The sequence below is a fragment of the Fulvivirga sp. AWR4_260 genome (assembly GCF_056158185.1).
On sequence record NZ_JBSWSU010000015.1, the window covers coordinates 115,344 to 346,029 of the forward strand.

Here is a 230,686-nt window from a genome sequence, read left to right on the forward strand (position 1 = left end):
GGCTAAAGTTAAGCCTAAGCCCCATCCTCTTTTTTTAGAAGTATAACCCGGGTTGAATATTTGTTTAATTTTAGATTTCGGTATTCCTTTCCCTGTGTCTGTAACGTCTATTAGTATTTTATAGTCTGATGTTTTCTTAATATTGATTTTTATAGCGCCAGATCCTGTCATGGCATCTACTGCATTTTTGCATAAATTTTCTATCACCCACTCAAATAATGGAGGGTTGACTATTGCCAGTAATTCATCTCCTTCTGCTTCTACCGTCATTTTCACTTTAGGTGATATCCTTGGCTTAAGGTATTCTATTGTATTACGAATAATGATTTCGACATCTTCTTCGCTAAGCACCGGTGCTGAGCCAATGTTAGAAAAGCGTTCGGTTATTACTTGCAGCTTTTTAATGTCTTTATCTAACTCTCCTATCAAAGGTTTGTTTACTTCGCTAGCCTGATCTTTAAAATATTCTACCCAAGCCATTAATGATGAAATAGGGGTGCCTAGTTGATGGGCCGTTTCTTTAGCCAAGCCTACCCACACTCGGTTTTGTTCTGCGGTTTTAGAGTAATTAAAAACCATGTAGGATATGAAACCGAAAATAGCAATTACGGACAGCTGTATGTATGGATAATATATGAGCTGAGTTAAAAGAAATGAGTTTTTGTAATAAACATATTGTATTTCGTATATCTTCTTTGTGGTGTCATCCCTAAGTTCTACTGATATTGGTTCGTAATTTTCCCTCATCTGCTCCAGCTCTTGATATAGTTGCTGTTTCATCTGTGGCTGAGAAAGCGAGGAGTCTAACTCTATATTCATGTGGCCTATGATTTCGCCATTTTCCCTTACCAGTATTCGAGGTATAGAATTATTGTCAAACAGTATTTTTTCTGTAATGAAATACACATTGTTGTTCATACTTTCGTTAGCCGTGTATTCCAAAGCTTTTGCAAAAAGTTCTATTTGTTTTCGCTCTCTGTTTTTTAGTTGCTTTACTAGCATATCGGTATAAAAAACAGAGGCAATACTTATAACTATGCTAAAACCAAGTACTACCCATTTTATTTTAGATTTATTATAATAAATGTCTACGCCTTCCTTTCTGCTATTTTTGCTCATGGTTTAGTATTGCTGCTGATTGCACAAAATTAAAAAGCCGGACAGTAATATACCGTCCGGGCTAATATTTATATCAAAACTATGGATTTAAATTAATGTTTCATCATTAACCATTTCGCTAACGTTTTGTAGTTCGTTTTAGTACCATGAGATAAAATTCCTATTCTATAGATGCGCCCTGCAAACCAAACAGTACTAATAAAACCTAATACTAACAAAGTCATAGAGAGTAGTAGCTCCCACCAAGGAACACCAAAGCCGATTCGTCCCATCATAGCAATAGGAGAAGTGAGGGGAATAATAGATAGCCAAAAGCTAAAAGAGCCATCAGGGTTGCTAATTATACTACTCATACCTGCAATACCAGCTATGAGAGGCATCATAATAGGAACAGTAAACTGCTGAGCCTCAGAAGGTGTGTCTACCGCTGAGCCTATAGCAGCAAATAATGACCCATAGAGCAGATAGCCTCCAAGGAAGTAAAATATGAAGCAAATTATAATTTGAGTAAAAGGTATGGCCATAATGGCGTGAATTAATTTTTGGCCTTCTTCTGTGGTGTTAAGGTTTTGAGTGGCTTCTGTCATCTGTGTAGATTGAGGCATTTCAATACCGATTAAAGAAGATAGCACTGTTGATATAACCACCATGAGCGTAATCCATAATACTACTTGGAATAGCCCCACGGCCGCAATTCCTAATATTTTCCCCAACATTAACTGAAATGGTTTTACCGTTGAAACCACCACCTCAACTATTTTGTTGCTTTTTTCTTCTAGCACTCCCTGCATTACCTGAGCCCCATAAGCAAACATAAAAATGTATATAAGAAAACCCGTGAAATACCCCACTACAAAAGATATAACCGCATCACTTTCTTTTTCTTCTCCCTCACTAATGTTTAAAGTATTCAGGTTGATATTTGTTTTTAACTTATCTAGTGTTGCTTGGTTAATATTATACGCATTGAGCTTTTGCTCTTTAATGGTGCTCTCTAGTTTGCTTTCAAGAGTATTGATTACTGAAAAATTTGGATTCGACTTTGTGTATAAGGTAAAGCCTTGTGGAGACTCTATATTATATGCAGGAATATAAAGTAATGCATAGTTGTCACTTTCTTGTAAAGTTGTTTTTGCGTGTTCAATGCCTCCTCTTGCGGGCCTGAATTCAAAATTATCCGTAGACATAAAATCGAAAGTGGAACTTTCATCTATCACTTCAATTTTTCTGATTTTTGTATTCTCCTCATCTTTTTTCATGAAGTAAAATATGCCAGCAAATATGCTTGGGAATATTAATGGAACTAGGAGTGTAGTGATTAAGAATGATTTCTTTTTTACTCTACTTAAAAACTCTCGCTGTATAATTAAAAAAGTCTTATTCATTTTGACCTCCTACTTTTGAAATGAATATTTCGCTGATACTAGGAATTTTTTCCGTAAAAGAATATACCTCAGTTTGTGTGATTAATATACTGAGAAACTGGTTGGTGGTGAAGCCTTCGGGTATTTGAATGGTAGATATGAATCTTTCGTTTTCTATATTTTCTGATGAAATGAAGTTGTAGCCATTAAGTCCTTCTGGCTTTATTTCCCCTTGGTGCTCTACTATGAAAGTGTTGCTTTTATAGGTGTTTTTGATTTCCTTCTTTTTACCTGAAAGTATCAGCTTAGATTTATTGATCAACCCAATGTTATCACAAAGCTCTTCAACTGACTCCATCCTGTGGGTAGAGAAGATAATGGTGCTTCCCTGAGCTCTCAAGTTTAATATTTCATCTTTGATTAAATTCGCATTGATAGGGTCAAAGCCAGAAAATGGTTCATCTAAAATAATTAAGGATGGATTGTGTAATACGGTAGCTATAAATTGAATCTTTTGTGCCATCCCTTTTGAGAGGTCTTCTATTTTTTTATCCCACCAGGCAGATATGTCTAATTTTTTCACCCAAGCCTTGCTTCTTTGTATGGCTTCTTTTTTACTCAAATTACGGAGTTGGCCTAAATAAACTAGTTGCTCACCTACTTTCATCTTTTTATAAAGGCCTCGTTCTTCTGGTAAGTAGCCAATAATAGATATGTGGTTGGAGTTAAGTGGCTCTCCGTTAATGAGGATTTCGCCCTCATCACTGTTTATAATTTGATTGATGATTCTAATAAGTGTGGTTTTTCCTGCTCCATTGGGGCCAAGAAGGCCGAAAATTGACTGGTGCGGAATGCTAATGCTTACATCATCTAAAGCGGTATGACGAGCATACCGTTTAGTGATATTGCTGGCGATAAGTGTATCCAATATGATTGATTATTTAAAACCCTGATTATAGGTGTAGGTTAAAAATATTCTATTTAACTGAATTTTTCACTTAAAGCAAGTAATGCTAAGTAACTATTTATTAACGGTTAAAACGTTAGTTAAATTTCTAATATAGGAGGCTGGAATTATTTTTCTTTAAAAACGATGCTGCCCATGCTCACATCCAGATTGAAGCTTAAGAGATTGTGCGCATCTTCTGTATATGCGGCATTGACGAAAGTATTGTCAGATAATTTTTTGAAAGAGTTGGTGAGCTTTACACGGCATAGCCAAGAGTCGTTAACAGTTACAATTACTGGAGTATCGTCTTCTGGCAGTACTATTAGTAAATTTCCGGCTCCTACGCTGCCTTTTATGTCACTGGCAATTTGCGGAGTGTCACTAAAATCTAACAGGAGATTACCAAACCCAATGTCAGCTACTACATGCTTCGATTTAGACAGATTTAATTGTTTAACTTCTACAGATCCTAAATCCACTTTTACATAAAAGGTGTCCATTTCAACGGCATTCACTTTGTTGGTTAAATATCCAACATTAACATCTGCGCTGCCAGTGTGTATTTTTAGTTTATGGATAGAAAGTCCAGAAAGATCGATATTAGCATTACCAATACCGTAATTAAAATCTAAGTCGTAAGGTTTTTTTTCAGTAAGGTATAAGTCCCACTCCTTTTTCTCTTCTTTTTCTGATCTGCCAAACATGCGATAAGAAATGGATTGACTGAAGCCTTCAGACTTGTTATTCTCTAGATCTAAATCTATATGGCAAATACCGTGGCGGGTTTCTTTTTCATAAGAATGTGAATAGCTGTCCTGCGTTTGAGTAGTGTAAAGACTAAGAAGTTCATCGCCTTCTCCTGGCTTTACTATGCACGAACCGCTATTGATACTGAAATCGAGGTCGACCTCTCTTACCTTTTGATCGTTATTGACAGAAAAATGTTTTTTAGCTTGCCCGTGGCAAACGCTAAAGCCAATAATAGAAATACCAAAAAGTAAAAATCTTCTTCGCATGGAAAGTAAATACGGCTTTTATTGACCGGAGTTACAGCGTGTCTGATTTTTTTAATAAAAAAAACGGATAATATTTATTATTATCCGTTTTGTTCAAAATATTATTTGATTACTCAAAGAATTCTCTCATTCGAGTGAAGATACTTTTTTCACTTTTACCCGGGCTGGGCTGAAAATTACTAGAGTCTCTCATGGACTCTAACTTTGATTTCTCTTCGCTAGACAATGTCTTCGGAGTCCATACATTGACATGTATTAACTGATCTCCTTTTCCGTATCCGTTGAGGTCTTTAATACCTTTGCCTCTTAGTCTAAGTATCTTTCCGCTTTGAGTACCAGCATCAATTTTTATTCTTGCTTTTCCTCCTATGGTAGGTACTTCTACTGATGTGCCTAGGGCAGCATCAATAAAACTAACATAAAGGTCATAAACTACATTGTTACCTTCTCTTACTAATTGGTCGTCTTCTTTTTCTTCAACTACAATAAGTAAATCTCCAGGGATACCTCCACCAGGGGCTTCATTACCTTTTCCTGACATAGATAACTGAATGCCATCAGAAACTCCACCAGGAATTTTAATGGAAATCACTTCTTCTTTACCTACTAAGCCTGAGCTGTCTACCCCGGGAGGTCTATGGTCTAAAATTTGACCTGATCCGCCACATGTAGGGCAAGTGCTGGTAGATACCATTTGACCCAGCATGGTGTTAACAGCTTTTCGTACTTGTCCGCTACCTTGGCAGGTAGAACAAGTTTTGAAAGTAACACCATCGGCTTTTACTAAACGGTTAACTTTTATTTTTTTCTCTACACCTTCGGCAATTTCTTCAAGTGATAACTTAAGCTTAATGCGTAAGTTAGATCCTTTTCTTTGCCTTCTGCGGCCACCACCGCCTCCACCAAAGAAACTGTCAAAAGGGCTACCGCCTCCACCGAAAATATCGCCAAACTGAGAGAATATGTCATCCATATTCATACCGCCACCGCCAAAGCCGCCACCGCCATTCATGCCGGCATGGCCAAACTGGTCATAACGTTGCCTTTTTTCTGCACTACTTAATACCTCGTAAGCTTCTGCTGCTTCTTTAAACTTATCTTCAGCTTCCGCATTGTCAGGGTTTTTGTCAGGGTGATATTTAATGGCAATCTTACGATACGCCTTCTTTATCTCATCCTGAGTTGCAGATTTACTGACACCTAATACTTCGTAATAATCTCTCTTAGCCATATTCTAATTCTTTTGAAAAAGTGATTAGCTTCCTACTACAACTTTTGCGTAGCGCACTACTTTTTCTTTTAGTACATATCCTTTTTCAATTACATCAACTACTTTACCTTTTAGACTTTCTTCAGGTGCAGGTATTTGAGTAATTGCTTCATGTATCTCAGGGTCAAAGTCCATTCCCTGCTTGCCTTCCATCTCTTGAAGCCCTTTTTGCTCTAAGGTTTTCTTTAACTTGTTAGAAATAAGCTTCATTCCTTCTTTTACACTTTCTAAGTCAGTGTCTTCGTTGTCAAAGGTTTTTTGAGCTCTGTCTAAATCATCTATAACTGGAAGTAGCGCAGCCATTAAATCTCCATGGGCAGTTTGCACCATTTCTAATTTTTCTTTAGCTGTTCTTCTTCTAAAATTGTCAAATTCACTGTAAAGGCGTAAGTATTTATCTTTACTGTCTGCCAATTCGTCTTTTAGCTTGCTTAGCTCGTCTGACGAATTATCAGCTTTGCTGTCTTCAGATGTTGCCTCTGTTGCTTCGTCAGCGTTGTTTGCAGTTTCTTCAGCTGCTTTATTTTCAGGAGTTTCGTTTGCCTCAGCTTCTTGAGTACCTGATTTTTCGTTGATCTCGTTGTTATCTATGTTCTCCTTATTCATAATCGCTAATTTCTTACAATATCTATCGATTATACCCAATGGACAATTACTCTGCCAAAAGCAGAGTTATGTCAAATTGGCATTTTTACTTATTTAATGATTTCCAGATAAGATCTTTTAATTCCAGTAATCCGGTTTGGGTTACTGAAGAAATGAAGTGGTGTGGAATGTCTTTTGGTAATTCTTCCTTCATTTCTGCTATTAACTCGTCATCTAGCATGTCAGATTTTGATATAGCTAATAGTCTTTCTTTGTCGAGCAACTCGGGGTTGTATTTCTTTAGCTCATTGAGAAGTACTTCATATTCTGCATTAATGTCATCGGCATCGGCAGGTACTAAAAATAGTAATATGGAGTTACGCTCTATGTGTCTTAAAAATCGGATACCTAACCCCTTACCTTCAGAGGCACCTTCTATAATCCCTGGTATATCAGCCATTACAAAAGATTTGTAATCGCGATAGCCCACTACACCTAGGTTTGGAGTAAGTGTGGTAAATGGGTAATCTGCTATTTCTGGAGTAGCGGCAGAAAGCACTGATAATAGTGTGGATTTACCCGCATTAGGGAAGCCAACTAAGCCTACATCAGCTAAAAGCTTCAGTTCTAAAATTATCCATTCTTCTTTGCCTTCCTCACCAGGTTGTGCAAAGCGTGGTGTTTGGTTGGTGGCGGTTTTGAAATTTTCATTGCCAAGTCCACCTCTACCTCCATCAGTTAGAATTATTTCTTCGCCATCTTCAGTGATTTCGAAGAGCTTTTCTCCAGTTTCAGCATTTTTAGCTACGGTACCTAGTGGTACCTCTAAAATGATGTCCTCTCCCTGGGCTCCTGATCTTCTACCTCCTTCTCCTGGTTTTCCATCGTCAGCTATGACGTGTTTTTTGTATTTCAGGTGTAGCAATGTCCACAGCTGTGAGTTGCCTTTAAGAATAATATGGCCGCCTCGGCCGCCATTACCTCCATCAGGCCCTCCTTTAGGAACGTGCTTTTCTCTCCTGAAATGTACACTGCCAGAGCCTCCGGCTCCTGAGCGTGAACAAAACTTTACGTAATCTATAAAATTAGAAGAGGACACTATATATTATTTTTCTACGCTTAGAGAGTCAATTACAGTGCAGATGTTAGTGAATATTTCATCTATGCTTCCTACACCATTAATAGCATTATATTTACCCTGACCTTCGTAATACTTAGATACCGGTAGAGTTTCCTCTTGGTAAACATTAATTCTATTATTTATTTTTTCTTCGTTTTGGTCATCGGCACGGCCAGATACCTTACCTCTTTCCAATAAACGTTTTTTTAATTCTTCGAAAGGAACTTCTAAGGCTACCATGCCTGAAATAGGTGTAGCTTTTTCGTTCATTAAAGTATCTAAAGCTTCTGCCTGAGCTATGGTTCTAGGAAATCCATCGAAGATAAAACCATTAGCATCAGCCGTATTTTTGATTTTATCGTCTACCATACCAATTACTACCTCGTCAGGAACGAGAAAACCATCGTCCATGTATTTTTGAGCCAATTTACCTAGTTCAGTACCTTCGCTTAAGTGTTTTCTGAATAGGTCGCCAGTGGAGATGTGAGTTAGGTTGTATTTGCTTATAAGCTTTTCGCTTTGTGTGCCTTTGCCGGCACCGGGAGGGCCAAATAATACTATATTTAACATTGTGTAGTTTGTTTTTACTTAAATATAATGGATTTTGAGGGATTAGTCGTTGAGTTGATAGATGTCTTTCAAGTTTCTTCCCAATCCATCATAGTCTAATCCATATCCTAGTACAAATTTATTGGGTATGCTGAATCCGATATATTTGATTTGATCTTTCATTTCATCAGATTCTGGCTTTTGTAATAACGAGATTACTTCTACTGAATTTGCACCCAAAGATTTAAATTCTTCCAGAATTTTTGTGATGGTTCTTCCAGTATCTACAATATCTTCAATAATGATTACATCTTTATTGAAAATGGTTTCATTAAGGCCTATTAGTTGTTTTACATTGCCAGAACTTTCCATCTCTTCATAAGATGCCAACTTTACAAAAGAAATTTCGCAAGGAATGTTTATTTCTTTTAGTAAATCTGCTGCAAACATGAATGAACCATTAAGTATAGCAATAAATAATGGCTTTTTCCCCTCGTAATCTTTGTTGATATCAGTAGCTAGTTGTTGAATCTTAACGTTGATATCATCAGCAGTGATATACTTCTTGAATTCTTTGTCTTTGATGATCATAATTGATAATAAAAAAGCCTTTTGATTAGCAAAAGGCCTGCAAATATAAAAAATTATATCTTAAACACGGGAATAGAAATTCTATAACTCCTCCATCAATCGTTTGTAAAGGGCTGTCATGCAGTTTATATCGTGTTTGTGAACGGTTTCCTGAGGGGTGTGTACGTGGTCTTCGGCCGCTCCAATGAAGCACCAGTCAAAAGGATAGGGGCTCAATTGTAGCTCGCGGCCATCACTAGAGCCACTGCCTTCTACTTCGAGTTGATAATCTATGCCTGAAGCTTCTGCTATGTCTATAATTTTATTGATGTAGCTTTTTCGTGGAATATTACGGTCGCGCATTGATATTACCACCCCTTTTCCGGGATGCACCCCATCTGTAATCCAAGTGATGTCAGATATTAAGGCCTGGCGTACTTGCCATTTTTCATAAATGAACTTAGCCAAGTAGGGCACAGAGCCGCCTCCGTGTTCTTCCCAGCAGCTAAATACAATTACTCCATTTTCCGCTTCTTCTGCTAGCTTTAGTGCATTATAAACCCCAAGTCTATTGTCCATGTAGCATGAGGTAATGTATTCTTCAGTTTCTTTAAAGTCACATTTAAAAACCAAGTCAGTGCCTGTAGCGATAGGGCGACCAAATTTGTAAAATAGCTGATGATCTTCATTGACTTCTAGCTCACACTCGATAGGGCCCATGTTATCTTCACCCACTAACTTGTAGCCCGTTTGTGCATCGGGGCCACCTATCGGTACTAATTGGTTTTGGTATCGTACAGTGAAACCAATTGAATCCATATGAGCAAAAACAGCTGTTTTAGGTGAGCCAAATTTTAAGACGATGCAATCTTGGAATTCTGGGCCTTCGTATATTTCAGGTTCGGTTTTCCAGTTACTTTTGTTTGTATTTATATAATCTAATAAGAATTTTTTCATGGCAAACTCGTTACCAGAAGGTGCATGTATTGTACAAAGCTGATGTAATAGATTCATAAATAAGTGTCTATGTTTTTTCTTTCTGTTATATAATGAGGGGTTAGTGGTAATATTTTATTTATCTTTAAAAGATTTTTTAAAGAAGCCCTTGCCCGGTTTGAGTTAATCAGATTCTCTAATAATTCATGTTAAAAATACTAAATACTTCCCCATCATTAATCAATCATTTCTTGTATGAAATGAGGCATAAAGATATCCAAAAGGATCGTGCAAAGTTCAGAAATAATTTGAAAAGGCTAGGTATGGTTATGGGGTATGAAATTTCAAAAACTTTTGAATATCAGACAAGCAGTGTTGAAACTCCATTAGAGGAAACTAATGTGGATTTAGTGAAAAACAATCCGCTATTGGTTGGGGTTTTGAGGGCAGCTTCTCCCTTTTTAGACGGCTTTGTAGAAGTTATGGATTTGGCAGATATTGGATTTATAGGAGCATATAGAAGAGAAGAGGGAGATAACATAGAGGCTGCACTAGACTATATTGCCAGTGATAGTGTAGAAGGAAGAGAGTTAATTATTGTAGATCCTATGCTGGCTACAGGAAAGTCTTTGTTGTCTGCCGTTAACTCACTGTTAAAAACCGGTATGCCTTCTAAGTTGCACATAGCTTCTGTAGTGGCTGCACCGGAGGGCGTGAAATATATTACAGATAATTTAACGATTGACCATACCATTTGGACGGCCTCGCTGGACAAAGCATTGAACTCTAATGCTTATATATTGCCGGGGTTGGGTGATGCTGGTGATCTTTGTTTTGGACCTAAATTATAACTAGTAAAAGCAGTAGCTGATGAATATTGTATTGCTGGTGGTGGGCTTGTTTTTGCTGATAGTGGGTGGAGAGCTTCTAGTGAGAGGTGCTTCCAGCATGGCGTTACGGTCACATATTTCCCCTTTAGTTGTGGGTTTAACTATTGTAGCTTTTGGTACTTCTGCACCTGAATTGCTGATAAGTATTAAGGCCGCTTTAGGAGGTAGCCCTGATATGACAATGGGTAACGTTGTGGGCTCTAATATATGTAACCTTGCTCTTGTTTTGGGTATTACTGCGCTGATTGGCAATATTAAAGTACAAAGAGATAGTATTAAGATAGATTGGCCTGTGACCATGGGTAGCTCGCTATTGCTCTATTTTATGGTGAAGGAAGATGCAGCCATGTTAAAGACCCATGAGGGATTGATTTTTCTTTTTCTTCTGGTGGGCTATGTGGTTTTTATTATCAGGAAGTCTAGGAAGGAAACGAAAGAGAGGCTTGCTAATGATGAATCTTTTGATGTGCCACCTGCATCTAATAGTACGTTGAAAGATGTAATGTATTTGCTGATAGGCTGCTTGGGGCTTTATTTTGGAGCCGATTGGTTTGTTGGTGGAGCTAAAGAATTGGCTTTAGATTTGGGGGTGAGTGAAAGGGTGATAGGAATAACGGTCTTAGCAGTAGGTACTAGCTTGCCAGAATTGGTGACTTCTATAGTGGCATCAATTAAAAAGCAGACTGACCTTGCATTAGGTAATTTGATGGGGTCCAACATATTTAATATTTTATCCATTTTGGGGATAACTAGCGTGATAAAAAATATTCATGTTAGTGATGCTATTTTACATCATGACATGATGGCCATGCTATTTGTTACGTTATTGATCTTACCTATGATGATAATTCGTGGCTCTATAGGGAGAATTTCAGGAAGTATTTTGTTAATGTTTTATGTTATTTATACCTACACGGTAATCATGTAATGGAAGCAGAAATTGTAAAAATGGTAACCATAATACTGTTGGCTATGCTTAAATTTATAGCAGGGCCTACACTGGGCTTTGCTGGAGGGTTTAGCCTTTTTACTACAATTTTGCTTACCATATCTGGTATGATGAGCAGTGTTTTGCTGTTTACTTTTTTAGGTAATTTTTTAAGAGAAAGGGTGTTTTCTCGATGGATGCAAAAGCGTAAGCGTTTTAGCAAAAGAAGCAGAAGGTTTGTTATTATCTGGAAGAAGTATGGAATATTTGGAGTGGCAGCACTTACACCTATTATATTTACCCCAATAGGGGGCACCATTCTATTGGCTAGCATGGGTACCCCAAAAGGTAAATTGATTTTTGTAATGTTGGTGAGTGCTGTTTTTTGGTCCTGTGTTTTTTCTACAGTTATATTTACCTTCGGCACAAAGGTATTGCCCAGCTTTATGCAAGTAGGAGCTGTTTAGGTGTTGTTCTCCGAGTCTTCATCGGGTAGCATTTCTATATCTTGAATTAAAACACTCTTAGAAATTTTCTGTCCCGTTTCAGTAGCGGCTAGCCCACCGAGCGCAGTTTCTTTGTATCTGCTTTCCATGCTTTGTCCTACTTCTCCCATAGCATCTACACATTCGTCAACAGGTATTACTCCACTTAAATTCGCTAAAGCCATTTGGGCTGAAGAGTTAGCGATGGCAGCAGCACTAGCGTTTCTTACCACACAAGGCACTTCTACAAGGCCTGCAACAGGGTCGCAGACTAGGCCCAGCATACATTGAATGGTAATGGCTACTGCATTAAATATCTGGTCTATGTCACCATCTAGACAATAAACAATTGCCCCTGCGGCCATTGCTGCAGCGCTACCGGTTTCTGCTTGGCAGCCACCAACAGCACCTGCAAGCGATGCTTTTTGTTCAATTACTAGGGCAATTCCTGCGCCCACCAATAGACCTTCTAATATGATCTGATCGGGTAAATCATGAATTTCCTGAAGTGTATATAATGTTCCTGGAAGTATGCCAGATGCTCCTGCTGTTGGGGCAGCTACAATTCGTCCCATACAAGAGTTAACTTCTTTTGCCGCTAGTGCTCTGGATATTAAATTTTGAAATTCTTTCGATAGAACCGTTTTTTTGTGATTAAAGACTTTTTTAGCCCCATTGTTGATCATGCCAGAACGTGAAGTCATGTCTTCTTTCAGTCCTGTATCAACAGCCTCCTTCATTACAGTATAAGCTTTAGATAATCCTGCCCATACCACCTCTGCGCTTCTTCCTTTTTGAATATTTTCATATTCCAAAACTGTATCTGAAAGCTTCATGTTATGTTGCTCACAGTAAGCTTTCCAGGAAGTGAAATCGTTAAATAAAAAGCTCATAATTATCTCCGTTTTTTCAAAGATATTAAAATCAACAGGAAAAACAGGATACTTAACTCAAGGTTTTGATTGAGTTTATCTATCTGTAAATAAGCTTTTTAAATTTCTTGAAAATAAAAAAGGAGGCCAAAAGCCTCCTTTAAATATAAAGTGTTTGTTATTTCTTATCCGTTCATAGAAATAAGGAACTCTTCGTTGTTTCTTGTTCCTTTCATTTTTGAAAGTAAGAATTCCATTGACTCTGTAGAGTTCATGTCTGACATAAACTTGCGAAGTATCCATACGCGCTGTAACTCTTCTTCAGAAAGAAGTAAGTCTTCTCTTCTTGTACCAGAAGCAGGTACATCAATAGCAGGGTAAACGCGTTTGTTAGAAAGTTTTCTGTCGAGTTGAAGTTCCATGTTACCAGTTCCTTTGAATTCTTCAAAGATAACCTCATCCATTTTAGAACCTGTTTCTATCAGTGCAGTAGCAATAATGGTTAAAGAACCACCGTTTTCTACATTTCTTGCAGCACCGAAGAATCTCTTAGGCTTGTGAAGAGCGTTAGCATCCACACCACCAGATAAAATTTTACCAGATGAAGGTACAGTGGTATTATATGCTCTTGCTAACCTTGTGATAGAATCTAAAAGTATTACCACATCGTGGCCACACTCTACCATTCTTTTAGCTTTTTCTAATACCATGCTAGAAACTTTCACATGGCGCTCAGCTTGCTCATCAAAAGTTGAAGCTACTACTTCAGCTTTTACGCTTCTGGCCATATCAGTCACCTCTTCAGGTCTTTCATCAATCAATAATATGATTAAGTAACACTCAGGGTGGTTTTCGGCAATGGCGTTAGCAACATTCTTAAGAAGCACAGTCTTACCTGTTTTAGGTTGTGCTACTATCATTCCTCTCTGGCCTTTACCAATAGGAGAGAATAAGTCTAAAATTCTTGCAGAGTAGTTATCTGGCTTTGATTTAGAGCTTAAGTTAATTTTCTCTTCAGGGAAAAGTGGTGTTAAATACTCAAACGGAACTCTGTCTCTGATTTCTTCAGTAGTTTTTCCATTTACAGTTTCTACTCTTAGTAGAGCAAAATATTTTTCACCTTCTTTTGGAGGTCTAATTTGTCCTTTTATGGTATCTCCTGTTTTTAAACCAAATAGTTTTATTTGAGAAGGAGATACGTAAATATCATCAGGGCTAGCTAAGTAGTTGTAATCTGAAGAACGTAGGAAACCGTAGCCATCTTGCATAATTTCAAGTACGCCTTCGTTTTCAATTACGCCATCAAAATCCTTTACGTTATTTTCTTTTTTTCTAGGGTTGGGTCTGTTCTCATCTTTATCAGCTCTTGGTCTAGGCTTTGGCTGATCTTCCTTGCTTTCCTCTTTCTTTTCTGCTGAAGGGGTGCTTGCTGCTTTGCGCTCTCTTCTTTCCGGTCTCTCAGGTCTCTCTTGTCTTTCTCCTCTTTCTTTATCCCTGTCAGTTTTTTTATTGTCGTTAGATGGAGTTTCTTTCTTTGCTTCTTTTGCCTCAGGCTTAGAATCAAATGAAGTTACGTTTTCATCTACTTCTATATTAAATGACTCTAGTAATTCTTCTGATGATAATTCAGCGTCTTTTTTTACTTCTTTAGTCTTTACGTTTTCTCTTTTACGAGGTCTTTTAGGTTTTTCTTCTTTGGAGTCAGAAGTTTTTTTCTTAGGTAGGTCGCTTTCTGGAGTGATCGCTTGGTGGTCCAGTATTTTGTAGATTAATTCTTGCTTAGAAAGCTTTTTGTAGTTTTTAAGGCTCATTTCTTCCGCAATCTCTTTCAATTCAGAAAGAAGCCTTACGTTCAATTCTTCAATGGTATACATAGATAGTTAATCGTGAATTCTTTAATAATAATGGGTATAATTTTGTAATGAACATGAATTCCAAAAATATGTGGAGATGCTAGACACATCTCTATCAAGTTAAATAGAGTAGATCGTCAGGTTATTTCTAGATGATGTATTAATGAGTTTGATAAACCAAGTTTTAAGTATTGGAAGTGTTTTAAAACTTGCAGATCATTTATGATAATGCAATTATATGTTAATGTGTAACAATTGTCAACTTTTTATTGTAAATAATTATTCTTGTTTTCAAAAAGTTCAGTTTTAGTCATAAAATGACTTATTTTGTATCGTTTTTAATCAACACATTATGCTACAACTTGCTTATATAAGGGAAAATCAAGATCAGGTGATAAACGGTCTTGAAAAAAGGAAATTCGCAAATGCGAAGGAAACTATTACTCAGGTGCTTGAGCTGGATGACTTAAGAAAAGTTACACAGCAGAAGCATGATCAGATTCTTGCAGAATCCAATGCACTATCCAAGCAGATCGGCTCCCTTATGAAAGACGGAAAAAAAGATGAGGCGGAGCAGGTGAAGCAAAAGACTGCCGATTTGAAAGTAGAAGGGAAAGCGCTTGGTGATAACCTGGCTCAGTACGAATCAGAGCTGAAAACGCTTTTATATACTATACCTAACGTACCTAATGATAATGTACCATTAGGTGAGAGTGAAGCCGATAACGTGGTGGTATTTGAAAAAGGAGAAGTTCCTACACTTTATGATGGAGCTGTACCTCATTGGGATCTGATAAAAAAATACGATATAGTAGATTTTGAATTAGGGAATAAAATTACAGGTGCAGGATTTCCTGTATATAAAGGTAAAGGTGCTCGTTTACAACGTGCTATGGTAAATTATTTCTTAGATGAAGCCGTAAAAGCGGGTTATTACGAGATACAGCCACCTATAGTTGTTAATGAAGAAAGTGGATACGGTACTGGTCAGCTGCCTGATAAGGATGGACAAATGTACTATATAAAAGAGGAAAACTTTTATTTGATACCCACTGCAGAAGTCCCTATTACTAACATGTATAGAGATGTAATTCTTAATGAAAACGAATTGCCAATTAAGCATGTTGGTTTTACTCCATGCTTTAGAAGGGAAGCAGGGTCTTGGGGCGCGCACGTAAGAGGGCTCAACCGTTTGCATCAGTTTGATAAAGTGGAATTGGTAGAAATCCATCATCCTGATAATTCTTATGAGGCTTTAGACAGAATGTGTAAACACGTACAAGGCTTATTAGAAAGCCTGAATTTACCATATCGTGTCCTTAATCTTTGTGGTATTGATATTGCCTTTACTTCTGCTCAAACTTATGATATGGAGGTTTACTCTGCAGCTCAGGAAAAATGGCTGGAGGTGAGCTCTGTAAGTAACTTCGAAACGTATCAGGCTAATAGACTGAAGCTTCGCTACAGATCTGATGACAAGAAAACATCATTATTACATACCTTAAATGGAAGTGCACTGGCGCTGCCACGTATTTTAGCTGCAGTATTGGAAAATAACCAAACTGTGGAAGGCATAAAAATACCAGAAGTATTAGTGCCTTATACTGGTTTTGATATGATTAAGTAATACTTTTTGAGTAATACGATTTAATACTAATGAATGTGCTGAATATTATTGCAGCAGCACAGGTAATCTGTATATTGATATAATTATTCTGGGGCATTATTTTGGCGTAAATGCCAATAATGGCCCAGATTATTACTCCACTGAACGCCAGGTCTCTGAACTTTTTACTCATTAAATACACTAGTATTTGAGTGCCTATAATTAAAGTTATTGACCATATATCTTGATAAGGTAGGTTTATCTTTAAGCTAACTATCCATGCTGTGATATTAGCTATGGTAGCTACACATATCCATCCCAAATAAATGCTAATGGGCTGATACATTAGCCATTTCTGAGTTTTATTTAAAGCAGGCTCTTCCCGTAACCTTAGGTATATAGCTATTAAGGTCAACAATAGTGTTATCATTATGAATACAGATAGCAGTAATAATTGATAGTGCCAAGCTAAAAGCCAGCCACAATTGCATAGGCATGAAAATATAAATAGGGGAGAGGTATGCTTTGCTTTCAGTAATGATGAATGCTTAAAAGAATAATAAGTAAAGGCTATTAACCCAATGTATATTACAGACCATACTGAAAATGTGAAGCCTGCGGGTACAAACAAATTGGGGTAAAGCTGGGATATTTCACCGGTGGCATATCCATTAATTTTAGCGGTATTAGCAAGCGCATTTATAGCTAATACACCTACTAATGCTATAATATTAATCCATTTCATATGTATGATTAAATAATACTAGAACCTCCTGTCAATATTTATTAACCGTTATCAAAGTATTTGAGCTAAGTTTATATGTAGATGACTGACCAAATAACATATTATGAAACAGATACTAGGTGCTATATGTTTATTAACCACGTTTGCAGCGTGTAATACAAGTAAAGAACAAAAAGAAATAACATTGACATACCCAGAAACACATAAAGTAGATACAGTTGACACTTACTTCGGCACTGAAGTAGCTGACCCTTATAGGTGGTTGGAGGATGACAGATCGGAAGAAACGGCCGCTTGGGTTAAGGCTGAAAATAAAGTAACTTTTGATTACCTCAACCAAATTCCTTTTAGAGGTGCGCTCAAAAAAAGGTTGGAGAATTTATTCGATTATAAAAGAGTATATGCACCTACTAAGCATGGAGAATATTACTACTACTATAAAAATGATGGGCTACAAAACCAAAGTGTGCTATACAGAAGAAAAGGTGAAGATGGAGAAGAGGAGGTTTTTATTGATCCCAATACTTTTTCAGAAGATGGAACGGTTTCATTGGCTAGCACTTCATTTAGTAAAGACGGATCGTTATTTGGATATCTGATTTCTGAGGGGGGATCTGACTGGAGAAAAGCTATTATTCTAAATGCAGAAACAAAAGAGGTGGTTAATGATACGCTGATAGATATCAAATTCAGTGGAATTAGCTGGAAGGGAAATGAAGGATTCTATTATAGTAGTTATGATAGGCCCAAAGATGGTTCTGTGCTGTCTGGAAAAACGCAGTTTCATAAAGTGTTTTACCATAAGTTGGGTACTGCACAAAGTGAAGATAAGTTGATTTTTGGAGGGGAAGAGACGCCAAGAAGATATATTGCTGCGGGAGTTACCGAAGATGAAAGATATTTAGTGATTAGTGCTAGTGAAAGTACTACGGGTAATGAACTCTATATTCAGGATCTATCAAAAGAAAATAGTGAAATTACAGCTGTTGTCTCCAACTTCGATAATACTCATTATGTAATGGGTAGTAAAGGAGATCAACTATTTTTATTTACTAACCTAGGTGCACCTAATAATAAAATAGTAGCTGTAGATTTTAATAATCCTTCACCTGAAAATTGGGCTACGCTTATAGCTGAAACTAATAGCGTATTAGGAGGAGCTTCTGTTGTTGGGCATAAAATTATTGCGAATTACACGGTAGATGTGGTTACGCAAATTAAACAATTTGATTTGGCCGGAACATTTGAAAAGGAGATTAAACTTCCTGGTATTGGTTCTGCTGATGGCTTTAATGGTGAAATGGATGACGAAGAAGTTTATTATTATTTTACTTCATTTACACAGCCAACTAGTATTTATAAATACAATATAGCAACAGGAGAATCTGAGTTGTATGAACAGCCAAAAGTAGATTTTAATCCTGATGATTATGAAACTAAGCAGGTTTTCTATACCAGTAAAGATGGTACTAAGGTGCCAATGTTTATAGTGTATAAAAAGGGAATTGAGCTTAATGGTAAAAATCCTACATATCTATACGCATATGGAGGTTTTAACATTAGTCTTACTCCATCTTTTAGTACTTCTAGAATAGCTTGGTTAGAGAACGGAGGTATTTACGCACAGCCTAATTTACGAGGAGGAGGAGAATATGGTGAGAAATGGCATATTGCAGGTACTAAAATGGAAAAGCAGAATGTTTTTGATGATTTTATAGCTGCTGCTGATTACTTAATAGAAAATAAATTTACTTCTAGTGACTATTTAGCAATAGCAGGAGGATCTAACGGAGGGCTTCTTGTGGGAGCTACTATGACTCAGCGACCAGAGTTGATGAAGGTGGCCCTTCCGGCAGTAGGAGTGATGGACATGCTACGTTATCATAAATTTACTGCTGGTGCAGGATGGGCATATGATTATGGTACTGCTGATGACTCCAAGGAAATGTTTGATTATCTGAAAGGGTATAGTCCTGTCCATAATGTTAAAAAAGGAGTAGAGTATCCTTCTACTTTGGTTACTACTGCAGATCACGATGATAGAGTAGTGCCAGCGCACTCATTTAAGTTTGCTGCTAACCTTCAAGAGAAGCAAACGGGCAATAATCCTGTGCTGATCAGAATAGAAACGGATGCAGGCCATGGAGCAGGTACTCCCATAAGTAAGCAGATAGAGGCGCAAGCCGATATATATGCTTTTGCATGGTACAGTATGGGGTTTGAACCTAAAAATTTGATGACTAAGTAACTAAAATGGGTCCGCAAGGGCCTTTTTATATGATAAGAGAAGGCAAAAAAGAAGATTTACCCAGAGTATTAGAGCTAATAAAAGAACTTGCTGAATATGAAAAAGCTCCTGATGAAGTAACCAATACCGTAGAAATGATGGAGCGTGACGGGTTTGGTCCCAACCCTATTTATGGATTGTTTGTAGCCGAGGATGCAAATCAAATTGTGGGGATTGCCATATATTATTACCGCTACTCTACCTGGAAAGGAACAAGAATTTACCTAGAAGACATAGTTGTAACAGAGAGTTGTAGGGGTAAAGGTTTGGGGAAACAACTCTTTGATGCAGTAATATCAAAAGGAAAAGCGGAGTTATGCACAGGCATGGTATGGCAAGTACTGGAATGGAACAAACCAGCAATTAATTTTTATAAGAAATATTACCAAGCCAGCCTAGATGCCGAATGGATCAATTGTAGTATACCTCTATGAGAAAACTACATACTCAAACGGTATATCCACCATTTCGGCTAATTCATGCCCTAGTTCTTCTATATCTTCATCTTGAGGGTCATACTTCCATTTTATGATCACGTCATTTCCAAAAATGAAAAACTTGTTCATTTCAAACAAAATGTCGAGCAGCATTTTTGAAGAAGAAGTGTTTACATAATCCATTTCCATTTCAAGCACAGTTTGTTTTTGTGGGTTTTGGAAATAATTACGTAGCCAGCTGATGATGCCTTGCTTGTACGGGGTAGTGTCTTCCATAAAAGACCTACCTTCTAGTACTAAATGCCCGGAATTAGGATCAAGAAATACCTTCGGGCTATCTTCGGTTGATTCTAAATATAGCGCGTTCATACTTTAAATGTAGTTACTGTGACTATCTAAAGTAAATAACACCAGCCAAATGGGATTAATTCAGTGATGACAGGTATTTATAATCTTTAATCAGCCTAATATATTTTATAAGCTGATTAAAAAAAGGCCAGTTATTTTACCTCTTCTAGTAGCGTGCGGAAAGCAATGTGCTTATCCTTAAACATTTGCATGTGTCTTTCAACTAATGGAGGAGCATAGTTGTCTAAGTAATAAACTACATCCTCTACTTTTTTTGCGAAAAATTGCATTGAATACGAAGTTGTATCTTCTTCTTCATTGCCAAGTACTTTGTACATGTGGTGTTCGGTAAACATCCCAGTTTCCATTACTGCAGGAATGTGAACTTCCTTTACCCATTTAAGCCACTCTTTTTCAAAACGTTGGTCAATGCCTACGGTAACGTTATATAAAACCATTATTTAATTATATCTATTATTGGTTTAGTTCTAAATTTAATGAATTTTTTGAAAAATAAATTTCAAAGGATTAAAATTATGATTATTTTCCGAACTATGATCCCTGATTTTTACAAAAAGAGATCTTTCGCTAGCTGGTTGATAGGCATATTTTTAGTCGCATTTACCAATGTTGCATGCCATACTTCTAGCAATGAAAGCAAAGGTCCTAAGGCTGAAGATGCTCTGGAACCTTTTTCAGTTATTGACTTTGATCTTGATAAGATAAAAAAGCGAGGAGCTATTATTGCTATAGTAGAAAATAGCTCTACTGGTTATTTCTTGTACCGAGGCAAGCCTATGGGGTATGAGTATGACCTGTTGTCATTGTATGCCGAAGAAATAGGTGTAAGGCTAGAAATAAAAATGACCGCTAGCATAGATGAAGCTTTTGAGATGCTCAATAACGGGCAGGGTGATATTATTGCATATTCGTTGGCGGTAACTAAAGCTCGCAAAAAGAAAGTAACCTTTACAGAGAGTCATTATACCACGAGGCAAGTTTTAGTACAGCGAAAACCTTCTAATTGGAGACAACTTACACGAGATCAGATAGAACAACGCTTGGTTAGAAATCAAGTAGACTTGATAGGTCGAGAGATTCATGTTAGGAAGAGTTCGGCATTTGTTGACAGGCTTCAAAACTTATCAGATGAAATTGGTGGAGATATACTCATTATAGAAGACAAGGATAGTTCGGAAACTGAAGAATTGATAAGGAAAGTGGTGATGGGAGAGGTCAACTATACCATTGCAGATGAAACGGTGGCTCTGGTAAATGCTGCTTATTATCCGATTTTAGATGTACGAACTCCAATAAGTTTTCCTCAGCAAATAGCATGGGCCGTAAGAAAAAATGCAGATAGCTTGGCTATGTCAGTTAATGCTTGGGTAAATAGGGTAAAGAAAAAACCTACATTCAATATTATATATAACAAATATTATAGGAGTCCTCGTGCTTCTATCAGACGAGTGAAAAGTGATTTTTCTTCGCTAGGAGGAGAAAAAATAAGTATATATGATGATCTGATCAAAGAAGGGGCTGATTCATTGGGCTGGGACTGGAAGTTGTTGGCGGCTCAGGTGTACCAAGAGTCTCATTTTGATCCTGAGGCTAAATCATGGGCAGGAGCCATAGGCTTAATGCAGTTAGTGCCCGAAACAGCAGAGCGTTTTGGAGCTATGGATTTAACAGATCCGTATCAAAGTATAATTGCAGGAGTAAATCACCTTAGATTTTTAGATGACCTTTGGATGAAAACTGTTAAAGATCCTGATGAGCGAGTGAAATTTGTGCTGGCGAGTTATAATGTCGGCTTAGGGCATGTTATTGATGCCAGAGAATTGGCAAAAAAGAATGGTAGAGACCCTCAGCTTTGGGATAATAATGTAGAGTATTATCTATTAAAAAAATCAAAACCCGAGTTCTTTAGAGACCCAGTAGTAAAATCTGGTTACTGTAGAGGAGAAGAGCCGGTAAACTATGTGAAAGAAATTTTAAATAGATATCATCAGTATAAACAGTTGATAAATAGCTAAATTATTTTAAATTGTATATAAACTTATTTATGTTTTGTATACAAGAATTGACCGCTTATACTACGAATATACCCATGCTCGATTTCTCGATATAAATAAAGAGCAGTTTATTTATATCATGCATTTGTTGCCATCATGCTTAATAGTAATGAGTGATGGCCTTTTGGAGCGAGATGAATGGACCACGCTAAAGCGGCTTACTAAACTTCTAGGCAGAAAGATGGCTACGGATGATCTTGGTATTGCCAAGGAGGAAAATTTGATGCTGATTTATAAAGCTGAAATGCGCTACCTTTTGCGTACTTCTGAATATTGGCAAGATAAGTTTCTAGAAGCCTTGAAAGATTACATGAATTATAATAAGGACTCTAGAATGTTTGTGGAAAAAACAATGAAACTTTTCATTGAGAATGAGGATGGGCCTCATTCTCCTGAATTTAAGGCTTATCAAAAATTGTCTTATCTTTTGAATTTATAGCTTCGAAATGATAGTTTCTAAATTCAAGTCGTCAAGTTGTGAGTCCTCAGAAATAGATCCCATCACTCCATTCATTATTTCATTTTGACGATCTCCTTTTTCAAGAGCTTCTGAATAGCGCATATGCTCCATGAAGGTGACCATGGTGTAAAGTGGAATCCATTTTTCAGGATACTTTTCATGCAGCTTAGCCTCAATTTTTTTTCTGGTCAAGAATTTTTTGTCGGCTACTAAATCTCTCATTTCTATGAAGTTTTTTAATGCCAGATCAGAGATGGCATCAGCGTCCTTTTTTCTGGCTTCACTATATTCTGGCAATACTTTTTCCCAATCATCATTATGTTTGTCTAACAATTCGTTTAGTATGCGGCAGTCTTCAAACCCACAATTCATTCCTTGGCCATAAAATGGTACAATTGCGTGCGCAGCATCACCAATCAATAGGGTGCGGTTTTTAAACCAAGGAGATGCTTTCACTGTCACAAGGTCTGAAGTAGGATTGGTGTTAAAATCATCGATTAAAGAAGGCATTAATTCGCATGCGTCAGGAAATTGAGTTTTGAAGAACTGTTCAATCGCGCTATTGGAATTTAAGCTTTCAAAAGAGTCTTTACCCTCAAAAGGGAAGAACAGCGTTACCGTGAAGCTGCCATCTAAGTTGGGTAAGGCTATGAGCATAAAATTGCCTCTGGGCCATATGTGCAAAGCATTTTTTTCAATTGCAAAACTTCCGTTATCAGCAGGAGGGATAGTTAATTCTTTATAACCGTAGTCAAGATAGAATTGCGAGTAGTTAAACCTACTGGTGTGTTGCATAGAGCGTCTAATGGCAGAGAAAGCCCCATCTGCTCCAATAATTATATCCGATTTTACCTCTGATTTTACTCCCTCTTTTAATAATGAAAAGGTGTTGTTGGCAAAGTTAACCCTGCTGCATTTTGCTTTAAAATGAAATTTTGCCCCTAATTTTTCTGCTTCATCTAAAAGTATCGCATTGAGACCTCCTCGACTAACAGAGTTTATAAATTGATCTTGTTTTCCATAAGGCTGAAAGGTAAGCTCACTTTTTTTATCATGCATCATTCGTCCATGCATTGGTATAACCATTGGTTTTACCTTTTCTATAATGCCTACCTCTTCTAAGGGTAGCCAGCCTCTATTGCTTAAGGCTAAGTTAATAGACCTTCCCCCATCGATAGTGCTTTGTCTTAAATCATCTCTACCTTCATAAACATTTACTCTATAGCCTCTTTTAACGAGGTATATAGCCATTAACGATCCTACCAACCCTGCTCCTATAATTGAAATTTCTTTTTTTGAGTCCATATCAGTTTATCGTGCTTTTGATGATTTCATAAAAAGTAAATACATCTTCAAATGTATTGTATAATGGTACCGGAGCCACTCTAATGGCATTTGGCTCGCGCCAGTCAGCAATAATTCCTTTGTTGTTTAATGCATTAAAAACTTCTTTGCCATTAGAGCTAACAATTAATGATAGCTGACAGCCACTTTCATTTTTGTGCTTTGGAGTAATGTAGTCAATGCCAGGCAGCTGATCTATTAAAAATTTTAAATAACCGGTAAGTAATAAGCTTTTAGACCGAAGGGCTTCCATGCCTACATTATCAAAGATTTCTAAAGAGGCCAGATGAGCCGCACTGCTCAATACATTGACATTACTTAGCTGCCAGCCATCAGCACCTTCCATAGGCTTAAATCCTTTCTCCATTTTAAAACGAGAATCTTCATCGTGGCCCCACCAGCCTGCCATCCTTTGTATGTCGCTATTTTTTGCATGTCTTTCATGAACGAAAATTCCGCTAACGCCACCAGGGCCAGAGTTTAAGTATTTATAGCTACACCAAGCCGCAAAATCAACTTCATCATCGTGAAGTGAAAGGGGTACGTTGCCCGCAGCGTGAGCGAGGTCAAAACCAGCAAAGGCTCCTACCTGATGAGCTGCCGTAGTGATGGCCTTAATGTCGAAAAATTGACCAGTGTAATACTGAACACCACTAAAAAGAACTAAGGCCACAGACTCACCATGTTCATGAATAGTGCTTTCAATGTCTTCTGTGCGCAAAGTGCTTTCACCTTCTCTTGGAGATATTTCAATGATTGAAGTTTGTGGCTCTAAATGATGAAGCTTCACCTGACTCTCAACGGCATATTGATCAGAAGGAAAAGCTCCCGCTTCCATAATAATCTTATATCGGGAGGCAGTAGGTCGGTAAAACGATGTCATCATTAAATGCAGGTTTACCGTTAAGCTATTCATAGATACTACTTCTACAGGCTTTGCGCCTACAATATTGGCCAGTGCAGTTTTGCTGAACTTATGATAATAAAGCCATGGCCTTTTGTTAGAATGGAAATGGCCTTCCACTCCTAAAGTAGCCCACCCTTCTAGCTCTTCATTAATGTAATTGCTCACATTTTTTGGCTGTAAACCCAGTGAGTTTCCTGTAAAGTAAATGGACTTTTTGCCATTAATAACAGGTATGTGAAACAGATCTTTATATTGTTTTAATGGATCTTCATTATCCATTTTTTTAGCAAAATTGATATTGCTTTCGTAATTCATGCGCAAATTTTAATCAAAAATACTTATCTGTACTCCTTTAAGAACACCTTCGTGGCGTAACAATAATTCTTTTTTGGATAGCCCAGAACTAAACCCTGTAAGTGAGCCATCTTTTCCAATTACCCTGTGGCAAGGTATAATAATTGGGATCGGATTTTTCCCATTGGCAGTTCCCACAGCTCTTATGCACTTTATATCTCCTAAGTCTTGGGCTTGCGTAGCATATGAAATGGTTTTTCCATACGGAATGCTCAATAACTGATCCCATACTCTGTTTTGAAAGTCCGTTCCTGAAGGATCTAATGCTAAATCAAATGTTTTTCGTTGTCCTTCCAGGTACTCTAATAACTGTACCTTAGCTTTAACTGAAATTTTATCTTCTGATATAGGAGAATCAGGTAAGCCAAATTTTAACTTAGTAACAGCATCACCATTACTATAAATGGTAATAGGGCCAAGTAACGAAGTGGTGATGCTAGAGGCTTTCATTATTAAATATATCGAGGGTCAGTTTCCATTACATGACCGCAGTTATCGCAAGTGCGTAACTTTTCTGAAGTATAAAATTCTTTAAATCGAGGTAAGAAGTCTTTTTCAATATTGGTTAGAGGAAAATACACTTCGTGTAACTTGTGGTTGCATTGGTCACAAAACCAGAGTAACCCGTCTTCATATGCAGCGTTGCGCTTCCTTTCTATCACTAGGCCTATAGATCCTTCACTTCTTATGGGGCTATGCGGAACTTTAGCCGGATGCAGGTACATTTCTCCTGCTTTTATAGGCACTTCTACTGCTTGCCCATCTTCTTGTATTTTTACAATAATATCTCCTTCTAGCTGGTAAAAAAGTTCCTCTGTTTCATTGTAATGATAGTCTTTTCGGGCATTTGGACCTCCCACTATCATTACTATATAGTCACCCGATTCGGTGTATAGGTTTTTGTTTCCAACAGGTGGCTTTAACAAATCTCTATTTTCGTCTATCCACTTTTGTAAATTAAACGGTCTTCTTATGGCCATAACTGTTTTGTTTATTTCTGGTTAAATTTATAGAAAAAATAAAGTATAAGAGACAAGTTTCAGAAAATCATATGGATATAAATCTTAAGAATAAACGTGCGTTAGTTTGTGGTAGTACTCAAGGTATAGGTAAGGCAATAGTTTTAGAATTGGCAGCATTAGGAGCGAACGTAACTATGGTGGCTCGCGATAGCAACAAAATGCGCGAAATGCTAGATGAAATTCCTACTACTACTGAGCAGCAGCATCATTACATATGCGCGGATTTTGATGAGCCAGATAGATTGAAAACAGCTTTGGATCAATATTTAATAAAAGAAAATGATGTGCACATTCTGGTTAACAACACTGGTGGGCCGGCAGGAGGTAAAGCGGTGGATGCATTGTTAGAAGAATATCAAAACGCATTTCAAAGGCACTTAATATGTAATCAGATTTTAACGCAGGCCGTGGTTCCATTTATGAAGCAAAGTGGATATGGCCGAATTATTAATATTATTTCAACTTCGGTGAAAGCTCCTATTCCCGGCCTTGGGGTTTCTAATACTATTAGAGGTGCAGTAGCCAGTTGGGCTAAAACATTAGCCTATGAACTTGGTGAATTTGGTATTACAGTAAATAATGTGCTTCCAGGGTATACTAGTACGGCTCGTTTAGATGCCATAGTACAAACAAAAGCAGAGAAACAAGGCTTGTCAAAGGAAGAAGTGGAGCAAAGTATGAAGAGTGATATACCTTTACGAAGGTTTGCAGAGCCAAAGGAGACAGCAGAGGCTGTGGCATTTTTAGCAAGCCCTTCTGCTTCATATATTACAGGAATTAATTTGCCTGTAGATGGAGGAAGGTTAAATAGCTTATAATAAAAAGATGGATGCAGTATTAAATTATATAGGAGGAGAGTTTAAAGAGGCGCTTTCAGGTCAGTCTTTTGATAATTATGAACCTGCTACAGGCACGGTATATGGTCAAATTCCGGATTCGGATGAGCATGATGTGCAACTAGCTGTAAATGCTGCACAAGGGGCATTTCCAGTCTGGTCGGAAATGCCTGTGAGAGAGCGCTCTGAAATTTTGTCAAAATTGTCGAGGTTAATACTGGAAAATGTTGATCGCTTGGCTGAGGCAGAAAGTAAGGATTCCGGTAAACCATTGACCTTGGCTCGTAAATTAGACATACCAAGGGCTGCGCAAAATTTGCAATTTTTCAGTTCTTCTATTATTCATTTTTCATCAGAATATCATCAAACCGATAATGTAGCTATTAATTACACCACTCGCTCTCCAATTGGCGTAGTGGGGTGTATTTCTCCCTGGAATTTACCCTTGTATTTATTTACTTGGAAAATAGCTCCAGCCCTAGCTGTGGGAAATACAGTGGTGGCCAAGCCATCAGAGCTGACACCGATGACTGCTTATCTATTGTCCTCCCTATGTGAAGAGGCCGGTTTACCCAAAGGTGTTTTAAATATTGTTCATGGATATGGGCATAAAGTAGGGCAGGCTATAGTTGAGCATCCGGAGGTGGGTGTGATTTCTTTTACTGGTGGAACTGAAACGGGACGGAAAATTGCAAGTACTGCTGCTCCTATGTTTAAAAAACTCTCTTTAGAAATGGGAGGAAAGAATGCCAATATCATTTTTGCTGATGCAGATTTTGATGAAGCTCTAGAAACATCGGTGAGAGCAGCATTTACCAATCAAGGGCAGATCTGTCTTTGTGGGTCAAGGATTTATGTAGAGCAATCTATTTACGAAAACTTTGTAGAAGCTTTTGTTGAAAAGGCCAAAGCACTTCATGTTGCGGAGCCATTGGATGAGAAAGCTGAGCTTGGAGCGGTGGTTTCTAAGGCTCATCAAGAAAAAATATTGGCATATATAAAACTGGCTGAGCAGGAAGGCGGAGAGGTGCAGTGTGGAGGAGGTACGGTTTCATTGTCAGGAGGGTTTGCTAATGGTTATTATGTGGCACCTACGGTTATTACCGGTTTAGATATCAATTGCAGAACTAATCAAGAAGAGATTTTTGGTCCTGTGGTAACTATTTCGCCATTTCAAACAGAAGATGAAGTTGTGGGGTTTGCTAATGCTACAAAATATGGTTTAGCCACTTCGCTGTGGACCTCAGATTTGAAAAGAGGGCATCGTGTAGCTGCTAATATTCACAGCGGCATAGTATGGGTAAATTGCTGGATGTTGCGCGACCTGCGTACGCCTTTTGGAGGAGTGAAGCAGTCGGGGGTTGGGCGTGAAGGAGGAGAAGAAGCGCTAAGGTTTTTTACCGAACCTAAAAACGTATGCATAAAAATGTAAAAGGCTGAGAAATCTCAGCCCTTTGTATATTTTAATTAGAATTGCTCTAATTCTGAAAAGAAGAAGCTTCCTTCAATTTTAGCATTGTCATCAGAGTCAGATCCATGGATCGCGTTAGCTTCGATAGACTCAGCAAATAATGCTCTGATAGTGCCTTCAGCAGCTTCTTTAGGGTTAGTGGCACCTATTAAAGTTCTAAAATCTTCAACAGCGTTATCTTTCTCTAATATCATAGGAACGATAGGGCCAGAAGACATATATTTAGTAAGGTCAGCATAGAAAGGACGCTCTTTGTGTACTTCATAAAACTTACCTGCAGACTCAGTGGTTAACTGAGTTTTTTTCATAGCTACAATTCTAAAGCCTGCTTCTTCAATCATTTTTGTGATAGCTCCAATGTTGCCTGCTGCCACTGCATCTGGCTTTATCATGGTAAAAGTTCTTTTTCCTGACATAGTAGATTTTCGTTTTTATAATATTTTCTGCTAAATTAAGAAGATCCCCGAAATAAACGCCCCCGCGATGGCTAAAATACCTGTTTCAGATAATCAAGGGGAGGTATTTTGTATTTGAATTATTTTATTATCAATTTTGCTGTTTATAAAAATTTAAAACGGTCTTTTTTTTATGAGATCGTGAAGACAATAATGCAGAATCTGGAAGCTTTTAAAACGCTCATCAGTAATCCCAAAAAGATTGTGATCACTACACATCATAAACCCGATGCAGATGCATTAGGCTCTTCTTTGGGGTTAGCAGGATATCTGAAAAAGAAAGGACATACTGTAACGGTAATTACCCCTACAGATTATCCTAGTTTTCTTGATTGGATGAAGGGCAACGATGAGGTCATTATATATAATAAAGACGAAGGGTCTATCAGCCAGTCTAACGATTTGGTAAAAGATGCCGATATTATTTTTTGCCTAGACTTTAGCTGTTTAGGTAGAATTAATGAATTGGGTGATGCAGTAAAAGATGCAAAATGCGTGAAAGTACTCATCGACCACCACTTGGAACCTGATGATTTCGCTGATTTTACCATGTGGGATGTGAAGGCTGCAGCCACTGCTGAGCTCGTTTATGAGTTAATTTGTATGCTTGGTGATAAGCCGCTGATAGATAAAGATCTAGCTGAATGCCTTTATGCAGGTATTATGACAGATACTGGCAATTTTAAGCATCCTAACACTACAAGAAATGTATTTGCTGTATGTGGTGACTTGGTGGAGATTGGAGCAGATAGTGCCAAAGTGTCAAAACTCATCTATGATACCAATTCTTTAGATAGACTTAAATTTTTAGGGTTTGCACTAAGTGAAAGATTAGTAGTGCTAAACGAGTATAACACCGCATATATCGCTATTTCGGCAAGTGATTTAGAAAATTTCCGTAGCAGAACGGGAGACACTGAAGGCCTAGTGAATTATGCTCTTTCGATTGAGGGGATTAAGTTTGCTGCGCTTTTTACCGATAGAACAGAAGCTGTAAAAATGTCTTTCAGGTCAGTGGGTGACTTTTCAGTAAATGAGTTTGCTAAGAAGCATTTTGAAGGTGGCGGGCATAAAAACGCTGCCGGAGGTAAGTCTGACCTTACATTAGAAGAAACTATCAAGAAGTTTGAAAAACTGCTTGAAGAATATAAAACCAATTTGAAAACTAACAACAAAATATACGCTTAGAATGATCAAAAATTCCAAATTATTTGTGTCTATATGCTTAGTTGGAGCTATGATTTCTTGTGGCAAAAAAGAAAAATCTACTGCCTCAGGGATGAAATATACCGTTATTAAAGAAGGTACTGCACCAATAGAAGATGGACAGTTCATGGTTATGAGCATGTCTTATAAAGATGATAAAGATTCAGTATGGATGACTACAGAGGATAAAGATTTTCCTATTGTAGTGCCTAAAACAGATTCTGCATGGTCTGCTAATACAGGAAGTATTGAGCAAATTTTCAATGAATTGAAAGTTGGTGATAGTGTTACTTTCTCTGTGTCTGTTAATGATTTCTTTAAAAATAGTGTGCACTCTCCAGCGCCTCCGGCTGTTGACACAACGGGTAATTTAACATTCTATGTAGGAGTTAATAAGGCTCTTAACAAAGAAGAAATGCAGGATTTCCAACAAGAAATGATGGAAAAGCAACGTAAAAAAATGGAGGATGAAGCTGCAGTTCAGTTGAAAGAAGATGTTAAAACTATTGAAGATTATTTAGCTGCAAATAATATTAAAGCTGAAAAAACTGAATCAGGTTTATTCTACGTGATTAACGAAGCTGGTGGAAGTGATGTAAGTGCTGCTGCTGGAGACACTGTAAAAGTTAATTACACAGGTAAAGTTTTAGAAGGAGCTTATTTTGATACCAGTGATAAAGCTGTAGCTCAAGAGCAAGGTCTATACGATGAAAGAAGAGAGCCTTATGAGCCATTATCTTTTGTGCTTGGTCAAGGAAGAGTAATAAAAGGATGGGATGAAGGTATCGCTTTATTGAAAAAAGGAGATAAAGCTACTTTGTATATCCCTTCTACATTAGCATACGGGCCTAGAGCTGTAAGTGAAGAAATTACTGCTAACTCAATATTAGTGTTTACTGTTGATTTAGTAGATGTACAAAGCGCAACAGCTGCTGAATAAGTTTAAATAATTTACTGCAATGGCTTAGCTTTGCAGTATTAAAATATTATAGGTACTTCAAATTTCATTTTGAGGTACCTATTTTTGTATGTACGCATAGAAGTTTACTTCGTGCACATCAATAAAATAAAACTACAGGTATGAAAATCTGCTTTGCCACCAATAATGAGAATAAAATCAAGGAAGTGAAAAAAATGCTTCCCGATCACATAGATATAGTTTCTTTGAATGATATTGGGTGTAATGAAGAATTGCTCGAAGACCAAGATACCCTTGAAGGTAATGCCAGACAAAAGGCTGAATATGTGTTTAGGAATTACCATGTAGCTTGTTTTGCTGATGATACAGGCCTAGAGGTGAGCGCTATTAATGGGGAGCCGGGAGTTAAGTCTGCAAGGTATGCTGGTGATCATAGAAGTAATGAAGATAATATCTCGCTGTTGCTAACTAAGCTTAAAGATGAAAGTGATACCTCTGCTCAGTTTAGAACAGTGATAAGTTTATTTCTAAATGAAGATGAGGTACAGTTTGAAGGAGTGGTGAAAGGTGAAATTATTTCAGAAAAATCTGGTAGTGATGGATTTGGTTACGATCCAGTGTTTCGTCCTGAAGGATATAATGTTACCTTTGCAGAAATGTCTATGGCAGAGAAAAATAAAATTAGCCATAGAGGCCTAGCCGTAAATAAGTTGATTGAATATTTAACCCAGATATAATAAATTAAATACAGTGAATCCATATATTATAGGTATTACAGGAGGAAGTGGATCAGGGAAGACATTGTTTTTAAATAGTCTCCTTCATCAGTTTGATAGTAAAGACATATGTTTAATCTCGCAGGATAATTACTACCGACCGAGAGAAGAACAGCCTTTGGATGAAAATGGTGTTAAAAATTTTGATACTCCAGAATCGATCGATGATGAGGCTTTTGCGGCAGATATTAGAAAGATAAAATCTGGAGCTTCTTTTGAACGGTTAGAATATACTTTTAATAACCCAGCTATTGCGCCCAAAATGTTACGTTTTGATGCTGCCCCTATAGTAGTTATTGAAGGGCTTTTTGTGATGTATTATAAAGAAGTAAGCGATCTGTTAGACCTCAAAGTGTTTATTTCAGCGAAAGATCACATTAAACTAAAGAGACGTATAATTAGAGATAAAATAGAAAGAGGTTACGACCTTGATGACGTGTTATATAGGTTTGAAAACCATGTGATGCCTACGTTTGAGCAATATTTGGAGCCATTGAAAAATGATGCTGATTTAATAATTCCAAACAATAGTAATTTCGATAATGCGTTAGAAGTGATGAGTGGCTTTTTTAAGTCCAAGCTCAAATAAATATTTAGCTGAACTTGCTTTATAAGTTCGAATCACTACTTTTGTATGCCTTGAATTATGAGCAACAATAAAAACATATTAAAACACAAACACACTGTAGGTATTATCCTAGGGTTTGTTGCTGCTTTTGTTGTGCTCACATCAGAGTCATTTTATTATAATTATTTGGCAAGCTACGAAGTTGAAGTAAAAACTGATGTAGATCAAAATAATGATGATGGTGATTCAGGGCATGAAATACTTACTATTTCTAAAGGAGCAGTAAGTTCGGCAGCGCAAGTAGCTTTTGTTCAGGTGCTGCATTTCATTTCTAATATCTACATTGAGAATATTGATGTTCAGGAAATCGTTTATGCTCACGAGCCTGACTTTAATACCTACTTTAAAACACTTTTTAGGCTCATTATATCCCCAAATGCGCCCTAATTAGACTGTTTATTCCTGTTTAATTTTCTTAAAATAACTAGGTTTTACCTATTAGGATAAAGCCGCATGCCTTTAATACAGGGCGTGTATATACTTACTTATTACCTTAAATCAACAAATATTTAAAAGACAATGCGAAATAAAGGCGCAATTATCACATTAACTGTTATAGTTACGTTGCTATGTATCTACTATTTGTCGTTTACTTTTGTTTCTCGTGGAATACAAAAAGACGCTGTAGATTATGCAACTGATGAGTCAGGTATTGTTAACCTATCTAAAAAACAATCTTACCTAGATTCTATTTACAATCTACCTGTTTACAACCTTTTTGGTATAGAGTATACTTATAAGGAAGTAAAAGATACTGAGTTAAGTCTTGGACTTGACCTTCAGGGAGGTATGCATGTAACTTTAGAGGTATCTCCTGTAGATATCATTAAAGGATTGAGTGGAAACAGCCAAGATCCGGCATTCCTTTCAGCAATTGAAAAGGCTCAAACTAGGCAAAAAGATAGTCAAGAGCAGTTTGCTGATCTATTCCTAGAATCTTATAACGAAACTACTGAAAAGCCTTTAGCAAATATATTTGCTACTGCAGCTAACCGTGGAAGAATCAGTCGAAGCGATAGCGATGACGCTGTAATGAGTGTTATCAAAAAAGAGATTGATGATGCTATAGATAGATCATTTATAATTTTAAGAACCAGATTAGATCAGTTTGGTACTTCTCAGCCAAATATTCAGAGACTACAAGACCAAGGTAGAATCCAAATTGAGATTCCTGGTGCTGATAACCCTGAGCGTGTAAGGAAGTTATTGCAAGGTGTTGCTAAGTTAGAGTTCTGGGAAGTAGCTGATGCTGCTGATGTAAACAGTGCTTTAATTTCTATTAACGGCATGCTTGTAAATGAGCGCAAAGCGGAGTCTGCTTTAGATGTAGAAGGAGAGACTAAGCCAAATGCTGAAGAAGCAATCCCTACCGAGTCTGAGCAAGACTTACAAGACATGTTTGCTGATAGCGATTCTGCTTCAGCAGAAAGCAGTTTAGATTCAGCCTTGGGAGATACTACTACTGCTGATCTAGATACTTTAACTAATAAGCAATCTCCTTTATTTGATTTAATCAGAGCTGCAGGAGGTTTTATTTATGATGTAAAAGACACTGCTGTAATCAATGGTATTTTAGCAAGAAAAGATGTTAAGGCCATGATGCCTCGTTCAGTGAAGCCATTGTGGGCTGTAAAGCCTACAGTAAACGAACAAACTGGAGCCGAATTATTACAATTATACTTTGTTAAGACTGGTAGAGGAGGAAATGCTCGTTTAACTGGTGAAGTAATCACGGATGCTCGTCAGGAGCTTGATCAGTATAGCCGTCCGGCAGTAAGCATGCAAATGAATGCTTTAGGAACTAGAGTTTGGGCAAAAATGACTGCAGAAGCTGCTAGTAGAACACCACGCGGAAGTATTGCTATTGTTTTAGATAACTTAGTTTATTCTGCACCTTTTGTAAACGGAGAAATCCCTAATGGTAATTCTCAAATTTCTGGAAACTTCTCTATTGAAGAAGCTAAAGATTTAGCGAATATATTGAAAGCAGGGTCATTACCTGCTCCTACAAGAATTGTTGAAGAAGCGATAGTTGGACCAACTCTTGGTGCTGTAGCAAGAAACCAAGGTATTATTTCTATGGGAGCTGGTTTAATTATAGTAGTGTTATTTATGATCGGTTACTACTCTAAAGGTGGTCTTGTTGCTGACATCGCGTTAGTATTCAATATTTTCTTTATTGTTGGAATTTTAGCTCAGTTTAATTCTGCTCTTACTTTACCGGGTATCGCTGGTATAGTGTTAACTATCGGTATGTCGATAGATGCTAACGTACTTATCTTCGAAAGAATTAGAGAGGAGATGAGAAATGGAGTGAACTTAAAAGCAGCCATTTCTGCTGGTTACGAAAAGGCGTTTAGTTCAATTGTTGATGCTAACGTTACTACTTTATTAACTGCTATCATCCTATTTGTATTAGGGCAGGGGCCTATCAAAGGTTTTGCCATTACCTTAATGATCGGTATTGTTTGTTCATTCTTTACAGCTGTTTTCATTACCAGAGTAATAATTGAATGGATGACTAAGAAAGGTGATGCAAGCAAAATATCTTTCTCAACGGCTATATCTGGTAAATTGTTAAATGCACCTACTATCGATTTTATGGGTAAGAGAAGAATTGCCTATATGATTTCTGGTATAGTAATAGTTATTGGTATTGCTTTAATCGCTGTTCAAGGACTCAACTTAGGTGTAGATTTTAAAGGAGGTAGATCATATATTGTCAATTTTGATGATGCAGTAGTGGCTACTGATATGAAAGTGGCTCTGAATAAGAGCTTTGAAGGTGGAGGTACTGAAGTTAAAAACTTCGGAAGTAACAAAATTGTAAAAGTAACCACTTCTTATTTGGTAGACGATGAGTCTGATGATGCTGATGATAAAGTACAAGCAGCATTAATTGAAGGAATTGCAAGTTTTACTGGAAAGACTTATGTTGAGGATGACTCAAGAGTAGATGCAGACCACTTTACAATTTCTGGTTCATCAAAAGTAGGAGCTACTATTGCTGATGATATTAAGAGCTCTTCTTACGAAGCGGGCTTATTTGCCATCATCGCTATCTTTATTTATATCTTAATCAGGTTTAGAAAATGGCAATTCAGTACAGGTGCTATTATAGCTTTGGTTCATGATAGTTTATTTGTATTCTCAGCTTTCGGAATAGCAGGTGTATTGGGTATCAAATTTGAAATTGATCAGGTATTTGTAGCTGCGATATTGACCATTATAGGTTACTCTATTAACGATACAGTGGTAGTATTTGACCGTATCAGAGAGTACTTAAACCTTGGTGCTGCTAACGCTGATAAAGCTAAGATCTTTAACTCAGCAATTAACAGTACATTAAACAGAACTTTAATGACGTCAATTACTACTTTAATAGTGGTAGCGATATTGTTAATTTTCGGTGGAGAGGTGTTGAGAGGATTCTCTTTCGCTCTATTCGTAGGTATTGTTGTGGGTACATATTCTTCAGTATTCATTGCATCTCCTGTAGTAGTAGACTTAGATAAGAAGCAATTAGAAAAATAATATTTCACTTTAAGTGGAAATCAAAAAAGGCTTGCCAGTGATGGCAAGCCTTTTTTGTTGTTTTATCTTCTTATTGATTTATTAATACTTCAGCCAGAAATTACGGGTAAATAGCATTAATACTGTAAAGAGTTCTAGTCGTCCTAGCAGCATTAAAAAAGAAAGTAGCCATTTGCCAAAAGCAGTAATATTATAAAAGTTGTTAACCGGTCCTACCTCACCTAAACCTGGGCCTATGTTACCTAGGCAAGTAGCCACAGCACCTAGTGCAGTATCAAAATCTACTCCTGTAAATGACAATAGAAATACACCTATGCCATAAATTAGTAGGTAAAACAAAAGAAATGCTAGTACATTATATGTAATTTCTCTACTTACGGCCACGCCATTTAGCCTTACTGGTATTACAGCGGAGGGGTGCAGCTGCCTCTTCATTTCTAAAAAGGAATTTTTAAATAATAAAGTATGCCTCACTACCTTTATTCCTCCTGCAGTTGAGCCTGCCGAAGCGCCTAAAAACATCAAAAGGAAGAATATTACCGTAAGGAATGGAGCCCATGTGGTGTAGTCAGCGGTTACAAAGCCCGTTGTAGTTATTACTGATACCACTTGAAAGAGTGAATCGCGGAAAGATTTTTCAAAACTCTCCCATTTGGAAGAAAACACAAAGAAGGCTATGCATAGTGAAAGTATGAGCGTGATGAATAAGTAGTTTCTAAATTCCTCATTTTCCCATACTTTTTTAAATTTTCCTTTGATTCCAAAATAAGTAATAGCAAAGTTAGTACCTGCTAAAAACATAAAGAAGGTAATCACATATTGTATATACGCAGATTCATAATATGCTACACTGGCGTTTCGAGTAGAGAAACCACCAGTAGCCATAGTGGTTAGTGAATGGTTGATGGCATCGAAAAATGTCATGCCACCAAACATCAGTAATACCGTTTCTGCCAAGGTTAGTCCCAGATAAATATACCATAACCTTTTGGCTACTTCTTTTATTCTTGGCTTCATTTTGTCAGGTGAAATGCCCGGAGCTTCGGCCACAAATAGTTGCATGCCTCCAATTCCAAGTATAGGTAGTATAGCTACGGCTAGTACAATTATACCCATGCCACCTATCCATTGTGTTAAGCTTCGCCAAAATAGTATACCTTTTGGTACACTTTCTATATCGTTTAGTATAGATGCTCCGGTAGTAGTATACCCAGATATGGTTTCGAAAAATGCATTTTCTATTTCAGGAATCTCCCCGCTGATGATATAGGGGAGGCAACCTAAAAATGACATGGTAAGCCAACCTAGTGTTACAATGAGATATCCATCCTTTTTTTTGAGCTCTTTGTTGCTATTGTCGCGCGTCAAAATAGCAGAAGTGGTACCTAGTGCAATAGCAATGCCCCCTGATAAAGCTAAGTGCCACCATTGCTCTCTATAGTAAAGTGAAAAAGGTACGCAGAGCAGCATGAAAATGCCATTAATAATAGCCAGAGCACCTAATAGGTATAGAATTAATTTGAAGTTAAACCTCATAAAAGTTTAGATGTGATATAATTATTCTTAAATAACTACAATAGTTTTTATATTAAAAGCTTTTTTTAAAATGCTTTACTTTTTCCAGAAATGTGGAGTGAAAAGTGCTAGCATAGTGAAAAGTTCAAGTCTGCCAAAAAGCATTATCATTGCTAACAGACATTTGCTGAAGTTGTTAAGAGAGGCAAAATTGGTGGCAGGGCCTGTGGCTCCTAATCCTGGGCCTATATTGGCTTGACAAGTGGCTACAGCTCCCATGGAAGTTACTAAGTCACTTCCGGTAAAGGTTAAGCCAAATACTCCGAAAGTAAATACCAGTAGATATAAAATCACAAATGCCTGCACATTAAAAAGAATATCTTTGTCTATCGATTTTCCATCTATTCTAACCGGAATGATTGCTGATGGGTGGAGCTGTCTTTTTATTTCAGCGAAGCTATTCTTTATTAAAACTATAATTCTTATAATTTTAATACCCCCTGAGGTAGAGCCGGCCGATGCAGCAGGAAACATTAGTAAGAGGAATATAAATGATACAAATGGAGTCCATAAGGTGTAATCTGCGGTCACAAAACCGGTAGATGAAACCACAGATACTACTTGGAAGAGCGCATCTCTAAAGGATTGTTCGAAATTAATCCACGTCTCAGAGAAGACTATTAGGCTTATTACTACGCTCACACTTACAATCATGATAATGTACACTTTAAACTCTTCATTTGCCCATGCTTTTTTCATTTTACCTTTAAGCATAAAGTAAATCAGTGAAAAGTTAGTGCCGGCCAGTATCATGAAGAAAATAATAGTATACTGTATAAAAGGTGAGTTATAGTAAGCTACACTTTGATTTTTAGGGGAGAAGCCTCCACTAGCCATGGTAGTAAGTGCATGGTTTAAGGCATCATAGAAGCTCATGCCACCAAACATTAATACAATAGTTTCTGCAATGGTGAGGCCTAGGTAGATATACCACAGCCTTTTTGCAGTATCTTTTATTTTGGGTTTGAGCTTGTCATGCGTTACTCCTGAGGCTTCTGCCATAAATAGCTGCATGCCTCCAATGCCCAATGTGGGTAAAATAGCAACGGCAAGTACTATTATGCCCATTCCTCCTATCCATTGGGTCATGCTTCGCCAAAATAAAATTCCTTTTGGCAGTGCTTCAATGTCATTGAGAATGGAGGCTCCGGTAGTAGTGTATCCAGAAACAGTTTCAAAGAATAAATCTGGGAAATTAGTTATAGAACCACTAAATAAAAATGGTGTAGTGCCCATGAGTGACATTAGTAGCCACCCAAAAGAAACAATGATAAAGCCATCTCTTTTCTTGAGTTCTTTGTTGCTTACATTGCGTGTGCTTAGCCAGCCAGCCCCACCAACTATACATGTTAAGGAGCCTGCTAAAATAAGCGGCAGTGGATCTTCATGATAGTAGATGGTAAAGCATAGGCACAGATACATGAAAATGCCATTAAACACTAAAAGAAGACCTAATAAGCGAGTTATAAACTTGAAATTGAACCTTTTCATGAAGGAAATTTTCCTTACTTAAAAAATTCTTCTACTGCGTGTATGCATTCAGGACGACAAAGTACCACCGCTCTGTCTTTAGGGCGAAATTGGAAATCGCCCATGGTAGTGTAGCCGATACCATTTCTTACTACACCTCCAATGATAGCTCCCGGAGGAAACTCTAGTTCTTTGATTTCTTTTTCGGTAATTTTTGAGCCAGCCTTAACTATAAACTCTAATATTTCAGCATCTACACCGTGTATACTAGTTAATGAGATAACATCTCCTTTCCTAATATATCTAAACATGAAATTAGCTGCAATCAACTTTTTGTTGATCATAGTATCCACGCCTATGTTTTGAGAAAGGTGGATATAATCAATGTTTTCAACTAATGAGATAGTTTTTTTCACATTGTTGTTTTTGGCTACAAGGCAAGAAATAATATTAGTCTCGGAATTACCCGTAACGGCAATAAATGCATCCATTTCTTCAATGGCTTCTTCTTGAAGTAAGTCTACATCACGGCCATCACCGCAGATTACCATTACATCACGAAGCTCATCTGCTAGTTCTAGGCATTTCTCTCTATCTCGCTCAATGAGCTTAACATTAAATTTTTTGCTTAATTTTTTTGCAGCGTGGTAGCCTACTTTACTACCTCCCAAGATCATGATGTTTTTTATCTCTTGCTTTTTCTTTCCAGACAGCTCTAGCACTCTATTGACACCGTCAGGTTGTGCAATAAAATAAGCATGGTCCCCTTCTTCAAACTTATTATTACCATGGGGTATAATGGTTTGATTGTCGCGAAGGATGGCTACCGTAACGAAGTTTTGATTAGGATTGAGGTGGGCTGCCTCTATTAAGGTTTTATCTTTTAGTTTGCTGTTTTCATCCACTATTACACCTACTAATGAAAGTTTGCCTTCATCAAAATCAAAAGTATCAGTAAGGGCTACTTCTTTTAATAGGCGTTTAATTTCTTTTGCCGCTAATGACTCGGGCGAAATGATTTCGTCTATTCCTAAGTCTTTTAAATCGAGCTTGTCTTTATTTAATAGGTATTCAACATTTTGTATACGGGCTATTGTTTTTTTTGCGCCCAGATGTTTACCAATTATCGCTGTGGTTAAATTAGTTTCTTCTGATGAAGTAACTGCTATTAATAGGTCAGCATTAGATACGTCTGCTTCTTCAAGCACCGTATATGAGGTACTATTGCCTTTTATTGTCCCTACGTCAAGACTGCTTGAAGCCTGTCTTAACCTGTCGGAATCCAAATCAACTAGGATGATATCCTGTTCTTCGTAAGCAAGTAATTTGGCAAGGTGAAAGCCTACATCACCAGCACCAGCAATAATGATCCTCATATCATCAGCTCTTTAAAATTCTTAGTTTGCAGCAGAGGCGTTTTCTATTCTTAAGCCCACGGAAATAACATCTGATAAGGTGTCTCTTCTCATAAACTGCTGTAAGCTAAGTTTATATTGCCCTTTTTCTTTAAATGTTTTGTTTTCCATTAATAATAATTGGTGATCAAATATATCTCCCAAGCCATCTCCATAAGGTTTTCCTGTCTTTGGATCAAAAAGATCATTATTAATTAAGTCAGTAGCCACTTCGTTTCCGCTGCTGTCAAGTAAGGTATAATTAATATATATGTTCTGAAATGGGTAAGAAATGGTATTTCTTAAATTGCAGTATATATTATATTTCTTAGAAACATCCTTAATGTCAAATTCAAATTGTTGAATTGAATCTGCCAACCACACTTTGTTATCCAAGTCGTTATTTTTTTCATATACTCTGCTATTATCGCAAGCAATAAAAGCAGTTATAATTAACAACAAAGGGATAAATGTTCTTTTTCTCATTTACTCTTTTTGTTACTATTATTTGGGTTCGGTTTCCGAGGTTTTCGGTTTCTACTTTTTGTTCTTTTTCTCTTAGGTTTATTGCCTCCGGTTTTGTTTTTGAACTTACGATCCATCTTTTCAAGATCGCTGTTAAGTCCAATGTCATCTTTGCCCGGAACATCATCTTCTAACAATGAAGCAGGTTTTTTGCCTTTAGCATTCAGTTGAATGATGTCATTAACCCTCTCAACATTAATAGGATGCCAAGTGTTTTCGTCATCATAACCGAACCACATTATCTTTCTAAAAATATCTGTTTTCTGTAGTTTAGCCACACCCTTTTCTGTGAGCAGAGGTTTTTCTAGTTCAGGGATATCCTTCAGTGCCTCCATATAAGTTTCTAACTCATAGTTAAGGCAGCACTTTAGTCTGCCACACTGGCCAGATAATTTGCTAGGGTTAAGAGAAAGGTTTTGGTACCTGGCCGCACTGGTGCTTACGCTTTTAAAATCGCTCAACCAAGTAGAACAACATAGTTCTCTTCCGCATGAGCCAATTCCACCAAGCCGTCCAGCTTCTTGCCTAAGGCTGATTTGCCTCATTTCTACACGAATCTTAAATTCAGCAGCCAGAAGTTTGATTAATTCTCGGAAATCGACACGGTCATCTGCAGAGTAATAGAAAGTAGCTTTGCTATTATCTGCTTGGTATTCAATGTCAGAGAGTTTCATCTCTAGTTTGAGATCAGAAATGATTTGCCTTGTTCTATAAAGAGTAGGCATTTCTCTTTTTTGTACATCCGATAATTTTTCAAGGTCTTTTTCATGAGCAATTCGATAAATGGCTTTTATCTCTTCGTCATTTTTAACCTTCTTCTTTTGCATTTGTAGTCGTACAAGTTCGCCTTGTAAAGACACGTAGCCAATGTGATGTCCGTTAGGCACATCTACAACTACTGGGTCTCCTGTAGTAAGATGAATCTTTTCCTGATTTCTGAAAAAGTCTTTTCTACCACCTTTAAACCTTACTTCTACTACATCAAATTTATCGTGAGTTGGCATGTCCATGTTAGACAGCCAATCAAATACATTCATTTTATTGCAGCCACCTGTTTGGCATCCTCCATTACTTCTACACCCTGCTACCTTCTCGCCATCAGTACTGCACGTACTACATCCCGCCATAGCTTACTGTTTGTTTCTTTTCTTCCACATTAAAGATAGATGATTTCTTACACTAATCTATTTTGAGGGATAAAATATCTTTACCTATATCTTTTCTATAATACATGTCGGTCCAGTTGATGCTGTCAGCTCCTTTGTATGACTTGGCAAGGGCATCTTCTAAAGTTTTTCCCTGACCTGTTACGGCAAGCACTCGACCTCCATTAGTGGTAACTTCATGATCTTTTTGAGAGGTTCCTGCATGTATGACTAAAGCGTCTGTAACATCAGCTAATCCGCTGATCGCGTGGCCTTTTTCATAACTTCCAGGATACCCACCTGCTACTAACACCACGGTGGTAGCAAAGTTTTCATCTATAGTAAGTTGCTGAGAGGATAATTTTCCCGTAGCAGCAGCATAGCAGAGCTCTAAAACATCGCTTTTAATTCTCGGGAATACTACTTGGGTTTCAGGGTCTCCCATTCTTACGTTATACTCAATTACAAACGGATCTCCATTTACGTTCATTAACCCAATGAAGATGAAACCTTTGTAGTCAATATTTTCATTTTTTAACCCTTGCAAGGTAGGCTTAACTATTCTAGACTCTACTTTTGCAATAAATTCTTCGTTAACAAAACTTACTGGTGATACTGCTCCCATACCTCCGGTGTTAAGGCCAGTGTCTTGTTCTCCAATTCTTTTATAATCTTTTGCTTCCGGTAATATTACGTGTGATGTGCCATCTGTGAGTACAAACACGCTTAACTCTATACCGTCTAGATAGTCTTCTATTAACACTTTTTCACTTGCAGCGCCAAATTGTTTGTCTGCCAGCATTGACTTTAAAGAAGCCTGAGCCTCTTCCTTAGATTGGCAAATCAATACTCCTTTACCTGCAGCGAGACCATCAGCCTTCAGTACAATAGGGAAAGAGCAAGATTCTAAGTATGTTAGGCCTTCCTCTAAAGTAGAAATGTCAAAGGTTTTAGATTTAGCAGCAGGAATGCTGTTCTTTTCCATGAAGGCTTTCGAGAAATCTTTGCTGCCCTCAAGTTGAGCTCCATCTTTTCCAGGGCCTAATATGGCAATGTCTTTAAGGTTAGTGTCGGCCTCAAAATAATCTCTAACGCCATTTACTAATGGGTCTTCAGGGCCTACTACTATTAAATCTATATTTTGCTCTACTGCAAACTTTCCTATTGCAGAGAAATCATTAACTGCTAAAGGAATGTTTTGAGCTATTTGGTCAGTGCCGGCATTTCCTGGGGCTACAAACAGCTTCTCACATTTCTCACTTTCAGAAATTTTTAAAGCTAATGTAAATTCCCTGCCGCCACTACCGAGTATTAATATATTCATGGTTGTTATATTCTATAGGTTGCTTACTTAATGTGCAAAATTATAAAATAATTTAGGCTAAAGTAATGTTTATGATTTTAACATCAATTTTAAATTGATAGTCAGGTGTAATTAAACAAAAAAAGAGGGCCGTAGCCCTCTTCTTAGTTAGCATATTCTGATAAGAATTTTATTCGCATTAGTCTAAGTTCTTCTTCCGAATAATCTTCATTGTCTTCATCTTCCAGTGCTACTTCTATGCTGTCTGTTTCAGCGTTTAAGAAGTAGTCATATAAATCATCTTGCTTGTCTTCATCCAGCATATCATCTATGTAATAATCAAGATTGAGCTTGGTGCCAGAGTAGCAAATGTGTTCTATTTCGTTTAATAAATCATCAAAAGATATGCCTTTGCTTTCAGCTATTTCTTCCAGATCAATCTTTCTGTCGATTTGCTGAATGATAAAGATCTTCATCTTTGACTTATTTACAGACGATTTAACTACAACTTCTGATGCAGTTACAATATCGTTCTCTTCTACATACGCGGTAATAGCCTTAATAAATTCGCTGCCAAACTTATTTACTTTTCCCATACCTACTCCATTGATTTGAGCTAGCTCAGTTTCATTAGTAGGGTAAGTAGTGGCCATTTCCTCTAACGATGGGTCTTGGAAAATAACATATGGAGGTAAATCCTTTTGTTGGGCAACCTTTTTTCTTAAGGTTTTAAGTAGGTTGAAAAGGTTTTCATCATAGGCTTTGGCAGAAATAGTAGGCTTGTCACTTCCTTCTTCTTCTTCTCCGCCAGCATCTACATATTCATGATCTTTTGCAAATTGTATGGAGTGTGGTGCCGCTAAGAACTCGCGCCCTTTTGCGCCAACTTTAAGTACTCCCACATTATCAATATCTTTTTCAAGATATTCATGCATTAAGGCTTGTCTTAGTATAGACTTCCAAGTATCACCGTTTTCAGCGCTTCCCTTGCCAAAAACCTCTAGCTCATTATGGTTATATGATGTAGCGTATTGGTTATTGATACCTCTTAATACATCGGCAATGTGGTTGAGCCCAAACCTTTCGCCTGTGGCTAGTGTAGCCTCTATGGCCAGTTTTAGATTTTCTTGAGCCTCAAATTTTTCTTTGGGGTGCTGGCAGTTATCACATCCTTCGCAGTTATCTACTACATATTCTTCTCCAAAGTAATGGAGGAGCTGTTTTCTTCTGCATACAGGAGATTCTGCATAGTAAGACATTTCTTGTAATAAAAGGCGTGCATTATCTCGCTCTTGTACAGATTTGTCTTTGTTGAATTTCTCTAATTTATTAATGTCATTATGACTGTAGAACATTAAGCATTGCCCTTCTAGGCCATCTCTACCCGCTCTACCGGTCTCCTGATAATATCCTTCTAGTGATTTTGGTACATCATAGTGAACTACAAATCTTACATCTGGTTTGTCAATACCCATTCCGAATGCAATAGTAGCTACTACTATATCTACATTTTCATTTAAGAAATCGTCTTGATTTTTTTCTCTTACCGAGGCGTCAAGTCCTGCATGGTAAGGTGCAGCCTTAAATCCATTAACATTTAAAAGCTCAGCTACTTCAATAACCTTCTTTCTGCTAAGGCAGTAAATGATGCCACTTTTGCCTTTATGAGCTTGTAAAAATTGAATCAGTTGCTTCTTGGCGTGTTTTTTAGGTCTTACTTCGTAATATAAGTTGGTGCGGTTAAACGAAGATTTAAAGACATCGGCACCTTCCATCTGAAGGTTTTTCTGAATGTCTATCTGTACTTTAGGAGTAGCAGTGGCCGTTAAAGCAATGATTGGTAAATTACCTAACATGCCTATAATTTCCTTTATCCGCCTATATTCAGGCCTGAAGTCGTGCCCCCACTCTGAGATACAATGTGCCTCGTCTACCGCTACGAAAGAGACATTTGCCTTTTGTAGAAAAGCAATATTTTCTTCTTTCGTTAATGACTCAGGGGCAACATATAATAATTTGATCGTTCCATCGAGGCTTTCTCGCTTCACGCGATTGATTTCCGCTTTCGATAAAGTACTGTTTAGGAACTGTGCATTAATGCCAAATGCATTTAGCTGATCTACCTGATTTTTCATCAGAGCGATCAGTGGAGATATTACTATGGTAAGACCATCAGTCATTAGGGCAGGTAACTGATAACATAATGACTTGCCAGCACCAGTGGGCATAATCACGAAGGTGTTTCTACCTTTCAGTATGTTTTCAATAATGGCTTCCTGATTTCCTCTAAATTGGTTGTATCCAAAAACCTCCTTTAGCTTGCTTTTTAAAGCATCCGTCTCTTCTACCAGCATCTTAATTGTAGATAAATTTAAAAATCACCAAATAATAAATTACTTCAACTAATAATACCCATTTATTATTTCTCTGCTTCAGAAAAATGTACATGAGCTTTTCTTCACGATTTGTTTATCTTTGTGGTGTTTTATCATACCACTAATGCAAAAGGACGTTGAAGATAGAAAAAAATATTCAAAAAATAGCTAAAAAGGTACTTGAAAATGAGGCCAATGCTATAAAAAAAATTTCAGACTACCTGAATGAGGATTTTGAAAACTGTGTAAATGAGATTTTTCACTTAAAGGGGAGAGTCGTTGTTACCGGTATTGGGAAGAGTGCAATTATTGCCAGTAAAATGGTGGCAACCTTCAATTCCACGGGTACTCCAGCTCTATTTATGCATGCTGCAGATGCCATTCATGGTGACTTAGGCATGATCCAGAAAAATGACTTGGTTATATGCTTGTCAAAGAGTGGTAATACGCCAGAAATAAAGGTTTTGGTGCCGCTATTGAAGAGGACAGAGGCTAAGTTAGTAGCTTTGGTTAGTAATACAGATTCTTACTTGGCACAGCAGGCTGATTATATTCTTGATGCTACCATTGAAGAAGAGGCTTGCCCTAATAATTTGGCGCCTACTACTAGTACTACTGCACACTTGGCATTGGGAGATGCATTGGCAGTTTGCTTGTTAGAGCTAAGAAATTTTTCTAGTGAAGATTTTGCCAAATATCATCCGGGAGGATCTCTGGGTAAGCAACTGTACTTAAAAGTTGATGATATTTATAGTAATAATGAATTGCCTTTAGTGAAGGTAGATACACCTTTAAGAGATGTAATTATTGAAATGTCATCTAAAAGATTGGGAGCTACAGCCGTGGTTGACGATGCCCAAAAGTTATTAGGTATAATTACTGATGGGGATTTAAGGAGAGTAATGGAGAAAGGTTGGGATATTAATGAAAAAACAGCCAAGGAAATTATGTCTACAGGACCTAAGGTGCTGGAAAAAGGAGACTTCGCAGTAAAAGCCTTAAATATTATGCAACAAAACAGCATCAGTCAGGTTATAGTATTGGAAAATGAAAAAGTAGTAGGATTTGTCCACCTTCATGACCTACTAAGAGAGGGAATTATTTAAATTTATAGTCCGCAAACTATTACACAACCTATTTTAATGAAAAATAATTATTTAATCATTATGGCAGGTGGCATCGGAAGTCGATTCTGGCCATATAGCCGTAATAACCGTCCAAAGCAGTTTTTAGATATATTAGGAACTGGGCGATCATTATTGCAAATGACCTACGATAGATTTTTGCCACTGGTAGATTCAGAAAGAATTTATATCGTAACGAATGATAATTATGCAGAACAAGTAAAAGAGCAGCTTCCTGAATTGACCGATGATCAGATTTTAAAGGAGCCATTGAGGAGGAATACGGCCCCTTGTATTGCTTATGCTTGTTATAAAATAGGAAAGAAAGATCCTGATGCGGTGGTGACGGTGGCGCCTGCTGATCATGTGATTTTTAATGATGATAAATTTCAAAAGGTGCTTCAAACCGCCTATTCGGGCGCTGCTGACGATGATAAGCTCATTACCATTGGCTTAAAGCCCAACAGGCCTGAGACAGGATATGGCTACATACAATATTTGTACACAGAAGGAGAAATTAAAAAAGTAAAGACCTTTACAGAAAAACCTGAAAGAGACTTAGCTATTAAGTTCTTAGAAAGTGGTGATTTTGTATGGAATTCGGGCATTTTTGTTTGGAGTATTAAGAGTATAAAGAATGCTTTCAAAGAGTGTTTGCCTGAAATGCATGAAGTTTTTTCTGTAATGGAAGATGACTTTTATACTGATAATGAAAGAACAGCATTAGATCATGCTTATTCTCAATGTGGTAATATCTCTATTGACTATGGGGTGATGGAAAAAGCAGAGAATGTGTATGTAGTATTGGGTGATTTCAGTTGGTCTGATCTTGGTTCTTGGAACTCACTACACGAGTTATCTGATAAAAGCGATGATGATAATAACGTGATAAAAGCCAATGCCATCGTTTATGATACTAACAATAGTATTTTAAAAGGGCCAAAAGATAAATTAATTATTGCACAGGGGCTTGAGGGGTATTTGGTGGCCGAGTGTGATAACGTATTGCTGATATGCAAAAAGGATGAAGAAGCGAAATTCAGAGATTTTGTTGCTGATGTAAGAGAGCAAAAAGGCTCAGAATATTTATAAATAAAAAGGCCGGTTAATTTAACCGGCCTTTTTTTATAATCCTTTTTGTCTTACAGCTTCGAATATTGCTACAGCAGCAGAAACGGACACATTAAGGGATTCAATATTTCCGCTCATAGGTATTTTACCTCTTACACTACATAGCTTTAAGTATTCAGGGGAGATTCCATCTTCTTCTGAACCCATCAAAATGGCAGTGGGCTGTTTGAAGTCAACATCATAAATTAGTTGATCAGTCTTTTCCGTACACGCTACTATTTGTATTCCATAGTCTTTAAGGTAAGAGATAGTATTTTTTAAATTCTCTTCTCTACATACCGGTATATAATTTAGCGCTCCTGCAGATGTTTTCATGGCATCGCTGTTAATGGCAGCGCTTCCTTTGCTAGGAATAATTATTGCGTCAAGCCCGGCACATTCTGCAGTTCTTGCTATGGCACCAAAATTTCGAACGTCTGTTACCTTGTCTAAAATAATAAAAAAGGGCTCTTTGCCTTTTTGGTATACCTGATCGATAATGTTTTCCAGAGAAGCATACTTCACAGCAGAAAGAAACGCTACAGCTCCCTGGTGGTTTTTGCGTGTAAATTTATTGAGTTTTTCTAATGGCACCTGTGAAATAGGTACTTGAAAATCTCTAGCGGTTTTAATTAGTTCTTTTAAGAGGTCGTTAGAAAGCCCTTTTTGAATAAATAGCTTGTCTATTTCCTTGCCGGAGTTTATGCTTTCAATGATAGCACGAGTTCCGAAAATAAAATCTTTAGGAGTGTTATTCTTCATTTTCAATTAAAATCTTCCTTTTCTCCACAGGTCAATGGCTCTGTACCAAGCTGCGGTGTATCTCTTTTCTCTTATTAAATAAGTGCTGTTTCTTGAGAATATATTTTGAGATGATGCAAAGGTAAACTTTAATTTTGGAAGTTGGTTAGTGGCTTCGTAATTCCAGGTTTCACCATTATTTTCTTTAATAACTTCATTAGGAGTGCCAAATATAATATATATCATGCCCATGTCTGTTTTCCAACCTTCTTTGTAGGTTGTAAATAAAGAGTTGGCTCTTTCTACTCTATCATAGTAACTTTTTATAATGTACTTAGCACGTTCGGGGCTGTTAGTCAGCTCTATCCAAAACTGGTCAAATTTACTTTTGTCACCATTAACAGCTATTAGCTGATCGTATTCTTCGCCAGTGGTTATATACCTCAGCGGCTCAATTAAATCATTAAGCGTAGTGAATTTCGGGTAGTTTTTGTTTTGAATTCGAAAACTATATGCTTCTGATGAACTGGTGTCTCTTTGAAAAAGGTATAACCCCTGTTTGGTTAGGCTAATGCGCTGTTTGGGGGGGAGTGTAAAGCTGGAGTCTATATTAATTTCTTGTGGAGGTAATGCGAAATCTGAGGGCATTGCAGGTAAGGCTGGAGGGAAATTATCCGTATATAAAAATACATGAAGGGAGGTGTCTGCAGTTATGGAGGTAGGTCTTAGCCAAGAGTTAATTAATGATGGGGCACCAGCTGATGTACTAAGTTGAAACTGTGCCGGAACTACATCTACCGGAATGTAGTAGTTTACGGCAGTGAGCTTGCTTTTTATTTCTGCAAGAAGAATTTTTTTGCATTGAGGTAGGGTATACCGTTTGATAATTGTTTTATCAGAAAGGAATGTGGAACTATCCGTTTTAATGGCAGTGAGTTTTTCTGACTTTGATTTGTAATCGCTGGCAGTGTAAAATTGTACGCTATAATATGAGGCCACTGCTTCGTCTCTATTGAGTTGTAAGTTGAGGGTTACATCCACAGAATTTCCGTTAGAGTATGCAATGGCATTAGCTAGTATTTCTCCATCGGTTTGGTAAAGGTATGCAAAGTTAATGTTGTTAAAGTGCCCTTGAGCATAAGAGGCTTGGTGAATTAAAATGCCAAGTAGAAACAATAGAATTCTTTTCATTACTAAGAAAACGGACAATATGATATTATTTTTTAAAATGAATATACGGTATTTGTGGGGGAAAATATGTGTTGATAAAGAGGTATTTTCTTTTACTATACTTAATTTTGAGTTAAATGAGATATTATGAGTGTTTATACAACTGAGATCGCTTCTGATAAAATAGCATCTGACAATCCTATTCACCAGAGGCTTTTGAAGGCCTATTATTTGGCAGAAGATTTTGTGCAGGGAGATTTATTGGAGATAGGGTGTGGCGAAGGCCGTGGGATAGCTTTACTAAAAGACAAAACTACGAGCTATACAGCTATTGATAAAATAGGTGATGTATTAGATAAACTAAAAGGTGAATACCCTGATGCTACGTTTATTCAGGATAACATACCTCCATTAAATAAGGTGGAAGATAATGCCTATGATATAATTATTACTTTTCAGGTAATAGAGCATATTAAAGACGATAAGGCCTTTTTAGAAGAGATAAAAAGAGTGTTAAAGCCGGGAGGTAAGGCGTTAATTACCACTCCTAACATAAAGAAAACACTTACTAGAAACCCTTGGCATATTAGAGAATATACTGCAGGGCAGCTGTTAAAACTTGCCAGCTCTATATTTGATCATGTAGAGATGAAAGGTGTGGCAGGTAATGACAAAGTAATGGAATATTATGAAATGAATAAGAAGAGTGTGAATAAAATAACACGATTTGATATATTCAATTTGCAATATAAGTTACCAGCAGCAGTGCTAAGAGTACCTTATGATATTCTTAACAGAATGAACAGGAACAAGCTTAAGACTAGTAATGATGGCTTGGTGAATGAAATTCATCATTCTGATTACTTACTTACTGATCAGGCGGATAGTGCCTTAGATCTGTTTTGTATAGTGCAGAAATAAGACATATTTGAAAATATTAAAAAGCCTGTAGATCCAATCTACAGGCTTTTTTTGTGGCATAAAAAAGGCTACCAAAATGGTAGCCTTTAAATTTTCTATGGATTTATGAATTACATATTTCCTCTGCCTTGTTGGAAGTTGCCAACGGCTTTGTTATATGTGTCTTCATATTTTTTAGCCAATTCTTCCTCTCCATTTTTGTATAGAGTTTCTTGGATTTCAGAAATGATGAATAGGTTTTTGCGTAAATCCATCGTTAAGCCATCACCTTCTTTGATTAGATAATCAATCATTTCCATTGACCTGTCGCCCATTGTTTTTCCTATAGAAACAGCCTTTTCTTTTTCGCCTAAAATAAATAGTAATTGCATAGTTCTTAATGATGTATAATCATAAGGTATAGCAATGTCTGGCATTTTTTCTAAGCTAGTGTTAAGCACTTTAATAGCCTTTTCACTATCGCCTTCATTCATTAATGCTGTCGCTAATGTGTTGAAGCTTGTTCTATGGTTAAGTACAAAGTTTCTGTAATCTTCATTGTAGTTAACATCTGGGTTATCTAGTTCCCTGTAAGAGAAGTTCTCCATCAAGTTTTTGTACATGATGTCAGTGTCTACATAATCCTGACTAGGGTGAGGATTTTTAACAGGTAAAATTCTATAAGCATTACCTTCTTGTATAGCATATTGGCTTAAGTCAAAGCTAATTTGCTGCATAGAAGTATTGTTTAGATATAAAGGACGTTCCCAGTTAGAGGTTGCTAATACGTCTAAAATTGCTAAATCTTTCTTCTCTAAAGCATTTCTTCCATTTTTAAGACTAAATACCATTTCGTCAACTAACATGCTATCCATTCCTTGTGGGATAATGCCTAGCTTTCTCACTTTTTCTTTATCTACTTTTAGAGAGAATGTGCGGCTAGGTACTACATTAGCTGATGCATACTTTCTAATACGCTTGTCATTACTCTTAATTAACTGAAGATATTTTCTTAAAGGCAACACCTTAATGTTCATGTCTTCGAACGGAAGGTAATCATTAAGCCCATTAGATTTATAGTTTTCTAAAGTTAAGGTGTATGGGAATGCTTTTGATTCGTAAACATCTCTCATGGTTTGAGCTATGTACCAGTCTGTGTTATAGTAACTAAGTACCACTACTCTTACATCTGTTCTATATCCCTCAACATCTTGTGCGTACCAAAGAGGGAAAGTATCATTGTCTCCTCCTGTAAATAGTATGGCATTATCCGCAGTAGATGCTAAGAAGTTTTTAGCCGAGTCAACTGAGAAATATCTATTGTCTCTATCGTGGTCATCCCAACCTTGTTGAGCCATTAAAGCAGGGCCAGTTAAGCTTAAAATAGTGGCTAGCATAGCAGCTAATTTTCCACTTGTGATTTTTTTAAGTGCACTTGCAATTCCTAAAACCCCAAAGCCAATCCAAATAGCGAAAGCGTAATATGAACCTACATATATATAATCCCTTTCTCTTGGCTCAATTGGAGGTGAGTTAAGGTATAGAATAAGCGCTAAACCTGTAAGGAAAAATAATAGTCCAACCACAAAGAAGTTATTAGCGTCTTTTTTGGCTTGAAATACCATTCCTATTATTCCTAATATTAGTGGTATCATAAAGAAGTTATTTCTTCCCTTATTTTCTTTCAGTTCTTTTGGTACTTCCTTAAACCATTCGCTAGGGCCTAACCAGTCAGCATCCTGAATGTCACTTTGGCGTCCTGCAAAATTCCACATGAAATACCTTACATACATCCAGCCTATTTGATGCTTAAACATGAATTGTAAATTATCTCCAAATGAAGGCTTTTCACCTTTTCTTAAACCCGTTACTTCCATGTAACGCTGTACGTGCCTTGGGTCACTGCTGTACATTCTAGGAAGTATGGTCATTTCTGCAGGATCATAGGTGTATGATAACTTACGGTCAACTATTTCATATTTATCTTTACCCTTGATGTATTCAGGAGCTCCTTCTTCAGTGCCCGTAGGTTTGGCTGTGTAATATTGACCATACAATAGTGGTCTACTGCCATACTGCTCTCTTTTCAAATACTTAACAAAAGACATTACATCTTCGGGGTTGTTCTCATCAATGGGAGGGTTGTAATTAGACCTGATTACAATTAATGCATAAGAAGAATAACCAATAAGTATAAAGGCAAGGGATAAAAGTCCTGTATTTAATAACTCGTTTTGTTTTTTGATGGAAAACTGAATACCCCAAATAAGACCACCAATAATAATGGCACCAATAAATATGGCTCCTGACCCGAATGGCATTCCTAAGTTATTTACAAAGAAAATCTCAAAAGAACCAGCAAGCGAAGGTAGCCCTGGAATGATTAAGTTATTGATAAGAATTACTAAAAATCCACTAATAGCTAATGTTACTATTACTCCAAATGTACTAGGCTTATGTTTTTTGAAATAGTAAACTAACCCTAATGCAGGTATAGTAACTAAGTTTAATAAGTGAACCCCAATGGAAAGTCCCATCATGTAAGCAATTAATATGAGCCATCTGTTAGCTCTACTTTCATCTTCTATAATGTCCCATTTAAGCATAGCCCATACTACAAAGGCTGTAAAGAAAGATGACATGGCATATACTTCTGACTCTTCGGCAGAAAACCAGAATGAATCTGAAAAGGTATAAGCAAGCGCACCAACAGCACTGGCACCAATAATGAGCCATGTTTGCTCGCCATTAATAGTAGCTTTTGCATCTATCTTTAGTATTTTTCTGGCAAACATAGAGATGGTCCAGAATAAGAATAATATGGTGAAACCACTACTTAATGCGCTGGAAGTATTGATCCAAAAAGCCACTTTGGTAACATCTCCGAACGATAGAAATGAGAATATTCGGCCTATGAGTAAGAAAAGTGGAGCTCCCGGAGGGTGAGGAACCATTAATTTGTAAGAAACTGCAATAAACTCTCCGCAATCCCAATAGCTGGCTGTTCGTTCTAAGGTTAGTAAATAAACTATTGTAGCAATAGCAAAAACGACCCAGCCTGCGATGTTGTTGACTCTTTTAAATTCCATCGAGGTGTTTTAATTTTTTATGAAAAGCGAAAATAACGAACTATATACAATTAACCATGCTCAGGCTTTTGTATTATACTTAGTTTTGATAATCCTACTAGGTTAATGGGGTGAATCACTAATATATTGTGTGGAAATATGAATATTATTACTATTTGTACACTATAGTGAAGAAACCTAGCCATATCAAAAAGAAAAATACATAAGAGCTAAATACAATGGCATAAGATATGCTTTCTTTCTTTTTTGAAATGTGATGTACTCCTTTTACTAATACAAACCAGTAAATGATTTCGAAAATATTTAATGCTTTTAGTGGATAAAAATACCTTTTGTCTAAAGTGTAGATGTCATAAATATTAATGAGTGAAAATGGATAAAAAGAATTCACTTCATACAAGGTTGGGTCAGTATTGAAGCTGGTGAACCATATAATTTTGAAAATTTCTGGCAGTAGGAATATGAATTCAGAGATGACTGCGATTTTCCATAAGTTGCCATAGGAAACGTTATATCCAAACATGAAGCATCCAATCCATATAATAAAGGCGATTACTGTAAATTTAAATAAGTAAATAAATGGAACCGAAATGTATTGAAATGCGCTTAACGCATTTAATAAGCCAATTTCTCCGCGTGAGTCAAGTATTTGAAAGGCAGCGGTATTTGTTTCGATAAAAGTCTTTTTAATTAGTAGTAAAGTGAAACTTGCTAAGCAAATTACAATAAAAGCACTCCATTTATTCGTGTCGAATAATGAGTTGTCTGTATCTTTATCATTCATGCTGGCAATTTATAGAATAACTAACATTTTTTATTCACCTTTAACCTTATGCGATTGCCACTGAACATATTATCTGCTTGGTTAAGAAAGTATTAAAGCTTTATCTTTATGTCCACTTACATGAAATCAATATTTATTTTTATACTCTCGTTTAGCTTATTTGCTCCCGCTTTTGCGCAAAATGATAAGCCCTCAGACAGTAAGCAGGTAATTTTAATTGCTGATATGCAACTGCAGATTGATGTCAATCAGGCACTGAATGATATGTACAATTTTAAGTTTGATAAGGCGGAAAAACAGTTTCGGTGGTTGAAACAAGAATATGGTTGGCATCCGCTCCCTTATTTTTTACTTGGGTTGAGCGAGTGGTGGAAAATAATGCCTAATATGAGAGACACATCTCATGATGCCAAATTTGAGGCGTATATGGATTCTGTGATTAATATTTCTGAACGACTTTACGAAATTCCTAATCATAATGTAGAAGCGGCATTTTTTCTGGCAGCAGCCTATGGGTTTAAAGGCCGGCTCTATTCCAGTGAAGAAAGACGTAGTTGGACCAAGTCTGCTGGAGCAGGGAGGAATGCTCTGAAGTATATGCACGAAATAGAAGAGGATGCTGATCTTAGTCCCGAGCTATTATTTGGTGAAGCGTTGTATAATTACTTTTCAGTATGGGTGCCTGAAAACTATCCGTTGTTAAAACCCGTAATGGCATTTTTTCCAAAAGGAGATAAGAAGCTAGGAATAAAGCAGCTGAAAGAGGTTTCTTACAATGCTTTTTATACTCGAGTAGAGGCTATGGTTTTCCTCATGCGTATATTGAATAGTTATGAGCATGATAGGGCGAGAGCACTTCAAACCGGACAGTACCTGTATGAGACGTATCCAGATAATCCGTATTTTCATCGCTATTACGCTAGGCTTTTGTATACAAGTGGTAAATTTTCTGCTACTAAACCTGTTTCTCTAAAAATTATGGAACGTATAGATAGCGGTATGCTTGGATATGAAGAGACCAGTGGAAGGTATGCTGCATTCTTTTTAGGGCAAATTTATGAGCATGAAAAAGAGGATGAAGAGGCAAAAAAATATTATTTGAGAGCAGTTGAATTCTCAAAAGCTATAGAAGCGACAGATATGGGATATTACCATTATTCATTATTGGCGTTAGGAGATATTTACCAAAGAGAAGGCAACGACAAAGAGGCAAAGAAATACTATAAGCTTGTAAAGAAGGAAGCTGATAGGGGAGATAGTGCTCATAAAAAGGCAAGAAGAAAATTGAAAGATTTCTAATATGGAGTTAAGGGATTTTATTGTTACTCCTTTTATAATTCTTATTGTATATATAGTTGCCTATTTGGTTAGACCTGCCCTAACTAATTCAGAAACTAAGAATTTTTTTATCCCCGGGCTGACAGTTAAAATCATTGGAGCTATTTCAGTAGGGCTCATATATCAATTTTACTATGGTGGAGGAGATACATTTGCCTATCACACTCATGGCAGCAGGTGGATTTGGGAAGCCTTAAATGAATCTGTATCCAAAGGTTTCAAACTTTGGGCTGCTGATGGTAATTATGAAGGTGTTTATAAGTATGCTTCCCATATCTGGTATTTTAGAGATAACCATTCTTATTTTTTAATACGAATAGTTGCATTGTTAGACCTGTTTACTTTTTCAACATATTCTGCTACTGCAGTGCTTTTTGCTACTATTAGCTTTAGCGGTATGTGGGCATTGTTCATTACCTTTCAAACGAAATACGCTAGCATGACTCGCTGGTTGGCCGTAGCAGTGTTGTTTGTGCCTTCTGTCTTTTTTTGGGGATCAGGTATTTTGAAGGATACGGTTACTTTAGGAGCATTAGGCTGGATGACCTATTCATTTGATCAATTATTTTATAGGAAAAGAGCCATTTTGTTGAATGCTCTTATATTATGTCTTGGTGCTTATGTGACCTTAAACATAAAGATATACCTGCTATTGTCCTTTCTTCCTGCATTAATCCTTTGGTATTTTATAACTAACATTAGTAAAGTGAAGTCAATAGTTTTAAAATTAATGGTAGCTCCATTTTTTTTACTCAGTGCTTTAGTGATTGGGTATTTTGCAATAGAAAAAGTAGGGGAGCAGAATTCTAAATATGCATTGGATAATATAGCTGAAACAGCACGGATTACGGCTTATGATATACGTTATGGCTGGGGGGCAAGAATGGGAGATAATTCAGGCTATACACTAGGGGAGTTGGATGGAACGTTTGGTAGTATGGTGAAATTAGCTCCTGCAGCTATTAATGTATCTATTTTTAGACCCTATTTGTGGGAAGTTAGGAACCCTCTTATGCTTTTATCTGCTATTGAAGCTTTAGTCTTTTTGATACTTACTTTATGGCTTATTTGGAAGTTCGGAGTTAAGAATTTCTTTAATTATTTAATAAAAGCTGACGTTATATTTTGTTTAACCTTTGCTGTGGTGTTTGCTTTTGCTGTGGGTGTCTCAACATATAACTTTGGTACGCTTTCAAGGTACAAAATTCCATTAATGCCTTTTTACCTTATTGGGCTGATAGTTATTTATCATTATTCTGAAGAAAATAAAGCTAAGAAGTTAGCTGAGTTAGAAGATACACTATAATATTTGATAATGTATTTTCTGCCTTCAGTACCAATAGCCTTTCTTAGTTTGTTATCATTAATTAATGAGGTAATTGTATTTAGCCATTCTGCATTTGATTGGCAAATAAAACCATTCTTTCTATCCTGAATTATTGTTGTATTTACTCCTACGGGTGAAACTAAGGCTGGTTTTTCTAATGCCATGTACTGTAGTGCCTTAAAACCACATTTGCCTTGAGACCAGAGATCCTCGGTCAGAGGCATCAGCCCAATGTCTATTTTCATTAAATCTTCTATTTCTGTGGCCTTGTTCCACGGAATGTATTTTAATGATTTTAACTTAAAAACGGGAGGTTTATTCGAGATTACGATAAATTCAAACTCCATTTTTTTTTCTAATTCTTCTAATACAGGAACTAAAGAGGCCAAGTATTGTAGTGTGCTATGAGTTCCGGTCCAGCCTAAAGCAACTTTATCTTTTAGTTCAACTATATTATAAAGTTTTGGATTATGTAAGTTGTTTGTATCTATAGTTGTTGGATTGATAAAGGTGTTTTTGCAATATTGAATAGCATAATCAGCTAGGAATTTATTGCCCACACTTACTTTGTAGCTCCATTGGCAAATTCTCTTCACTTTTGATTTCCATTTTATAATACTTTTCAAAGTCCCGGTTTCGTCAGGGTCTTCAAGCCAGATGGCATCATCAAAGTCATAAATAATTTTTTTCTTAAAAATTTTTGATACAATCCATTCAAATACAGGAGGTCCCATTGGAGTAGCTTCTCTATGTATAAAAATTAAATTATATTTTTTTATTTTTAATAAATCGAGAAATCGGGTTACAAAACCAACTAATAAATAATACATTTTGGAGGTAGTTTTGCCATCTTTGTAGATGGTATTCCAGCCTTTGATTGATAAGAATGGAGAAATGCTATAATTAAATCCATTTTCTTGAAGTAAACGTAAATATTGTTCAAAGCGAAATCTTTGACTTGGCGCCTCTCCGTGCGGATAGGGAGTAATGAATAGAATAGACTTAGAATGCATAAACTTATAGTTGACGCAAATAAAAAAGGTTTGCGGCTAAATCTTAAAGAATTGTTTCAATATAAAGACTTATTTTTAATTCTAGCATATCGAGATCTTAGGGTTAGATATGCTCAGACTGCATTAGGGATATTGAATAGCCGAGTTTCAAAACCATATTTTGAAAAAAAATAATATAACTTGGCAATGATTTTACCATCTTTGTAAAGGATATTCCAAGGATTTGATATTAAAATGGTGATATAGTGAGCTTAAACTTAGCCTAGCTAAATTATCTGAGATGCTGTTCAAAATGGAAGCGTTGAGTTGGAGGTTGCCCTTGAGGGGCAGGGCAATTATTATTGTTTTTCATTATTTAAATAGGGATAAAGTTAGTTGAGTAATCTTAATAAGGAAATTAAGATGGGGGGGAAATGGTTGATGATTAATCAAGTTGTCAATCAGTGTCTTAAAGTTTTTTTTTCAATAATTCTTGCAAGAATATTGAATCCATCTGATTTTGGTGCATTTGCCAAAGTGATATCGGTTATTGGGTTTGCAGAAATATTCTTAAAGTTGGGCCTTTCAGGAGCCATAATTCAAGACGAGAAAATAACGCGCCCCCAAATATCCAGCATTTTTTGGTTTTTCCTAACATTAGGAGTCCTCCTGGCTTTTTTAATTTATTTTACGTCTCCGTTTATAATGGCCTTTTATAATGATTGGTCTATTGCAGAATTAATTGAAATTTGTGCTTTTAATTTCTTTTTTGTGAGTGCAGGTATAGTTCCTTATACCTTACTTCGAAAAGAGTTGAAATTTAAAAAAATTTTTTATGTTGGGTTATTCAGTACTCTTTTGTCTGGTAGCGTTGCATTTATAGCTGCGATGAATAAGTTGGGGGCATATAGTTTGGCTCTCCAGTTTATATCTTTTAATTTATTTAATACTGTTTTTGCTTTCCTATATTCACAATTTTTACCTTCATTTTCATTGCATTTAAAGCAGGTTCGAAGCCATATGGTATTTGGGGCTAAAGTTTTTTTTAATGATATTCTCGGTTATATAGGCAGAAATGCTGATAACTTCCTAATTGGACGGTATCAGGGTGACCAGGCATTAGGATATTACAATCGTGCTTATGCACTTATGTTTGCCCCACTAATGCAGGTGAATCAGGTTTTTGTTAATTTGCTTTTTCCTTCAATTAGCAAAATTAAGCATATCCAAGGTGCAGTACCTACTCTATTTATGAAGATGCAGAAGTTAGTATTTGTTTTTGTTATACCTATATTAGTTTATGCTTTTTTTTCAGCTAAAGGTTTGATACATACATTTCTTGGTGAAGAATGGATACCTTCAGCTGTTATCTTTCAATTTTTGATTTGGGTAGGCATTGTTCATTCACTTACTGCCTTAAATTCAAGTCTTTATTTGGGATACGATAAAATGACAATCTCTATTAAAATAGGTTTAATTTCTAAACCGATTTTAGTTGTAGCAATTTTTGTTTTGGCACAACATGGGATTATTCAGGTGGCAGCAGGTGTAACTGTGATCATGATTGTCTCTAGTATTGTATTGTATGTGAAGTCATTGGAAATAATTGAACTCAGTATAGTAGAAAATTTTTCTCAGCTAAGGGAAGAATTTGTATCTGTAGGAATATTGGGCTTACTATTCTTCATTCTAAGTTTTTTAGATTTAAATACTTGGATAGTAAATTTAATTCCTCTATTCATTTTTTATGTGCTATATTATATATTCAGACCGAAAATAGTGAAGGATATAATTAGTGTTATTAAAAGTAAATAATGTTAAATATTCAAACTTTAAGGCATTCTGTAAAGAGGACCTTGATAAAGGCGGGGTTTTATAGATATCCAAATTTTTTAGTTCTAGGTGCACAGAAAGCTGGAACTACTTTTTTGTATAGCGTTCTAAGGCAACACAGGCAGATTGTAGAGCCTGTTCATAAAGAAGCACACTTTTTTGATTATGATGATAATTATAATGGAGGGTCTTTTTATTACAAATTGAATTTTGATTTATCATTTCGTTTTAAGTCTGGTCAGTTAACATTTGAAGCCACTCCTGATTACCTCGCTCATAAAGAATCCGCTGAAAGGATATTTAATTTATTGCCAAATGCGAAATTTATAATCTTATTAAGAGAGCCTATTGAAAGAGCTTATTCAGCATGGAAAATGCATCATTATCGATTCGAGGAAGATAAAAATCATGCTTGGTTGTATGATCCAAGATCTTTTGAAGAAGTAATTACAGATGCATTAGAAGGAATGGATAAATGGCATTTGATGAATCATATAGGGAGAGGTCTCTATGGTATGCAAATTCAGCAGTTTTTAAAATATTACAAGAGGGATGATTTTTTGTTTTTATACAGTATGGATTTAAAAACAAATACTCAAGTTGAACTGAATAAAATTACTTCTTTTTTAGGGATTGAAAAGATGTCTATAGAAAATATTGATACCAAAGATCATCGTTTTTGGAGGAATAAATCTGATGTGTATAATAAATTGTCACTTAGAGAAGATTTACTGGTTCAATTACATGATTATTATGAAGAGGATAGGCTTCTGCTGCAATCATTGCTTAATAACAAATTGCCATGGTGAAAATTTTATCCAAAATACTTACTTTATTCATTTTTTTAAAATATCCTAAAATTCCGGCTCCCCAGAGATGGTTTATAAGATTTCGTTATTTAGGTTTATTGCATCAGTTCAAGTTTTTTTTTAGAGATCATTTTATTAAGAAACCGTATAAAGTGATTCGTTTTCAAGGTGAATTTCAGCAGGAGTTGTTGCATGCCGTACCATATGCTTATTGGCATCATTTAAATGGAACTTTAGCTAGAACCATATCTTCAGAGCATTCAAAAGTGTTTTACTTTTTTTCTCCTGATCATGTGGAGGACTCCAATATAATTAGAAGTCATACAGGAAATGAAGATTTTGATATTCCTAATGCACCGCATGATACCAAGTTATTAAAATATAAATGGAAGAGAGTTCCTTTTAAGCAATTCTATAATAACCAACATTTTCAGTATAACAAAGAGATTTTAGTTGTGGCCAATAGGTTTAATACAGAGTGGGGGGAAGAGCCTATAAGCTATTTTGACTTAGAAGATCTTGCTAAAATATTTAGAATGTTTCAAGATAAGTATCAAATCATTTATAATAGACCACAATCGGATGATATTAGTTTGGATAACTCTGAAATACTGCATCTGGGAGATTTTGATTTTATTAATAATAAGTTTCCACAGGTTGAAATTCTAAAAGGATTAAGTAAGAAAGTTGACAATGAAGTAAGTTTTAATCATTTGCAGTGCTTAGTATACGCTAACTGTTCAAAGTTTATTTCCATACATGGGGGAACAGCAACTCTCTGCTCTATGTTTGGAGGGGTAAATGTTATTTATTCAAAAAAGGGGCATGAACATGCGATGAATGAATTTAATAACGTTTTTCCTCAATTGTCGGGATGTAATATTAAGGTGTTTAAGAAAAAGGAAGAAATGTTTAATGACTTAATAAATATCTTTTAAGATGAAGTTGATAAATAAGAACATACTCTTAATATCACCAGAGCCATGGTCACACATATTTGTTTCTAAACATCATTATGCTACACACTTGGCTACAAGAGGGAATAAATTATTTTTCCTGAATCCTCCCTCAAATACTTATAATGTTATGAGTACTGATTTTGATGGAGTATCTTCAGTTTATTATAGAGGTTTTCCGAAGGGCTTAAGGTTTTATCCGAAATTTTTACAGCGTTTTTTTATACTTCGAGAATTCTTGCGATTACAGAAGTTGTGTAATGTTAGATTTGATATTGTTTGGTCATTTGATAATTCAGTGTTTTTTGATTTCAGCGCCTTACCAGATAGCATATTAAGTATTTCACATATTGTAGACCTTAATCAGCATTTTAATACTGGAAAGGCTGCATCAACGGCAAAAGTTTGCTTTGGAGTAATACCTGCTATTACGGAGAGGCTTAGTCAGTATAACAAGAATACATATTATATTTCTCACGGAGTTAACTCTACCGAACATTTTGAAAGGCCTGTGATACTTCCTGGGAACAATAATATTAAAGCCTTATATATTGGAAACCTTGCAATGAAGTTTATAGATTGGAGTATAATACAAAAGGCAGCAGTAAAGCAATCAAATATTGATTTTGTTTTTTTAGGTAGTAACAAAGAATTTGTTCCTAATTATATTACATGCAATAAAAATGTTTATATTTTAGATGCGGTTTCATCAGCAGATTTGTGGTCTTACTTAAAAGCTGCAGACATCTTTCTATTGGCCTATACTAAAGAATATTACAATACTTATGCTTCCCCTCACAAGTTTTGGGAATATTTGGCTGTAGGAAAGCCTATAATCACTTCTTTTACGAAGGAATATTTGCCTCTTGGTGATTTGGTTTATATGTCGAATTCTGCTGAACAATGGAGTGATTTAATTGACAGCATAAGTAAAAATCTTGCTCAGTTCAATACTGAAGAATTAATCTTGAGACGAAGGGCTGTGGCTGCTGATAATTCATACGAAAAGAAAATTCAAGAAATTGAAAAATGGTTGACAGAAATCCATTAGTATCTATCATTATGCCAGTTTATAATGCCAGTATGTACTTGCACGATAGCATTAACTCTGTTATTAATCAGTCGTATGCAAACTGGGAATTGTTAATAGTTAATGATGGTTCAATAGATAACTCTGAAGAAATAATTCATTCTTTTTCTGACGCTAGAATTCGTTATTTTAAACAGGGCAATAAAGGTGTTAGTGCGGCAAGGAATGTAGGTCTTCGAAATATGAATGGAGAGTTTTTTTGTTTTCTCGATAGCGATGATATCCTGCCCGAAAATAGTTTAATAGACAGACTAGATGTGTTTGCTACTAACCCTGAAATAGAGTTTGTAGATGGTAAAGTGCAAGTTTGTAGTGATAATCATGTCGGCTTGGGCCGATTATACTCACCTGATTTTTATGGAACTCCATTTAGAGAGCTTATTTCACTTTCAGGCAAATGTTTTTTTGGCCCCACTTGGATGATTAAAAGAAATGAAACTAAGAAATATAACTTTTTAGAAAATCTTACCCATGGCGAGGATTTACTCTTTTATATTTCAATTTCTCAGTCAGGGATTTATTCATGTGCTACAAGTGTAATTTACAACTACAGATCAGGACATGAATCAGCTATGACAAATCTGGAGGGACTTGAAAATGGGTATTTCAGGATTTATAAAGAATTAAAAAAACTAAAATTATCTGAACGTGACTTGTCACAATTTAAGCGAAAAATTAAATTAATAATGGTGAAGTCTTATTTAAGTAAGTTTCAAGCATATAAGGCTATGATGGTTTTTTTTAGATGATTGCTGTTATTGGATGGAAAAAATTAATGTACTTTTTTTAGGATATTGGAATCTTGATGATCCTCTTACTTCTGCGACCATATTTCCGCATCTTTCAATTTTAATTGAGAATGCCAAAGTTAATTCTGTGATTTTTGCAAACACACAAAGAGAAGAGCAAAGTTCAGAACATGAAGAATATTTAAGAGAAAAAGGTATTACTTATTACCCTTTAATTAGTAAAAATTATGGAATGACCATAATCACTAAAACGGCTGATTTTATATCCTTTCCTAAAGAAGTATTGAAAATATGTAAGCATAATTCTGTCAATTTAATAATTGCTAGAGGAGCTCCAGCGGGGGCATTAGCTTGGTTGGTAGCTCGAAAGTTTGATACACCTTTTATAGTGGAGTCGTATGAGCCACATGCAGAATATATGCTGGATTCTGAGGTTTGGAATAAATTGGATCCGAGGTATATAATGCAAAGTTACTGGGAAGGTAAAATTAAAAGATATGCGAAATTTCTTGTAGTAGTAAGTCACAATTATAGAGAAAAATTAATAACAGAAGGGATTTCTGCTAGCAAGTTAAAATTAGCACCTTGCGCGGTAGATTTTAATAAATTTTTCTTTGATGAAAAGCATAGATTTTCTATTAGAAGTGAACTAGAGATAGAAATGACTTCTGTGGTGATGGTGTATGCCGGGAAATTTGGAGGTATGTATCATAATAAAAAACTATTTAGGCTAATACGTTCATTCTTTGATTACTTTGGACCTAATTTTTATGCGATAATTCTTTCAAATTTGGATGATGAAATTTTTTATGAAGAATGTAAGCTTGAAAATATTCCTCTTGATAAAATAAAGAAGAAATATGTTAAGCATCATGAAGTGGTAAAGTATCTAAGTGCTGCCGATTTTGCTATAGCTCCTTATAAGAAAACAAGAACGTCTAAGTATTTATCTCCAGTGAAGATTGGTGAATACCTAGCGGTGGGGTTACCAGTGCTAATGTCTAATGGAGTGGGGGATGAAATGCATTATTTGGAAGAAAATAAGTTGGGGGTTACAATTGACATGGAAAATTTTAACTCTGATTATACAAATAGTAGGTTGAAAAAACTCAAGGAGTTAATTAATAAATATGATCGAGGTTACTTTCGCTCATTTGCCCAAAAGTACCGATCATACGATACTGTGAAAGAAGTTTATAATCAAATAATAGAAGATGTCTGATTTCAAGATATATGCAATATGTGTAATTCGAAATGAAGAAGATATTATAAAATCGAATCTGGAGTTTGCTAAACAATGGTTTGATAAAATTATAGTATTTGATACTGGCAGTACAGATAAGACATGGGAAATTGTGCTAAGCCTCGCTGACGAAAAAATAATTCCATTTAAAACTGATAATAAAATATATAGTGATTCTTTAAGAAGCGAGATTTTCAATCATTACAAATCTGAAATGAATCATGGAGATTGGTGGGCAATACAAGATGCGGATGAGTTTTTTTTAGAGAGTCCTAAAGGGATTATTTCTAAATATGGAAAGCACTGTGATGTCATTTCATCTAAAAAAATAGACTTTGTTTTGACTAAGGAGGAGGCAGATATTGATACTAATAACGTGAATCAACTTGAAAATATGTTACATTATAGGAATTGGGCGTGGTCTGAAATGCGCCTTTTTAAGCATAGAAAGGGGTTAGAATGGGAGTCTGCTGAAGTATGGCCAAGTTATTTAGGGGTTGTGGGTATGTATCAGATAAAGGTTCTGCATTATCCAGTGAGGTCTGTAACTCAAGCACAAAATAAGTTTAGGGAAAAAAAAGAATTATCTGAGAAAGATCCTACGATGTTCAGGCACATTATAGGTTTAAAAAGCTGGAAGGATTTGCTCCCATCAGAAAATCAAAGTGACATTTCTAGGCTGTCAACTTCTGAAAATATAGTATCTGTTTTTAATAATATAACTACAAGAAATGATTTGAGAGATGGCACAATAAAAAAAATGATTAAGCGAACACTTCAAATTCTGCGGATATGGCCATGATATATGATTGGTTGCATAAAATAAAGCTAGTGATTCCGAATAAATTAAAGGATCGACTGGCACCTGTATTACCTGGAGATTTTTTAAATAGGCTAAAATCTAAGGATTACTATGTGATATCTTATCCAAAATGTGGTAGGTCTTGGTTGAAATTGTTGATTTGTGATATGATATATTTTCAGTTTCCCAAAGCTGATAGAGTTGACGATGTTTCTACAGAGATTTTGTATAAGATTAATAAAGATATTCCTCGTATAATTTTTACCCATGATGATGATCCAATGTACAGAAAGAAGGAGGAGCTTAATCAAGATAAATCGCTTTTTAGGCACTCAAATGTTGTCTTCTTAGTGAGAGACCCACGCGATGTAATTGTTTCATGGTATTTTGAATATGTAAATCGCGTAGGCAAGTCTAGTAAGAGAGTTGATATGAGCGAAGAATCTATTTCTGCTTTTATTCGAAATGAAAGAGGAGGTATTCCCACAATTGTTGAATTTTACAACATTTGGATGGAGCAAGGTGCAAAAGTAAAGAACTTTGATGTTTTAAAATATGAAGACTTAATGAATGATACCTATTCTTCATTATCGAAGTTAAATCAATTTTTGAGAATAGATGATTTTATTGAAAAGACCTCTGTTGTTAATTCTATTGAGAAGAATAATTTTGATAATGTGAGGAAGCGCGAAAAGGAGGGAAGAATTAAGAATGGAGACGATAAAGTTCAAGAATTTGGAGGTAAAGGCAGTGATTCTTTAAAGGCTAGAAAGGGTAAGGTTGGAGGGTATGTTGATTATTTTTCAAAGGACGATCTGAGATGGGTGGATAACTATATTAGTAGTAATCTAAATCCTAATTTTAAATATTAATTATGAAAAACAAATTAGTAGGAAGAAAAGTATTGCAGCCCATCTTTGAAAGGCTTTATCGCATTTGTTTAAGAGGCATGAATTATGGTACTGCAGGGTATGTAAACAGTAGTGGAGAGATATATGTGATGAAGTTACTGAATGATTTGTTTGGGAATACTAATTCAATTATAGCTTTTGATGTAGGAGCAAACGATGGGGATTATGCTAAAGCTTTTTGTGACAATGTAAGTATTCATTATGAGCTTCATTGTTTCGAGCCAGCAAAACATCCATTTAAAAGTCTTAAACAATATTTTGAAGGTAATGATCAAGTGATTCTTAATAATTTTGCTTTAGGCCAAGATGACAGTAAATTGGATTTGTATTATGATAGAGAAGGTACCGGATGGGCTTCATTTTTCCAAATTGAGCACGATAGTATTAATGTGAAATTTGATAATACTGAGAAGGTAGATGTCGTTCGAGCGGTAAAATATTGCAAGGATAAGAATATTGACCACATTCATTTTTTGAAAATGGATGTAGAGGGCTATGAATTAAATGTTTTAAAAGGAGTCTTGGAATTTTTAAGAGAAGATAAAATAGATGTCATTCAATTCGAGTTTGGGATAGCTAATTTGGTTTCAAAAGTACTTCTAAGGGATTTTTTTAGTATATTAAAAGGATTTAAAATATATAGAATACTAAAGGATGGTTTGCAAGAGATAACGTACAATGAGAGGTACGAGATTTTCTTAACATCTAATTATCTAGCAATAAGAAATGATTTAATGTAATTTGAAAATCTATTATTTATATATTGTTATTCTTTTTTCAATCTTAACAATTGGAAAAAAAGGTTTTGCGCAGTTGAATGCAGACTTTCAGCTTCCATCTAATGCTTGTATTAGAGAAAATTTATACTTCACGAATTCATCTCAGAATTTTGATTCTGTTTTTTGGAACTTTTGCCCATACCTGTTTCAAGATGAATTGATTGCAGAAGAAAATTACCAAATGAGTAGTAATCGGTACCTAGGGTTAGATTTCATAAAGTCTTCTGGAGTCTGGTATGGTATTATGACAAGTTGGAATGCTGACAAGGTTTTTAAATTGACTTATTCTAATGGTTTAAGTGAACCACCAACTTCAGTTGCTGATTTAGGAAATCCTAATAACGTTCTAGATGCCCCTGTTTCAGTAGGTTTGATAGAAGATGGCGGGGATGTATATGCTTTAATACATAACTGGGATTCCCAAGAATTAGTCAAATTAAAATTTGAGCAAGGTCTGGAAGACGAGAATCCGCAGGGAGAAATTGTTTATGCTAATTATGGAGGGGTGAGGTCTAAGATGGTAGTTTTGAATACCAGCACTGAATTAAAGACAATATTGATTAACGATAATACTTCAATAGAAATAATTGATTTTTCTAATGATATCAACAAGGATATTACAGAGACAGATATATTAGCTATAGATCAGATTTCTGGCATTACAAATACTCGTGATATTGAAGTTGTTCATTATGAGAATGAGTGGCTTGCATTTGTAGTTTCTTATACCACAGGTAATGTAGCAAAACTAAATTTTGGGAATGACATTATGGAAGGAGTTCCATATGTTACATTAAATTATTTAACAAATGTCGGTAGTGGGGATAATGTTAATAACATTGAAATACTTAATAACTTTGGAGACTATGAATTGCATGCAAACACTTTGCAAGGAAGACTATATAAGGCTGATCTTGGAAATAATTTAGAAACTCCACCGGTAGATATAGATATTCTTACTTATGCCAATAATTTTAATTATAGGCAGGGGTTTGCTATGAAGTTTGTATTTGATGAAGGGCAAGTGAACGGTTTCGTTCTGGATGATGTAAGTGGAATACTATATTCTCTGATGGTGAACAGTCAATGTGATGCTTCTTCTCTAAACAGTTATGCAATCACACCTTCAGTTTATTATAGTTCCTCGGGTGATAGAAATATAAGGCTTGTTGTTTATGATTCTTTAGGCAATTCCGATCAAATAACAAAATCTATAACAATAACCGACTCGCAAGCCCCGGACATCAATTTTTCTAATCAGACGATCTGTGCATCAACACCTGTTGAGTTTAATAATATTAACAACTCCGGAGATATCACCTCCTACAACTGGTCCTTTGGAGATTCTAATACCTCGCCAGATGCAAACCCTAATCATCAATATGCTGCTTCTGGAGATTATGAAGTGAAACTTGAGGTTGAAAGTGCTGAAGGATGTAGTAATTTTGTGGAGAAGTCAATCAAAGTATTTGATGAGCCTGTGGCTGATTTTAATTTGCCAATTGATGAGATTTGTACTAATGACTCGTATTCGATAACTAACCTAACTGATACAGCAGGTTATGATGGAAATATTGCATGGCAATGGTTGATCGATGATGAATTTGTAAATTCTTCTCAGAATCTTAACTATGAGTTTAACAGCACAGGTACAAAAGAGGTGAAGTTAATAGCTTCTATTCCTGGTTGTTCTTCTGAGGTTAGCAAAACCTTAAGCAATATAAAGCAAGGTCCAAAATCTAATTTTCAGGTAAATGATGATTGCATGGGAACAGCTATGCAGTTTACGAATAATTCTGAGGGTAATATTACCGGCTATCAGTGGGATTTTGGAAATGGGTTTACTTCAAGTTTAGAAAATCCATTGTTTGAATACGCCAATGCAGGTACATTTAAGGTTACCCTTCAGCTTCAAAGCAGCAATGGCTGCACCTCTGATACCACTAAGTCGGTGGATGTATATGAGCTCCCTATTGTTAAATTTGCCAATGATTTGTCGTGTGAAGGTAGTTTGACACAATTTATAGATGAGTCTACAGTAAATGATGCTAATTTTAGCTCTTGGAGTTGGAATTTTGCGGATTTGGGAACCTCTAATGAAAGATACCCGCAGTTTCAGTTTGAAGAAGATGGTAACTTTAAAGTGAAGCTCATTGCCACAACTACAAATGGATGTATAGACTCTGTAGAACAACAAGTAAAGGTAAATGCTGCACCTGCAGTTGACTTTTCATATGATAAATTATGTGTTGGTGAGGTTATTCAATTTCAAGATGAGACTACACTTAATGCAGGTAATAGTGCTATAGCCTGGGAGTGGGATCTTGGCGGAGTATATAGCCAAGATAGAAATCCACAGGCTAGGTTTGATTTTTCCAAAGATTATAATGTGGGGCTTACGGTGCTTTCAAGTAATAATTGTTCGGCAAGCCTCAATAAGATTCTAAGTGTATTGCCCGAGCCTAATGTGCAGTTTGGCATAGAAGAAGCATGTGACAATGCAGTTACCCATTTATATGATATTACAGATTCAGAAGATGAGATAGCCACTTGGGGATGGACTTTTAATAATCAGAAGCTCTATGCGGATTCTTCTATATATCATAAATTCCCATCGGTGGGGCAATATGACGTTAGGTTTACCATAGAGACTGAAAACGGGTGTAGTTACAGTACAGTAGCGCCAGTAACTGTGTCAGAAGCTCCAAATGCAGCTTTTACTCCTTCAGTATCTTTTGGAGGGCCACCATTGAGCATTGCGTTTACAAACTCGTCAGCCGGAGCTAGCACATATTATTGGGATTTTAATGATGGGGAAAACAGTGAGGAGGAGAATCCATCGCATGTGTTTACTGATGAAAATGTTTATAACGTTGAATTAGTTGCTTTTGATGATAAAGGATGTAAAGACACTGTTAGTCACCCAATAAGTGTATTAGACCCAAATTTAGATTTGAATTTGGAATCAGCGATCTTTCAAAATGATGAATTAGTACTTTCAATTCAAAATACAGGTACCGTTATAGTAGATAGTTTTAAGGTTGATATTGATCTTGGAGAAGAGCTTTCTTTAAGTAAAAAGGTAGATCAAACCATTTATGCAGGAGAGACGATCAATGTATCTCTAGACTTTACCTTAACAGAGTTAAACATTCAGTATTTATGCGTTTACGTTAATGCGTTAATCAGTGGTATAGATGATAATGACTTGAATAATAACTATCAGTGTATAACACTAAATAGTACTGAAGAGGTAGTGATGCTTCCTCCACGGCCTAACCCCGCAAGGTCACAGTTTGCTATAGGCCTGGTTTCAAAAAATGGAGGAGAAAAAGCTTCTGTTCAAATTTTTGATACTGCAGGTAATGAAGTTAAAACCATACGGGAGGTTACACTTTTAATCGGTTACAACGCTTTTGATATCAACGTACAAGGAATGAAATCAGGCTTGTATTTAGTGAAGGTAACAGCAGATAATACAAGTGAAACCTATCGATTAAAGGTTGATTAACTATTAAGTTTGTATTAACTTCTCTTATTAACTTATTTTTTATAACTATCTTCGCAGCAAATATTATTTGGCAAAAATAAAGAATGAAGGACAAAGCGAAACTCGATAAAATAGATCTTAAGATTTTAAAGATTCTCCAGACTAACGCTAAAATAACTAATGCACAACTTGCTCAGGAAATAGGGTTGTCACCAGCACCTACATTAGAGCGAGTAAAGAAGTTAGAGACTTCTGGCGTAATAAAGAGCTATCATGCAAAGCTTAACAATGAAAAAGTAGGGCTTGGAGTAAGTACTTTTGTAATGGTATCTTTAAAGGGGCACAACAAAGATAATATTCAGATATTTACTGATAGTATCAATGAAATTGAAGAAGTTGTTGAATGCCATCACGTAACAGGGTCAGGTGATTTTATTTTAAAAATTATAGCGGCAGATATTCCTGCTTATCAAAAGCTTATGTTGGAAAGAGTAACTAACATTGAAGTAGTAGATAATATGGAATCCTTAGTAATACTTTCTACCTTTAAGGATAGCAAAGTAATGCCAATACCGCAATAATATGGGTGAAAGAAGCTTAATATTAACAGATACACAAGTTCGCCAGAAGATTAAGAGAATTGCTTATGAAATTTATGAAAATAATTTTCAGGAAGAGCATATAATTCTGGCGGGAATTTTAGACCAAGGATATGAATTAGCCAAACTACTGCAGGTTAATTTAAAAGAAATAGCTCCGTTTGAAGTGGAACTTATCGAGGTGAAACTCGATAAGTTTGCTCCTACACAAAGTGAAATTACACTAAGTTGTGATATTCAACATTTAAAAAATAAGTGTGTAATACTTATTGATGATGTAATGAATACCGGCCGCACTATGGCTTACAGCCTAAAGCCTTTTTTAAATATTAAAATTTCTAAAATAGAAACTGCTGTATTGGTAAATAGGAGCCATCTTAAATTTCCTATTTCAACCAAATATGCAGGATACGAATTGGCCACTACAATAAAGGATCATGTGGAGGTGCAACTAAAAGAAAATGAGAAGGTTGTCTATCTCCGATAGGTATTCGCTTGCTTTAATAAATTCCTACTCTTAACTTATAGCCGTTTAGGGTTGTAAATGCACGAAACTTATTGATCATTAACGGTGAAAGAGGAAATTCAAAGGCTCGAAGGCCTTCTGGCGGAAAAACAGCTAGAAATAGAGCAGTTAAAAAATAGACTGGATAAATACAGAGCGGCTGCAAGTGGCGCCAATGATGGTCTGTGGGATTGGGATTTTGAGAAGAATGAAGGTTTCGTTTCTACGCCTTGGAAAACCATGTTGGGCATGGATATTACGCAGGATGTTGACCTCATGTCTATTTGGGAAGATATACTGCACCCTGACGACAAGGCCAATGCTGTAGAAAAATTAAAAGATTACATCAAGGGAAACACCTCTTCCTATCAAGAGGTGTTTCGATTAAAACATACTGACGGTACTTTCCGTTGGATCCTTTCGCGTGCCACAGCCCTTAGAGGGGCCTCGGGTAGGACCATCCGAGTTAGTGGCTCTCATACCGACATTACTGATAGAGAATTAGCGGCCGATGCATTAAAAAGAAGCGAAGAGAAATACCGAAATTTATTTCAAAACTCTTTGGTGGCCATGGTTCGGAGTCATGCTGAAACCGGATCTATTATAGAGGCTAATGAAAAGTTTTGGTCTTTGGTCGGGGTTGATTCTGAGCATCAGGATGATGTGAATTTTGACATATTTCTCAATAGTAGAGATAAAGCAAAGGTGCTCAATCTATTATTGGAATATCATGCTATCGATAATCTTGAATTAGAAATAAAAACTAGTCACTCCGAGAAGCTGTGGGTTTCTTTAAGTGCTGTGCTATATAAAGATGAAAATATTATCGAATGCATCTTAAAGGACATTACTCAAACCAAAGCCAGTTTGCTTGAGTTGCAAAAGGTAAACTTTGAGTTAGATAGCTTCGTTTATCATGCTTCGCACGATTTGCGTTCTCCATTGCGCTCTATTCTTGGGCTTATAGATGTATATAGGTTAGAGGAGGTGCAGAGAATAAAAGAGGAATGCATAGAGAAAATAGAGAGCAGTGTTAAAAGATTAGATTCCTTAGTGCTGGAACTTTTAAGTATTTCTCGTAATGACAGAATTAACGATGCGCATATCCCTATAAATTTAATGGTGGAAATAAATAATAGTATTTCAAGCTACTATAATGCATCGGATACCAAGGGCTTAGAGATTATAACTAAGGTAAAGCAAAATGTATCATTCTGTTCTGACCTCACCAGAATCCGAATTATCCTTAATAATCTGATTTCTAATGCTTTAAAATATAGATCTTTTGATAAAGATTATCCTTTTATAAGAATAGAGGCAGAAGTAAGCAAAGAACGAGCCTTGATTACGGTAGAAGATAATGGGGAAGGTATTGAAGAGTCAAAACTTCCACATATATTTGACATGTTTTACAGAGCCACAGAAAAAAGTGAGGGATCAGGTTTAGGCTTATACATTGTAAAAAAAGTGGCAGATAAGCTTAATGCGGAGATAAAAGTTACCAGCGAGGAATTAGAAGGTACAACTTTTGTCTTTAGTATACCTAACACCCTCTTATAAGATAACTCTTAAAGAGATAAGCATGTCGGTACATAAAAAGGATATCAAAAAAGTTACTACCCATCAATTACAAGAAATGAAAAACAGAGGTGAGAAAATAGCTATGCTCACCGCTTATGATTATTCAATGGCACGCCTGTTAGACTCAGCAGGTATTGATGTGCTTTTGGTAGGAGACTCCGCATCTAATGTAATGGCGGGGCATGAAACCACTCTTCCTATAACTTTGGAGCAAATGATATACCACGGTAGTTCAGTAGTGAAGGGAGCTGAAAGAGCTTTTGTGATAGTGGATTTACCTTTTGGTAGCTATCAAGGAAATTCTTCAGAGGCGCTAAGGTCGGCTATCCGCATTATGAAAGAATCGGGAGCTCATGCCGTAAAGCTAGAAGGAGGCGCTGAAATAAAAGATTCTATTACAAGAATATTGAGTGCAGGAGTGCCTGTGATGGGACATTTGGGATTAACTCCACAATCAATTTATAAGTTTGGAACATACTCGGTTAGAGCTAAAGAAGAAGCCGAAGCCGAAAAGCTTTTGAGTGATGCCAAATTACTTGAAGAATATGGCTGCTTCGGTATTGTATTAGAGAAAATTCCAGCTGAATTAGCTCGAAGGGTGACTGAGGCTGTTTCAATTCCTATTATTGGTATTGGTGCAGGCCCATATGTAGATGGCCAAGTACTTGTAGTTCAAGATATGTTAGGTATGACTAAGGAGTTTAAACCTAGATTTTTGAGAAGATATGCAGATCTAGATACAATTATCACCGGAGCTGTAACTAACTACGTTGAAGATGTGAAGTCTAAAGATTTTCCTAACGAGAATGAAAAATACTAATACTATTGACATAGCTCAATAGTATTTTCCTCATCAGCTATCTGCCCAAACCACACTACAGCATATTCTTTGTAGATACCAACTCCTACCCCTTTCCAGGTGAGTTGTTTCCACATTCCTGAATTGATTAATAAAGGGTTATGGGCAGGGCTTTTTTTCCAACCTTCAATGCCTTGCTTGGCATTAGCTCCGGCTGAGCTGTAATAAGCGATTTCATAACCAGGGCTCATATAATTTGCAATCTCCATGGGTTTATCCCACATACATTTAGCTTGTTTATGGTCATTGGTGTAACAGCATGCAGACCACTTACCTGTATCTGACCAACTGTGAGGGTTACATTCATTGTCGGGTGAAAATGAGTAATTGTCGGCTAGGTCGCGCGCATGGGTTTGAGCCACCTTGGTGAGTTTTGCAGAAAAAGTGATTGGAGGTAGTTTTTTTTCTTTTCTATAGTCATTAATCAATTCAAAGAGATTCTGTTCTTCTTGACTTAGACATACGGATTGCCCCTGTGCTAGTAGTGGAGTAATCCATAAACTTATTATGATTAATAAAGAAGTTTTCATCGTAAAAGGTAAGTTAAAGTTTAAACAACGTAGCACCCGTAACATTATTTTTTGTGCAAGAGTTTTCGCTGCAGTAAAATAATAATTTGCTGCTAAAATGAGGGCTGCTGATCTTACACTAATATCATATTCACATTTAGATTCAATGTTTAATTTTCTTAATTTAGCAATCCCTAAAACAGGTATCACGTATACTGTAAATGATAAAATAAAATAAGCAGCGTCAAACTATAAAACAATGAGCGAGACAACAGCAAAGATAATTTATACCATAACTGATGAGGCCCCTGCATTGGCCACTCATTCTTTCCTTCCTATTATAAAAGCTTTTGCTAAGCAATCAGGTGTAGCAATAGAAACCAGAGATATATCATTGGCCGGAAGAATTATTGCAAATTTCCCAGAGAAGTTAACTGAAGAGCAGAAAATTTCTGATGCTTTAACTGAACTAGGTGAATTAGCGAAAAAGCCTGAAGCAAATATTATTAAGCTACCTAATATTAGTGCTTCTATTCCACAGCTTGTTGCTGCCATTAAAGAATTGCAAGCACAAGGATATAACATCCCTGATTATCCTGAAGACCCTAAAACGGATGAGGAGAAAGAGGCTAAGAGTAGATATGATAAGATCAAAGGTAGTGCGGTTAACCCTGTATTGCGTGAAGGAAACTCTGACCGTAGAGCACCTCAGTCTGTAAAAGAATATGCGAAGGCTAACCCACATTCCATGGGAGCATGGTCTTCTGACTCTAAGTCGCACGTTGCGCATATGACATCTGGAGATTTTAGGTCAAATGAAAAATCAGTAACAGTAGATAAAGCAGGAGATGTAAAAATAGAGTTCGTAGGAAAAGACGGAAGCTCTTCTGTTTTAAAAGAAAAAATTACGCTCAAAGAAGGTGAAGTAATTGATGGAACCGTTATGAGCAAAAAAGCATTAGTGGATTTCTTAGAAAAGGAAATTGCTGATGCAAAAGCAAAAGGAGTACTTTTCTCTTTACACATGAAGGCAACAATGATGAAGGTTTCTGACCCTATCATTTTTGGACATGCCGTAAAAGTTTTCTTTAAAGACGTATTTAGTAAATATTCAGCAGAATTAAAGCAAGTGGGAGCTGATGCTAATAACGGATTAGGAGATATTATTAGTAGAATACAAGAGTTGCCAGCTGATAAGAAAAGTGCCATCGAAGCAGATATTAAATCAGCAATTGATGCAGGCCCAGATATGGCTATGGTAAACTCTGATAAAGGAATTACTAACTTACACGTACCTAGTGATGTAATTATTGATGCTTCAATGCCAGCAATGATCAGAACTTCTGGTCAAATGTGGAACGCTGAAGGTAATAGCCAAGATACAAAAGCGGTTATTCCTGATAGTAGCTATGCAGGTATTTATCAAGAGGCGATTGCTTTCTGTAAGAAAAATGGTGCTTTTGATCCTTCTACCATGGGTACTGTGCCTAACGTTGGACTTATGGCTCAAAAGGCTGAGGAATATGGTTCTCATGATAAAACATTTGAACTCCCTGCTGCAGGAACAGTAAAAGTGGTTGATGCTGCTGGAAACGTTCTTATTGAGCATGAGGTAGAAGAAGGTGATATCTGGAGAATGTGTCAGGCAAAAGATGAGCCTATCAAAGACTGGGTGAAATTAGCCGTAACACGTTCAAGAGCTAGCAATACTCCTGCAGTATTCTGGTTAGATGAAGATAGAGCTCATGATGCTGAGTTAATAAAGAAGGTGAATAAATATCTTCCTGAGCACGATACAGAAGGGTTAGATATCAGAATTCTTTCTCCTAATGAGGCTATGAAGTTTACTTTGGAGCGTATTAAAGAAGGCAAAGACACGATTTCAGTAACTGGTAACGTGCTAAGAGATTACTTGACTGATTTGTTCCCTATTATGGAATTAGGTACTAGTGCAAAAATGCTTTCAATTGTTCCGTTGATGAATGGAGGAGGTCTTTTTGAAACTGGAGCCGGAGGATCTGCTCCTAAGCACGTTCAGCAGTTAGTAGAAGAAAATCACTTAAGATGGGATTCTTTAGGTGAATTTTTAGCGCTAGCAGCTTCTTTAGAGCACTTAAGTTCTGCTTATGAAAATAAAGGAGCTAAAATTTTAGCAGATGCATTAGATAAGGCAACTGGTAAACTTTTGGCTAATAACAAATCTCCTTTACGTAAAGTAGGCGAGTTGGATAACAGAGGAAGTCATTTCTATTTGGCGCTTTATTGGGCTGAAGCTTTAGCAGCACAGGAAAGTAATGCTGACCTTAAAGCTATTTTCGAAAAGCTTGCGAGTGAGTTGAAAGAGCATGAAGCGAAAATTGTAGAGGAGTTAAGTACGGTACAGGGTGAAGCTGTAGATATCAAAGGATATTACAATCCTAATTATCAGGCTACATCACAGGTAATGAGACCAAGCGTTACGCTAAATCAAATTATTGATGCTTTAGCATAATAGTTAGAGATATATTACATTTTGAAAGGCTGCCTCAAATAGAGGCAGCCTTTTTTGTTTTGGGGCTTAATTTTTTAAAAAGTTGTGTGATTTTGATCCTTAATTCTTCAATTGTATTCGCAAAATATTATTTTCGCTATTTATTATAACTAAACAAATCATAACCAATCTAACTTAACAATGAAAAAATTTTTACTAGCATTCTTAATGCTATCATCATTGATTTGGAACAATGCATATTCTCAGGGTGTAACTACCGCTTCAATAAGAGGAATTGTTGTAGATGAGAATAGTGGTGGACTTCCTAGTGCTAATGTGATAGTCATTCATGAGCCTACCGGTACAGAATATGGTACGTCTACCCGGGCTGATGGTAAATATAACCTTCCAAATTTACGCGTGGGTGGGCCTTACACTGTGTCTGTAACTTATATTGGCTATGAAGTTCAAAAAAAGGAAGGCATAAGTTTGTTATTAGGCCAGTCTATGGAGTTGAATTTTAAATTGACTCAAGATGTGACTACTCTTGAAGAAATTACTGTAAAAGCTTCTAATGGAGATACTTTTGACGGTGATAAAACAGGAGCTGCCGAATCATTTTCTAATGCAGATATTAAAAAGATGCCTACCATCAGTAGGTCAGCTAGTGATGTTTATAGGTTGTCGCCTTCTTCGGATGGTAATTCTTTTGGTGGTAGAAACGATCAGTATAATAATTTTTCTTTAGACGGGTCTATCTTTAATAATCCTTTTGGTTTGGATGCTGCTACTCCTGGTGGTCAAACAGATGCACAACCGATATCTTTAGATGCCATTGAGCAAATTCAGGTAGCAGTGGCTCCATATGATGTAACTCAGTCTGGTTTTACAGGAGCTTCTGTAAATGCCGTAACCAAAAGTGGAACTAATGAATTTCATGGCACCGTTTTCGGATTTTTTAGAAATGATAGTTTCTTAGGTAATAAAGTAGAAGGTGAGGAGGTAGTTCAAGCAGATTTAACTCAGGTGCAAAGTGGATTTAGTTTAGGTGGACCAATAATTAAAAATAAACTTTTCTTTTTTACCAATTTGGAGGTAGATAGAAGGCAAGATTTAGGTTCAAGTTTTGTTGCTAATACAGGAAGTGGAGCTAATAATGAATCTAGGGTATTAAAGTCAGATTTGGATGCAGTTAGTCAGGCATTGTTTGATAAATATGGCTATGTTACTGGCCCATATCAGGGATATACATTCGATACCAAAAACCAAAAAGGTATAGTAAAGTTAGATTGGAATATAAACAGTAACCATACACTTACTGCTACTTATAATTTTCTTGATGCATCAAAAGAAAAGGGCGCTCACCCTACAGCCATTCGTAGACGAGGCCCCAATGCAAATACACTACAATATAGAAATTCTGGTTACCAAATGAACAATAAAATTAGTTCAGGTTTGGTACAATTGAAGTCTTTGTTTGGCAATAAATTCTCAAATAAATTTCAGGCTGGTTACACTTTTTTTAATGATAGTCGAGATCCTTTCAGTGATCCATTTCCAATTATCAATATATATAAAGGAGGAGATGATAACTCGTATATCATAGCAGGACACGAGCCTTTTTCGGCACACAACACTCTTGAGCAACGAGTGATTCAAATTTCTGACAATTTTGAAATTTACGCTGGAGATCATACATTAACTATCGGTACTTCTTTCGAGAAATTTAACTTTAAAAATTCATTTAATCTTACTGCTTATCCTGGCGTGTTTGGAGGGTATGATATTACTGGTTTTGTAGAGTCAATTAACAATGGAATTTTAGATGCGGATGTTCAAGCTGCGAGAGATCAGTATGCTAGTGGGCAATGGAATATGGCGGAGAGCAACATCGGTCAGTGGGCTTTTTATGTACAAGATAGATGGTTACTAAATAGCAATTTCACTTTAACAGGTGGCCTCAGGGTTGATTTACCTTTGTATTTTGATACAAGTGATAATATTACGCCTAATACAGATGATATTACTTATTTTGATGAAGATAACAACCCTGTAGTATTTGATAATACTAAGTTGCCAGATAATAACTTATTATTCTCTCCGAGAATAGGGTTTAACTGGGATGTAAAAGGGAATAAGTCCTTACAATTAAGAGGGGGGAGTGGAATATTCACAGGTAGACTTCCTTTCGTTTGGATAGGTAATCAAGTGGCTAATCCATATACAGGTTTTTTAAATGTTACAAGTCCTGATTTTAAATTTCCTCAAGTTTGGAGATCTAGCCTAGGTATTGATAAAAGCCTAGGAAAAGGTTTAGTGGCTACAGTAGATGTGAGTTATACCAAAGATATTAATGCCATGTTAGTAAGGGATTATAGCCTGAAGTCGCCTACAGGTTCATTAAGTGGGGTTGATAACCGGTCAGTCTACGAAACACCTAATGACATAGTCACTTATGATGCTGGAGATGATGGTCTGCTCCAGGCTAATAATTATGTATTTACCAATGAAAACAAAGGGCGCAGCTTTAACTTGACAGTTGAGTTGAAAAGGAAGTGGTCTAACGGACTTTATACAAGTATAGCCTATAATTATTTAGATGCTAAGTCTGTAAGTTCAATAGAATCAGAGATATCTAGTGATGCTTTTGCATTAAATCCTGTTGTGGGTAATGCTAATCAAGCAGTGTTGGCGCCTTCTATTTATGGAAATAAGCATAGGGTTGTTGGTAATGTAAATAAAACCTTTGAATATGGAGGAGGTAAATGGGCAACTACCTTGTCTTTGTTTTTCGAATATGCACGAGGAGGTAGGTTTAGCTATACCTATGCAGGTGATATTAATAGAGACGGTTCGGGATTAAATGATTTATTGTACATCCCTACAGATGAACAATTGGATGAAATGAATTTTACTAGTGATGCTGATAGAGAGGCATTCAGAGCTTATATAGAACAAGATGATTATTTAAGTGATAATAGAGGAAGTTATTCTGAAAGGTATGCAGCCTTAAGTCCTTGGTATTCAAGGTTCGATTTTAGATTGCTTCAAGATTACAAACTGAAAAATGGTAACACCATAGAGTTTAGTGTTGATGTTTTGAATGCAGGTAATTTATTAAGCTCAGATTGGGGAGTGAGGCAGATACCAAGAAATGTTCAACCTGTGTCTGTTCAGTTAGGTGAAAACAATACGCCAGAGTATAGTTTTAATGAGGAAAATACCACTTCATTTGTAACTGATACTGGGTTAATATCTAGATGGCAAATGCAATTTGGATTGAGATACACATTTTAATATAAATAAGAAAGGCCCTTCAAGGGCCTTTCTTATTTATATTTTAGTTCTAGACTAGAATCCTAGCATTTTAATTGCAGTGATTGCAGCTTCATCTCCTTTATTGCCGTGTTTGCCTCCGGCTCTGTCTAAAGCCTGTTGTTTTGTGTCAGGAGTTAATACTCCGAATATTACAGGTTTTTCAAATTTTAAGTTTACGTTGGTAATGCCATTAGCCACCGCATTACATATAAAATCAAAATGTTTTGTCTCCCCTTGAATTACGCAGCCAAGACATATCACGGCATCAATATCTTCTTTCGCTGCCATCCAGTGGGCTCCTAGCGTAAGCTCAAAGCTACCAGGCACATTCTTTCTTACTATGTTATCTTTGCTTACTCCGTTGTCTATAAGTGTTTGTAAAGCTCCAGAATACAATGCCTCCGTTACCTCTTCGTTCCATTCGGAAACTATTACGGCAAATTTTTTAGTTGCCATATCCACTATATTTTTAGAGCTGTAGTCGCTTAAATTTTTTTCTGATGAAGCCATATCTAATTTTTTTGTAAAAATAAAAAGGGATAAAGTTTTAACCTTATCCCTTTCAAATATAATTTATCTCTTTCTTCTTAAGAAGCCGATCCGCCAAGTCTAGCTCTGTACTTTTTAGCATTTTGTACTTCACTAGAATCCCAGTATTGATCTATAATTTTATCATAAGACTCTTTTGCAGCGTCTATGTCATTACTCTTTTCGTATGCCAAAGCGGCTTTCATTAAGTATGTAGGAGTAAAGTACTTGTTGGGCTTGTAATCAGCTGCTTTTTGATAAGAAGATGCAGCGGTAGAGTAGTCAGCTTTTTCCATGTAAGCATCTCCAATTAAAGAATATGCTTTAGCTTGTACTAATAAATCGCTAGCACTAAAATCTTTTAATTGAGCTATAGCCTCGTCATACTTACCCTGTTTTAAGTAAGCTACTCCAGCGTAATAATGAGCTAAGTTACCTGCCTCTGTAATTCCGTACTCATCAATAATATCTAAAAGGCCGAGTCTGTTACCATCTCCGTTAAGAGCTAAGTCTAAGCTATCAGATTCAAAATAGTAAACAGCTTGAAACATTTCGTTTTGAGCCTTTTCGTTTTGAGAGTTTTTGTAGTATTTGAAACCAAAAAACCCAGCCACCAAAACAGCTATAACCACTACTACTCCAATAGATACTGTTTTGTTCTTTTCTAAGAACTCTTCAGTTTTAGAGATTTGGTCTGCTAATGCATCAGGGCTTTCCAGTATTTCATTTGTACTGTGATGCTCGGTGGTGTTTTGTTTTTCTTTAACTGCCATCGGAAAATTTTTTAGGTCTGCAAAGCTAATAATTACTTTGTAAAGAAGAAATAGCTTTTTGCAAAAGCTACTTCTTGCTTAATAGAATGCGTATTAAAATAAATATTTAGTCTGTAATAAATGGGTAGTCAGCGTCAGCATATACATCTCTAAATGCTTCTTCTGGATTAGGGAAGTCAGATTCTTCAGCAAATTTCACACATTCTGCAACCTCTTCTTTTATTTTCTTTTCTATTGCTGATAAATCTTCTTCGCTGGCGTATTTGCTTTCAAGAATAGTTTGTCTCACCATCTCTATAGGATCTTTCGCCTTATACTCTTCTAGTTCCTCCTTAGTTCTATACTTAGCAGGGTCAGACATAGAGTGTCCTTTATATCTATATGTTCTGAATTCTAATAAAGAAGGACCTTCTCCGCTTCGTGCTCTTTTCGCAGCAGTTTCTACTGCCTCATGCACAGCTTCTACTGACATTGCATCAACTGGCTCTGAAGGAATATCGTAAGACTCTCCTAAAGTATATAATTCAGTAACGTTAGATGTTCTCTTTACAGAAGTACCCATGGCGTATCCATTGTTTTCAATAACGAATATTACAGGTAGTTTCCAAAGCATAGCCAAGTTTAAAGCCTCATGAAAAGCTCCTTGTCTTACAGCTCCATCACCCATGTAACAGATACATAAGTTATCAGTCTTGTTATATTTCTCAGAAAATGCTATACCAGCACCTAATGGAATTTGACCTCCAACTATACCATGTCCACCAAAAAAGTGGTGTTCTTTATCAAACATGTGCATTGAACCACCTTTACCTTTAGAAATACCAGTTTCTTTGGCAAAAAGCTCAGCCATGATTTTTTTAGGGTCTGACCCTAATGCTAATGGGTGCGCATGATCTCTGTACGCAGTAATGTATTTATCTCCTTCTTTCAAGGCTGATACCGAACCCGCTGCACAGGCTTCTTGTCCGATATATAAATGACAAAATCCTCTGATTTTCTGTTGGCCATATAACTGACCAGCTTTTTCTTCAAATTTCCTCATCATGTACATCTGCTCAAACCACGTCAAATAAGTCTCCTTACCGAATTTTGATTTGCCAGAAGATTTAGATTTGGACTTTTCTTTTGTTGTATTTGCCATAATAGTAATTTTGAATCCAATAGGATTGCGAAAATAAGTAAAAAAAGTTAATGCACATTGAAAAATTAAGTTTGTTTAATTTCAAAAACTATGAAGAAGCTACCCTAACTTTTTCAGAAAGAGTCAATTGTATAGTTGGAGAAAATGGTAGTGGTAAAACAAATCTTTTAGATGCAATCAATTATTTATCATTAACCCGTAGTGCATTTAACACTATAGATAGTCAGAATATTTTATTTAACGAGTCTTTTTTTACCATAAAAGGGGATTTTGTGAAAGAAGGGCGTGAAATACAAGTACTTTGTAGCTATCAGGATGAGAGTAAGAAGACAGTAAAAATTGATAAAAAGGAATATCAGAAATTAAGTGAGCATGTAGGGAAGTTTCCATCTGTGTTAATAGCTCCTAATGATAGTGACATTATAAGAGAAGGGAGTGAAATTAGAAGGAAGTATTTCGATGGTATCATTTGTCAAATAGATACAAACTACTTACAGCAACTATTAGATTACAACAGAATACTGAGGCAACGAAATTCGGCATTGAAGAAATTTGGAGATACACGTAGGGTAGATTATATGTTGTTAGATATTTATGATGAGCGACTTCTACCGTTAATGGAGAAAATATATAAGAGGCGTGTAATGTTTAATCAAGACTTTATTCCGTTGTTTGCAAAACATTACGATGAGCTTTCAGAAAAGAAGGAATCAGTAGATATTAATTATAAATCTGATTTACTGAAGGAAGATTTCCTTTCGCATTATAAAGATTATCGTAGAAAGGATATTGCACTAGAAAGAACTAATGTTGGTATACATAAAGATGATTATCGATTTATAATAAAAAACAAAGCTTTAAAGAAATTTGGGTCACAGGGGCAGCAAAAGACTTTTTTAGTTGCACTTAAAATGGCCCAGTTCGAGGTTATTAAAAACTACCTTGGCGTAAAACCAATATTATTACTAGACGATATTTTTGATAAATTGGATTCGTCACGTATACATCATTTGATGGATAGAGTGGTGGACGAAACTTTTGGGCAGGTATTTATAACAGATGCCAGACAAGAGAGAACCAAACTCATTTTAGATGAGTTGAAAATTAAAGCTAACTTTTACCATGTTATCAATGGCAATATAAATGAAGAGTAAAAAGAATAATGATACTACACCACGTAAGTCTGATGTGTCCAAAATAAACGAGGCCATAAATGATCTTCTGGATGCCTATAAACTAAAGGGTAGATTTAATCAAGAGAAGTTATTGAGCTCATGGGAGCGACTGATGGGAAAAACTATTGCTAACAATACCGGCAAAATTTACATGAAAAACGAGGTTTTATTTGTAGAGATAAAATCTGCACCATTAAAAAATGAATTGAACTTGTCTAAGTCTAAAATTCATGATATTTTTGCAAAAGAATTCGGAGCAGGGGTGATAAACGAGATCATCATATATTAGCTTCAGGTATTGAAAAAAAGCTTTTCAAAAAAAAATATAAAAAAAAGTATCGAAAAGTTTGACATAAAGAAAAAAGCATATACATTTGCACCTCCTTAAACGAAACGGATGAGACAATCACCGAAAGTAAAGGGAGTTCTTTGTGAGAAATTAAGCTTTGGGGGGATACCAAAGCGGCCAACTGGGACGGACTGTAAATCCGTTGACATATGTCTTCGCAGGTTCGAATCCTGCTCCCCCCACACAAAACTTTGAACCTATCAAAGTGAAAAGCGGGAGTAGCTCAGCTGGTAGAGCGATAGCCTTCCAAGCTATAGGTCGCGAGTTCGAACCTCGTCTCCCGCTCTAACTTAATTTCAAGAAAAGCTCGCCTTTAAGGCGGGCTATCTCTATGTTCCAAGAATCGTTTTCAGGAACGCAGTCAGGATGATTTCAATTTAACCATTTGGAATTTTATATTCCTGATGAAAATAGTAATCCTGTCTATTATCGTATAAGCCGAGATAGCTCAGGGGTAGAGTGCTTCCTTGGTAAGGAAGAGGTCGGGGGTTCAAATCCCCTTCTTGGCTCAGAGTAATATTTACTCGATTAAAATTAAATAAAAGAGTTAATAGCTCAAAAATATATTTAGGATCATTACCGTCTATTTTTTATAAATAAAACGGCATAATGATTCTTATGTTCATTTGAACACTTATTTAAAGAAACAACGAATATAATTTTAACTAAACTAGGGATTTTCAAATATGGCTAAAGAAAATTTTGACCGTTCAAAACCCCACGTGAATATTGGTACAATCGGTCACGTAGACCACGGTAAAACAACTTTGACAGCTGCTATTTCAAAAGTATTGTCAGACAAAGGACTTGCAGATAACAGAGATTTCTCTTCTATCGACAACGCTCCTGAAGAAAAAGAAAGAGGTATTACAATCAATACTTCACACATCGAGTATGCGACTGAAAAACGTCACTATGCTCACGTTGACTGTCCTGGTCACGCTGACTATGTAAAGAACATGGTTACTGGTGCGGCTCAAATGGACGGAGCAATTATCGTGGTAGCGGCTACTGACGGTCCTATGCCACAAACAAGAGAGCACATCCTTCTTTCTCGTCAGGTAGGTGTACCTGCATTGGTTGTGTTCATGAACAAAGTAGATTTAGTGGATGATCCTGAGCTTTTAGAGCTTGTAGAAATGGAAATCCGTGAATTACTTTCTGATTATGATTTCCCTGGTGATGATCTTCCTGTAATTCAAGGTTCTGCTCTAGGTGCATTGAACGGTGAGCCTGAGTGGGTTGCTAAAGTAGAGGAATTAATGAACGCTGTGGATGATTATATTCCACTTCCTGAGCGTTTAGTTGACAAAGATTTCTTAATGCCAGTTGAAGATGTATTCTCTATCACAGGTCGTGGTACTGTTGCTACTGGTAGAATCGAAAGAGGTGTAATCAACTCTGGAGATCCTGTTGACATCTTAGGTATGGGTGCTGAAGGACTTAAGTCTACAGTTACTGGTGTTGAGATGTTTAGAAAAATATTAGACAGAGGTGAAGCTGGAGATAACGTAGGTCTTCTTTTAAGAGGTATTGAAAAGACTCAGATTAAGAGAGGAATGGTTATTTGTAAGCCTGGTTCTGTTACTCCTCATAAAAAATTCAAAGCTGAAGTTTACGTTCTTTCAAAAGAAGAAGGTGGACGTCACACTCCTTTCTTTAACAGATACCGTCCTCAGTTCTATTTAAGAACTACTGACGTAACAGGAGAAATCATGCTTCCTGAAGGAGTAGAAATGGTTATGCCTGGTGATAACGTATCTATCGTTGTTGAGCTTATCAACACTGTAGCTATGGAAAAAGGACTAAGATTCGCTATCCGTGAGGGTGGTAGAACTGTAGGTTCTGGTCAGGTAACTGAAATTATCGAATAATTTTAGATATTTATATAAAAAGCGTTCTAATTACTTTAGAACGCTTTTATTTTCTAAATAATTATTGTACCTTTGCAAACCATTTTGGTTAACAACTGAATAAAGGTATGAGTGAAGAGGGTAGAGGAGTGATTAAAATACACACGGGTGTAGCTCAATTGGCAGAGTAGTGGTCTCCAAAACCATTGGCTGGGAGTTCGAGTCTCTCCACCCGTGCTAAATTAAACTAACAGTCTGATGCAAAAGTTAAAGACATTTATAGCGGAGTCATTCGATGAGATGAAAAATAAAGTCTCATGGCCTAAATATAGTGAATTGCAAAGTAGTTCAATTTTAGTACTAGTGGCTTCTTTGATCTTTGCTTTGGTGATAGGATTGATGGATTACGTATTTCAAACCGGTATGGACTGGTTTTATAAAGGACTATAATTAGCTGCGAGATGAGTGATCTTAAATGGTATGTGGTAAGAGTAGTTAGTGGTCAGGAAAAGAAAGTGAAGAACTATCTTGAGACCGAAGTGGAAAGAGAGAACTTGACTGAGTTTGTCCCTCAGGTACTTATACCTTCTGAAAAGGTATATGAAATGCGTAACGGAAAGAAAAGAGTAAGAGAAAGAAATTTCTTTCCAGGTTATGTTCTTGTATCTGCAGACTTAAGTAATGGAGAAGCTAATCACCTTGTAACAAGTGTTCCTGGTGTAATTGGTTTTCTTGGAGATAATGGTTCTGGTAATTCTAAAGATCCTGTGCCATTACGTCAATCAGAGGTGAATAGGATTTTAGGTAGAGTTGACGAGATTGATGAGTTTGAAGAAAAATTAGAAACACCATACATTGTGGGGGAATCTGTTAAGGTAATGGATGGTCCTTTCAGTGGATTTACAGGAATAGTAGAAGAGGTTTTTGAGGAGAGAAAGAAATTGAATGTAATGGTAAAAATATTTGGCAGGAATACTCCTGTTGAATTGAACTATATGCAAGTAGAAAAATTAGATTAAGATAATGGCTAAGGAAATTAGTGGATACTTGAAGTTGCAGATTAAAGGAGGGCAAGCTAACCCATCTCCTCCAGTTGGTCCTGCCTTAGGTTCAAAAGGACTTAACATCATGGACTTCTGCAAGCAGTTTAATGCAAGGACGCAAGAAAAGCAGGGACAGGTTCTTCCTGTGTTAGTAACAATTTACTCTGATAAGTCTTTTGAGTTTGTTGTTAAAACTCCTCCTGCTGCGGTGATGATCCTAGAGGCTGCTAAAAAGAAAAAGGGTTCTGCGGAATCAAATAGAACTAAAGTTGGAAGTGTAACTTGGGATCAAGTAAGAACTATTGCTGAAACCAAGATGCCTGATTTAAATGCTTTCGAAGTAGAATCTGCTATGAGAATGGTTGCAGGTACTGCAAGAAGTATGGGAATAAAAGTTACTGGAACAGCTCCTTGGAGTTAAAATTGAAGCGATAATGGCAAAATTGACAAAGAATCAGAAAGTAGCTAAGGAGAAAGTAGACTCAACAAAAGAGTATTCACTTACAGATGCTGCTAGTTTATTAAAAGATATCACTTTTACTAAATTTGATGCTTCGGTTGACATTGATATCCGTTTGGGTGTAGATCCTAAGAAAGCGGATCAAATGGTAAGAGGAGTAGTAACATTACCTCATGGTACTGGAAAAGATCTTACAGTATTAGTACTTTGTACTCCTGATAAAGAGCAGGAAGCAAAAGATGCTGGTGCAGACTATGTAGGATTAGATGACTATATTAAGAAAATTGAAGGTGGCTGGACTGATGTAGATGTTATCATCACAATGCCTACTGTAATGGCTAAGGTTGGTAGATTAGGTAGAGTGTTAGGGCCTAGAGGTCTTATGCCAAACCCTAAGTCTGGTACTGTAACCTTAGAAGTTGGAAAAGCAGTTCAAGATATTAAGGCTGGTAAAATAGATTTCAAAGTGGATAAATTTGGAATCATTCATACTAGTGTTGGTAAAGCGTCTTTCACTCCAGAGAAAATTGTGGAGAATGTACAAGAAATGATTGCTACAATATCTAAATTAAAGCCTGCTTCAGCAAAAGGAACTTATTTTAGAAGTATTAACCTTTCTACTACAATGAGTCCTGCAATAACTATTGACAAAAATTCAATATCAGGAGTAAAATCATGACAAGGCAAGAAAAAGCAGAGATAATAGAATCGCTTACTGAGAAGTTTAAAAATAATCCGCATTTCTATATTACTGATGCGGGTGGTCTTAGTGTAGCACAAATAAACGCATTCAGAAGAATTTGCTTTGAAAAAGGAGTAAATTACGGAGTTTACAAAAACTCTTTAATTAAAAAAGCTCTAGAGAATATAGAAGGTGATTTCTCTCCGTTGAATGATGCTTTAAAAGGTTTTTCAGGGGTTATTTTTTCTGAAGAAGTGGCTAACCTACCAGGTAAAATAATTAATGATTATAGAAAAAAACAGGGTAGTAAGAAACCTACCTTTAAGGCTGCTTCCATAGATAAGGATTTCTTCCTTGGTGAAGATAACTTGAAAATGTTGAGTGAGCTTAAGTCTAAGCAAGAGCTCATCGGAGATGTTATTGCATTATTACAATCTCCTGCTAAAAATGTTGTTTCTGCACTTCAAAGTGGTAAGAACACATTAGGAGGATTATTTAAAGCATTAGCTGAAAGAGAGAATTAAATTTAGATAAAAAAGAATAATTGATAAAATAAGAATAAAAATGGCAGACGTTAAAGCACTTGGAGATCAACTAGTTGAACTTACTGTTAAAGAAGTAAATGAACTAGCAGAATATTTAAAAGAAGAGCACGGCATTGAGCCTGCTGCAGCTGCTGCTGTGGCTGTTGCTGCCCCTGCAGGTGGTGAAGGTGGTGCTGCTGGTGAAGAAAAAACTGAATTCGATGTGATTCTTAAATCACCAGGTGGTGCGAAATTAGCGATCGTTAAATTAGTAAAAGAACTTACTGGTTTAGGTCTTAAAGAAGCTAAAGAAATCGTAGATGGCGCTCCTAAAGCTATAAAAGAAGGTGTAGCTAAAGATGAAGCTGAAGGTCTTAAGAAGCAGCTTGAAGAAGCTGGGGCCGAAGTTGAGTTGAAGTAAGCCTTGGCGACATACACAAGGTCGTCTAACAAAAAAGTTAGGCCCCGATTCTAATCGGGGTCTTTTGCTGTTTGTAGCTACTTTACATTCAGTATAAATATTTTAGACCAAGGGAACGTTCTTTTGGTCATTTACAGTATCTTGTAATTTAAATCTTTAAAGCTTTGGCTAGTACAAACAAAAACGGAAGAATCAGTTTCTCATCTATCAAAAAGGTTATAGATTATCCTGATTTCCTAGATATACAGCTACAATCCTTCAAAGACTTTTTTCAATTAGAAACACCTGCAGAAAAAAGAGAACAAGAAGGTCTGTTCAAAGTTTTTTCTGAAAATTTCCCTATTCAGGATTCTAGAGAGAACTTTGAATTAGAGTTCATAGATTATATTGTTGATCCTCCAAAGTATTCAGTAGATGAAAGTATAGACAGAGGTCTTACTTATTCTGTGCCCTTAAAGGCAAAATTAAAGCTTACCTGCAACGATGAAGATAATGAGGATTTCGAAACAATAGAGCAGGAAGTATTCTTAGGTAACATCCCATACATGACCAAGAAAGGATCATTTGTAATAAATGGTGCTGAGAGGGTTATTGTATCTCAATTACATAGATCTCCTGGTGTGTTCTTTGCTCAAAGTAAGCACACTAATGGAACAAAATTATATTCTGCCAGAATTATACCTTTTAAGGGATCTTGGATTGAATTTGCTACTGACGTTAACAACGTTATGTACGCGTACATTGATAGAAAGAAAAAGTTTCCTGTAACCACTTTGTTAAGAGCCATTGGTTATGGTACTGACAAGGATATTCTAGATCTTTTTGGTCTTTCAGAAGAAGTAAACGCTACTATGAAAGATTTAAAGGGTGCTGAAGGTCGTAAGTTAGCAGCCAGAGTTTTAAAAACGTGGACTGAAGACTTTGTGGATGAAGATACTGGAGAAGTAGTTTCTATTGATAGAAATGAAGTGCTATTAGAAAGAGATCATATCCTTACTAATGAGGATATTGAAACTATTGTTGATTCTGGTGCAAAATCAATTATTTTACATAGAGAGGATGTAAACGTAACTGATTACACCATTATATTTAACACACTTTCTAAGGATAATTCTAACTCTGAGAAAGAGGCAGTAGAGCAAATTTACAGACAACTTAGAAATACTGAAGCTCCTGATGAGCAAACTGCTCGTGATATCATTCAAAGCTTATTCTTTAGTGAAAAGCGTTATGATTTAGGAGAAGTAGGTAGATATAGAATAAATAAAAAATTAGGGTTAGATATTGATTCTGATCAAAGAGTATTAACTACAGAGGATATTATCCTTATTGTAAAATACTTAATCGGATTGATTAACTCAAAGGCTGTGGTGGATGATATTGACCACCTTAGTAATAGACGTGTTAGAACTGTTGGAGAGCAATTATATACTCAATTTGGAGTAGGTCTTGCTAGAATGGCGCGTACTATTAAAGAAAGAATGAACGTAAGAGATAATGAGGACTTCAAACCTGTTGACCTTATCAATGCTCGTACGTTATCATCTGTAATAAATTCTTTCTTCGGTACAAACCAGTTGTCTCAGTTTATGGATCAAACTAATCCATTAGCTGAAGTAACTCATAAAAGAAGAATGTCGGCTTTAGGACCTGGAGGTCTTTCTCGTGAAAGAGCTGGTTTTGAGGTTCGTGACGTTCACTATACTCATTATGGTAGGTTATGTACTATTGAAACTCCTGAAGGTCCAAACATTGGTTTGATTTCTTCTCTTTGTGTTCATGCGAAGGTGAACAATATGGGATTCATAGAAACTCCATATAGAGAAGTTACTGAAGGTAAGGTGAATATGAGTAGTGATGTGAAGTATCTGACTGCAGAAGAAGAGGATACTCATAATATTGCTCAGGCCAATGCACCGCTTAAGGATACTGGAGAGTTCATTAACGAACGTGTTAAAGCAAGGTTTGAAGGTGACTTCCCTGTAGTTGAACCTACGGAGGTTAGATATATGGACGTAGCTCCTAACCAAATTGTATCGGTTGCCGCTTCGTTAATTCCTTTCTTGGAGCATGATGATGCGAACCGTGCTTTGATGGGATCAAACATGCAGCGTCAGGCAGTACCTTTGATGAAAGCAGAAGCTCCTATTGTAGGAACTGGTTTAGAAGCTCAGGTTGCTGTTGATTCTAGAGCTTTGGTATTAGCAGAAGGTGACGGTATCGTTGAATTCGTTGATGCTAAGAAGATCGTAATGAAGTATGATATGAACGATGATGAATTACTTATCTCGTTTGATAAAGATACGAAGACTTATGATTTAATTAAGTTCAGAAGAACTAACCAAGACACATGTATCAACTTAACTCCAATTGTTAAAAAAGGGCAAAGAGTTGTAAAAGGTCAGCCGTTAGTAGAAGGGTATGCAACACAAGGAGGTGAATTAGCATTAGGTCGTAACTTAAGAGTGGCATACATGCCATGGCAAGGATATAACTTTGAGGATGCTATTGTAATTTCTGAAAAAGTTGTTAGAGATGATATTTATACTTCAATTCACATCGATGAATACGAATTAGAAGTTCGTGATACAAAACGAGGTGAAGAAGAGTTAACTTCTGAGATCCCTAACGTAAGTGAAGAAGCCGTTCGTAATCTTGATGAGAACGGAATTATCCGCGTTGGAGCTGATGTTAAAGAAGGTGATATATTAATAGGTAAGATTACACCTAAAGGAGAAACAGATCCTACCCCTGAAGAGAAGTTATTAAGAGCTATCTTCGGTGATAAAGCAGGTGATGTTAAAGATGCATCTTTAAAAGCTTCTCCATCATTAAGAGGTGTAGTTATAGATACTAAACTTTTCTCTAGACCTAAGAAAGATAAAGATCTTAGAGCTAAGGCTAAGAAAGAGGTTGAAATACTTAAGGCTAAGTATACTAAACAACTTCTTAGTTTAAGAGGAGAGATGATTGAGAAATTGACTGAATTGTTAGAAGGTAAGACAAGTCAAGGAATCAAACATAAATTCGGTGATGAGTTGATCAGTAAAGGGGTTAAATTCAATGATAGAAATATTGAGCAAAATTTATTCCCTGAGAAGAACATTTATAAGGATGAAAGTACTTACAATGTTCCTGCTGAGGTAAACTTGATTTCTGATGTAATCTTAGACAACTGGACTGAAGACGAAAAGGCGAATGACTTAGTTGTAAGATTAGTGAAGAGCTATAACATTAAGAGAAATGAGATAGCTGGGGAATTTAAAAGAGAAAGATTTACGTTAGAAGTAGGTGATGAACTTCCTGCCGGTATCGTTCAGTTAGCTAAGGTTTATATTGCTAAGAAACGTAAATTGAAAGTGGGTGATAAAATGGCTGGGCGCCATGGTAACAAAGGGGTTGTGGCCAAAATCGTTAGAGATGAGGACATGCCTTTCTTAGAAAATGGAACGCCAGTTGATATTTGTTTGAACCCTCTTGGTGTACCTTCTCGTATGAACCTTGGTCAGATATACGAAACGGTATTAGCATGGGCAGGATTAGAGTTAGGTAGAAGATATGCGACACCTATCTTTGATGGTGCAACTATGGAAGAGGTAGCAGGTGAGTTAAGTGAGGCTGGATTACCTGAATACGGACGTGCATATTTATACGATGGTTTAACTGGTCAGAGATTCGATCAGCCGGTAACTGTTGGTATTGCATACATGCTTAAATTAGGTCACTTAGTGGATGATAAAATGCACGCGAGATCTATCGGACCTTACTCTCTTATTACTCAACAGCCACTTGGAGGTAAAGCTCAGTTTGGTGGTCAAAGATTTGGAGAAATGGAGGTTTGGGCACTTGAGGCATTTGGTGCATCTAACGTACTGCAGGAGATATTAACTATTAAGTCTGATGACGTAATAGGTAGAGCGAAAGCTTATGAAGCGATCGTGAAGGGTGAGAACATGAAGAAGCCTAATATTCCTGAATCATTCAATGTATTAGTTCATGAACTTCGTGGATTAGCATTGGAAATCACTTTAGACTAACGTTAAAAAAATAATGACCGGTGTAAAAGCCGGTCATAGACATTAAATAAACAAATTATGTCATTCAGAAAGAATAAAAAGTTAAACCTCGATTTCTCTAAGGTTACTATAAGTTTGGCATCTCCGGAATCTATTCTGGAAAGTTCTCATGGGGAGGTAACTCAGCCAGAGACTATCAACTATAGGACCTATAAGCCTGAAATGGGAGGATTGTTCTGTGAAAGGATTTTTGGGCCAGTGAAAGACTGGGAATGTCATTGCGGGAAATATAAGAGAATACGTTATAAAGGTATAATTTGTGATAGATGTGGTGTCGAAGTAACTGAGAAAAAAGTTAGAAGAGAAAGAATGGGACACATTGAGTTAGTGGTTCCTGTTGCTCACATCTGGTATTTTAAGTCACTTCCTAATAAAATTGGTTACTTATTAGGTTTACCTACAAAAAAATTAGATCAAATCATCTATTATGAAAGATACGTGGTTATTCAGCCAGGTATTAAAGAAGAAGATGGTTTGGCATATATGGATTTCCTTACAGAGGATGAGTATCTTGATATCTTAGATAAAATGCCAAGAGAAAATCAACTGTTGGATGATGATGATCCTAATAAATTCATTGCTAAGATGGGAGCTGAGGCATTAGAGATGCTTCTTTCTCGTATTGAATTGGATTCGTTATCATATGATCTACGTCATCAAGCGGCTACTGATACTTCTCAGCAACGTAAGGCTGAAGCGCTTAAGCGTTTGAAAGTAGTAGAAGCATTCAGAGAGTCTCGTACTAGAATTGAGAACCGCCCTGAGTGGATGGTAATTAGAATGGTACCTGTTATTCCTCCTGAATTGAGACCTTTAGTGCCTTTAGATGGTGGTAGATTTGCAACTTCTGATTTAAATGATCTTTACAGACGTGTTATTATTAGAAATAACCGTTTAAAAAGGTTAATTGATATTAAAGCTCCTGAAGTAATCTTAAGAAATGAAAAAAGGATGCTTCAAGAGGCTGTTGACTCTTTATTTGATAATTCAAGAAAGGTTAACGCTGTAAGATCTGATGGTAACAGGGCTTTAAAATCTTTAAGTGATATGCTTAAAGGTAAGCAAGGTCGTTTCCGTCAAAACTTATTAGGTAAAAGGGTTGATTACTCTGGTCGTTCAGTAATTGTAGTAGGACCTGAGTTGAAGCTTCATGAGTGTGGCTTACCGAAGAGTATGGCTGCTGAATTATTCAAGCCTTTTATTATTAGGAAATTAATTGAAAGGGGAATTGTTAAGACGGTTAAATCTGCAAAGAAGATTGTAGACCGCAAAGACCCTGTGGTTTGGGATATTTTGGAGAACGTATTAAAAGGACATCCTGTATTGCTTAACAGGGCTCCTACGCTACACCGTTTGGGTATTCAGGCATTCCAACCTAAATTAATTGAAGGAAAAGCTATACAGTTACACCCATTAGTATGTACAGCATTTAACGCTGACTTTGATGGTGACCAGATGGCTGTTCACGTGCCATTAGGTCAAGAAGCTGTGTTGGAAGCATCTTTATTAATGCTTTCATCTCACAATATATTAAATCCTGCTAACGGTGCACCTATTACTGTACCTTCGCAAGACATGGTACTTGGTTTGTATTATGTAACGAAAGGACGTAGAGGTACTGAAGATCACCCTGTGGCGGGTGAAGGTAGATCATTCTATAGTGGTGAAGAAGTAATCATTGCTATTAACGAAGGTCAACTTTCTAAACATGCTTATATCAACGTTAGGACTAAAGTTCGTAACGAAAAAGGTGAGCTTGAAACAAAAGTAATTGAAACTGTAGCAGGTAGAATTCTTGTTAATCAACATGTGCCTGAAGAGGTAGGTTACGTAAACGAACTTCTTACTAAGAAGAAACTTCAGCAAATTATTTCTGAAGTGTTTAAGGTTTCAGGTATGGCCCGAACGGCTCATTTCCTTGATGATATTAAGGAATTAGGATTCCAAATGGCATACAAAGGTGGTCTTTCAATGGGACTTAACGATGTAGCTATTCCTGAAGAGAAGGAAGCTCTTGTAGCTCAGGCTAAGGAAGAGGTAGATGCAGTTTGGAATAACTACTTGATGGGACTTATCACTGATAATGAACGTTATAATCAGGTAATTGATATTTGGACAAGGATTAATACTCAGTTAACCAATACGTTGATGACGCAATTGGCTGAGGATGATCAAGGGTTCAACTCTATATATATGATGATGCACTCTGGAGCCAGGGGTTCAAGAGAGCAGATCAGACAGTTGGGAGGAATGAGAGGTTTGATGGCTAAGCCACAGAAAAACTTAGCAGGTTCCGTAGGAGCTATTATTGAAAACCCTATTTTATCCAACTTTAAGGAAGGTCTTGATGTAATAGAGTACTTTATCTCTACACACGGTGCTAGGAAGGGTCTGGCAGATACCGCTCTAAAAACTGCGGATGCGGGTTATTTAACAAGACGTCTTGTAGATGTAGCGCAGGATTTGGTAATTACTGAAGATGATTGTGGAACATTAAGAGGTTTAACAGTTACTGCTTTAAAAGATAATGAAGATATAGTTGAGGCTTTATCTGAAAGAGTTTTAGGACGAGTTTCTGTGCATGATGTTTATGATCCAGTAACTGACGAATTGATTTGTGAGTCTGGAGATGAGATTACTGAGGAAATTGCTAAAGCAATTGATGAAAGTAATATCGAAGAGGTAGAAATCAGATCGTTATTAACTTGTGAAACTAAGTTAGGTGGTTGTGCTAAGTGTTACGGACGAAATCTAGCAACAGGTAACATGGTTCATGCTGGAGAGGCTGTAGGTGTAATTGCTGCACAGTCTATCGGTGAGCCTGGTACACAGTTAACTTTGAGAACATTCCACGTTGGGGGTACTGCTTCTAACATTGCTGTAGATGCTAACATCAAAGCAAAATTTGATGGAGTTATAGAATTTGAAGGAATCAGAACTATCAAAACTACCAATAAAGACGGTGATGCTGTTGAAGTAATCATGGGTCGTACAGGTGAGATTAGAGTAGTTGATGAGAAAAAGAAAACAGTATTAATGACTAACCACGTTCCTTACGGTGCATTCTTGAAAGTGAAAGAAGGTGCTAAGGTGACTAAAGGCGATGAATTGGTATACTGGGATCCTTACAACGCTGTAATCTTATCGGAGTTTGATGGTACTATCGAATTTGAATCGATTATAGAAGGTATTACTTACAAAGAAGAATCTGATGAGCAAACTGGTCACAGAGAGAAAGTAATAAGTGATACAAAAGATAAAACTAAAAACCCTGCTATTAGGGTGAATGGCAAAGAAGACGGTAAGTCTTATAATATACCTGTAGGAGCTCACTTAGCTGTAGATCATGATGATACCATTAAGGCAGGGCAAATCTTAGCTAAGATTCCTCGTACAATGGGTAAATCTAGAGATATTACGGGGGGGCTTCCTCGAGTAACAGAGTTATTTGAGGCGCGTAATCCTTCTAACCCAGCCGTAGTAAGTGAGATTGATGGAGTTGTTACTTACGGTGGTATAAAGCGTGGTAATAGAGAAATCTTCATTGAATCTAAAGACGGCATTAAGAAGAGATATTTAGTTTCATTATCTAAGCACATTCTTGTGCAGGACAATGACTTTGTAAAGGCTGGATATCCGTTATCAGATGGAGCAATTACTCCAGCAGATATTCTTGCCATCAAAGGACCTACTGCCGTTCAGGAATATTTAGTGAACGAAATTCAAGAGGTTTACCGTTTGCAAGGTGTGAAAATTAACGATAAGCACATTGAGGCTATCGTTAGTCAGATGATGCAGAAGGTTCAAATTCTTGACTCTGGAGATACAAGCTTCTTGACTAATGAAATAGTAGACAAGTTTGTATTCGGAGAAGAAAATGATGCTATACTTGACAAAAAGGTTGTAACTGATGCTGGTGATTCAGAAAACTTGAAGCCCGGACAGATTATTACCCCTCGTGAGTTAAGAGATGAAAATTCTAAACTTAAGAGAAAAGACTTGAAATTGGTAGAGGTTAGAGAAGCAATGCCTGCGGTATCTAGACCTACACTTCAAGGTATCACGCAAGCGTCATTGAAGACGGAAAGTTTCTTATCTGCGGCTTCATTCCAGGAAACTACTAAAGTTCTTAGTGAAGCAGCTATTAGAGGTAAGGCTGACCAGTTATTAGGATTGAAAGAAAACGTAATCGTTGGACATTTAATCCCAGCTGGAACAGGTCAGAGAAGCTTTAAAGATGTAATTGTAGGATCTCAAGAAGAGTACGATGGTTTAGTAGCTTCTAAAGAGAATACAAAGCATAGAGAACTTCAGGATAATTAATTGATATGGCTGACGATATTAAAAATAAGGAGGAAAACCAGAATCAAATAAATATCGAGCTGTCGGAAGAAACTGCGGAAGGAGTTTATGCTAATCTTGCGATGATTGCGCACTCGAGTAGCGAATTTGTAATTGACTTCATCAGGTTAATGCCAGGTGTGCCAAAAGCAAAAGTGAAATCGAGAATAGTAATTACTCCAGAGCATGCCAAAAGGTTATTAATAGCATTGAGTGAGAATATCACTAAGTATGAAGAGACTTTTGGCCCGATTAAAAAAACTGAAGAGGCTCCTAAATTTCCAATTAACTTTGGAGGTACAGTAGGAGAAGCTTAAAATATAATTATTGAATAGCATCCGCAAAGTTTTCTTTGTGGATGCTCATTCATGCGTATAATTATTTAATCAAACTATTTGATAAATGCAATGGTTTTTTTACCTTTGCAGTCCGAATTTTTATAAGGAAATAACTAAAGAAAAGATAGATGCCTACTATTCAACAATTGGTAAGAAAGGGTAGAAAGAAATTGGTGAGTAAATCAAAGTCACCTGCTCTTGATTCATGTCCACAAAGGAGAGGTGTTTGTACAAGGGTGTACACAACCACACCTAAGAAACCAAATTCGGCTATGAGAAAAGTAGCCAGGGTGAGACTTACAAACGGTAAGGAAGTTAATGCCTATATCCCTGGAGAAGGTCATAACTTGCAAGAACACTCTATTGTATTGATCAGAGGAGGAAGGGTAAAAGATTTACCTGGTGTTAGATATCATATCATTAGAGGTGCATTGGATACTGCTGGTGTTAATGGTAGGCTACAAAGAAGATCTAAATACGGTGCTAAAAGACCGAAAAAATAAATAGTATAAGAGAATGAGAAAAGCTAAACCAAAGAAAAGGTATATTCTTCCAGATCCTAAGTTTCAGGATACATTGGTAACTAGGTTTGTTAACTATCTTATGTTAGATGGTAAAAAAAGTATTGCTTATAACATATTCTATGAAGCTATTGCCCAGGTAGAAAGCAAAACTGGTGAGAATGGTCTGGAAACGTGGAAGAAAGCACTAAATAACATTATGCCTGCTCTAGAGGTGAAAAGTAGAAGGGTAGGAGGTGCAACTTTTCAAGTTCCTATGGAAGTTCGCCCAGATAGAAAAATAACTTTGGGAATTAAATGGATGATTAAGTATGCTCGTCTTCGTGGTGAAAAAACTATGAAAGATAGATTAGCAGGCGAAATCATTTCTGCATCTAAAGGAGAAGGAGCATCTGTGAAGAAGAAAGATGATACTCACAGAATGGCCGAAGCAAATAAAGCATTTTCACACTTTAGATTTTAATAGCTAATAAAATGGCAAGAGATCTTAGATTAACAAGAAACATTGGTATTGCTGCACACATCGATGCCGGAAAGACAACTACTACAGAGCGTATATTATATTATACTGGAGTAAGTCACAAAATTGGTGAGGTACACGATGGAGCTGCTACTATGGACTGGATGGAGCAGGAGCAAGAAAGAGGTATTACTATTACTTCTGCTGCTACTACTGTATTCTGGCCTTATAATGGAGAGAAATACCACATCAACATTATTGATACTCCAGGACACGTTGACTTTACTGTAGAAGTAAACAGATCATTAAGAGTATTAGATGGACTAGTTTTCTTATTTAGTGCTGTTGATGGTGTTGAGCCTCAGTCAGAGACTAACTGGAGATTAGCTGACAACTATAAAGTTGCTCGTATTGGTTTCGTTAATAAAATGGACCGTGATGGAGCTGACTTCTTGAACGTTAGTAAGCAAGTAAAAGAAATGCTTGGTACTAAAGCAGTTCCTTTACAGTTACCTATCGGTGCTGAAGCTGACTTCAAAGGAGTGGTTGATTTAGTTGAAATGAAGGCCATGGTTTGGAATGAGGAAGACAATGGTATGACTTTCAGTGAAGTTGATATTCCAGAAGACATGAAAGAAGATGTTGAAACGTACCGTGAAAGCCTTCTTGAGTCTGTTGCAGAATACGATGAATCTTTAATGGAGAAGTATTTTGAGGATCCTGAATCTATTTCTAGAGACGAAGTAGTAGCTGCTTTAAGAAAGGCGACTATTGACTTAGCCTTTGTTCCTATGTTATGTGGATCTGCCTTCAAAAATAAAGGTGTACAAACTATGTTGAACTATGTAATGGAGTTGTTACCATCTCCTTTAGATAGAGATAACATTGTAGGAACTGATCCTGACACTGAAGAAAAAATAACAAGAAAGCCTAGTGCTGATGAGCCTTTCAGTGCACTAGCATTTAAAATTGCGACTGACCCATTTGTAGGTCGTCTATGTTTCGTGAGATCTTATTCTGGTGGATTAGATTCTGGTTCTTATGTATTCAATACAAGGACTAATAAGAAAGAAAGGATTTCTCGTATCTTCCAAATGCACGCTAATAAGCAAAATCAAATTGACAGATTACATGCTGGAGATATTGCTGCTGTAGTTGGATTTAAAGATATCAAAACAGGAGATACATTATGCGAAGAAGGACATAAGATTGTTCTTGAATCAATGGAATTCCCTGAGCCAGTAATTGGTTACGCTATTGAGCCTAAAACACAAGCGGATGTTGATAAGATGGGTATGGCTATAGCAAAATTAGTAGAAGAAGATCCTACTCTTCAAGTTAACACTGACGAAGAAACAGGACAAACCATCCTTAGAGGAATGGGTGAGCTTCACTTAGATATTATCATGGATCGTTTGAAACGTGAGTTTAAAGTAGAAGTTAACCAAGGTGCTCCTCAGGTGGCATATAAAGAAACTATCACTACGTTAGTTGATCATAAAGAGGTTTATAAGAAACAAAGTGGTGGTAAAGGTAAATTTGCGGACATCGTATTTAAATTGAGTCCTGCTGAACCTGATGAGAATGGCGAGATTAAGCCAGGATTACAGTTTGTGAATAGCATTACTGGTGGTGTAATTCCTAAAGAATTTATCCCTGCTATTCAAAAAGGTTTCGAGTCTGCAATGGCTAATGGACCTTTAGCAGGTTACCCTGTTGAAACTATGAAAGTTGAGTTGTATCATGGTAGTTTCCATGATGTGGATTCAGATGCTTTATCTTTCGAATTAGCTGCTAGACTTGGATTCAAATCTGCTGCTAAACAAGCTGGTCCTCAATTATTAGAGCCTGTAATGAAAGTGGAGGTTATAACTCCAGAAGAATACATGGGTGCTGTAACTGGTGACTTGAACAAGAGAAGAGGTTTGATGAGAGGTATGGATACTAAAGGTGCTGGTCAAGTAATCAAAGCTGATGTGCCATTATCTGAGTTATTCGGTTATGTTACTGACTTAAGAACTATTACTTCAGGTAGAGCAACAGCTTCATTGACGTTCTCTCACTATGATCCAGTTCCTAAGAACTTAGCAGAAAAAGTAATAGAGGAAGTTAAAGGTGCAGCTGTTAAATAATTGAGTTATGAATCAAAAAATTAGAATAAAACTTAAATCATACGATCACAATTTAGTTGATAAATCTTCTGAGAAAATTGTGAGAGCTGTAAAAACTACTGGAGCGGTAGTAAGTGGTCCTATTCCATTGCCTACAATAAAAGAGAAATTTACAGTTTTGAGATCTCCTCACGTAAATAAAAAATCTAGAGAGCAGTTTCAACTATGTACTTATAAGAGATTAGTTGATATTTACTCTAACAGTACTAAAACTGTTGATGCATTAATGAAATTAGAATTACCTAGTGGAGTTGATGTTGAAATTAAGGTATAAGTTTTACCTTATACAAGACATAAAAAAAAGGGGCCTTAAGCCCCTTTTTTTTATGTCTATATTTTTGCCTGATTTTGTTCCAAATAATGATTGAGCTCTTCAAAGGATGCGACTAAGGCCGTCTCAATAAGGTGGACTTGTTCTGTTATTGTTTCATAATTCACTTGGGCTCTCGAACTGCTTTCAACTTCTTTGATAGTTTGCGCTATCGATGAAATTCCTACTATTTGAGTTGAAGAAAATAAGCTATGTGCACTATCATGTATACCCTTCCAATCCTTTGATTTTGTTGATAGAATTAACTTCTTTAATAATTCCGGTGAGCGTTGTAGATAAACGGAAATCCCTTCTCGAATTAACTCGGGATCGTTATTGGTAAAATCTTCTAGGTAAGATAGGTTTGTAAATGACTGCATATATCTATTTATGTAATCTAATTATTTGTTCTATTAACTTCTCAATATTTATAGGTTTGGTTGTATAATCATCCATTCCGGCAGCAAGACAAATTTCTTTTTCGCCAGCTAAAGCATTTGCCGTTAAAGCTATAATAGGAATGTCTGCATATTCAGTATTTAGATTCCTTATAGTTTTAGTGGTAGAATACCCATCTAAACTGGGCATTTGTATATCCATCAAAATGATATCAAATGTTTTTGTCTTTAAAATCTCAAGAACTTCTAGGCCATCATTTACGATTGTTACTTCCGCACCTCTTTTGTTTAATAACGTTTTAATAAGGAATTGGTTAAGTTCATTGTCTTCTGCAATGAGTATATTCAGTTCATTGATATTTTTTCTGCTACTAGAAGAGATGTTACTTTCAGTACTGTGAGTGCCTTTTTTTAGCGTTAATTCAAATTTAAATTCTGAACCAATACCTACTTCGCTGTTAACGCTTATGCATCCTCCTTGTAATTCTACTAAAGATTTTACAATGGTAAGGCCTAGGCCGGTGCCTCCATATTTGCGTGTAGTTTCTGTTGATGCCTGTGTAAAGTCATTAAATATTGATTCAAGCTTGTCTTCAGGTATTCCAATGCCAGTATCGGTTACTTTAAATTGTAAGGTATGTAAATTGTTGCTAGTTGAAATACATGAAGTAGATAAAGTGATTTGCCCCTTTTCTGTAAACTTGATGGCATTGCCTAATAAATTGATTAGGATTTGGTTCAGTCTAAATTTGTCGCCTACTACATGTAGTGGTACGTTGGCTCCGAATTTATAATCTAACTTTACTAAGTGTTGATTGACTTTAAATTTTGATAGCTCTATAACTTCTTTAAGGAGTTCAGATAAATTAAAATTGGTTTCTTCAAATGAGACCATGCCGGCCTCAATTTTACTGAAGTCAAGTATATCATTAATTAAGGAAAGTAGTGTTTCGGAGGCAAAGTGTAGTGAGTTGACATATTTTTGTTGCTCTTCTGATAGGGAAGTATTTTGTAATAGCTCGCTCATACCTATGATGGCATTCATAGGCGTTCTTATTTCGTGGCTCATATTAGCCAAAAATTTATCCTTTTCTTTTGACGCGTTTTCCGCTTCTTGTTTGGCTTTGGCTAATTCAGCAGTTCTTTGTTCTACACGTTTTTCAAGGTCATCATGTGCCAATTTCAATTGCTGTTCCGCATATTCTCGATCAGAAATTTCTTTTTGTAATAACTTGTTAGTAAAAACTAGTTTTTTGTTCTGATCCTGAAGTTTGGAAAGCATTTCTTTAACTTCAGTTAAATCCTTGATAGTAATTACCCCTCCAATAATTTCATCGTTTTGATTTTTAATAGGGGAAATGAGCATTTCGAAAAAGCCAGGTCTATTGATGTATGTTTTATCTTTTAGATAGACATGCTCTCCGTTAAGTACCTTCTTTAGTGCGTCTGTTTCTCCATGAAGTTCTATTATAACTTCATTTACGGGCTTTAATAGTACATCTTGTTTGGGTTGCCCTGAGTGGAGTTCCATTATTTTATTCCATTCGATTACCCTATAGTTTCGGTCAAAGCCTACTATACCATCTATCCAATTAGTTAGCAGAGCATTATTAAAATGCTTTTTAAAAGATTCAATATAACTAGAGTTCTGGGGATGTATTTTCACGAATAGCGTAGAATTAAGTCTATTTAAGTTATAAATAAATACTGAGAAAAAAATACGCAATTTAATAACAATTCTTTCTCGTAAAAGTTAAGAGTTAACATTAAAGACTTACTTATGAGATCAAATCATAACTCTAATCCTGAGTATAGTGGTGAATCACCTTCAGGAAAGAGTGATTCTGCGAATGAAAAAAGCAAGGGACAACCTTCTGATATTTCTACAACAAAAAGGCAAGAGGTCAATTATTCTATTCCAATAGGTGATACTTTGAAGGAAGAGGCCTATGCCACTCGCCAATTAAATAAAATTCTTTTTGCATTAGATGCCTTTAAAAAAGGTGACATATCAGTACGCTTAAACAAGGAAGAAGATGATGTTTTTTCTGAAATAGCAGAAGCCTATAATAGTATGGTGGAAATGATCTCTGGGGTAGGAGGAGAAGTTTCTAGGATTTCTAAAGTTGCTGGTATCGAAGGGAATTTAACAGCGAGAGCTTCAGCAGATAATGCTTCTGGTTTTTGGAAGGATATAATTAATAATATTAATGGCCTTGTAGATTCTATTGCTGTTCCCGTATTGGAGGTAGGTAAGGTGTTAAAGAATATTTCGGGAGGTAATCTTTATGAGAAATTTGAAATACCCGTAACAGGTGATTTTAAGGTGATGGCCGAAACCATTAATAGGACTATTGATAATCTGAATTTGTTTGCGGGAGAGGTGACACGTGTGGCCTTGGAAGTGGGGACAGAAGGTAAACTGGGAGGCCAAGCTACAGTTCCTAATGTAGCCGGAGTTTGGAAAGATTTGACAGATAATGTAAACCTAATGGCCAGTAACCTTACTAATCAGGTGAGGGATATTGCTAATGTTGCTACTGCAGTAGCAAAAGGTGATATGACTCAGAAGATTAAAGTAAGCGCTAAGGGGGAAATAGCCGATCTAAAAGAGAATATAAATATAATGGTAGATTCCTTGAATATATTCTCCGATGAGGTAAGCCGCGTGGCCCGTGAAGTGGGGACTGAAGGAAATCTTGGAGGTCAGGCGCGAGTACCTGGAGTAGAGGGTGTGTGGAAGGAACTTACAGAAAACGTAAATATGATGGCTAGTAATTTAACTAGTCAGGTAAGGGATATTGCTAAGGTTTCAACGGCTGTAGCACAAGGAGATTTAACACAAAAGGTCTCGGTAGATGTAAAGGGTGAGATTGCTGACCTTAAGCTGAATATCAATAAAATGGTGGATTCCTTAAATATATTCAGTAATGAGGTGACGAGAGTAGCTCGTGAAGTGGGGACCGAAGGGAAATTAGGCGCGCAGGCCAATGTGCCTAATGTGGCAGGTACTTGGAAGGATTTGACAGATAATGTTAATATAATGGCAAATAATCTTACTGCTCAGGTAAGGGACATTGCTAAAGTAAGTTCAGCAGTAGCTCAGGGAGACTTATCTCAGAAGGTAATGGTAAATGTGAAGGGTGAAATCGCTGATTTAAAGGAGAACATCAATGGGATGGTAGATTCCCTCAATATATTCTCCGATGAGGTAACACGTGTGGCACGTGAGGTAGGTACTGAAGGGAAGCTAGGAGGTCAGGCGAACGTACCAAATGTAGCCGGAGTATGGAAAGACCTTACTGATAATGTTAATATAATGGCCAGTAACCTTACCGATCAGGTTAGGGATATTGCAGATGTAGCTATTGCGGTGGCAAAAGGCGATATGACTCAGAAGATTAAGGTAGATGCCAAAGGTGAAATCGCTGATTTGAAGGAAAATATAAACCTTATGGTGGATTCCCTCAATATATTCTCTGATGAGGTAACACGTGTGGCACGTGAGGTGGGAACTGAAGGAAAGCTCGGAGGCCAAGCTATTGTACCTAATGTGGCAGGTGTATGGAAAGAGCTTACTGATAATGTAAACACCATGGCTAGCAACTTAACCTTGCAGGTGAGGGATATTGCAGATGTAGCTATTGCAGTGGCCAAGGGCGATATGACTCAGAAAATAACTGTAGACGTGCAAGGTGAGTTTCTTGAATTAAAGGAATACCTTAATCAGATGGTGGATTCACTGAACATATTTGCTAGTGAGGTAACACGTGTGGCGCGTGAAGTGGGGACGGAAGGTAACCTTGGAGGTCAAGCTAGAGTTCCAGGAGTAGAAGGCTTATGGAAGGAACTCACTGACAATGTAAATACCATGGCCAGTAACCTTACCGAGCAGGTGAGAGATATCGCTAAGGTATCTACAGCGGTAGCGAAAGGAGACTTAACAAAGAAAATATCGGTAAATGTAAAAGGCGAAATTTTAGAGCTGAAGGAGAATATTAACCAAATGGTTGACTCTCTTAACATATTTGCCAATGAGGTTACGCGTGTGGCACGTGAAGTAGGTACTGAAGGTAACTTAGGTAGTCAGGCTAGAGTGCCAGGTGTAGAAGGTGTGTGGAAGGAACTGACTGATAATGTAAATACTATGGGAAGTAATCTTACTGCTCAGGTAAGAGATATTTCTAATGTGGCCACGGCCGTAGCAGAAGGTGATCTGAGTCAGAAAATTACCGTAAATGTAAAGGGAGAGATAGCCGATCTTAAAGAGAACATCAACCGAATGGTGGATTCGCTTAATGTGTTTGCTGAAGAGGTAACACGTGTGGCGCGTGAAGTAGGTACGGATGGTAAACTAGGAGGCCAAGCAAATGTGCCAGGAGTAGAAGGGGTATGGAAGCAGCTTACCATGAATGTAAATATAATGGCCAATAACCTTACTACGCAGGTGAGAGCAATCGCTGGAGTTGCAACAGCTGTGGCTGGGGGTGATTTAACACAGAAAATTAGTGTTGAAGCTCAAGGAGAGGTTCAGGAGCTCAAAAATATCATTAATAAAATGGTGGATTACCTTAATATTTTTGCGGGAGAGGTAACGAGGGTGTCCAGAGAAGTGGGAACAGAAGGTAAATTGGGCGGTCAGGCTAATGTGCCCGGAGTAGAGGGTGTTTGGAAAGAGTTGACCATGAATGTAAACACCATGGCTAGTAACCTGACCTTGCAGGTAAGGGATATTGCACAGGTGGCAACTGCTGTAGCGAGGGGAGATTTGACCAAGAAAATTACTGTAGATGTAAATGGTGAGTTGGCTGTACTGAAAGAAAACCTAAATAAAATGGTGGACTCACTGAATGTATTCTCTAGTGAAGTAACTCGAGTGGCCCGTGAAGTGGGTACAGAAGGTAAGTTAGGAGGTCAGGCCAATGTGCCAGGGGTAGAAGGAGTGTGGAAGCAGCTCACTGAAAATGTAAATATAATGGCCAATAACCTCACCACGCAGGTAAGAGGTATTGTACGGTTGGTGACAGCCGTTTCTAAAGGAGATTTAACACAGAAATTTACTTTAGATGCACGGGGTGAAGTGGCCGAACTTGCGGAAACTATTAACTCAATGGTGACCATGCTTAATAGCCTTGCGCGAGAGGTGAGTAGGGTGGCCAGAGTAGCTGGTATGGAAGGTAAACTTACAGAGCGGGTGGCCATGACTGATATTAGTGGTAGCTGGAAGGAGTTGGTAGATACCTTGAACAACTTATTGGGATCTATTGTATCTCCAGTACTCGAAGTAAGTAGAATAGTAAGAGCTATTTCGGAGGGAGACCTAACACAGCGTGTTGAAATAGCTACTGCAGGAGATATTCACTCTATGTCTAATGCGTTAAATACTGCAGTAAGTAATCTTAATACACTGCTATTGAATATTAACGAAAGTTCAATGGTGGTAGGCGAGTCTTCTGAGGTGATGGCCGCAAAAGGTCTTGAAATGAATGAGGTTACTGTTAATGTAGCTTTTTCTATGCAAGAAATGGCTGAAGGAGCTAAAAATCAGGCAGGTAAAACAGATCAGGCATTTAAGCTCATAGAAGAGATTATGACTGTTACTGAAGAAACGGCAAGAAAAGCTGAAGTGGTAAATAATACGGCTGCATTAGGGGAGAATACTTCTCAAATGGGTATGAAAACCATATCTCAGGTGGTGAAAAACATGGAGCAAATATCTTCCTCAGCTGCATTGACCACAAAAACCATTGAAGTATTGAGTGAGCGATCACAAGAGATATCGAAATATTTAGGTGTAATTACTGATATCTCAGCGCAAACTAACCTTTTGGCTTTAAATGCGGCTATAGAAGCAGCCAGAGCAGGTGAAGCGGGTAAAGGGTTTGCGGTGGTAGCGGAAGAAATACGAAAGTTGGCAGAAGGCTCTAGGAAGTCGGCTAACGAGATTGAGACACTGGTAGGTGATGTGAAAAAAGATTCATCATCTGCTTCTACCGCCATTGTTAACATGACCGAAATGGTAGATAAAGGAAAGCAAGCTACCTTGGAAGCGACTGAAGCCTTTAAGAATATTGCCGATTCGAGTAGTAAAACACTTAAAACTGCGGAAGATATTAGGGTAGCAACGGAGCTTCAAAAGAAGAAAATATCTGATGTAGTAAAGTATGTGGAGGAAGTGGTTGATATAGCTGAACAAACAGCTAGCACTACAGAGGGAGTAGCCACTACGGCTCAGCAGCTGTCGCTTTCTATGGAAGAATTTACAGAATCAAGTCAAAATATGAAATTCATTGCAGAAGATCTACAAATGGGTATTTCTGCATTTAGGTTATATCAAAGTCAGGGTAAAGATTATTACTTCTCTCCTCAAATGCCTCAGACCAGAGTGAAAATGGGAATAACCAGAACGGTTCAAAAAGAAAAGCCTATTTCATTGAAATCGAGAGTGCTTAAAGGAACATCTTCTAGTTTAACCAATTTGGCATCGAAGAAGATAAGTGCAACAGGAGTAAAGAAGGAGGTACCACAAAAGTCCTCGGTTAAGAAAGTTGCCACTACTGAAGAAAAAAAGGAGGCTACGCCAAAGAAAACTACTGCAAGAGGTAAAAAGACAACTACATCGAGAAGTACAAAAGGTGGATCAAGTGCCTCTAATAAGAAATCTAAAGGAAATTAATAGTGTATGAGAGAAGACCAGTTAATTTCTGAAGAAAGTAAGGTGTCTCAGGAGCAACAAAATGATGAAAAAAGTTATCAATTTGTTACTTTTATGCTTGGGGGTGAACATCATGCTGTGAGAATTGAGCATGTGAAAGAAGTGGCTATTACACCACAGGTGTCGAAAATGCCTAAAACCCCATCCTTTATTAAAGGAGTGGCTAATATAAGAGGAGAGCTGATAGCTATTGTAGACCTAGAAGATAGATTTGGCTTAAAGCCTGCTCTATCGCTCAAGCGAGATGTGGAACCTGCAAAATCTTTCACTATAGTAATTGATGCTGAAACTTATACGATAGGTTTTGTTGTGAAAGAAGTTCCTAATACATTAGTGCTATCTGATTCTCAGATCGATCGTTCTGCTGATGTAGTGGAAAAGGCTAAGATTAGAAACAGATTTATAGATGGCCTTGGAAAAGGCAAGGAAGGACAGTTAATAATATTACTGGATATTCTTAAAGTTCTTTCGGAAAAAGAAGTGAGACAAATCTCGAAATAGAATTTTGAAGAAATAAACAGGTAAAGTAATGAGTAAAAACATTTTGGTGGTTGATGACTCTTATTACATGCGGACAGTATTGAAAAATATATTGGAAGATGCCGGCTATAATGTAATAAATGAAGCAGCCAGTGGGCAAGAAGCTATAAAGTGTGCAGACGCTGATCAGCCCGACTTAGTAACGCTTGATTTAATTCTCCCGGATAATTCTGGGCTGGATGTGCTAAAGAAGATAAAGGAGAATAATCCTGGGCAAAAGGTAGTGGTAGTGAGTGCTGTAGGTCAAGATAGCATTGTTAGACAGGCGAAGGAAATTGGTGCTAATGCATATATCATTAAGCCATTTGAAGAAGAGAAGGTAATTGAAATAGTAGGTAATATACTCGCATCTTAATGAACAAAAGGGAGAGGGAATATAGAGCTATATTTTTAGCTGAAGCTCAGCAGAGCTATGACAAGATTTCCTCTGATGTGGTAACGTTAGAGAAAGACCCTGGCAATGATCAGTTGATAGCTGATATATTTAGGCTTTTACATAACATGAAAGCCAATGCCGGTGCTATGGGGTTAGAATCTCTGGCAGATCTTGCGCATTCATTAGAAAATGTTTTTAGCGCCATAAGAGATAAAGAAATTATCTTTAAAGGAAAGGTTGCCACAGTTATTTATCAGGCCATTGATCAATTAGGAGGCTTAATTACAGCTTTCGAAAATTCTGATCAGCCTAACTTTGACCCTTCATTAATAGCTAGCCTCGATAGTATTCTTTCTGAAAAGGAAAATGAGGAAAACCTGTCAGTGCCTATTACTGAATCTTCTGGGCAATTTACATCAAGCGCAATTCACCTTCCTGATACGGTTTCTATCTCTTTAAAAAAACTTGATGACCTATTAAATTTGGTTGGTGAGATTAACACCGGTAGAGATCAATTATTACAATTAGGAGAAAGCTATGGCAGCCCTCAGATACGGAGCATCATTAATAACGTATTTAGGGTTGCAGACCGAATGCAGGAGAATATAATGTCTGCTCGCTTGGTTACAGTAAGTTCACTGTTTAATAAGTTTCCTAAAATAGTAAGGGATATAGCTAACTCCGAAGGCAAGCAAATTAATTTACTTTTAAAGGGGACAGATACTACGATTGATAGAAACGTATTGAGTGTTATCTCAGATGTGATGATACACCTAGTACGAAATGCCGTAATACATGGCATAGAGTCGGAAGAGGAGCGTAAAGAGGTCAATAAACCTGTGATTGGACGTCTTGAAATTGAGGCCAAAAGCGAGAAAGGGTTAATTGTTATTGCGGTCAATGATGATGGGCGTGGTATAGACCCTCAGAAAATTAGAGATAGAGCTGTGGCCAAAGAGCTGATCTCCGAAAAGAAGGCTAATTCATTGAATGATGATGAATCTTTAGGCCTCTTGTTTATACCTGGCTTTTCCATGGCCAGTAAAGTTACTGAGTTTGCAGGTAGAGGTGTGGGACTCGATATAGTGAAAAATGTAATAGATTCTATTGGAGGTGATTTGAAAATATTGTCAGATATAGGGCAGAGCACCACTTTTAAAATGTCTTTACCTATTTCTCTGTCAGTAAAAACGTCACTACTCTTTAAAGTAAATAAAGCCAATTTTGCTGTCCCTTTATTGAATATATATTCGGTGCTTACTGTTACTAAAGAAAGTATACATAAGGTCAGCGGAGAATTAATTTTGGAACATAAAGACGAAAGAACTCCGTTAATATATTTACACGATTTTCTTTTTTCTGATAGTTACAATACTAATTATATTAATCTACAGCGCGAAAGCATCGATATAGTTATTGTGTGGTACAATAATAGGAAGTACGGTTTAGTGGTAGATCGTATGTATCGTCAGCAAGAAATAATGATTAAACCATTGCAAAAACCACTAGACGATAGTGAGTTGTTCAGTGGGATAACGTTATTAACTTCAGGTGATATTTGTTATGTGTTGGATGTTGCCAACATTGCAAAAAATTATGAACAACAAGAAAAGGTAGAACAATTTTAACTGAGGCTCATGCTTTTGTATAATATGACCGAATTGGAAAAAGATATACTGAAAGAATTAATGAATATTATTTTTGCTAAGGCAGCAGATTCTTTCGCTAAGATATCTAAAGAAGAAGTTCTCATAAATGTGCCGGTTTTAAAAGAGGCTGAAAGTGAGGAAGCTCTTAGGCAGATAATAGAGGAGAATAACGTAGAAGTATTAATCCAGTCAGAAATAAAGGGTGATATTTATGCGCACACATTACTGTTGTTTTCCGATGAGCATATTGGCAAACTCAATTCACTACTGGGTGGGCGTGTGGCTGTAGATAAAGTTATGAAAGAATCGTTATTGTTGGAGTGGAGCAATATATTAACAGGCACAATGGTTACACATTTGGCTAATTTCCTAAAAGTAAATATTTATGGGTCAGTGCCGAAATCACCAGTGTATAGAGATGGAGTAAATAATGATGAATTGTTGCTTGATCTTGATATAACCAGACCAATTTTATTTCAAGTAAACACCCATTTTATGCCAAGTGGAAGTGAAGTTACCCTTCCGATGGTGCTAATTTTCGATGTTCCTAATATGGAGCAGGTTGTAAAACATATCAGAGAAATTAATAAAGAAGATTTCACACTCTTCAAACGTTAGTTTTGGTATCATCTTCCTGTATAAAGAGCTATTTTTAGTGTATTTTTGTGAGGTTGAACATAATTTATTGATATATGTCTGATATTTTATATGATGAAGTTCCTTCATTAGATCTTAGAGATTTCACAGGAGATGATAAATCAAAGCGTAATAAGTTCGTAGAAGATCTTGGTAGTGCTTACAATAACATTGGTTTTGTAGCTATCAAGGGACATTACTTAACTGATGAATTATCGGAGCAGTTATACGCTGCAATAAAGAAGTTTTTTTCTTTACCAGATGATGTTAAAGAAAAATATGAGATAGAAGGCTTAGCAGGGCAAAGAGGTTATGTGGGTAAAGGTAAAGAACACGCTAAGGGAAGAACTACCGGAGATCTTAAAGAATTTTTCCACATAGGTCAGGAAGTAACTGATAACGATCCCATCAAAGAAGAGTACCCCGACAATGTAAATGCTGACGAAGTTCCTGAGTTATTAGAAATAGGCTTAGAAGTTTACAGAAGGCTTGAGCAAACTGGTGTAGAAATGCTAAGAGCTATTGCCTTATACCTAGGTTTGGACGAAAACTACTTCGATAATAAGGTTAAAAATGGAAATAGTATTTTAAGGCCGATCCACTATTTTCCAATAGAAAATCCTGATGCGGTACATGCAGATGCAGTAAGAGCTGCTGAGCATGGAGATATCAACTTGATTACACTTTTAATGGGAGCAAGTGCTGATGGACTACAAGTGTTGAGAAAAGATGGTAAATGGATTCCTATTACTGCATTACCAGAGCAATTGGTTGTGAACGTGGGAGATATGTTAGAGCGCCTAACTAATAAGAAATTAAAGTCCACTATACACAGAGTGGTTAACCCTCCTAAAGAGCAAATGACAAGTTCTAGATATTCTATTCCTTTCTTTATGCACCCTAGGTCAGAAATGGACTTAACGTGCCTTGAGAATTGCATTGATGCAGAAAATCCAAAGCAATTTGATGATTCTACTGCGGGTGAATTCTTAAATCAGAGATTAGCAGAGATTGGTTTAAAGAAGTAATCTGGTAGACTTTGTTCAAGCGAGTAAGATATTACATTTTTCTGCGAGATGTATTAATCTTGGCAGTGAGTGCTTTTGGAGGACCACAAGCACACATTGCTATGATGTTTGATTTAATGGTCACTAAAAGAGGGTATTTAACCGAAGAAGATTTAATTGAGTTAAATGCCCTTTGTCAAATTCTTCCTGGGCCTACTTCCACACAAACCGTTACCGCAATAGGGTTTAAAATAGGAGGGCCTAACCTTGCCTATCTCACTTTGTTGGTCTGGATGATACCTGCAGTAGTAATTATGACTATAGCAGGTATAATGATCAGTACCCTTGAGTCTACCGAGTTTACAAAGTTTATTCAGCCAATGGCTGTGGGTTTTGTGAGTTATGCAGCGGTTAAAATTACACGCAAGGTTATTAAAACTAAAACATCTGCAGTATTGTGGGTAATAGCTGCAGTAGGAGCTTTTATCTTTAAGTCTCCATTCGTTTTTCCTATACTTTTATTGGTATGTGGTGCTTTTACAGCATTAAAGTATAAGGCTCAGCCAATAGAAGAGAAAAATGGAATGAATATTCAATGGGCCAATTTCTTGTTATGGGCAGGTTTTTTTATTTTTATAGCCATACTAGGGCATTTTACCAGATATAGACCTGTGTTACTGCTAGAGAATTTTTATAGAAGTGGAAGTCTCATTTTTGGTGGCGGGCAGGTATTGATCCCATTTTTATATACCGAGTTTGTTGAGTTTAAAAGGTATCTCACTTCTGAAGAGTTTCTATCTGGTTATGCTATGGTGCAATCTGTGCCTGGTCCAGTCTTTTCATTTTGTGCTTACATTGGTTCTCTATCTATGAGAGAGTATGGGCTGTCGGGGCAAATATTAGGGGCTGTAGCCTCTGCTATAGGTATATTTTTACCAGGTACATTTCTTATATTTTTTGTTATCAGATTTTGGGAAGAAATGAAGAAATACAGAATTGTAAGAGCATCACTCGAAGGTATTAATGCTGCTAGTGCAGGTATGGTGATTGCTGCTGGGGTGCTGATGTTGGTGAATATAGAAGGAGATTTGCTCAACTATTCTATTGCCTTAGGAACGTTTTTAGTGTTGTTGTTTACTAAAGTTCCGCCTCCAATCATTATTATATTAGGTATTATTGCTGGGTTTATCATCTAATCAGCCCTTTCCATCTCTCCAATCTATTTAATTCGTAGTGCTAATTTGGGGCTTTTAGTCATGTCAAGCAGCTGGCAACAATTATTTTGTTTATTATACTGGGCTATTGATGACTTATGTCAATACAAGTCAAGTGATGAGGTATGAATGAAAAGAATATAAAAAAAGCCTGATTCAACGAATCAGGCTTTGAATATTTTTAACCTAACTTGAAAGTGATAGGTAAGATAATTCTTTGTTTAACAGGTTTTCCTCTTTGCTTTGGAGGACTCCATTTTGGTGCGCTTTTGATAACTCTTACAGCTTCTTCGTCACAACCAGCTCCAATACCTTTTACTGCTTGAACTTCAGTTAAAGATCCGTCTTTATCTACTACGAACTGAACGAATACTTTTCCTTCTATTCCCATTCTTCTTGCTTGTGCAGGGTATTTAAGTTTATCTCCTACGAACTTGTAGAAAGCTTCATATCCACCAGGAGGTGTTGCAGGGTCTTCCACAATCATGAATACCTCTTCAGCAACTTCTTCTTCAGGAGCATCTTCAACAACGATCTCTTCAATTACATCTTCTTCTGTAACTTCAACATCAAGATCAAGCTCAATTTCCTCCTCAATTTCTTCCTCATCAGGAACCTCTACGATTTCAGGTTGCTGAATTTTTGGTGGCGGTGGAGGTGGCTGTTGGGTTGGTGGGATTTCTAATAAATCTTCAAAATCGTCTTGAACCTGAGCAACTTCAGTTGCTTTTCCCTCACCAGTTTCGTGGTATCTAAAGGCAAAAACAACAGCACTCATGGCGATAAGAAGACCAATATTGAAGAAGAGACCTGATTTCTTTCTCAAGTCGGCTTTTTCTGTCTTTTTCGCTTCCATTATTTATATACTCTTATCTAATTAAAAATGAGTCAGTCAACTCAAATATACAAAATATTATTTTTCGTCACTCAAAATTTACGTCTATTCATTAGGTAAAACAAGAATAAACTTAAAATAGATCCGCTTATGTTAGCAATTGCATCATAAACATCCATAGACCTACTAGGTATCATACTTTGCAGTCCCTCAATGATAAACCCATATAAGGCTGAAATTAAAAAGCCTTTTACTATTAATGCTTTGGTACTCGATTCTGTTTTTCTTTTCTCAAAAAAATGAGAGGTTAAGAAAAAACAGAATATAAAAAAGATACCTGCATGTCCGAGTTTATCATAATCAAATAGACTAATGTCTGGAACAGATTCTCCAGGGGTGAGCGTTAAAACTAAAATTAGAGCTCCCCAACATATGGTGGCGATCAGGTATTTAGTCACTGGATAGGATTACGCTCCAATAACTTCTTTATAACCAGCAGCATCTAAAAGATCACTGATTTGACTCTCGTCACTGATTTTTATTTTAATTAACCATCCTTTTTCATACGGATCTTCATTTACTAGCTCAGGAGATCCTTCTAACTCTTCATTGATTTCTTCTACTGTACCTGTTAAAGGCATGAATAAATCAGAAACAGTTTTTACGGCTTCTACCGTACCAAATACTTCACCCACCTCTACTTCATCTCCTTCAGTATCGATATCTACGTATACGATATCTCCTAGCTCACCCTGAGCAAAATCTGTAATTCCAACAATTGCAGTATCTCCTTCAATTTTGATCCATTCGTGATCTTTGGTGTACTTTAATGATTCTGGTATATTCATTTCTAATTTATTATGTGTGGTCTCAAAAATACATTCTTTTTCGTAATGCTAAAATTTTTATTGCGCTAAACTAAAGCGTAATTGAAATCCTACCCTTGTAGTTGATATTCTGTAACTTGTTGAGATTTTGGGCTCATTAATATTACGTTCGAAGTAAAACTGTAAGTTTAGTTTTTCATTTAGCACATAACTAACATTTGGTCGTATTTGTAGGTTTAAATTGCCATTAGTTACTTGACTTTGCTCGTCTATTTTTCTTTGAATTGTTTTAGTATCTCTAATGGTGAAATTAAATCTGAACGTTAAATCATTTTTCAATGAAATAACTCTCCCTTGATTTTTGAATGGCAGTTTAAAGTTGGCCTTAGTAAAACCAAATTCTAATACTATATCATTACTCTTCATTTCTGTTACTTGGTGGTTGGTAGTAGTAAGTGCGAGGTCACGCGCTACTTTGTATTCAGCCTTAGCGGTTAACCTACTCTTAGTTCTAACATTAATACCAATTAGGGGCGAAAACTGCTCTCTTATTACTACTTGCTCTATAATATAAATAGGGTTATATGTACCGTCTATAGATTGAGCAAACCTTGTTCTGTTATATGATTCAATATTATTATTTAACTCCAAGCCTGTAGAATAGTCTTCACGGTTACTAGAAAAGCTTGATACTGTATAATCAGATTGATAACCGTGAGTAATACTCACTGATTGGAAAACCTTTTTAAGGGCAGGGATTTTGCCCAACCCAGCATAATCAACTCTCCAGTTTGGAAGAGGAGTAGTTGGGAATGGCGAAAGATCAGTGCTACTGGCAGATTTTCCTGTATAGGCAGCAATAAATGCCGGTATCAATACATCTTGAGAGTTAGTATCATATTCTACACCTGCTTCTTGTCTAAACCTATTTAGTATCTCAAATCTGTTTTTAACAAAATCATCAAATACAGGAGAGTTATTATTAGAATCATCTTTCTTAAAAGCAGTTTTTATTGATAGGAATGATATGGAATAGGCTCCTGTTCTTAGCTGCGCCTGACTGATATATTGGTCATCATCAGGGTCATAACTGAAGATTTCTTCGTAGGATGAACTCTTAGTTTTTTGTAAATCGAGTTGCAGCTTAAAGTCTTTGAAAGGCTCCACATTGGCTTTTATATTATAGTCTACCGTTCTGGTCTGGCTAAATGGCGTAGTAAGGTCAGGATTTTTGGTTATATATCCATCAGCTGCCAGTTTAGTTCTAATATTAGGGTCTTGAGAACCTAATATGAACGGTATGCCGGGTTGATTAAAGCTACTATCCATACCAAATAAGAATGGAGTAGGGGTGAAGCCAGGCAAGAAGGTACCTTCTCTTAAAGTATATGTAGCATTGATTGATCTTACAGCCATTAGGAATCTAAAGAATCCTTTAACTCCTTTATTTTCTGCTTTAGCTGTTTCTGTGCTGTCGGCCTGAGATTTAGTTGTTGGTCTTAAAGAACTTCTTCTTGATTGATTTTTAGGAGAGTTAACCTCCTTCAGGAAATTAATTTTATTGTATAATTTCACTAAGTCCAACTTTCCACTTACTGTGTTGTCTCTACTATTTTGAATAGTATTACCATAGTTCAAACTTTCTCTTACAGAATCCACAGCATAGTAAGGGCCTGCTTTCCAGCCATAGCTAACTTGATACCTGTAATCCGTATTGATCCAATCTGTTAAAGGAATTTTATCTAGAGGCAAGTGATAATTTAAGCTTACACTCTGGTCAAAATTCTTCATCCTACCTAAGTTTTTCAAGTTAGTAACAACTGAATCTCTATACTCTTTCTGAGTAACATAGTCATTAGTGCCTGGAATAAAACCACCATCGGGATCAGCCTCTGGCTCATCTATAATAGCAGATGCCTTTGCACTATAGTCTAAAGTAAGGTTTTCAGTTAAGTCCCACTGTACGTTGTACGACCTGTTGAAGTAAAAAGCCTTCTCAAGGTTAGTCTGTGTGTCAATATTATCTGTATTTCTGTAAACCGTTCTTTGGAAATTTCTCTGTAAGTCACCTCTTACTGAAATGTTAGTAGGCAGCAGATTAAAATTAAAATCTTTGATCAACTGCAGATAAGGTGATTTTAAGAATTTTAAGTTTTCGAATGGTTTAATTGGTTTTGCCTGCGAGGTATAGTTATATGCCACGGCAGCATTGAAACTCCTCTGCAATTGCTGTTGCAAGTTAAAGTTAGTCCTTAGCATTTCGCTATAAGCATATGTAAATGACAAGTTTTCAAAGTCATAAATATGCTTTTTAGCCTCTGGGTTAACTTTTATTTTTCTAACATTCGTGAAGTTTATACTTTTTCTTGTGGTTTCGTCAGTTACTATTGCCTCATATTCGTTTCGTTCCTGTTCTGTTTCAAAGCTTAGTAAGGCTGCATCTAATGTTATATCTGGGTTGGCCGGATCAAACTTAGGCTTGATGGTAGTTTTTTCGTAACTAACATACATTGGTATTTTCAGTCCTAATTGCTCTGGCAGTAACTTGTCTAAAGTAACATTAGCAGATACATCGTAAGAAGTAGTTTCTTCTCTTGTTCGTTCTGAAATTTTTGATTGTATACCTCCAAAACCATAGGTAGTGTGTCTTGCTGTGGCTGTTACGTTAATGAAATCAGCAAGTTTAGCATTTAAGGTAGCATTAGCTGCCCAGCCCTTTGTTCTATCAAAGTCAGTTACACGGAGTTCATTCGCCCAAATACACACATTTCTGCTTACACCATTCGATCTTGGGTTTTTAACCCCTATGGTTAGCCAAGTTACCGCACTCATGTCTGGGTTACCTCTTAGTCTAATGCGGTTGTTACCTACTTGCTTAGAGCCGTCTAGTGGGTAAATCTCTGTTTTTGCTATCCCTTCTCTGTCTCTTGCCGACTTCAAGGCATAGAGCTCATCCATATCAATGTCTATTTCATTTTCTGATGGCCAAATAAGTTCTGGATTAGCAGTACCAGTAGATGTTAGTTTTAAGGGCACTTCTATTTCGTAATAGTTATTCTCCACATCAGATCCTAACCTTAGAAACGCGGTTAGTTCGTCATCAGAGGCATCATCACTTTGAGCGTGTAAGAACATTTTTATACGACCATAATTGATAAGATCATACGAAACTTCTTTGTAAGCTGCTCTAGCATTTCCATCTTCTAGATCTTCAATGCAAAGCTGTAAAGATTGCTCATTTAGCCTTCTTTCAACATTAGAAGTGTTATCTCTATCTCTTGTGAAGCCAGGAGGTTCCACATAAGGAATAGTATTAGACTCTATGGCGCCATTTTCTTCTATATTTACTACTGATACGGTAAGGTTACTATAGTCTTCTTGCTCTCCTACTTCACCAAATCGGGCATCTTTTAATGAGTTAGTATAGCGTCTCCATCTACTAGAAACAAACCTAAAGTTCACCATCCTTAATACTACTGGCTCTTGCCAGTCAGTAAGGTACGTTCTTAAGTATTTGATAGACTTGTATCCCGATATATTTCCTTCCGTTCTTAAAGGTTGCCTAACCGGTATTCTGAATAAATACCAAGTTGCCCCTGTTTTAGGATCGGTAGCCTGATCGGCCACGTACTTGTTATTTGTTAAACCATTAGGGTTAAGGTCTACCTTATATTCGTAATATTCTTCTAAATCGTTAAGGGTATTATCAGCATTTAAATCTTCATTATCTGGAAGGTTAGATCCAGAAGCAGTGTAAAGGCTGTTGGAGTTGGATATTACAGGAGAGTTATTCTCTACACCATTGAAGTTTTTGTACCTCTCTAGAATTCCCGCATTTCTTGAGTCTAACTCATCTCCTAAAAAGTAGTTGAAGTTATCCGCTGCCGGATCGTTCAATTGTCTGAATTTATTAGGATACGGAGTATATTGCTTTTCTTTATCATCACTTAAGCCGTTGAAACCAACATCTTGATTAGGTCTGGATGACGTAGAGTTATCAAAAGCATTAGTTAAAAACTGTTGATCGGTAACAAATCCCCAAGGGGCTTTTTCTACTACTCCCACAGGGTTTCCTAAGTCGAAACCTTCGGCAGGTAGGCCGTTTTCAAAGGCGTGAATATCATCAGGAATAATGTCTTCTGATATACTACCTAGGTTAAAGTATAAATCACCACCCGTAGTGTTAGGTCTGTTGTTGCCTCTACCATCATCAATATTACCATTGTTGCCACTGATGAACGGATCCATTAACCAAAATTCTATATATTCTATATTTGCTTTATCAAAGTCTACTTCTGATTTGATAGCTGTAGTCATACCACCCCAGTTATTTCTAATGCTGGCAGCATTTGTAAATACACCTTCACCGTTGGTCTCGGTTTCGTTGAAGTTGTAAGGGCCACGTTCCGCAGGGTAGTAAGCCATGTCAAATGTACGTTGGATGTTAATTACATTTGCATCGAGGTTTGGAAATATCTCTTGTGGGATTACCTGCCTTATGTAGTTGTTTTCAAGGTATTCGTCACTAATATTATCAGGTTTTCTTCTGTCGTTTCTATAGAAAAGGTTGTCAATGGTGTACCAAGCTAATTTTGCTCTTCTGTACCCAAAGCTGAGGTCGTCAGGGTTATTGCCATTGAACCTGTTATCTGCGGTTTTTGGCGTAGATGCTAGTTTCCAGCTCGATGGATTACTAAGAGAGAAAGGAGTTGCCGTGTTTTCAAAGTCATCGATGTACGATGTGCCTTCTCCATCTACCACATTAGATGTTCCGGGTATTAATTGAGCAAACTCTGCATTAAATGTAATACTTGAAGGTTCTTTGGTTTGAATTAAAGGAAGCTTATCAAGCATCTTAGTTAAAAATCGTGAATCTTTTTGGACATTAACATCGAAACCATATTTAGTATTTCTGGTAGGTTCACTACCTACACTTACCCTTGAAATGAGAGGACGTTCATTAAGGTGTAATAAAGTAGCTCCTATGGTAATGTCATCATCCACTTTGTAATCCATTCTGGTTCCGAGTAATGTTCTCGACTGGAAATTGAATAGATCTGCTTTTTCATAAGAAATAGTAAGTTCTTTTCCTGAGTTGAGTACTCCTTCGTTAATGATGTTTACTTTTCCGAAAGTGTAATCTACTTGGTAATCGGTTCCTTCTATTAGTGGAGATCCTCCTGCATATACTTTTACAGAACCTTCTGCAATGTTAAATCCGGGTATTACAATTTCGTTAGAGGAGCCAGCCTGATATTTACCAGCAATAACATATTTGTTTTTGTTTGTTACTAGTTGGGCATCCGCCTTTGTCTTATTATATAGCTCAGAATAAACGTATTTATTGATCAAACTTTCCTGTCTGCCCCCGGGGTCATTGTTAAATTCATTTCGCAATGGCGTATTGAAAGGTTCTAGGTAAGGGAAAATGATAAGCCCATTAGTTGGGTCTATTGTCACACTTTCTACATAATCAAAGTTACCATCAGGTTGTGGATCTTCACTTTGATTTAGTTTATCTAACCCTAATATTCTAATAAGGGGCTTTGTACTAGCTGTAGCTCCTTCTTGTAATTGAGGGTTGTCAATACCGGTATTATCATCTCTGTATATAACTCTTAACTCAAAACCGGGTTCCTCAATATTGGACCCGTTAAGGTTATATATGTTTTTCATCATCAAGTCCCAAGTAGGAATACGCTTACCACTATTGTCTTCGATGTTGATTTTTTTAGGTCTTAATAGCTTTAAGAATACTACTTGGTTTTCAGGTAAGTTGCTATAATCTAAGCTTAATTCTCCCACTTTATGGTTCTGACCTTTGTAGGTGTATTGATAAGATACCGCTAAGGCCTCATCTGACTGCAACTTGCGAGCAAGAGTAATATACCCTAGTCTAGAGTTGATGGTATACTCTGTTTGGTCTAGTTTACGGGCACTGGTTATTTTTTCGTATTCAAGGCCATTTTCCAGTCCTAGCTGATTTTCTAATGCGGTATTAACCTGGTCAGAGGCTCTCGGGATATTGCCAGAAGTGAGGGATGCGAATAAACTGTTAGCATCATTATCGGTAGCTTCTCCTGAATACGCAGGATTTGCCAGCGTTTGGTCGTATAAATTATCAGTTAAAGGCTCACCTAAATCCATAAGTCCCACTACGTTTCTCAACGTTTGGGTATTGTTATTTCTGTTTACTACATAAACCTCTACTTTAGAAACAGAAACCCCTGAATTAACATTAGGGAGTGTTGCCACCCATGCCTCGTAGTTATCTCTAAAGAAATGACCTAAAAAGAAGTGTCTGTTCTCATCATAGTCAGATCCCTTAATTTCAAATTCTTTACCCTGAGCACCGCCAGCATCAACAGTTATAGATTCAGATTTTCCTCGTTGTGTTGAAGCGACAGTGGTTACATACAAATTTCCAAATTGCAATTGGGCTTTTACTCCAAATAGGTTTTGTGCTCCGGAAATCAAACTGTTGTTTAGAGGTAAGCTTACGTTACCAATTTCTAGTTTTTGAAGTATATCTTCCTCATAGCCGGTGTATTCAACTTTTAAGTTATTTTCAAAGTCAAATGAGTTATTGTTATCAAAGTTGGCAGTGATCTGTAGTTTATCTCCTACTTTACCCACTACGTTCATGCTTATTTGCTGATCAAACTCAAACCCGCCACTTCTTTGCTGTCTAATAGGCAAAGTAGGGTTGGCAGTTCGTTGCCATCTACCTCCGAAATCAAGAGTAACAAAACCTCTTGGAATGATTTCCACATAAGTACCACCGAAAATCCTATCAAATATGGGGCTGATATAGATTGGTGGTATTAGGTTTCTTCCACTTACTGCACTTTCTCCATCAAGACCAGCAGATTTGCTTTGCCAGTATTCTTTTAACTGACGTTGCTCTTGATATTGCTTGTACTCCTGAAACGACATTTCAGTAGGAGGCCTGTAGTCAAAATCTCCAAGTCGCTCATGCACAGTATAGGTACCTCCGGTATCTATTTCAACTTCCATCTGAAGATTGGACGGATCTTGTAACAATAATGGTGAATTACTCGTATTACTACTAAAAGGATCACCATACCTATCTTTTTGCTGATAGGTGGGTCTTCTTGTAGGGGTATACGGTTTTTCCTCCTCTAAAGTATCCCGTTTAGTAGTATCGGGTTCTTGTACAGGAAAAAAATCTACAGGTTCCAGGTTTAGGTTTAGGTTGCTGGAACTGACAGAATGAGTCAGAGCCGCGCTAGAGCCTACAGCGCATAGTACGGCTATTAGTGATTTATTGAATCTCTTTATAATCAAAACTACTAACTTATTATCAGGCGTTTTTTAATGCGAGCTTAATCAGTTCTTCTAAAGTAATAGCATTTCCCGATGCTTTCAATATTCGGTCAACACTTTTCTCGGCCGCTGGTTTATTAATACCAAGGGTTATCAAGGCGGATAACGCTTCAGAACGAATAGTATTGTGTGCTGCGTTCTTTAATTCAGGTAATCCGGTAGATAAATTTTCTTTTTTGATTTTATCCTGTAATTCTAGGATAATACGCTGAGCAGTTTTGCTACCAATGCCTTTCACTCCTTGTATGGTCTTCACTTCTCCATTAACGATGGCGTGTTTTAATTCATCAGAAGATAATGAAGATTGAATCATTAAACCGGTGCTGGGGCCAACACCGGAAATGGAAATAAGGCTGAGAAACATTTTTTTCTCAGCCTCTTCTGAAAATCCGTATAGTGTATGCGAATCTTCTTTAATATGTAAATAAGTATGTAATAATATGTTCTCCTTGTCCTTGATTTCGGAAAATGTCTGCAATGAGATATTTACGTGGTAACCAATTCCATTGACTTCTATAATTACATAAGTAGGGTCTTTAAAAACTAATTTACCTTTAAGATAAGTTATCATTATGCTGGTTTTTATGATATTGCTGCGCATCTACTACAGCAATGGCGGTCATGTTAACGATTTCTCTCACAGAACTACCAAGTTGTAGAATATGCACTGGTTTTTTCATTCCAAGTAATATTGGGCCTATAGCCTCTGCACCACCAATTTCCATTAGTAGCTTATATGCAATATTACCTGCGGCTAGGTTAGGGAATATAAAAGTATTAGCTCCTTTGTCAGCTAGTTCGCTGAAAGGATAGTTTGCTTGTTGAATTTTTGTATCTATAGCTACGTTAGCCTGAATGTCTCCATCAATAATTAATTCTGGGAATTTCTCTTTGGCTAATTTTACTGCTTTCTGAACTTTAGCAGGCACTTCTCCTTTGCTAGAACCGAAGTTAGAATATGATAGTACGGCTATTCTAGGTTCCATATCGAAGAATTTAACACCTTTAGCTGTAATGCCTATGATGTCTACAAGTTCTTCAGGGGTAGGGTCTAGATTAACGGTGGTATCAGAGAAGAAGAATGTCCCTTTCTTGTTCATGATAATATACATACCAGCAACTCTCTTTACATCTGGCTCCATGCCTATGATCTGAAGTGCAGGAAGTATAGTTTTAGGGTAATCTTTTGTAAGACCAGAAATAAGTGCGTCAGCTTCATCATGTTCTACAAGCATGCTGCCAAACATATTTCTCTCACGCATAAGTTTCGTAGCTTCATATAGCGTTACTCCTTTTCTTTTGCGTTTTTCGTAATATGCCTTACCAAATTTTTGAATACGATCATTTTCTTCTGATGCATCCATGATGGTGCATTCAGATAACTCAAGGTTATTTTCCTTAATCAGCGTTTGTATCAGTTCCCTATTTCCTAACAAGATAGGAGAGGCGATCTTTTCATCCTGAATAATTTGAGCTGCTTTCAAGATTTTAAGATCATGAGCTTCAGCAAATACTACTCTTTGAGGATCTTTTTTAGCACGGTTGATAACACGAGACATTAATTTCTCATCAATACCAATACGCTTTTGTAATTCAAAGTGGTACTTTTCCCAATCAGTGATTTCTGTTCTGGCAACACCGCTCTCGATGGCAGCCTTGGCTACGGCAGGAGATATGGTAGTGATTAAACGAGGATCTAATGGCTTAGGAATTAAATATTCTTTTCCGAATTGCATTTTATTATCACCATATGCTTTGCTCACCAATTCAGGGATTGGTTCTTTAGCTAAGTCGGCAATGGCGTGTACAGCAGCTAATTTCATTTCTTCATTAATAGCTGTAGCTCTTACGTCTAGTGCACCTCTAAATATGTAAGGGAATCCTAATACGTTATTTACTTGGTTAGGGTGGTCAGAACGACCAGTAGCCATAATAATGTCTTCGCGAGTGCTCATGGCTAAGTTATATTCTATCTCTGGAGACGGATTTGCTAGTGCAAATACAATAGGATTGTCTGCCATTGATTTGATGTCTTCAGGTGTAATACAGTCAGCTACAGAAAGACCAAGGAAGAAATCTGAACCTTTCATAGCTTCTGATAAGCTATCTACGTCTACATCAGTTATAAATTCTGCTTTAGTGCTATCTAAGTTGTCACGTTTTTTGTTGATAACACCTCGGCTATCGCACATGATAATGTTTTCTTTTTTAGCACCCAGCGCCATGTAAATTTTAGTACAGGCAATGGCAGCTGCCCCTGCTCCGTTAACAACGATTTTAATTTCATCAATCTTCTTGTTAACTATTTCTAGGGCATTGAGTAATGCTGATGCCGAAATGATGGCTGTGCCATGCTGATCATCATGCATTACTGGAATGTTCATTTTCTCTCTAAGCTCTGTTTCAATTTTAAAGCTCTCAGGAGCTTTAATATCTTCAAGGTTGATGCCTCCAAAAGTAGGCTCAAGAGATTTTACTATTTCAATAAATTTATCAGGATCTTCTTCGTTGATTTCAATATCAAAAACATCTATACCAGCGAATTTTTTGAATAAAACTCCTTTACCCTCCATTACTGGTTTTGAAGCATCGGCTCCAATGTTACCAAGGCCTAAAACGGCTGTTCCATTGGATATAACCCCCACCAAGTTACCTTTTGCAGTATACTTGTATGATTCTTCGGGGTTTTTCTCTATTTCTTTACAAGGCTCTGCTACTCCAGGAGAATAGGCTAAAGCCAAATCTAGTTGCGAACTAAGTGATTTTGTAGGTACTACCTCTATTTTCCCAGGTTGATCCTGAGAATGGTAGTTTAGCGCGTCTTCTTTTCTAATTTTTATTGCCATGAGATTTTATTTCTAATAACAAAGGCTGAGTCAAAAGAATCATTAACAATCAATTATATCGGATTGATTGTCAGTCAAATGTATAAATACAGTCTTAAGATGCTTTTGATCCAGCCTATTATATTTTAGGCGCTAAAGTTACGAAATAAATGGCTACGCGCCAGAAGATTATTTACTCTCTTTTGTCCTAAAAGTTGATAGTATAACTTCCATCTCCCTCATAAATTCTCTCTGATCTTTACCGGGGCTGTAAACAAAACCTTCTATGTAATAAAGCCTGTTCATCTCTTCATCTAATATGAGATAACCAATGAAAGGTCCTCCCATTGAAATATTATTGGTACGCCACAAACCTTTCATTTTCATAGAATAATGTCCATTCATGGTCAATTGTTCCGTGGTTACAGGAATGTAAGGGACAGTTGTTTCTGTAAGTATGAAGGTGTTTTTATCTTCAGGATCTTCAAATAATTGCTTGTTGGCCACAGAATCTCGGTAAGCAATCAGGTTTTCTTGAGTAAAAGCGTCTTCAGAAGTGTACTCTTTGTAGGTGATGAATAAATCTTTATCACTTTCAGCATTGATTTGTCTAAACCAAACAAAACCAGGCTCATTAACCACGAGTTGATACCCAAAAGGGATTCTCATAAAACAATTGTGGTCTTTTACCAACATGTCTTCACTTCCTTTTACCTCTTTGGCTTTAAACAAACCTTTTTCGAGGCGATCTCTTTCTGCTTTGTTAAAGTACTCTTGAAGTCTGTCTTTATTTTCTTTGATTTTATTAATTAATTGCTCGGAGGTTTGCCCAAATAAGTACATTACCTTTTGGTTACGAGCAAATTCATCGTCAGCAAGGTGAACAAAAAGATTGGGGTCTTTTTGTATTTTTTCTATGGACGTTTTAGAAAAATAATTTCGTACCAGTTTTGAACCTCTATGTTTATCCTCCAAGGTCATTACGAAGATCATGTTTTTGACAGACTTCAAAATGCCTGTTAATTTGCTAGGATCTACATAATTTATTTTAAACATTTTCTCATCTCTAGGAAGACCAGAAACCTCTTCATTAAATGTGGTCCTGATGGTTTTTCCTAGTGCTCCGTTCCACTCGGTTGAGTCCATCACCAGAATGATGTCACCAGCTCTGCCACTAGCTACAGGTAAAAGGTTTTTGTTTTTCTGCTTTCCGTTACCGGAACATCCCCAAATTGAAACAATGGTTAATGCAATAATTAAATATCTCATGTTATTAGCTGTCTGTATAAACTATTAATCCGCAACCTTACAAAAGTCACGGATTAACAATATTTATAATATGATCTAAATCAGTATTTAAAAGGACTCAGGAAGGCTAAAGCCTTTATCTACTAACAATTAGTTTTTGTCCGGGTTTAATATCGTTAGATTTTAACTGATTTAATTTCTTTAAGTCGTCAATGCTCAAGTTCGCAAACTTTCTGGAAATATCCCATAATGTATCTCCTGGCTGAACCACGTACATTTTAGCTCCATTAGCTGCTGCTATAAGCTTAGGAGGAGAACTTGGACTAGAAGAAGGAGTGCTGCTACTTCCGTTTTGCCATATGGCTAGCCTTTGCCCTACTCTAATGGTGTTGCCTCTCAGGTTATTCCATTTTTTTATGTCTGAGATTCGTACGTGATATCTTTGAGCAATTAAACCCAAAACATCGCCATATCGAACTTTGTATACAACTTTATCGCGCCCATAAGTGCTGCCAATAGTGTTTTTTGCTAAGTATTCTAGTTCCTTTTTACCTACTTTAGATGATGAGTCTAAGATAGCTACCCTGTTGGCTTCAAACAATTCTTTTAAATCCGCAGGTATTTTTAAGGCATAACCAGAAACATTTGGAGGTACTACACTTCTTTTTAAACCAGGGTTTAGTCTTTGTAAATCATCTAAACAAAGGTTTACCTGGTTGGCGAAAGTTTCAAAATGTAAATAATCTGATACGTGGATAGTGTCTACTTCCATAGCATACTGCTGATTTTCTTCTATGAAATTGTGCTCATTGGCATAATTCATAATGTATGCAATAGCTATGAACTGTGGTAGATATGCTCTTGTTTCGCGGTGCAGATGTGGGTAGATTTCCCAAAATGTCTTTTTATAGCCAGATCTCCTGATCGCTTTACGAACATTGCCGGGGCCAGTGTTGTACGCTGCAATAGCTAACTCCCAATCATTAAACATCCCGTAAAGCTGCTTCAGGTATTTACATGCAGCTTCTGTAGATTTTTCAGGATCCATCCGTTCATCCATGTACCAATCTTGGTGTAACCCAAAGTGTCTACCTGTAAATGACATGAACTGCCATAAACCTACAGCTTGAGCTCTAGATACTGCGGTGGGGTTTAAGCCTGATTCTACAACAGAGAGAAATTTCAACTCTTCAGGGATACCATATTTTTTTAGATACTTTTCAAAAAGAGGGAAATATTCATTTTTCCTCTTTAGAATCATACGCGTATAATCTCTGTCTTTTACTGCAAAATAGTTAACAAAAGCATGTACGCTGTTATTATAATGCAGTGGAATTTCGCCCTCTATACAAGACAGCCTGTCTTTTATTACATCAAAGCTGGCTTCACCAGGAATGAATTCGTAATCATCTGCAGGGAAATAATAGTCGTCTAGTGTGTCTTTTTCGAATACCGAGAGATCTAGTGTTGGTTCTACTTCTATAGCTGTTTCGTGCTTTACACTTACAGTGTCGTCAAAAATAGAAAGATCAAAAAGTAAGGTGTCATGCTGAGCAAAAATATTGCCGGCACATAACATCAAAATGGTTGAAATAATACCTTTCCTCAATTGAGCTGGATTAAATATTCTGAAAATGCTAATAGTTTATCTTCCTGAAAATCATTGGCTACAATTTGTAAACCAATAGGTAAACCACCTGCATCATTTCCGTTCGGTATTGAAATGGTAGGTAGACCGCTTACAGATGATTGAACAGTAAAAATATCTGCCAGATACATTTCTACTGGGTCTTCACTATGTTCTCCTAGCTTAAATGCTGTAGTAGGAGTGGTAGGAAGCACAATGAAATCATACTGTGAAAGTATCTTTTTAGTTTCATCTCTTATAAGTCTTCGAACTTTTTGAGCTTTGGTGTAGTAAGCATCATAGTAGCTGGCACTTAAAACAAATGTACCAAGCATTATTCTGGTTTTTACTTCATGGCCAAAGCCTTCGCTTCTCGACTTTTTGTACATGGATTCTAGATCCGTAGTTGCCGGACTTCTATAGCCATACTTAGCACCATCGTAGCGAGATAAGTTAGAGCTCGCCTCTGCAGTAGTAAGTATATAATAAGTAGGTAGGAGATAATCAATCAGTTTGAAATCTACTACATCTACATCGTGCCCGTTATCTTTTAGCTTATCAAGAGCCGCCATAGTATGAGTTTTGATTTCATCATTGATGCCATCAGTTTCTAGCGTTTCTTTTATGTAAGCTATTTTATATTTTTTTTCCGGAGCTAAACTTTTTGAGTACTCAGGTACAGGATTCAAAGAAACTGTGCTGTCGTAATCATCCGCTCCGGCTATTACTTCTAAAGTTATAGCTACATCAGAGATGTTTTTTGCTAATATGCCTATGCAGTCAAAAGAAGATGCATAAGCCATGAGGCCGTGTCGTGATATGCGTGAGTATGTTGGTTTTAACCCAATAACACCACAAAAAGCGGCCGGTTGCCTTACAGAGCCTCCTGTATCAGAGCCTAAAGAAACAAGACACATGTTGGCTTGAACAGCTACTGCAGAACCACCAGAAGAACCACCAGGCACTCTTTCTGGATCTGCGGCATTTAATGAAGGGCCGTAGGCAGAGTTTTCGTTTGATGAGCCCATAGCAAATTCATCACAGTTGTTTCTGCCGATGATTATGGCATCTTCATCTATTAATCTCTGCACGGCTGTGCCGTTAAATTGCGATTCAAAGCCAGATAAAATTTTACTTGCAGCTTGTAAGCCATGATCTTGATGGCATAGTACATCCTTAAGGCCTACTACCATGCCTGCAAGCTTGCCTGCTTTACCTGTTTTTATCTTCTGATCAACCTCAATAGCTTTTGCCTTGGCTTCTTCTCCATATACCTCTAAAAAGGCATTGAGATGCTTATTGGTGTTGATATTTTCTAGATAATATTCTACCAGGTCACTGCAAGTGACTTTACCGTTTTTTAAGTCTTCTTGAATTTGACTTAAAGAAGTGTAATGTTTCAAAGGAATTTAGTTTTTGTCAGCCTCTACTTTAGGTGAGTTTACAATGTCTTTATCTCTATTACCTTCAGCCAAGTCTCTTCTTCTATATTCTTCGTCTCTTCTTCTAAACTCTTCTTCGCGTCTTCTGTAGTCTTCTTCGCGTCTTTTTTCTTCGTCTCTTCGGCTAGAGTCATCGATATCTCTTTTGATCTCGTTAGTAGCGTCTTTAAACTCTCTGATACCTCTACCCAGACCTCTTGCTAATTCAGGTATTTTTTTAGCGCCAAAAAATATCAAAACAACAAGGATTATAATAATCCATTCCCATCCTCCGGGCATTCCAATTGCTAGTATGCTTTTCATTGTAATATGTTATTTATTAGATCAACTAACATGTAGTATTCTTGCTTACTTTGGAATCTTAAATGTATGCTTAATCATTTAATTATTCCTATCATTTAATAATAAAAACCTTACAGCAGTTTTATTTTATGTAAACGTGATACACGCAAAGATATACATAAAATAACCATGAGTGAAAGTGTTTATTGGATATAAAAGACAAATGAAACAGAAAAAGTTCGCTTTAGTTTCTATTTAACCATTGTTGTGGATCCGTGGCCTGAGAGTTTTTCCAAATTTCAAACTTCAGCTCAGAAACTCCTTCTTTGTTGGTTAAAATATTTCCGATTTCTTGGCCGGTACTTACTTTTTGTCCCTTTTTAACAAATACATCCTTTAGGCCTGCATATACGGTAAAGTACTCTCCATGGTTTACTAAAACTGTATTTCCTATTAAAGGAACAAATGCTACAGTCTTTACCTCACCACTAAATACTGATTTTACTTTTTCGTTTTCCTTTGTCTGGATGTATATACCTGTGTTATTAAGTACTATGCCCTTAAGTACGGGGTGGTTTTGCCTTCCAAATTTTTGAGACACGAAACCCGATACTGGCCATGGTAGTTTCGATTTATTGTCAGCAAATTGGTTGGATAGTTTTATACTTGCTTCGCTATCTTTTTTCTCCGCAAGTTTTGCTTTAGCTACTTCTTCTTTTATTAAATCATTGATGATTTTATCTAGCCTTGCTACAGCGGTGCGTCTGTCTTCTAGGTCTTTCTTAAGCTTGTTCTCCTGCTGTTGAAGGTTAGAGATAAGGTTGTTTTGCTTAGATTTTAATGTCTCTAAACTTCTGTTTTCAGCAAGTTGCTCGGCCAGTAGAATGTTCTTCTCAGACATTTTACTTTCAATAATTGTAATTTGAGAGCCGAGTGTTTCTTGAACCTTTTTTATTTCAGTAGCCTGCTTTTTGCGAGCCTCACTATATTGGTTCATGTATTCTAGTCTTCTCAAAAACTGATTGAAGCTCTCGGCTGAAAATAAGAAGGTGAGCTTGCTATAACCCTGGTTAGATTTGTAAGCGGCATATACCATGGCTGCATATTCTTTTTTTAATGCATCAAGGTCATTTTGAAGAGACGCAATAATTTGGTTGTTCTCTTCAATTTCTTCATTTAGCAGGTCTATTTCTTTTCTAATAGAACCTATTAAATCTTCTTGGGTTTTGATACGCTGACTTAGTGCATTGAGCTGCCCCAAGGTGTTTTGCTTCTTGCCTGCGGTTTCGGAAAGAATTTTTTCAGCCTCTTCTATTTTGCGTAAATTCTCTTGCTTTTCTTTTTGAAGCTGTTCTTTTGACTTTTGCGCATAAGCTGAAGCGCTAAAAAATAAGAGAAAACATAAAATGGCAATATTTTTACTTACGCTCATACTTCTTAGGAATACTAAAAGGGAATTTTAATTCTTTATCCTCAATTTCAGCTTTATTATATTCAAATTCAATAACTGTATTTAATGGCTCTTTATTGCTTTGGTAAAATACAGATAAAATGGCGGAATAGGGAAATGCATGACCATCTATCATATGAAAGTCGTAGTATCGAACTACAGCCGAATTTTTACTGCTTTTTTCAAGCATTTCAACTCTTTCAATTTTCATAGTCTTTGGGTTTACAAAGTTTTCAATGCTAACCGACCCTGACTTTTGCTTTAACACATAATAATCGTCACGTTTATTAACGTTGTCACTTTTTTGTCTGTCCATTACTAAATTTCCAAGTGCTAATGATTGTATGGATTTATAGTTGACATCAAAGTTGAATTGTTTGCTTAAGGAATCGTAGTTAAATACGTAGTATTCCTTTTTCATAAGGTTTACTATGGTGATAGAGTCTTGACTGATGAGGCAGCGTGCTCCTTGAATTCCTACAGCAGAAAAAGCTATCCAAATTAAGCTGTCCTTTCTTATACGAATATTGGCCTTTGCTTTTAGGTCTAGTTCATCATCTTTATAGTTGATTTTCGCTTTTCCTGAAAAATATTCGAAATCCATTTCTTGTACCTCGAGTTTGTTTTTGTCTAGGAAGTTCCAGCTTATACCAGATGTTTTTTTACTACAAGATGAAAATATAACGATACTGCAGATAAACAGTAGAAGAATGTTCTTATTCATATAATTTTTGGTCAGCTATTTTCTTGTCTATCAGTTTAGAATTAGAGTTTAGTTCTTTTGCTTTTTGCCATTGTTTTACGGCATCTTCTTTTTTGCCTAATTGAAACAGAATGTCTCCATAATGTTCGTAATATACGGCAGTTATGTTTGTGTTGGTGTTTATGGCTTGTTCAATTACTTTCTTAGCTTCTCTGTATTTACCTCTTACATATAGCACCCAGGCATACGTATCTAAGTAAGTAGCATTATCTGGGTTGTACTTTGCTACTTTGGCTGCCATTTTCTCGGCTTTTTCTAAATTTTCTTTCCTTAGTGCTAAGTAATAACTGTAGTTATTGAGAACACTGTAGTTTTCTGGATCAAAATCTAGAGCAGCATCATAAGCTCTATCAGATTTACTAAAATCCTCTTGGGCATTGTATGCATCTCCTAGTATACTATTAAACACGCTAACCAATGCAAGGTTAGCAGAACTTAGTTTTTTTCCTTGTTCTAATGCGTATACTGCTTCTTGGTAGTTTCTTTTTTGAAAATTAGCCAAGCCATTAAAATAGTACAGCGAGCCTTGGTTAGGAAATAGCTCGAGGGCATCTTCTGATAGCATTAGTACGCTGTCAAGCTTATTTTCTTGTAAATATAGCTGAAGCACATTTTGCCATACAGCAAAGTTACCTTGGTTAAGCTCTAATGATTTAAGGTAGGCATCTTTAGCCTTTTTGTTTTCGCCTATAGTTTGGAGTAAGTCTGCATAAATAGTATAAGAATCTGCTACTTCAGGATGTACCTCTACTAATATTTGTGCTAATTCAAGTCCGTAGTTTTTAAGGTCTTCTTTATTAAAGATAATTCTGTATTCTGCTAAGAGTTGAATTTTTTCTTCGGCCGTAAGACTTGTACTATGAAATACTATTTTTAAGTTGCCTATTGCGCTTTCAATGTCTCCTTCTTTTCGTTCTAGTTCAGAAAGCACTAATCGGGCTCTGGTGTGCGTAGGTGCTTTTTTTAAAGTTGATTCTAATATTTCTCTGGCTTCGGTTTCTCTTCCTGCATTTAACAATATTTCAGCTTGCTTGAGTAGGTATTGCTCTATTCCAGGGGTGGCACTTATGAGTTTTTCTCCTTCTTCAAGAGCCTTTTCGGTGTTGCCTAGCTGTAAGTATATTTTTTGCTTTTGTTCGGTTATCTCTTCATTTATGCCATAAATTTCCTCTAATTTATCATACGTCTTTATGGCCTCATCATATTTCTGAGAGTAAAGGTATATCGAAGCTAGTTCTAGTAAATACTGGTTGGTATTTTCTATGTTGGATATTAATGATTCATAAGTTTCTGCGGCCCTATTAAAGTTTCCATTCTCTGTGTAAATTTCTGCAGCAAGTATGTAAAAGTATTTGTTATTGCTGTCAAGTTTTAGGGCTTGCTCTATGTTAGCAGCGGCTTTATTTAGTTCGTGCCCAGCTGCATATATTTGAGCTATTTTGAAATATACAGTAGCATTATCTCCTTGTGTGTCTAGCGATTTTTTAAATAAAACTAATGCTTTGGCATAGTCTTCTAGAATAAAATATTTCTCGCCTTCAGTGAAGTAAAATTCTGCTTCCTGTAGCTTAGAGGCGTTTTTGACTTTAGCTTTCTGACCAAAGGAGGGGTGGTAAACAAAGGCTGAAGCAAATAATATAAAACTTATTACGTGTATGAATTTAAATTTCCTCCAGCCCATCTAGTGTTTTTTATTTCAATGTAGTGTAATCTCCGATACTTAAATCTTGCGGCTTGCCTTCAAAAGTAACGAAATTTCCTAACATGGAGTTTTCGAAGTTTGCATTATTAATATTGGTGTTGCTTTGTATTATTGAGTTTTGGATAATGCTATTTTTTACTACAGTATTTTCTCCAATAGATACATAAGGACCTACCACTGAATTTTCTATTTCTACATTTTTAGCAATATAAACAGGAGGTATAATTACCGTATTAGTTTGCTTAAGGCTGTTAGAGATTAGTTGCTGATCTTTTATGTAATCGAGGTATCTCATATTAGTGAATACGGTAGCATTTTTATTGCCACAGTCTAGCCACTCGCTTACTTCGCCAGGTACAAACTTGGTTCCCTTCTGCTTCATATTCTCGAGCGCTACGGTCAATTGGTATTCGCCCTTATCCATGATGTTGTTGTCTATCAAATATTGAAGCTCATCTTTAAGGTAAGCACCATCTTTAAAGTAATAGATTCCGATTATGGCCAAGTCAGATACAAAAGTTTGAGGCTTTTCTATAAAGTCAGTAATTACTTCGTTATTATCCAGTTTGATTACTCCAAATGCTGAAGGGTCATCAACCTTTTGCACCCACACTATGCCATCTTTAGATGTATCGAGCTTGAAATTGGCTTTGAATAAGGTGTCGGCAAAGGCTACGATTACATTACCAGCCAATAGTTCTTTGGCACATAATATAGCGTGAGCAGTTCCTAATTTTTCATCTTGGTAACATATATGTCCTTCAGCACCTACTGATTGAGCAATAAGTTTTAAGTTTTGCTCTATAGCACTACCAAAGTCTCTGTCTATAATAAAGCCTATGTTGTCGATTTTTTCATCACACACTTTGGCTATATCTTCTACAAGACGTTGTACTATAGGTTTACCAGCAATTGGCATTAAAGGTTTAGGTATAGTCAGTGTATGTGGTCTTAGGCGAGTGCCTTTACCCGCCATTGGTACTATTATATTCATAAGGATTTTTCTAAAAATTTGAGGGTAAAACTAACGAATAAGTTTTATTTTTTTATAAAACGTGGGCGTTCTACCCAGTAGATCACTGCTATATATGATACTATTATTAATATATGGAGTGGGGTAGCTATCCATAACGAAGAAATGTCCACATTCATAATGAGATAGGTGAGGGCCAAAGTGAAAACAATGTAGATTAAACCTCGGCCAACTTTATAAGGTATAGGGTAATGCTTCTTGCCCAAAAAGTAACTTATTGCGGTCATTATTAAGTATACTAAAAGAGTAACTACAGCACTGCCCTTATAGCCAAAAGTTGGTATGAGTAGGTAGTTTAATAATATAGTGAAAAAGGCACCTATAAAAGTAATGTAGGTTCCATAGTAAGTCTTGTCAGATACCTTGTACCAGACTGATAAGTTATAATAAATGCCCAAAAATAGATTAGCGAGTAATAATATTGGCACTATATCAATGCCGGTTCTGTAGTCCTTATTTCCAAAAATATATTGAAGAACATCAAGGTTGATAGATACACTAAGTAAAACAATACAGCCAAAAATGATGAACCAGTGCATTACATTAGAGAAAAGCTGTGGCGAATTTTTATCTTGAGCTTTGCTAAAAAAGAAAGGCTCAGCAGCGTATCTAAATGCTTGGATTCCCAGCGTCATAAAGATGCTGAGCTTATATGCAGCTCCGAAAATTCCCAGGATAGCCAAATTGTCATAGCCGGGGTACAGGTTTTCTGGTAGCCAGTATTTTAAGGCCCATCGAGATAACATTTCATTGGTAACATAGGCTAAGCCTGTGAAAAGTAACGGATACGCATATTTAAGCATTGGCTTAAGTATGCTCCAGTTAATGTTAAACCGGAGGCGAAATAGTTCTTTAGACAGTATAAATATTAGTGCTGCATTGGCCAGTAAATTAGATAAGAATACATAGCCAACACTAAAGTTGGGGGAGTAAACCATCTCAATTAGAGGTTTAAGTGCAGGTAAAACACTTCCATTGTATATTTTAGGGCATAAGGTGATGAAAAATAAATTCAGACCTATATTTAACATAATGTTGAGCAACTTGGCTATTGCAAAGAGTTTAGCCTTGTTTTCTAGCCTTAGTTTGGCGAAGGGTATTGCCAGTACAGCATCTATTGCAAAAATAGCAGCGAACCAGTAAACAAAATTTTCTTTACCCGGATAGCGCAAATACTCGACAATAGGAGTAGCAAATAAGCTAATTGTCCCCGATAGGATTACGCTAGTAATTAATATGCAGGTGACGGCTGAGTTGTAAATGCCACCTTCATTAGTTTTATCCGCAGAGGCAAATCTAAAGTAGGCAGTTTCGAGCCCGTATACATACAGTACATTAAAAAATGCGGCATATGCATAGAATTCAGTAACTACACCATATTCTTCTGGAAGAAAAACCTCAGTATAGTATGGAACTAGTATATAGTTGAGCATACGCCCAATTATGCTGCTAGCTCCATATATAGCGGTATCTCCAGCTAATTTTTTAAGCTGGCTCATATCATATTAATGTATTATTCGCCTTTAAATTCAGGCTTTCTTTTTTGTATGAAGGCTTGTGTTCCTTCTTGAAAATCTTTTGTTTTCGTACAGTTGGAGAAACTGTTAGCTTCGGTTTGATAACCATTTTCTTCTGCGGTATAAAAAGCATTAACGCAGTTAATAACCATACCTACAGCTAGTGGTGCTTTGGCTGTTATTTTACTCATTATTTTGTTGCTTAGTTCCATTAACTCACCTTGAGTTTCTACCACGTGGTTGACTAAGCCTATGCTTTTAGCTTCGTTGGCTCCTATCATATCTCCAGTAGTCATTAACTCAATAGCTTTTCCTTTGCCTACTAGCTGAGTTAAGCGCTGAGTGCCACCAAAGCCTGGGATTATACCTAAAGTTACTTCTGGTTGGCCAAATTTTGCGTTTTCGCTGGCAATACGAATATGGCATGCCATGGCTAATTCACAGCCCCCGCCTAATGCATAGCCGTTAATAGCCGCAATTATTGGCTTTTCGCATTGTTCTATTAATGAGAAAACCTCTTGTCCGTTTTCAGCATATTTTCTTGCATTGAGCTCATTGAGTTCTGTGAACTCCTTAATATCTGCTCCAGCCACAAATGCCTTCTCTCCTGAGCCAGTAATTATAGCTCCTTTTATATCCTTATTGTCATACACATCTTGTATGGCGGTTCTAAGCTCTTCAACTGTATCTCCGTTTAGGGCATTTAAGCTCTCAGGCCTCGCAATAGTGAGGGTTAAAATGCCATTTTCAATCTTCTCAGTTAGATTTTGATATAAGCTCATAGCAATGTTTAATATTTGGCTCAAATATACGAGAGATTGATCAAACGAAAAATCATTAATAAGCAGACCCATCTTATTTAATAATTAATAAAACTTACATGTAATATCGTCTTTTTTCTGCTCTGTTTAATTTATTTTGATTAATTCTATGGTGAATAATATTTCGTATAAAATCGGTTTATTTAATAATTTGATGGGGTTTTTTCTTTTATTCAGTATAATATTCTTTTTTGTTTAATTATTTTATTTCTTACACATGTTACTTTTGTGGCTAAAAAAGTATAAAAATAAAAAGGAGGAAGAGATTATGGTAAAGGCTTTGTTATTGATTATCGGTTGTTTTTTTTCATTTAATGTTTTTTCTACTACTTATTATACTACCGGTGCTGGAGTATGGGAGTCGAGTGCAATTTGGTCTACAACAACTACTGGTGTTGGGCGTACATGGTCTGCTATACCCATTCAAGCGGGAGATGAGTTTATAATCGATGATAATGTTTCATTAAATTCTGATTTAACTATTAATCAGGATGTTGCGATAGTTGTTGACGCCATTCTTTCAATATCAAAAAAGTTAAGATTAACCGAAGATTCATATATAGAGTTTACGTCTAATGGCAGATTGACAGGTACAGGCCCTGGAAATTCTGAGAAAGTAGCTTTTGGAGGCGATTTTGTGTGGTCTGGTAATGATGGAGATGTTTATGGTCCAGGCTATATGAATAAAGATTACAACGGAACGTTGCCTGTTTCTTTAATGTACTTTTCAGTGGAAAATGTAAATAATCATGTTAATGTGAAATGGGCTACAGCTTCTGAAGAAAATAATGATTATTTCACTGTAGAAAGATCTTCTAATGGAGTTGATTTTGAAGTGATAGAATTAGTAAAAGGTGCAGGGTTTAGCGATGAGGAGTTAGATTATGTTTTTGTAGATAATGCCCCTTTTTATGGAACTTCTTACTACAGGCTAAGTCAAACGGATTTTGATGGGACAACAGAATATTTTGCTGTGGAAAAGGTTGAGGTTACTACCATAAAGGATTTGACAGTGTATCCTAATCCTGCAATGAAAGATGCTCAAGTTAAGTTAATGACAGGTGCAGATGACGAGGAGGAGCTTAAAATATCAGTATTCTCTTATTCAGGAAAAGAAATTTATGCAGCAACACACCATTCTACGTACGGAGCTATAGCGCTTGATGCTAAATTTGATGCTGGATATTATGTGGTGAAAATAGCATCAGGCGCTTACTCTACATCTACTCGTTTAATTGTTGAGTAAAATTTTCAAGCCTTCCAGGATAGTTTTAGTCATAGAACTTAAATCATGTTCTGGATTCCAATTCCACTCCTTGCGGGCTTCTGAGTCATCTATTGAATTTGGCCAGGAGTCCGCAATTTTTTGTCTAAAATCAGGGGTGTAGCTGATTTCAAAATCGGGTAGGTGCTTTTTTATTTCTTCAGCGATTTCGTAAGGCGAGAAGCTCATGGCGGCTAAGTTGTAGCTCGATCTTACTTTGATTTTTTCTGCGGGTGCTTGCATTAAATCGATGGTTGCTTTGATGGCATCATCAATATACATCATAGGTAAATAAGAATCCTCCCTTAAGAAGCTTTCATATTTACCATCTTCTAAAGCTTTATAAAAAATGTCCACGGCATAATCAGTAGTGCCACCGCCAGGTTTGGTTTTATACCCGATAATTCCCGGATATCTTAGACTTCTTACATCTACACCAAATTTTTCATGGTAATATTCGCACCATCTTTCTCCGGCTTGTTTACTAATGCCATATACTGTATTGGGATTCATTACAGTATTCTGTGGGGTGTCATTTTTAGGCGTGTCAGGACCAAAAACAGCAATAGAGCTAGGCCAGTAAATTTTCTTTAGCTGTTTTTCTCTAGCTAATTCTAGCACGTAGAGCAGGCTGTTCATGTTGAGGTCCCAAGCAAATTTCGGGTCACTTTCTCCTTTAGCAGAAAGGATAGCAGCTAAATGATAAATTTCTGTGATTTGATAATCGTCTATTATTTTGGATAAAGCTTCTTTGTCCATTACGTTAAGTATAACGCTAGGACCATCTGCTAAGCTCCCTTCCGGATGCCTTATGTCTGAGGCTATTACATTGTCTACACCATATAAATCCCTTAATGCTAAAGTTAGTTCTGAGCCTAACTGTCCGCATGCGCCAATTACCAGTACCTTGTTCATTTTCAATATGCTATAAAAAAATAATGACGTGCGAAATTACCAATTTATAACTATCTATCCCAAAAGGCGACTAGCTATAAAACAGGTCAGCATAAAGTTTTTATATTTGTCCTATACCTATGGAATTTCAAGAGTATTTACATAAGAAAAAAATTGATTCAGATCGATTTAAAGAGGCTGAGCCTTCTGCATGGGAAGATCTACGTGTGATTTTTGAGCAGATGAGCCCTAATAGTTTTACTTCACAGAAGCTGTATTTAATTAACCCATTGCGTAGGAGGTTTTTATATGTAGAGCTGGAGGAGGAGAGTAAACCGCAGGCGGTTAAGAAAATGGCAAAGCCAGCAGTAGGAGGGGTGAAAAGACCTGCAGTGAAGGTGGCAGCAAAACCTCAGGTTGCTAAGCCTAAGGTGGAGGGTGGTGAAGGTACGGGCGCTGCGCCTAAGCCTAAGATAAAACCAAAAATGGCTAAGCCTAAAATTAATGCTGCTAAACCCGAGGGGGCTTCAAGTGAGGGGGGCACTGGTGCAACGAAAAAAGCAGCAAGGCCTGTAATTAAGGCTAAGCCTGTAATTAAGAAAAAGGATGACTCGAGTGAAGAGGTCAGTAAGCCTAAAATGGCAAAGCCCAAAATACCAGTAAAGCCCGTAGTGAAGCCTAAACCTGCTAAGCCAGTAATAACTAAGAAAGAAGAGGACAGCGCACCAAAAAAGGTGAAGCCGGTAATAAAAAAGGTGAAACCTGTTATTAAAAAGCAGGAAGATAACATCGAAGAAAAGCCGAAACCTAAAATGTTAAAGCCAAAAATAAAACCTAGGAAACCAGATTCCGATTAAGGTTTAATTTGAAATAATATAATAGCTTAAATATAAACAGGATCAATAATTATAAAATATGTACGGTAGTCTAAAAGAGAAATTAGAAAAGGAACTGGAGTCTATCAAAGAGGCTGGTTTGTATAAAAATGAGCGCATAATTACTACACCTCAAGGTGCTGATATAAAAACCACTGAAGGGAATGAGGTAATTAATTTTTGTGCGAATAATTATTTAGGTCTTTCATCGCACCCAAAGACGTTGGCTGCGGCAAAAGCGGCTATTGATTCTCATGGATATGGTATGTCTTCCGTTAGATTTATATGTGGTACGCAAGACATTCATAAAGAATTAGAGCAAAAGATATCAGAGTTTTTAGGTACCGAAGATACAATTTTATATGCTGCTGCATTTGATGCTAATGGAGGTGTTTTTGAACCACTATTAGGACCAGAAGATGCAATCATATCAGATGCATTGAATCATGCTTCTATTATAGATGGAGTGAGATTATGTAAGGCTATGAGGTATAGATACTCTCATAATGATATGGCAGACTTGGAGGCTAAGCTCATTGAGGCTAATGAGGCTGGGGCAAAAGAGAAAATCATTGTTACTGATGGAGTTTTTTCAATGGATGGAACCATAGCCCAGTTGGATAAAATTTGTGATTTGGCGGATAAATATGGCGCTTTGGTAATGATTGACGAGTGTCATTCTACTGGTTTTATGGGAAAAACAGGTAGAGGTGTGCATGAGTATAGAGATGTGATGGGTAGAATAGATATTATCACAGGCACTTTGGGTAAGGCTCTTGGAGGCGCATCTGGTGGTTTTACTTCGGCTCGTAAAGAAATTATAGAGGTACTCAGGCAGAAATCAAGACCATATTTATTTTCAAATACTTTAGCGCCATCAATAACGGGAGCTTCTATTGCCGTTATTGATATGCTTAGTGAAACTACTGAGTTGAGAGATAAGCTGGAGGAAAATACGAAATATTTTAGAGAGAAGATGACTGCCGCTGGCTTTGATATTAAGCCCGGAGAACATCCGATTGTGCCTATAATGTTGTATGATGCTCCTTTAGCTCAAAAATTTGCTGAGCAATTGTTGGAGAAAGGCATTTATGTGATAGGATTCTTTTATCCTGTGGTGCCTAAAGGTCAGGCTAGGATTAGGGTTCAGATCTCAGCTGCACATGATCGAAGCCACTTAGATAAGGCAATCACAGCATTTACGGAAGTAGGTAAAGAATTAGGTGTGTTGAAGTAATGTAACTCACGCAGATATTTATAGAGCTAAGGTCCAGGTAAAATTGGCCTTAGCTTTTTTTATGCTCCTGCGTTAGCTTCGTTTTTTGTGCTAGAAGTGGCTTCCTTTGTTTCTTTGGAAGCCTTTTTGTTGTCTTCCATAGTAAGGTAGTCATTAATATTTTTTCTTAATTCTTGAGGGGATAGGTTGTGAGTAAGTTTGCCGTTTCTTGCTAAAGAAAACTGACCTGTTTCTTCTGATACAATTAAAATTAAGGTATCAGTAACTTCAGACATGCCTAGTGCTGCGCGATGCCTAAGACCAAATTGAGCAGGTAAACTATCACTTTCGGATACAGGGAGCACGCATCGAGCGGCTTTTATTTTTCCTTTGTACACTATTACTGCGCCATCATGCAGAGGACTGTATTTGTTGAAAATTGAAAGTAATAATCTCTTAGATAAAAAGGCGTCTATAATATCGCCAGATTCAGCATAAAACTTTAATTCTGAATCTTTCGAAATTACTATCAAAGCGCCAGTGTTAGACCCTCCCAAGGTTTTTGAGGCTTCTATAATAGGCGTGATATTAAATGTTTCTTTAGGAGTATGCTTTTTCCAAATTAATAAATTATTGAAGAAGTTTCCTTTGTTGAAATCGGTAGTTTTTCCTATCAAGAGCAAAAATTTCCTTATTTCGGGTTGAAATAAGATTATGGCAGCAAGCACTCCAACTCCCATAAACTGGCCTAGTATAAGACCTAGAAGTTCCATTTGGGCAGCCCTTACTATAAGGTAGATGAGGTAAAGAGATAACACGCCCAAGAAAATCTTCACGGCTACGCTACCCCGCATTAATTTATATACTTGATAAAGCAATACACTCACTAACATGATATCGATGATATCAACCCAGCTAATTTCAAGAAATCCTATGCTGAACAAGTATATCAATGTGTTTTAATTATAAGTGAGTTTAAAAAGTTTAACTGCCTCTACTGCTTCTTTAACATCATGGACTCTCAATATCTTAGCTCCGTTCATTAATGCAATGGTATTTAATGCAGTAGTACCATTAAGCGCTAACGATGGATCTATGTTCAATGATTTATAAATCATTGACTTGCGAGATAGCCCTGCTAACAAAGGTAAGCCTAAAGTCATAAAGTAATGCAAATTTTTTAGCAATACATAATTCTGTTCCTGTGATTTTGCAAAGCCAAACCCAGGATCTATAATTATATCTTTAACAGATTTATCGTGTAATTGACTTATTCTTTTTTGAAAAAAATCTAACATTTCTAGAAGTAGGTTGTCGTAGTTGCATTCCTCCTTCATGGTTTGTGGGGTTCCTTTCATATGCATTAGTATATACGGAACATCTAAATCTGCCACAGCATTAAACATGTTATGGTCAAGTGTGCCTCCAGATATATCGTTGATGATATGTGCACCTGCGTTAATGGCCTTTTCGGCTACCTTGCTTCTAAAAGTGTCAACGGATATAAAAACTTCAGGAAATTCCTGTGTGATATTTCGTATTATGGGGGTAATGCGAGACGCTTCCTCGTCTTCAGTAATGTGTGCTGCTCCGGGACGAGATGAATACCCACCAATGTCTATAATGCTTGCACCTTCTTTAATGATTTTTTGAACATGCGCCATTGCGGCTTTTTCTGTGTTGTGCTCACCTCCATCATGAAATGAATCAGGTGTTATGTTAAGTATTCCCATGACCACAGGAGAGGAGAGGTCTAGTATATTTCCCTTGAGGTGGAGGGTGTTTTTACCTGAAAAAACTGTATCTTTCGCCACGCTAAAAATAGGTTCTATAATAAAATAGTTATAAAAATTGATAGATAAAACGGTCAGCGAATATAAGCATGTTATTGAGCAGTGTAAAGAACTTTTCGAAAAGAAAACAAAAGATTATGGCACTGCATGGAGAATTTTAAGGTTGCCTTCCATTACAGACCAAATTTATATTAAAGCACAGAGAATTAGGTCTATTCAAGATAAAGGAGAGCAAAAAGTAGGCGAAGATATAACTTCAGAGTTTGTGGGCATTATCAATTACTGTATTATGGCGGTTATTCAAATTGAATTGACGGATAATGACAGTTTAGAATTGAGTTATGATGAACTAGAGCCTATTTACACGCGTGTAGCCGATGAGACACTTGAATTGTTGAAAAATAAAAATCACGATTACGGTGAGGCATGGCGAGAAATGAGAGTGAGCTCTATTACTGATATCATTCTTATGAAGTTATTGAGAGTAAAACAAATTGAGGATAATCAAGGGCATACATTGGTTTCAGAAGGTGTTAAGGCTAATTACCAAGATATGATCAATTATTCAGTGTTTTCATTAATTAAACTTAATTTTTTGAGCAATGATTAAGAAAGGCATAGATATTTTCTCAAGAGTATTTGTAGGTTCACTTTTTATATTTTCAGGACTTATAAAACTGAATGATCCCATAGGGACTAAAATTAAGCTTGAGGAATATTTCGAGGTTTTTTCTGGTGATTTTGGTTCGTTTTTTGAGCTTTTTATTCCTTTTGCACTATATATTGGTATGGTGCTTATTGTACTAGAAGTGGTGCTTGGTGTAGCTGTTTTGCTCAACTATAAAATGAATCTTACTTCTAAAATATTGTTGGGGTTAATGGTGTTCTTCACCTTTTTAACCTTTTACTCAGCGTATTTTAATAAGGTTACTGACTGTGGATGTTTTGGGGACGCAATTCCTCTGGATCCATGGCAATCTTTTTATAAAGATGTGATTTTGATGGTTTTTGTAATGCATTTGTTTTGGTACAGAAAACAATATGCAGCAGAATTATCAGATAAGGTTACTACTCCTGTAATAGGTTTGGTAACGGTTGTTTGTTTTGCTTTAGGGATTTATGCAGTTGCTCATTTACCATATATAGATTTTAGGCCATATAAAATCGGTAATAATTTGCCCGAGCAAATGATAGCTGAAGAGCCAGCCAAAATTGTGTACTTATTTAAGGATAAGGCAGGAGAAGAAGTGGTTTCTGAGAAATATCTTTTGCCTAAAGACGGTTACGAATATGTTTCTTCTCATGTTGCTAACCCTAAAAAGTCAACACCAAAAATTACAGATTATCAGGTGATGAAGCCTGATGGAGAAGATTATACAGAAGAAACGTTTAAAGGTAATAAGTTATTTCTTGTGTTTTATGATACACAAAATGCGGATAAAGAGCATATGGGAGAGATTAACAATTTGGTTAATGGCTTAGACAGTGGTGTAGAACCAATAGTACTTACTTCTGCCAATGCAGCAGATTTTGAAAAATTACGACATGAGTATCAGTTGGCAGTGCCATATTATCAGATTGATGCTACAGTTTTAAAGGCTATGATTAGGTCTAATCCTGGAGTGTTATTATTAAATAATGGTACAGTATTAGGAAAGTGGCACTACAATGATGTGCCAGAAGCGGAGAAGGTGAATGAACTTATTAAAGGATAAAATTATACTAGTAGGTTTGCCTGGCTCAGGTAAAACTACCTTAGGTACGCAGCTAGCACATAAACTGGGTTTGCATTTTGTGGACTTAGATCATTATGTAGAAAAGCAATCTAGCACTACTATTTCAGCGTTGTTTCAGGAAAAAGGAGAGCGTTTTTTTAGAGAGCTAGAAAGCGAGATGCTAAAGCGAATATTAGATTCATCAGAAAAGATGGTTTTGGCCACAGGTGGAGGTACTCCATGCTTTTTTGATAATATGAGCTATATTAATCAAAAGGGCGTAAGCGTGTTTATTAATGAGTCTGTAGATCAGATATTAAAGAGGATGGATCATGCTGAGACCGGAAAGCGTCCGAAGCTCGCTTCAGCGGATTTAAAGGAAACTCTTCAGCACTTGTTTGATTCGCGTATAAAATATTACGAACAGGCAGATGTTAAGTGGCGAAGTGAAGAAGGATTAGATAGTCTGGTAGATCAATTGAAAAAGTAAAACGTACTAGCGATGAAATAAAAAAGGGATCTTTAAGATCCCTTTTTTATTTTCTTTAAAAGAAGAAGCCAAGTGAGAAAGTGGCCATTGTATTTTTATTTTCTATAAGTGCTACACCTGAGTATGGGTAAGGTTGTGTGCTAGATTCTTTGCCCAAGCTCTGACTAATTCCTAAATCAAAGTAGTAATCTCTGGTTCTATATCCGGCACCCACAGTTATTAAGCTATTGCTTTCGTCAATGCCATCATTCGAATAGGGGTCTTCGTAGTAACTGTACCCACCTCTAATTCTATATTCTCCAAACCTGTATTCTAATCCACCTTTAAAATTAAATACTGATTCAGCATTATTAATCAGGTTATTGTCGGTGTCAAAGTTAGTTGGTCCATCAGAAGAAGGGTTTTTTACGTTGGCCGATGAATAATTTACATATTCGATTTCACCTGTGGCAAAACCATTTTTACCAAGGAAATAAGTGACTCCACCTTTTAAGCGTTCTGGCGTTTTTACACTGTATTTAAATGTGTTGTAGCCATCAGTGGAGGAGCTTGGACTAGATTCGTCAAAGAACTGAGTTTCTAACCTGTAGGTTTGTCTTTGCTCTACTCGGTAATAACTAGGCGTGGTATAAGATACTCCTAAGAGAATAGGTGTAAACGGTCTTACTATTAAACCTAGTGTGGCATTGGTTCCAACCCCTCTTAGTTCAGAATTTTCCGTTAATTCCAAATAATTTAGGTCTGTAGCAGTAGGGAGTTCAGTGTAAACCCTTTCTATGCTTTTTCTTAATGAAAGTACCGATATTGATGCTCCCAAATATATTTTGTCATTAAAGTTTCCTCCGTAAGAAGCGCTTGTTTGGTATATGCCTCCTCTAGTATCAATGGTTTCGCTTTGATGTGTGGGGAAATCGGGTTCTGGGTAAGCTGGAATGTTATAATTGTTGCCTCCATAAATATTTCTATCTACAATATAGCTGCCGTCTTGTAGTTGAAATATGTCAGTAAGATACTGGTTGTAAGCCAAAGAGCTGATTACGCCAGAGGCATTGTAGTCGAAATTGTTCTCAATGTCTAATTGAGAGTTCAATACCGCATATTCAATAATATCCTTAGGATAATCTCTATCCAAAACCACTTGACCTCCATCTAAATCATTGAATGAATTGCCAGAGTAACTTATTTGATTTTGAAAGCTGGCTATTCTATTCATGCTGAAACCGAAAGACCCGCCTCGCCAGGCGCCTTCTACTAAGTCACCTTTAGAATTGTTTATTACTATTCCCAGGTTGGCGAAGTTGAGATTTAATCTGCCATCGCTTTCTTTGTTGTTTAAATAGTTGCTGGAAGTATTAAGTATATTAAAAGAAGGACTAAAAGAAATTTCTGATTTATTAAAGAACCCTAAACCGGCAGGGTTGCCTGATACCGAACTGATATCGCCACCTAACGCTGTTTGTGCCCCTCCTAGGCCTTGAGTACGCGCACTACCCCCAGGGATAGTTTGCGACATATCTAATACTGTACCTGTAAAATTTCCAACATCTTGATATTGAGCCTGCACCGTTAGCGATAGGCAAAGAGGTAGCAGGCTTATTAGTATAAGCTTATTGATAAAATGCATGAGTTTAATACGAATTTAAAAGAATCTCCTTTTAGTGTCTATTAACGGCCACCTCTTCTAGAGCTTCCGGATCTGCTTCCGCTACTAGATCTTGAACTGCTACTGCTAGACCTTGAACTACCTCCTGAATAACTACTTCTGCTGCTAGAAGAGGAACTAGACCTATTATAGCTAGGGGAAGATGACCTGCTTCTGCTTGGAGATGTACTCGATCTGTTGTTGCTAGGTGAAGATGATCTGCTTCTTGAACTGTTGTAGGAAGGAGATGAGCTTCTAGTTCTGCTAGGAGTACTATATGAGCTGTTGCTTCTGCTGCTTCTACTAGGAGTAGAATTGTAAGAACCTCTACTGGAGCTTCTTCTCGTAGGAGCTGTATAGTTAGAGGAAGACCTTGACGTTGATGAGGTGCCTCTATAATTAGAACTACTTCTGCTATTAGATGAATTGTTAGAAGTAGATTCTACAGCTGATCGTGATCTTCTGTAATATCTGCTTTGTGCACTACTATAGTCTCTGCTGCTGGAAGTACGTCCGTTACTTACTGATGAGCTTCGAGATGAAGTAGATTGTGATGATCCTCTTCTGGTAGTATATGCGTCTGTACTTCTTCTGGTATCACCAGAATTTCTATAAGATCTTGTATTTCTCTTTTCGTAGTTGTTTATAACTACAACTCTATTATAAGGGTATCCATAATAATTTCCATATCCATAATAATCATTAAACCCATATCCGTAGTAGGGAGAATAGAATGCAGGGTAATATCCAGAGTAGAATGGATCGCAATATCCATAATAGCTGTTGCCCCAGCCCCAGTTATATCCGATTGAAAATCCTGTGTTCCAACGATTTCCATAATATCCCCAAGAGTTGCCAAAGCCTAAAGATAGTGACCAGCCAGATCTAATTGGGCGATAGAAATTATTATATCCGAATCCTCCGTTGCCATATCCACCATATCCATAATAGTTTCTGAAGGCCACTGGATCATTCCAATAATAGTCGTTAGCATTATTGTAATAAGTAGTGTTGCCGTATCGATCTCTTACTACTACATCAGCATTGTTTTGATAAGAACTTACCGAACTATTGTAGTTCTGATTGTCGGCATATGATTCATCATAGTATTGATTATCATCTTCAATAGAAGTGTTTTCATTGTTGCTAGCATACTGACTATCACTGCTGTAGTCAGTTTTGGTTTTGGCTTGATACCTTGCCAAATATTCAGGGTTAATGTGCTTGCTGCTATAATTTTCATCAGCAGCAGGAGATAGGTCCTGAACTTCGTCAATGTCTTGCACCACCTTATCATCCTCATTTACTTTTTTAATTTTGACCCTATCATTTGAGTTGAAGTACATATCATCGTACTCTTGAGCAAATGCAGAACCTAAGGATAATATGGATATGCTTAATATAGCCGGAAATTTTTTTAAATACGTATTCATGATCTTCCAATTTGGTATATAAACATAATTCATTATACGACAATTCCCAAAAACAGATATATGTAGTGCTAATATTATCTGTATATTTGCCGTTTCTGAAGTTTCAAACTAATCAACATCAAATTTTATACCAATAATTATGGGTAAGGGACTACCAAAAAGAAGTGAGGATTACTCTCAGTGGTACAATGAGTTAGTGAAAAAAGCGGACCTTGCAGAACACTCACCTGTAAGGGGTTGTATGATCATAAAACCATATGGATATAGCATATGGGAGAAGATGCAAGCAGCGCTTGATAAGATGTTTAAAGATACAGGGCATTCTAATGCTTATTTTCCTCTTTTTGTTCCTAAATCATATTTAAGTAAAGAGGCTGATCATGTTGAAGGTTTTGCCAAGGAATGTGCGGTAGTAACCCACTATAGATTGAAAAATGCGGAAGATGGAAGTGGTGTGGTTGTAGATCCTGAAGCTAAGCTTGATGAAGAACTGATTGTTCGTCCTACTTCTGAAACTGTAATATGGAGTACCTATAAAAACTGGATTCAATCTTATAGAGACCTGCCAATTTTGGTTAACCAATGGGCCAATGTGGTAAGGTGGGAGATGAGAACGAGGTTGTTTTTAAGAACAGCAGAGTTCTTGTGGCAAGAAGGTCATACGGCTCACTCTACTAAGAATGAGGCTGTGGCAGAAACAAAACAAATGTTGGATGTTTACGCCACTTTTGCTGAAGATTTTATGGCTATGCCTGTTCATAAAGGAGTTAAGTCTGAAAGTGAGCGTTTCCCAGGGGCTTTAGATACTTTTTGTATTGAAGCGCTAATGCAAGATGGAAAAGCTTTACAAGCAGGAACATCGCATTTCTTAGGTCAAAATTTTGCTAAAGCTTTTGATGTGAAATTTGCTGATAAAGAAGGAAAGCTTGAGCACGTTTGGGGTACTTCTTGGGGAGTGAGCACTCGATTAATGGGGGCGTTAATTATGGCGCATTCTGATGATGAAGGTTTAGTGTTACCTCCTAAATTGGCTCCTATACAAGTGGTAATAGTGCCGATTTTTAAAACTCAAGAGCAACTTGAGAAAATTGGTGAATTGGCTAATGAACTGAAGTCTGCTTTCTTGAAATTAGGTATTTCTGTTAAATTTGATGATAGAGATACTAACTCACCGGGGTGGAAATTTGCTGAGTATGAGATGAAAGGTGTACCTGTGAGGATGGCTATTGGACCTAGAGATTTGGAAAATGGTACTATAGAAATAGCAAGAAGAGATACTAAAGAGAAACAGGTAGTATCAAAAGATGATGTGGTAACTTATGTAGAGAATTTATTGAATGAGATTCAGGAAAATATCTACAAAAAGGCACTAGATTATAGAGCTGGAATGACTACCAAAGTGGATAGCTACGAAGAGTTTAAGCAGGTGTTGGAGGAAAAAGGTGGTTTTATTGAAGCTCACTGGGACGGCACTGTTGAAACTGAAGAAAAAATAAAAGAAGAGACGAAAGCTACAATACGTTGTATTCCTTTGGATGCGGCTGAGGAGGAAGGAAAATGTATTTATACAGGTAAGCCTTCTGCTAGAAGAGTATTGTTTGCGAAAGCTTATTGATAATATTTTAAAAATCTTTTGAAAAAATGCTGCTTGAAAGAGTGGCATTTTTTATTTGTGGCTAAGATGTCTGGTGTAAGACTTTAGAGTTGGCAATATAGGCTTAGTTTTGTATTTCAAATGTGAAAGGTTGAAAATAAGAGTAATAATTCCTGCTTATAATGAGGAAGAGGCAATAGGTAAAGTAATATCAGAAATTCCCGCGGAACTTGTGGCAGAGGTAATAGTGATTGACAATAATAGTACCGATGGTACGGCTGAAACAGCCAGATTGTCAGGAGCTACGGTTTTGTCCGAAAATAGGCAAGGTTATGGAAGTGCCTGTTTGAAGGGGATTGAATACCTTAAAAATCAGCGTCATGAGAATACAGATATTGTAGTATTTATAGATGCAGATTACTCTGATTATCCTCAGCAAATGTTTGAGGTTGTAGAGCCCATTATAAAAAACGATATGGATTTGGTAATAGGGTCAAGGTATTTGGGTAATAAAGAGAAAGGATCGATGACTCCTCAGCAAATTTTTGGTAATTGGTTAGCAACGCGTTTACTACGCTTGTTATATAAAGTGAAATTTACTGACCTAGGGCCTTTTAGGAGTATTAAATACAGTCAATTACTAGCGCTAGAAATGCAAGACACCACCTATGGTTGGACTGTAGAAATGCAGCTGAAGGCAGCAAAGCAAAAATTGAAAACGGTGGAAGTACCTGTTGATTATAAAAATAGGATAGGGGTTTCTAAAATTTCGGGTACGGTAAAGGGGACAATAATGGCTGGTTATAAAATAATATGGACTATTATCAAGTATTTATAAATATACTGGCGGTGGTTTGTGTGGTGCTATACCTGTTGCCCATGTTGTTTATATTTATATTCAGTTTAGGGCAGCTTAGTTTAACTTTTGCTTATCTCAAATCTCATAAGAAACAAAAAGATAAAGGCTTTCATGAGCCTGTAGAAGAATGGCCTTTCGTGACCGTGCAGTTGCCTGTTTATAATGAAAAGTATGTGGTGAAGAGGTTGTTGGAGAAAATTAGCTTGTTAGATTACCCCATGCATAGGTGGCAGATACAAGTATTAGATGACTCTACAGATGAAACTTCTGAAATTATCAAAACGGTGATTGATGAACTGCCTAAGGGAGTTAGTATCGAGCATATAAGGCGGCCTGAAAGAACCGGTTTTAAAGCCGGTGCGTTGACTTATGGTTTAGAAAGGGCCATGGGGGAGTTTATCGCTATTTTCGATGCTGATTTTTTACCAGAATCCGACTTTCTTAAAAAGACCATTCCTTTGTTTGAACCTGAGGTGGGTGTAGTGCAAACACACTGGGGGCATTTAAATGATGATTATTCATTGCTTACCCGGTTGCAGGCTTTTGGCTTAAATGCTCATTTCACTATTGAGCAAGTAGGGAGAAGCTATACAGGTAGTTTTATAAATTTTAATGGAACCGCTGGCGTATGGCGAAAAGCATGCATTATGGATGCCGGAGGTTGGTCCGCAGATACTTTAACTGAAGATCTGGATCTGAGTTATCGTGCTCAGCAAAGAGGTTGGAAATTTAAATACATGGAAGAGTATAAGTCTCCTGCCGAGCTGCCCGTAATCATGTCAGCTATTAAAGGTCAACAATACAGGTGGAATAAAGGAGCTGCAGAAACAGCTAAAAAACATCTTGCAGGTATATTTTCTTCAAGTTTACCTTTCAAAAATAAACTTTTCGGTGCTCTACATTTATTAAACAGCTCAGTTTTTATTTGTGTATTAATGGCTGCAATAATGAGTGTACCTTCGTTGTTACTCATAAATCAATTATTATGGATAGGTAGCGTAATGCTTATAGGTAAAGTGTTTTTTGTTGGCTTTCTATCTGTTTTTTTCTTTTACTTGGTTAGTTATTGGAAATCCAGTGGTTCACCATCAATAGTGTCATTTTTAGCATTATTTTATACCTTTCTCACCGTGTCCATGGGGTTGTCTTTTCATAACTCAGTTGCGGTATTAGAAGGTTGGAGAGGTGTTAAAACTCCGTTTTTAAGAACCCCTAAATTTAATGTGGTAAAAAGGAGTGATGACTGGGGCTCTAATAGTTATATAAAGTTCAAGTTGACGCCTTCAATATTGGTGGAGTTTATATTAGGACTTTATTTTTTAATGGCATTGTTGTTCTGTGTTTTCACTCATAACTACAGTATGTCAATGTTTTATTTAATGTTGACTACAGGTTTCTTTGCGGTCTTTTATTGGTCCATAAAGCCTGTTTATGAACACTAAACGAAATAGCTCAGGACTGGAATATATCTTAATACTGTTGCTGAGTGCTGCGGGGTATTACCTGCTTGGTATATTTGTGCCTAGGTATGATACACAGTATTTATTTGCAGGTTTTACAGTATTGTTTTGTTTATATATCGTACTGATCAGGCTAAGTGCCAGTTTAAATGCCTGGTATATAATTGGTGGAGGAGTGCTGTTAAGGTTAGTCTTAATTGGAGTAGTTCCTAATCTGTCCGATGATGTATACAGGTTTATTTGGGATGGTAAATTAATGATACAAGGGATTGATCCATTTGCTCATATTCCATCATTTTATGTAGGTAGTATGCCTCAAGGCCTTACATTAAGCCTTTTTAATAAGCTTAATTCCCCAGAGTATTTTACTGTTTATCCACCCTTTTCTCAACTTATATTTTGGCTGTCAGTTTATTTAGGAGGTGCAGATGACCTCATTATCATCTTGTGGATGCGCGTATTTATTATTCTAGCGGAACTTGGGTCGTTAATGATAATGCTTAAGTTACTCCGTTTTTACAAGATTAATACCAGCAACATAGCTTTATACGCTTTCAATCCGTTAGTGATTTTGGAGCTGACAGGAAACCTGCATTATGAAGCATTTACTATATGCTTTCTGTTGTTGGCAGTGTGGTTTTTTGTTAACCATAAGTTAGTGGAGTCTGCGCTGTTTTTAGCCTTAGCTGTTTCTGTAAAGCTATTGCCATTATTGTTTTTCCCATTGTTTTACAAGCATCTACCCTTAAAGAAAGTCATTCATTATTACGGGTGGACTATTCTGTTTTTACTTATTTGCTTTTTGCCTTTGTTTAATACTGCGCTCTTCTCAGGTATTGGAACCAGTGTAGCTTTATATTTTCAAAAATTTGAATTTAATGCCAGTGTTTACTATCTGTTGCGTCAGCTAGGTTATTGGTTAGTGGGGTATAATACTATCGGGGTTTTAGGCAGTGCATTAGCCGTAATAGTTTTAGTTGCGGTATTGCTTTATGTAGTTAAAAGTAGTATTAAGATTGGGTTGATACATGAAATGTTATTTCTATTAACTTTTTATTTGTTAATGGCTACTACTGTTCATCCTTGGTACATAACTTCTCTGGTCGCGTTTTCGGTGTTTAGTAAGCACAAGTATGCTTTAGTTTGGTCAGGGTGTGTATTCTTAAGCTATGCGGGGTATGGAGCTGATGGCTTTGAAGAAAATTTTTGGTTAACAACTATTGAATATGCCATATTATTGGGGGCAATGTTTTTAGATTTAAGAAAAAGATCGGAATTAAGTGCAGAGGTTTAAGGCTTTGCTATATTTATGGTGATGAAGAAATTACTAATCATTTTTGCTAAAAACCCTAAGCTGGGAGCTGTTAAAACTCGTTTAGCCAAATCTATAGGCAAAGAAAATGCACTATCTGTATATGTAAAGTTAATAGCACATACGCAACGAGTGACCGAAGCATTGCAAACTGATAAAGCAGTGTATTATTCTCAATTTATAGACGAAAATGATGATTGGGATGCAGATGTTTATAATAAAGAGGTGCAAAAAGGAGGAGACTTGGGCGAGCGGATGAATAACGCCATTACCCAAGAGCTTAATAAAGGTTACGATGCTGTCTGTCTCATTGGTACGGACTGTTATGAGATAAACACAGATATAATAAATGCTGCCTTCAAAAAATTGGAATCTAATGATGTAGTTGTTGGGCCTGCAAAGGATGGAGGTTATTACCTCATTGGTATGAAAAATAGCCATCCCTCTGTGTTTGATATTGAACAGTGGAGTACGCATAAGGTGTTTAGCGAAACCATAAATAAAATAGAAAAAGCTGGGCTTACTTATAGTCAAACACGCATGCTGAATGATATAGATGAAGAAGCAGATCTTAAAGGTACAGACCTGCTGAATGATGATTAAGCCAGCTGTTCAATGTCCCTGATGAGAATTTTTCTTCGGTCAAAGTTGATCATATTGCTTTCTTTCAATTCATTTAAAATGGTGGTTACAGTCTGGCGCGAAGTGCCCGTTAGTGTAGCTATATCTTTATGGGTAAGCTTAGTGGGGATCATTATTTCAAAGCCTACTTTTCTTCCTTTTTCTTCAGCTGCATCTTTAAGGAATTCAATTATTCTTGTGCGTGCATCTTTAAAAACCAGTGAGGCTACTTTTCTTTCTAGCTTTCGTAGTCTCAGGCCTATTATCTTATAGACTTTAAAGTTAAGCTCTCTGTTTTTATACATCAGGTTTTGCATTTCATGTATGCTCATGTTGCAAATAGTAGTATCATTATCCATCGCCAAGGCAAAATCCTGACGTTTTTCTTCTCCAGTGATGGCCAATTCACCAAATAATTCACCTTTGGAAAGTATAGATGTAGTTACCTCTTGTCCATCATCAGTGTAATGCCCAATCTTAACCCGTCCCTCTGCTACCATATGTATGCTTTGGGCCGTGTCGCCTAAAAAGTAAATAAATTCATTTTTACTAAAATGCTTAAACACGTGATTGTTAGAAAAGGACTTTACTTTGTGAGGACACAGTATATCATAAAGGTCAACTTCTTCTAGGCTCCATATTGGCGCAGTATTTTTCATTTGGGTTTTAATTGTCTTTTAATATAATGTTACGATCTTCACTAATATTATAACCCCATAATCATACCTATATGTTTCTGAGTGAAATAATTATTTATCCGATAAAATCTTTAGCAGGTATACGCTTAAATGAATCTAAAGTTGAGTCACGCGGACTGCAGTATGACAGGCGATGGATGTTGGTGGACGAAAATAATCACTTTATTACCGCTAGGAAATATTACAAACTATTGCTTTTTGATATAAAATTGATGGACGATGGCTTTGAAATTAAACATAGGGAGTCAGGAGATACGCTAGAAATACCTTTTGGAGTCAATGAGGGAGAAAGGGTGACCGTAAAAGTGTGGAAAGATGAAGTTGAAGCTATTACAGGCCATGAAAGTTGGGGTGAGTGGTTTAGTGATAAGCTTGAAATATCATGTAAGTTAGTGTATATGCCTAATGATGCTAATAGGCTTATTGGTGAAACATGGCGCTTAAATGATGAGGTGGTCAGTTTTGCCGATGGGTATCCTTTATTGGTAGCGGGTTCAGCATCTTTAGCCGACATAAATAATAAGTTAAACGAGCATATTACCATTGATCGTTTTAGGCCTAATATTATTTTTAGTGGAGGACGTGCTTACGAAGAATTTCTGTGGAAAGACTTTGAAATAGGGACGGTAAAATTTAGAGGGTTAAAGCCATGTGCCCGGTGTGTTTTGACAACAATAAACCCCATAACAGGAGAGAAGGGTAAAGAGCCGTTGATGACATTGGCAAAGCAAAAGGTTGATGGTAAGGTGGTGTTTGGGCAGCACGCCCTAGCTGTGGAAAATGGAGTGATAAGGGTGGAAGATAGTATTAATGTCATTACCAAAAAAGATTCCCCTTATCAGGCGCTTTAAAATAGTCTTTGATGGTTAACTTTGGCGCAAAACACAGCCAATGTTATATACCAAAGCTCTTCATATAATATTTATTGTAACTTGGTTTGCAGGTCTTTTTTATGTTGTTAGGCTTTTTATTTATCAGATAGAAGCTAATGAAAGACCCGAGCCCGAGCGATCAATACTCATTAAAGAATACCAAAGAAATACAAAGCGTTTATGGATGGGAATTACCTGGCCATCAGCAATACTTACTTTGATTTTTGGTGGGCTCATGCTTTCTTATTTTCCTTCTTACCTAAAAGCAGGGTTTATGCATATAAAACTCACTTTGGTGTTTTTGTTATATGTGTATCATTTAATATGCCATAGCATTTACAAGCAGTTGCAGCATAATACGTATAAGTATACCTCTCAGCAGCTTCGATTTTGGAATGAGGTGGCCACCATACTGCTGGTGGGGATAGTATTTATTATAGTGCTAAAAAGTGCTATGAGTATGGTATGGGGGCTCATTGGTTTAATTGGCTTTAGTGTTCTGCTAGTGTTAGCGATTAAAATTTATAAGAATATAAGAGAATCTAAACATGAAAGTGAAAATTAGTTATGTAATAGGTATGCTTGCTGTAGTAATAGCTGCGGCTTGTTCTTCAGGTGAAAAAAAGGAAGAGAAGAAACTGCCTTATTTGGGGCGCCATGAGTATAATGAGAATGATACTGTGTATCATACCATCGCTGATTTTAAATTCGTAGATCAGGATAGTAACTGGGTCACTAATGATACTTTTAAAGATAAAATCTATGTGGCAGATTTTTTCTTTACCACATGCCCAACTATTTGCCCTATTATGAAAACTCAAATGTTGAGGGTTTATGATACCATTCAAAATGAAAGTGATGTAATGTTGCTGTCGCACTCCATTGATCCTGAACACGACAGTGTAGCAGTATTAAAAGCATTTGCTGATAGGCTGGGGGTAAAATCTGATAAGTGGCATTTCATAACAGGAAACAAAGAGGATATTTTTAAAATAGGGCAAGCAAGTTATATGGTGAGTGCTACCGAAGATGGAAATGAGCCAGGAGGATATATTCATAGCGGTGCATTCATTTTAGTGGATAAAGACAGGCACATCAGAGGTGTTTATGATGGCACTAAAGAAGACCAGGTAAACGAATTAATGAAGGATATTGAAATACTTAGAGCAGAAAAGTAAGATGAAGCAACTTTTAATACTTCTCTCTCTGATGTCAATAATGTCGTGTTCTGGTGGAGGAGGCAAAGGCAGCGCGAATAATCAGGGTGGAGTTAAGCTTGATCAATATGTAATTGAAGGGCAGAAGTTATATACACAGCGGTGTAGTAACTGCCATCAGCCAGATGGGAAGGGGCTAGCTTCATTGTACCCACCTCTAAATCAGTCTGACTTTATAAAAAATAATAAAGATCAGGTGATATGCATTATTAAAAATGGCATCTCAGGAGAGATAGAAGTAAACGGGAAAAAGTATAATCAAATGATGCCTCCTAATGCTGACTTAACTGACTTAGAAATAGCCGAAATAGTCTCTTACCTCTACAATACGTGGGGTCTTAATGAAGGCATTGTAAACGTGAAAGAAGTAAATAAGAAAATTCAAAAATGCACCTCCAATTGAGGTGTATTTTTCTTATATGTATTTTGAGTTGAGGCTATGTTGTTGAATATCGCTAGTCAATTTTAAATTCCGACACCTCCAAATTGACTTTTTAATATTTTTCCAAATACTTTTCTGGTGGGCTGATATTCTATATTCTGTTGTTGGGTTAAATTTTTAAGGATACTCTTTACCTTAAAAACCTTCGTTAATGATCTAATTCCAAAATATATAGCAAGAATTAATATTGATGTCAAAACAGCACCTAAGGAGTATTTGATGGTATTTGCAGTAGAGATACTGTAAGACTTACCTGCAAAAAAGAAATTATAAGAATAGGTTACTATAGCAGTTGTAATTAAGCTTATCCGTAATTTATTGAGCATTTTCACAGCCCCTGAGTAAGTGTCAAAAATCTCTGATAAAGTTGATTCTGGTATGTTAAGCTGCGAAATATGATCCGTTTCTTCTTGACTAAGATCTATAATTTCCTTCATGTGATTTTTCTTGAATAATGTTGAGCGTAAAAATATTTTAATTTTTACGATTTTTAATTGCCTCTAAGTAATTAATATTTATTTAATTTTTGTTTTGCTGTACTACGGTAATGCTTATTTAATAATTAAATTAATGGTTTATACTAGTAGTGTGCTGAGATAATTTCATTAGGTAGTTAATTAACAGGAGACACAGGTTGGTCAATTATGGCTACTAATATTATACTGTATTGTTTTATGTTTGGCGGCTGTGTTGGTACTCAGGAAATTGAGAGTTGCAAACCGGTTATTACCTATTATTCCAGTTTTGATTCTAATTCTTTAATTTTTCTATAGGCAATATTTAGCCGTGTGTCCTCAAAATCTGAGGTGAGAACTAAACTGTCGGCAAGCTCATTCATTTGGTTATAAGAATATTTTTTCACCTCTAACCCATTTTGAAATTGGTGAATTACTTTAATGGGAAGGTGATTTTGGTCGTATTCATACTTGCTTAAAAGAGCAGGGAAGTCGTATTCAAATTTCACATATCTTGCAGTGTCTCCCCAAGAGGTGAATTCCAGTGAATCATAGTCATCTCCCGAATAGTTAGAAACAGTGGTGTAAACTGATTTTTTAAATCCATTAGGATAATATGAAATATTCGTATCATCGGCTAAACCATCGTTAAAACTGTATTCCATAGCCAATCTGCCTTTTTCATCAAGAGCCTCCAGTCGACTGCCGTCTTTGGAAAAATATCCTCCTCTAAATAATTTAGATTTTACTCCTTCTTGGCTGAAAGTTGGTTTTTTGTTAGCATGGTTTGTGATTAAGTCTGTATCAGTGAATTCTTCAATCGGCAAAAGTTGATTAGAAGATATTGACCTCCAGTTATCATAAGAGGATTGTAACCTGACTGCAATTAATTGCTCATTGTTGTCATAATAGAAAACCTGCTTTTTATAAGTGTTCTCCATAATTCCTTGCATTTCTGTAGTTTCAGCCAATAAGTTGCCACTGTAGAGGTATTTGCGTTCCAAATTTTGAGATAAGTGAATCGTATGGATGTTTATTACTTGGTTTTTCGAGTTGTACTTGTAAGTGATATATTCTACACGGGCATAGCTATCCAGTATTAATTTGCGTTCTAAGTATCCGTTTTTATTGTAAAAAAACCATATTTCATGAGCAGGGTTGATGTCTTTTTTACTGACTAGTTGATAGATAATAGAGTCTTTGTTATTGTAACTTTTTGTTTCTTCTAGTTTAGGTGTCTGGTATTCAGTGTTTTCTATTTTCAGCCGTAAGGTGTCTATCGCTTTTACAGGTTCATTTTGCTCGTTATTTTCTTTGGTTGACGTTACAGGCTCTTCTTTCATGATGCTAGAGTCAATGGCTACCTTCTCTTTAGTATTATTAGGTTGCGAGCATGAAATCAATAATATATTGACTAAAAGGATATTGAGAATTACTCTTAATGCTGACATTTTTAGAAGTGTTATTTGAAATGTAAATTAAACAATATTTTATTTAAAATTAATTTTAATTATATCAAATGTAAGTCAACTTGCTTGTTGTTACATTGCATGTGTGTACTCTAAAAGAGATAATTTGAACCCGAATTATAGTTGTAGTCTATTTTAAAATACAGCCTAAAAATGGTAATTCCGACCAGCTACAGGTAGAAGACTTTGTGGCACCGGGTAAAGGTTATGTAATGGTGTACTTAAGTAATGAAAGTACTACCCTTACAGAAGTTTACTTTGATGATATAGATATAGCCATCAACGAAAGCCCAATCATCCAAACAGATGATTACTATCCTTTTGGTTTGACGTTTAATTCTTATCAGAGGGTGACGGCTAAGGAGAATAATTTTAAGTATAATGGTAAGGAGTTGATTAATGATCTTGATATTGGGTGGTATGCGTACGGTGCACGAAATTATGATGCGAGTATTGGCAGGTTTTTTAATCAGGATAGGTTTTCTGAAAACTATTTAAACTCCGTTCCCGCCATGCTCAGCATGGTGGTTAAGTACTGTAAGCATCTCGCTGGTGTCCACGAAAGAATTTTAAGCCCTGCATTAACACAGGGCTTTTTTTATACTCACTTCAGTAGTTTAGAATTTGTATAAATCAAGAGTTGATTGTTGCAATTCACTGTTTTTTAGGTAGTTGACTTGCTTTGGATAAGGTTGTTGGATTGGTCTAATAAAGTCACTTATTTAAAGCCCGGCAGATTGATATTTTTTTAGAAGAGTGGCGCATATATTTGCCTAAAACGATTTAACAAATAAACTCTTGTAAAATGAAATTTTCAAAGTTACACCCCCTCTTACTTGCGCTAATGATAGCGTGCGTGCAATTCTCTTGTGATGGAGATGATGATGCTGTAGATGATAACACTGTTTGTAATGAATGGAATTACAAAGGTGAAGAAGCTTTTTCTAAATGGGAGAGCTGCTATGCTGATTGTGCTGGTACTGATCAGTCGCCAATTGATATTACAGGTGCAGTGGAGTCTGATGATTTACTTAACCTAAACTATGATTATAAGTCTGTACCTGTGGATGTTATTAATAATGGCCATAACGAGGAGTTCGAATATGAGCCAGGCAGCAGCATTACCATGGATGGTAAAACTTATAATTTGGTGCAATTCCATTTTCATACGGCTTCTGAGCATACCTTTAATGGTGTGCGATATCCTATGGAAGCTCATTTAGTACATAAAAATGATGATGGGAAAATATTGGTATTGGCCGTAGTGTTTACAGAAGGTGCAGATAATGCTTTCTTAACTCATTTTGTTAATAATTTGCCTGCTGAATCTGGAGGTGAATTTGAGTCTGAAGACATGGTGAATGTAAAAGACTTATTGCCAACATCTCATGCGTATTATACTTATCAAGGTTCTCTTACTACACCTCCTTGTTCTGAAATTGCTACTTGGGTATTGTTAGAGTCTCCTGTTACCGCTTCAGTATCACAGATAGATGCTGTACATGCCAGAGTTGGAGATAACTACAGGCCTATTCATCCATTGAATGGACGTGTAATTAAAGAGCATAGTTAAATTAGCTCTAAACCATAAAAAAAGCAGAGGCCCAACCCTCTGCTTTTTTTATGGTCACAGTTTTTTGAGAATGTTGATGAGTTGATTGGGTCTTGATATAAATGGTGAATGATCTGCGTTTTGGATGGTGTACAAATCAACATTACTGAATCTGCTGTACATGCTTTGTTGTGCTGAAGGGGTAATGGCCCTGTCATCTGTACATGAGATGTAAACCTTCTCCAGATTATAATAAGCTGATGAAAGCGATACCGGAGTAGTGAAGGTAACAAATGGATGAGGCACTAATAATGACTTCATAAAATAGATATCTTCATCAATATTTGGGTTGTTAGAGTTTTGACCATAATTGTAAAACGCATCTTCATAGGCTTCTTCAGGTATAAATACGCTGTCGCCTGATATTACAATATTTTGGGTTACTACCGAGTTTGCATCGGCAAGGGCAAAATCCACCAAGGCTTCGCCATCCATTAGCATAAAGGCGGAGACATAAACTACTCTGTCTACATAAGAAGATAAGTTTTCTGCCGCCTGCGAGGCCACTACTCCACCATACGAGTGAGCCACCAACGTAATGCCTGGGCCTATACTTTGCATTTTTGCTGTTACTGCATTTACATGAGAGGCTAAGGTTATTTGACCTATGGGCGTGCGGTCAGTGCCTAGACCAGGTAGCTGAATGGTGTATGCAGAGTGGCCGAATTTCTCTAGTCCTTTAATCATTTTAGTCCAAGATCCTTCGGGATGCCAAGCGCCATGAACAAATAAGAATTTTTTTTGATCAGAAGGCTTCTGAGTGGTCGGGTCAGATGACTTTGCACTATTCATTACTGAAGGTGATACGGATGGAGCAATGTTTTCAGTGCTATGATCATCACATGATATGATTAGTAATGATAAGATGAAAAAGAAGGAAAGTGTATGTAGCTTTTTCATGGTACGGGGTTTTAATAAATACTTGAAGTGATTAGTGCAAAATTACGGATAGGAGTGGGTAGCGAACCGATGAAAAGGTGCTAATACCTTACTCAGAGAATGGAAATGGAATAGTTATACTGGCCAAAGATATGTTTTATAGAATATGAGCTATATGGGTATAGTGCCAGTTTGGACAGCGCTGTAGTGTGTTACTGCAAATATTGAGAAAATAATTAAAATGCTGATAAGTTCTTGTTAAAGGCATTTTAAGAGATTCTCTTACAGTGCTTTAGGGGTTTTTGTTTAGTGAAGGCTGTTTTTCTTATGATGTCTACTTTTAATGTGATTGATTATTGGTTTCGTAATAAAAATTATAAATAAATTTAATTATATTAAGGACTTATTTCAAATTACATTAACAATTAAATCCAACCTATGAAGAAACTAATATTAAGTGTATCGATCGTAAGTATGTTATTTGCTTGTGGTGGTGGAGACTCACAAGAAGAGTCTGATGAAAATATGGAAAGCGAAGAAGTAGGCTTTTTTGAGGCTGCATCTTCGTTAAAAAAGCTTGCTGATGAAGCTGAGGAAATGGAGGAAGATGAAGATATTCTAAAATCAATAACTCCATTAAGCAATGATGAACTAAAGGCTTTACTTCCAGAGACTTTAAATGATTTGCCAAGAACATCTTATTCCGTAGGGATGCAAGGTTTTGAGGGGTTGCATGTGGTAGAAGCTGGCTTTAAAAATGAAGATGAATCCAAAAAAATCAAATTTTCAGTAATTGATGGAGCAGGAGAGGTTGGCTTTTCTTTTATTGCGCTAACAAGGATGGCCTTGAGTCAGGATTTTGAAAGAAGTGAGGATGGAGGCTATGAAAAAACGGATAACTTGGGAGATTATAAGGTGATAAAGTCATTTACCCCTAATGACTATGCCGATGAATCTAAGATAACATTAATTGTAGCTAAACGTTTTCTGGTGACTTTAGAAGGAGAAGGGGTAAGTATGGATGATTTGGAGTCTTCCTTTGAAAGTTTGGATTTGGATCATTTACAAGAACTTGCTTCGAAATAAAAGCCTGTAAAATAATAGTATAATAAAAAAGGGCATCAACTGATGCCCTTTTTTATTATTTATCTATTGGTGTCCTTATCTGGCCAAATTTCAATTAAAAAGTAAACTAACTGGCCTATAGAATGGGTAAATACAATGATGGCGACCCACAATATACGGTTATTAGATTTTAGCCTTTCATTTTTGATCACATGTACCAAATAAAATATCATAAGACCCATACCTAAAAGTGAGCTAAATGGTAATAGTATAAATAGAGCTCCGAATGACTCTATATCGCTGTTGAATTCTTGGATTACCTGCAAAGGGGAGTTAAACTCTGCTAAATCACTGAAAAAAAGCATGAGGTAAAATATCCATATACCAATAGCTGCAACAGGGACAATCGTTAATATGCCAATTAAAACTTTTAGGTTTTTGTCCATTTTACTTTTCTTTAGGTATTAAGCTAATTGCAGCACCACCTCCGGGGGCTAATTTTAAGCTCAAATTACTTTTATTATTTACTTCTTGTTCTGTAATTACATAAGCGGTTGGGTTGGTATCCCAATGGGCGTCTTCTGCATCTGCATAGATAGTGGCTTTATAGGTTTTGCCTTCATCAAGGAAGCTAAGGTCAAACTTTACTTCTCTGGCATTTTCGTCTGTAATAGAGCCTACAAACCATTTATCTGAGCCTTTTGCTTTTCTTGCTATAGTTACAAAATCTCCAACCTCTCCATTGAGTACTTTGGTTGCATCCCAGTCTACTTCTACATCTCTAATAAATTGGAAGGCATCGTTATGCTCTTCGTAGTATTCAGGTAAGTCAGCAGCCATTTGAATAGGGCTGTACAGTACTACATAAAGTGCCAGTTGCTGCGCCAAGGTTGTGTTTACTTGATTGTCAGCCTTCCAAGGAGCAAGTTTAATGTTAAAAATACCTGGCGTAAAATCAATTGGTCCAGCAAGCATTCTTGTAAAAGCAACAGTAGGTAAGTGTGAAGGTGGGTTGCCACCATCGCTAGCCCATGCATTAAATTCCTGTCCTCTCAGGCCTTCTCTAGCTATAACGTTAGGGTAAGTTCTGCGCATACCAGTGGCTTTTATAGGCTCATGAGCATTAATAGCTACTTGGTATTTGGCTGCTGTTTCTACTGCTTTTCTGTAGTGGTTTACCATCCACTGGCCATGGTGGTACTCGCCCTTAGGAATTATTTTTCCTACATAACCAGTCTTTACCGAATGAACCCCTAAATTTTGCATAAGCTCATATGCAGCATTCATTTGTTGTTCATAAGTTCTTGGTGCGGCAGAAGTCTCGTGGTGCATAATTAACTCTACACCTTTTTCTTTACCATATTTAACTACTTCTTCAATGTTATAATCAGCATATGGAGTAACAAAATCAAATACACCTTCACGGTCTTCAAAGCCAATCCAATGTTCCCAGCCCGTGTTCCAGCCCTCTACTAATAAGCCATGAATGTTGTTTTTTGCCGCAAAATCGATGTAATGCTTAGCATTTTCTGTAGTAGCACCGTGCTTTCCATGAGGCTTAGCATCTCCTGAAAAAGAATTCATGTCTTGTTGAGCATTCATGTCCCAAGTAGATTTACCTAAATGCATTTCCCACCATATGCCTACATATTTTGTAGGCTTAAACCAGCTTACATCTCCTAGCTTGTTAGGCTCGTTTAGGTTAACAATTAATTTGGATTCAATAAGATCGCCCGCTCTGTCTGCAATTTGGATGGTTCTCCAAGGAGTATCAAACGGGGTGGTTCTTTTTACTTTGTATGTAGTATTCGCAGATCCTACTAAATTACTTTTTAGGTTGTGTCCTTTAGTGTCAACCTGTAAAGTCATGTCAGAATAATTGGTGAGGTTAGCTTCGTGGAAACTTAAATATATGCCTTCATCAGTTTTCATCGTTACGGGCGTATTCACTGCATTAACCGGAATGTAGGTTTGAGCCAAATTAGGATGATCTCTTTTGCTCAGAGCGTCTATTTCAGATAGTTTAGTGGCATTGTACAAATGCTCGTAAATATCCCAGTCGCCAGGCTGCCACCAAACCTGATGGTCTCCTGTAAGATTAAATTCCGTATTTTCATTAGTTATTAAAACTTCTTTTAAATTTTCCTGATCAGGGAAATGGTACCTGAAGCCCAAGCCATCATCGTAGACTTTAAATATCAGAGTGAATTTTCTTTTTAGCTCACCTGTCTCTTCTAAGTCGATAGTTAAAGAGTTGTAATGGTTTACCACTTCTTTTTGCTCGCCCCATGGCATAGGCCATGTTTCGTTTTTCGAGTCAGTAGTTGATTTCATAATCTCTAACCCATTTTTAAGAGATGGGGCTCCTTCAAAATCGAAGCTGAGCCACGAGGTATCAATTACCACTTGATCTTTGTGAGTAACTTGGTAGCCTATGTTACCTGTTTCGTTAGTAAATAGACTCACAGAATTATTTCCAGAAGGTGATGTTACAATAAGGGGAGCTTTAGTTTCTACCGGCATTTGACATGAAAAGTTTATCATCAAAAGGGATAGTACTAAAGCATGAGGTATATACTTTAACATAGTACGTTTATTTTTAGTTATCGTTTATTGTATTATTTCTATCTCTATATTACTAAAAAAATAGAAGATGCCATTTTGTTTGCCTTAGTAATTATATTTTTGATATACACGGCTGATGTAGTGGTCAATAGCCTAAGTTATTTTTTGTGGTTGATGTGTGATTTCACCTTTTAATTTTTTCAGTTCTCCCACTATAATTATACTTACTATTACTAAAAGCCCCCAAGAAGTGATTTTGTGCCATGCTACCATTTGCCAGCCATTATGCTGGTAAGCATATTTCCAAGCTCCTAAAAAGGTAGCAATGTTTTCTGCCAACCAAATGAAAAAGCCAATGAGCGCGAAAGATAATATAGCTGAAATGGAATATTGAGAATTTCCTAATGTGAATAAGAACTTTGTTTTTCTGAAAATTATGACAAGAGCCAATGTAATGTATATTCTTAAATCAGGAATAAATGCATTGGTAATGAAATTGATGTAGATGGCAGCTCCTATAATTATGGCTTGTAGCGAGTTGGGCCAATTTACAGTTTGTAGGTTTAAGTTACGCCATGCTTGGCAGATGTAGCTCCCCACGCTGGCGTACATAAAGCCGCTATAAAGAGGCACTCCGTAGAATTTTGTATAGGCAAATTCGGGGTAGCCCCACGAACCATGATATACTTTGTGTAGTTCCATCACCAAACCTAGCACGTGAAAAAGAGTAATCACATATACTTCGTCTTTCGTTTCTAGGCCTGCTTTAAACATCATGAATTGTGACGTGATGCAAATAATCAGTAGTAAGTCGTATCGTGGTACGCCTGCCTGTACAAGTGTAGATGATAATGCTAGAGAGCAAAAGATGATTACAGGGAATATACAAGATAGGGCTTGTAGATATCCAAAAAGACTAAATTGCTTAGCGAAAAAAAGTGATTTAGAGTCTTTTGGGTGTGTGGTTAGTCTTTTAAGTATTTGCTGGTGAATGGCTTTCAAAGCTTAAAATGTTATTGTCAGCTTTGAAGATATGAAAAAATGGGTAATGAGGAGGTGTAAATACCTCCTCATTAATTGTTATGCCATGCTGAGCTCGCTAAGAGCTTCTTCAATGGTTTCGTTTCCACTAAGAATCTCAATAGTTTTATTATGAGTGTTGGAATGATCTAGGCTTGATATGAGTACTCTTGCTACGTCTTCTCGCGCAATTTCGCCATAATGACCAAGCTTATTAGAAGCTTCTATATGGCCTTTGCCTTCATTGTTGGTTAGGTGCCCAGGTCTGATGATGCAATAATTCAGTCCACTACTTTTAAGGTGTTCGTCAGCATTATGCTTGGCTTCTAAGTATACCTTCAGGTCTTCATTACTTTCTGGATTATCAGCCCCCATGCTGCTAAGCATCACAAACTTTTTTAAGTTGGCTTTTTTAGCTTCGTTGATCAGCTTTATTGCTCCTTCTTCGTCAACTGATTTTGTCTTTTCAGGGCCTGTGCTGGCGCCTGATCCCGCTGCGAATATTACTTTATCTATTTGGTTAAAAACACCCGACAAATCACCTTCAAGATCGGCTACCAGATAATCTGCGCCCTTTGAGGTGAATTTATCTTTTTGTGATTCGTCTCTAATCATGGCAACAGGTTCGTATTGACCATGATTTTTTAATATGTCTATTAGAATGGAGCCAGTGTTTCCGTTGGCTCCAACTATCAATACTTTTTCCATAGCATTATTTCTTTTGATTACTACCTTTAGTAACAGTGAAAATGCTATGCATGTTTATTTTAATTAACCTTTGCCAAACATCCTGAATGGAAACATGATAATAGCACTTACCAACCTGAAAACTCCACCAACAGCGAAGCCTAATAATTGAAATGGTAGTAAAATTATCCAAAAGAAGAACACTACTAATGCTAATGGCCAACATACCGCTAGCAAGATAAACCAAAGTATAACAGCTATAATAAATCTCATATTTTTTTATACGTATCTGCTTAAGGGTAAGTTATTTGATAATTGATCCATTATGTCGGTTTGCTGAGTTAATGGTGCTAAGCTTGCCTTAAGCGGTAGATTACTACTTGTTATCGGGAGCTGTTAATAGTAAATTTATTCTATGCCTAGGCCTGTTTCTTTTATGGCTGCATAGCCCCCATAAACGTTAATAGGCCTTTTAAACCCTTCTTTACGCATGATTGATGCGGCTATCATAGATCTATACCCTCCTGCACAATGAACCAAGTACTCTTGATCTTTGTCTAGGTTACTCAATTGGTGTGGCATGTCAGCAAGAGATATATGAATGGCTCCCCTCAAATGCTCTGAGGCAAACTCTCCAGGCTTGCGCACATCTATAATGCTTTTGTTCTGGTGGCGTGGTAAATCGCTGGCCGCAATGGAAGTTATTTTTTCGAGAGGAGAGCTCCATTCATTGATGCTATCATTGAGATAGCCAATGACATTAATATAACCGACTCTTGCTAGTCTTAGGATCGCTTCGGTGGCTTTGTCTTTGCTGGTGATGAGTGCTATAGGCGTGTTAATGTCTATTAATGATCCTACCCACATGGCAAACTGGCCGTTTAGTCCAATGTTAATAGCGCCTTTTATATACCCTTGCTCAAATTCTTCAGGTGATCTTGTATCTAATATGGTAGCTCCAGCATCAATAGCCTGAGCGAATTCCGCTTTTGAAAGAGGGATTTTATTCTGGCTAAGAATTTCATCTATTGAGTCATAACCTTCTTTATTGATCCGTGCATCTTCATAGAAATATTTGGGCGGAGGTAAGATGCCCTCTGTAACCTTCTCAATAAATGTGGCTTTGCTCATTTCTTGCAATGCATAGTTGGTCTTTTTTTGTGTTCCTATTGTAGAAAAGGTCTCTTTGCCAATGTTTTTACCACATGCTGAGCCAGGGCCGTGCGCAGGGTAAACCAGTACCTTATCTTCCAAAGGTTTTATTTTGGTATTTAATGAGTCATACATTTGGCCTGCAAGCTCCTCTTTTGTCATTACTCCATCTAGCAAATCTGGTCGGCCCACATCTCCCACAAAAAGTGTGTCGCCTGTAAATACAGAATGGTTGTGCCCGTTTTCATCTTTTAAAAGGTAGCAGGTAGATTCTGGCGTATGACCAGGGGTGTGCAATACTTCAATTTTCAATTTCCCTAGAGTAAACGTTTCTCCATCTTGTGCAATGTATGAATCGTAAGCTGTGCTGGCTTTCGGTCCATAAACTATAGGGGCTTTTGTTTTTTTTGATAAATCTAAATGCCCTGAAACGAAATCAGCATGAAAGTGTGTTTCAAAGACATATTTTATGCTAGCACCTCTTTTCTTTGCTAGGGCAATGTAAGGCTCAGCTTCTCGCATAGGGTCTATTACAGCAGCTTCACCTTCCGATTCAATATAATATGCAGCTTCAGCCAGACAAGAGGTGTATAATTGCTCGATATACATGAAGTAATTGTTTAAATTGCGCACACAAATGAAAGATTTTTAGCGCTTAACAACTAAGTGCTAGGTTGAAATATTAAGAAAAAATAGCCATTTAGATTAAAGATGATTTTTGTGAGGATGAAAAACCTTTTTTTTATTCTGTTTCTCGGTTTTGTTAATGTGCTTTTTGCTTCGCCTGATAGGCAGGTGCGCCCAGCAGAAGGTTATGAATTATTTGTAAATGCAGGTAAGCAGGGCTTAAAAAATGCCAGTGGGAAAATATTGATCCCGGCTCGTTACGAAGCTTTGGGGTGGAGTGAAGGAGACTTTATAGTAATAAATAATGTGATTGGCTATCAGCAAGATCAGCTGTGGGGCCTAATTAACCTTGCTGATGAAGAGCTAACCCCGGCAGAATATACACGTTTGTTCCCTTCGGCTAGTCATCTGTATGTAGCAGCAAAAAAAGGTAAAATATCTCAACAGAGCTTTTTGGGATTAATAAATAATAGTGGCAAAACGGTTTTGCCATTTAAGTATACTTCCGTTCATGTGTCAGATCTACGTGCTGTAGTATCTACAAAGTCAGGACATAATTACTTATTTGGAGTGGTGGATTTGAGTAATAAAACCATTATTCCTATTAAATATAAAGAGATAGGCTCTTTGGGAAGTTTACGGTTTTCGGTACAAGATTTTAATGACAAAACAGCCATCTTTAGTGATAAAGGAAAGCAAGTGGTTGGTTTTGAGTTGGATAGTATCAGCAAGTTTAAAGGTGGTTATGCTATAGTTTATGAAGATTATAAAAGAGGGCTAATTAATACTGCCGGGGATCTTGTGGCGCCTGTAGATAACAAAGCTTTTGATTTAAGTGGTACTATTCCTAAAGTGTTGTCATTTAATGAATGGTACGTGCTGAACGACAAGCAAGAAAAGTTAGCTTCTTTTCAATTTGATTACATGGGGCCATTCACTGATGATATCATGCGTGTTGAAGCTAATAATTATCAATGGCTAATTGATAGCACAGGTAATGCTATTACTGCTGTAGATGTCAATTATTTATCGCCTGTGGAGGGGAGTTATTTTGCATTTAAAAAGGATGCGAAGTGGGGAGTGATGAATATTGATGGCAATATTTTGATTGATGCAAAATTTGACACCGCATTTATTTCTAATGAAATGATATATGCCAGAGAAATTCATCAAGGACAAGCAGAATGGTCGTTGTATGATTTTTTTGGTGTAAAAAAATCTGATCAGCCATACCAAGAGATAGGCGATAAAACTCAGTATTACTTTCCTGTGAAGAAAAAGGGTTTTTGGGGCTTTATCGATAGAAGTGGTGTAGAGGTGATTCACTGTGTGTACGATGAGGTTGGGGAAGTGGTAGATGGGCTTATAGTAGTGAGGTTTCATGGAGATTATGGTATTATTGATAAAGAAGGAAACTGGAAAGTGATGCCACAGAAAGAAAGGTTGAAGATAATTAATGGGCATTATTACTTGAAGTACAACCTAAAGCTTACTCAGCTTAAAGATTATGATGGTGAGTTGATTTACTTTACAGAGAACAAGGTAGAGACTTTTGATAATTATATGATTGAATATCTTTCAGATGGGGCAGTTTGGAAAATTGATTATCAAGGGATGATCGTTAATAAAAGCTCGCATAATGATCGGTATCAAGAGGTGAGGCCACCTTCCGAAGGGTTTTATCCTGTGAAAATGGATGGGCAGTATGGCTTTATCGATGCACAAAATAGACTGAGAATAGCCAACCGGTATGATGATGTGGGTGATTTCAGTGAAGGGTTAGCTCCATTTAAACTGTTGGGGCACTGGGGCTATTTAAATAAACGAGAGCAGATAGTGGTGCAGCCACTCTACAGTTATGTGTCTGGTTTTGAAGATGGGCTCTCAGTGGTGGGAGATAGAAATGGTATGGGGATTATTAACCAAGAAGGTAAAAAAGTATCTTCATTTGAATATGATTCTGTATACAGAGAGTCTAATGGACGTTTTGTAGTTATTAAGAATGATAAAAAGGGTTTGATTAATAAAGAAGGGCGGTTAATTATTAATGCAAAATATGATGAACTGGCAGACTTAGGAAATGGGCGTGTGGTGGTAAAGAAATTTGGTCAGTATGGTGTAGTTGGGCTTGATGGCGTAGATGTGATTCCTATTATGTATGATGAATTATATTACGACCCAGCAGAGGATCATTACCTTGCAATGAAAAAATCTAAATGGAAAGAAGTGGAACTTCCATAATTTTTTTAGCTTTATCATGTTAAATGAAATTTTATAATGGAGTGGATTACCGTTTTGTCACTTATTGTGGTTGGCTTGGGATTAATTGTAGTTGAGGTGCTTTTTGTGCCAGGGACTACAGTTGTAGGAGTTTTTGGTTTTTTAGCTGCAGTATTTGGCTTGTATTTAGGCTTTGTCTATTTCGGCTCTGAAACAGGATGGTGGCTCGTAGGTGTTAGCGCCATTTTATTTTCCATTACCCTATATTATAGTTTTAAAGGCGATACTTGGAATAAATTTTCTCTAAAGGAGACAATAGCCAGTAAGGTAAATGAAGGCATAGTTGTAGGATTAAAAGTAGGAGATGAAGGATTTGCTGTATCCGTACTCAAGCCTTTTGGTAAGGCCGAGTTTGCAGATAAAGTTTATGAAGTTAAATCTTTAGGTAGCTATATTGATAGCGGAACCAAATTGAAGATCATTAGAATCAACACACATAATATTTTTGTAGAACCAATTAATTAAATATGGAATTAACCGGAGTAGGACTTCTTGTCCTCGTTTTCTTGGGGATAGTAGTATTTTTTGTATTGCTATATTTTATCCCTGTAGGCTTATGGATATCAGCACGTTTTTCAAACGTAAAAGTGGGGCTTTTTGAACTTATGTTTATGAGAATCAGAAAGGTTCCGCCTAGTGTGGTAGTAAACTCATTAATTACTGCTACTAAAGCTGGCTTGCAAGTAACCATTAAAGATCTTGAAACGCATTACCTCGCGGGTGGACATGTGCCTTCAGTTATAAAAGCTTTGATCTCTGCTGATAAGGCTAATATCAATCTTTCGTTTAAGCAGGCTACAGCTATAGACTTGGCAGGTAGAGATGTATTTGAAGCCGTACAGATTTCGGTTAATCCTAAAGTAATTACTACACCCAAAGTGGCAGCTGTGGCAGCTGATGGTATTCAGTTGATAGCCATTGCAAGGGTAACTGTAAGGGCTAATATTCAACAGCTAGTTGGTGGAGCAGGAGAAGACACTATCCTTGCAAGGGTAGGAGAAGGTATTGTAACTTCTATTGGTTCTGCAGGTACGCACAAAGAGGTATTAGAGAACCCTGATAAGATATCTAAACTTGTTTTGCAAAGAGGACTTGATGCGGGAACTGCTTTTGAAATTCTATCTATTGATATTGCAGATGTAGATGTAGGTACTAACATTGGTGCCAAATTACAGACTGATCAGGCTTCTGCAGACTTGAAAGTGGCTGAAGCTAAAGCTGAGGAAAGAAGAGCTATGGCTGTGGCGCACGAGCAGGAGATGAAAGCTAAAGCTCAGGAAGCACGCGCCAAAGTGATTGAAGCTGAGGCGGAAGTACCTCAGGCTATGGCTGAGGCTTTTAGAAATGGTAATCTAGGTATTATGGATTATTATAAAATGGATAATATTAAGGCCGATACTGAAATGAGAGAGGCGATAGCTAAACCTGGTTCGTCTTCATCTTCTAAAAAAGATAAAGGAAAGTCATAACCAAAACATGACTACTAAATAGAAAAAGCACTTCATTGAAGTGCTTTTTCTATTTAAGAACAGTTCTAAATATTTATTTTTTATTCTTAACCCTTCAAACTGAAAACGGGGTGATTATAAAACAGATAGCAAACGCGCAATCGATTGAATTGGAGGTGTATTTGCCTGTTTTTTTAGAAAGGAATGGGAATATTCTTAATTAATGAATTGCCTAAACTAGATAAAAGTATAATATTTACTTTATCAACGTTCTTAGCGATCGCTTTTTATGTATAGAATAACTGCTTATATAGTTATAATTTATATTTGTGTATTTTCTTGTGTGCGTGCTTCTGCGCAAGACAGGAAGTCCATTGATAGTTTATTAAGCGTGCTTTCAACGGTTAAAGATACTGCTCAGGTATCTGTTTATTTTGAGCTTTCTATGGCTTACCAGTACGGCATGCCAGACTCTGCCATGTATTATGCTCGTTTATGTCAGCAGCGAGCCCAAGCATTAAATTATAAAAAAGGTAAAGGTGATGCATTAATTACGCTAGGTAGGCTCAAGCGTGATAAAGGAAAATATGTGCAAGCCCTTGAGGATATATTCAATTCTTTAGCGATATACCGTGATATCCAAGATAGTGTTCAAATAGCTAATGCTATAAATGATATTAGTATTGTTTATGCATATTCTGGTGAAACAGAGCAGGCTCTTATTTATTTCAAAAGGGCTTTGAAGATGTTTCGTGTTATTGGTGATTCTAAAGGAGAGTCGCAAACATTAAACAACATAGGTTTGATGTATTTGAAAATGCAGAAATATGAGCTAGCAGAACAATACATGTTAAAGTCATTGGCCATTAAAGAAAGGCGTAGAGATGTGCAGGACATTGCTAGTGGATATGGGCATATGGGTAAAATCATGGAAGAGACTCATCAGGTAGACAGGGCGCTTAATTATTACTTGCATGCTAAGTCGCTGTATCTTCAGACAGGAAATAAGATGTCTCTGGTAGAGAATTACCTTGATCTATCTAGTATTTACATGACAAAAGGGCTGCTGGCCATGGCTGAAGATCATGCGCAAAAGGCACTTCGGATGAGTAGGGATTTGGCATGTAAACCTGTGATGAAGCGGGCTTTGGGAATGCTGGTGGAAATAGCCGAAAATAAAAGAGATTTTTCAAACGCTTTTAAATATTTAAAGCTACAGAATCAATTGAAAGATAGTCTTCAGGGAGAGAAGCAAGAGGTAAGGCTAGAGGAGCTGAAAGAAAAATTTAATGCCGAAGAAAGAGAGAATCAAATTGCTTTACTGCAAAAGGATAGACAAATACAGTTGGCGTCTTTAAAGCAAAAAGATATGCTTAACTATTCTCTTTATGTTGGAATTACTTTGGTACTGCTGATTCTATTTTTGTTGATTATAGCTTACCGAGCCAATAAAAGTAAAAAAGATATTCTTGCACTGAAGAATGCTAGAATTCAAGCTCAAAAGGAAGACTTAGTTAAGATAAACAGAGGGAAAGACAGGATTATGTCAATCTTGTCTCATGATATTCGTAGTCCGCTTAATTCGCTAAAAGGATTTTCTCATTTACTGATCAATCATCTGCCTAATCTAACGCAAGATGATATCAAGCATATGGGGAGCCAGATTAATCAATCTGTAAATAATTTAAACGAGTTGTTGGATAATTTGCTGGCTTGGTCATTGAGTAAAAATAACAGGCAGCTGAAAATAGGCAAGGTAGATGTAAATGATGTAATAGAGAAGAATATAGACCTGTATCAGTTGACTAGTTATAATAAGAATATAAGATTAGTTACAGAGTCTGAGCGCGAGGTGTTTGCTAGGGCAGATTATAATTGCACCAACACTGTTTTAAGAAATCTAATTGCTAATGCTATCAAGTTTTCATATCCAGGAAATAGATCACTATAAAGGCTGAAAATATAGGTAAAAACGTAAGGGTCTCTGTGCATGATGAGGGGATGGGAATGAGTACGGAAGCCGTGGAGGAGTTATTTGATTTAGCAAAAATGAATTCTAGCTCTGGTACTAATGATGAGCTAGGAAATGGTTTAGGGCTTATTTTGTGTCAAGAATTAGTAAAAGATAATGATGGGGATTTCTACGTTAATAGTGAGCTAGACAAAGGTAGTACCTTTGCCTTTACTCTGCCTAAATATGGGCTTAATTAATTATGGATTTTAACGCTGTCTTGGCCTATTGAAATCGGTTCATTGAATCTGCTTTCAGGCGTGTTGTTTTCTAGCTTCAGTACTCCTCTTGGACATACCGAAGAGCATACCCCACACCCCACACAAGATGCTCTGACTATGTTTTGGCCCCGCTGGGCATACCATCTAACATCAATTCCCATTTCGCAGTACGTGCTGCAGTTGCCGCAGCTTATGCATTGGCCTCCATTAGTGGTTATTCTAAACCTAGATTTAAATCTTTGTACAATGCCGAGATATGCTGCCAAAGGGCAGCCAAAACGGCACCATACCCTGCTGCCCATAAAAGGGTAAAAGCCAACACCAACCACACCAGCAAAGGCTGAGCCTATTAAGAAACCGTAGGTAGAACGCACCGTGTAGGTGTCAATGCCCAGTAAACTACCGTTACCGGTGAAATATGTGTAAATAGTGCCTGCTGTCATAATTATAGCAAAAACAAGTACTCCATGAATCATCCATCGTTCAATTTTCCAAGCTTTAACTGATTTGTCTGACAATTGTCTGTAAGGGTCTCCTAGTGTTTCGGCCAATCCTCCACAACCACAAACCCAGCTGCAGTACCACCTCTTGCCATAAAAATAGGTAAGAACAGGAACGCCTACTGTGAAAAGCACAATTCCCCATACCAACATAAATATTCCTAAACGCCCGCTATTAATAAGGTAATTTAAATTGTATTCAAAGAAAAAACTGTAGTTCAGCGGCCACATGTTTTTGAAGTCCATACTTGGCTGATTAAGTTTTATAAGTATTTCAGGAATAGTAAAGGCGAATACTGTTTGGAAGAAAATGACAGATAGCGTACGTACTATATGGTATTTGCTGTGCCGGTATTTTATTAGCATTCTAAGCCCCATAACTGCTATGGAAAACGTATAAAGCAGACCATAAAAAAACCATTGGCTAGCAGGGCCGCCATTGAGTATATAACTAAACGGATCTGCTAATAACATCCAATTGACCATGTATTCTGGATACCAGTAGAGAATGATGTAGAAAATAATTAGAAAAGCTCCTACCGCATAGCCGATCCATCCTCGACTGGTGTTGGCGTTTTTGTAAATATTATCATTTTTGATGCCTTTGTGTTCATTGAGTTTTGGTAGTATGTAAAGTAACCCTCCCATAATGCCTAGGCCTAAGGTTAAAATGATCCACAACTTTAAATGTCTTCTTATAGTGCCATTGCTGGCAGCTTTTGAAAGCTTTAGTTGCATGTTTTTAATGATATAGCTTTCGAAGCCATAGTCTTTGGCTATATTATAATTGATGCTTTTTACTGACCCGTTAAGGTTTGATATTAGGTCTTTTTTGCTCTCAAAAGTTTGGCCGTTCATCCAGTTGGTGTAGGCTTTTAACTTCTCAATTTGGTAGCTGGTAACTGTGTCTGAAGTTTCTTGCTTTATGAGCTCTGAGGAATAAGTAATGTTGTTTTCAGGGAAGGCTTTAAGTAAATGGCTGAGCTTTGCATCAGTGATTCGGTATTTCTCTAAAGCCTTTTCATTGGCGCTTTCAAGTAAAGTTTTTAATTCAGCATTAAAAGAATAGCTATTGCTGAAGTTAACATTAAGTAATGGAGAAAATACAGACTTAGCTTTAGCGTATTCTGCGGAGTCTAATGATGACTTTAAGTTGCTGGGAGTTAACTTGTAGTCGTTTAAGAATAGTGTAGCAATAAGTAACAATAAGGCACTTATAAAAAGGCTAAGGCCTATTTTTTGAGTTATGGTCGGTTTCATATATTAAAAATGCCTAGTATTTTCTTTTGTTTTGGAGTAGATACAGCCAAGGAGGGGTATTCGTTGTTAAATGCTTCTCTGATATTAGTTTCGTAGCGGGTGAAAAATTCAGGATCAAAATTGGCCTCTCTGAAATTCTGAATTACATGCTGGATGCTCTTTTCACTTTGAAGCCATTTGTCCATTATTTCATGTCTCAGTCTAATGCCGAAACTGTGGATTCCTTTAAAAGTATTGCTCTTGTCAAATGTGATATGGATTGCAACTTCTTTTTGAGTGTTTTCCCAGTAAAATTCTAGTTGATTATCTGTTATTGTGTTTTTTGCCTCTCCGTAGGTTTGGTACTCTATGTTGAAAAACTTTGCAGAGTTAAACCATGGGCCGGGGGTGTATTTGGTAGGCTTGCCGCATATGGTTTGTGCTACTGTCTCCCCCATCATTCTTCCGGCATACCATATTGGTTCTATGGCATTTCTTTCTGTTGAAGAGTAGTTTTTTTCTGCACAGTCTCCAATGGCAAATACATCATCTTGACTTGTTTTTAAAAATGGGTCTATTAAAATGCCTTTATTGGTGGCTATGTTGGTTGCTTTGGTGATAGATGTATTGGGAGAAACTCCGGTGGCTATGCCTACAAACTGGCAAGGTATTCTTTTGTTAGATTTTGTGATAACAGCCGCCACATTGCCATTGCTATCGCTTTCAATTTCTTTTAATTCGGTTTCGGTAAGAAGATTGACGCCATGCTTTTCTATATGGTTATGGAGTAGGTCCCTAACCTGAGAAGGTAGGGCACTGCCCCAAAACTGGTTTTCACGTATAAGAAATTTGGTGTTTATATTTCTTGTGCGCAACATTTCTACTAGCTCAATTCCTATTAAACCACCTCCAATTACTACAGCTTCCCTAATGTTTTTTGTGGCAGCTTCTATTTTCTCCAAATCCTGAAGGCTAACCATAGTGCATACTCCTTTGAGGTTGTTTCCTGGCCAGTTGGGAGTATTGGGTTTCGATCCAGTAGCAATAATTAGATAATCGTAATGTATCTCTTCATTACTGTTTAATGAAAGCTTTTTCTCTTCAGTAGTAATCTTATTGACATGGTTGTGCAAAAGGTTGATGTTGTTTTCGCTCCAAAAGCTATCGGGGTAAGGTTTGGTGTGCTCATACTGCATATGTCCCATGTAGATATACATTAATGCTGTTCGTGACCAAAAATGCTTTGATTCAGATGATATAACTGTGATCTGAAAATTGCTATTTTTCCTTATATGTCTAGCCGCAGTGATGCCAGCAATGCCATTACCAATAATTACTACATGTTTCATATAGAGCGTTTTAATCTATCACGAGTAAATATCTGTAGATGTTCCGTTTTTTAAAACTTATTCTAATAGATAAGCATTCATTGTCTGCTTCATGACTTTGATGGGCATGAAGTAGTTGTGCTTTAAACTTAAGTGGCATAGCTGTCGTTATCCATCAACGATTAAGTTAATGTATATGAAATGGATTAGTGTAGTTTTATTAATGGCTTGTGCTATACCTACAAAGGCACAAAATCTGAATACATTTTTTGATGATGCAGACGCTTTTTTTAAAAGGTATGTGATGTATGGTGAAGTTGATTATACTTCAATTTATGCTGACGCAACTGTTTTACATAAATTGATTGATGTTATTTCAAATGCAGATTTAAGTGAGGCTTCTGATATAGAACGGAAGGCTTTTTATATTAATGCTTATAATATTGAAGTGATTAACTTAGTAGTGAGTCATTATCCATTGAAGTCAGTGATGGCTGTAGATGGGTTCTTTGATGCTTGGGAGGTAAAAGTTGCTGGTGAAAAAATGACTTTAAATGAGCTGGAGAAGCAAAAACTACTCACCGTATATCATGATCCAAGACTTCATTTTGTGTTGTGCTGTGCGGCCAAAGGTTGTCCTTCATTGAATGATGAAGCATACAAACCCACATTTTTGGAGCAGCAGCTAGTGCAGAGAACTCGGTTAGCGCTTAATGATGAGGCGTGGGTGAGGTATAATGGTAAAGAAGTGTGGATTTCAAAAATATTTTTGTGGTATAAAGGTGATTTTATAAGCTCTGAATTTTCTTCATTGGTAGAGTTTATTAATCATTTTAGAGAGAGTAAATTGCCTGAAAATACTAAGGTTGGTTATTATGAATACAACTGGTCTCTTAATGAGTTTAAGTAATGTTTGATGGGAAGTGATAAATTAAATAATGATTCAGAAAATGAGATGTTTTATATCGAAAATGGGCTCTATGTTTTTACAGAAGCATATCATTTAAAAAGAGGTTACTGTTGTAAAAGTGGTTGTCGGCATTGTCCTTATGGTTTTAAGAAAAGGCAGAAACGCTGAGTTCTAAGAGTTTTCTTGCTGCCAGTGCTGGCGTCATTAATCCCTTTTCTACTTTCTTTTCAAAAATATTAATTTCTGCTTTGACCAAATCGTTAGTGTAGAAATTTTGCTTTAGCATATATCCTATACTTTCATGTAGCCAGTTGAGGTTTTGAGCGCGTCTTATGGAGATTAAGTCGTTGTTGATAAAATCGTAGTACAGACTTATCATGCTGTAGATGTCTTCTATGCCATCTCCGGTTAGTGAAGAGCAGGTAGATACTTTCGGTTTCCAGTTTGTTTCTGATGGCGGAAATAGGTGTAGTGCATTTTGGTATTCAGCTTTTGCCCGTTTAGAGGCATTAATGTTTTCATTGTCAGCCTTGGTTATGGCTATAGCATCTGCCATTTCCATTATGCCTTTTTTTATGCCTTGTAATTCATCGCCAGCTCCGGCTAGCATCAGTAATAAAAAAAAGTCTACCATGCCTTTGACGGTAGTTTCTGACTGGCCTACGCCTACAGTTTCTATAAAAATGTATTCATAGCCAGCAGCTTCACAAAGCAGCATGGTCTCTCTGGTTTTGTTGGCTACCCCTCCAAGAGAATTTCCTGTGGCTGAAGGTCTGATGTACGCATTAGGGTGATGAGATAAAGTTTCCATCCTAGTTTTGTCTCCAAGGATACTGCCTCCTGTTTTCTGGCTGCTTGGATCTATGGCGAGTACAGCTAAACGATGGCCTTGTTCGGCTATATGAATACCTAGCGCTTCTATGAATGTGCTTTTTCCTACGCCAGGCACGCCAGTAATGCCTATTCTTTTGCTTTTTCCAGTATGTGGTAAGATCATATCTAAGACCTCTTCGGCTAGCTCGTGGTCACTACTTAGCTGGCTTTCAATAAGCGTTATGGTTTGGCTGAGGATGATATTATTGCCTGCTAATATTCCTTCAGTATATGCTTTAGCGCTAAGTCGTTTTCTTCTCATCTCAATATGAAATTATTTTTTTTTAATATAAACACCAAGTTTTTATATTTTTACCTTCCTTATTTCATCTAGGGGTGTACCAAGTATTGAATAAATGAAATTTAATAAGCTCTTAAAAGATAGCGTTTTGGCTACGCTATTTGTTTTTTCTGTGATGTGGTTAATATTTAATGTTAGCCAATTTAAGATTTTCAATGCTTTTGATCCTATTGGTGATGCATTAGATGATATGGAGATCACGGATATAGCCTTTTCTCAATTGCGTAAAGATCCGCTGCCAGATACTAATATTGTGATTGTAAATATAGGTTATCTTGATAGAGCGGGCATAGCTCAGGAAATAAATGTTATTAATAAATATAACCCTGCTGTTATGGGGTTTGATTGTTTCTTTGATCATTTAAAAAGTGATAGCCTCACTGATTTGGTTTTGGCTGATGCGATTTCTCGTGTGACTAGCCCCGTTTTTGCTTCGCAGTTGATGAGTCCATCTAAGGGTGAAAATAGATTTGACTCATTGAGGTGCACGCATCCATTGTTTAGAGGTGAGGCCGTACAAGGGTTTGTTAATTTAGAATCAGATGCTCAAAGGCAGGAAGACTTTAAAACCTGCCGGGCTTTTCCTACCATTAGGGAGGTTGGGGAGCAAGTTCATCGTGCTTTTGCTATTGAGTTGGCTGCTTTATATGCGTCAGAGAAAGCTGATAAAGTGGTGGAGCGGGGAAACTCTATCGAGATTATTAATTATCGGGGTAATGTTTTTGATTACTTTGGACGCACAGAGTACCCTAATATGTTTTATGTGTTAGATGTTGATGATGTGCTCAATGAAAATTTTGTACCTCAGATGATAGAAGGCAAAATTGTTGTGTTTGGTTTTTTAGGTCGCGATTTAAAAGATACCTCTTGGGATGATAAATTCTTTACTCCGCTAAATAAGAATTATGCAGGTAAAACCAACCCTGATATGTTTGGTGCGGTAGTGCATGCTAATATTTTGTCGATGATACTGAATGACGATTATATCGATGAATTAAATGACAAGGAAGGGTGGGGTATATTGGTAGCAGTTGTTTTATGTTTTGTGAATGTGTTGTTTTTCTCTTATATCTATTATAGGTTGCCGGCTTGGTATGACGGGATTACCAAGACAGTGCAGTTGTTGGAAATTTTATTAATCATATATATTATGGTGGTGGTGTTGAGTGAATTTAACTTTAAGTTAAATTTGGTGATTTCAATTGCAGCAATTGCACTTGCGGGAGATGCATTAGAGGTGTTTTATGGTATGCTTAAAAATCTTTTCAGAAAAATAAGAAGGAATTAAGCGTTTACATTTTATAAATAAAAGAAATGAATAGATGCTCGGGTTTGGGCATCTTAATGAATATCTAACTATGAGATTGATTTTTATTCTTATTGTGTTTTTTGTGAGTGTGCTGCCTGCTGTGGGGCAGCAAAAGAGCTTCAAGGTGCTCGCCAATAAAGGCGATAATACCGTTAAGCATAATGAAGACTGGGGAAAGGTAAAGGTTGGAATGACGATTGCGCCTGAGGATGTGCTAAAGGTTGCCTCAGGAGGATATCTCGGTTTGGTGTTTTCTGGGGGTAAAACCTTGGAGCTGAAAAAACAAGGCACTTATGCTGTTAAAGATTTAATGGGGAAAGTGGAAGGTGAGGCAGAAGGTGTTTCTGGTAAATATGCAGATTATATTTTAAATAAAATGTCTGCTGAAGAGAAGAAGAATCGATTAAGTGTGACTGGAGCTGTATCCCGTGGGCTTGTTTCCAAAATTAAAGTGTATATACCTAGTTCTGCTATGGCTTATAATGATCAGCAAATTATAACCTGGACAGAGATTGAAGGGGTGGACGCATATCATGTGGTGATAAAAAACCTGTTTGATGATACTTTGCTTGATGAAAATCATCAAGGTAATAATATGACTTTAGATTTTTCGTCTGCTGCGTATAAAAATGAAAATGTGTTGTTGTTTGAGGTGTCGGATAAAACGGGGGATAAGAAATCGCAGGTTTATGCGGTGAAACGGATGAGTGTGGAGGAGCGCGCTATTGTGGAAAAGGAATTGAAATTGATTCTTCCTCAGTTGAAAAGTGGTACCGCTTTAGATGATTATATTCTGGCTGGTTTTTTTGAGAGTCATAATTTGTTGCTAGATGCGCTTACTATGTATAATTATGTTATGCAGAAGGAGCCTGAAGTGGAAGCTTACAGGGAAGCTTATTATCACTTCTTGGATAGAAATAATTTAATGGATCATTAAGTTGTATCAGCTAGTAATAACAAAAAAAGGAGAGGCCTAAGCCTCTCCTTTTTTTGTTATTTTACTTCTATCACTTTGCTCGATTTCTTGGCTAAAGGAAGGGTTAACTTCAAGATGCCTTCATCATATTTAGCATCTATTTTCTCTACATCCACTTCATTAGATAATTTAAAGGATCTTTTAAACTCTCCATAATGGGATTCTAGGTTTGTCTTTTTGTTTTTAAGTGTTTCGGCTATTTTTCGTGAGCCGCTTACACTTAGTAAGTTGTCTTGTAAGTCAATTTTAATGTCTTCTTTTTGAACACCCGGTATAATGAAATGAAGAGAAACTTCGTTTTCATCTCTAAAAATATCTACCGCAGGTGAAAAATGATTTTTTTCTTTAGAAGATTCTCTAACAAAATTTTCAACTAGGTCAGCAAATGTGCTAGGTACAAAATTGTTCAAAGGGTTATATCTTACTAATGCCATAACTATTAACTTTAATTATTATTATTAAAAATTTAATGTCTAAATCTTTATTTCTGTATTAGTGAAAATTGTACCAAGTGCTTTTTAATGTCATTTTGTTGAAATAATAATGACATTATGTCTTGGATTAGGTGATTTTCATTAAAATAGGTGACATTATGTCTTATTTTGTTTTGTGAATGAGTTTAACTTTTAAAAATTTCTTAAAGACCCTAGGTCCTGGCATTGTCTTTTCCGGCATGTGTATAGGTGTTTCGCATTTAGTGCAGTCAACTAGGGCTGGCGCAGATTATGGTTTTGACTTATTATGGGTAGTGCTTGCAGCCAACTTGTTTAAGTATCCATTTTTTGAATTTTCTTCGCGCTATACTGGTGCTACAGGTGTAAGCATTTTGCATGGGTATGCTAAAATGGGTAAGTGGATACTGTGGGGTTATGGTATTATGACCATCTGTACCATGTTTATAGTTACTGCTGCTGTTACGTTTGTTGGGGCAGGACTTATTTCTAATATCTTTTCTTCTGGGTTGAGTGCTAACTGGTGGGCGGCTATTATTCTAATTGGCTCAGCAGTAATATTGTTTAGTGGTAAATATGGGGCGTTAGATAGTCTTTTGAAAATTGTAAGTGTGGTGCTCCTTTTGTCTACTATTTTGGCTGTGGTGATGGCTTTGAGAAAAGGCCGAGCTCCGGTAGGGGATGATTTTGTGCCGGTTGATATTTTGCAGGGGCAAGGGTTAATATTTCTTGTGGCGCTGATGGGTTGGATGCCTACAGCTATTGATTTGTCTATTTGGACTGGGTTGTGGGCGGAGGCCAGAACGGATCAGACCAATTATAAGCCAACGTTAAAGGAAACATTGCTTGACTTTAATATAGGTTATATCATGACGGCTGTGTTGGCTGTTATTTTCTTAACTCTTGGGGCTATGGTGATGTATGGTAAAGGTATTGAACTATCGAATAGCTCATCAGTTTTTGCAGGTCAGCTAATAGGGCTGTATACGGCATCAATAGGTGAGTGGAGTTATTTTATTATAGCTGTAGCTGCCTTTAGTACTATGTTTAGTACTTCTATTACGGTGCTGGATGGATATAGTAGGGTGATGGATCGTATTATTTTATTGCTTCTAGGTAAGGCTAAGAATACTTATTTTATTTGGGTGTGTAGCCTTGTAGTTGGAGGGGTAGTAGTGATAAGCCTATTTCTGAATAATTTAAAAGCATTGGTGGATATGGCTACAGTTATTTCATTTGTGATAGGCCCCGTTGCTGCTTTACTAAATCATAAAGCGATTTTTTCTGATGATCTCACCAGTGATCAGCGTCCACCGGTGTGGATGAAATGGCTTTCTTATGCTGGTTTAGTGTTTTTGCTTGTGTTTACATTGGTGTTTTGTGATGTGTATTTTGGATTTCATTTCATGTTCTAAAAAAAATACAGATTTTTTTTATTCATCTATTGCATAATAAACTAACAAATTATAATATTGCACTCCCTTTCAAACGAAGGGAAGTTTAATTGAAATACTCCCCCTTAGCTCAGTTGGTTAGAGCGGCTGACTGTTAATCAGTAGGTCCTTGGTTCGAGCCCAAGAGGGGGAGCAGAAATTGTAGTAAAAAGTACTACAGTATTTTGAAATAAATAGTGCAAATTGTTTGTTCAATGTTATTTCAAGTATTAAAATTGTGCTCATAAATTTATGAGATATTCCCCCTTAGCTCAGTTGGTTAGAGCGGCTGACTGTTAATCAGTAGGTCCTTGGTTCGAGCCCAAGAGGGGGAGCAAAGCCTTGCTAGTCTAGCAAGGCTTTTTGTTTTTTAGCCTACCTCTACTTTTAATCTTCTCTTATAGTCAATAAAACTTTATATGATATTACAAAGCACTTAAGTAAGTTTTGTAATCTCCGCATACCCTTGTTTCATTGTTTTAATGATGCCGATTGACTAACGTTACTCACTGATAAAAATGGTTAAAATAAACATTATGTAACCTGTAATAAGCAGGTTAAACCGCATTTGGGCATGTGAATAATGTTTAAACTAATTGTTGATTCGTGATAATCCCCTGCGAGATGGTAGCTCAATGGGGATTTTCAATGTAATTTTATCATCTCCAGTGTACTATTCTATTGTTTTTGTACTTGACTTGGTATTCTTGCGGCACCTTGTCTATGATAGTTTCGTACAGTGCTTCCACTAAATGATCTTTAATGCAATTTTGATGAACGACCAAACTGATTTCTCTAACAGGCTGAGGTTCATTAAACTTCTTAATCATTTCTAAACTCTCTACATTGGAGTACGCAGCAAGGGCCGGTAGAAGGGTAACGCCATCACCCATGGCTACTAAATTTTTAAGTGTTTCTAGTGAGCCGCTTTCATATACAAATTCATGTTGATTGATCTCTTCTTTGCTGATATTACAAAGCTGTAAGGCTTGATCTCGAAAGCAATGCCCTTGATTGAGCAGCCATACTTTGTGCTGGCTAAGTAAATCTGTGCTAACACACTCATGCGTACTTAAAGCGTGCCCGGTAGATATGTAGGCATAAATGGGTTCTTTAAATATTGGGATTTCCTTTATTTTCTTTTCTTCTAGTGGTGTAGCGGCAATGCCTACATCCAGCTTATCTTCATTTAAAAGCTGAATCATGTCTTCGGTTTTTAGCTCTTCTATGATTAGTCGCGTATTTGGAAATGCCGATACAAATTGAGGAAGGAATAACGGAACTAGGTAAGGAGCTAATGTGGGTATAATACCTATTTTGTAAGTGCCAGTTAAATCTTGCTTTTGTGCTTTAATGTAATCCATGAAGCTATTGGCTTCTCTAATAATATTTCTTGCTTTTTCTTTTAAAACAAGCCCTGTCTGCGTGGGTTCTATCATGTTTTTAGACCTGTCTAAAAGCAATACGCCAATCTCTTGCTCTAGTTTATGAATCTGCATGCTTAGGTTGGGTTGTGTGACATGGCACTTCTTTGCGGCTTTTGAAAAGCTGCCGGTTTCTATTACTGCCAATAAGTATTCTAATTGAACAAAAGTCATAAACTATAGTTATAGATGTATAAGTATAATCAATTTTGATTATAGCTTGAAAGTTAAGAACTTAAGGTTGTAATTAATATTCCTCATAAAAATAAATGTTAAGCGATGTCAGATAAGAAGAAATTAACCACAGCCTCAGGGCGCCCTTATTATCATTATCAAGATAGTAAAACGGTAGGCTCAAGAGGTCCCATATTGTTAGAAGACTATTTTCTACACGAAGATATGGCTCATTTTAACCGCGAACGTATTCCTGAAAGGGTGGTGCATGCCAAAGGGTCAGGGGCTTTTGGTACTTTTAAAATCACGCATGATATAACTAAGTATACCAAGGCCAAAATTTTTAATAAAATAGGAAATGAGTGCCGTTGTTTCTTTAGGTTTTCTACGGTAGGGGGTGAAAAAGGTAGCGCTGATAGTGAGAGAGATCCACGCGGTTTTGCTATGAAATTTTACACTGAAGATGGTAATTGGGACTTGGTAGGAAATAATACTCCTGTGTTCTTCATAAAAGACCCTAAGAAATTCAGTCATTTTATACATACTCAAAAAAGAGATCCTAAAACCAACTGCAAAAGCCCAACTATGATGTGGGATTTTTGGTCTTTAAATCCTGAAAGTTTGCATCAGGTGATGATTTTAATGAGTGATAGGGGTACACCTTTTAGCCATAGGCATATGAATGGTTATGGTAGTCACACTTATAGTTTAATTAATGCTGAGGGAGAAAGAGTATGGGTTAAATTCCACCTGAAGACTAATCAAGGTATTAAAAACTTTACTGATGAGGAGGCCGCTGGCATGAAGTCTAAAGATATGGACCATGCGCAGCGCGATTTGGTGGAATCAATAGAGGCTGGCGATTTCCCTACTTGGTCGTTTAAAATTCAGGTAATGACTGATGAGCAGGCAAGAAATTTCAAATGGAATCCGTTTGACCTTACCAAAATATGGCCTCACAGTGAATTTCCATTGATTGATGTAGGGCAAGTGGAGCTTAATGAAGTGCCTAGTAATTACTTTCGGGATGTGGAGCAATCGGCATTTGCACCAGCGCATGCCATAGATGGAATTGGTTACTCTCCTGATAGAATGCTGCAAGGGCGGTTATTGTCCTACCCTGATGCGCATAGGTATAGATTAGGTGTTAACTATGAGCAACTGCCTGTAAACAGGTGTCCTTATATGGTTGCTAATTATCAGAGAGACGGTGCCATGCAGGTAGGTGATAATGGTAATGATAGTCCTAATTACAGTCCAAACAGTTTTGATAATATAGAGCCAGATGAAAGTTATAAAGAGCCAGGTATGACTTTAGATAGCAATGTGGCTGACTGGTTTGATAGAAATGAAAATGATAACGATCATTATACACAGCCAGGCAACTTGTACAGAAATGTGATGGATGATGAAGCCAAAGAGAATTTGGTTAAAAATATTGTAGGAAGTATGAGTGGAGTATCTGGGCCTAAGCGTGATGAAATCATTAATAGACAATTGTGTCATTGGTTTAGGGCTGATGAGGAGCTTGGGGCTAAAGTGGCTGATGGCCTTGGTGTAGATATACACGCGCAGAAGATGTAAATGAAATAGTTGGTAAAGGGTGGTCATTTTGTGATTGCCCTTTTTTTTATTGGTTTCTGCAAACGTTTTCGAAATGAAAAAGCTTATATAATTAAGATAAGTGTTTAGTTCTCAATAAATGTATACTGTTATGGAAAATTTAATCATTGAAAAGCCAGGTTTGAAGTTTATGGTAGAGGTGACAACTGTAGGAGGTGTGCCGAGGTTCCGTGTCAATAGGTTTTTAGAAGCGAGTAGTGCAGATGACATGTTTATGAGTGCGCAATTGGCAAAGTTCGATGCATTAAGGCTTAAAGGCAAGTTTTATAATTGTCATGAACTAATTCATGATATGGTTAGTGATATTCAAGATAAAATGAATGTGAGGGTAGATGATAGTGATGTAAAGTTTATTTTAAGAAGAAACCGCACATTTGGAGAATGCTAAGCTGTGCGGTTTCCTATACTTGAATTAGTTTAATAGCACTTCCATATTTTTGCCTAAATATGAGCCAGCTTCCACATAAGGGTAAATCTCTGAGAAAGGCCTTAGGTGGTCGTTAAAGGTTCTTTTATACACCTTAGTACGGTCTAGTTGCTCTGTATTGGAGCATCCGGAGGCGGCTAGTAGCTCAAGGAAGTCTTTAATAGTTTCATGGTGATAGTTTTTTACGCGCTGCCATTTTTCTTTCACCACTAAGCCTTTCATTAGTTCAGGTTTGTTGGTGGTTACCCCAGTGGGGCACTCGTTAGAGTCACACCTCAGTGCTTGTATGCAGCCTAGAGCCAGCATCATGCCTCGGGCTGAATTACATACATCAGCACCTATGCATATGGCTTTATAAATATCGAAGGCAGTGAATATTTTAGTAGCAGTAATAATTTTGATGTCTTTTTTAAGATCAAAGCCAGTTAAAGTGTCTGTTACAAAAATTAATGCTTCTTCCCATGGCATACCTACGTAGTTTGAGAAATCAATAGGTGCTGCTCCGGTTCCGCCTTCTGCACCATCTACGGTAATGAAGTCAGGCTTTATGCCTGTGCTTATCATGGCTTTGCATATGTTGATAAATTCTCTTCTATCACCAATACACAACTTAAAGCCTACGGGTTTTCCATTGGATAACTCTCTTAATGTCTGTATCCATTTGCAAAGGCCTTCAGCATCTGAAAAAGCAGAATGGCCAGGAGGTGATAATACCGTTGTAAAAGGTTCTACCCCTCTTATTTCGGCTATTTCTTTGTTGTTTTTAGAGGCTGGTAATACGCCACCATGCCCCGGTTTTGCCCCCTGAGATATTTTTATTTCTATCATCTTTACTTCAGGCCTTGCAGCTTGTTCTTTGTATTTTTCGGGTGAAAAATTGCCGTCCTTGGTTCTGCATCCAAAATAACCAGTGCCTATTTCATATACCAAATCACCCCCTTGTAAATGATATGGCGATATTGACCCTTCACCGGTATCATGAAAAAAGTTGCCTTCTCGAGCTCCAATGTTAAGGGCAAGTATTGCGTTTTTGCTTAATGCACCGTAGCTCATGGCGCTAATATTGAATATGCTAGCTGAGTATGGCTGCGCGCATGAATCATTGCCAATGGACATACGCGGAAATTCGTCTAGTTTTTTAGCGGGGTATATGCTGTGGTGCATAAATTCATAGCCAGCTTCTTTTACATTTAGTTCAGTTCCGAAAGGGTGCGTTTCTTTCTGAAGTTTTGCCCTCTGATAAATGTATGCTCTATGGTTTCTGTCTATTGGCTTGCCATCCGTATCTGATTCTACCAAATATTGGTGTAGTTCGGGAGATATTAACTCGAAAAAATATCGAAAGTGACCCAGAACGGGAAAGTTTCTTAGTATGGTGTGCTTTGTTTGTAGTAAGTCATAAATGCCAATGACAATAAAAGGGCTTAAAACAGCTAAGCTCCACATTATGGGCGGCCATATAAAAAATAGCCCTCCTATTATTAATAATAGGATCAGATTTCCATATATAAATAGATTTCTCATGCTTTTACTTTTTAGTGGTCCATGCTACCTTGCTTTTAAATTGGTTGACAGGATCTTGTTGAAATACTTTGTTTAATAGGTTGTAAAGTTTGGGGTGTTTTCTTTTGAATAGTTTCGGTCTTTGGAAGAAATACTCGCTCACTACAGGCAAAAATTCTTCTTCGCTAACACCGCCATAAGGGTTGATATCTGATTTATTTTGATGAATTTTCGTAATTTCTTCTTTTATAGCCTTTAGCCATGGTTTTGCATATTGGTGCTCCATGAGTACTTCAGGGATGCCATCAATAGCTCCATCAGACTCATCTATGAGGTGTACGAACTCATGAATGCCAACATTATTTTTGTTTTGTGGGTGCTCAAAGCCAAAGTGTAAGTCTTTTTTAGAAAGTATCATTTTCCCATTTAAAGTGCCATTGCCCACCATGCCACTAATATTTCTGTCTTCTCCTGCAGTTTCAAAGCTATGATTGAATGAGTTAGGATAGATAATGACCTCATCTAGTTGATCGTAGTTCCAGTTAGGAAATGAGAATACTGGAATTACCGCGCTACTAGCCACCAGAAGCCTGTCAGTATCATCTATGTTAGTGTCTATTCCTGTTATTTTTTTCTCAGCTAAGAATAAATTGATTTCATATTCAAATTGCTTTTTGTATTTAGGGGTTAGGCTGGCATAAAAGCGGACTTTTTTCTCTAATATTTCCCGCCATTCATCAGGAAATTGTGTTTTAATAATTCTATTTCGTTCTCTTACTTTTTTGGTTAATTTTCTAAATACTAGCCAGCTAACTAAAAGTAGTGTAGGAATTATAATGGCTAATAGGCCTATGTTATCGGCATATATGGGGTAGCAAAACATCAATGTTAGCAAAAAGATGCATGTGCTAACAAAATAATCGAACCATGTAGGTGCAAAGGGCTTTTTCATTCTTTTTCAGTCTCTTCTTCAGTAACTCTTTCTAACTTTTCATTTGTGGTGCGCGATATTATTAGAGGAACCTTTTCTTCAGTAACTAAGCTTGTATCTAATTCATACGCCTTTTCATCAGTTAAGGCTATTTTTTTGATGAAATAGTATGCGCTCATAATAATCTCTTGAAACACTGGTAGTTGATAGTCGTAAGTCGGTGTCTCACGAATAATGACAAACCTAAAATCACCATCAATTCCATGCTTTTTCATGCTCTCGTGTCTACTGCTGATATCTATCTCATTATTTTCTTTCAGGTCTTTAATTACATTGCGCAAAAACATATTAATTCTTGGTTCTACCTGAAAGCCAAGTTTAAAATCTACTTTTATTAGAAGTCCAGGAATTAATTGCTGTACAGAATATTGCTTGGTGTGCGGCTCATCAGTGTATTTAACATGTATAATCCAATATATGTCTGCTCGCTTAGGTTGCTTATTGAAAATGCTGTATATGATTTTATTTTCGATAAGGTCAGTGGGATGGGAGTTAATAAAAACCAGGTTGGAAGCAAATTTAGGTACTGACTCATCTTTGTTAAGGTCTTTGAACATTTCGAAATAATCGCAGATCTCAACATTCTTTTTGTATCGTTGTGTAATGCTGTGGCCTTTATACCATATGCCCATCATTAAAAATAATATAGCACTGATAAGGATAGTAATGTACCCACCATGGAAAAACTTACTTAGGTTGGCATACAGAAAAGAAAATTCAACCACGCTCAATAATAAACCGCATAATAATATCCAGATCATGGGGGTTTTTACCTTGTGCAGATAAAACATAAGGAGTGTAGTAGTCATAATCATGGTAAGTGTTATGGTTAGTCCATAAGCCGACTCCATATTTTCTGACTTTTTGAAAAACATTACTATAAATAAGCAGCCTATGAATAGCACCCAGTTAACGGTAGGAATATAGAGTTGGCCTTTTATATCAGTAGGGTAAATAACTTTAAGTCGAGGCCAAAAATTGAGTTTCATGGCCTCTTGTATTAAGGTGTATGATCCGCTGATGAGTGCTTGGCTTGCGATGATGGTGGCAAAAGAGGCGAGTATAATACCTGGCATTAAAAACCACTCGGGCATAATTTGATAAAATGGATTTTGTTTGTTTAGCTTTTCGCCCTCCATAGTTAGTAACCATGCTCCTTGACCAAAATAATTGAGTAGCAAGCCAGATTTTACGAAAATCCAGCTGATGCGAATATTTTTAAGGCCACAGTGTCCTAGGTCGCTATAAAGTGCTTCGGCTCCAGTGGTGCATAGAAATACCGCTCCCAATAGCACAAAGCCACCAGGGTAGTGAGTTAATAAATCTATAGCATGAATGGGGTTAATGGCAGCAAGTACTTTCAAGTTGTTGCTTATTTGCATGGCGCCTAATACTCCGAGTGCGGTAAACCAGATCAGCATTATAGGGCCGAATGCTTTACCTACAAACTTTGTCCCGAATTGCTGAAAAAAGAAGAGCACAGAAAGTATAGAAATGACTATGGGTACTACTGGTATATCTTTTTTTATGAGCTTGAGTCCTTCAATGGCTGAAGTTACTGAAATGGGCGGTGTAATAAGTCCATCAGCAAGTAGAGCTGCAGTACCTATTATGGCAGGTACTATCAGCCATTTGGCCTTTTTTCTTACTAGTGCGTAAAGTGCGGGTATGCCTCCTTCTCCATCATTATCTGCTTTTAAAGTAATGAGTACATACTTGATGGTGGTTTGAATTGTAAGTGTCCAAAAAATACAAGAAAGGCCTCCTAATATCAGGTTGCTTTCTATGGCTTGGTTGCCTACTATGGCCTTCATTACATACAGAGGAGAAGTACCTATGTCTCCATATACAATGCCTAGTGTTATCAGCAGGCCAGCAGCCGATATTTTTTGTGTTACTCCTTTCTCTTTATTGCCCACGCGTTCTAATGTTGCTTTTATAACATTAGAAAAACATAGCTAAGTGAACTATGTTCAGCAGTATTGGCTAATTTATATTTTGATTTTTCTTAAGACTTATGCAGTAATTGGAAGTGAATTAATGATGACTTGTTTGAGGCTATTTTCGGTAAATTCATCATTGATGGTGTAGTCATAAAGACCTTTTTTAATGTATGCTTGGTGTAAGTCTAAATTCAGCTCATTAAGTATTATTAACCTCTGGTTAGGGTTATTTTTTTTAATGGTTTCTATGATTTCAGGACCGCGCATGGCATTTCTTATTCGTGCATTTACTAATACGTTCAGAATAATTAAGTCGGGCTGTTCTGTAAGGTGGGTAATGGCGCTAGTAGCAGTGGTGAAGTTTTTGACGTGTAGCTTTATAGACTGATTTGCTGAGTTCTTGATCTCCATCTTGTTTAGGGCGGTATTTAAGCTTTCAAGTGTTTCAGGGTTATCGTCTATAATGAAAACAAGAAAGTCGAATTCCTTTATCGTGGAGCTTTTTTTCTGAGCTTTTATTTCTGATGGAAATTGAATATCAATGATTGAGCCATTAAAAAGCCATGATTCATGAGAATTATTACCGGGTATAGACATATCAGTACTAGGTTGATTACTAATTACTTAACAAAGATAGTATATAAACTTAATTTTAAAATAATTTTAATATAAAATTAAACTTATTTTATTTTTTAAATCTATTTAGCAATAAAAAAAGCCACTAATGAATTAACATTAGTGGCTGATGATGTGTTATTTGAAACTCAAATTATTTTTCATTTAAGAATGGATAACGATAGTCTACAGGTGAAACGAAAGTTTCTTTAATAGTTCTGCTAGATACCCATCTTAATAGGTTAAGTGCAGATCCTGCTTTATCGTTAGTACCTGAGCCTCTTGCTCCTCCAAATGGTTGCTGACCTACTACAGCTCCTGTTGGCTTATCATTGATGTAGAAGTTTCCTGCTGCATTTACAAGCTTTTTAGTAGCTAGTTCTATTGCATATCTGTCTTGAGACAAAATAGCTCCGGTTAATGCATAAGGAGAGGTGTTGTTGATAAGTTCTAAAGTCTCTTCGAAGTTATCAGCATTATAAACATAGATAGTAACTACAGGTCCAAAGATTTCTTCAACCATTGTTAAAGATTGAGGGTCTTTAGTAAGTATTACAGTTGGCTCTATGAAATAGCCTTTAGATTTATCATAATTACCACCAGCTACGATCTCATTCAGGTCATTAGCTTTAGCTTTATCTATAAATCCTGCGATTTTATCAAAAGCACGTTCATCAATTACTGCATTAACAAAGTTAGAGAAGTCTTCTGTACCTCCCATTTTAACGCTTTTGAGGTCTTCTACAATGTATCCTTTTGTTTCTTCCCATAAGTTAGAAGGTACGTATACACGTGAAGCTGCAGAACATTTTTGTCCTTGGAATTCAAATGCACCTCTAACGATAGCCGTAGCTAATGCTTTAGCTTTCGCAGATCTGTGTGCTACGATAAAATCTTTACCGCCTGTTTCGCCAACAATTCTTGGGTATGACTTATACTTATCGATGTTGTTACCGATAGTTTTCCATAACTCCTTAAATACGGCAGTGCTACCAGTGAAGTGTAAACCTGCAAAATCAGGGTGGTTAAAGATAACTTCTCCTGCTACAGGGCCATCTACGTATATTAAGTTGATCACTCCATCAGGAAGGCCAGCTTCTTTAAATACCTCCATTATTACGTTAGCAGAATATACCTGAGAGTATGCAGGCTTCCATACTACCGTGTTCCCCATAAGTGCTGCAGATGCAGGTAAGTTACCAGCAATAGCAGTGAAGTTAAATGGAGTGATAGCAAATACGAAACCTTCTAAAGGTCTATATTCTGTTCTGTTCCATACGCCAGTTGATGATTGTGGCTGCTCAGCATAAATCTGAGACATGAAATAAACATTGAACTTTAAGAAGTCAATAAGCTCGCATGCAGAGTCTATTTCTGCCTGAAAAGCATTTTTAGATTGACCTAGCATAGTGGCAGCATTAATTTTATCTCTGTAAGGACCAGCGATAAGGTCTGCTGCTTTTAAAAATACACTAGCTCTGTGTTCCCAGCTAAGGTTAGCCCAGTCTTCTTTAGCAGCCAATGCTGCGTTTACCGCCTGCTCTGCATGGGACTTGTCACCTTCATGGAAATAACCTAAAATATGCTTATGATCGTGTGGAGGTGAAAGAGGAATTTTGTTTCCTGTTGTCACTTCTTCTGCGCCAATGTACATTGGGATTTCTATTTCCTTACTACGAGCTTCTTCGATAGCTTTTTTTAAACTAGCCTTTGCTGCTGAGCCTGCTTCGTATGCAGATATAGGTTCGTTAGTAGGAAAAGGTATATTATAAATTCCTTTAGGCATAATTTTGTGTTATTTTAAAAGTACTATATTCAAATCAGCTGCAAATTTACTTAATACTGAAGAGAAAAACGGCTAATTAGAGTATATTCATTAGCTCGCTTAAGCAGTTGATTTCCAGTTGTATATTTTTGTTGTGTTTTTGTTTTTGGGGGTTGAAGTATATAGCGTCTATTGCAGCGTTTTGAGCTCCTAAAATGTCGGCTTCAAGATTGTCTCCTATCATTACTGCCTCATGCTGAGCGCTTTCTGATGTGCTTAGTGCATATTCGAAAATTTCTTTATTGGGCTTTTTATAGCCTATAGTTTCGGAAGTTATTACGCCAGTAAAATATCCTGTAAGCGATGAGTTACTCAGTTTAATAGCCTGAACATCATTAAAACCATTAGTGAGTACAAAAAGAGTGTATTTTTCTTTAAGGTAGGTAAGCACTTCGTGGGTAAAGGGGAAAAGGTTGGTTTTGGTGGGGCACTTAGCAAGGTACTGTTCAGAGATGGCATTAGAAAGGCTGGTGTTTTTCACCTTAAAATGGTTTAGTATTCTTTTGAACCTTTCCGTTCTTATATCCTCTTTAGTAGCAGCCCCTAAATTAAATTGCCGCCACAGGCCTTCATTTACCTTTTCGAATTTTAAAATGAAGTCTTCGCAAGAGAACCCGCCCATTTGGTACAGGTTATTGTTACTGTATATTTCTTGTAGGGTTTCATTCGAGTTTTTTTTGTAATCCCATAAGGTGTGATCGAGGTCAAAAAAAATAGTTGTGTACTTCGCACTCATGACTTTTGCCAGTTTCTGGATTCTAGTTTGTTAAGAGCTAACTCTCGGTTAGAATACATTGTTTTGTAAATTTCAAAATCGGTGCGCAAGACTTGATCTTTTTGTAGAAATTGAAATATCTGGTTAATGATGTCAACAACCTCATCTTTCAAGTAATAAAAGGCCCACTGATCGTGTTTTCTGGTACTTAAAATGCCAGAATTTTTTAAATAAATGAGGTGTCTTGACGTTTTGGTTTGTGTAAAGTCCAGGATTTGCTCCAGGTCAGAAATACACATCTCTTTGTTTTTGTAAATGAGGTGTAATATCCTGAGCCTCGATTCATCCGAACAGGCTTTAAATATTTGAGAGCCAAAAGACAAGCTAAAGTTTTTTAATCTCATAGACGATAGAACCTAGGTATTATAGCACTTAACCAAAAATAAAAGAAATACTGAACATAATAAGGAAAATTGCCGTTCAATTGATAACTTCGGAGTTGAGATACAAAAGTTTAAGATATCTAATCAAGGGTTTTGGAGAAGGCTAGCGTAAAAAATATCGTATTGATAATGGTAATATTATCAGCGGCACTATTTTCAGTGAAAAATGCTCATGCCCAGGGCAAAAAGAAAATCATTCAACTTTCAGGTATTATTTTAGGTGAAGATAGCGTGGCAGGCATGCCAGGCGTACACATCTATGTGCCAAAAGCAGGGCGAGGTACCACTACTAATAGGGTGGGGTATTTCTCTTTACCTACTTTGGTGGGCGATGAAATTGTAGTGAGTGCTATAGGCTATGAAAAACAATATTTTACTGTGCCTGATAGTGATAATGAATCCCTAACCATTGTGGTGGAGATGATTTCTGATACCACTTTTTTGGATGCCGTAGAAATAATGCCTTTCCCTACGGAAGAAGTGTTTAAAGAGGCTATAGTAGCATTAAATTTGCCTCTTCATGAGCCTGTTAATGAAGAAAACCTTAATGAAGAGCTGTTGGCTCTAATGATGCAAACCATGCCAATGGATGGGCAAACTAATCATACCTATTATATGAATAATTATGTTCAATATCAGGGAGATAGATTTGGGCCAAGGCCTAATCCTTTGTTGAACCCTTTCAATTGGGCCAAATTCTTTAAGTCTTTAAAAACCTCAAAAAAGAAGTAGTTAAGCCTGTATAGCATACAAAGTGGTCTCTATTTAAAAAGTTTTTAAAAATAGGTGGATAGGTGTGCTGTAAGTTGAAAAAATATATTATAATTGCAACCCCAAAATGAGGGCGGGATGTAGCGCAGCCCGGTTAGCGCACCACTTTAGGGTAGTGGGGGCCGCTGGTTCGAATCCAGTCATCCCGACATCAATGGACACTTGGTGGATATACTAAGTGTCTGTTTTTACCTTAAAAATGAGGTGGTTATCTGGGTGAAAGTGTTGAAAGTCAATATTTGAGCTCTATCATTTTGGTGATCATATAAAATACCCTTGAGAAGCGTCAATTTTCGATGTATTTCTTAAGTTTTAATATCCCTTTTACTGTTACAAGTAGTAAGGGCAATAGTTCGGGGCATAGCGCAGCCCGGTTAGCGCACCTGGTTTGGGACCAGGGGGTCGCAGGTTCGAATCCTGCTGCCCCGACATAAAAAACCGCTTAATCTTTTGGATTAAGCGGTTTTTTTATTTCCGGTGTAGTATTCATTGTTTTATCTCTCCTTCATTAGTTTAAGATTTGGCACATAAACATCTGGGTGTACTGACTTTTACTCTCCATAAAAAGAGAGTTCTGTTAAAGATGAGCCATTGAAATGTCTCAAAAGAGGTTAACCAAGTCAGTTGTTAATCATGTGCTGCGGCATAGTTTTGCTACTCATTTATTAGAGGCCGGAGTGAACCTTCGCTAAGTTCAAGTGCTGCTAGGGCATAACTCAAGACTTAGCCAATACCTTTATGGAATTAATTAAAAATCCTTTAGATTGGCCATCATAATATAAATAAGGGAATGTTTGTGTCCCTTATACAATTGTTGTAGCCCATTAAAATTGAAAAAGAAAAATTACGATATCATACAGGAAATTGACCAGCGAATTAGAGAACATGACTGGTTCGATTTCCATGTGACCAGTTATGACGGTCGTTTTCTGGAAATTGCGGGTAGTATTGATCTATCTTATTATCATCAGCTTGAAATAATTTTTGAAGATGTCTTCTTTGCCTCTATCTTTTTTGAAGAGTGGCATTCGGATACAAAGAAACCCGTGATAGAACTACCAGATTCTAATTTGAATAAGGAATTAAACCTCAGATTCGAAATTGAGCAAGGGTATCAACTATTTATTATTCGGACGGAAGATTATAAAAACGACATTTATGTTGCGGCAAAGAAGATTTCATACAATACAGATACCGTCTACTACTATGATAAACCCGATTTAAAAGAGAACGAGCGATTAGCAGAGTTTGTAAAGAAGAAATGAAAACGGGCTACAATATCACCTAGCCCCAACCGGGCAAAATATAGAGCATGAAAGCTTGTTGCTCTAAACACGAAAATTGTAACTTGAAAGGAAAATGCCAACAAAGCCCGGTATGCTGGCTAGCCTTGGCGTTGTGTGGAATAAGATCTATGAGAAAAATTTTAGCAATGTGGATTCTGTTAATTGTTTCGTCTTGTGAACGAAAGAACTCTGTCGAATGTATTACCGTACCCTGCCCAAGACCTAACATCAACGATATCATCGAATTAACTCTTAATTTCCAAAACTCCCAAATTGGTGAACAGGTTAAATTAGTACGAATTAACAAAGCAGATCAAACAACTATTGACACTACAACTTTTGAACTAGCAGCGAACAGAGAAATTATTATTGGAAACGGAGGAATCGTGGGATTTTCTGAACCAATTTCTGGTGATGAAATTGAAGAATCAACGCTAGACTTCAAAGTTCTACGTTCTAACGAGCAAACCAATAAAATCAAAAACATCGAAATTGAGAGGTTTCTAACTCAGGATGAATGTGGGTGTGCCGACTACCAAATTTTCACACTGGAATTAGATGGACAAACTGTTGAAATCAATTCTAAAAATTTCACTCTAACCCTGTAAAACTCCACACAACAACCGCTAGCACGAATGCGCCAACTGCCACTTTGCAGATTTCAATGCAAACTTCACCATGAATCTGCTGCTGGGAAAGGTCAGTGCTTTCTACTCACCGTATCTCGCAGGATTTTTCATCTTTCTGAACGAGTGCCATTCTGATACTTTAGTTTTATCGGAACTTGCCAAGCTCGGGGCGCACTCCTGCTAGCTGGGCGTTATGTTTAATTCTAGTATAACCTATGATCACAGACTTACCAAATTCTCAGGATTACAAACCTCAAGGGAGAGAATGTTTGCTTCAATCATTTGATATTGTCTATGATTATTCAGGCGAATTGGAATACCTTGAAGACTGGAAAGAGAGTGATTGGCATTTCCACAAAGGCAAACTATCTACGGTTCTTGTATTAATTCATCAAGCCCTTGAATCCGTTCTTAAGTCAGAAGTCATTAAAACCTCATCTTCTTATTGATTTGGCTCCAAGCAACTGGCCCACACTTCCTGAAAGTGCTAATAAAAGTTTCAATGAACTGTATAATATGAATTCAGAAGCTTTACTTCGTGTTTATTGTGCACTTCAAGCCCTGACAAAAACAAAGAAGAACTCGTCAAAATATTCGAAGAAGTCCGAATCAAAAGGAATCAAATCGTACATGGAATTCATGAAGAGATTCTTAAACCAGAATACTTGATAAATCTACAATTTACTGCATCAAAAGAGTTTTTCGCGAACACTTTCAGAATTTGCTGAAAGTGGTGAATTTCTAATGAATCCGATTTTTAAATTTAGACCTGACTCTTTCAATATTCGCAAGCAAGACTTTAGAGGGGCTGGAGTTATAAAAGTGATTGATGGAATAACAAAATGCTTGATTTTGGAGAGCGAAGTTAATTATACGGATAATAAAATTATTATCGTAGACCAACACTCTAGAGATGTATTGAAATTGCGTGTAAAGAACGATATGGGGCTCTGGAGGCTTTATAAGCTTGAAAAAGCAAATGATGATACCCAACATACGCTATGAGTGAGTAGAACATCCTTGTGCGGAGTAAAAATATAAGCCGATAAAAAAAAATCAATAATATAGTATCATTCATTCTATATGAAAATTCGTGCTGATGTTTTGCTGTTGAGTAATTATAAAATTAGAGATAAAGAAATGTATTTATAAAAGTTATAATTTAGCAATTTTATTCACAACTGTATCTGGTAGAGTACGTTGTGAACAAGTTGGATCAAGATGAAAGAAATGAAAACAATAGTTGAAAACTATATAGCAGGACTTAAAAATGCATATTTAGAAAATAGTGGCAAAGAGGTTTGGGAGCATTTTGAAAAGGTAATACATGGTGCTGACAAGGAAAATATTGATACATTAAAGCGGGTTTACCCTAATATTCCTGATGCTTTGGTGGGTCTGCTTGAGTACGTTGATGGAACATATTGGCGTAAATACGGAGAAGAGGAAATTACATTTTTTATGTTAGGCTCAGATGTGTACGAATACCCCTATTATTTATTATCCTCTAAGGAGATAATTGAAAACCAGAACCAGGCAAAAGAGTATTATTCAGATTATATCGAAAGAAAATTCGATGGGGTTGAAATAGATGATAGAATTACCAATGATGCTCATGATCTTAAGTGGCTTCATTTTTCTGACTGCATGAATAATGGAGGTACCTCTCAATTATTTATAGACTTCAGCCCTTCTGCAAAAGGAAAGAAGGGGCAGATAGTTAGGTTTTTACACGATCCGGATGAGTTTAAAGTGATAGCCGATAGCTTTGAAGAGTATTTAGAAAAATTGATAGATAATGGATATGACTTTATCGTTGAAGATATGATGGAGTTTTGATAAACATAAGGTTAGAGCTAATTCAACTTGCTGCTTAAAATACCGGCTTTCTATCATGCAGAGGCAGGGATTTTACACGTGTAGCAGTGGTGAAAAACTAAAAGTGAAAAGATCTTGTCAGTGACAATCAAAATATTTTGCTTAAATATTCTATAAAATAAATATACTTTTATAGGCACATGGTAGCTACTTTTTATGCCTTAATAGAATATATGACCGTGTGATGCATGTGGTAGAATAAAAAAAACAGGAATCTTTTAAGGGTATCCATTAGATTTACTGTCTACCACTTATAAATGGTGTAAGAGCTTATGCCATAGCATGTTAGGGTGTTAAAGCGAATATAGGTAAGTATTGTTGAAAGAATTTTCTGAAGAGCGACTCATACAAATGCTAAGTAATGGAGATGAAAAAGCCATGGAGCTTATTTTTCATGGCTATTACCGTCCGCTTACCCTATTTGCAACCAAATATGTGAAGGATGTAGATGAGGCGCGAGAAATTACTCAGGAGTTTTTTGTTAGATTATGGACCAGGCAGCCCTCATTAAGCCCGGGCACACTAAAGACATATCTATATAGAGGGGTTCGTAATGCCTGCCTTAATTATATTGAAGCCAATAAAGTAGCAGCCAAAAAGTTGCAAGATTATAAAGAGCCGGAGTATACTCATGATAATGTTTTGCGGAAAATTATGCTTGCGGAGCAAGAGGCGGAGCTTATGCTAGCCATTGATAATCTGCCGCATAGGTGCAGAGAAATATTTTTAATGAGTCGGGTAAAAGAGCTTTCTTATAAATCCATTGCCGATGAGCTCAACATATCCACAAAAACTGTAGAGACTCAGATTAGTATTGCTTTAAGACGGTTAAGGGAGCTGCTAATCAGTTATTCCGGAGCGGTAATATTTTTTTTCAATTTCTTTTAGGGGTACTCCGAATTTATTCGGTCTGTACGAGTGAATGATCAGTAGGATCGTTTTTTTAAAGGAAATTATATGAGAAAATTTTACCTAAGTATTCACCAAATACTATTAACATCATTTTTTGCTTTTTTACTTTTCATCTCACTAACCAGTTATTCTCAGAATACTCCATTTTTTGAGGGATTTGACAATGTCGAAATGGGAGGGCTCCCATCAGGGTGGACTTTTTACCAAAGTGGAGGAACAGATCCTTTGGCTCGTTGGGGAGTTACTACCTATGGTTTTTTCGGTCAAAAAGTAGCTTTTGCCGGTATTGAAGCAGCTATGCCTGGAGTGATTGATGAAGATTGGCTCATTACCCCACAGATAACACCTGCAGAGGGTGACTTTCTTATTTTTGATGCAGCCCAAACATATACAGGAGTAGATTATGGTACTAAATATCACGTGCTGATATCTACTGCTTCCAATGATCATACTGATTTTATTGATACACTGGCTACTTTTGATGAAAATACATTTCCTAAGTATTTTGAAACCAAGTCTTTTGACCTTTCGGCTTATGGTAACCAGCCTATTTATATTGCTTTTATTCATGAAACAGCTTCTACTGATCCTAACCAGACTGATGACTGGTATCTGGATAATGTTTATGTACGCCCTATACAAGAAGCAGCTTTTGCTAGTGCAGAAGTGTATTGGCAGGGAGATATTCCTATTCGTATTTCAGAATCGTCTTTTACTCCTTTTCTAGGTTTTAGAGTTAGAATCAATGGTGATGAAGGAGTGCCAAATCTGTCTTCGTTAAAACTGACCACCAATGGCACTGGTGCTGACTTGAAAATAGACAAAGCTACCATTTATAGTACCGGAGACGTGTCATTTATCTCTTACTGGGATGGTAATGTAGACGCAGAGGTTTTTGGTGAAATAGAAAATCCGTCAGATACATTTGAAATTACAGGAGATCAGGATCTCCTCATTGGAGATAACTTCTTCTGGCTGGCTTACACCATTGATAATGAACAACAACCGGAATATCCTTATGAGCGAGTAGATGGTTCGCTTGAAGGAGTTACCATAGATGGCCTGGAGAATACAGGGGCGAAAGACTCATTAGTGGTTTCTCCATATGTTGTTCCAGATGTTATTCCTAATGATAATCGTGCTGGTGCCATTGAAATAAATGCCGAATCGGGCAGCTATGGTTCTTTTAATATGGGAGCCTCCCCTGAGGCCGAAGTGGAAACTCTAGCTTACTGTTCTGATGGTGGCACTAATGATAATGCCAACTCTGTATGGTGGCATTTTGTAGCTCCATCTGAAGGGTACATTACTGTAGATCTTACTGGTTCCAATTTTAATACCTTACTTGTTTTTATGGATGAGAATTTGGAGCAGCTAGCTTGTAATAATGATATTGAGACAGGGATTAATGTTCAGTCTAGAATAGAAGATTTCCCTGTAAAAACAGGGCAAGAGGTCTATATCAGAGTTACAGGTACAGGTACTCCGGGAGACCCAAATGGAGAATCGGGCGTGGTATCACTTGACTTTACCTACCGTGGACTGGTAAGCGGAGTAGATGATGATTTAGATAATCAGGCCATTTCTTTGCCTTATCCTAACCCTACCTCAGGCATTACTTCTTTTGATATTAAAATCAATAGGACTGATGAAGTAACGGCTGAAGTTCTGGATGTATTCGGAAGGAATTTTAACACCATATATAAAGGGAAGGTGTCAGCAGGAGAGACCCAAACCATAAATTTCGATACTTCATTATACCCATCAGGTACTTATCTGATTCAGCTCAGAAGTAGTGAAAAAATATATGGAACTCAACGATTGATAGTAACTCATTAACCGGCTGTTTATAGCCAAACGCAACTACTAATAAATATTATGGAATTGAATGATCACAATGAGCGGTCTTGGTATTTAGCCTATAAGGCTATTACAAGAGAGCTAACCCAGGCAGAAGAGGAAGAATGGCAGGAATTGTTGAAGGCAGACCCGGAGCTTAAAGCCGATTTTCAACATTTTAAATCATTATGGGAAAAGGCAGGATCACTTCCTTATGGGCAAATTAATGTAAAAAACGACTGGGAAGCTGTGCGTGGTCGAGTAAAAAGTAAAAGGCAGGTTAAGCCTCTTTACAAGTATGCAGCAGTTGTAGTCATTTTAATGATAGCCGTTATTACTTTATGGAAAAATGAAGTAGGCTCATTCTTTTATAATCCCCAAACGGTGTCTACGATAATTCAGGCGCCTACCGGATCTAAAAGTTATGTTTTGTTGCCCGATAGCTCTGAGGTATGGTTAAATGCGGGGAGCAAAATAACCTTTGATAGCAAATTTGGAATATCTAACCGCAAGATAATACTTGATGGTGAGGCCTTTTTTGATGTTGAAAAGGATGAGGAGCCCTTTCAGGTATTTACCTCCAAGTATGATGTAAAGGTATTAGGCACAGCCTTTAACATACGAGCTTATAAAGATGATAATGCAGTAGTAACCACGCTGGTAAGAGGCTCATTGAGTATAAATAATATCATTACCGCTGAAGGGCGAAAGTCTGCTTTGTTGGAGCCCGGAGATAGGCTTACACTGAAGAAAGACTCTCGTACGGCCATAGTGGAAAAAGGTGCCAATGTAAATCTTGAAACATCATGGAAAGACGGTCTACTGACTATTAGTAGCGAATCATTGGGCGAATTAGCCAAGAAGTTAGAGCGTCTCTATGATATACATATCAGTTTTAAGGAAGAGGAACTGAAAGACTATAGATATACCGGAAAAATTAAGCAATTAAGCTTGGAGCAAGTGCTAAAAGCGCTGGCTCTTACCTCACCGGTAAAGTTTGATATCAGTGAAAAAACCGTGACGATCAGTCTGGAAGAAAGCGAAAGCAAGAAATATCGTTCGCTTAAAAAAACAAAAAATTAATGATCACCAAAAGAGAAAATATGTAGCACTTGTACGATGAATGATATACCAGTTTAAAAAGGAAGGATCAAAAGATGGTGCAACATCTTCTGATCCTAAAGGACTGGTTAATAGTCTATATCCTGATCTTACGATTGTGGATAAGTATTTCGATTGTTGAATCCCAATCCCATATAATACTATGAAAAAATTAAAATATGACCAAATCTATGCTTGGTCTGTATTATCTATGATTATGAAAATATGGCTGTTTATATTAATTAGTGCAGGGGTGGCACTGGCAGGAACCGTCAAATCTCAAAACCTTAATATCAACTTAAAAAATGTAACTGTCCGCAAGGCGCTTAATGTGCTGGAAAAGGAAAGTGACTATTCATTTTTTTATAATGATTCCTTTGCTGATTTAGATAAACGCGTGTCTATTTCAGCTGAAAATGAAGAGTTGAATGGTGTTCTTACCAAATTACTTTCAAATACGGCCCTTACTTTTAAGTTTCTAGATGGTAATCTAATAGTCATTTCACCCAAAAATCCCATAGAGCCTATAACGGTTTCTGGTGTAGTTAGCTCTTCTGTAGATGGCGAAGTGCTACCGGGTGTAAGTATCACTATAAAAGGAACTTCCAAAGGAACTATCACCGATTTTGATGGTAAATATTCTATAAAAGTAGATCCTGAAGCTTCTCTGATTTATACATTTATAGGTTATGTAGATCAGGAAGTAGCGGTTAATAATCGTAGTGTAATTAATGTGCAGATGGAGGAGGATATCACCACTCTAAACGAGGTTATGGTAATATCCACCGGTTATCAGGAGGTAGATAAAAGGCTATTTACTGGTTCTGTAGTGAATTTAGAGGCAGAGGAAATCAATACAGAAGGTACAATAGATGTAGGAAGAATGCTGCAAGGGCGCGCTGCGGGAGTCTCTGTGCAAAATGTGTCGGGTACTTTTGGTACTGCTCCTAAAATTAGAGTAAGAGGTGCTACCTCTATCACCGGTGATAACAAGCCGCTTTGGGTGATTGATGGTGTGGTGCTAGAAGATATTGTAAATGTATCTCCTGATCAGCTTACCACTGGTGACCCTAGTACGCTAATTGGATCTTCGGTAGCAGGGATCAACTCAGAAGACATAGAAAGTATAAACATTCTTAAAGATGCATCGGCTACAGCCTTATATGGTGCTAGAGCTAAAGATGGTGTAGTAATTATTACCACTAAAAAAGGAAGAATAGGTAAACCATTAGTTACATATGCAGGTAATTTCTCTACATACCTGAAGCCTTCTTATAATAATTACAACATCATGAACTCTAGTGATCAGATGTCAGTCTATGCTGAGTTGGAGAGAAAGGGATATCTCAATCATTCCGATATATCAAGAAGTGCAAATGGAGGGATGTACAAAAAAATGTATGACCTTATTAACAATTCCTTTGATGCTAATACAGGACAATTTGCGCTTGAAAATACACCAGAAGCTCGTCATGCTTTTTTAAATAGATATGCTACTGCTAATACTGACTGGTTTGATGAACTCTTTAGAAATTCATTTGTCCAAGAGCATTCATTGGGTATTTCATCCGGTACTGAATCATCCAAACTCTATTTTTCTACCAGTTATTATAACGACCAAGGGTGGACCATTGCCGATAGAGTAAAGCGCTATACAGCCAATGCCAGAGGTACATTTAACTTGTCGGATAAATTAAGCGTAGGTTTTATTACTACTGGTTCAGTGAGAGATCAACGTGTTCCGGGTACGGTTGATCGCCAGACTAATACCGTATCAGGAGGCTACAGTCGTGATTTTGATATCAATCCTTTTAGCTATGCTTTGAACACCAGCCGTGCACTTACAGCATATGATGAGAATGGAGATCTGGAATATTTTACTCGCAATTATGCGCCATTTAATATCATTAACGAACTGGATAAGAATTATATAGACCTTTATGTTCAGGACTTTAAGCTTCAGGGAGAGGTTAATTATAAAATTTTAAAAGGCTTAAATTATGATTTTGTAGCGGCCGTAAGGTCGGTGAAAACCACTACTGAGCATAAAGTGGAAGAAGGCTCAAACATGGCCGAAGCCTATAGAGCAGATGAGTCTCAGGTCATTCGTCAGGGCAATAAGTTTTTATATTATAATCCTGATTATCCTAACATGGATCCGGTAGTAGTGCTGCCTGAAGGTGGTTTTTATAACCGGTCTGATGATCAGATGGTGAGTTATTATATAAAGAATCAGTTGGGTTGGAATCACCTTTTTAACGATCAGCACAATGTAAACCTAGTATTAGGGCAGGAAATAAGACAGATAGACAGACAAAATGCTTATAGTAATGGTTATGGCTATCAATACGGAAAAGGCGGAGTGCCATTTACTGATTACCAGATCATAAGGCAGCAGCTAGAACAGAATTTCAACTATTTCGGTATGCAAAATGCCTATGAACGCTACGCAAGTTTCTATGCTGGCCTTACTTATTCTTACCAAGGTAAATATGTGTTCAATAGTACTGTAAGATATGATGGCTCTAACCGCTTAGGTGAGTCCACTACTGCTCGTTGGTTGCCAACCTGGAATGTGAGTGGTGCTTGGAATATTGATACGGAAGACTTTATGCAGGATATAGATGCCTTTGATTTTCTAACCTTGAAAGTAGGGTATGGGCTTACGGCTAATATCGGTAATGCTACTAATTCCTCTGCAGTATACCGCAGCGGAACTTCCAGAAGGCCTTATTTAGATGAGACCGAGGCCGTAATTGGTATTGAGAGCCTTGAGAATTCGGACCTGACTTGGGAGAAACAATATGAAACCAATATTGGAATTAATGCAGGGTTATTCAATAGACTTAATTTTTCATTTGATTATTATAGAAGAGATCATTTTGACCTTATCAGTCTCATCAAGACTTCGGGTATTGGAGGTGAGGCCTATAAGTATGTTAACTATGCAGATATGAAATCTCACGGGGTAGACCTGACCTTAGGTGCGACCGTTTTTGAGAGAAGAGACTGGGCTTGGAATGCTAATTTCATTTTTAGTTACAATAAAAACAAAATCACTAATCTAAAGAACCTGCCGCGAATTGTAGATCTAATTTTTCCTGAAGGAGGAGCGCAGCAAGGCTACCCGGTGAGAGGATTGTTTTCTATTGACTTTGAAGGCTTAGATTCAGAAACAGGAGTTCCTTTGTTTGTGAACCAGGATGGGGAGGTGAGTCCTAATGTTTTTATGCAAAGCTATGAAACAGCTAACTTAAAATACGAAGGACCGGTAGACCCCACAGTTACAGGTGGTCTTTCTAACACTTTTAGGTATAAGGACTTTTCATTGAACCTGTTCTTCACTTATCAGGCAGGAAATAAGATCAGGCTTAATCCTGCATTTAGCAGCACTTATTCTGACCTCAATGCCTCTCCGCGCGAGTTTCATGACCGCTGGATATTGCCAGGTGATGAAGAGCGAACCAATGTGCCTTCTATTGCAGATTTAATGACGTTGAATCAGTTATATGCTACAGGAGAGGTGTATCCTTATAATAGCTACAACTATTCTACTGAGCGCGTGGCAGACGGATCATATATTAGACTGCGTACGGTATCGCTTACATATAATTTGCCTCATAAGTGGCTCGCTGATTTAGGCTTGCAAACAGCATCATTTAGCCTTACTGGTACTAACCTGTTTTTATTATATGCAGATAAAAGGTTGTATGGTCAGGATCCTGAATTCTTTGCTTCAGGAGGTGTGGCTATGCCAGTAGCTAAGCAAATCACTGCCTCTATAAAACTTAGTTTCTAAACGATAATAATATTGAGATGAATAAATATTCAGCAATTTTATATTTAATCCTTTTCATGCTGGCTGGTTGTGATGACTTCTTATCGCAGGCGCCAGATGACAGGACTAAGCTGGACACCAGAGAAAAGATAGGGGAACTCTTGGTAGATGCTTACCCGGAAGCTAACTACGCTCCTTTCTGTGAGGCCATGTCAGATAATGTGGAGGATAATCCTTCTGGCAGCCAGAACCAGCTTAATTCTGACTCGTTTTTTTGGAGAGATGGACTTACTACTTCTCAGGATTCGCCAGAATTTTATTGGAATGCTTGCTATTCTGCTATTGCAGCAGCTAACCATGCTATCAGAGCCATAGAGCAGGCAGATAACCCTGATGAATACAGCGCAGAATATGGCGAAGCTTTGGTAGCCAGAGCCTATTCCCATTTTATGCTGGTAAGCTTATTTGCCAATTTTTATAACCCGGCATCAGCAGATTTTGATTTGGGTATACCCTACGTTACTGAGCCTGAAACGGAGTCTTTAAAAACTTATGAAAGGCATACCGTGGCCTATGTTTACGAAATGATAGAAAAGGACTTGTTACAAGGTTTGCCTCTTATTGATGATCAATCTTATGAAACAGGAGATGCTACCGGAGTGCTCAAATATCATTTTACGAAATCGGCATCAAATGCTTTTGCAGTACGGTTCTATTTATTTAAAAAGGATTATGATAAAGTAATAGAATACGCTGAAAGGGTTTTAGGGTCAGGTGAGTTGGGTGATTACATGAGGCCATGGAATACAGATTATAAATCTCTTTCAGCTCAGGAGCTTGCTAACACCTACACCAGATCTACAGAGAGGGCTAACTTATTACTTTCTGAAACCATGTCAGGCTGGCCTAGGACTTTTAATAGCCTGAGGTTTTCTACTGGTGCCCCTAAGTATCAGCAGTTATTTACCAATCCTACAGGAGGCATGTTTTCATTCTCTACATTTTATACTTCTAATGGCATTTATTATATCAATAAATTCAAGGAGCATTTTGTGAGGATGGGAAATAATGCCAATACCGGATATCCTTATATGATGCAGCCACTGTTTACTGTAGAAGAAGTGCTTCTAAGCAGAGCCGAGGCCTATGCTTATAATAATGAACCGCATCAGGCTTTGGCAGATCTGAATACGTGGATTTCCAAACGTGTTGATAACTACGATCCTGATGTACATCAGCTTACTTACAACAGGCTCTATAATTACTACCAGTACAATATTAACCAGCAAAATCTTGTAGCCGCCACCTTACATTTTAGGCAGGTAGAATTTTTACATGAGGGTATGCGCTGGTTTGATATTCTGAGACATAAGATTCCTGTAGTGCATACAGCTAACAATGGTGAAACCTTTGAGCTTAAGGCGGGTGACCCCCGCAGAACGCTTCAGATACCTCAGGAAGCTATGACCGTAGGAGGACTCAGCCCTAATCCAAGATAATATTTAAACGTTTCAATGCAGCATTATGACTTTTAGAAAATATATAATCTATATAGCGGTAATTTTAGCAGCAGTCGCCTGTGATGATCCTTATAATGACTCAGTAAATGAAGATGCTGAGTATGTAAATAATGATGAGCAAACTGAGCCTACAGAGCTTGATAATTGGTTACAGACTAATTTCACTAGCCCTTTTAATATAGAAGTAAAGTACAAGTGGGATCTCTCAGAGCTTAACGTGAATAAGACTTTAGTGCCACCTGATGCCGGCAGAGTTCAAGGAGTGATGGAAGTGGTGAGAAAAGTATGGATAGATCCTTACGTAGAGCTTGCCGGAGATGGTTTTATTAAAGATTACTCACCAAAACAGTTCATGTTAGTAGGTAGTCCGGAATATAACTTTGATGGTACTATAAAATTAGGAACTGCAGAGGGTGGAAGAAAAGTGGTGCTCTATGTAGTCAATAGTTTTGAGCAGACTAATCAATACTCTGTAAAGCAGCTTATACATACCATAGAGCATGAGTTTGGCCATATTTTACACCAGACTAATTCATATCCTGCTGAGTACAAGGAGATCACGCCTGGTGATTATACTGCTAACTGGAATTTTGTTTCTTTGGCCGAAGCTAGATCCAATGGTTTTATAACTAGTTATGCTATGATGTCTCCTGATGAAGATTTTGTGGAGATGATAGCCATGATGCTGGTAGAAGGTAAAGACGGGTATGAAGCTATTTTAGAATGCGAAACTAATGCTGCCAGTAAAGCCATATTAAGAAGGAAAGAAGAGCTGGTAGTGAAGTATTTTGCCGAAACCTATAACGTTGACTTTTATGCCTTGCAGGATAAAGTACAGGCTGCAATCAATGAAATGGCACCAGATGGAGGGAATAATGGCGGTGATGAAGAGTCTACACCACTTCAAGAGCAATGGGGCCCAGATGAAGAATATACTACGCTTTATTATGATTTAAGTACTTTGGCTCAACCAGAAAATATTATTGTAAGACATGATTATGATAATAACCTGTTGCATCAATATGGTTATGCACTAGACTATAATTTTAAACTCTATTATTCTGCAGTAGGGGAGCTAACCCTCACTTTGTACTATCATACTATTAATACTACTAATCCGGAGTATTACGAGGCTAACTTTTGGTTTAATGTGCCAGAAGGGCAAGAAGAGGAAAACCGAACATTATATTATATGGGCGGAGATGCAAATGCCGGTTTTCTCGAATATGATGTTCAATCTACCGCTGTGGTAGCTTATTTCGCTAACAGAACATTTAAGCAGGCCTTTGAAAAGACATGTAATGGAAATTATTACCCTACACTGTATCCGCAAGATTCGCCTGAGGACTTTATTATCGGAATACTGGGTAACTAAACTGAAGAAATTATGAACAAGTCATTTTGTTATATATTAATAAGTCTTCTATCAATAGTGCTGCTGGGCTGCGAAGAAGATTATGATACTATTTTTGAAGAAACACCTGATGAGCGTTTGCAAAGCACGCTGGATGAATACACCAGCATGTTAACCAGTCAGGAAGCGGGCTGGAAGGCAGCGCTGACAACAGGAACTGACCGAAACTATTTTTATTATTTTGAATTTAATGAAGATGGTAATGTTACTATGGTTTCTGATTTTGACCAGACTACTGCAGGTACACCTGCCACTAGTTCATGGATGCTAAAGGCATTGCAAAGACCTACTTTGAGTTTTAATACTTACTCTTACATTCACCTGCCGGCAGATCCTGATGGTGAAGTAAATGGCGGAGCAAGTGGAGAAGGTCTGGTGTCTGATTTTGAATTTATCATTAGCGAAGTAAGTGGCGATAGTGTAATATTGGAAGGTCTTCAACGTGGCTCGTCATTAATAATGGTTCCTGCTTCTCCAAGTGAGAAAGAAGTGATATTAGAAAAGGAAATTTTGAAGGTGTTTAATGGCATCAATCAGGCTGTTGCTGCTAATAGAGGTCTTAAGTTTACACTTGCAGATGGGGCTGAAGTGCCTGTAGTAATTAATATGGCTAACAGGTTGTTTGGAGCTCAGTATCTGGCTGAAAATGGTAGCGAAATAGTATCATTTCAAACCGGGTTTAACTTTGATTTGGAAGGTATAAAACTGAGCGAGCCTTTTGAGATAGATGGGCATATCATTCAACATTTATCATGGGATGAGCAAGAAGGAGCTGTTACTATTGATTTGCAGTCTACAACTGCACTTGTAGGCTTTGATGATCCTTTTATTTTCGATGTAACGCCACCACTTTCCTCTGTTTTAGGAAGCACATATAGTACGGTTTTAATTCCTGCTGGCTCTGGTCAGGCACCACTTGTTGGGCAGTCAGAAAATTTCATTAATATTTATAATACAGCAGCTGACAACTTGTTAAACGGTTCCTATCAGCTCACTTTGAGAGACATAGAGTTTTTATTTGACGAACCTTCTAACAGTATGAAAATGAACGTGTACATCTCTCAAACTAATAACGGAACAGGTTCATTATTTGTGGCTCAATACAGCTACTCATATGCTACTGATAAAGATGGGCTTATGAAGTTTAGCTTCTTAAGTGCCAATGATAACGGGTGGACGATTTATTCAGATATCTATGACCTATTATTTCCTATAGAGGCAGACTATTTTCAAACGGAATATATAGGTGGGGATTTAAATCTGTTGGCCGGCTTTTTTAGTCAGGAGACCCCTGAGTTTTACTTTTCAGGCTATTTGTATAACAACTAATCATTTTTGATAAGGTTGTCCCCTAAGTGATCTCTCTGTTAATATGGGTGTGGAAATTGGCTCCCTAATTTTAAAAAGTAGGCAGGCCACATCAAAAAAACGGAGAGAAAACAGGTAAGTATATTATTGAGACCATAAATCATGTGGATGAGGGGTCTTTTTCTACTATATAATTCAGAATGCATAAAACAAGGCGTTGTATCCAAATATGATGATTTCATTGTATGATACAACACCTTGTTTGCATAATGAAGGCTGTAGTGACTTGATTTACAGCATCATTTCATATAAAGTACTTTTTTTACATGTACTTACGAAAGTGATAATGATGATGTGGTTAGACTTGATCATTAGGGGGGAATTAATCACAAGCATCACTTTTTGAGTCCCCATTAAACGTCCAGCCATTATTGACTAATATTTTACGTGCGGCTTCGCCTTCATCACAATATAGCATTTCCTTGGGGGCAAATTCTATGTTTTTTGGTATGGTTGGTAGCTTAGTCCAGCCCTTTAGCGTAGCGTCATAGTTGGCAGTGGCAAGCCCTGTATTATAAAAGAAATATTTCATTCGTTTTGCTGCAGAAATATTCCAAGAGCCCAAGTTCTGATTAAATGATGAAGCTTGAACAAACATATTGCTAAAGTCAGTAACCTTACTTACATTCCACGCACTAATGTTCTGATTGAATTTAATTGCAGAGGAAAATAGTTGTTTCATGCTTGTAACGTTGCTTACATCCCATTGGCTAAGGTCCTGATTGAAGCTAATACAGTTGCTGAACATGCCTTGCATTTCTTCCAGAGAGCTTAAGTCCCAAGAGCTAATATCTGAATTAAAAAGGTAGGCTGACCTGAACATATCTGACATGTCTTTTACCTGACTCACGTCCCATTGGCTAAGGTCTCCATTAAATGAGAAGGCTTGATTAAACATGTTTGACATGTTAAATACGTCACTTACGTTCCATGAGCTTATGTTACCATTAAATGAGGTAGCATTGGCAAACATACTGCTCATATTTTTAACGGAACTCATATCCCAGTTATTGAGGTCTTGGTTAAAAGCTGAGGCCGATGCAAACATCATGTCAGTTCGTGATGCATTGCTCATATCCCAGTCGTCAATATCGCCATTGAATGATGAAGCAGCTGCGAACATATATCTAAAATCTGACGTCTCATTAAAATCGGGATCATCGGTGGCCGTGTAGGTGAGGTTAAAGCACCCTTGAAAGCCATAAGCCATAGAGAGCCATTTGATTTTTCCCCACTGAGCTATACTGATGATATTTTTTTTGTATTCAGAGTTCTCGAAGTTGATAGTAGGGAAATTACCCGTAATGCTTACAGGGTATACGCCTGGCTGTGCATAATCGTGAGTGATTTCGGTGGTAACACCCTCATCGGTGTGGCCATCGCCCCAGTCTACATTATAATTGTAATAGGTAGAATAGCTAGAAACATACGGAATACCTATGGTTTCATTGGCAGTGGAGGTGCGCCAAAGGGTGACAAAAGCATCAGGGTTATAGTTAGAGGCCTTGGATATGATGATGGACACATTTGCCCGTGCTGTCATTTCCCCATCAGTGGCAGCTATGGTAATAAGGTGTGTGGTTTTAGTGTCAAAATCTAAGCTTTTACCGGGAGCCAGCTTTAGCAACCCATCTTGACTGATCTCGAAAAGGTCATTGTCATTGGTGCTGATACTAAAGGTTAGGATATTATCTGAAGTGCCTTTTACCTGACCTATGGGGCTTCCGGCATCCAAGTTTTCCCTCACTGTAAAGTATTGATCATCAATAGCCACTGAACCCTTTACATCTGTAACCTGAATGGTGATTTCGGCTGTGGTGGTTTGCTTGCTGTCTGATACCGCTACCAAAATGTTGTGCTGCTGGCTAGTTTCGTAATCTAATCTTTTGCCAGTGAGCAGACTGATGCTGCCATCATCAGCGATTTCAAAAAGGTCTTGGTCACCATCTGTGATGGTGAAGGCTAGCGGGTCATCCTCGTAGTCGATCGCGAGCACCTGGCCTATGGTCATGTCATCTCGCACATCCTCGCTGATTGTAAAAGTTTGCGACCTGATGACCGGGGCAAAATTAGATAGACCGTCATCATCACTGCCGCAAGAGATAAAAAAGGAAAAGCCTATAAGAGTAATAAAAAAATGTAAATATTTCATAAGGTTGAAGTGGATTAAATAGACTCAAATGTAGCGGTAACAGTGCTGAGAAGCGTTTCAGATTATAAATTGGCACTTGTGAAAGGGGATGAGTGAAGACTGTGCTACAGAGAATTGACTGCTGATGTTGTACCAAACCCTGATTAGTAATACTTAATGGCATTGTTAAGTGAGCGAGTTTACTTAGCTTGAAAGCCGGAATAGGAGTAGTGATGGGGTGCGATGGTGCAGGTTACAACGAAAGCTATTGGGGTAACAAAGTATACTAAAGGTTACTATTACTTTAGTATACTTTGTTACAAAAGTAAACTTGATAGCTTTAGCTTTGTGGCAATATAAATTTTGATAAAAAAGATATGGAGCAATTTACATTGACGGTAAAATTTACTGCCACCCCAGATAATAAAGAAACATTCAAACAAGAGCTTATCAAGCTATTTAAAATAATTGAAAATGAAGAAAAATTTGTGAGTTCAACTCTTCATCAGAATATTGAAAGACCAGAGGAGTTTTTAGTTTATGAAACCTGGAATGACAATATAGAACACTTTATGAATGTACAATTAAAAAAGCCTTACGCATCTCAATGGGAGAAGCTTTTGGTGGAAATGGACATAAAACGTGAGCCTACTGTTTATACTGCTTTTGATTCATTTGGTACAAATGCATAGCTTGGCTTGAATTAGGCGGTATGTTTTTTAGCTAAAGCCTATTGGGTAATACGCATTTTTCGTGAGTTGTTAAATGCGTATTACTTTGTTTAAAAATGATGATTAGTAGTGTAATTAAAATGATAATAATATTTAAATAAATGAGGTATATTTCTTTCAAAAAAGAATGAATCAATAGCTATTTGTATTTTAGTTTTTATCTACAAAATACTTACCTTTTTCTCATTTTTTTTGAAAATGGAAAAAAGCAAACTTGTTTTGCTAACCATTTGTCTATCTAAGGAATAAATATGAAAGTTAAACCGTATACAATTGCCTCACACATATTAGTTTGGGTGCTTTTGTTAGTGATCCCTTATTTTTCTACAGATCAGGTTTTTAATGCTCTAGATCCTCTGTCTAATCATAAATATTTAACACTATGCCTCTCGCTAAGCACAGTTTTAATGGCCATTTTCTATTTTAACTACAACTACCTTATACCAAGGTATCTCCTTCAAAAAAAATATTGGATCTACTTCTCATCTTTACTTTTAGCCATTGTTCTAGTCTTTTTACTATCAGGTGTAGTGTTTTTATCAGATTACGGTACCAGTGACTTATTCTCAAAAAATGATTCAGTTATTGAAAGAATATTTCCCGTTATCATAGTTAATGCCCTTTTATTATGGCTGCTGGTTATTGCTTCATCTATTGTATGGACTGTATATACCAGGCTAAGCCAACTGGAGAGTGAAAAGCTTGCTGCTCAAATTGCTTCGCTGAAGTCTCAAATAAATCCCCACTTTCTGTTTAATACCTTAAATAACATCTATGCTACAGCTATGGAAACCTCACCCAAAACGGCCGATATGGTAGACAAACTATCGGAAATGATGAGATATACCATGAAAGACACTCAGCAAGATTCTGTGCTTTTAGAAGATGAAATTAATTATATCAATAACTTTATCGCGCTGCAAAAACTAAGGCTGGACAAAAGTGTAAAATTAGATTTTCAGACTTTAGACACCGTACCCGAACTAAGAATAGCACCCATGTTACTAATTCCTTTTATTGAAAATGCTTTTAAACATGGCATAAATTCTGAACAAAAAAGTAATATTAGGATACACTTATCTCTCATTAAAACGGAGCTACAATTAATAGTGGTGAATAACAAAGTGATTATTCAAAGGCATATATCTGAAAGCTATGGTTTGGGAATTAAAAACACAAAACATCGTCTGAATCTGATATACCCATCAAAACATTTATTAGTAATCAATGAAACAGAGAAGGAATTCTCTATTTCTTTACACATTAATCTATCATGATAAATGCAATAGCCATAGATGATGAACCGTTAGCACTTACCGTTATTCAATCGTTATGCGATAAAAGTGAAAATATTAATCTCTTAAAAACTTTTACTCAACCTAATAAGGCACTTAAGTATTTGCGCAAATTCCCTGTAGAACTTATTTTTTGTGACATTCAGATGCCCGCCATGACAGGTATAAGCTTAGTAAAATCACTGGAACAAAATACGATGGTAATTTTTACTACCGCCTATAGTGAGTTTGCAGCGGTTAGTTATGATTTAAACGCCATTGATTATTTACTTAAGCCCATTAATCATAAACGCTTTTCTAAGGCTATCTCTAAGGCAACGGAGTATTTTAATTACATACAACCCAAGGCATTAGGTGGTGAACAAAATATTTTTGTTCGCTCTGAATTTAGCCTCATAAAAATTCCTTTGTGTGAGATACAATTTATAGAAGGCCTGGCAGATTATCTGAAGATTCACCTGAAAGACAGAAAGGCTGTTATAACGCGAATGTCTATGAAGGATATGACGGCAAAATTACCTGTGTCTGATTTCATCCGTATCCATAGAAGTTTCATTTTACCTTTTCATGACATAAAGGGAGTAAGAGGCAATACCGTATTTCTTGATGAGAAGGAATTTCCTATAGGCAGAACTTACACAGAAGAGTTTTTTAAAAGATATTCTGCCCACTAAAGCATTTCAAAAATGTAGCTAGCACTACATACTTCGACTAATTCATTCCCTTCTTCCCAATAAATTCTCCATTCTGCTTATAAGATTCACCTTTGATTAAAACTAATTAATGAAAGGTGTACTCAAGCAAAAATTCAAAATGGAGATTAAGAATATAATACTAATAATCCTATTAACTCTACTGAGTTTTACGGTATCTAAAGCTCAAAAGAAGTTTACCATAAGTGGCAGAATTACAGAACTCAGAACCGGTGAAACGCTGCTTGGTGCTACGGTAAAGCTGGTAGAAAACCCAAGCTTAGGCGTAATAGCCAATGTGCATGGTTTTTATTCTCTTTCACTGCCTGAAGGGAAATACACATTAAGCATTTCTTATGTGGGGTTTAAAGAAGAGCTAATTCCCGTGAATTTGAATTCGGATATAACCATTAATGTAACTATGGCTGAAGACAACACCTCTTTGGATGAAGTGGTGATAACCGGAGACAGAGATGACGATAATCTCTCAAAACCTGTAATGGGTGTAGAGAAACTCAACATGAAAGATGCGGCTAAGATACCGGTAGTTTTTGGAGAAAAGGACCTTATAAAAACCATTCAGCTAATGCCCGGAGTGAAAAACAATGGAGAGGGAACTAACGGATTTTCTGTAAGAGGAGGTGCTACAGATCAAAACCTGATAATTCTGGATGAAAGCCCGGTTTACAATGCCTCACACCTATTAGGCATGTTTAGTACCTTTAACAGTGATGCCATTAAAGATGTAACCATAATAAAAGGAAATGGTACAGCAAACTACGGAGGCCGCCTCTCATCAGTGTTAGATGTAAAAATGAAAGAAGGCAATAATAAGGATTATCAGGTAAGTGGAGGTCTGGGACTCATTAGTAGCAGGCTTACTATAGAAGGTCCCATTCAAAGAGAAAAATCCTCCTTTATTGTTTCAGGAAGAAGAACATACGCTGATCTTTTTGCCAGAATGTCATCAGATTTTGAAGATGTTAAATTATACTTCTATGATTTTAATGCGAAAGCTAACCTTTACATTAATGAGAAAAACAGGTTATTCCTTTCCGGATACTTCGGCAAGGATGTGTTTGGTTTATCTTCCTTGTTTAGTAGCGATTGGGGTAATGCCACCGGCACATTAAGATGGAACAGTATAGTAAGTAGCAAACTATTTTCAAACACTTCATTTATATATAGCAACTATGATTTTAATGTTGGCTTCGAAAATGATGGAAGCGAAATTACCCTAAATTCTAACATACAGGACCTTAACCTTAAGCAAGATTTCTTCTTTTATGCCAACGCCAAAAATACCCTGCAGTTTGGCTTCAATATCATACATCATACCCTTGCCCCTACTACTGCTGAAGGAACAGACATAACCAGTAATAAAAACGACCGAAAAGGATTAGAAAATGCCATTTACGCAAGCAATACTTATCAAGCTACCAGTAAATTAAGCATCGACTACGGCCTCCGGTTTTCATTCTATAATGTATTAGGAGGCGATACTTATAATAGGTATCAGCAAAATGAGCTTATTGATTCCGTTTATGTATCGAGCGGTAAAGTAGCCAAAACCTATTATAACCTGGAGCCTCGTTTATCTGCCAATTACAGAATAAGCAACACGGCCAGTATTAAAGCCGGCTATGCAAGAAATACTCAAAATCTACATCTGATGAGTAATTCTACCGGTGGCAGTCCTACTGACCAATGGATAGGCAATAGTTACAATATAAAACCAGAAATAGCAGACCAGTTTAGCCTTGGGGTGAGCAAGAATTTTAAAGGCAACTTATATCAATTCGATACTGAGATCTACTACAAAACGCTTCAAAATCAAATCGATTATACTGATGGCGCAGATATTAACACTGTTCCTGACATAGAGAGCCTTTTGCTTTATGGAAAAGGACGTGCTTACGGCATTGAAATGATTGTAAAAAAGAATAAGGGAAGACTTACCGGCTGGATAGGATACACACTTTCAAAAACAGAAAGGAAAATCAAAGGCATCAATAATAATGATTGGTATAACGCCAAGTATGATCGCACTCATGACCTATCAGTAGTGGCCGTATACACCCTTAATTCTAAATGGATGATATCTGGTTCATTTATTTACAGTACAGGTAATGCCGTAACTTTCCCTACTGGCAAGTACACCTTAAATGATTTTACCATACCTCAATACAGTAGCCGCAATGCTGACAGAATGCCAGATACTCATCGACTGGATCTCAGTGTTACCTATGAAAAAGAGCCTAAAGGTAGATTTCAAAGCTCATGGAACTTTGGCTTGTACAATGTTTACGGTCGTCAAAACCCCTTCAGCATGACTTTCGAAGAAAATGAGAATGACCCTACAAAAATCGATGCGGTACAAACCTCATTATTCCGATGGGTTCCAAGCATTACTTACAACTTTAAGTTTTAATAAATGAAAAATACAATCACAACATTGGCAGTCATAATCATCCTTTTTATTGCATTAGGATGTGAAGAAACGGTTGATTTAGATTATAAATCCAATACCTCAAAAATTGTTATCGATGGTAGCATTAGCAATACTCCGGGCCCGTATTACGTAAGAGTAACAGAGTCTGTAGCGTTATCAGAACAGGGAGTCTTTCCTGCTATTGACAATGCTATAGTGATGATTAGCGATGATGCAGGCAACAGTGAAATACTTACGTCTGATGGGAATGGCTATTATAAAACTTCTTCCATAACCGGAGTAGAGGGCAGAACATATACATTAACTGTAGAAGTACATGGAGAGAAGTACGTGGCTAGCAGTACCATGCCGCAGCAAGTAAATTTTGATGATATAAAAATTAATGAACAAGAGATACTTGGAGAAACCGAATATGAACTAATACCTATATATCAAGATCCTGAAATCAAAGGCAATTATTATCGCTTTGTAATGTCTGTTAATAATAAGTTGGTGAAACAACACCTAATACAAAACGATGAAATTAAGAATGGCAAAATCAATACTATGAGGCTGGAAGTGGATGAGGAAGATCTAGATTTGAAACCTGAGGATACATTATCAATAACAATGCAATGCGTAGATGAAAATGTGGCGTCTTTTTATACGTCATTGATTCTGATGCAAGATAGTGGCCCTGGTGGCGGTACTACACCCGCAAACCCGCCTAATAATATAGATAATGGAGCTCTGGGTATTTTTTCAGCTCATACCATACAATCACAAACAGCTATTATTGAATGATTGGAAAATGCCATGGTAATGACATTAGATTCTGAAAAACGATATTTTAGAATTACAGAGGAAATACTGTTTAAGTCCAGTGGCAATTCAGTAAAACATCTAAAGCCTCAAACTTCGTTTAAAGAAGAGCTAAATTTTGACATTAATGATTACTATTTTCTGAAAATAGATATTGAAGAGTACCTCAATATTGTAATAGATATAGATACCATTTTTGAGCTCAAGACCATTTCTGATTTAGTGAAGCTAGTAGCACATGCCCTGGATGACTACCATTAAAGAGGCTGTTTTTAAGGTAAATTCTAAATTTTTCAGCTCCTGAGAAGGCATTAATTTAATCACATTGTATTTTAGTTAAATAATTCTGATGTCGGCTATTGTATATTCATTAGTATTCTCCAAACTAGAGGTTTGGAGAATACTATCTGATATTATTATAAAAACTCTCCAACAATGCTGCTCTTAGGGCTGTAGAATGCCGATGAGTTGCTGGCAATTAATCATTCATAAAGACGTTAATAGGAATTAGTATCGATTTTTTCAAATTAACAATATAAGTCTTCATTCATATGACTGATGTCTTTTTGCTCTATGCCCGTAAATTTGTGCAATTGTCCCCTACTGATCAACGATTAATCAAAGACGCCCTAACACACCAAAAAATATCTGCAAAAACGGAATTGATTTCATATGGAAAAACTACAGACGTGCTGTTTTTTCTCATCAAGGGATGCATCAGAAAATACTATGTAAAAAACGGTGAGCAAATCACTATTTATATCACCACTGAGCAAAATTTTATAGGAGATTTTGGAGGATTCATTAATAATACAAAAAGTAAAGAAACTATTGAGTGTGTTGATGACTGTGAGGTTTTGATTCTAAAAAAGCAGGATTTGGATAAGCTTTACAAAACTGTTCCTCCGATGAATGAGCTTATTCGAAAAGTTCTTGAGCTAACTCTCATTCAATTTCAGCATGCTCTGAATTCTTTCATTGTGGACACTCCTGAAGAGCGTTACTTAAAACTTCTATCCTCTAACCCGGAGATTATGCAACGGGTGCCTCAACATATGCTGGCTACTTATTTAGGTATTACTGCCACCTCACTAAGCCGCATACGAAAGCGAATTTTAGAAAAGGAGTAGTTTAAAATTAATCAGCGGCCTTATTTTCTGCACTTATGCTGCCTTTCTTGTCTTTTGTAAACGTTTCACAACGTTACTCATTCAGAATTTTGCATTGCAAATATTTAAAAAACAATCAAAATATGAATACGAAAGTAAAGTCAGTAAAAGCAAAAAAACAGTTTATACTTTTTATAACAGCATTACTATTTCTGAGTACCTCAGCTGTAGCACAAACTACTGAAACAGACATTCTGGGGAAATGGCTAGATGAAGGCAAAACAGCGGAAATAACAATTTATCAAAAGGGAACAAAATTCTATGGAAAAATCAGCTGGCTAGATGAACCCAATATAGATGGAAAACCCAAAACGGATCAATTAAACCCTGACCCTGCCAGACGAAACGATCCAATATTAGGTCAGGAACTAATGAAGAATTTTGTGTTTGATGGTAAATCCAAATGGAAAGGAGGTACTATTTACGATGCAGAAAGTGGGAAGACTTACAAATGCTATATGAAACTGAAAACGAATAATGAGTTGAAAATTAGGGGTTATGTAGGTATTCCCTTACTAGGAGGAACTACCGTGTGGTATCGAAAATAGCAATATATTCTTAAAAAACGAGCGCTTCAAATGTAACTCCTTTGAAGCGTTTTGTGCTTCTTAGCGGTGGAGTTGCTCTTGGGGTTTTCTTAGTCAAATCCTCTGACTGATTATGCGTAAAACCAATCGCCCGGCTCTAGCTGAGTAATCATGATATTTTAGACTCCTGGCCGATATTGCATTGACCGTTCTACAGATAAGACTGAATGGAATGTGCAAACCTAATGGTTAACAATGGTTGTGCAAATGCATCTGTGCCTAACCGGCCGGAAACCTCTGCAATAGTTGTCACCCGGCATGAGCCGAGCGACTGTGAGTAGCAGAGCGATTTCATATAAGTCCGTATTTTAAAACCTTAATCTAAAATACATTCCTACTTGGTCACCACTCAGTGTTGGGGTCAGTGTAATTCCATGATCTTTTTTGAAGGGATTCCAATTTTTCAAAGGTTCGAAATGATATACCAGCTTGGTGACTAAAATTCCTAGTCCGGCTCCAACCATTACATCAGAAAGCCAATGCCTGTTGTTTACTATACGCAAGCTGCCTACCAAAGTAGTGGTTGAGTATCCACTCCAGGCTAGTGCAGGTGAGCTATCTTTAAACTCCTCGTACAAAACGGCAGCATTAGAAAAAGAAAAGGAAGTATGCCCCGAAGGAAAAGACTGTGAATGACCATTGGGCCGTTCTTTGTCAATCAAATTTTTGCCAGCATGGGTAAGTCCGGCCGTAATGATGTTTACTATGGCCAGGTATTTTGTCTGGTCAAACCAGTGATTTTTAGACTTGGCTCCTAATAAATCGGCAGTATAAATAGTGATGATCGGTGTATATTGTATTAGATCATCAATGGGCAGTTGAAAATCGATGGCATTTTCAGAACCATCATGAAAGTTCTTCTTTATTTCATGTTCTAAATGGCTACCGCTAAGTGCAGATCCTGCAATTATAAGAGATCCAGGAACTACTAATTGCTTGAGTTTGATCTTCTCTCTTTTTGAATCGATGTGGAGAGAATCAGAACTTTGAGCATGGAGCTGATGAAGAAATGATAGTACAGTCCATAGCAGAATAAACATTATTTTTTGCATAATTAAATCAGGTAATATAAGCCTAGTTTTAAAATTTAAATGAGGCACAAATGTGAAAGAAACCCCTGTAGAAGGAGTTCTGGATAGTTAGAACCTGATAAATGCGTACTTATTTATACTTTTTGAAACTGTTTTTTAAATGCTGAAGGTGTAGTACCGGTCTCCTTTTTGAAGGCAGTGTAGAAGGCGGTTTTAGAATTGAACCCCGCCTCTAGTCCAATAGCGAGTAAGCTATAGCGGTCAAAATCCGGATCAATAAGCATCCTTTTCACCTCTTCTGTACGGTAGTAATTTAGAAATTCAGGAATAGTTTTATCCGAGTGCTCGTTAATGACTGTAGAAAGATACCCTTCACTAATATTTAGTCTTTCTGCAATATCCATTCGGCTTAAATTTGGGCTGCGATAAATATGTTCATCCTCGAAAAGGCTGATCATTTGGGTGAAATATTGATTGGCAGAATCTTGACGTGGAGTATCTCCAGTGGCGATTTGCTTTTTGCTTTCTACCACCTGTCTTATTTCATATCTATTTCGAGCCAGCCTGAATTTCAAAATGCCTTTGTACCCTATCCAATAAAATAATATGTTAATAAAAATCCATGTGATGTAACTGAAATCTTTCTCTGAAATGCCCTCCGCAGTTAAAATAATTATCCACGTTACAGTTAGAGCCACATGAAAGCAGTAGAATATTTTTACCCATTTCATATTAGCCTCTAAAAGAGGATCTGTGGTTACTTTCCTTCTAAAAATCAGGAAGTATTCCGCGATCAATAGCCCTAGGTTGAAGGCCAAAGAAAAATAAAACTCCAGAGTGAAGAATATGGGTATCCATGCTTTATAGCTAATAGTATACCAATGAAAGTAAACCTCTCCACCTACATATACATTGGCAATGAGAGAAATAACGAAAGGTATAAATAATAAGAGTTGAGTAGGGTGCTGGCTGTTATTAAAACTCACAGAAGCCCTGTAATAGAGATATAGCGTGGCGGGAAATAGAAGCACCAATTCTATATCTTCAAAAATCCGTAATGCAGGATAAACCTCATAAATCGAGGATTTAAGAAATAACGTTTGTGCGTTGATCAGCACAATGATGATCAAGCTTACACCTAAAAGAATATTAGTATTGGTTCTGAAATACTTAGATGACATGATAATCAAGGCAAAAAAGAGGCCTTGCATGGCCCCGAATATGATTATCAAATCAATGAGATCAATCTGCATATTCAACGAATCGATAGCTTTTGAAATTAACTAAATTTCAAAGTTATTACTTGTTCGTGACATGGCAACCTGTTATGTATTTATTTAAAACTTTGAAAGATCCTAAATACTGTCTTCACCAGATCAGTAGAGGCACCTGCTATAAGGTTTGCTGTGGATTCGCTATTATTCTAATTATAGCAAGATCATCTGTTACAACATGTTTCATTTCTTTACTTAGCTCCCGGACTTTTCGTTCCAAAAAATTAGCGTTCTCACTGAAAGTCCTATCCTTAAGTAAATATTCTACTATTTCACTCTCAGATTTTTGTTTGGTTTTATCTTCAAGATTTTTAAAAGTAAATATCCCGTCTGTTGCAATCGAAAGGTCTGTAAATTTTGTAATGGTCTTTCTTTGTTCAAGCGAATCATACCAAGAATCAAAAGGCTCGTTAAGGTGATATCCTAAATAATCAGGTGTATTATCTTGTTCATATTCGGTTAGCTCTCCGTCAACATAAATAGCACCGTCTCCAATGGTCAAAAGTTCAGCAGAATAAGATTTAGTATTAGCTATACCAATTATGAGCGTTGATAGTAGCTCGTTGACATCCAGTCCTAGTTGATTTTTGATCGCTTTGGTTTCGGCAATTAATTGTTTTATACAGGACTTCAATAATGACTTTGATTCTAAAGATCTATTAGAAGTAAATTCTTGATAGAAATGATTTTTAGCAATGTTCCTTAAGATTTTACCATACAAAATTGAAGCAAACACGGATTCCGTTCCCATTGTGCATCCATCCAGTACGGCAATTAAAATTTCATTAGAGCTTATTTGCTCATTCACAAGAAAGTCCTCGCAATGATTAGTGTGAAATTCTCCAATATTTAGAGTTGAGTATATATTCATGTAGTCAATGATCCACAACGAAGTAATACATACAATTGCATATATTCTCATTATATTCTCCTTCTAATCTAGCAAATTTTTAATATTTTTTATGCTTTCAAGTCAACGTGCATATAAATCTCTTTGATACGAGAAGAAGAATGACCTAATAACACCTGAAGCACTATACTTAACCCCGGGAGCGCCCCCAAACATCATATCAAACGGAATGGATTGAGCAAAGATTGACTTAACCGAATGGTTAGCCTTTGTTACCACCGGTTTTAATACGATTCAACTAGTTGTTCCAACTGCATCATATACTCAAAAAATTCACCTTGAGTATAAGAGACTATTGGAGAGTTTGCTAACAGCGCAATAATAATTTCCTGATCCGGAAAAATAGCCAATATGGAACCGGAAGAAGGTAATTCTCCGGTATGAAACCAAATTCTTTTATTATTAATATTTTCTTCTACAAACCATCCTAAGCCATACCCCACATTTCGCATGTCAGAAGTTACCTGGTTTTGAAACATGAGCCTTTTCGTTTCTTGATCTATAAAATCATCTCCAATAATAGCCAGTCCGAATTTGGTAAGATCATCAGTAGTAGAAAGTAACCCTCCCGTAGAGTAGGAATAGCTTAAGTCATAAGGAGTTGCTTCCTCACCACTCAGGTAATAAAATTTACTCTTATGAGCCATAACACTGTCTGCTATATCTCCATACGTGGCATGCATCCCGATGGGGCCCCAAATATTTTGCTTCATATAACTCAAGTAAGGTTGTTGAGTTATATTTTCAATAGCAGCACCTAAAAGTATATAACCATTAGATGAGTATAAGAACTTCGTATCAGGCTTCACTTGCAACGAATCATTTTTAAAAATGGACAATGCATCGTTTAAATTACTATAGTGCTGTTGGATAAAGATCTCGTCCCAGCTTTTTCCATAATAATGCCGGATACCACTTAAGTGGCTGGCCACTTGCCTTACGGTAATAGGGTATTTCTTTTTGGGGAATGCAGGCACATAAGTCTGAATTGCAGTATCAAGGTCTAACAGGCCTTTAGCATATAGCAGCATAATAGCCGCAGAGGTCATGGTTTTTGAGACACTGGCAATACGAAATTGTGTCTTTCTATCTACAAGTATATTAGCAACTTTATCTGCATAACCATAGCCTTGGGAAAAAATGATGGTATCTGATTTACCTATTGATAATTGAAAACCTGTTGGGTTAAATTCGTTTTGAAAGTCTGTAGCCCATTGATCGATTTTACAAGCCAATGCATCGCATGGTAATTTGTTAGTTTCACGCTCACCTGTAGGTGGGTAATTCGATAATGTCACTTTTGCCGAAAGAATACCGGAAGATGTTTTCCATTCACCAAAACTATTGGAGCGATAGTAACACTTGAAGTGCTCACGGTCCTTTTTTGATTTGGTTACCCCAAACACTGTTCCGGCCACTACTGTGTTTACCTGGGGTATGATTACCTTCTCATGGTTGATAAGTACCGTGTCGTATGAAACCCTATCTGGGTACATTTTCATGTATTGCTCATATTTAGAGGTCACATATTTCCGATCGTCCTTATCCATGATCCATTCAAATACCAGAAAAAACTGATCTTCTTTGACTATTTGGGTATCGCTTATTTCGAAACCCAACCATCCCTTTTTAATGTCTGATGTTACTAATACCTGATGTGTAAGTAGGTCTACTCCCGGCTTATTGGTTTGGCTGTCTACCGACATGATCCGCATCCTTACCTTAAATTCAGGAGATAAATTTTTGGCAATATGTAAGGATACCTCTTTAAGAAATGTCAGGTTTTTATTGTCTGATTTGTCGATTAGGAGGGCCATGGCACTGCCAGCCGAAAGGGTGTCATAGTGGATTTGCCCTGAGAGCAATAAGCTCTTACCATTTCCCAGAGTAACGGATTTCTTTTTTTCATGTTTTGCCACTATTTCTACCTCGCCTAACTCCAGCACATTTTCGTTGAGCGAAACCACCAAGTTGTTTGCTGTGGTGGAGATCGAGGAAATAGGAAATGATTTTCTGATGTATCCTACAGAGGAAAAAAGCAGGTCCTGATCGGAATACTTTAGAGGTATGTTGATGGTAAATGAGCCATCCTCATTAGAAATTGTGCCAACTTCAGTATTAGCTATTCCAATGTTTACGTATGGAATAGGTTGTTTGGTTTGATTATTTATAACACTCCCTGAAATCAATGTCTGGCATTGCCCAATTACTATTTGGCAACATAAAACTAATAGAAGTATGAATTTTATCATTGAGAGTAATTATGGCTAACGGCTCGTATTACCGTCAGTTAAGAGATTAAAGTTACTGATATTCGATTTAGAGCTGGCGTTAGTAATTCCGAATGGATTCGGATGTAGTCGAATCTGCCGTAATTGCGGTTATACTTTATTAGCACCTTCTTTTATTCCATTGTTATTTTTTCAATCGCATTTTTCACCGAATTGTCGTTAATCAGATATTGTTTTTCTATTAATTCCATCAGTTTTTTATCATTTAACGTTGTTTGTAATGTTGAAATTAAAAAATCGTAATTAGTAAAAGTGGTTTCCGTTTCGAGAATTGTAATTAGCCATTTCCACATTTTTTCCTCTCCCATTTCCTCTTTTATTGCTGTGAAAATCAATGGCGCATAATCATAAACATACAGTTGTCTGTTTTCGTATTCGGTTTCTGATTTTATTTTGCCAAATGGTTTAGGACTGAATTTTTTTAGATGCTCAATTTTTTTATCCATCTTTTGTTGGTAGAGTTCTTCGCCCATTATGTCTTTTGTCAGTTGTAAGGATAATAACTCTGCAAACCCTTCACTCATCATATCCCCAAGTTCCGAGTTGAAGACTTTTAAGGTCCCAAAATAATAATGCCCTAATTCGTGTGCTATGTATGGACGCCAAAAGTTTTGATATTTAGGGTCAACAATATTTTTAAGCCCATTGCTCCAACCAATGCTATAGATGGCGGGATACGAAACAAACATCCAACTATCTTTTTTTGAAATAGGTGTTGTTTGTATAAAACTTACTGGTTGGTTAAAAGGTATATTTAATTTTTTGGCGTAAAAAGCCTTATAATCGTTTATAAGCTTGCCGAAGTTTTCTATTTCTTTTTTGCTCATTCCCGAATTTAAGAGGTAGGTGTTATTCAATTCGTCAAAATCGTAATTGCCACAAAAAAGGGTTATTTCTTGGGGAAGATCACTTTTGAAATTATGTTTTTGCGCCTTTACAGGTTGGTTGCCATTAACATATAAGGTAGAACAATCATTACAGATTATTTCTATATCGTAAGTAAGGTGTTCGTAAGTTTTGTCATTTGTTATGTCGTATAGAACAGGATACCAAGCAGATTGAAATCCATCTACCCGTACAGAATTGTGATTAAAAGCAATGTTTCCTTTCCAATCTTTTCGGCTATAATTTTCAATGGTATCCTTAACTACAGGGAACTTACCAACATATTTAAATTGGATTGAATTTGGAAGAAATTTGCCTTTCCCACTGGCATCCTCAAAATAATAAGCGTTACTTTCTCCTGTTGAGGTTGTATCATTAAATGCTCTGCTGTATTGTATTAAAAACTCTTCAGGTTTTAATGCCTTAATGTGCAAAATATTAAGTCCTGAATTTATTCGGATATAATAATCATTGATATCTGGAAGATCACTTAAAGTCAAATCACCTTCGATAGTCCCCTGTTCAATCGATATTTCAATTTTTCCAGTAAGTTTAGGAACTCCTGGTTGTGCTGACAATTTAATACAGGCTAGTAAAGCCAGAAGTAAAAATGTATTTTTCATTCGTAATGTTTTTCAGCTTGGTGCTAACGATCAGATATCGCGCTAAAGCCTCCGAGCTTAATTTATAGCGTTAAAAGTAGCTTATCTGCCGGTGCGATCAAAGTTTTGGAAGTGTGCTGTGCTCTGTAGATTAATTACTCCCACATGCTACAGGTGGTAAAAGGCGCTTCAGTTTCTTGGTAGCACATAAGCGGGATGTTTAGCAGGCTATTTGCCGATGGGTTA

198 protein-coding genes and 8 tRNA genes (1 of these 206 running past the window's edge) are annotated in these 230,686 nt (G+C 36.9%); 119 read left to right on the forward strand and 87 right to left on the reverse strand.

The genetic code is table 11. The annotated features are described in order from the left end of the window. The 10 genes from ACXACQ_RS06960 to ACXACQ_RS07005 all read right to left on the reverse strand — a co-directional run. A protein-coding gene (locus ACXACQ_RS06960; protein WP_474975214.1) for a sensor histidine kinase crosses the window boundary here: on the reverse strand, positions 1 to 1,119 show its 5' portion. 102 nt of this gene lie to the left of the window's left edge; the window shows 1,119 of its 1,221 coding nt (coding positions 1-1,119); it begins with the start codon at positions 1,117 to 1,119; its stop codon lies off the left edge, out of view. Positions 1,120 to 1,211: 92 nt separating this feature from the next. Next, complete coding sequence (locus tag ACXACQ_RS06965) at positions 1,212 to 2,504, reverse strand: ABC transporter permease (protein ID WP_474975215.1); 1,293 nt, start codon at positions 2,502 to 2,504, stop codon at positions 1,212 to 1,214. Further along, the gene (locus tag ACXACQ_RS06970; protein WP_474975216.1) at positions 2,497 to 3,411 is read right to left on the reverse strand and encodes an ABC transporter ATP-binding protein; all 915 of its coding nucleotides are present in this window, start codon (positions 3,409 to 3,411) and stop codon (positions 2,497 to 2,499) included. Before ACXACQ_RS06970 ends, ACXACQ_RS06965 begins: the two co-directional genes overlap by 8 nt. Positions 3,412 to 3,557: 146 nt before the next feature. After that, positions 3,558 to 4,448 carry a hypothetical protein gene (locus ACXACQ_RS06975; protein WP_474975217.1) on the reverse strand — a complete coding sequence of 297 codons (891 nt, stop codon included), beginning with the start codon at positions 4,446 to 4,448 and terminating at the stop codon, positions 3,558 to 3,560. 109 nt (positions 4,449 to 4,557) lie between these two features. Further along, positions 4,558 to 5,679 (reverse strand): molecular chaperone DnaJ, encoded by a 1,122-nt coding sequence (gene dnaJ, locus ACXACQ_RS06980; RefSeq protein ID WP_474975218.1) that lies wholly within the window; start codon positions 5,677 to 5,679, stop codon positions 4,558 to 4,560. Positions 5,680 to 5,703: 24 nt separating this feature from the next. Further along, positions 5,704 to 6,324, reverse strand: a complete 621-nt coding sequence (locus tag ACXACQ_RS06985; RefSeq protein WP_474975219.1) for a nucleotide exchange factor GrpE — start codon at positions 6,322 to 6,324, stop codon at positions 5,704 to 5,706. An 85-nt stretch (positions 6,325 to 6,409) separates the two neighbouring features. Beyond that, the gene (gene obgE / locus ACXACQ_RS06990) at positions 6,410 to 7,402 is read right to left on the reverse strand and encodes a GTPase ObgE (RefSeq protein ID WP_474975220.1); all 993 of its coding nucleotides are present in this window, start codon (positions 7,400 to 7,402) and stop codon (positions 6,410 to 6,412) included. A 6-nt stretch (positions 7,403 to 7,408) separates the two neighbouring features. Then, positions 7,409 to 7,993 (reverse strand): adenylate kinase, encoded by a 585-nt coding sequence (locus ACXACQ_RS06995; RefSeq protein ID WP_474975221.1) that lies wholly within the window; start codon positions 7,991 to 7,993, stop codon positions 7,409 to 7,411. 42 nt (positions 7,994 to 8,035) lie between these two features. Continuing rightward, positions 8,036 to 8,563 carry a hypoxanthine phosphoribosyltransferase gene (gene hpt, locus ACXACQ_RS07000; RefSeq protein WP_474975222.1) on the reverse strand — a complete coding sequence of 176 codons (528 nt, stop codon included), beginning with the start codon at positions 8,561 to 8,563 and terminating at the stop codon, positions 8,036 to 8,038. Positions 8,564 to 8,644: 81 nt separating this feature from the next. Further along, positions 8,645 to 9,556, reverse strand: coding sequence for a M20/M25/M40 family metallo-hydrolase (locus ACXACQ_RS07005; RefSeq protein WP_474975223.1), 912 nt, complete (start codon positions 9,554 to 9,556; stop codon positions 8,645 to 8,647). Positions 9,557 to 9,684: 128 nt separating this feature from the next. On the opposite strand from ACXACQ_RS07005, the gene upp reads away from it, so the two are divergent. Genes upp through ACXACQ_RS07020 form a run of 3 tightly spaced genes read left to right on the forward strand, consistent with a single transcriptional unit; the run spans position 9,685 to position 11,763 of the window. After that, positions 9,685 to 10,329, forward strand: a complete 645-nt coding sequence (gene upp, locus ACXACQ_RS07010; protein WP_474975224.1) for a uracil phosphoribosyltransferase — start codon at positions 9,685 to 9,687, stop codon at positions 10,327 to 10,329. 19 nt (positions 10,330 to 10,348) lie between these two features. Next, on the forward strand, positions 10,349 to 11,296 hold the full coding sequence (locus ACXACQ_RS07015) for a calcium/sodium antiporter (protein WP_474975225.1): 948 nt from the start codon (positions 10,349 to 10,351) through the stop codon (positions 11,294 to 11,296). Next, a complete protein-coding gene (locus tag ACXACQ_RS07020) occupies positions 11,296 to 11,763 on the forward strand; it encodes a hypothetical protein (RefSeq protein ID WP_474975226.1) in 468 nt (155 codons plus the stop codon). The genes ACXACQ_RS07015 and ACXACQ_RS07020 overlap by 1 nt, the downstream gene beginning before the upstream one ends. Here the strand turns inward: ACXACQ_RS07020 and sdaAA are convergent. Next, positions 11,760 to 12,674, reverse strand: a complete 915-nt coding sequence (gene sdaAA, locus ACXACQ_RS07025) for an L-serine ammonia-lyase, iron-sulfur-dependent, subunit alpha (RefSeq protein WP_474975227.1) — start codon at positions 12,672 to 12,674, stop codon at positions 11,760 to 11,762. The genes ACXACQ_RS07020 and sdaAA overlap by 4 nt on opposite strands. 164 nt (positions 12,675 to 12,838) lie before the next feature. Then, positions 12,839 to 14,527, reverse strand: a complete 1,689-nt coding sequence (rho, locus tag ACXACQ_RS07030) for a transcription termination factor Rho (protein WP_474975228.1) — start codon at positions 14,525 to 14,527, stop codon at positions 12,839 to 12,841. A gap of 331 nt (positions 14,528 to 14,858) precedes the next feature. Between rho and serS the strand changes: the two genes are divergently transcribed. After that, positions 14,859 to 16,133 (forward strand): serine--tRNA ligase, encoded by a 1,275-nt coding sequence (gene serS / locus ACXACQ_RS07035; protein WP_474975229.1) that lies wholly within the window; start codon positions 14,859 to 14,861, stop codon positions 16,131 to 16,133. Here serS and ACXACQ_RS07040 read toward each other — a convergent pair. Then, positions 16,126 to 16,857, reverse strand: coding sequence for a TspO/MBR family protein (locus ACXACQ_RS07040; RefSeq protein ID WP_474975230.1), 732 nt, complete (start codon positions 16,855 to 16,857; stop codon positions 16,126 to 16,128). The genes serS and ACXACQ_RS07040 overlap by 8 nt on opposite strands. 103 nt (positions 16,858 to 16,960) lie before the next feature. Between ACXACQ_RS07040 and ACXACQ_RS07045 the strand changes: the two genes are divergently transcribed. Beyond that, positions 16,961 to 19,105 (forward strand): prolyl oligopeptidase family serine peptidase, encoded by a 2,145-nt coding sequence (locus ACXACQ_RS07045; protein WP_474975231.1) that lies wholly within the window; start codon positions 16,961 to 16,963, stop codon positions 19,103 to 19,105. Between the two features lie 29 nt (positions 19,106 to 19,134). Beyond that, on the forward strand, positions 19,135 to 19,578 hold the full coding sequence (locus tag ACXACQ_RS07050) for an N-acetyltransferase family protein (protein WP_474975232.1): 444 nt from the start codon (positions 19,135 to 19,137) through the stop codon (positions 19,576 to 19,578). Here ACXACQ_RS07050 and ACXACQ_RS07055 read toward each other — a convergent pair. Further along, positions 19,573 to 19,950 carry a DUF1987 domain-containing protein gene (locus tag ACXACQ_RS07055; protein WP_474975233.1) on the reverse strand — a complete coding sequence of 126 codons (378 nt, stop codon included), beginning with the start codon at positions 19,948 to 19,950 and terminating at the stop codon, positions 19,573 to 19,575. The genes ACXACQ_RS07050 and ACXACQ_RS07055 overlap by 6 nt on opposite strands. Before the next feature lie 131 nt (positions 19,951 to 20,081). Continuing rightward, complete coding sequence (locus ACXACQ_RS07060) at positions 20,082 to 20,387, reverse strand: DUF4286 family protein (RefSeq protein ID WP_474975234.1); 306 nt, start codon at positions 20,385 to 20,387, stop codon at positions 20,082 to 20,084. Positions 20,388 to 20,465: 78 nt separating this feature from the next. Between ACXACQ_RS07060 and ACXACQ_RS07065 the strand changes: the two genes are divergently transcribed. Both ACXACQ_RS07065 and ACXACQ_RS07070 read left to right on the forward strand, forming a co-directional pair. Then, complete coding sequence (locus ACXACQ_RS07065; protein WP_474975235.1) at positions 20,466 to 21,965, forward strand: MltF family protein; 1,500 nt, start codon at positions 20,466 to 20,468, stop codon at positions 21,963 to 21,965. A gap of 34 nt (positions 21,966 to 21,999) precedes the next feature. After that, positions 22,000 to 22,443 carry a hypothetical protein gene (locus ACXACQ_RS07070; protein WP_474975236.1) on the forward strand — a complete coding sequence of 148 codons (444 nt, stop codon included), beginning with the start codon at positions 22,000 to 22,002 and terminating at the stop codon, positions 22,441 to 22,443. On the opposite strand, the gene ACXACQ_RS07075 is transcribed toward ACXACQ_RS07070, so the two are convergent. Genes ACXACQ_RS07075 through ACXACQ_RS07090 form a run of 4 tightly spaced genes read right to left on the reverse strand, consistent with a single transcriptional unit; the run spans position 22,438 to position 26,049 of the window. Then, positions 22,438 to 23,769 carry an FAD-dependent oxidoreductase gene (locus ACXACQ_RS07075; RefSeq protein WP_474975237.1) on the reverse strand — a complete coding sequence of 444 codons (1,332 nt, stop codon included), beginning with the start codon at positions 23,767 to 23,769 and terminating at the stop codon, positions 22,438 to 22,440. The genes ACXACQ_RS07070 and ACXACQ_RS07075 overlap by 6 nt on opposite strands. 1 nt (position 23,770) lies before the next feature. Further along, entirely contained in the window at positions 23,771 to 25,030 is a 1,260-nt protein-coding gene (kynU, locus tag ACXACQ_RS07080) for a kynureninase (protein ID WP_474975238.1), read from the reverse strand. A gap of 9 nt (positions 25,031 to 25,039) precedes the next feature. After that, positions 25,040 to 25,519, reverse strand: coding sequence for a methylated-DNA--[protein]-cysteine S-methyltransferase (locus ACXACQ_RS07085; RefSeq protein WP_474975239.1), 480 nt, complete (start codon positions 25,517 to 25,519; stop codon positions 25,040 to 25,042). A gap of 2 nt (positions 25,520 to 25,521) precedes the next feature. Next, positions 25,522 to 26,049 (reverse strand): 3-hydroxyanthranilate 3,4-dioxygenase, encoded by a 528-nt coding sequence (locus ACXACQ_RS07090; protein ID WP_474975240.1) that lies wholly within the window; start codon positions 26,047 to 26,049, stop codon positions 25,522 to 25,524. Between the two features lie 71 nt (positions 26,050 to 26,120). Between ACXACQ_RS07090 and ACXACQ_RS07095 the strand changes: the two genes are divergently transcribed. Together ACXACQ_RS07095 and ACXACQ_RS07100 are read left to right on the forward strand one after the other, a co-directional pair. Then, a complete protein-coding gene (locus tag ACXACQ_RS07095; RefSeq protein WP_474975241.1) occupies positions 26,121 to 26,909 on the forward strand; it encodes an SDR family oxidoreductase in 789 nt (262 codons plus the stop codon). 7 nt (positions 26,910 to 26,916) lie between these two features. Continuing rightward, positions 26,917 to 28,359, forward strand: coding sequence for an aldehyde dehydrogenase (locus tag ACXACQ_RS07100; RefSeq protein ID WP_474975242.1), 1,443 nt, complete (start codon positions 26,917 to 26,919; stop codon positions 28,357 to 28,359). A gap of 35 nt (positions 28,360 to 28,394) precedes the next feature. On the opposite strand, the gene ACXACQ_RS07105 is transcribed toward ACXACQ_RS07100, so the two are convergent. Beyond that, entirely contained in the window at positions 28,395 to 28,814 is a 420-nt protein-coding gene (locus ACXACQ_RS07105) for a nucleoside-diphosphate kinase (protein WP_474975243.1), read from the reverse strand. Positions 28,815 to 29,006: 192 nt separating this feature from the next. Here ACXACQ_RS07105 and ACXACQ_RS07110 point away from each other — a divergent pair, with 192 nt between their 5' ends. From ACXACQ_RS07110 to secDF, 6 genes are all read left to right on the forward strand, one after another. Next, complete coding sequence (locus ACXACQ_RS07110; RefSeq protein ID WP_474975244.1) at positions 29,007 to 30,041, forward strand: DHH family phosphoesterase; 1,035 nt, start codon at positions 29,007 to 29,009, stop codon at positions 30,039 to 30,041. Position 30,042: 1 nt separating this feature from the next. Further along, positions 30,043 to 30,999: an FKBP-type peptidyl-prolyl cis-trans isomerase gene (locus tag ACXACQ_RS07115; protein WP_474975245.1), complete on the forward strand. Its 957-nt coding sequence runs from the start codon at positions 30,043 to 30,045 to the stop codon at positions 30,997 to 30,999. Between the two features lie 140 nt (positions 31,000 to 31,139). Beyond that, positions 31,140 to 31,715: a non-canonical purine NTP diphosphatase gene (locus ACXACQ_RS07120; protein ID WP_474975246.1), complete on the forward strand. Its 576-nt coding sequence runs from the start codon at positions 31,140 to 31,142 to the stop codon at positions 31,713 to 31,715. A gap of 13 nt (positions 31,716 to 31,728) precedes the next feature. Continuing rightward, positions 31,729 to 32,343 carry a uridine kinase family protein gene (locus ACXACQ_RS07125; RefSeq protein WP_474975247.1) on the forward strand — a complete coding sequence of 205 codons (615 nt, stop codon included), beginning with the start codon at positions 31,729 to 31,731 and terminating at the stop codon, positions 32,341 to 32,343. Positions 32,344 to 32,400: 57 nt separating this feature from the next. Further along, complete coding sequence (locus ACXACQ_RS07130) at positions 32,401 to 32,769, forward strand: hypothetical protein (RefSeq protein WP_474975248.1); 369 nt, start codon at positions 32,401 to 32,403, stop codon at positions 32,767 to 32,769. A 132-nt stretch (positions 32,770 to 32,901) separates the two neighbouring features. Further along, entirely contained in the window at positions 32,902 to 35,916 is a 3,015-nt protein-coding gene (secDF, locus tag ACXACQ_RS07135; protein WP_474975249.1) for a protein translocase subunit SecDF, read from the forward strand. Positions 35,917 to 35,997: 81 nt separating this feature from the next. Here secDF and ACXACQ_RS07140 read toward each other — a convergent pair whose 3' ends face one another. From ACXACQ_RS07140 to recQ, 7 genes are all read right to left on the reverse strand, one after another. Then, positions 35,998 to 37,452 (reverse strand): TrkH family potassium uptake protein, encoded by a 1,455-nt coding sequence (locus tag ACXACQ_RS07140; protein ID WP_474975250.1) that lies wholly within the window; start codon positions 37,450 to 37,452, stop codon positions 35,998 to 36,000. A gap of 75 nt (positions 37,453 to 37,527) precedes the next feature. Further along, entirely contained in the window at positions 37,528 to 38,913 is a 1,386-nt protein-coding gene (locus ACXACQ_RS07145; RefSeq protein ID WP_474975251.1) for a TrkH family potassium uptake protein, read from the reverse strand. Positions 38,914 to 38,996: 83 nt separating this feature from the next. Continuing rightward, positions 38,997 to 40,337: a Trk system potassium transporter TrkA gene (gene trkA, locus ACXACQ_RS07150; RefSeq protein ID WP_474975252.1), complete on the reverse strand. Its 1,341-nt coding sequence runs from the start codon at positions 40,335 to 40,337 to the stop codon at positions 38,997 to 38,999. A gap of 21 nt (positions 40,338 to 40,358) precedes the next feature. Beyond that, positions 40,359 to 40,841: a gliding motility lipoprotein GldH gene (locus ACXACQ_RS07155; protein WP_474975253.1), complete on the reverse strand. Its 483-nt coding sequence runs from the start codon at positions 40,839 to 40,841 to the stop codon at positions 40,359 to 40,361. Then, positions 40,838 to 42,007, reverse strand: coding sequence for a PSP1 domain-containing protein (locus tag ACXACQ_RS07160; RefSeq protein WP_474975254.1), 1,170 nt, complete (start codon positions 42,005 to 42,007; stop codon positions 40,838 to 40,840). The genes ACXACQ_RS07155 and ACXACQ_RS07160 overlap by 4 nt, the downstream gene beginning before the upstream one ends. Positions 42,008 to 42,059: 52 nt before the next feature. After that, positions 42,060 to 43,349, reverse strand: a complete 1,290-nt coding sequence (gene purD / locus ACXACQ_RS07165) for a phosphoribosylamine--glycine ligase (RefSeq protein WP_474975255.1) — start codon at positions 43,347 to 43,349, stop codon at positions 42,060 to 42,062. 143 nt (positions 43,350 to 43,492) lie between these two features. Further along, a complete protein-coding gene (gene recQ / locus ACXACQ_RS07170) occupies positions 43,493 to 45,682 on the reverse strand; it encodes a DNA helicase RecQ (RefSeq protein ID WP_474975256.1) in 2,190 nt (729 codons plus the stop codon). Positions 45,683 to 45,840: 158 nt separating this feature from the next. On the opposite strand from recQ, the gene ACXACQ_RS07175 reads away from it, so the two are divergent. Together ACXACQ_RS07175 and ACXACQ_RS07180 are read left to right on the forward strand one after the other, a co-directional pair. Next, the gene (locus tag ACXACQ_RS07175) at positions 45,841 to 46,809 is read left to right on the forward strand and encodes a KpsF/GutQ family sugar-phosphate isomerase (RefSeq protein WP_474975257.1); all 969 of its coding nucleotides are present in this window, start codon (positions 45,841 to 45,843) and stop codon (positions 46,807 to 46,809) included. 36 nt (positions 46,810 to 46,845) lie between these two features. Further along, on the forward strand, positions 46,846 to 47,919 hold the full coding sequence (locus tag ACXACQ_RS07180) for a mannose-1-phosphate guanylyltransferase (protein ID WP_474975258.1): 1,074 nt from the start codon (positions 46,846 to 46,848) through the stop codon (positions 47,917 to 47,919). Between the two features lie 33 nt (positions 47,920 to 47,952). Here the strand turns inward: ACXACQ_RS07180 and rlmB are convergent, their stop codons facing one another. Both rlmB and ACXACQ_RS07190 read right to left on the reverse strand, forming a co-directional pair. Continuing rightward, positions 47,953 to 48,699, reverse strand: a complete 747-nt coding sequence (gene rlmB, locus ACXACQ_RS07185; RefSeq protein WP_474975259.1) for a 23S rRNA (guanosine(2251)-2'-O)-methyltransferase RlmB — start codon at positions 48,697 to 48,699, stop codon at positions 47,953 to 47,955. A gap of 6 nt (positions 48,700 to 48,705) precedes the next feature. Then, a complete protein-coding gene (locus ACXACQ_RS07190) occupies positions 48,706 to 49,869 on the reverse strand; it encodes a GWxTD domain-containing protein (RefSeq protein WP_474975260.1) in 1,164 nt (387 codons plus the stop codon). Positions 49,870 to 49,995: 126 nt separating this feature from the next. Between ACXACQ_RS07190 and ACXACQ_RS07195 the strand changes: the two genes are divergently transcribed. After that, entirely contained in the window at positions 49,996 to 50,769 is a 774-nt protein-coding gene (locus tag ACXACQ_RS07195; protein ID WP_474975261.1) for a class I SAM-dependent methyltransferase, read from the forward strand. 110 nt (positions 50,770 to 50,879) lie between these two features. On the opposite strand, the gene ACXACQ_RS07200 is transcribed toward ACXACQ_RS07195, so the two are convergent. Then, a complete protein-coding gene (locus ACXACQ_RS07200) occupies positions 50,880 to 53,837 on the reverse strand; it encodes a glycosyltransferase family 117 protein (RefSeq protein WP_474975262.1) in 2,958 nt (985 codons plus the stop codon). Between the two features lie 151 nt (positions 53,838 to 53,988). Beyond that, entirely contained in the window at positions 53,989 to 54,621 is a 633-nt protein-coding gene (locus ACXACQ_RS07205) for a hypothetical protein (protein WP_474975263.1), read from the reverse strand. Positions 54,622 to 54,741: 120 nt separating this feature from the next. Between ACXACQ_RS07205 and ACXACQ_RS07210 the strand changes: the two genes are divergently transcribed. Both ACXACQ_RS07210 and ACXACQ_RS07215 read left to right on the forward strand, forming a co-directional pair. Continuing rightward, positions 54,742 to 55,920, forward strand: a complete 1,179-nt coding sequence (locus ACXACQ_RS07210) for a tetratricopeptide repeat protein (RefSeq protein ID WP_474975264.1) — start codon at positions 54,742 to 54,744, stop codon at positions 55,918 to 55,920. Position 55,921: 1 nt separating this feature from the next. After that, on the forward strand, positions 55,922 to 57,265 hold the full coding sequence (locus tag ACXACQ_RS07215; RefSeq protein WP_474975265.1) for a hypothetical protein: 1,344 nt from the start codon (positions 55,922 to 55,924) through the stop codon (positions 57,263 to 57,265). Here the strand turns inward: ACXACQ_RS07215 and ACXACQ_RS07220 are convergent. Further along, positions 57,211 to 58,299 (reverse strand): glycosyltransferase, encoded by a 1,089-nt coding sequence (locus ACXACQ_RS07220; protein WP_474975266.1) that lies wholly within the window; start codon positions 58,297 to 58,299, stop codon positions 57,211 to 57,213. The two genes, ACXACQ_RS07215 and ACXACQ_RS07220, sit on opposite strands and share 55 nt — an antisense overlap. Before the next feature lie 375 nt (positions 58,300 to 58,674). Between ACXACQ_RS07220 and ACXACQ_RS07225 the strand changes: the two genes are divergently transcribed. From ACXACQ_RS07225 to panB, 14 genes are all read left to right on the forward strand, one after another. Then, positions 58,675 to 60,093: a lipopolysaccharide biosynthesis protein gene (locus ACXACQ_RS07225; protein WP_474975267.1), complete on the forward strand. Its 1,419-nt coding sequence runs from the start codon at positions 58,675 to 58,677 to the stop codon at positions 60,091 to 60,093. Next, complete coding sequence (locus tag ACXACQ_RS07230) at positions 60,093 to 60,920, forward strand: sulfotransferase domain-containing protein (RefSeq protein ID WP_474975268.1); 828 nt, start codon at positions 60,093 to 60,095, stop codon at positions 60,918 to 60,920. Before ACXACQ_RS07225 ends, ACXACQ_RS07230 begins: the two co-directional genes overlap by 1 nt. A gap of 152 nt (positions 60,921 to 61,072) precedes the next feature. Further along, a complete protein-coding gene (locus tag ACXACQ_RS07235) occupies positions 61,073 to 61,858 on the forward strand; it encodes a hypothetical protein (RefSeq protein ID WP_474975269.1) in 786 nt (261 codons plus the stop codon). A 1-nt stretch (position 61,859) separates the two neighbouring features. Then, entirely contained in the window at positions 61,860 to 62,927 is a 1,068-nt protein-coding gene (locus ACXACQ_RS07240; RefSeq protein ID WP_474975270.1) for a glycosyltransferase, read from the forward strand. After that, positions 62,906 to 63,715 carry a glycosyltransferase family 2 protein gene (locus ACXACQ_RS07245; RefSeq protein ID WP_474975271.1) on the forward strand — a complete coding sequence of 270 codons (810 nt, stop codon included), beginning with the start codon at positions 62,906 to 62,908 and terminating at the stop codon, positions 63,713 to 63,715. The genes ACXACQ_RS07240 and ACXACQ_RS07245 overlap by 22 nt, the downstream gene beginning before the upstream one ends. Positions 63,716 to 63,728: 13 nt before the next feature. After that, positions 63,729 to 64,937, forward strand: coding sequence for a glycosyltransferase family protein (locus ACXACQ_RS07250; protein ID WP_474975272.1), 1,209 nt, complete (start codon positions 63,729 to 63,731; stop codon positions 64,935 to 64,937). Continuing rightward, positions 64,930 to 65,760 (forward strand): glycosyltransferase family 2 protein, encoded by an 831-nt coding sequence (locus tag ACXACQ_RS07255; protein ID WP_474975273.1) that lies wholly within the window; start codon positions 64,930 to 64,932, stop codon positions 65,758 to 65,760. The genes ACXACQ_RS07250 and ACXACQ_RS07255 overlap by 8 nt, the downstream gene beginning before the upstream one ends. Next, positions 65,751 to 66,632 carry a sulfotransferase domain-containing protein gene (locus ACXACQ_RS07260; RefSeq protein WP_474975274.1) on the forward strand — a complete coding sequence of 294 codons (882 nt, stop codon included), beginning with the start codon at positions 65,751 to 65,753 and terminating at the stop codon, positions 66,630 to 66,632. The genes ACXACQ_RS07255 and ACXACQ_RS07260 overlap by 10 nt, the downstream gene beginning before the upstream one ends. A gap of 2 nt (positions 66,633 to 66,634) precedes the next feature. Continuing rightward, entirely contained in the window at positions 66,635 to 67,411 is a 777-nt protein-coding gene (locus ACXACQ_RS07265) for an FkbM family methyltransferase (protein ID WP_474975275.1), read from the forward strand. Between the two features lie 73 nt (positions 67,412 to 67,484). Continuing rightward, positions 67,485 to 70,961, forward strand: coding sequence for a PKD domain-containing protein (locus tag ACXACQ_RS07270; protein WP_474975276.1), 3,477 nt, complete (start codon positions 67,485 to 67,487; stop codon positions 70,959 to 70,961). Between the two features lie 83 nt (positions 70,962 to 71,044). Further along, positions 71,045 to 71,521 (forward strand): Lrp/AsnC family transcriptional regulator, encoded by a 477-nt coding sequence (locus tag ACXACQ_RS07275; RefSeq protein WP_474824480.1) that lies wholly within the window; start codon positions 71,045 to 71,047, stop codon positions 71,519 to 71,521. A gap of 1 nt (position 71,522) precedes the next feature. Then, complete coding sequence (locus ACXACQ_RS07280; protein ID WP_474824478.1) at positions 71,523 to 72,026, forward strand: phosphoribosyltransferase family protein; 504 nt, start codon at positions 71,523 to 71,525, stop codon at positions 72,024 to 72,026. A gap of 84 nt (positions 72,027 to 72,110) precedes the next feature. Further along, positions 72,111 to 73,604 carry a sensor histidine kinase gene (locus ACXACQ_RS07285; protein ID WP_474824476.1) on the forward strand — a complete coding sequence of 498 codons (1,494 nt, stop codon included), beginning with the start codon at positions 72,111 to 72,113 and terminating at the stop codon, positions 73,602 to 73,604. Between the two features lie 22 nt (positions 73,605 to 73,626). Then, entirely contained in the window at positions 73,627 to 74,445 is an 819-nt protein-coding gene (panB, locus tag ACXACQ_RS07290) for a 3-methyl-2-oxobutanoate hydroxymethyltransferase (RefSeq protein WP_474824474.1), read from the forward strand. 2 nt (positions 74,446 to 74,447) lie between these two features. Here panB and ACXACQ_RS07295 read toward each other — a convergent pair whose 3' ends face one another. Further along, positions 74,448 to 75,014, reverse strand: a complete 567-nt coding sequence (locus ACXACQ_RS07295) for a CAP domain-containing protein (RefSeq protein ID WP_474975277.1) — start codon at positions 75,012 to 75,014, stop codon at positions 74,448 to 74,450. A gap of 238 nt (positions 75,015 to 75,252) precedes the next feature. On the opposite strand from ACXACQ_RS07295, the gene ACXACQ_RS07300 reads away from it, so the two are divergent. Beyond that, positions 75,253 to 77,484 carry an NADP-dependent isocitrate dehydrogenase gene (locus ACXACQ_RS07300; protein WP_474975278.1) on the forward strand — a complete coding sequence of 744 codons (2,232 nt, stop codon included), beginning with the start codon at positions 75,253 to 75,255 and terminating at the stop codon, positions 77,482 to 77,484. Between the two features lie 180 nt (positions 77,485 to 77,664). Then, positions 77,665 to 80,760, forward strand: a complete 3,096-nt coding sequence (locus ACXACQ_RS07305) for a TonB-dependent receptor (RefSeq protein WP_474975279.1) — start codon at positions 77,665 to 77,667, stop codon at positions 80,758 to 80,760. A gap of 54 nt (positions 80,761 to 80,814) precedes the next feature. Here the strand turns inward: ACXACQ_RS07305 and ribH are convergent, their stop codons facing one another. The 3 genes from ribH to pdhA form a co-directional block, all read right to left on the reverse strand. After that, positions 80,815 to 81,291 carry a 6,7-dimethyl-8-ribityllumazine synthase gene (ribH, locus tag ACXACQ_RS07310; protein ID WP_474975280.1) on the reverse strand — a complete coding sequence of 159 codons (477 nt, stop codon included), beginning with the start codon at positions 81,289 to 81,291 and terminating at the stop codon, positions 80,815 to 80,817. Between the two features lie 77 nt (positions 81,292 to 81,368). Continuing rightward, positions 81,369 to 82,082, reverse strand: coding sequence for a tetratricopeptide repeat protein (locus tag ACXACQ_RS07315; protein WP_474975281.1), 714 nt, complete (start codon positions 82,080 to 82,082; stop codon positions 81,369 to 81,371). Positions 82,083 to 82,188: 106 nt separating this feature from the next. Beyond that, the gene (pdhA, locus tag ACXACQ_RS07320) at positions 82,189 to 83,223 is read right to left on the reverse strand and encodes a pyruvate dehydrogenase (acetyl-transferring) E1 component subunit alpha (RefSeq protein WP_474975282.1); all 1,035 of its coding nucleotides are present in this window, start codon (positions 83,221 to 83,223) and stop codon (positions 82,189 to 82,191) included. Positions 83,224 to 83,273: 50 nt separating this feature from the next. Between pdhA and recF the strand changes: the two genes are divergently transcribed. The 20 genes from recF (at position 83,274) to rpsJ (ending at position 101,911) form a co-directional block, all read left to right on the forward strand. Beyond that, entirely contained in the window at positions 83,274 to 84,377 is a 1,104-nt protein-coding gene (recF, locus tag ACXACQ_RS07325; RefSeq protein WP_474975283.1) for a DNA replication/repair protein RecF, read from the forward strand. After that, on the forward strand, positions 84,367 to 84,687 hold the full coding sequence (locus ACXACQ_RS07330; RefSeq protein WP_474975284.1) for a DciA family protein: 321 nt from the start codon (positions 84,367 to 84,369) through the stop codon (positions 84,685 to 84,687). Before recF ends, ACXACQ_RS07330 begins: the two co-directional genes overlap by 11 nt. Positions 84,688 to 84,846: 159 nt before the next feature. After that, a tRNA-Tyr gene (locus ACXACQ_RS07335) sits at positions 84,847 to 84,929 on the forward strand. A gap of 30 nt (positions 84,930 to 84,959) precedes the next feature. Then, a tRNA-Gly gene (locus ACXACQ_RS07340) sits at positions 84,960 to 85,032 on the forward strand. Between the two features lie 152 nt (positions 85,033 to 85,184). Then, positions 85,185 to 85,256, forward strand: a tRNA-Thr gene (locus ACXACQ_RS07345). A 177-nt stretch (positions 85,257 to 85,433) separates the two neighbouring features. Then, complete coding sequence (tuf, locus tag ACXACQ_RS07350) at positions 85,434 to 86,621, forward strand: elongation factor Tu (RefSeq protein WP_474975285.1); 1,188 nt, start codon at positions 85,434 to 85,436, stop codon at positions 86,619 to 86,621. Between the two features lie 143 nt (positions 86,622 to 86,764). After that, positions 86,765 to 86,837, forward strand: a tRNA-Trp gene (locus tag ACXACQ_RS07355). A 21-nt stretch (positions 86,838 to 86,858) separates the two neighbouring features. Next, positions 86,859 to 87,050 carry a preprotein translocase subunit SecE gene (gene secE, locus ACXACQ_RS07360; RefSeq protein WP_474975286.1) on the forward strand — a complete coding sequence of 64 codons (192 nt, stop codon included), beginning with the start codon at positions 86,859 to 86,861 and terminating at the stop codon, positions 87,048 to 87,050. A gap of 11 nt (positions 87,051 to 87,061) precedes the next feature. Further along, positions 87,062 to 87,619, forward strand: coding sequence for a transcription termination/antitermination protein NusG (gene nusG / locus ACXACQ_RS07365; RefSeq protein WP_474975287.1), 558 nt, complete (start codon positions 87,062 to 87,064; stop codon positions 87,617 to 87,619). A gap of 4 nt (positions 87,620 to 87,623) precedes the next feature. Beyond that, the gene (gene rplK / locus ACXACQ_RS07370; protein ID WP_474975288.1) at positions 87,624 to 88,064 is read left to right on the forward strand and encodes a 50S ribosomal protein L11; all 441 of its coding nucleotides are present in this window, start codon (positions 87,624 to 87,626) and stop codon (positions 88,062 to 88,064) included. Positions 88,065 to 88,077: 13 nt separating this feature from the next. After that, on the forward strand, positions 88,078 to 88,782 hold the full coding sequence (gene rplA / locus ACXACQ_RS07375) for a 50S ribosomal protein L1 (RefSeq protein WP_474975289.1): 705 nt from the start codon (positions 88,078 to 88,080) through the stop codon (positions 88,780 to 88,782). Continuing rightward, entirely contained in the window at positions 88,779 to 89,309 is a 531-nt protein-coding gene (rplJ, locus tag ACXACQ_RS07380; RefSeq protein WP_474975290.1) for a 50S ribosomal protein L10, read from the forward strand. Before rplA ends, rplJ begins: the two co-directional genes overlap by 4 nt. A 40-nt stretch (positions 89,310 to 89,349) precedes the next feature. Beyond that, a complete protein-coding gene (gene rplL / locus ACXACQ_RS07385; protein ID WP_474975291.1) occupies positions 89,350 to 89,730 on the forward strand; it encodes a 50S ribosomal protein L7/L12 in 381 nt (126 codons plus the stop codon). Between the two features lie 164 nt (positions 89,731 to 89,894). Beyond that, entirely contained in the window at positions 89,895 to 93,767 is a 3,873-nt protein-coding gene (gene rpoB, locus ACXACQ_RS07390) for a DNA-directed RNA polymerase subunit beta (protein ID WP_474975292.1), read from the forward strand. Between the two features lie 57 nt (positions 93,768 to 93,824). Beyond that, a complete protein-coding gene (gene rpoC / locus ACXACQ_RS07395) occupies positions 93,825 to 98,129 on the forward strand; it encodes a DNA-directed RNA polymerase subunit beta' (protein WP_474975293.1) in 4,305 nt (1,434 codons plus the stop codon). Positions 98,130 to 98,134: 5 nt separating this feature from the next. After that, positions 98,135 to 98,464, forward strand: coding sequence for a DUF3467 domain-containing protein (locus ACXACQ_RS07400; protein ID WP_474975294.1), 330 nt, complete (start codon positions 98,135 to 98,137; stop codon positions 98,462 to 98,464). Positions 98,465 to 98,613: 149 nt separating this feature from the next. Then, on the forward strand, positions 98,614 to 98,988 hold the full coding sequence (rpsL, locus tag ACXACQ_RS07405; protein ID WP_202242120.1) for a 30S ribosomal protein S12: 375 nt from the start codon (positions 98,614 to 98,616) through the stop codon (positions 98,986 to 98,988). Between the two features lie 13 nt (positions 98,989 to 99,001). Further along, entirely contained in the window at positions 99,002 to 99,469 is a 468-nt protein-coding gene (gene rpsG, locus ACXACQ_RS07410) for a 30S ribosomal protein S7 (protein ID WP_474975295.1), read from the forward strand. Positions 99,470 to 99,480: 11 nt separating this feature from the next. Continuing rightward, positions 99,481 to 101,598 carry an elongation factor G gene (fusA, locus tag ACXACQ_RS07415; protein WP_474975296.1) on the forward strand — a complete coding sequence of 706 codons (2,118 nt, stop codon included), beginning with the start codon at positions 99,481 to 99,483 and terminating at the stop codon, positions 101,596 to 101,598. Between the two features lie 7 nt (positions 101,599 to 101,605). Then, complete coding sequence (gene rpsJ, locus ACXACQ_RS07420) at positions 101,606 to 101,911, forward strand: 30S ribosomal protein S10 (RefSeq protein ID WP_009581876.1); 306 nt, start codon at positions 101,606 to 101,608, stop codon at positions 101,909 to 101,911. 56 nt (positions 101,912 to 101,967) lie between these two features. Here the strand turns inward: rpsJ and ACXACQ_RS07425 are convergent, their stop codons facing one another. Both ACXACQ_RS07425 and ACXACQ_RS07430 read right to left on the reverse strand, forming a co-directional pair. After that, entirely contained in the window at positions 101,968 to 102,327 is a 360-nt protein-coding gene (locus ACXACQ_RS07425) for an Hpt domain-containing protein (protein ID WP_474975297.1), read from the reverse strand. 4 nt (positions 102,328 to 102,331) lie between these two features. Continuing rightward, positions 102,332 to 104,011: an ATP-binding protein gene (locus ACXACQ_RS07430; protein WP_474975298.1), complete on the reverse strand. Its 1,680-nt coding sequence runs from the start codon at positions 104,009 to 104,011 to the stop codon at positions 102,332 to 102,334. A gap of 114 nt (positions 104,012 to 104,125) precedes the next feature. Here ACXACQ_RS07430 and ACXACQ_RS07435 point away from each other — a divergent pair, with 114 nt between their 5' ends. From ACXACQ_RS07435 to chrA, 7 genes are all read left to right on the forward strand, one after another. Further along, on the forward strand, positions 104,126 to 109,021 hold the full coding sequence (locus ACXACQ_RS07435) for a HAMP domain-containing protein (protein ID WP_474975299.1): 4,896 nt from the start codon (positions 104,126 to 104,128) through the stop codon (positions 109,019 to 109,021). A gap of 6 nt (positions 109,022 to 109,027) precedes the next feature. Next, positions 109,028 to 109,561, forward strand: a complete 534-nt coding sequence (locus ACXACQ_RS07440; RefSeq protein WP_474975300.1) for a chemotaxis protein CheW — start codon at positions 109,028 to 109,030, stop codon at positions 109,559 to 109,561. Positions 109,562 to 109,589: 28 nt separating this feature from the next. Beyond that, positions 109,590 to 109,955: a response regulator gene (locus tag ACXACQ_RS07445; protein WP_474975301.1), complete on the forward strand. Its 366-nt coding sequence runs from the start codon at positions 109,590 to 109,592 to the stop codon at positions 109,953 to 109,955. After that, positions 109,955 to 111,604: a chemotaxis protein CheA gene (locus ACXACQ_RS07450; protein ID WP_474975302.1), complete on the forward strand. Its 1,650-nt coding sequence runs from the start codon at positions 109,955 to 109,957 to the stop codon at positions 111,602 to 111,604. Before ACXACQ_RS07445 ends, ACXACQ_RS07450 begins: the two co-directional genes overlap by 1 nt. A gap of 9 nt (positions 111,605 to 111,613) precedes the next feature. Continuing rightward, positions 111,614 to 112,243 carry a chemotaxis protein CheC gene (locus ACXACQ_RS07455; protein WP_474975303.1) on the forward strand — a complete coding sequence of 210 codons (630 nt, stop codon included), beginning with the start codon at positions 111,614 to 111,616 and terminating at the stop codon, positions 112,241 to 112,243. A gap of 74 nt (positions 112,244 to 112,317) precedes the next feature. Next, on the forward strand, positions 112,318 to 113,289 hold the full coding sequence (locus ACXACQ_RS07460) for an isopenicillin N synthase family dioxygenase (RefSeq protein ID WP_474975304.1): 972 nt from the start codon (positions 112,318 to 112,320) through the stop codon (positions 113,287 to 113,289). 11 nt (positions 113,290 to 113,300) lie between these two features. Next, positions 113,301 to 114,464, forward strand: coding sequence for a chromate efflux transporter (chrA, locus tag ACXACQ_RS07465; RefSeq protein WP_474975305.1), 1,164 nt, complete (start codon positions 113,301 to 113,303; stop codon positions 114,462 to 114,464). Between the two features lie 199 nt (positions 114,465 to 114,663). Here chrA and ACXACQ_RS07470 read toward each other — a convergent pair whose 3' ends face one another. The 16 genes from ACXACQ_RS07470 to ACXACQ_RS07545 all read right to left on the reverse strand — a co-directional run bounded on the left by ACXACQ_RS07470 (position 114,664) and on the right by ACXACQ_RS07545 (position 138,162). Next, on the reverse strand, positions 114,664 to 115,338 hold the full coding sequence (locus ACXACQ_RS07470; RefSeq protein WP_474975306.1) for an energy transducer TonB: 675 nt from the start codon (positions 115,336 to 115,338) through the stop codon (positions 114,664 to 114,666). Between the two features lie 71 nt (positions 115,339 to 115,409). Further along, positions 115,410 to 115,775: a VanZ family protein gene (locus tag ACXACQ_RS07475; RefSeq protein ID WP_474975307.1), complete on the reverse strand. Its 366-nt coding sequence runs from the start codon at positions 115,773 to 115,775 to the stop codon at positions 115,410 to 115,412. A 9-nt stretch (positions 115,776 to 115,784) separates the two neighbouring features. Then, entirely contained in the window at positions 115,785 to 116,165 is a 381-nt protein-coding gene (gene gcvH, locus ACXACQ_RS07480; protein WP_474975308.1) for a glycine cleavage system protein GcvH, read from the reverse strand. A 57-nt stretch (positions 116,166 to 116,222) separates the two neighbouring features. After that, entirely contained in the window at positions 116,223 to 123,452 is a 7,230-nt protein-coding gene (sov, locus tag ACXACQ_RS07485; RefSeq protein ID WP_474975309.1) for a T9SS outer membrane translocon Sov/SprA, read from the reverse strand. Positions 123,453 to 123,468: 16 nt separating this feature from the next. Beyond that, a complete protein-coding gene (ruvA, locus tag ACXACQ_RS07490) occupies positions 123,469 to 124,062 on the reverse strand; it encodes a Holliday junction branch migration protein RuvA (RefSeq protein WP_474975310.1) in 594 nt (197 codons plus the stop codon). Beyond that, positions 124,046 to 126,337, reverse strand: a complete 2,292-nt coding sequence (locus ACXACQ_RS07495) for an NADP-dependent malic enzyme (RefSeq protein WP_474975311.1) — start codon at positions 126,335 to 126,337, stop codon at positions 124,046 to 124,048. Before ACXACQ_RS07495 ends, ruvA begins: the two co-directional genes overlap by 17 nt. A 168-nt stretch (positions 126,338 to 126,505) precedes the next feature. Next, complete coding sequence (locus ACXACQ_RS07500; protein ID WP_474975312.1) at positions 126,506 to 127,585, reverse strand: DUF4837 family protein; 1,080 nt, start codon at positions 127,583 to 127,585, stop codon at positions 126,506 to 126,508. A 115-nt stretch (positions 127,586 to 127,700) separates the two neighbouring features. Beyond that, positions 127,701 to 129,173: a lytic transglycosylase domain-containing protein gene (locus ACXACQ_RS07505; RefSeq protein WP_474975313.1), complete on the reverse strand. Its 1,473-nt coding sequence runs from the start codon at positions 129,171 to 129,173 to the stop codon at positions 127,701 to 127,703. After that, on the reverse strand, positions 129,170 to 130,594 hold the full coding sequence (gene gatA / locus ACXACQ_RS07510; protein ID WP_474975314.1) for an Asp-tRNA(Asn)/Glu-tRNA(Gln) amidotransferase subunit GatA: 1,425 nt from the start codon (positions 130,592 to 130,594) through the stop codon (positions 129,170 to 129,172). Before gatA ends, ACXACQ_RS07505 begins: the two co-directional genes overlap by 4 nt. A gap of 6 nt (positions 130,595 to 130,600) precedes the next feature. Then, complete coding sequence (locus tag ACXACQ_RS07515) at positions 130,601 to 130,936, reverse strand: Sec-independent protein translocase subunit TatA/TatB (protein ID WP_474975315.1); 336 nt, start codon at positions 130,934 to 130,936, stop codon at positions 130,601 to 130,603. A 223-nt stretch (positions 130,937 to 131,159) separates the two neighbouring features. Continuing rightward, entirely contained in the window at positions 131,160 to 132,347 is a 1,188-nt protein-coding gene (locus ACXACQ_RS07520; protein WP_474975316.1) for a murein hydrolase activator EnvC family protein, read from the reverse strand. Beyond that, entirely contained in the window at positions 132,334 to 133,089 is a 756-nt protein-coding gene (gene lolB1, locus ACXACQ_RS07525) for a lipoprotein insertase outer membrane protein LolB1 (RefSeq protein WP_474975317.1), read from the reverse strand. Before lolB1 ends, ACXACQ_RS07520 begins: the two co-directional genes overlap by 14 nt. Continuing rightward, positions 133,082 to 134,809: a tetratricopeptide repeat protein gene (locus ACXACQ_RS07530; protein ID WP_474975318.1), complete on the reverse strand. Its 1,728-nt coding sequence runs from the start codon at positions 134,807 to 134,809 to the stop codon at positions 133,082 to 133,084. The genes lolB1 and ACXACQ_RS07530 overlap by 8 nt, the downstream gene beginning before the upstream one ends. A gap of 10 nt (positions 134,810 to 134,819) precedes the next feature. Then, positions 134,820 to 135,824 carry a sugar nucleotidyltransferase gene (locus ACXACQ_RS07535; protein WP_474975319.1) on the reverse strand — a complete coding sequence of 335 codons (1,005 nt, stop codon included), beginning with the start codon at positions 135,822 to 135,824 and terminating at the stop codon, positions 134,820 to 134,822. Between the two features lie 44 nt (positions 135,825 to 135,868). After that, on the reverse strand, positions 135,869 to 137,362 hold the full coding sequence (locus ACXACQ_RS07540) for a lipopolysaccharide biosynthesis protein (protein ID WP_474975320.1): 1,494 nt from the start codon (positions 137,360 to 137,362) through the stop codon (positions 135,869 to 135,871). Positions 137,363 to 137,376: 14 nt separating this feature from the next. Continuing rightward, positions 137,377 to 138,162, reverse strand: a complete 786-nt coding sequence (locus ACXACQ_RS07545) for an enoyl-CoA hydratase/isomerase family protein (RefSeq protein ID WP_474975321.1) — start codon at positions 138,160 to 138,162, stop codon at positions 137,377 to 137,379. A 256-nt stretch (positions 138,163 to 138,418) separates the two neighbouring features. Between ACXACQ_RS07545 and ACXACQ_RS07550 the strand changes: the two genes are divergently transcribed. Next, positions 138,419 to 139,447 carry a T9SS type A sorting domain-containing protein gene (locus ACXACQ_RS07550; RefSeq protein ID WP_474975322.1) on the forward strand — a complete coding sequence of 343 codons (1,029 nt, stop codon included), beginning with the start codon at positions 138,419 to 138,421 and terminating at the stop codon, positions 139,445 to 139,447. On the opposite strand, the gene ACXACQ_RS07555 is transcribed toward ACXACQ_RS07550, so the two are convergent. Continuing rightward, positions 139,433 to 140,380 (reverse strand): NAD-dependent epimerase/dehydratase family protein, encoded by a 948-nt coding sequence (locus tag ACXACQ_RS07555; RefSeq protein WP_474975323.1) that lies wholly within the window; start codon positions 140,378 to 140,380, stop codon positions 139,433 to 139,435. The two genes, ACXACQ_RS07550 and ACXACQ_RS07555, sit on opposite strands and share 15 nt — an antisense overlap. A gap of 119 nt (positions 140,381 to 140,499) precedes the next feature. Here ACXACQ_RS07555 and ACXACQ_RS07560 point away from each other — a divergent pair, with 119 nt between their 5' ends. Both ACXACQ_RS07560 and kbl read left to right on the forward strand, forming a co-directional pair. Continuing rightward, complete coding sequence (locus ACXACQ_RS07560) at positions 140,500 to 141,216, forward strand: hypothetical protein (protein ID WP_474975324.1); 717 nt, start codon at positions 140,500 to 140,502, stop codon at positions 141,214 to 141,216. Between the two features lie 58 nt (positions 141,217 to 141,274). Next, positions 141,275 to 142,471 carry a glycine C-acetyltransferase gene (gene kbl / locus ACXACQ_RS07565; RefSeq protein ID WP_474975325.1) on the forward strand — a complete coding sequence of 399 codons (1,197 nt, stop codon included), beginning with the start codon at positions 141,275 to 141,277 and terminating at the stop codon, positions 142,469 to 142,471. 59 nt (positions 142,472 to 142,530) lie between these two features. Here kbl and cdaA read toward each other — a convergent pair whose 3' ends face one another. Next, on the reverse strand, positions 142,531 to 143,403 hold the full coding sequence (gene cdaA / locus ACXACQ_RS07570) for a diadenylate cyclase CdaA (RefSeq protein ID WP_474975326.1): 873 nt from the start codon (positions 143,401 to 143,403) through the stop codon (positions 142,531 to 142,533). 6 nt (positions 143,404 to 143,409) lie between these two features. Next, a complete protein-coding gene (gene folP / locus ACXACQ_RS07575; protein WP_474975327.1) occupies positions 143,410 to 144,264 on the reverse strand; it encodes a dihydropteroate synthase in 855 nt (284 codons plus the stop codon). Positions 144,265 to 144,301: 37 nt separating this feature from the next. Between folP and ACXACQ_RS07580 the strand changes: the two genes are divergently transcribed. From ACXACQ_RS07580 to ACXACQ_RS07590, 3 genes are read left to right on the forward strand one after another with little or no spacing between them, the layout of a single operon-like run. After that, the gene (locus tag ACXACQ_RS07580; RefSeq protein WP_474975328.1) at positions 144,302 to 144,853 is read left to right on the forward strand and encodes a DUF1599 domain-containing protein; all 552 of its coding nucleotides are present in this window, start codon (positions 144,302 to 144,304) and stop codon (positions 144,851 to 144,853) included. Beyond that, positions 144,846 to 145,958, forward strand: a complete 1,113-nt coding sequence (locus ACXACQ_RS07585; protein ID WP_474975329.1) for a BT_3928 family protein — start codon at positions 144,846 to 144,848, stop codon at positions 145,956 to 145,958. The genes ACXACQ_RS07580 and ACXACQ_RS07585 overlap by 8 nt, the downstream gene beginning before the upstream one ends. Beyond that, positions 145,939 to 146,448, forward strand: coding sequence for a shikimate kinase (locus tag ACXACQ_RS07590; protein WP_474975330.1), 510 nt, complete (start codon positions 145,939 to 145,941; stop codon positions 146,446 to 146,448). Before ACXACQ_RS07585 ends, ACXACQ_RS07590 begins: the two co-directional genes overlap by 20 nt. Positions 146,449 to 146,503: 55 nt before the next feature. Here ACXACQ_RS07590 and ACXACQ_RS07595 read toward each other — a convergent pair whose 3' ends face one another. Further along, a complete protein-coding gene (locus ACXACQ_RS07595; protein ID WP_474975331.1) occupies positions 146,504 to 148,072 on the reverse strand; it encodes an OmpP1/FadL family transporter in 1,569 nt (522 codons plus the stop codon). Positions 148,073 to 148,113: 41 nt separating this feature from the next. Then, positions 148,114 to 149,523, reverse strand: a complete 1,410-nt coding sequence (locus ACXACQ_RS07600) for a hypothetical protein (protein ID WP_474975332.1) — start codon at positions 149,521 to 149,523, stop codon at positions 148,114 to 148,116. Positions 149,524 to 149,662: 139 nt separating this feature from the next. Here ACXACQ_RS07600 and proS point away from each other — a divergent pair, with 139 nt between their 5' ends. From proS to ACXACQ_RS07625, 5 genes are all read left to right on the forward strand, one after another. After that, positions 149,663 to 151,138 (forward strand): proline--tRNA ligase, encoded by a 1,476-nt coding sequence (gene proS, locus ACXACQ_RS07605; protein ID WP_474975333.1) that lies wholly within the window; start codon positions 149,663 to 149,665, stop codon positions 151,136 to 151,138. A gap of 130 nt (positions 151,139 to 151,268) precedes the next feature. Further along, entirely contained in the window at positions 151,269 to 151,955 is a 687-nt protein-coding gene (locus ACXACQ_RS07610) for a glycosyltransferase family 2 protein (protein WP_474975334.1), read from the forward strand. Further along, positions 151,931 to 153,418 (forward strand): cellulose synthase family protein, encoded by a 1,488-nt coding sequence (locus ACXACQ_RS07615; protein WP_474975335.1) that lies wholly within the window; start codon positions 151,931 to 151,933, stop codon positions 153,416 to 153,418. The genes ACXACQ_RS07610 and ACXACQ_RS07615 overlap by 25 nt, the downstream gene beginning before the upstream one ends. Next, positions 153,408 to 154,730, forward strand: a complete 1,323-nt coding sequence (locus ACXACQ_RS07620; RefSeq protein ID WP_474975336.1) for an MptA/MptB family glycosyltransferase — start codon at positions 153,408 to 153,410, stop codon at positions 154,728 to 154,730. Before ACXACQ_RS07615 ends, ACXACQ_RS07620 begins: the two co-directional genes overlap by 11 nt. A gap of 21 nt (positions 154,731 to 154,751) precedes the next feature. Further along, the gene (locus ACXACQ_RS07625) at positions 154,752 to 155,351 is read left to right on the forward strand and encodes a TIGR04282 family arsenosugar biosynthesis glycosyltransferase (protein ID WP_474975337.1); all 600 of its coding nucleotides are present in this window, start codon (positions 154,752 to 154,754) and stop codon (positions 155,349 to 155,351) included. Here ACXACQ_RS07625 and ACXACQ_RS07630 read toward each other — a convergent pair. Continuing rightward, the gene (locus ACXACQ_RS07630; protein WP_474975338.1) at positions 155,348 to 156,028 is read right to left on the reverse strand and encodes a Crp/Fnr family transcriptional regulator; all 681 of its coding nucleotides are present in this window, start codon (positions 156,026 to 156,028) and stop codon (positions 155,348 to 155,350) included. The two genes, ACXACQ_RS07625 and ACXACQ_RS07630, sit on opposite strands and share 4 nt — an antisense overlap. A gap of 71 nt (positions 156,029 to 156,099) precedes the next feature. Between ACXACQ_RS07630 and ACXACQ_RS07635 the strand changes: the two genes are divergently transcribed. Genes ACXACQ_RS07635 through ACXACQ_RS07650 form a run of 4 tightly spaced genes read left to right on the forward strand, consistent with a single transcriptional unit; the run spans position 156,100 to position 158,559 of the window. Next, the gene (locus tag ACXACQ_RS07635) at positions 156,100 to 156,918 is read left to right on the forward strand and encodes an MOSC domain-containing protein (RefSeq protein ID WP_474975339.1); all 819 of its coding nucleotides are present in this window, start codon (positions 156,100 to 156,102) and stop codon (positions 156,916 to 156,918) included. Between the two features lie 40 nt (positions 156,919 to 156,958). Beyond that, entirely contained in the window at positions 156,959 to 157,504 is a 546-nt protein-coding gene (locus tag ACXACQ_RS07640; RefSeq protein WP_474975340.1) for a CopD family protein, read from the forward strand. Continuing rightward, entirely contained in the window at positions 157,488 to 158,117 is a 630-nt protein-coding gene (locus ACXACQ_RS07645) for an SCO family protein (protein ID WP_474975341.1), read from the forward strand. Before ACXACQ_RS07640 ends, ACXACQ_RS07645 begins: the two co-directional genes overlap by 17 nt. Before the next feature lies 1 nt (position 158,118). Further along, positions 158,119 to 158,559: a c-type cytochrome gene (locus tag ACXACQ_RS07650; protein WP_474975342.1), complete on the forward strand. Its 441-nt coding sequence runs from the start codon at positions 158,119 to 158,121 to the stop codon at positions 158,557 to 158,559. A gap of 62 nt (positions 158,560 to 158,621) precedes the next feature. Here ACXACQ_RS07650 and ACXACQ_RS07655 read toward each other — a convergent pair whose 3' ends face one another. Together ACXACQ_RS07655 and ACXACQ_RS07660 are read right to left on the reverse strand one after the other, a co-directional pair. Continuing rightward, positions 158,622 to 159,035 carry a hypothetical protein gene (locus tag ACXACQ_RS07655; protein ID WP_474975343.1) on the reverse strand — a complete coding sequence of 138 codons (414 nt, stop codon included), beginning with the start codon at positions 159,033 to 159,035 and terminating at the stop codon, positions 158,622 to 158,624. 296 nt (positions 159,036 to 159,331) lie between these two features. After that, positions 159,332 to 160,504 carry a hypothetical protein gene (locus ACXACQ_RS07660; protein ID WP_474975344.1) on the reverse strand — a complete coding sequence of 391 codons (1,173 nt, stop codon included), beginning with the start codon at positions 160,502 to 160,504 and terminating at the stop codon, positions 159,332 to 159,334. A gap of 230 nt (positions 160,505 to 160,734) precedes the next feature. Between ACXACQ_RS07660 and ACXACQ_RS07665 the strand changes: the two genes are divergently transcribed. Continuing rightward, a complete protein-coding gene (locus ACXACQ_RS07665; protein WP_474975345.1) occupies positions 160,735 to 161,154 on the forward strand; it encodes an RHS repeat-associated core domain-containing protein in 420 nt (139 codons plus the stop codon). A gap of 173 nt (positions 161,155 to 161,327) precedes the next feature. Then, a complete protein-coding gene (locus tag ACXACQ_RS07670) occupies positions 161,328 to 162,095 on the forward strand; it encodes a carbonic anhydrase (protein ID WP_474975346.1) in 768 nt (255 codons plus the stop codon). A 54-nt stretch (positions 162,096 to 162,149) separates the two neighbouring features. Here the strand turns inward: ACXACQ_RS07670 and ACXACQ_RS07675 are convergent, their stop codons facing one another. Next, positions 162,150 to 163,034 (reverse strand): alpha/beta hydrolase, encoded by an 885-nt coding sequence (locus ACXACQ_RS07675; protein ID WP_474975347.1) that lies wholly within the window; start codon positions 163,032 to 163,034, stop codon positions 162,150 to 162,152. A 417-nt stretch (positions 163,035 to 163,451) separates the two neighbouring features. Here ACXACQ_RS07675 and ACXACQ_RS07680 point away from each other — a divergent pair, with 417 nt between their 5' ends. After that, a complete protein-coding gene (locus ACXACQ_RS07680; protein WP_474975348.1) occupies positions 163,452 to 164,099 on the forward strand; it encodes a hypothetical protein in 648 nt (215 codons plus the stop codon). A 59-nt stretch (positions 164,100 to 164,158) separates the two neighbouring features. Here ACXACQ_RS07680 and ACXACQ_RS07685 read toward each other — a convergent pair whose 3' ends face one another. From ACXACQ_RS07685 to ACXACQ_RS07710, 6 genes are all read right to left on the reverse strand, one after another. Then, entirely contained in the window at positions 164,159 to 164,524 is a 366-nt protein-coding gene (locus tag ACXACQ_RS07685; RefSeq protein ID WP_474975349.1) for a hypothetical protein, read from the reverse strand. Between the two features lies 1 nt (position 164,525). Beyond that, the gene (locus ACXACQ_RS07690; RefSeq protein WP_474975350.1) at positions 164,526 to 166,664 is read right to left on the reverse strand and encodes a glycoside hydrolase family 97 protein; all 2,139 of its coding nucleotides are present in this window, start codon (positions 166,662 to 166,664) and stop codon (positions 164,526 to 164,528) included. Positions 166,665 to 166,796: 132 nt separating this feature from the next. Then, the gene (locus tag ACXACQ_RS07695; protein WP_474975351.1) at positions 166,797 to 167,645 is read right to left on the reverse strand and encodes a DUF817 domain-containing protein; all 849 of its coding nucleotides are present in this window, start codon (positions 167,643 to 167,645) and stop codon (positions 166,797 to 166,799) included. Positions 167,646 to 167,723: 78 nt separating this feature from the next. After that, a complete protein-coding gene (locus ACXACQ_RS07700; protein WP_474975352.1) occupies positions 167,724 to 168,371 on the reverse strand; it encodes an SDR family oxidoreductase in 648 nt (215 codons plus the stop codon). A gap of 63 nt (positions 168,372 to 168,434) precedes the next feature. Continuing rightward, a complete protein-coding gene (locus tag ACXACQ_RS07705; RefSeq protein ID WP_474975353.1) occupies positions 168,435 to 168,623 on the reverse strand; it encodes a hypothetical protein in 189 nt (62 codons plus the stop codon). Positions 168,624 to 168,758: 135 nt separating this feature from the next. Beyond that, the gene (locus ACXACQ_RS07710; RefSeq protein ID WP_474975354.1) at positions 168,759 to 170,111 is read right to left on the reverse strand and encodes an MBL fold metallo-hydrolase; all 1,353 of its coding nucleotides are present in this window, start codon (positions 170,109 to 170,111) and stop codon (positions 168,759 to 168,761) included. Positions 170,112 to 170,228: 117 nt separating this feature from the next. Between ACXACQ_RS07710 and ACXACQ_RS07715 the strand changes: the two genes are divergently transcribed. The 5 genes from ACXACQ_RS07715 (at position 170,229) to ACXACQ_RS07735 (ending at position 176,068) form a co-directional block, all read left to right on the forward strand. Next, complete coding sequence (locus tag ACXACQ_RS07715; protein ID WP_474975355.1) at positions 170,229 to 172,370, forward strand: WG repeat-containing protein; 2,142 nt, start codon at positions 170,229 to 170,231, stop codon at positions 172,368 to 172,370. 36 nt (positions 172,371 to 172,406) lie between these two features. Continuing rightward, the gene (locus ACXACQ_RS07720) at positions 172,407 to 172,874 is read left to right on the forward strand and encodes an NfeD family protein (RefSeq protein ID WP_474975356.1); all 468 of its coding nucleotides are present in this window, start codon (positions 172,407 to 172,409) and stop codon (positions 172,872 to 172,874) included. Positions 172,875 to 172,876: 2 nt separating this feature from the next. After that, positions 172,877 to 173,878: a flotillin-like protein FloA gene (gene floA, locus ACXACQ_RS07725; protein ID WP_474975357.1), complete on the forward strand. Its 1,002-nt coding sequence runs from the start codon at positions 172,877 to 172,879 to the stop codon at positions 173,876 to 173,878. A gap of 268 nt (positions 173,879 to 174,146) precedes the next feature. Next, the gene (locus tag ACXACQ_RS07730; RefSeq protein WP_474975358.1) at positions 174,147 to 175,808 is read left to right on the forward strand and encodes an ATP-binding protein; all 1,662 of its coding nucleotides are present in this window, start codon (positions 174,147 to 174,149) and stop codon (positions 175,806 to 175,808) included. 50 nt (positions 175,809 to 175,858) lie between these two features. After that, positions 175,859 to 176,068, forward strand: a complete 210-nt coding sequence (locus tag ACXACQ_RS07735; RefSeq protein WP_474978464.1) for an ATP-binding protein — start codon at positions 175,859 to 175,861, stop codon at positions 176,066 to 176,068. Here the strand turns inward: ACXACQ_RS07735 and ACXACQ_RS07740 are convergent. Continuing rightward, positions 176,065 to 177,849 (reverse strand): 4Fe-4S binding protein, encoded by a 1,785-nt coding sequence (locus ACXACQ_RS07740; RefSeq protein WP_474975359.1) that lies wholly within the window; start codon positions 177,847 to 177,849, stop codon positions 176,065 to 176,067. The genes ACXACQ_RS07735 and ACXACQ_RS07740 overlap by 4 nt on opposite strands. Continuing rightward, complete coding sequence (locus ACXACQ_RS07745; RefSeq protein ID WP_474975360.1) at positions 177,846 to 179,177, reverse strand: NAD(P)/FAD-dependent oxidoreductase; 1,332 nt, start codon at positions 179,175 to 179,177, stop codon at positions 177,846 to 177,848. Before ACXACQ_RS07745 ends, ACXACQ_RS07740 begins: the two co-directional genes overlap by 4 nt. A gap of 175 nt (positions 179,178 to 179,352) precedes the next feature. On the opposite strand from ACXACQ_RS07745, the gene ACXACQ_RS07750 reads away from it, so the two are divergent. Beyond that, positions 179,353 to 180,066 carry a DUF547 domain-containing protein gene (locus ACXACQ_RS07750; RefSeq protein ID WP_474975361.1) on the forward strand — a complete coding sequence of 238 codons (714 nt, stop codon included), beginning with the start codon at positions 179,353 to 179,355 and terminating at the stop codon, positions 180,064 to 180,066. Between the two features lie 45 nt (positions 180,067 to 180,111). Further along, positions 180,112 to 180,234 carry a DUF5522 domain-containing protein gene (locus ACXACQ_RS07755; RefSeq protein WP_474978465.1) on the forward strand — a complete coding sequence of 41 codons (123 nt, stop codon included), beginning with the start codon at positions 180,112 to 180,114 and terminating at the stop codon, positions 180,232 to 180,234. On the opposite strand, the gene meaB is transcribed toward ACXACQ_RS07755, so the two are convergent. Further along, positions 180,212 to 181,201, reverse strand: coding sequence for a methylmalonyl Co-A mutase-associated GTPase MeaB (gene meaB, locus ACXACQ_RS07760; RefSeq protein WP_474975362.1), 990 nt, complete (start codon positions 181,199 to 181,201; stop codon positions 180,212 to 180,214). The genes ACXACQ_RS07755 and meaB overlap by 23 nt on opposite strands. 94 nt (positions 181,202 to 181,295) lie before the next feature. On the opposite strand from meaB, the gene ACXACQ_RS07765 reads away from it, so the two are divergent. Together ACXACQ_RS07765 and ACXACQ_RS07770 are read left to right on the forward strand one after the other, a co-directional pair. After that, a complete protein-coding gene (locus tag ACXACQ_RS07765; protein ID WP_474975363.1) occupies positions 181,296 to 182,528 on the forward strand; it encodes a CHASE2 domain-containing protein in 1,233 nt (410 codons plus the stop codon). Between the two features lie 70 nt (positions 182,529 to 182,598). Beyond that, positions 182,599 to 183,486 (forward strand): FecR family protein, encoded by an 888-nt coding sequence (locus ACXACQ_RS07770; protein ID WP_474975364.1) that lies wholly within the window; start codon positions 182,599 to 182,601, stop codon positions 183,484 to 183,486. Between the two features lie 56 nt (positions 183,487 to 183,542). Here the strand turns inward: ACXACQ_RS07770 and ACXACQ_RS07775 are convergent, their stop codons facing one another. Beyond that, on the reverse strand, positions 183,543 to 183,959 hold the full coding sequence (locus ACXACQ_RS07775) for an Hsp20/alpha crystallin family protein (RefSeq protein WP_474975365.1): 417 nt from the start codon (positions 183,957 to 183,959) through the stop codon (positions 183,543 to 183,545). 179 nt (positions 183,960 to 184,138) lie between these two features. Here ACXACQ_RS07775 and ACXACQ_RS07780 point away from each other — a divergent pair, with 179 nt between their 5' ends. From ACXACQ_RS07780 to ACXACQ_RS07790, 3 genes are all read left to right on the forward strand, one after another. Further along, positions 184,139 to 185,392, forward strand: a complete 1,254-nt coding sequence (locus tag ACXACQ_RS07780) for an Nramp family divalent metal transporter (RefSeq protein WP_474975366.1) — start codon at positions 184,139 to 184,141, stop codon at positions 185,390 to 185,392. Positions 185,393 to 185,490: 98 nt separating this feature from the next. Then, positions 185,491 to 185,564, forward strand: a tRNA-Asn gene (locus ACXACQ_RS07785). 107 nt (positions 185,565 to 185,671) lie between these two features. After that, a tRNA-Asn gene (locus ACXACQ_RS07790) sits at positions 185,672 to 185,745 on the forward strand. 324 nt (positions 185,746 to 186,069) lie between these two features. On the opposite strand, the gene ACXACQ_RS07795 is transcribed toward ACXACQ_RS07790, so the two are convergent. Beyond that, positions 186,070 to 187,008, reverse strand: coding sequence for a LysR substrate-binding domain-containing protein (locus ACXACQ_RS07795; RefSeq protein WP_474975367.1), 939 nt, complete (start codon positions 187,006 to 187,008; stop codon positions 186,070 to 186,072). Between the two features lie 105 nt (positions 187,009 to 187,113). Between ACXACQ_RS07795 and ACXACQ_RS07800 the strand changes: the two genes are divergently transcribed. Continuing rightward, on the forward strand, positions 187,114 to 188,592 hold the full coding sequence (locus ACXACQ_RS07800) for a catalase (protein ID WP_474975368.1): 1,479 nt from the start codon (positions 187,114 to 187,116) through the stop codon (positions 188,590 to 188,592). Positions 188,593 to 188,722: 130 nt separating this feature from the next. Continuing rightward, complete coding sequence (locus tag ACXACQ_RS07805) at positions 188,723 to 189,019, forward strand: hypothetical protein (RefSeq protein WP_474975369.1); 297 nt, start codon at positions 188,723 to 188,725, stop codon at positions 189,017 to 189,019. Positions 189,020 to 189,043: 24 nt separating this feature from the next. Here ACXACQ_RS07805 and ACXACQ_RS07810 read toward each other — a convergent pair whose 3' ends face one another. From ACXACQ_RS07810 to ACXACQ_RS07840, 7 genes are all read right to left on the reverse strand, one after another. After that, complete coding sequence (locus tag ACXACQ_RS07810) at positions 189,044 to 190,582, reverse strand: FMN-binding glutamate synthase family protein (protein WP_474975370.1); 1,539 nt, start codon at positions 190,580 to 190,582, stop codon at positions 189,044 to 189,046. A 4-nt stretch (positions 190,583 to 190,586) separates the two neighbouring features. Further along, positions 190,587 to 191,513 (reverse strand): M90 family metallopeptidase, encoded by a 927-nt coding sequence (locus tag ACXACQ_RS07815; protein WP_474975371.1) that lies wholly within the window; start codon positions 191,511 to 191,513, stop codon positions 190,587 to 190,589. Then, positions 191,510 to 193,471 carry a KUP/HAK/KT family potassium transporter gene (locus ACXACQ_RS07820; RefSeq protein WP_474975372.1) on the reverse strand — a complete coding sequence of 654 codons (1,962 nt, stop codon included), beginning with the start codon at positions 193,469 to 193,471 and terminating at the stop codon, positions 191,510 to 191,512. Before ACXACQ_RS07820 ends, ACXACQ_RS07815 begins: the two co-directional genes overlap by 4 nt. A gap of 96 nt (positions 193,472 to 193,567) precedes the next feature. Beyond that, positions 193,568 to 194,092, reverse strand: coding sequence for a hypothetical protein (locus ACXACQ_RS07825; protein WP_474975373.1), 525 nt, complete (start codon positions 194,090 to 194,092; stop codon positions 193,568 to 193,570). A 172-nt stretch (positions 194,093 to 194,264) separates the two neighbouring features. Next, positions 194,265 to 195,896: an L-glutamate gamma-semialdehyde dehydrogenase gene (pruA, locus tag ACXACQ_RS07830; protein ID WP_474975374.1), complete on the reverse strand. Its 1,632-nt coding sequence runs from the start codon at positions 195,894 to 195,896 to the stop codon at positions 194,265 to 194,267. A 76-nt stretch (positions 195,897 to 195,972) separates the two neighbouring features. Next, on the reverse strand, positions 195,973 to 196,671 hold the full coding sequence (locus ACXACQ_RS07835) for a YjjG family noncanonical pyrimidine nucleotidase (RefSeq protein WP_474975375.1): 699 nt from the start codon (positions 196,669 to 196,671) through the stop codon (positions 195,973 to 195,975). After that, complete coding sequence (locus ACXACQ_RS07840) at positions 196,668 to 197,054, reverse strand: ArsR/SmtB family transcription factor (RefSeq protein ID WP_474975376.1); 387 nt, start codon at positions 197,052 to 197,054, stop codon at positions 196,668 to 196,670. Before ACXACQ_RS07840 ends, ACXACQ_RS07835 begins: the two co-directional genes overlap by 4 nt. Positions 197,055 to 197,222: 168 nt before the next feature. On the opposite strand from ACXACQ_RS07840, the gene ACXACQ_RS07845 reads away from it, so the two are divergent. From ACXACQ_RS07845 to ACXACQ_RS07915, 15 genes are all read left to right on the forward strand, one after another. Further along, positions 197,223 to 197,825 carry a carboxypeptidase-like regulatory domain-containing protein gene (locus ACXACQ_RS07845; RefSeq protein ID WP_474975377.1) on the forward strand — a complete coding sequence of 201 codons (603 nt, stop codon included), beginning with the start codon at positions 197,223 to 197,225 and terminating at the stop codon, positions 197,823 to 197,825. Between the two features lie 113 nt (positions 197,826 to 197,938). Next, positions 197,939 to 198,013 (forward strand) — tRNA-Pro (locus ACXACQ_RS07850). A 205-nt stretch (positions 198,014 to 198,218) separates the two neighbouring features. After that, positions 198,219 to 198,293: transfer RNA gene (locus tag ACXACQ_RS07855), tRNA-Pro, on the forward strand. 365 nt (positions 198,294 to 198,658) lie between these two features. Beyond that, positions 198,659 to 199,129, forward strand: coding sequence for a hypothetical protein (locus tag ACXACQ_RS07860; protein WP_474975378.1), 471 nt, complete (start codon positions 198,659 to 198,661; stop codon positions 199,127 to 199,129). A 149-nt stretch (positions 199,130 to 199,278) separates the two neighbouring features. Next, positions 199,279 to 199,758, forward strand: coding sequence for a hypothetical protein (locus ACXACQ_RS07865; protein ID WP_474975379.1), 480 nt, complete (start codon positions 199,279 to 199,281; stop codon positions 199,756 to 199,758). 236 nt (positions 199,759 to 199,994) lie between these two features. Then, positions 199,995 to 200,228 (forward strand): hypothetical protein, encoded by a 234-nt coding sequence (locus tag ACXACQ_RS07870; RefSeq protein ID WP_474975380.1) that lies wholly within the window; start codon positions 199,995 to 199,997, stop codon positions 200,226 to 200,228. Between the two features lie 295 nt (positions 200,229 to 200,523). After that, on the forward strand, positions 200,524 to 200,784 hold the full coding sequence (locus ACXACQ_RS07875; RefSeq protein WP_474975381.1) for a hypothetical protein: 261 nt from the start codon (positions 200,524 to 200,526) through the stop codon (positions 200,782 to 200,784). Between the two features lie 225 nt (positions 200,785 to 201,009). Beyond that, complete coding sequence (locus ACXACQ_RS07880; RefSeq protein WP_474975382.1) at positions 201,010 to 201,618, forward strand: SMI1/KNR4 family protein; 609 nt, start codon at positions 201,010 to 201,012, stop codon at positions 201,616 to 201,618. 357 nt (positions 201,619 to 201,975) lie between these two features. After that, positions 201,976 to 202,545, forward strand: coding sequence for an RNA polymerase sigma-70 factor (locus ACXACQ_RS07885; protein WP_474975383.1), 570 nt, complete (start codon positions 201,976 to 201,978; stop codon positions 202,543 to 202,545). Positions 202,546 to 202,614: 69 nt separating this feature from the next. Then, positions 202,615 to 204,408 carry a choice-of-anchor J domain-containing protein gene (locus ACXACQ_RS07890; RefSeq protein WP_474975384.1) on the forward strand — a complete coding sequence of 598 codons (1,794 nt, stop codon included), beginning with the start codon at positions 202,615 to 202,617 and terminating at the stop codon, positions 204,406 to 204,408. A gap of 39 nt (positions 204,409 to 204,447) precedes the next feature. Continuing rightward, entirely contained in the window at positions 204,448 to 205,491 is a 1,044-nt protein-coding gene (locus tag ACXACQ_RS07895; RefSeq protein ID WP_474975385.1) for a FecR family protein, read from the forward strand. A gap of 181 nt (positions 205,492 to 205,672) precedes the next feature. Then, complete coding sequence (locus ACXACQ_RS07900) at positions 205,673 to 209,308, forward strand: SusC/RagA family TonB-linked outer membrane protein (protein ID WP_474975386.1); 3,636 nt, start codon at positions 205,673 to 205,675, stop codon at positions 209,306 to 209,308. Between the two features lie 17 nt (positions 209,309 to 209,325). After that, the gene (locus ACXACQ_RS07905; protein WP_474975387.1) at positions 209,326 to 210,786 is read left to right on the forward strand and encodes a RagB/SusD family nutrient uptake outer membrane protein; all 1,461 of its coding nucleotides are present in this window, start codon (positions 209,326 to 209,328) and stop codon (positions 210,784 to 210,786) included. A 25-nt stretch (positions 210,787 to 210,811) separates the two neighbouring features. Beyond that, entirely contained in the window at positions 210,812 to 212,182 is a 1,371-nt protein-coding gene (locus ACXACQ_RS07910; RefSeq protein WP_474975388.1) for a zinc-binding metallopeptidase, read from the forward strand. 12 nt (positions 212,183 to 212,194) lie between these two features. Further along, positions 212,195 to 213,550, forward strand: coding sequence for a DUF4302 domain-containing protein (locus ACXACQ_RS07915; protein WP_474975389.1), 1,356 nt, complete (start codon positions 212,195 to 212,197; stop codon positions 213,548 to 213,550). A gap of 361 nt (positions 213,551 to 213,911) precedes the next feature. On the opposite strand, the gene ACXACQ_RS07920 is transcribed toward ACXACQ_RS07915, so the two are convergent. Continuing rightward, the gene (locus ACXACQ_RS07920; RefSeq protein ID WP_474975390.1) at positions 213,912 to 215,741 is read right to left on the reverse strand and encodes a BspA family leucine-rich repeat surface protein; all 1,830 of its coding nucleotides are present in this window, start codon (positions 215,739 to 215,741) and stop codon (positions 213,912 to 213,914) included. Between the two features lie 356 nt (positions 215,742 to 216,097). Here ACXACQ_RS07920 and ACXACQ_RS07925 point away from each other — a divergent pair, with 356 nt between their 5' ends. The 8 genes from ACXACQ_RS07925 (at position 216,098) to ACXACQ_RS07960 (ending at position 223,408) form a co-directional block, all read left to right on the forward strand. Beyond that, entirely contained in the window at positions 216,098 to 216,412 is a 315-nt protein-coding gene (locus ACXACQ_RS07925) for a putative quinol monooxygenase (RefSeq protein WP_474975391.1), read from the forward strand. A gap of 290 nt (positions 216,413 to 216,702) precedes the next feature. Continuing rightward, positions 216,703 to 217,728 carry a sensor histidine kinase gene (locus ACXACQ_RS07930; protein ID WP_474975392.1) on the forward strand — a complete coding sequence of 342 codons (1,026 nt, stop codon included), beginning with the start codon at positions 216,703 to 216,705 and terminating at the stop codon, positions 217,726 to 217,728. Continuing rightward, a complete protein-coding gene (locus ACXACQ_RS07935) occupies positions 217,725 to 218,420 on the forward strand; it encodes a LytR/AlgR family response regulator transcription factor (RefSeq protein ID WP_474975393.1) in 696 nt (231 codons plus the stop codon). Before ACXACQ_RS07930 ends, ACXACQ_RS07935 begins: the two co-directional genes overlap by 4 nt. 109 nt (positions 218,421 to 218,529) lie before the next feature. Further along, entirely contained in the window at positions 218,530 to 220,869 is a 2,340-nt protein-coding gene (locus ACXACQ_RS07940; RefSeq protein WP_474975394.1) for a TonB-dependent receptor, read from the forward strand. Positions 220,870 to 220,872: 3 nt separating this feature from the next. Next, the gene (locus tag ACXACQ_RS07945) at positions 220,873 to 221,673 is read left to right on the forward strand and encodes a DUF4249 domain-containing protein (RefSeq protein ID WP_474975395.1); all 801 of its coding nucleotides are present in this window, start codon (positions 220,873 to 220,875) and stop codon (positions 221,671 to 221,673) included. Positions 221,674 to 221,691: 18 nt separating this feature from the next. Then, positions 221,692 to 221,952 carry a hypothetical protein gene (locus ACXACQ_RS07950; RefSeq protein WP_474975396.1) on the forward strand — a complete coding sequence of 87 codons (261 nt, stop codon included), beginning with the start codon at positions 221,692 to 221,694 and terminating at the stop codon, positions 221,950 to 221,952. A 290-nt stretch (positions 221,953 to 222,242) separates the two neighbouring features. After that, the gene (locus ACXACQ_RS07955) at positions 222,243 to 222,821 is read left to right on the forward strand and encodes a Crp/Fnr family transcriptional regulator (RefSeq protein WP_474975397.1); all 579 of its coding nucleotides are present in this window, start codon (positions 222,243 to 222,245) and stop codon (positions 222,819 to 222,821) included. Between the two features lie 122 nt (positions 222,822 to 222,943). Then, the gene (locus ACXACQ_RS07960; protein ID WP_474975398.1) at positions 222,944 to 223,408 is read left to right on the forward strand and encodes a DUF2147 domain-containing protein; all 465 of its coding nucleotides are present in this window, start codon (positions 222,944 to 222,946) and stop codon (positions 223,406 to 223,408) included. A gap of 347 nt (positions 223,409 to 223,755) precedes the next feature. On the opposite strand, the gene ACXACQ_RS07965 is transcribed toward ACXACQ_RS07960, so the two are convergent. From ACXACQ_RS07965 to ACXACQ_RS07985, 5 genes are all read right to left on the reverse strand, one after another. Then, entirely contained in the window at positions 223,756 to 224,499 is a 744-nt protein-coding gene (locus ACXACQ_RS07965; RefSeq protein WP_474975399.1) for a phosphatase PAP2 family protein, read from the reverse strand. Positions 224,500 to 224,612: 113 nt separating this feature from the next. Beyond that, complete coding sequence (locus tag ACXACQ_RS07970; protein ID WP_474975400.1) at positions 224,613 to 225,659, reverse strand: helix-turn-helix domain-containing protein; 1,047 nt, start codon at positions 225,657 to 225,659, stop codon at positions 224,613 to 224,615. A gap of 211 nt (positions 225,660 to 225,870) precedes the next feature. Continuing rightward, positions 225,871 to 226,623 (reverse strand): protein phosphatase 2C domain-containing protein, encoded by a 753-nt coding sequence (locus tag ACXACQ_RS07975; protein WP_474975401.1) that lies wholly within the window; start codon positions 226,621 to 226,623, stop codon positions 225,871 to 225,873. A gap of 263 nt (positions 226,624 to 226,886) precedes the next feature. After that, positions 226,887 to 228,914: a serine hydrolase gene (locus ACXACQ_RS07980; protein ID WP_474975402.1), complete on the reverse strand. Its 2,028-nt coding sequence runs from the start codon at positions 228,912 to 228,914 to the stop codon at positions 226,887 to 226,889. A gap of 152 nt (positions 228,915 to 229,066) precedes the next feature. Then, entirely contained in the window at positions 229,067 to 230,461 is a 1,395-nt protein-coding gene (locus ACXACQ_RS07985; RefSeq protein ID WP_474975403.1) for a hypothetical protein, read from the reverse strand. Between the last annotated feature and the right edge of the window lie 225 nt (positions 230,462 to 230,686).

Coding starts and splice junctions, on each gene's coding strand:
- ACXACQ_RS06965 (WP_474975215.1), bottom strand. CDS start 2,504: ATGAATAAGACTTTTTTAATTATACAGCGAGAGTTTTTAAGTAGAGTA.
- ACXACQ_RS06975 (WP_474975217.1), bottom strand. CDS start 4,448: ATGCGAAGAAGATTTTTACTTTTTGGTATTTCTATTATTGGCTTTAGC.
- dnaJ (WP_474975218.1), bottom strand. CDS start 5,679: ATGGCTAAGAGAGATTATTACGAAGTATTAGGTGTCAGTAAATCTGCA.
- ACXACQ_RS06985 (WP_474975219.1), bottom strand. CDS start 6,324: ATGAATAAGGAGAACATAGATAACAACGAGATCAACGAAAAATCAGGT.
- ACXACQ_RS06995 (WP_474975221.1), bottom strand. CDS start 7,993: ATGTTAAATATAGTATTATTTGGCCCTCCCGGTGCCGGCAAAGGCACA.
- hpt (WP_474975222.1), bottom strand. CDS start 8,563: ATGATCATCAAAGACAAAGAATTCAAGAAGTATATCACTGCTGATGAT.
- ACXACQ_RS07005 (WP_474975223.1), bottom strand. CDS start 9,556: ATGAATCTATTACATCAGCTTTGTACAATACATGCACCTTCTGGTAAC.
- upp (WP_474975224.1), top strand. CDS start 9,685: ATGTTAAAAATACTAAATACTTCCCCATCATTAATCAATCATTTCTTG.
- ACXACQ_RS07015 (WP_474975225.1), top strand. CDS start 10,349: ATGAATATTGTATTGCTGGTGGTGGGCTTGTTTTTGCTGATAGTGGGT.
- ACXACQ_RS07020 (WP_474975226.1), top strand. CDS start 11,296: ATGGAAGCAGAAATTGTAAAAATGGTAACCATAATACTGTTGGCTATG.
- sdaAA (WP_474975227.1), bottom strand. CDS start 12,674: ATGAGCTTTTTATTTAACGATTTCACTTCCTGGAAAGCTTACTGTGAG.
- rho (WP_474975228.1), bottom strand. CDS start 14,527: ATGTATACCATTGAAGAATTGAACGTAAGGCTTCTTTCTGAATTGAAA.
- serS (WP_474975229.1), top strand. CDS start 14,859: ATGCTACAACTTGCTTATATAAGGGAAAATCAAGATCAGGTGATAAAC.
- ACXACQ_RS07040 (WP_474975230.1), bottom strand. CDS start 16,857: ATGAAATGGATTAATATTATAGCATTAGTAGGTGTATTAGCTATAAAT.
- ACXACQ_RS07045 (WP_474975231.1), top strand. CDS start 16,961: ATGAAACAGATACTAGGTGCTATATGTTTATTAACCACGTTTGCAGCG.
- ACXACQ_RS07050 (WP_474975232.1), top strand. CDS start 19,135: ATGATAAGAGAAGGCAAAAAAGAAGATTTACCCAGAGTATTAGAGCTA.
- ACXACQ_RS07055 (WP_474975233.1), bottom strand. CDS start 19,950: ATGAACGCGCTATATTTAGAATCAACCGAAGATAGCCCGAAGGTATTT.
- ACXACQ_RS07060 (WP_474975234.1), bottom strand. CDS start 20,387: ATGGTTTTATATAACGTTACCGTAGGCATTGACCAACGTTTTGAAAAA.
- ACXACQ_RS07065 (WP_474975235.1), top strand. CDS start 20,466: ATGATTATTTTCCGAACTATGATCCCTGATTTTTACAAAAAGAGATCT.
- ACXACQ_RS07075 (WP_474975237.1), bottom strand. CDS start 23,769: ATGGACTCAAAAAAAGAAATTTCAATTATAGGAGCAGGGTTGGTAGGA.
- kynU (WP_474975238.1), bottom strand. CDS start 25,030: ATGAATTACGAAAGCAATATCAATTTTGCTAAAAAAATGGATAATGAA.
- ACXACQ_RS07085 (WP_474975239.1), bottom strand. CDS start 25,519: ATGAAAGCCTCTAGCATCACCACTTCGTTACTTGGCCCTATTACCATT.
- ACXACQ_RS07090 (WP_474975240.1), bottom strand. CDS start 26,049: ATGGCCATAAGAAGACCGTTTAATTTACAAAAGTGGATAGACGAAAAT.
- ACXACQ_RS07095 (WP_474975241.1), top strand. CDS start 26,121: ATGGATATAAATCTTAAGAATAAACGTGCGTTAGTTTGTGGTAGTACT.
- ACXACQ_RS07100 (WP_474975242.1), top strand. CDS start 26,917: ATGGATGCAGTATTAAATTATATAGGAGGAGAGTTTAAAGAGGCGCTT.
- ACXACQ_RS07105 (WP_474975243.1), bottom strand. CDS start 28,814: ATGTCAGGAAAAAGAACTTTTACCATGATAAAGCCAGATGCAGTGGCA.
- ACXACQ_RS07110 (WP_474975244.1), top strand. CDS start 29,007: ATGCAGAATCTGGAAGCTTTTAAAACGCTCATCAGTAATCCCAAAAAG.
- ACXACQ_RS07115 (WP_474975245.1), top strand. CDS start 30,043: ATGATCAAAAATTCCAAATTATTTGTGTCTATATGCTTAGTTGGAGCT.
- ACXACQ_RS07120 (WP_474975246.1), top strand. CDS start 31,140: ATGAAAATCTGCTTTGCCACCAATAATGAGAATAAAATCAAGGAAGTG.
- ACXACQ_RS07130 (WP_474975248.1), top strand. CDS start 32,401: ATGAGCAACAATAAAAACATATTAAAACACAAACACACTGTAGGTATT.
- secDF (WP_474975249.1), top strand. CDS start 32,902: ATGCGAAATAAAGGCGCAATTATCACATTAACTGTTATAGTTACGTTG.
- ACXACQ_RS07140 (WP_474975250.1), bottom strand. CDS start 37,452: ATGAGGTTTAACTTCAAATTAATTCTATACCTATTAGGTGCTCTGGCT.
- ACXACQ_RS07145 (WP_474975251.1), bottom strand. CDS start 38,913: ATGTATCTGTGCCTATGCTTTACCATCTACTATCATGAAGATCCACTG.
- trkA (WP_474975252.1), bottom strand. CDS start 40,337: ATGAGGATCATTATTGCTGGTGCTGGTGATGTAGGCTTTCACCTTGCC.
- ACXACQ_RS07155 (WP_474975253.1), bottom strand. CDS start 40,841: ATGAGAAAAAGAACATTTATCCCTTTGTTGTTAATTATAACTGCTTTT.
- ACXACQ_RS07160 (WP_474975254.1), bottom strand. CDS start 42,007: ATGGCGGGATGTAGTACGTGCAGTACTGATGGCGAGAAGGTAGCAGGG.
- purD (WP_474975255.1), bottom strand. CDS start 43,349: ATGAATATATTAATACTCGGTAGTGGCGGCAGGGAATTTACATTAGCT.
- recQ (WP_474975256.1), bottom strand. CDS start 45,682: ATGCTGGTAGAAGAGACGGATGCTTTAAAAAGCAAGCTAAAGGAGGTT.
- ACXACQ_RS07180 (WP_474975258.1), top strand. CDS start 46,846: ATGAAAAATAATTATTTAATCATTATGGCAGGTGGCATCGGAAGTCGA.
- rlmB (WP_474975259.1), bottom strand. CDS start 48,699: ATGAAGAATAACACTCCTAAAGATTTTATTTTCGGAACTCGTGCTATC.
- ACXACQ_RS07190 (WP_474975260.1), bottom strand. CDS start 49,869: ATGAAAAGAATTCTATTGTTTCTACTTGGCATTTTAATTCACCAAGCC.
- ACXACQ_RS07195 (WP_474975261.1), top strand. CDS start 49,996: ATGAGTGTTTATACAACTGAGATCGCTTCTGATAAAATAGCATCTGAC.
- ACXACQ_RS07200 (WP_474975262.1), bottom strand. CDS start 53,837: ATGGAATTTAAAAGAGTCAACAACATCGCAGGCTGGGTCGTTTTTGCT.
- ACXACQ_RS07205 (WP_474975263.1), bottom strand. CDS start 54,621: ATGAATGATAAAGATACAGACAACTCATTATTCGACACGAATAAATGG.
- ACXACQ_RS07210 (WP_474975264.1), top strand. CDS start 54,742: ATGAAATCAATATTTATTTTTATACTCTCGTTTAGCTTATTTGCTCCC.
- ACXACQ_RS07215 (WP_474975265.1), top strand. CDS start 55,922: ATGGAGTTAAGGGATTTTATTGTTACTCCTTTTATAATTCTTATTGTA.
- ACXACQ_RS07220 (WP_474975266.1), bottom strand. CDS start 58,299: ATGCATTCTAAGTCTATTCTATTCATTACTCCCTATCCGCACGGAGAG.
- ACXACQ_RS07230 (WP_474975268.1), top strand. CDS start 60,093: ATGTTAAATATTCAAACTTTAAGGCATTCTGTAAAGAGGACCTTGATA.
- ACXACQ_RS07240 (WP_474975270.1), top strand. CDS start 61,860: ATGAAGTTGATAAATAAGAACATACTCTTAATATCACCAGAGCCATGG.
- ACXACQ_RS07245 (WP_474975271.1), top strand. CDS start 62,906: ATGGTTGACAGAAATCCATTAGTATCTATCATTATGCCAGTTTATAAT.
- ACXACQ_RS07250 (WP_474975272.1), top strand. CDS start 63,729: ATGGAAAAAATTAATGTACTTTTTTTAGGATATTGGAATCTTGATGAT.
- ACXACQ_RS07255 (WP_474975273.1), top strand. CDS start 64,930: ATGTCTGATTTCAAGATATATGCAATATGTGTAATTCGAAATGAAGAA.
- ACXACQ_RS07260 (WP_474975274.1), top strand. CDS start 65,751: ATGGCCATGATATATGATTGGTTGCATAAAATAAAGCTAGTGATTCCG.
- ACXACQ_RS07265 (WP_474975275.1), top strand. CDS start 66,635: ATGAAAAACAAATTAGTAGGAAGAAAAGTATTGCAGCCCATCTTTGAA.
- ACXACQ_RS07275 (WP_474824480.1), top strand. CDS start 71,045: ATGAAGGACAAAGCGAAACTCGATAAAATAGATCTTAAGATTTTAAAG.
- ACXACQ_RS07280 (WP_474824478.1), top strand. CDS start 71,523: ATGGGTGAAAGAAGCTTAATATTAACAGATACACAAGTTCGCCAGAAG.
- panB (WP_474824474.1), top strand. CDS start 73,627: ATGTCGGTACATAAAAAGGATATCAAAAAAGTTACTACCCATCAATTA.
- ACXACQ_RS07295 (WP_474975277.1), bottom strand. CDS start 75,014: ATGAAAACTTCTTTATTAATCATAATAAGTTTATGGATTACTCCACTA.
- ACXACQ_RS07300 (WP_474975278.1), top strand. CDS start 75,253: ATGAGCGAGACAACAGCAAAGATAATTTATACCATAACTGATGAGGCC.
- ACXACQ_RS07305 (WP_474975279.1), top strand. CDS start 77,665: ATGAAAAAATTTTTACTAGCATTCTTAATGCTATCATCATTGATTTGG.
- ribH (WP_474975280.1), bottom strand. CDS start 81,291: ATGGCTTCATCAGAAAAAAATTTAAGCGACTACAGCTCTAAAAATATA.
- ACXACQ_RS07315 (WP_474975281.1), bottom strand. CDS start 82,082: ATGGCAGTTAAAGAAAAACAAAACACCACCGAGCATCACAGTACAAAT.
- pdhA (WP_474975282.1), bottom strand. CDS start 83,223: ATGGCAAATACAACAAAAGAAAAGTCCAAATCTAAATCTTCTGGCAAA.
- recF (WP_474975283.1), top strand. CDS start 83,274: ATGCACATTGAAAAATTAAGTTTGTTTAATTTCAAAAACTATGAAGAA.
- ACXACQ_RS07330 (WP_474975284.1), top strand. CDS start 84,367: ATGAAGAGTAAAAAGAATAATGATACTACACCACGTAAGTCTGATGTG.
- tuf (WP_474975285.1), top strand. CDS start 85,434: ATGGCTAAAGAAAATTTTGACCGTTCAAAACCCCACGTGAATATTGGT.
- secE (WP_474975286.1), top strand. CDS start 86,859: ATGCAAAAGTTAAAGACATTTATAGCGGAGTCATTCGATGAGATGAAA.
- nusG (WP_474975287.1), top strand. CDS start 87,062: ATGAGTGATCTTAAATGGTATGTGGTAAGAGTAGTTAGTGGTCAGGAA.
- rplK (WP_474975288.1), top strand. CDS start 87,624: ATGGCTAAGGAAATTAGTGGATACTTGAAGTTGCAGATTAAAGGAGGG.
- rplA (WP_474975289.1), top strand. CDS start 88,078: ATGGCAAAATTGACAAAGAATCAGAAAGTAGCTAAGGAGAAAGTAGAC.
- rplJ (WP_474975290.1), top strand. CDS start 88,779: ATGACAAGGCAAGAAAAAGCAGAGATAATAGAATCGCTTACTGAGAAG.
- rplL (WP_474975291.1), top strand. CDS start 89,350: ATGGCAGACGTTAAAGCACTTGGAGATCAACTAGTTGAACTTACTGTT.
- rpoC (WP_474975293.1), top strand. CDS start 93,825: ATGTCATTCAGAAAGAATAAAAAGTTAAACCTCGATTTCTCTAAGGTT.
- ACXACQ_RS07400 (WP_474975294.1), top strand. CDS start 98,135: ATGGCTGACGATATTAAAAATAAGGAGGAAAACCAGAATCAAATAAAT.
- rpsL (WP_202242120.1), top strand. CDS start 98,614: ATGCCTACTATTCAACAATTGGTAAGAAAGGGTAGAAAGAAATTGGTG.
- rpsG (WP_474975295.1), top strand. CDS start 99,002: ATGAGAAAAGCTAAACCAAAGAAAAGGTATATTCTTCCAGATCCTAAG.
- fusA (WP_474975296.1), top strand. CDS start 99,481: ATGGCAAGAGATCTTAGATTAACAAGAAACATTGGTATTGCTGCACAC.
- rpsJ (WP_009581876.1), top strand. CDS start 101,606: ATGAATCAAAAAATTAGAATAAAACTTAAATCATACGATCACAATTTA.
- ACXACQ_RS07425 (WP_474975297.1), bottom strand. CDS start 102,327: ATGCAGTCATTTACAAACCTATCTTACCTAGAAGATTTTACCAATAAC.
- ACXACQ_RS07435 (WP_474975299.1), top strand. CDS start 104,126: ATGAGATCAAATCATAACTCTAATCCTGAGTATAGTGGTGAATCACCT.
- ACXACQ_RS07440 (WP_474975300.1), top strand. CDS start 109,028: ATGAGAGAAGACCAGTTAATTTCTGAAGAAAGTAAGGTGTCTCAGGAG.
- ACXACQ_RS07445 (WP_474975301.1), top strand. CDS start 109,590: ATGAGTAAAAACATTTTGGTGGTTGATGACTCTTATTACATGCGGACA.
- ACXACQ_RS07450 (WP_474975302.1), top strand. CDS start 109,955: ATGAACAAAAGGGAGAGGGAATATAGAGCTATATTTTTAGCTGAAGCT.
- ACXACQ_RS07455 (WP_474975303.1), top strand. CDS start 111,614: ATGCTTTTGTATAATATGACCGAATTGGAAAAAGATATACTGAAAGAA.
- ACXACQ_RS07460 (WP_474975304.1), top strand. CDS start 112,318: ATGTCTGATATTTTATATGATGAAGTTCCTTCATTAGATCTTAGAGAT.
- ACXACQ_RS07470 (WP_474975306.1), bottom strand. CDS start 115,338: ATGGAAGCGAAAAAGACAGAAAAAGCCGACTTGAGAAAGAAATCAGGT.
- gcvH (WP_474975308.1), bottom strand. CDS start 116,165: ATGAATATACCAGAATCATTAAAGTACACCAAAGATCACGAATGGATC.
- ruvA (WP_474975310.1), bottom strand. CDS start 124,062: ATGATAACTTATCTTAAAGGTAAATTAGTTTTTAAAGACCCTACTTAT.
- ACXACQ_RS07495 (WP_474975311.1), bottom strand. CDS start 126,337: ATGGCAATAAAAATTAGAAAAGAAGACGCGCTAAACTACCATTCTCAG.
- ACXACQ_RS07500 (WP_474975312.1), bottom strand. CDS start 127,585: ATGAGATATTTAATTATTGCATTAACCATTGTTTCAATTTGGGGATGT.
- ACXACQ_RS07515 (WP_474975315.1), bottom strand. CDS start 130,936: ATGAAAAGCATACTAGCAATTGGAATGCCCGGAGGATGGGAATGGATT.
- ACXACQ_RS07520 (WP_474975316.1), bottom strand. CDS start 132,347: ATGAGCGTAAGTAAAAATATTGCCATTTTATGTTTTCTCTTATTTTTT.
- lolB1 (WP_474975317.1), bottom strand. CDS start 133,089: ATGAATAAGAACATTCTTCTACTGTTTATCTGCAGTATCGTTATATTT.
- ACXACQ_RS07530 (WP_474975318.1), bottom strand. CDS start 134,809: ATGGGCTGGAGGAAATTTAAATTCATACACGTAATAAGTTTTATATTA.
- ACXACQ_RS07535 (WP_474975319.1), bottom strand. CDS start 135,824: ATGAATATAATAGTACCAATGGCGGGTAAAGGCACTCGCCTAAGACCA.
- ACXACQ_RS07540 (WP_474975320.1), bottom strand. CDS start 137,362: ATGAGCCAGCTTAAAAAATTAGCTGGAGATACCGCTATATATGGAGCT.
- ACXACQ_RS07545 (WP_474975321.1), bottom strand. CDS start 138,162: ATGAGCTTATATCAAAATCTAACTGAGAAGATTGAAAATGGCATTTTA.
- ACXACQ_RS07550 (WP_474975322.1), top strand. CDS start 138,419: ATGTTACTTTTGTGGCTAAAAAAGTATAAAAATAAAAAGGAGGAAGAG.
- ACXACQ_RS07555 (WP_474975323.1), bottom strand. CDS start 140,380: ATGAACAAGGTACTGGTAATTGGCGCATGCGGACAGTTAGGCTCAGAA.
- ACXACQ_RS07560 (WP_474975324.1), top strand. CDS start 140,500: ATGGAATTTCAAGAGTATTTACATAAGAAAAAAATTGATTCAGATCGA.
- kbl (WP_474975325.1), top strand. CDS start 141,275: ATGTACGGTAGTCTAAAAGAGAAATTAGAAAAGGAACTGGAGTCTATC.
- ACXACQ_RS07585 (WP_474975329.1), top strand. CDS start 144,846: ATGATTAAGAAAGGCATAGATATTTTCTCAAGAGTATTTGTAGGTTCA.
- ACXACQ_RS07590 (WP_474975330.1), top strand. CDS start 145,939: ATGAACTTATTAAAGGATAAAATTATACTAGTAGGTTTGCCTGGCTCA.
- ACXACQ_RS07595 (WP_474975331.1), bottom strand. CDS start 148,072: ATGCATTTTATCAATAAGCTTATACTAATAAGCCTGCTACCTCTTTGC.
- ACXACQ_RS07600 (WP_474975332.1), bottom strand. CDS start 149,523: ATGAATACGTATTTAAAAAAATTTCCGGCTATATTAAGCATATCCATA.
- proS (WP_474975333.1), top strand. CDS start 149,663: ATGGGTAAGGGACTACCAAAAAGAAGTGAGGATTACTCTCAGTGGTAC.
- ACXACQ_RS07615 (WP_474975335.1), top strand. CDS start 151,931: ATGGACTATTATCAAGTATTTATAAATATACTGGCGGTGGTTTGTGTG.
- ACXACQ_RS07620 (WP_474975336.1), top strand. CDS start 153,408: ATGAACACTAAACGAAATAGCTCAGGACTGGAATATATCTTAATACTG.
- ACXACQ_RS07625 (WP_474975337.1), top strand. CDS start 154,752: ATGAAGAAATTACTAATCATTTTTGCTAAAAACCCTAAGCTGGGAGCT.
- ACXACQ_RS07630 (WP_474975338.1), bottom strand. CDS start 156,028: ATGAAAAATACTGCGCCAATATGGAGCCTAGAAGAAGTTGACCTTTAT.
- ACXACQ_RS07635 (WP_474975339.1), top strand. CDS start 156,100: ATGTTTCTGAGTGAAATAATTATTTATCCGATAAAATCTTTAGCAGGT.
- ACXACQ_RS07640 (WP_474975340.1), top strand. CDS start 156,959: ATGTTATATACCAAAGCTCTTCATATAATATTTATTGTAACTTGGTTT.
- ACXACQ_RS07645 (WP_474975341.1), top strand. CDS start 157,488: ATGAAAGTGAAAATTAGTTATGTAATAGGTATGCTTGCTGTAGTAATA.
- ACXACQ_RS07650 (WP_474975342.1), top strand. CDS start 158,119: ATGAAGCAACTTTTAATACTTCTCTCTCTGATGTCAATAATGTCGTGT.
- ACXACQ_RS07655 (WP_474975343.1), bottom strand. CDS start 159,035: ATGAAGGAAATTATAGATCTTAGTCAAGAAGAAACGGATCATATTTCG.
- ACXACQ_RS07660 (WP_474975344.1), bottom strand. CDS start 160,504: ATGTCAGCATTAAGAGTAATTCTCAATATCCTTTTAGTCAATATATTA.
- ACXACQ_RS07665 (WP_474975345.1), top strand. CDS start 160,735: ATGGTGTACTTAAGTAATGAAAGTACTACCCTTACAGAAGTTTACTTT.
- ACXACQ_RS07670 (WP_474975346.1), top strand. CDS start 161,328: ATGAAATTTTCAAAGTTACACCCCCTCTTACTTGCGCTAATGATAGCG.
- ACXACQ_RS07675 (WP_474975347.1), bottom strand. CDS start 163,034: ATGAAAAAGCTACATACACTTTCCTTCTTTTTCATCTTATCATTACTA.
- ACXACQ_RS07680 (WP_474975348.1), top strand. CDS start 163,452: ATGAAGAAACTAATATTAAGTGTATCGATCGTAAGTATGTTATTTGCT.
- ACXACQ_RS07685 (WP_474975349.1), bottom strand. CDS start 164,524: ATGGACAAAAACCTAAAAGTTTTAATTGGCATATTAACGATTGTCCCT.
- ACXACQ_RS07690 (WP_474975350.1), bottom strand. CDS start 166,664: ATGTTAAAGTATATACCTCATGCTTTAGTACTATCCCTTTTGATGATA.
- ACXACQ_RS07700 (WP_474975352.1), bottom strand. CDS start 168,371: ATGGAAAAAGTATTGATAGTTGGAGCCAACGGAAACACTGGCTCCATT.
- ACXACQ_RS07705 (WP_474975353.1), bottom strand. CDS start 168,623: ATGAGATTTATTATAGCTGTTATACTTTGGTTTATCTTGCTAGCGGTA.
- ACXACQ_RS07710 (WP_474975354.1), bottom strand. CDS start 170,111: ATGTATATCGAGCAATTATACACCTCTTGTCTGGCTGAAGCTGCATAT.
- ACXACQ_RS07715 (WP_474975355.1), top strand. CDS start 170,229: ATGAAAAACCTTTTTTTTATTCTGTTTCTCGGTTTTGTTAATGTGCTT.
- ACXACQ_RS07720 (WP_474975356.1), top strand. CDS start 172,407: ATGGAGTGGATTACCGTTTTGTCACTTATTGTGGTTGGCTTGGGATTA.
- floA (WP_474975357.1), top strand. CDS start 172,877: ATGGAATTAACCGGAGTAGGACTTCTTGTCCTCGTTTTCTTGGGGATA.
- ACXACQ_RS07730 (WP_474975358.1), top strand. CDS start 174,147: ATGTATAGAATAACTGCTTATATAGTTATAATTTATATTTGTGTATTT.
- ACXACQ_RS07735 (WP_474978464.1), top strand. CDS start 175,859: ATGGGAATGAGTACGGAAGCCGTGGAGGAGTTATTTGATTTAGCAAAA.
- ACXACQ_RS07740 (WP_474975359.1), bottom strand. CDS start 177,849: ATGAAACCGACCATAACTCAAAAAATAGGCCTTAGCCTTTTTATAAGT.
- ACXACQ_RS07745 (WP_474975360.1), bottom strand. CDS start 179,177: ATGAAACATGTAGTAATTATTGGTAATGGCATTGCTGGCATCACTGCG.
- ACXACQ_RS07750 (WP_474975361.1), top strand. CDS start 179,353: ATGAAATGGATTAGTGTAGTTTTATTAATGGCTTGTGCTATACCTACA.
- ACXACQ_RS07755 (WP_474978465.1), top strand. CDS start 180,112: ATGTTTTATATCGAAAATGGGCTCTATGTTTTTACAGAAGCATATCAT.
- meaB (WP_474975362.1), bottom strand. CDS start 181,201: ATGAGAAGAAAACGACTTAGCGCTAAAGCATATACTGAAGGAATATTA.
- ACXACQ_RS07765 (WP_474975363.1), top strand. CDS start 181,296: ATGAAATTTAATAAGCTCTTAAAAGATAGCGTTTTGGCTACGCTATTT.
- ACXACQ_RS07770 (WP_474975364.1), top strand. CDS start 182,599: ATGAGATTGATTTTTATTCTTATTGTGTTTTTTGTGAGTGTGCTGCCT.
- ACXACQ_RS07775 (WP_474975365.1), bottom strand. CDS start 183,959: ATGGCATTAGTAAGATATAACCCTTTGAACAATTTTGTACCTAGCACA.
- ACXACQ_RS07780 (WP_474975366.1), top strand. CDS start 184,139: ATGAGTTTAACTTTTAAAAATTTCTTAAAGACCCTAGGTCCTGGCATT.
- ACXACQ_RS07795 (WP_474975367.1), bottom strand. CDS start 187,008: ATGACTTTTGTTCAATTAGAATACTTATTGGCAGTAATAGAAACCGGC.
- ACXACQ_RS07800 (WP_474975368.1), top strand. CDS start 187,114: ATGTCAGATAAGAAGAAATTAACCACAGCCTCAGGGCGCCCTTATTAT.
- ACXACQ_RS07805 (WP_474975369.1), top strand. CDS start 188,723: ATGGAAAATTTAATCATTGAAAAGCCAGGTTTGAAGTTTATGGTAGAG.
- ACXACQ_RS07810 (WP_474975370.1), bottom strand. CDS start 190,582: ATGAGAAATCTATTTATATATGGAAATCTGATCCTATTATTAATAATA.
- ACXACQ_RS07815 (WP_474975371.1), bottom strand. CDS start 191,513: ATGAAAAAGCCCTTTGCACCTACATGGTTCGATTATTTTGTTAGCACA.
- ACXACQ_RS07825 (WP_474975373.1), bottom strand. CDS start 194,092: ATGTCTATACCCGGTAATAATTCTCATGAATCATGGCTTTTTAATGGC.
- pruA (WP_474975374.1), bottom strand. CDS start 195,896: ATGCCTAAAGGAATTTATAATATACCTTTTCCTACTAACGAACCTATA.
- ACXACQ_RS07835 (WP_474975375.1), bottom strand. CDS start 196,671: ATGAGTGCGAAGTACACAACTATTTTTTTTGACCTCGATCACACCTTA.
- ACXACQ_RS07840 (WP_474975376.1), bottom strand. CDS start 197,054: ATGAGATTAAAAAACTTTAGCTTGTCTTTTGGCTCTCAAATATTTAAA.
- ACXACQ_RS07845 (WP_474975377.1), top strand. CDS start 197,223: ATGGTAATATTATCAGCGGCACTATTTTCAGTGAAAAATGCTCATGCC.
- ACXACQ_RS07865 (WP_474975379.1), top strand. CDS start 199,279: ATGAGAAAAATTTTAGCAATGTGGATTCTGTTAATTGTTTCGTCTTGT.
- ACXACQ_RS07870 (WP_474975380.1), top strand. CDS start 199,995: ATGATCACAGACTTACCAAATTCTCAGGATTACAAACCTCAAGGGAGA.
- ACXACQ_RS07875 (WP_474975381.1), top strand. CDS start 200,524: ATGAATCCGATTTTTAAATTTAGACCTGACTCTTTCAATATTCGCAAG.
- ACXACQ_RS07880 (WP_474975382.1), top strand. CDS start 201,010: ATGAAAACAATAGTTGAAAACTATATAGCAGGACTTAAAAATGCATAT.
- ACXACQ_RS07890 (WP_474975384.1), top strand. CDS start 202,615: ATGAGAAAATTTTACCTAAGTATTCACCAAATACTATTAACATCATTT.
- ACXACQ_RS07895 (WP_474975385.1), top strand. CDS start 204,448: ATGGAATTGAATGATCACAATGAGCGGTCTTGGTATTTAGCCTATAAG.
- ACXACQ_RS07900 (WP_474975386.1), top strand. CDS start 205,673: ATGAAAAAATTAAAATATGACCAAATCTATGCTTGGTCTGTATTATCT.
- ACXACQ_RS07905 (WP_474975387.1), top strand. CDS start 209,326: ATGAATAAATATTCAGCAATTTTATATTTAATCCTTTTCATGCTGGCT.
- ACXACQ_RS07910 (WP_474975388.1), top strand. CDS start 210,812: ATGACTTTTAGAAAATATATAATCTATATAGCGGTAATTTTAGCAGCA.
- ACXACQ_RS07915 (WP_474975389.1), top strand. CDS start 212,195: ATGAACAAGTCATTTTGTTATATATTAATAAGTCTTCTATCAATAGTG.
- ACXACQ_RS07920 (WP_474975390.1), bottom strand. CDS start 215,741: ATGAAATATTTACATTTTTTTATTACTCTTATAGGCTTTTCCTTTTTT.
- ACXACQ_RS07925 (WP_474975391.1), top strand. CDS start 216,098: ATGGAGCAATTTACATTGACGGTAAAATTTACTGCCACCCCAGATAAT.
- ACXACQ_RS07930 (WP_474975392.1), top strand. CDS start 216,703: ATGAAAGTTAAACCGTATACAATTGCCTCACACATATTAGTTTGGGTG.
- ACXACQ_RS07935 (WP_474975393.1), top strand. CDS start 217,725: ATGATAAATGCAATAGCCATAGATGATGAACCGTTAGCACTTACCGTT.
- ACXACQ_RS07940 (WP_474975394.1), top strand. CDS start 218,530: ATGAAAGGTGTACTCAAGCAAAAATTCAAAATGGAGATTAAGAATATA.
- ACXACQ_RS07945 (WP_474975395.1), top strand. CDS start 220,873: ATGAAAAATACAATCACAACATTGGCAGTCATAATCATCCTTTTTATT.
- ACXACQ_RS07950 (WP_474975396.1), top strand. CDS start 221,692: ATGACATTAGATTCTGAAAAACGATATTTTAGAATTACAGAGGAAATA.
- ACXACQ_RS07955 (WP_474975397.1), top strand. CDS start 222,243: ATGACTGATGTCTTTTTGCTCTATGCCCGTAAATTTGTGCAATTGTCC.
- ACXACQ_RS07960 (WP_474975398.1), top strand. CDS start 222,944: ATGAATACGAAAGTAAAGTCAGTAAAAGCAAAAAAACAGTTTATACTT.
- ACXACQ_RS07965 (WP_474975399.1), bottom strand. CDS start 224,499: ATGCAAAAAATAATGTTTATTCTGCTATGGACTGTACTATCATTTCTT.
- ACXACQ_RS07970 (WP_474975400.1), bottom strand. CDS start 225,659: ATGTCATCTAAGTATTTCAGAACCAATACTAATATTCTTTTAGGTGTA.
- ACXACQ_RS07975 (WP_474975401.1), bottom strand. CDS start 226,623: ATGAATATATACTCAACTCTAAATATTGGAGAATTTCACACTAATCAT.
- ACXACQ_RS07980 (WP_474975402.1), bottom strand. CDS start 228,914: ATGATAAAATTCATACTTCTATTAGTTTTATGTTGCCAAATAGTAATT.
- ACXACQ_RS07985 (WP_474975403.1), bottom strand. CDS start 230,461: ATGAAAAATACATTTTTACTTCTGGCTTTACTAGCCTGTATTAAATTG.